The 230,686-nt window shown below is 68.8% G+C and carries 202 protein-coding genes, 5 tRNA genes and 12 pseudogenes (2 of these 219 cut by a window edge); 86 read left to right on the top strand and 133 right to left on the bottom strand.

The genetic code is table 11. The annotated features are described in order from the left end of the window. Together BW730_RS02910 and BW730_RS02905 are read left to right on the top strand one after the other, a co-directional pair. On the top strand, positions 1–786 hold the 3' portion of the coding sequence (locus BW730_RS02910) for an undecaprenyl-diphosphate phosphatase (protein ID WP_077684943.1). The gene continues 39 nt to the left of window position 1, outside the view; the window shows 786 of its 825 coding nt (coding positions 40–825); its start codon lies off the left edge, out of view; the stop codon is at positions 784–786. 13 nt (positions 787–799) lie between these two features. Next, a complete protein-coding gene (locus tag BW730_RS02905; protein WP_077684942.1) occupies positions 800–1,777 on the top strand; it encodes an aldo/keto reductase in 978 nt (325 codons plus the stop codon). Here the strand turns inward: BW730_RS02905 and BW730_RS02900 are convergent. Further along, a complete protein-coding gene (locus BW730_RS02900) occupies positions 1,766–2,152 on the bottom strand; it encodes a DUF3224 domain-containing protein (protein WP_077684941.1) in 387 nt (128 codons plus the stop codon). The genes BW730_RS02905 and BW730_RS02900 overlap by 12 nt on opposite strands. Before the next feature lie 138 nt (positions 2,153–2,290). On the opposite strand from BW730_RS02900, the gene BW730_RS02895 reads away from it, so the two are divergent. Next, positions 2,291–2,375, top strand: a tRNA-Leu gene (locus BW730_RS02895). A gap of 126 nt (positions 2,376–2,501) precedes the next feature. Here the strand turns inward: BW730_RS02895 and BW730_RS02890 are convergent. Continuing rightward, positions 2,502–3,896, bottom strand: coding sequence for an LssY C-terminal domain-containing protein (locus tag BW730_RS02890; protein WP_077684940.1), 1,395 nt, complete (start codon positions 3,894–3,896; stop codon positions 2,502–2,504). Between the two features lie 152 nt (positions 3,897–4,048). Here BW730_RS02890 and BW730_RS02885 point away from each other — a divergent pair, with 152 nt between their 5' ends. After that, positions 4,049–4,723 (top strand): hypothetical protein, encoded by a 675-nt coding sequence (locus BW730_RS02885; protein ID WP_077684939.1) that lies wholly within the window; start codon positions 4,049–4,051, stop codon positions 4,721–4,723. Here the strand turns inward: BW730_RS02885 and BW730_RS02880 are convergent. The 7 genes from BW730_RS02880 to BW730_RS02850 form a co-directional block, all read right to left on the bottom strand. Next, positions 4,713–5,045 (bottom strand): L-rhamnose mutarotase, encoded by a 333-nt coding sequence (locus tag BW730_RS02880; protein WP_226997184.1) that lies wholly within the window; start codon positions 5,043–5,045, stop codon positions 4,713–4,715. The two genes, BW730_RS02885 and BW730_RS02880, sit on opposite strands and share 11 nt — an antisense overlap. An 89-nt stretch (positions 5,046–5,134) precedes the next feature. Continuing rightward, positions 5,135–6,193 (bottom strand): rhamnose ABC transporter substrate-binding protein, encoded by a 1,059-nt coding sequence (gene rhaS, locus BW730_RS02875; protein WP_077684937.1) that lies wholly within the window; start codon positions 6,191–6,193, stop codon positions 5,135–5,137. Between the two features lie 25 nt (positions 6,194–6,218). Continuing rightward, positions 6,219–7,262, bottom strand: a complete 1,044-nt coding sequence (locus BW730_RS02870) for an ABC transporter permease (RefSeq protein ID WP_077684936.1) — start codon at positions 7,260–7,262, stop codon at positions 6,219–6,221. Further along, positions 7,259–8,308: an ABC transporter permease gene (locus BW730_RS02865; RefSeq protein ID WP_077684935.1), complete on the bottom strand. Its 1,050-nt coding sequence runs from the start codon at positions 8,306–8,308 to the stop codon at positions 7,259–7,261. The genes BW730_RS02870 and BW730_RS02865 overlap by 4 nt, the downstream gene beginning before the upstream one ends. After that, on the bottom strand, positions 8,305–9,807 hold the full coding sequence (locus tag BW730_RS02860) for a sugar ABC transporter ATP-binding protein (protein ID WP_077684934.1): 1,503 nt from the start codon (positions 9,805–9,807) through the stop codon (positions 8,305–8,307). The genes BW730_RS02865 and BW730_RS02860 overlap by 4 nt, the downstream gene beginning before the upstream one ends. A 224-nt stretch (positions 9,808–10,031) precedes the next feature. Beyond that, positions 10,032–13,028: an alpha-mannosidase gene (locus BW730_RS02855; protein WP_077684933.1), complete on the bottom strand. Its 2,997-nt coding sequence runs from the start codon at positions 13,026–13,028 to the stop codon at positions 10,032–10,034. Further along, the gene (locus BW730_RS02850; RefSeq protein ID WP_077684932.1) at positions 13,021–14,205 is read right to left on the bottom strand and encodes a glycoside hydrolase 5 family protein; all 1,185 of its coding nucleotides are present in this window, start codon (positions 14,203–14,205) and stop codon (positions 13,021–13,023) included. Before BW730_RS02850 ends, BW730_RS02855 begins: the two co-directional genes overlap by 8 nt. A 145-nt stretch (positions 14,206–14,350) precedes the next feature. Here BW730_RS02850 and BW730_RS02845 point away from each other — a divergent pair, with 145 nt between their 5' ends. The 6 genes and pseudogenes from BW730_RS02845 (at position 14,351) to BW730_RS02820 (ending at position 20,870) form a co-directional block, all read left to right on the top strand. Next, complete coding sequence (locus BW730_RS02845; protein WP_077684931.1) at positions 14,351–15,397, top strand: LacI family DNA-binding transcriptional regulator; 1,047 nt, start codon at positions 14,351–14,353, stop codon at positions 15,395–15,397. Between the two features lie 111 nt (positions 15,398–15,508). Next, positions 15,509–16,831 carry an ABC transporter substrate-binding protein gene (locus tag BW730_RS02840; protein WP_077684930.1) on the top strand — a complete coding sequence of 441 codons (1,323 nt, stop codon included), beginning with the start codon at positions 15,509–15,511 and terminating at the stop codon, positions 16,829–16,831. Positions 16,832–16,873: 42 nt separating this feature from the next. Continuing rightward, positions 16,874–17,752 (top strand): carbohydrate ABC transporter permease, encoded by an 879-nt coding sequence (locus tag BW730_RS02835; protein WP_077684929.1) that lies wholly within the window; start codon positions 16,874–16,876, stop codon positions 17,750–17,752. Continuing rightward, positions 17,749–18,654: a carbohydrate ABC transporter permease gene (locus BW730_RS02830; RefSeq protein WP_077684928.1), complete on the top strand. Its 906-nt coding sequence runs from the start codon at positions 17,749–17,751 to the stop codon at positions 18,652–18,654. Before BW730_RS02835 ends, BW730_RS02830 begins: the two co-directional genes overlap by 4 nt. Positions 18,655–18,896: 242 nt before the next feature. Continuing rightward, positions 18,897–19,778 (top strand): annotated as a pseudogene (locus BW730_RS20240) (endo-beta-N-acetylglucosaminidase H); the annotation flags it as partial. Between the two features lie 726 nt (positions 19,779–20,504). Then, a complete protein-coding gene (locus BW730_RS02820; RefSeq protein ID WP_145952694.1) occupies positions 20,505–20,870 on the top strand; it encodes a hypothetical protein in 366 nt (121 codons plus the stop codon). On the opposite strand, the gene BW730_RS02815 is transcribed toward BW730_RS02820, so the two are convergent. Together BW730_RS02815 and BW730_RS02810 are read right to left on the bottom strand one after the other, a co-directional pair. Continuing rightward, positions 20,867–21,652: a tryptophan-rich sensory protein gene (locus BW730_RS02815; protein ID WP_077684926.1), complete on the bottom strand. Its 786-nt coding sequence runs from the start codon at positions 21,650–21,652 to the stop codon at positions 20,867–20,869. The genes BW730_RS02820 and BW730_RS02815 overlap by 4 nt on opposite strands. Positions 21,653–21,740: 88 nt before the next feature. Then, positions 21,741–22,634 (bottom strand): MerR family transcriptional regulator, encoded by an 894-nt coding sequence (locus BW730_RS02810; RefSeq protein ID WP_158522457.1) that lies wholly within the window; start codon positions 22,632–22,634, stop codon positions 21,741–21,743. Between the two features lie 134 nt (positions 22,635–22,768). On the opposite strand from BW730_RS02810, the pseudogene idi reads away from it, so the two are divergent. The 4 genes and pseudogenes from idi to BW730_RS02795 form a co-directional block, all read left to right on the top strand. After that, positions 22,769–23,310, top strand: a pseudogene (gene idi / locus BW730_RS18745) (isopentenyl-diphosphate Delta-isomerase); the annotation flags it as partial. A 66-nt stretch (positions 23,311–23,376) separates the two neighbouring features. After that, complete coding sequence (locus BW730_RS18740; protein ID WP_193432358.1) at positions 23,377–24,420, top strand: polyprenyl synthetase family protein; 1,044 nt, start codon at positions 23,377–23,379, stop codon at positions 24,418–24,420. Next, positions 24,417–25,886: a phytoene desaturase family protein gene (crtI, locus tag BW730_RS02800; protein ID WP_077684924.1), complete on the top strand. Its 1,470-nt coding sequence runs from the start codon at positions 24,417–24,419 to the stop codon at positions 25,884–25,886. The genes BW730_RS18740 and crtI overlap by 4 nt, the downstream gene beginning before the upstream one ends. After that, on the top strand, positions 25,883–26,767 hold the full coding sequence (locus BW730_RS02795; protein ID WP_077684923.1) for a phytoene/squalene synthase family protein: 885 nt from the start codon (positions 25,883–25,885) through the stop codon (positions 26,765–26,767). The genes crtI and BW730_RS02795 overlap by 4 nt, the downstream gene beginning before the upstream one ends. Here the strand turns inward: BW730_RS02795 and BW730_RS02790 are convergent. Genes BW730_RS02790 through BW730_RS02770 form a run of 6 tightly spaced genes read right to left on the bottom strand, consistent with a single transcriptional unit; the run spans position 26,733 to position 30,865 of the window. Beyond that, a complete protein-coding gene (locus tag BW730_RS02790) occupies positions 26,733–28,274 on the bottom strand; it encodes an FAD-dependent oxidoreductase (RefSeq protein ID WP_077684922.1) in 1,542 nt (513 codons plus the stop codon). The genes BW730_RS02795 and BW730_RS02790 overlap by 35 nt on opposite strands. Next, positions 28,271–28,987, bottom strand: a complete 717-nt coding sequence (locus BW730_RS02785; protein ID WP_077684921.1) for a class I SAM-dependent methyltransferase — start codon at positions 28,985–28,987, stop codon at positions 28,271–28,273. The genes BW730_RS02790 and BW730_RS02785 overlap by 4 nt, the downstream gene beginning before the upstream one ends. Next, positions 28,984–29,301, bottom strand: coding sequence for a lycopene cyclase domain-containing protein (locus BW730_RS02780; RefSeq protein ID WP_077684920.1), 318 nt, complete (start codon positions 29,299–29,301; stop codon positions 28,984–28,986). Before BW730_RS02780 ends, BW730_RS02785 begins: the two co-directional genes overlap by 4 nt. Next, a complete protein-coding gene (locus BW730_RS02775) occupies positions 29,294–29,626 on the bottom strand; it encodes a lycopene cyclase domain-containing protein (RefSeq protein ID WP_077684919.1) in 333 nt (110 codons plus the stop codon). Before BW730_RS02775 ends, BW730_RS02780 begins: the two co-directional genes overlap by 8 nt. Before the next feature lie 28 nt (positions 29,627–29,654). Further along, complete coding sequence (locus BW730_RS19010; RefSeq protein WP_226997018.1) at positions 29,655–29,897, bottom strand: cytochrome P450; 243 nt, start codon at positions 29,895–29,897, stop codon at positions 29,655–29,657. Beyond that, entirely contained in the window at positions 29,831–30,865 is a 1,035-nt protein-coding gene (locus BW730_RS02770) for a cytochrome P450 (protein WP_226997016.1), read from the bottom strand. Before BW730_RS02770 ends, BW730_RS19010 begins: the two co-directional genes overlap by 67 nt. Before the next feature lie 233 nt (positions 30,866–31,098). Here BW730_RS02770 and BW730_RS02765 point away from each other — a divergent pair, with 233 nt between their 5' ends. The 6 genes from BW730_RS02765 (at position 31,099) to BW730_RS20480 (ending at position 37,779) form a co-directional block, all read left to right on the top strand. Further along, positions 31,099–31,842, top strand: coding sequence for an ABC transporter ATP-binding protein (locus BW730_RS02765; protein ID WP_077684918.1), 744 nt, complete (start codon positions 31,099–31,101; stop codon positions 31,840–31,842). Next, a complete protein-coding gene (locus BW730_RS02760; protein ID WP_077684917.1) occupies positions 31,839–32,981 on the top strand; it encodes a COG1361 S-layer family protein in 1,143 nt (380 codons plus the stop codon). The genes BW730_RS02765 and BW730_RS02760 overlap by 4 nt, the downstream gene beginning before the upstream one ends. 3 nt (positions 32,982–32,984) lie before the next feature. Continuing rightward, the gene (locus BW730_RS02755) at positions 32,985–33,239 is read left to right on the top strand and encodes an ABC transporter permease (protein WP_077684916.1); all 255 of its coding nucleotides are present in this window, start codon (positions 32,985–32,987) and stop codon (positions 33,237–33,239) included. A gap of 5 nt (positions 33,240–33,244) precedes the next feature. Beyond that, positions 33,245–34,312, top strand: a complete 1,068-nt coding sequence (locus BW730_RS02750) for an ABC transporter permease (RefSeq protein WP_077684915.1) — start codon at positions 33,245–33,247, stop codon at positions 34,310–34,312. A 96-nt stretch (positions 34,313–34,408) separates the two neighbouring features. Further along, on the top strand, positions 34,409–36,013 hold the full coding sequence (locus BW730_RS20485; RefSeq protein WP_471248204.1) for a hypothetical protein: 1,605 nt from the start codon (positions 34,409–34,411) through the stop codon (positions 36,011–36,013). Further along, positions 36,010–37,779 (top strand): PPi-type phosphoenolpyruvate carboxykinase family protein, encoded by a 1,770-nt coding sequence (locus BW730_RS20480; RefSeq protein ID WP_471248203.1) that lies wholly within the window; start codon positions 36,010–36,012, stop codon positions 37,777–37,779. The genes BW730_RS20485 and BW730_RS20480 overlap by 4 nt, the downstream gene beginning before the upstream one ends. Here BW730_RS20480 and BW730_RS02740 read toward each other — a convergent pair. The 16 genes from BW730_RS02740 to rpsP form a co-directional block, all read right to left on the bottom strand. Next, a complete protein-coding gene (locus tag BW730_RS02740) occupies positions 37,760–38,422 on the bottom strand; it encodes an HAD family hydrolase (RefSeq protein ID WP_077684914.1) in 663 nt (220 codons plus the stop codon). The genes BW730_RS20480 and BW730_RS02740 overlap by 20 nt on opposite strands. A gap of 34 nt (positions 38,423–38,456) precedes the next feature. Then, a complete protein-coding gene (gene dprA, locus BW730_RS02735) occupies positions 38,457–39,569 on the bottom strand; it encodes a DNA-processing protein DprA (RefSeq protein WP_077684913.1) in 1,113 nt (370 codons plus the stop codon). Continuing rightward, positions 39,569–41,101, bottom strand: coding sequence for a YifB family Mg chelatase-like AAA ATPase (locus BW730_RS02730; RefSeq protein ID WP_077684912.1), 1,533 nt, complete (start codon positions 41,099–41,101; stop codon positions 39,569–39,571). Before BW730_RS02730 ends, dprA begins: the two co-directional genes overlap by 1 nt. Beyond that, on the bottom strand, positions 41,098–41,469 hold the full coding sequence (locus BW730_RS02725; protein WP_077684911.1) for a YraN family protein: 372 nt from the start codon (positions 41,467–41,469) through the stop codon (positions 41,098–41,100). Before BW730_RS02725 ends, BW730_RS02730 begins: the two co-directional genes overlap by 4 nt. A 62-nt stretch (positions 41,470–41,531) precedes the next feature. Continuing rightward, entirely contained in the window at positions 41,532–41,852 is a 321-nt protein-coding gene (locus BW730_RS02720; protein ID WP_077684910.1) for a DUF2469 domain-containing protein, read from the bottom strand. A gap of 33 nt (positions 41,853–41,885) precedes the next feature. Further along, complete coding sequence (locus tag BW730_RS02715) at positions 41,886–42,539, bottom strand: ribonuclease HII (RefSeq protein WP_077684909.1); 654 nt, start codon at positions 42,537–42,539, stop codon at positions 41,886–41,888. After that, entirely contained in the window at positions 42,539–43,321 is a 783-nt protein-coding gene (gene lepB / locus BW730_RS02710) for a signal peptidase I (RefSeq protein ID WP_226997014.1), read from the bottom strand. The genes BW730_RS02715 and lepB (BW730_RS02710) overlap by 1 nt, the downstream gene beginning before the upstream one ends. Positions 43,322–43,400: 79 nt before the next feature. Then, positions 43,401–44,165: a signal peptidase I gene (gene lepB, locus BW730_RS02705; protein WP_077684908.1), complete on the bottom strand. Its 765-nt coding sequence runs from the start codon at positions 44,163–44,165 to the stop codon at positions 43,401–43,403. 115 nt (positions 44,166–44,280) lie between these two features. Further along, positions 44,281–44,631 (bottom strand): 50S ribosomal protein L19, encoded by a 351-nt coding sequence (gene rplS, locus BW730_RS02700; protein WP_077687493.1) that lies wholly within the window; start codon positions 44,629–44,631, stop codon positions 44,281–44,283. A gap of 445 nt (positions 44,632–45,076) precedes the next feature. Continuing rightward, positions 45,077–45,826 carry a succinate dehydrogenase/fumarate reductase iron-sulfur subunit gene (locus tag BW730_RS02695; protein WP_077684907.1) on the bottom strand — a complete coding sequence of 250 codons (750 nt, stop codon included), beginning with the start codon at positions 45,824–45,826 and terminating at the stop codon, positions 45,077–45,079. Continuing rightward, complete coding sequence (locus BW730_RS02690) at positions 45,823–47,847, bottom strand: fumarate reductase/succinate dehydrogenase flavoprotein subunit (protein ID WP_077684906.1); 2,025 nt, start codon at positions 47,845–47,847, stop codon at positions 45,823–45,825. Before BW730_RS02690 ends, BW730_RS02695 begins: the two co-directional genes overlap by 4 nt. Next, on the bottom strand, positions 47,844–48,491 hold the full coding sequence (locus BW730_RS02685) for a succinate dehydrogenase cytochrome b subunit (RefSeq protein WP_418082043.1): 648 nt from the start codon (positions 48,489–48,491) through the stop codon (positions 47,844–47,846). Before BW730_RS02685 ends, BW730_RS02690 begins: the two co-directional genes overlap by 4 nt. Positions 48,492–48,646: 155 nt before the next feature. After that, positions 48,647–49,354, bottom strand: coding sequence for a tRNA (guanosine(37)-N1)-methyltransferase TrmD (trmD, locus tag BW730_RS02680; protein ID WP_077684904.1), 708 nt, complete (start codon positions 49,352–49,354; stop codon positions 48,647–48,649). Further along, a complete protein-coding gene (gene rimM, locus BW730_RS02675) occupies positions 49,351–49,887 on the bottom strand; it encodes a ribosome maturation factor RimM (RefSeq protein ID WP_226997011.1) in 537 nt (178 codons plus the stop codon). Before rimM ends, trmD begins: the two co-directional genes overlap by 4 nt. Before the next feature lie 83 nt (positions 49,888–49,970). Next, entirely contained in the window at positions 49,971–50,216 is a 246-nt protein-coding gene (locus tag BW730_RS02670) for an RNA-binding protein (RefSeq protein WP_077684903.1), read from the bottom strand. 2 nt (positions 50,217–50,218) lie between these two features. Continuing rightward, on the bottom strand, positions 50,219–50,692 hold the full coding sequence (gene rpsP / locus BW730_RS02665) for a 30S ribosomal protein S16 (RefSeq protein WP_077684902.1): 474 nt from the start codon (positions 50,690–50,692) through the stop codon (positions 50,219–50,221). 207 nt (positions 50,693–50,899) lie between these two features. Here rpsP and BW730_RS02660 point away from each other — a divergent pair, with 207 nt between their 5' ends. Next, positions 50,900–51,244, top strand: a complete 345-nt coding sequence (locus BW730_RS02660; protein WP_077684901.1) for a metallopeptidase family protein — start codon at positions 50,900–50,902, stop codon at positions 51,242–51,244. A 28-nt stretch (positions 51,245–51,272) separates the two neighbouring features. On the opposite strand, the gene BW730_RS02655 is transcribed toward BW730_RS02660, so the two are convergent. From BW730_RS02655 to ffh, 3 genes are read right to left on the bottom strand one after another with little or no spacing between them, the layout of a single operon-like run. Next, positions 51,273–52,493, bottom strand: coding sequence for a S49 family peptidase (locus BW730_RS02655; protein ID WP_077684900.1), 1,221 nt, complete (start codon positions 52,491–52,493; stop codon positions 51,273–51,275). A gap of 47 nt (positions 52,494–52,540) precedes the next feature. Next, a complete protein-coding gene (locus tag BW730_RS02650; protein WP_077684899.1) occupies positions 52,541–53,608 on the bottom strand; it encodes an amidohydrolase family protein in 1,068 nt (355 codons plus the stop codon). Positions 53,609–53,667: 59 nt separating this feature from the next. After that, positions 53,668–55,191, bottom strand: coding sequence for a signal recognition particle protein (ffh, locus tag BW730_RS02645; protein WP_077684898.1), 1,524 nt, complete (start codon positions 55,189–55,191; stop codon positions 53,668–53,670). 104 nt (positions 55,192–55,295) lie between these two features. Between ffh and BW730_RS02640 the strand changes: the two genes are divergently transcribed. After that, complete coding sequence (locus BW730_RS02640; RefSeq protein ID WP_077684897.1) at positions 55,296–57,575, top strand: RecQ family ATP-dependent DNA helicase; 2,280 nt, start codon at positions 55,296–55,298, stop codon at positions 57,573–57,575. A 24-nt stretch (positions 57,576–57,599) separates the two neighbouring features. Here BW730_RS02640 and ftsY read toward each other — a convergent pair whose 3' ends face one another. Then, positions 57,600–58,829 (bottom strand): signal recognition particle-docking protein FtsY, encoded by a 1,230-nt coding sequence (gene ftsY, locus BW730_RS02635; RefSeq protein ID WP_077684896.1) that lies wholly within the window; start codon positions 58,827–58,829, stop codon positions 57,600–57,602. Between the two features lie 83 nt (positions 58,830–58,912). Here ftsY and BW730_RS02630 point away from each other — a divergent pair, with 83 nt between their 5' ends. Beyond that, the gene (locus tag BW730_RS02630; protein ID WP_145952691.1) at positions 58,913–59,599 is read left to right on the top strand and encodes a hypothetical protein; all 687 of its coding nucleotides are present in this window, start codon (positions 58,913–58,915) and stop codon (positions 59,597–59,599) included. Between the two features lies 1 nt (position 59,600). Here the strand turns inward: BW730_RS02630 and BW730_RS02625 are convergent, their stop codons facing one another. The 9 genes and pseudogenes from BW730_RS02625 to BW730_RS02600 all read right to left on the bottom strand — a co-directional run bounded on the left by BW730_RS02625 (position 59,601) and on the right by BW730_RS02600 (position 66,299). Then, the gene (locus BW730_RS02625; RefSeq protein ID WP_077684894.1) at positions 59,601–59,798 is read right to left on the bottom strand and encodes a hypothetical protein; all 198 of its coding nucleotides are present in this window, start codon (positions 59,796–59,798) and stop codon (positions 59,601–59,603) included. 80 nt (positions 59,799–59,878) lie between these two features. Next, on the bottom strand, positions 59,879–61,570 hold the full coding sequence (locus BW730_RS19005) for a coiled-coil domain-containing protein (protein ID WP_226997008.1): 1,692 nt from the start codon (positions 61,568–61,570) through the stop codon (positions 59,879–59,881). 155 nt (positions 61,571–61,725) lie between these two features. Further along, positions 61,726–61,830, bottom strand: a pseudogene (locus BW730_RS19685) (hypothetical protein); the annotation flags it as partial. A gap of 407 nt (positions 61,831–62,237) precedes the next feature. Then, a complete protein-coding gene (locus BW730_RS18995) occupies positions 62,238–63,416 on the bottom strand; it encodes a chromosome segregation SMC family protein (RefSeq protein WP_226997007.1) in 1,179 nt (392 codons plus the stop codon). Between the two features lie 3 nt (positions 63,417–63,419). Beyond that, a complete protein-coding gene (locus BW730_RS02615; RefSeq protein ID WP_077684893.1) occupies positions 63,420–63,989 on the bottom strand; it encodes a GtrA family protein in 570 nt (189 codons plus the stop codon). Continuing rightward, positions 63,986–64,825 (bottom strand): bifunctional DNA-formamidopyrimidine glycosylase/DNA-(apurinic or apyrimidinic site) lyase, encoded by an 840-nt coding sequence (gene mutM, locus BW730_RS18990; RefSeq protein WP_226997183.1) that lies wholly within the window; start codon positions 64,823–64,825, stop codon positions 63,986–63,988. Before mutM ends, BW730_RS02615 begins: the two co-directional genes overlap by 4 nt. 120 nt (positions 64,826–64,945) lie before the next feature. Next, positions 64,946–65,506: pseudogene (rnc, locus tag BW730_RS18985) on the bottom strand (ribonuclease III); the annotation flags it as partial. A gap of 23 nt (positions 65,507–65,529) precedes the next feature. Then, a complete protein-coding gene (gene rpmF, locus BW730_RS02605) occupies positions 65,530–65,721 on the bottom strand; it encodes a 50S ribosomal protein L32 (protein ID WP_077684891.1) in 192 nt (63 codons plus the stop codon). A gap of 30 nt (positions 65,722–65,751) precedes the next feature. Further along, positions 65,752–66,299: pseudogene (locus BW730_RS02600) on the bottom strand (YceD family protein). A gap of 123 nt (positions 66,300–66,422) precedes the next feature. Here BW730_RS02600 and BW730_RS02595 point away from each other — a divergent pair. Further along, positions 66,423–67,184, top strand: a complete 762-nt coding sequence (locus BW730_RS02595) for a hypothetical protein (RefSeq protein WP_077684890.1) — start codon at positions 66,423–66,425, stop codon at positions 67,182–67,184. Here BW730_RS02595 and BW730_RS02590 read toward each other — a convergent pair. From BW730_RS02590 to BW730_RS02580, 3 genes are read right to left on the bottom strand one after another with little or no spacing between them, the layout of a single operon-like run. Further along, a complete protein-coding gene (locus BW730_RS02590; RefSeq protein ID WP_077684889.1) occupies positions 67,172–67,804 on the bottom strand; it encodes a hypothetical protein in 633 nt (210 codons plus the stop codon). The genes BW730_RS02595 and BW730_RS02590 overlap by 13 nt on opposite strands. Before the next feature lie 10 nt (positions 67,805–67,814). Then, positions 67,815–68,291 (bottom strand): pantetheine-phosphate adenylyltransferase, encoded by a 477-nt coding sequence (coaD, locus tag BW730_RS02585; protein WP_077684888.1) that lies wholly within the window; start codon positions 68,289–68,291, stop codon positions 67,815–67,817. A 58-nt stretch (positions 68,292–68,349) separates the two neighbouring features. Next, positions 68,350–69,024, bottom strand: a complete 675-nt coding sequence (locus BW730_RS02580) for a hypothetical protein (protein ID WP_077684887.1) — start codon at positions 69,022–69,024, stop codon at positions 68,350–68,352. A 101-nt stretch (positions 69,025–69,125) separates the two neighbouring features. On the opposite strand from BW730_RS02580, the gene BW730_RS02575 reads away from it, so the two are divergent. The 5 genes from BW730_RS02575 to BW730_RS02555 all read left to right on the top strand — a co-directional run bounded on the left by BW730_RS02575 (position 69,126) and on the right by BW730_RS02555 (position 73,188). Further along, positions 69,126–69,422 (top strand): hypothetical protein, encoded by a 297-nt coding sequence (locus BW730_RS02575; RefSeq protein ID WP_077684886.1) that lies wholly within the window; start codon positions 69,126–69,128, stop codon positions 69,420–69,422. Between the two features lie 115 nt (positions 69,423–69,537). Next, a complete protein-coding gene (locus BW730_RS02570) occupies positions 69,538–70,464 on the top strand; it encodes an ATP-binding cassette domain-containing protein (RefSeq protein ID WP_077684885.1) in 927 nt (308 codons plus the stop codon). Beyond that, on the top strand, positions 70,461–71,300 hold the full coding sequence (locus BW730_RS02565) for an ABC transporter permease (protein WP_077684884.1): 840 nt from the start codon (positions 70,461–70,463) through the stop codon (positions 71,298–71,300). The genes BW730_RS02570 and BW730_RS02565 overlap by 4 nt, the downstream gene beginning before the upstream one ends. Next, entirely contained in the window at positions 71,297–72,526 is a 1,230-nt protein-coding gene (locus BW730_RS02560) for a sensor histidine kinase (protein ID WP_077684883.1), read from the top strand. The genes BW730_RS02565 and BW730_RS02560 overlap by 4 nt, the downstream gene beginning before the upstream one ends. After that, a complete protein-coding gene (locus BW730_RS02555) occupies positions 72,523–73,188 on the top strand; it encodes a response regulator (protein WP_077684882.1) in 666 nt (221 codons plus the stop codon). The genes BW730_RS02560 and BW730_RS02555 overlap by 4 nt, the downstream gene beginning before the upstream one ends. 9 nt (positions 73,189–73,197) lie before the next feature. Here BW730_RS02555 and BW730_RS02550 read toward each other — a convergent pair. From BW730_RS02550 to BW730_RS02525, 6 genes and pseudogenes are all read right to left on the bottom strand, one after another. Next, positions 73,198–73,695: pseudogene (locus tag BW730_RS02550) on the bottom strand (RsmD family RNA methyltransferase); the annotation flags it as partial. 73 nt (positions 73,696–73,768) lie between these two features. Continuing rightward, positions 73,769–75,973: an ATP-dependent DNA helicase RecG gene (locus BW730_RS02545; protein WP_077684881.1), complete on the bottom strand. Its 2,205-nt coding sequence runs from the start codon at positions 75,971–75,973 to the stop codon at positions 73,769–73,771. A gap of 89 nt (positions 75,974–76,062) precedes the next feature. Next, positions 76,063–76,248: a 50S ribosomal protein L28 gene (gene rpmB, locus BW730_RS02540; RefSeq protein WP_077684880.1), complete on the bottom strand. Its 186-nt coding sequence runs from the start codon at positions 76,246–76,248 to the stop codon at positions 76,063–76,065. Positions 76,249–76,363: 115 nt separating this feature from the next. After that, positions 76,364–78,859 carry an Rne/Rng family ribonuclease gene (locus BW730_RS02535; RefSeq protein ID WP_471248202.1) on the bottom strand — a complete coding sequence of 832 codons (2,496 nt, stop codon included), beginning with the start codon at positions 78,857–78,859 and terminating at the stop codon, positions 76,364–76,366. A 731-nt stretch (positions 78,860–79,590) separates the two neighbouring features. Next, positions 79,591–80,289 (bottom strand): TIGR03936 family radical SAM-associated protein, encoded by a 699-nt coding sequence (locus BW730_RS02530; protein ID WP_077684879.1) that lies wholly within the window; start codon positions 80,287–80,289, stop codon positions 79,591–79,593. Between the two features lie 23 nt (positions 80,290–80,312). Beyond that, entirely contained in the window at positions 80,313–81,500 is a 1,188-nt protein-coding gene (locus BW730_RS02525; protein ID WP_145952690.1) for an ROK family transcriptional regulator, read from the bottom strand. A gap of 67 nt (positions 81,501–81,567) precedes the next feature. On the opposite strand from BW730_RS02525, the gene BW730_RS02520 reads away from it, so the two are divergent. The 8 genes from BW730_RS02520 (at position 81,568) to BW730_RS02485 (ending at position 90,619) form a co-directional block, all read left to right on the top strand. After that, positions 81,568–82,392 carry a LacI family DNA-binding transcriptional regulator gene (locus BW730_RS02520; protein ID WP_077684877.1) on the top strand — a complete coding sequence of 275 codons (825 nt, stop codon included), beginning with the start codon at positions 81,568–81,570 and terminating at the stop codon, positions 82,390–82,392. A gap of 90 nt (positions 82,393–82,482) precedes the next feature. After that, positions 82,483–83,793 (top strand): ABC transporter substrate-binding protein, encoded by a 1,311-nt coding sequence (locus BW730_RS02515; RefSeq protein ID WP_077684876.1) that lies wholly within the window; start codon positions 82,483–82,485, stop codon positions 83,791–83,793. 5 nt (positions 83,794–83,798) lie between these two features. Continuing rightward, on the top strand, positions 83,799–84,800 hold the full coding sequence (locus BW730_RS02510; protein WP_077684875.1) for a carbohydrate ABC transporter permease: 1,002 nt from the start codon (positions 83,799–83,801) through the stop codon (positions 84,798–84,800). Next, positions 84,797–85,633: a carbohydrate ABC transporter permease gene (locus BW730_RS02505; RefSeq protein ID WP_077684874.1), complete on the top strand. Its 837-nt coding sequence runs from the start codon at positions 84,797–84,799 to the stop codon at positions 85,631–85,633. Before BW730_RS02510 ends, BW730_RS02505 begins: the two co-directional genes overlap by 4 nt. Positions 85,634–85,683: 50 nt before the next feature. Next, complete coding sequence (locus tag BW730_RS02500) at positions 85,684–87,942, top strand: glycoside hydrolase family 2 protein (RefSeq protein WP_145952689.1); 2,259 nt, start codon at positions 85,684–85,686, stop codon at positions 87,940–87,942. Further along, a complete protein-coding gene (locus tag BW730_RS02495; protein WP_077684872.1) occupies positions 87,939–88,148 on the top strand; it encodes a hypothetical protein in 210 nt (69 codons plus the stop codon). Before BW730_RS02500 ends, BW730_RS02495 begins: the two co-directional genes overlap by 4 nt. A 19-nt stretch (positions 88,149–88,167) precedes the next feature. Then, positions 88,168–89,379, top strand: a complete 1,212-nt coding sequence (locus BW730_RS02490; protein WP_077684871.1) for an AGE family epimerase/isomerase — start codon at positions 88,168–88,170, stop codon at positions 89,377–89,379. A 55-nt stretch (positions 89,380–89,434) separates the two neighbouring features. Beyond that, the gene (locus BW730_RS02485) at positions 89,435–90,619 is read left to right on the top strand and encodes an MFS transporter (RefSeq protein ID WP_158522456.1); all 1,185 of its coding nucleotides are present in this window, start codon (positions 89,435–89,437) and stop codon (positions 90,617–90,619) included. On the opposite strand, the gene BW730_RS02480 is transcribed toward BW730_RS02485, so the two are convergent. Next, the gene (locus BW730_RS02480; protein WP_145952688.1) at positions 90,616–92,109 is read right to left on the bottom strand and encodes a DUF1846 domain-containing protein; all 1,494 of its coding nucleotides are present in this window, start codon (positions 92,107–92,109) and stop codon (positions 90,616–90,618) included. The genes BW730_RS02485 and BW730_RS02480 overlap by 4 nt on opposite strands. A gap of 64 nt (positions 92,110–92,173) precedes the next feature. Here BW730_RS02480 and BW730_RS02475 point away from each other — a divergent pair, with 64 nt between their 5' ends. The 3 genes from BW730_RS02475 (at position 92,174) to BW730_RS02465 (ending at position 96,186) form a co-directional block, all read left to right on the top strand. Further along, entirely contained in the window at positions 92,174–92,941 is a 768-nt protein-coding gene (locus BW730_RS02475) for an alpha/beta fold hydrolase (protein ID WP_077684869.1), read from the top strand. 77 nt (positions 92,942–93,018) lie between these two features. Beyond that, positions 93,019–95,001, top strand: a complete 1,983-nt coding sequence (locus tag BW730_RS02470) for a BCCT family transporter (protein ID WP_226997006.1) — start codon at positions 93,019–93,021, stop codon at positions 94,999–95,001. A 144-nt stretch (positions 95,002–95,145) separates the two neighbouring features. After that, the gene (locus BW730_RS02465; RefSeq protein WP_077684868.1) at positions 95,146–96,186 is read left to right on the top strand and encodes a hypothetical protein; all 1,041 of its coding nucleotides are present in this window, start codon (positions 95,146–95,148) and stop codon (positions 96,184–96,186) included. 12 nt (positions 96,187–96,198) lie between these two features. Here BW730_RS02465 and BW730_RS02460 read toward each other — a convergent pair whose 3' ends face one another. The 6 genes from BW730_RS02460 to BW730_RS02435 all read right to left on the bottom strand — a co-directional run bounded on the left by BW730_RS02460 (position 96,199) and on the right by BW730_RS02435 (position 102,514). Beyond that, positions 96,199–98,148 (bottom strand): TIGR03960 family B12-binding radical SAM protein, encoded by a 1,950-nt coding sequence (locus tag BW730_RS02460; RefSeq protein ID WP_077684867.1) that lies wholly within the window; start codon positions 98,146–98,148, stop codon positions 96,199–96,201. A 50-nt stretch (positions 98,149–98,198) separates the two neighbouring features. Next, positions 98,199–99,269, bottom strand: coding sequence for a hypothetical protein (locus tag BW730_RS02455; RefSeq protein WP_077684866.1), 1,071 nt, complete (start codon positions 99,267–99,269; stop codon positions 98,199–98,201). Then, positions 99,266–100,195 carry a CPBP family intramembrane glutamic endopeptidase gene (locus BW730_RS02450; RefSeq protein ID WP_077684865.1) on the bottom strand — a complete coding sequence of 310 codons (930 nt, stop codon included), beginning with the start codon at positions 100,193–100,195 and terminating at the stop codon, positions 99,266–99,268. The genes BW730_RS02455 and BW730_RS02450 overlap by 4 nt, the downstream gene beginning before the upstream one ends. 227 nt (positions 100,196–100,422) lie before the next feature. After that, the gene (gene ndk / locus BW730_RS02445) at positions 100,423–100,830 is read right to left on the bottom strand and encodes a nucleoside-diphosphate kinase (RefSeq protein WP_077684864.1); all 408 of its coding nucleotides are present in this window, start codon (positions 100,828–100,830) and stop codon (positions 100,423–100,425) included. After that, positions 100,827–101,183, bottom strand: a complete 357-nt coding sequence (locus tag BW730_RS02440) for a DUF4233 domain-containing protein (RefSeq protein WP_077684863.1) — start codon at positions 101,181–101,183, stop codon at positions 100,827–100,829. The genes ndk and BW730_RS02440 overlap by 4 nt, the downstream gene beginning before the upstream one ends. After that, positions 101,180–102,514, bottom strand: coding sequence for a bifunctional folylpolyglutamate synthase/dihydrofolate synthase (locus BW730_RS02435; protein WP_077684862.1), 1,335 nt, complete (start codon positions 102,512–102,514; stop codon positions 101,180–101,182). The genes BW730_RS02440 and BW730_RS02435 overlap by 4 nt, the downstream gene beginning before the upstream one ends. 96 nt (positions 102,515–102,610) lie before the next feature. Here BW730_RS02435 and BW730_RS02430 point away from each other — a divergent pair, with 96 nt between their 5' ends. The 9 genes from BW730_RS02430 (at position 102,611) to BW730_RS02390 (ending at position 115,268) form a co-directional block, all read left to right on the top strand. After that, positions 102,611–103,366, top strand: coding sequence for a DsbA family protein (locus BW730_RS02430; RefSeq protein WP_158522455.1), 756 nt, complete (start codon positions 102,611–102,613; stop codon positions 103,364–103,366). A gap of 109 nt (positions 103,367–103,475) precedes the next feature. Continuing rightward, positions 103,476–104,303, top strand: a complete 828-nt coding sequence (locus BW730_RS02425) for a DsbA family protein (RefSeq protein WP_077684861.1) — start codon at positions 103,476–103,478, stop codon at positions 104,301–104,303. 25 nt (positions 104,304–104,328) lie between these two features. Then, positions 104,329–105,354, top strand: coding sequence for a thioredoxin domain-containing protein (locus tag BW730_RS02420; RefSeq protein WP_077684860.1), 1,026 nt, complete (start codon positions 104,329–104,331; stop codon positions 105,352–105,354). A 38-nt stretch (positions 105,355–105,392) separates the two neighbouring features. Beyond that, complete coding sequence (valS, locus tag BW730_RS02415; protein WP_077684859.1) at positions 105,393–107,948, top strand: valine--tRNA ligase; 2,556 nt, start codon at positions 105,393–105,395, stop codon at positions 107,946–107,948. A 279-nt stretch (positions 107,949–108,227) separates the two neighbouring features. Then, complete coding sequence (locus BW730_RS02410; protein WP_077684858.1) at positions 108,228–109,247, top strand: LacI family DNA-binding transcriptional regulator; 1,020 nt, start codon at positions 108,228–108,230, stop codon at positions 109,245–109,247. Positions 109,248–109,294: 47 nt separating this feature from the next. Continuing rightward, a complete protein-coding gene (locus tag BW730_RS02405; protein WP_077684857.1) occupies positions 109,295–110,608 on the top strand; it encodes an ABC transporter substrate-binding protein in 1,314 nt (437 codons plus the stop codon). Between the two features lie 73 nt (positions 110,609–110,681). After that, positions 110,682–111,608 (top strand): carbohydrate ABC transporter permease, encoded by a 927-nt coding sequence (locus BW730_RS02400; protein ID WP_077684856.1) that lies wholly within the window; start codon positions 110,682–110,684, stop codon positions 111,606–111,608. After that, entirely contained in the window at positions 111,605–112,441 is an 837-nt protein-coding gene (locus BW730_RS02395) for a carbohydrate ABC transporter permease (protein ID WP_077684855.1), read from the top strand. Before BW730_RS02400 ends, BW730_RS02395 begins: the two co-directional genes overlap by 4 nt. Before the next feature lie 28 nt (positions 112,442–112,469). Further along, positions 112,470–115,268, top strand: coding sequence for an alpha-L-rhamnosidase (locus BW730_RS02390; protein WP_077684854.1), 2,799 nt, complete (start codon positions 112,470–112,472; stop codon positions 115,266–115,268). Between the two features lie 67 nt (positions 115,269–115,335). Here BW730_RS02390 and BW730_RS02385 read toward each other — a convergent pair whose 3' ends face one another. From BW730_RS02385 to BW730_RS19920, 5 genes are all read right to left on the bottom strand, one after another. After that, on the bottom strand, positions 115,336–117,636 hold the full coding sequence (locus tag BW730_RS02385; RefSeq protein ID WP_077684853.1) for a beta-glucosidase: 2,301 nt from the start codon (positions 117,634–117,636) through the stop codon (positions 115,336–115,338). A 23-nt stretch (positions 117,637–117,659) separates the two neighbouring features. Beyond that, positions 117,660–118,307: a carbohydrate ABC transporter permease gene (locus BW730_RS02380; RefSeq protein ID WP_226997005.1), complete on the bottom strand. Its 648-nt coding sequence runs from the start codon at positions 118,305–118,307 to the stop codon at positions 117,660–117,662. A 177-nt stretch (positions 118,308–118,484) separates the two neighbouring features. Next, positions 118,485–119,330: a carbohydrate ABC transporter permease gene (locus BW730_RS02375; RefSeq protein WP_226997004.1), complete on the bottom strand. Its 846-nt coding sequence runs from the start codon at positions 119,328–119,330 to the stop codon at positions 118,485–118,487. A 41-nt stretch (positions 119,331–119,371) separates the two neighbouring features. Further along, positions 119,372–120,253, bottom strand: coding sequence for an extracellular solute-binding protein (locus BW730_RS02370; RefSeq protein ID WP_250637761.1), 882 nt, complete (start codon positions 120,251–120,253; stop codon positions 119,372–119,374). Continuing rightward, complete coding sequence (locus BW730_RS19920) at positions 120,151–120,687, bottom strand: extracellular solute-binding protein (RefSeq protein WP_250637756.1); 537 nt, start codon at positions 120,685–120,687, stop codon at positions 120,151–120,153. Before BW730_RS19920 ends, BW730_RS02370 begins: the two co-directional genes overlap by 103 nt. A gap of 145 nt (positions 120,688–120,832) precedes the next feature. On the opposite strand from BW730_RS19920, the gene BW730_RS02365 reads away from it, so the two are divergent. Continuing rightward, positions 120,833–121,096 (top strand): LacI family DNA-binding transcriptional regulator, encoded by a 264-nt coding sequence (locus BW730_RS02365; protein WP_077684852.1) that lies wholly within the window; start codon positions 120,833–120,835, stop codon positions 121,094–121,096. Continuing rightward, positions 121,045–121,848: a substrate-binding domain-containing protein gene (locus BW730_RS02360; protein ID WP_077684851.1), complete on the top strand. Its 804-nt coding sequence runs from the start codon at positions 121,045–121,047 to the stop codon at positions 121,846–121,848. The genes BW730_RS02365 and BW730_RS02360 overlap by 52 nt, the downstream gene beginning before the upstream one ends. Positions 121,849–121,851: 3 nt before the next feature. Here BW730_RS02360 and BW730_RS02355 read toward each other — a convergent pair whose 3' ends face one another. The 6 genes and pseudogenes from BW730_RS02355 to tig all read right to left on the bottom strand — a co-directional run bounded on the left by BW730_RS02355 (position 121,852) and on the right by tig (position 130,665). Next, a complete protein-coding gene (locus BW730_RS02355; protein WP_077684850.1) occupies positions 121,852–125,067 on the bottom strand; it encodes a S41 family peptidase in 3,216 nt (1,071 codons plus the stop codon). A gap of 68 nt (positions 125,068–125,135) precedes the next feature. Further along, positions 125,136–126,418, bottom strand: a pseudogene (gene clpX / locus BW730_RS02350) (ATP-dependent Clp protease ATP-binding subunit ClpX). Between the two features lie 171 nt (positions 126,419–126,589). After that, entirely contained in the window at positions 126,590–127,240 is a 651-nt protein-coding gene (locus BW730_RS02345; protein WP_226997003.1) for an ATP-dependent Clp protease proteolytic subunit, read from the bottom strand. Further along, entirely contained in the window at positions 127,240–127,836 is a 597-nt protein-coding gene (locus BW730_RS02340) for an ATP-dependent Clp protease proteolytic subunit (protein WP_077684849.1), read from the bottom strand. Before BW730_RS02340 ends, BW730_RS02345 begins: the two co-directional genes overlap by 1 nt. Positions 127,837–127,937: 101 nt before the next feature. Continuing rightward, the gene (locus BW730_RS02335) at positions 127,938–129,164 is read right to left on the bottom strand and encodes an AI-2E family transporter (protein WP_077684848.1); all 1,227 of its coding nucleotides are present in this window, start codon (positions 129,162–129,164) and stop codon (positions 127,938–127,940) included. A 106-nt stretch (positions 129,165–129,270) separates the two neighbouring features. Further along, positions 129,271–130,665 (bottom strand): trigger factor, encoded by a 1,395-nt coding sequence (tig, locus tag BW730_RS02330; RefSeq protein ID WP_077684847.1) that lies wholly within the window; start codon positions 130,663–130,665, stop codon positions 129,271–129,273. Positions 130,666–130,797: 132 nt separating this feature from the next. Here tig and BW730_RS02325 point away from each other — a divergent pair, with 132 nt between their 5' ends. From BW730_RS02325 to BW730_RS02315, 3 genes are all read left to right on the top strand, one after another. After that, positions 130,798–131,691: a patatin-like phospholipase family protein gene (locus BW730_RS02325; RefSeq protein WP_077684846.1), complete on the top strand. Its 894-nt coding sequence runs from the start codon at positions 130,798–130,800 to the stop codon at positions 131,689–131,691. Positions 131,692–131,750: 59 nt separating this feature from the next. Next, positions 131,751–131,821: transfer RNA gene (locus BW730_RS02320), tRNA-Gly, on the top strand. Between the two features lie 52 nt (positions 131,822–131,873). Continuing rightward, a tRNA-Pro gene (locus BW730_RS02315) sits at positions 131,874–131,946 on the top strand. A gap of 287 nt (positions 131,947–132,233) precedes the next feature. Here the strand turns inward: BW730_RS02315 and BW730_RS02310 are convergent. The 16 genes and pseudogenes from BW730_RS02310 to ligA all read right to left on the bottom strand — a co-directional run bounded on the left by BW730_RS02310 (position 132,234) and on the right by ligA (position 148,389). Further along, positions 132,234–132,593, bottom strand: coding sequence for a type II toxin-antitoxin system death-on-curing family toxin (locus BW730_RS02310; protein ID WP_077684845.1), 360 nt, complete (start codon positions 132,591–132,593; stop codon positions 132,234–132,236). An 18-nt stretch (positions 132,594–132,611) separates the two neighbouring features. Next, positions 132,612–132,815 (bottom strand): ribbon-helix-helix domain-containing protein, encoded by a 204-nt coding sequence (locus BW730_RS02305; RefSeq protein WP_077684844.1) that lies wholly within the window; start codon positions 132,813–132,815, stop codon positions 132,612–132,614. Between the two features lie 114 nt (positions 132,816–132,929). After that, entirely contained in the window at positions 132,930–133,304 is a 375-nt protein-coding gene (locus BW730_RS02300) for a VOC family protein (protein WP_077684843.1), read from the bottom strand. A gap of 87 nt (positions 133,305–133,391) precedes the next feature. Then, positions 133,392–134,852 carry a glycoside hydrolase family 3 N-terminal domain-containing protein gene (locus tag BW730_RS02295; protein ID WP_077684842.1) on the bottom strand — a complete coding sequence of 487 codons (1,461 nt, stop codon included), beginning with the start codon at positions 134,850–134,852 and terminating at the stop codon, positions 133,392–133,394. Then, entirely contained in the window at positions 134,849–135,691 is an 843-nt protein-coding gene (locus BW730_RS02290; protein ID WP_077684841.1) for a carbohydrate ABC transporter permease, read from the bottom strand. The genes BW730_RS02295 and BW730_RS02290 overlap by 4 nt, the downstream gene beginning before the upstream one ends. Further along, positions 135,688–136,635, bottom strand: coding sequence for a carbohydrate ABC transporter permease (locus BW730_RS02285; protein WP_077684840.1), 948 nt, complete (start codon positions 136,633–136,635; stop codon positions 135,688–135,690). Before BW730_RS02285 ends, BW730_RS02290 begins: the two co-directional genes overlap by 4 nt. A gap of 85 nt (positions 136,636–136,720) precedes the next feature. Next, on the bottom strand, positions 136,721–137,884 hold the full coding sequence (locus tag BW730_RS02280) for an extracellular solute-binding protein (RefSeq protein WP_158522454.1): 1,164 nt from the start codon (positions 137,882–137,884) through the stop codon (positions 136,721–136,723). A gap of 305 nt (positions 137,885–138,189) precedes the next feature. After that, complete coding sequence (locus BW730_RS02275; RefSeq protein WP_145952687.1) at positions 138,190–138,405, bottom strand: hypothetical protein; 216 nt, start codon at positions 138,403–138,405, stop codon at positions 138,190–138,192. After that, positions 138,402–139,268 carry an ROK family transcriptional regulator gene (locus BW730_RS02270; RefSeq protein WP_077684837.1) on the bottom strand — a complete coding sequence of 289 codons (867 nt, stop codon included), beginning with the start codon at positions 139,266–139,268 and terminating at the stop codon, positions 138,402–138,404. Before BW730_RS02270 ends, BW730_RS02275 begins: the two co-directional genes overlap by 4 nt. 104 nt (positions 139,269–139,372) lie before the next feature. Further along, a complete protein-coding gene (locus BW730_RS02265; RefSeq protein ID WP_077684836.1) occupies positions 139,373–140,665 on the bottom strand; it encodes a hypothetical protein in 1,293 nt (430 codons plus the stop codon). After that, positions 140,665–143,166, bottom strand: coding sequence for a glycoside hydrolase family 65 protein (locus BW730_RS02260; RefSeq protein ID WP_077684835.1), 2,502 nt, complete (start codon positions 143,164–143,166; stop codon positions 140,665–140,667). Before BW730_RS02260 ends, BW730_RS02265 begins: the two co-directional genes overlap by 1 nt. Further along, a complete protein-coding gene (locus BW730_RS02255; RefSeq protein ID WP_077684834.1) occupies positions 143,163–143,873 on the bottom strand; it encodes a beta-phosphoglucomutase family hydrolase in 711 nt (236 codons plus the stop codon). The genes BW730_RS02260 and BW730_RS02255 overlap by 4 nt, the downstream gene beginning before the upstream one ends. Next, positions 143,833–144,710: pseudogene (locus tag BW730_RS02250) on the bottom strand (Fpg/Nei family DNA glycosylase). Before BW730_RS02250 ends, BW730_RS02255 begins: the two are co-directional and overlap by 41 nt. Positions 144,711–144,846: 136 nt before the next feature. Then, complete coding sequence (locus BW730_RS02245; RefSeq protein ID WP_077684833.1) at positions 144,847–145,317, bottom strand: DUF1707 SHOCT-like domain-containing protein; 471 nt, start codon at positions 145,315–145,317, stop codon at positions 144,847–144,849. A gap of 513 nt (positions 145,318–145,830) precedes the next feature. Beyond that, positions 145,831–146,283, bottom strand: a complete 453-nt coding sequence (locus BW730_RS02240; protein WP_077684832.1) for a ribose-5-phosphate isomerase — start codon at positions 146,281–146,283, stop codon at positions 145,831–145,833. 7 nt (positions 146,284–146,290) lie between these two features. Then, positions 146,291–148,389 (bottom strand): annotated as a pseudogene (ligA, locus tag BW730_RS02235) (NAD-dependent DNA ligase LigA). A gap of 134 nt (positions 148,390–148,523) precedes the next feature. Between ligA and pepN the strand changes: the two are divergent. After that, positions 148,524–151,111 (top strand): annotated as a pseudogene (pepN, locus tag BW730_RS02230) (aminopeptidase N). On the opposite strand, the gene BW730_RS02225 reads toward pepN, so the two are convergent. Beyond that, complete coding sequence (locus tag BW730_RS02225; RefSeq protein ID WP_226997002.1) at positions 151,047–152,366, bottom strand: MFS transporter; 1,320 nt, start codon at positions 152,364–152,366, stop codon at positions 151,047–151,049. The pseudogene pepN and the gene BW730_RS02225 overlap by 65 nt on opposite strands. A gap of 311 nt (positions 152,367–152,677) precedes the next feature. Then, positions 152,678–152,881 carry a hypothetical protein gene (locus tag BW730_RS02220; protein ID WP_145952686.1) on the bottom strand — a complete coding sequence of 68 codons (204 nt, stop codon included), beginning with the start codon at positions 152,879–152,881 and terminating at the stop codon, positions 152,678–152,680. Positions 152,882–153,431: 550 nt separating this feature from the next. Here BW730_RS02220 and BW730_RS02210 point away from each other — a divergent pair. The 4 genes from BW730_RS02210 (at position 153,432) to BW730_RS02195 (ending at position 157,166) form a co-directional block, all read left to right on the top strand. After that, complete coding sequence (locus BW730_RS02210) at positions 153,432–154,166, top strand: hypothetical protein (RefSeq protein ID WP_077684829.1); 735 nt, start codon at positions 153,432–153,434, stop codon at positions 154,164–154,166. 251 nt (positions 154,167–154,417) lie between these two features. Beyond that, on the top strand, positions 154,418–154,957 hold the full coding sequence (pyrR, locus tag BW730_RS02205; RefSeq protein WP_077684828.1) for a bifunctional pyr operon transcriptional regulator/uracil phosphoribosyltransferase PyrR: 540 nt from the start codon (positions 154,418–154,420) through the stop codon (positions 154,955–154,957). Continuing rightward, positions 154,954–155,898, top strand: coding sequence for an aspartate carbamoyltransferase catalytic subunit (locus BW730_RS02200; RefSeq protein WP_077684827.1), 945 nt, complete (start codon positions 154,954–154,956; stop codon positions 155,896–155,898). The genes pyrR and BW730_RS02200 overlap by 4 nt, the downstream gene beginning before the upstream one ends. Positions 155,899–155,900: 2 nt before the next feature. Next, complete coding sequence (locus BW730_RS02195) at positions 155,901–157,166, top strand: dihydroorotase (protein WP_077684826.1); 1,266 nt, start codon at positions 155,901–155,903, stop codon at positions 157,164–157,166. Between the two features lie 32 nt (positions 157,167–157,198). On the opposite strand, the gene BW730_RS02190 is transcribed toward BW730_RS02195, so the two are convergent. From BW730_RS02190 to BW730_RS02180, 3 genes are all read right to left on the bottom strand, one after another. Further along, positions 157,199–158,104, bottom strand: a complete 906-nt coding sequence (locus BW730_RS02190; RefSeq protein WP_226997001.1) for a carbohydrate ABC transporter permease — start codon at positions 158,102–158,104, stop codon at positions 157,199–157,201. After that, complete coding sequence (locus tag BW730_RS02185; protein ID WP_077684825.1) at positions 158,101–159,063, bottom strand: carbohydrate ABC transporter permease; 963 nt, start codon at positions 159,061–159,063, stop codon at positions 158,101–158,103. Before BW730_RS02185 ends, BW730_RS02190 begins: the two co-directional genes overlap by 4 nt. Positions 159,064–159,143: 80 nt before the next feature. Then, positions 159,144–160,487 (bottom strand): ABC transporter substrate-binding protein, encoded by a 1,344-nt coding sequence (locus tag BW730_RS02180; protein ID WP_077684824.1) that lies wholly within the window; start codon positions 160,485–160,487, stop codon positions 159,144–159,146. Positions 160,488–160,732: 245 nt separating this feature from the next. Between BW730_RS02180 and gndA the strand changes: the two genes are divergently transcribed. The 9 genes and pseudogenes from gndA (at position 160,733) to BW730_RS02145 (ending at position 172,164) form a co-directional block, all read left to right on the top strand. Next, on the top strand, positions 160,733–162,166 hold the full coding sequence (gene gndA / locus BW730_RS02175) for an NADP-dependent phosphogluconate dehydrogenase (RefSeq protein ID WP_077684823.1): 1,434 nt from the start codon (positions 160,733–160,735) through the stop codon (positions 162,164–162,166). Positions 162,167–162,315: 149 nt separating this feature from the next. Next, positions 162,316–163,026, top strand: coding sequence for a GntR family transcriptional regulator (locus BW730_RS02170; RefSeq protein ID WP_077684822.1), 711 nt, complete (start codon positions 162,316–162,318; stop codon positions 163,024–163,026). A 2-nt stretch (positions 163,027–163,028) separates the two neighbouring features. After that, entirely contained in the window at positions 163,029–163,286 is a 258-nt protein-coding gene (locus tag BW730_RS19915; protein ID WP_250637755.1) for an ADP-ribosylglycohydrolase family protein, read from the top strand. Positions 163,287–163,321: 35 nt separating this feature from the next. Beyond that, positions 163,322–164,029, top strand: coding sequence for an ADP-ribosylglycohydrolase family protein (locus BW730_RS02165; protein WP_250637754.1), 708 nt, complete (start codon positions 163,322–163,324; stop codon positions 164,027–164,029). A 48-nt stretch (positions 164,030–164,077) separates the two neighbouring features. After that, positions 164,078–165,544 (top strand): purine-cytosine permease family protein, encoded by a 1,467-nt coding sequence (locus BW730_RS02160; protein ID WP_077684821.1) that lies wholly within the window; start codon positions 164,078–164,080, stop codon positions 165,542–165,544. Further along, positions 165,541–166,473 (top strand): PfkB family carbohydrate kinase, encoded by a 933-nt coding sequence (locus BW730_RS02155; RefSeq protein ID WP_077684820.1) that lies wholly within the window; start codon positions 165,541–165,543, stop codon positions 166,471–166,473. Before BW730_RS02160 ends, BW730_RS02155 begins: the two co-directional genes overlap by 4 nt. 36 nt (positions 166,474–166,509) lie before the next feature. Beyond that, positions 166,510–170,040, top strand: a pseudogene (locus BW730_RS02150) (DEAD/DEAH box helicase); the annotation flags it as partial. 146 nt (positions 170,041–170,186) lie between these two features. Then, positions 170,187–171,047 (top strand): Lhr family helicase, encoded by an 861-nt coding sequence (locus BW730_RS20475; protein ID WP_471248201.1) that lies wholly within the window; start codon positions 170,187–170,189, stop codon positions 171,045–171,047. Further along, positions 171,040–172,164 carry a DNA-formamidopyrimidine glycosylase family protein gene (locus BW730_RS02145; RefSeq protein WP_077684819.1) on the top strand — a complete coding sequence of 375 codons (1,125 nt, stop codon included), beginning with the start codon at positions 171,040–171,042 and terminating at the stop codon, positions 172,162–172,164. Before BW730_RS20475 ends, BW730_RS02145 begins: the two co-directional genes overlap by 8 nt. 264 nt (positions 172,165–172,428) lie before the next feature. Here BW730_RS02145 and BW730_RS02140 read toward each other — a convergent pair whose 3' ends face one another. Beyond that, positions 172,429–173,274: an acyl-CoA thioesterase gene (locus tag BW730_RS02140; protein WP_077684818.1), complete on the bottom strand. Its 846-nt coding sequence runs from the start codon at positions 173,272–173,274 to the stop codon at positions 172,429–172,431. Then, positions 173,275–175,101 (bottom strand): AMP-dependent synthetase/ligase, encoded by a 1,827-nt coding sequence (locus tag BW730_RS02135; RefSeq protein WP_077684817.1) that lies wholly within the window; start codon positions 175,099–175,101, stop codon positions 173,275–173,277. It lies immediately after the preceding gene. Between the two features lie 98 nt (positions 175,102–175,199). Between BW730_RS02135 and BW730_RS02130 the strand changes: the two genes are divergently transcribed. The 4 genes from BW730_RS02130 to BW730_RS02115 all read left to right on the top strand — a co-directional run bounded on the left by BW730_RS02130 (position 175,200) and on the right by BW730_RS02115 (position 180,558). Beyond that, positions 175,200–175,655 carry a MarR family winged helix-turn-helix transcriptional regulator gene (locus BW730_RS02130; RefSeq protein ID WP_077684816.1) on the top strand — a complete coding sequence of 152 codons (456 nt, stop codon included), beginning with the start codon at positions 175,200–175,202 and terminating at the stop codon, positions 175,653–175,655. Between the two features lie 4 nt (positions 175,656–175,659). Beyond that, positions 175,660–178,443, top strand: a complete 2,784-nt coding sequence (locus tag BW730_RS02125) for an FAD-binding and (Fe-S)-binding domain-containing protein (RefSeq protein ID WP_077684815.1) — start codon at positions 175,660–175,662, stop codon at positions 178,441–178,443. Positions 178,444–179,120: 677 nt separating this feature from the next. After that, complete coding sequence (locus BW730_RS02120; RefSeq protein WP_077684814.1) at positions 179,121–179,612, top strand: RNA polymerase sigma factor; 492 nt, start codon at positions 179,121–179,123, stop codon at positions 179,610–179,612. A 49-nt stretch (positions 179,613–179,661) separates the two neighbouring features. Beyond that, a complete protein-coding gene (locus tag BW730_RS02115; protein WP_077684813.1) occupies positions 179,662–180,558 on the top strand; it encodes a hypothetical protein in 897 nt (298 codons plus the stop codon). Here BW730_RS02115 and BW730_RS02110 read toward each other — a convergent pair. The 6 genes from BW730_RS02110 to BW730_RS02085 form a co-directional block, all read right to left on the bottom strand. Continuing rightward, positions 180,555–181,034 (bottom strand): hypothetical protein, encoded by a 480-nt coding sequence (locus BW730_RS02110; RefSeq protein WP_077684812.1) that lies wholly within the window; start codon positions 181,032–181,034, stop codon positions 180,555–180,557. The two genes, BW730_RS02115 and BW730_RS02110, sit on opposite strands and share 4 nt — an antisense overlap. Before the next feature lie 128 nt (positions 181,035–181,162). Beyond that, the gene (gene ettA / locus BW730_RS02105) at positions 181,163–182,842 is read right to left on the bottom strand and encodes an energy-dependent translational throttle protein EttA (protein ID WP_077684811.1); all 1,680 of its coding nucleotides are present in this window, start codon (positions 182,840–182,842) and stop codon (positions 181,163–181,165) included. Between the two features lie 222 nt (positions 182,843–183,064). Further along, complete coding sequence (locus BW730_RS02100) at positions 183,065–183,292, bottom strand: hypothetical protein (protein WP_077684810.1); 228 nt, start codon at positions 183,290–183,292, stop codon at positions 183,065–183,067. Then, positions 183,220–184,665, bottom strand: coding sequence for a GTPase (locus BW730_RS02095; protein WP_077684809.1), 1,446 nt, complete (start codon positions 184,663–184,665; stop codon positions 183,220–183,222). Before BW730_RS02095 ends, BW730_RS02100 begins: the two co-directional genes overlap by 73 nt. Continuing rightward, complete coding sequence (locus BW730_RS02090) at positions 184,662–186,386, bottom strand: P-loop NTPase family protein (protein WP_077684808.1); 1,725 nt, start codon at positions 186,384–186,386, stop codon at positions 184,662–184,664. Before BW730_RS02090 ends, BW730_RS02095 begins: the two co-directional genes overlap by 4 nt. After that, positions 186,383–187,948, bottom strand: a complete 1,566-nt coding sequence (locus BW730_RS02085; RefSeq protein WP_077684807.1) for a PrsW family intramembrane metalloprotease — start codon at positions 187,946–187,948, stop codon at positions 186,383–186,385. The genes BW730_RS02090 and BW730_RS02085 overlap by 4 nt, the downstream gene beginning before the upstream one ends. Before the next feature lie 55 nt (positions 187,949–188,003). Between BW730_RS02085 and BW730_RS02080 the strand changes: the two genes are divergently transcribed. Next, a complete protein-coding gene (locus BW730_RS02080; RefSeq protein ID WP_145952685.1) occupies positions 188,004–188,597 on the top strand; it encodes a 2'-5' RNA ligase family protein in 594 nt (197 codons plus the stop codon). A gap of 12 nt (positions 188,598–188,609) precedes the next feature. On the opposite strand, the gene BW730_RS02075 is transcribed toward BW730_RS02080, so the two are convergent. Then, a complete protein-coding gene (locus tag BW730_RS02075) occupies positions 188,610–190,145 on the bottom strand; it encodes a M48 family metalloprotease (protein ID WP_077684805.1) in 1,536 nt (511 codons plus the stop codon). A gap of 29 nt (positions 190,146–190,174) precedes the next feature. Next, positions 190,175–190,250, bottom strand: a tRNA-Arg gene (locus tag BW730_RS02070). Between the two features lie 60 nt (positions 190,251–190,310). Between BW730_RS02070 and orn the strand changes: the two are divergent. Together orn and BW730_RS02060 are read left to right on the top strand one after the other, a co-directional pair. Next, positions 190,311–190,945, top strand: a pseudogene (gene orn, locus BW730_RS02065) (oligoribonuclease). Positions 190,946–191,023: 78 nt separating this feature from the next. After that, a tRNA-His gene (locus BW730_RS02060) sits at positions 191,024–191,099 on the top strand. On the opposite strand, the gene BW730_RS02055 is transcribed toward BW730_RS02060, so the two are convergent. The 8 genes from BW730_RS02055 to BW730_RS02020 all read right to left on the bottom strand — a co-directional run bounded on the left by BW730_RS02055 (position 191,092) and on the right by BW730_RS02020 (position 198,884). Continuing rightward, positions 191,092–192,771, bottom strand: coding sequence for a recombinase family protein (locus BW730_RS02055; RefSeq protein WP_026926257.1), 1,680 nt, complete (start codon positions 192,769–192,771; stop codon positions 191,092–191,094). The two genes, BW730_RS02060 and BW730_RS02055, sit on opposite strands and share 8 nt — an antisense overlap. Before the next feature lie 176 nt (positions 192,772–192,947). Next, positions 192,948–193,154, bottom strand: coding sequence for a hypothetical protein (locus BW730_RS02050; RefSeq protein ID WP_077684804.1), 207 nt, complete (start codon positions 193,152–193,154; stop codon positions 192,948–192,950). 3 nt (positions 193,155–193,157) lie between these two features. After that, entirely contained in the window at positions 193,158–193,736 is a 579-nt protein-coding gene (locus BW730_RS02045) for a hypothetical protein (protein WP_026926259.1), read from the bottom strand. After that, the gene (locus BW730_RS02040; RefSeq protein ID WP_026926260.1) at positions 193,733–194,170 is read right to left on the bottom strand and encodes a single-stranded DNA-binding protein; all 438 of its coding nucleotides are present in this window, start codon (positions 194,168–194,170) and stop codon (positions 193,733–193,735) included. Before BW730_RS02040 ends, BW730_RS02045 begins: the two co-directional genes overlap by 4 nt. An 82-nt stretch (positions 194,171–194,252) precedes the next feature. After that, positions 194,253–196,031, bottom strand: a complete 1,779-nt coding sequence (locus tag BW730_RS02035) for a type IV secretory system conjugative DNA transfer family protein (RefSeq protein WP_026926261.1) — start codon at positions 196,029–196,031, stop codon at positions 194,253–194,255. Continuing rightward, positions 196,028–196,576 carry a hypothetical protein gene (locus tag BW730_RS02030; RefSeq protein ID WP_026926262.1) on the bottom strand — a complete coding sequence of 183 codons (549 nt, stop codon included), beginning with the start codon at positions 196,574–196,576 and terminating at the stop codon, positions 196,028–196,030. Before BW730_RS02030 ends, BW730_RS02035 begins: the two co-directional genes overlap by 4 nt. Continuing rightward, entirely contained in the window at positions 196,573–198,057 is a 1,485-nt protein-coding gene (locus tag BW730_RS02025) for an ATP-binding protein (protein ID WP_026926263.1), read from the bottom strand. Before BW730_RS02025 ends, BW730_RS02030 begins: the two co-directional genes overlap by 4 nt. Continuing rightward, entirely contained in the window at positions 198,054–198,884 is an 831-nt protein-coding gene (locus tag BW730_RS02020; protein ID WP_026926264.1) for a hypothetical protein, read from the bottom strand. Before BW730_RS02020 ends, BW730_RS02025 begins: the two co-directional genes overlap by 4 nt. 115 nt (positions 198,885–198,999) lie before the next feature. Between BW730_RS02020 and BW730_RS02015 the strand changes: the two genes are divergently transcribed. Further along, a complete protein-coding gene (locus BW730_RS02015) occupies positions 199,000–200,061 on the top strand; it encodes a CHAT domain-containing protein (protein ID WP_026926265.1) in 1,062 nt (353 codons plus the stop codon). Between the two features lie 2 nt (positions 200,062–200,063). On the opposite strand, the gene BW730_RS02010 is transcribed toward BW730_RS02015, so the two are convergent. Genes BW730_RS02010 through BW730_RS02000 form a run of 3 tightly spaced genes read right to left on the bottom strand, consistent with a single transcriptional unit; the run spans position 200,064 to position 203,253 of the window. Then, positions 200,064–201,533 carry a PrgI family protein gene (locus tag BW730_RS02010; RefSeq protein WP_026926266.1) on the bottom strand — a complete coding sequence of 490 codons (1,470 nt, stop codon included), beginning with the start codon at positions 201,531–201,533 and terminating at the stop codon, positions 200,064–200,066. A 3-nt stretch (positions 201,534–201,536) separates the two neighbouring features. Continuing rightward, on the bottom strand, positions 201,537–202,898 hold the full coding sequence (locus BW730_RS02005) for a hypothetical protein (RefSeq protein ID WP_026926267.1): 1,362 nt from the start codon (positions 202,896–202,898) through the stop codon (positions 201,537–201,539). 34 nt (positions 202,899–202,932) lie between these two features. Continuing rightward, positions 202,933–203,253: a DUF6112 family protein gene (locus BW730_RS02000; protein WP_026926268.1), complete on the bottom strand. Its 321-nt coding sequence runs from the start codon at positions 203,251–203,253 to the stop codon at positions 202,933–202,935. Positions 203,254–203,416: 163 nt separating this feature from the next. Here BW730_RS02000 and BW730_RS01995 point away from each other — a divergent pair, with 163 nt between their 5' ends. Further along, complete coding sequence (locus BW730_RS01995; protein WP_026926269.1) at positions 203,417–204,283, top strand: TIGR02391 family protein; 867 nt, start codon at positions 203,417–203,419, stop codon at positions 204,281–204,283. A 14-nt stretch (positions 204,284–204,297) separates the two neighbouring features. Here BW730_RS01995 and BW730_RS01990 read toward each other — a convergent pair whose 3' ends face one another. From BW730_RS01990 to BW730_RS01950, 9 genes are all read right to left on the bottom strand, one after another. Beyond that, complete coding sequence (locus BW730_RS01990; RefSeq protein ID WP_026926270.1) at positions 204,298–204,564, bottom strand: DUF6112 family protein; 267 nt, start codon at positions 204,562–204,564, stop codon at positions 204,298–204,300. A 6-nt stretch (positions 204,565–204,570) separates the two neighbouring features. Beyond that, on the bottom strand, positions 204,571–206,181 hold the full coding sequence (locus BW730_RS20235) for a M23 family metallopeptidase (RefSeq protein ID WP_026926271.1): 1,611 nt from the start codon (positions 206,179–206,181) through the stop codon (positions 204,571–204,573). A gap of 12 nt (positions 206,182–206,193) precedes the next feature. Next, positions 206,194–206,910 carry a hypothetical protein gene (locus BW730_RS01980; protein WP_226996989.1) on the bottom strand — a complete coding sequence of 239 codons (717 nt, stop codon included), beginning with the start codon at positions 206,908–206,910 and terminating at the stop codon, positions 206,194–206,196. 12 nt (positions 206,911–206,922) lie between these two features. Further along, the gene (locus BW730_RS01975) at positions 206,923–207,924 is read right to left on the bottom strand and encodes a ParB N-terminal domain-containing protein (protein WP_077684803.1); all 1,002 of its coding nucleotides are present in this window, start codon (positions 207,922–207,924) and stop codon (positions 206,923–206,925) included. Continuing rightward, on the bottom strand, positions 207,921–208,808 hold the full coding sequence (locus tag BW730_RS01970; protein ID WP_026926274.1) for a hypothetical protein: 888 nt from the start codon (positions 208,806–208,808) through the stop codon (positions 207,921–207,923). The genes BW730_RS01975 and BW730_RS01970 overlap by 4 nt, the downstream gene beginning before the upstream one ends. 93 nt (positions 208,809–208,901) lie before the next feature. After that, complete coding sequence (locus BW730_RS01965; protein ID WP_077684802.1) at positions 208,902–209,306, bottom strand: hypothetical protein; 405 nt, start codon at positions 209,304–209,306, stop codon at positions 208,902–208,904. Further along, positions 209,303–209,986, bottom strand: a complete 684-nt coding sequence (locus tag BW730_RS01960; protein ID WP_226996986.1) for a DUF2637 domain-containing protein — start codon at positions 209,984–209,986, stop codon at positions 209,303–209,305. Before BW730_RS01960 ends, BW730_RS01965 begins: the two co-directional genes overlap by 4 nt. After that, entirely contained in the window at positions 209,983–210,915 is a 933-nt protein-coding gene (locus BW730_RS01955; RefSeq protein ID WP_013601298.1) for a bifunctional DNA primase/polymerase, read from the bottom strand. The genes BW730_RS01960 and BW730_RS01955 overlap by 4 nt, the downstream gene beginning before the upstream one ends. Further along, positions 210,915–211,994 (bottom strand): ArdC-like ssDNA-binding domain-containing protein, encoded by a 1,080-nt coding sequence (locus BW730_RS01950; RefSeq protein WP_026926276.1) that lies wholly within the window; start codon positions 211,992–211,994, stop codon positions 210,915–210,917. The genes BW730_RS01955 and BW730_RS01950 overlap by 1 nt, the downstream gene beginning before the upstream one ends. A gap of 310 nt (positions 211,995–212,304) precedes the next feature. Here BW730_RS01950 and BW730_RS01945 point away from each other — a divergent pair, with 310 nt between their 5' ends. The 8 genes from BW730_RS01945 (at position 212,305) to BW730_RS01910 (ending at position 220,667) form a co-directional block, all read left to right on the top strand. Further along, positions 212,305–212,736, top strand: coding sequence for a hypothetical protein (locus tag BW730_RS01945; RefSeq protein ID WP_013601296.1), 432 nt, complete (start codon positions 212,305–212,307; stop codon positions 212,734–212,736). Between the two features lie 59 nt (positions 212,737–212,795). After that, positions 212,796–213,260 (top strand): hypothetical protein, encoded by a 465-nt coding sequence (locus BW730_RS01940; RefSeq protein WP_013601295.1) that lies wholly within the window; start codon positions 212,796–212,798, stop codon positions 213,258–213,260. Continuing rightward, entirely contained in the window at positions 213,257–214,267 is a 1,011-nt protein-coding gene (locus BW730_RS01935; protein ID WP_026926277.1) for an MAB_1171c family putative transporter, read from the top strand. The genes BW730_RS01940 and BW730_RS01935 overlap by 4 nt, the downstream gene beginning before the upstream one ends. Beyond that, entirely contained in the window at positions 214,264–215,400 is a 1,137-nt protein-coding gene (locus BW730_RS01930) for an alpha/beta hydrolase (protein ID WP_026926278.1), read from the top strand. Before BW730_RS01935 ends, BW730_RS01930 begins: the two co-directional genes overlap by 4 nt. A 135-nt stretch (positions 215,401–215,535) precedes the next feature. Beyond that, positions 215,536–215,901 carry a helix-turn-helix domain-containing protein gene (locus BW730_RS20470; protein WP_226996985.1) on the top strand — a complete coding sequence of 122 codons (366 nt, stop codon included), beginning with the start codon at positions 215,536–215,538 and terminating at the stop codon, positions 215,899–215,901. Beyond that, positions 215,792–216,436 carry an N-6 DNA methylase gene (locus tag BW730_RS01920; protein ID WP_026926279.1) on the top strand — a complete coding sequence of 215 codons (645 nt, stop codon included), beginning with the start codon at positions 215,792–215,794 and terminating at the stop codon, positions 216,434–216,436. The genes BW730_RS20470 and BW730_RS01920 overlap by 110 nt, the downstream gene beginning before the upstream one ends. Beyond that, positions 216,433–218,100, top strand: a complete 1,668-nt coding sequence (locus BW730_RS01915; protein WP_026926280.1) for an Eco57I restriction-modification methylase domain-containing protein — start codon at positions 216,433–216,435, stop codon at positions 218,098–218,100. Before BW730_RS01920 ends, BW730_RS01915 begins: the two co-directional genes overlap by 4 nt. Continuing rightward, complete coding sequence (locus BW730_RS01910; protein WP_026926281.1) at positions 218,097–220,667, top strand: DEAD/DEAH box helicase family protein; 2,571 nt, start codon at positions 218,097–218,099, stop codon at positions 220,665–220,667. The genes BW730_RS01915 and BW730_RS01910 overlap by 4 nt, the downstream gene beginning before the upstream one ends. A gap of 289 nt (positions 220,668–220,956) precedes the next feature. Here the strand turns inward: BW730_RS01910 and BW730_RS01905 are convergent, their stop codons facing one another. Continuing rightward, positions 220,957–221,376 (bottom strand): heavy metal-responsive transcriptional regulator, encoded by a 420-nt coding sequence (locus BW730_RS01905; protein WP_428829745.1) that lies wholly within the window; start codon positions 221,374–221,376, stop codon positions 220,957–220,959. Positions 221,377–221,444: 68 nt separating this feature from the next. On the opposite strand from BW730_RS01905, the gene merA reads away from it, so the two are divergent. Next, positions 221,445–222,821: a mercury(II) reductase gene (merA, locus tag BW730_RS01900; protein WP_035757281.1), complete on the top strand. Its 1,377-nt coding sequence runs from the start codon at positions 221,445–221,447 to the stop codon at positions 222,819–222,821. Between the two features lie 222 nt (positions 222,822–223,043). Here the strand turns inward: merA and BW730_RS01895 are convergent, their stop codons facing one another. The 8 genes from BW730_RS01895 to BW730_RS01855 form a co-directional block, all read right to left on the bottom strand. Continuing rightward, on the bottom strand, positions 223,044–223,646 hold the full coding sequence (locus BW730_RS01895) for a cadmium resistance transporter (protein WP_026926284.1): 603 nt from the start codon (positions 223,644–223,646) through the stop codon (positions 223,044–223,046). Positions 223,647–223,722: 76 nt separating this feature from the next. Beyond that, positions 223,723–224,241, bottom strand: coding sequence for a signal peptidase II (locus BW730_RS01890; RefSeq protein WP_028707544.1), 519 nt, complete (start codon positions 224,239–224,241; stop codon positions 223,723–223,725). A gap of 47 nt (positions 224,242–224,288) precedes the next feature. Next, complete coding sequence (locus BW730_RS01885) at positions 224,289–226,193, bottom strand: heavy metal translocating P-type ATPase (protein ID WP_145952683.1); 1,905 nt, start codon at positions 226,191–226,193, stop codon at positions 224,289–224,291. Further along, entirely contained in the window at positions 226,190–226,549 is a 360-nt protein-coding gene (cmtR, locus tag BW730_RS01880) for a Cd(II)/Pb(II)-sensing metalloregulatory transcriptional regulator CmtR (RefSeq protein WP_026926287.1), read from the bottom strand. Before cmtR ends, BW730_RS01885 begins: the two co-directional genes overlap by 4 nt. A 455-nt stretch (positions 226,550–227,004) precedes the next feature. Continuing rightward, positions 227,005–227,883, bottom strand: coding sequence for a DUF2637 domain-containing protein (locus BW730_RS01870; protein WP_237267980.1), 879 nt, complete (start codon positions 227,881–227,883; stop codon positions 227,005–227,007). A gap of 50 nt (positions 227,884–227,933) precedes the next feature. Next, entirely contained in the window at positions 227,934–228,860 is a 927-nt protein-coding gene (locus tag BW730_RS01865) for a bifunctional DNA primase/polymerase (protein ID WP_077684799.1), read from the bottom strand. Beyond that, the gene (locus BW730_RS01860; RefSeq protein WP_226996984.1) at positions 228,860–229,999 is read right to left on the bottom strand and encodes an ArdC-like ssDNA-binding domain-containing protein; all 1,140 of its coding nucleotides are present in this window, start codon (positions 229,997–229,999) and stop codon (positions 228,860–228,862) included. The genes BW730_RS01865 and BW730_RS01860 overlap by 1 nt, the downstream gene beginning before the upstream one ends. Before the next feature lie 156 nt (positions 230,000–230,155). Then, positions 230,156–230,686, bottom strand: partial view of a helix-turn-helix domain-containing protein gene (locus tag BW730_RS01855; protein ID WP_077684798.1) — the 3' portion only. It continues 393 nt past the right edge of the window; only the last 531 of its 924 coding nucleotides appear in the window; its start codon lies beyond the right edge, outside the window; it ends in the stop codon at positions 230,156–230,158.

Here is a 230,686-nt window from a genome sequence, read left to right as displayed (position 1 = left end):
GGGCTGACGGAGTTCCTCCCGATCTCATCCAGCGCGCACGTCTCGATCGTCGGGCAACTCTTCTTCGAGGGGAAGGACCCGGGTGCCGCGTTCACTGCCGTCACCCAGTTGGGCACCGAGACGGCGGTGCTTGTGTACTTCCGCAAGGACATCTGGCGCATCATCACGCACTGGTTCGGGTCCTTCACCGGAAAGGTCGAGAAGGGTGACCCCGACGCTCGGATGGGGTGGCTCGTGATCATCGGCTCCATCCCGATCGTGCTGCTCGGGTTGCTCTTCCAGGACGCGATCGACTCGACCCTGCGCAACCTGTGGATCACCGTGGCGATGCTCGCGGGCGTGGCGATCGTGCTCGCGCTGGCCGACCGCTACGGGGCGCGCAACACCCGCGAACTGAAGGACCTGTCCTGGCGTGACGGCGTCCTGTTCGGCCTCTTCCAGGCCGCGGCCCTGATCCCCGGCGTCTCGCGCTCCGGAGCCACCATCTCTGGCGGCCTGTTCCTCGGCTACACCCGAGAGGCGGCAACGCGCTACGCGTTCCTGCTCGCGATCCCGGCCGTTTTCGGCTCGGGCCTGTACAAGTTGAAGGACATCGGCGGCGACCCGTCGACGGCGTGGGGGCCGACCATCGTGGCGACCGTGCTGGCGTTCATCGTCGGCTACGCGGTGATCGCCTGGCTGCTGCGCTACATCTCCACCCACAACTTCACGATCTTCGTCGTCTACCGTCTGGTGATCGCGGCCATCGTCGCCGCGCTGATCCTGGCGGGTGTCCTCGTCGCATAGGAGCCCCTCTTTCATGCTGCTTCGACCGCTCGGATCCTCCGGTCTGCAGGTCTCTCGCCTCGGGCTCGGCACGATCTCGTGGGGCCGCGACGTCGAGTGGCCCGCCGCCCGCGACCTGCTGCACGAGTTCGTCTCTGCGGGGGGCAACCTCGTCGACACCTCCCCTGCTTACGGGGCGGGAGTCGCGGAGCGGATGATCGGCAAGGCGCTCGCGGCGGGCCTGCCGAGGGAGTCACTGGCGATCGCCACCAAGGCCGGCTTCGTGGTGCGCGACTCGCGCCGCGTCATCGACACCTCGCGGGGCGCGCTGCTGGATGATCTGGAGGCGTCGCTGAGGCGCCTGAAGACCGACCACGTCGACCTGTGGCAGGTGCACGCCTGGGGGTCGGCCCCGATCGAGGAGACGCTGTCGGCGCTCGACACCGCGGTCGCCCGGGGGATGGCCCGCTACGTAGGCGTGTCGAACTTCGTCGGCTGGCAGACGGCGACGGCGGCCACCTGGCAGGAGGCCGACCGGGCGCGCACTCCCCTCTCGAGCATCCAGGTCGAGTACTCGCTGCTCGCCCGCCGCGCGGAGGTCGAGGTGGTCGGGGCCGCGGCGTTCCACGGCCTGGGCCTGCTGGCGTGGTCGAGCCTCGGCAGGGGCGCGCTCACGGGCAAGTACCAGGGCGGCAGGCTGCCTCGCGACTCGCGGGCCGCGTCAGAGCACTTCGGCTGGTTCCTGGAGCCCTACCTGCAGCCCCGCTCGCAGGCCATCGTCGACGCCGTCGCGCACGCCGCGCAGGGCCTCGGCCTCACCGCCCCGCAGGTGGCGCTGCTGTGGGCGCGCGACGCGCCGCAGGTCGCCTCCGCGCTGGTGGGGCCGCGGAACGTCGACCAGTTGGTCGAACTGTTGGGCACCGAGGGCAAGGAACTGGTCGCGCCGATCGTCTCCGCCCTCGACGACATCTCGGGCGGGCCGAACGCGCTGCGCGCCGCCTCAGTGGTCTGAGGACATCTCAAGCAGGATCGAATGCTCGCCCGTTCCCTCGTCGACGGTGAGGTTCAGCACGCCGATCGCGCCCTCGAGTTCGCCGGTGCCCGAGCCGGGGACGATGATGTAGCGGAGGCCCTGGTTGCCGCCGTCCATGGTCCCGAGTTGCTGGAAGGCGAGGGTGCCTAACTTCCCGTCGACCGTGCCCTCGAAGACCTCCATGCAGACGTAGCCTGCGGTTCCCGAGGCCGGGTCGCCTGCCGACAGCATCAGCCCGACGCTCCTGCCCTGCATGTCGCCCTCCCAGACCTTCTGGAAGTCGAAGCGCCCCACCCCGGGCAGCAGCGGGGTCTCGTTGGGGGTGATCTCGATCTCGAACGTTGCGCGGGTCATGGGGTCCTCCTGACGTCGGTGCACCCAGCCTAAACGGGGAGGACGCCGCCGCGGGGCGATCGACGGCTGGCCGATTTGCGTTCCCCACCTGGATGCCTGCTAAAGTTGCGTGTCGCACTCCCCCAGGGGAGTCCACTCGTCCGGGTGGCGGAATAGGTAGACGCGCTAGCTTGAGGTGCTAGTGCCCGTATAGGGCGTGGAAGTTCAAGTCTTCTCTCGGACACAACGGAACAGCCCCGTCTGACAAGGTCAGGCGGGGCTTCTTGCATCGTCGTCTGGGCCTCTTCCCGAGCCTCGCAGCGTGAATGGCCACAGGGCCGAGCCGGCGATGAGCAGGTGTCCGGCGCTTTCAGGAGCTCACGTCGGCGTTGACGGCACCGACGCCCGGCTTCTTGCGCTCGTCGACCCAGGCGCGCGCCGCTGACCCACTCACCATCAGCAGCGTCATCACCGACAGCGCGACGCCTGCGAGCATCACGATCCGCATCGCGCCGTGCGGCACCGTCTCCAGCAACGACGAGACGGCGTCCAAGCTCAGGGTGACCATGAACAGGGTCCTCGCCCAGCGTCTGCGCGCCAGCGTGAGCAGCCAGAGCGTCAGGTACAGCAGCGGAAAGGAGACGAAGGTGGCGCATGCCACGATCACCATCCAGGTCTCCCCCATCTCCGCACGGACGATCCGGACGACAAGCGGAAGCAGCAGCACCGTCTGGACGGAGCGGAGCAGCACGAGAAGCCCCGCGAACAGCAGCCCTGCGGGCGGGATGTGGTGCTTCGTGATCGCGGCGGCGTCCGAGACCGGCACGGGCAACGGGCCCGGTGAGCGTTGCGCGGCGCCGTTCGCGTCGACGATCGGCAGGTTGCCGTCGGTGCGGATCGAGTCGCCCCCACCGTTTCGGCTGTGATAGGCGATCGAGAAGCCGTCGATGATGTGCAGCCCCACCGCAGGGTCGGCGTAGCGCACGGTGTCGACAATGTAGTCGCGCTCCGCATCGGTGTCCGGGTCGATCTTGTGCGTCACCTGGCCGGTGAACAGCGACAACCCGACGCGACGGTCGTAGGTTCCGGCGGCCACCCACCCGACCTGGACGCCGCCGGGCAGCAGCCAGCCGTCCGGCACCTTCCAGAAGCGCACGTGGTGACGCTTCGACGCGTCCCCGCCCACCTCCTGCTGGTAGGCGAAATCCTGCCTTCGCCTGAAGAGCATCAGGTCGGAGACCGGCGCCTCCTTGTAGGTGCGTCGGAAGACGGTGGAGGCGATCATCTTGAAGGACGAGGCGATCGTGATCTCGTCGGCAAGGCTCCACCCCGCGGCTCGCATGGCGGCGTGCAGGTCCGCCTCGGTGCCGTCGAAGGCGAGGTTGACGGGGTCGCCGAGCAGCCCGTCGCCGGTGCGGGTCCTGCCAATGAAGTAGTCCGGGACGTAGAGGTTCGTGAAGACCTGGTGCAGCCGCGGCAGCAGCAGGTAGGCCACCACCGCGTAGAACCCGAGGATCGGCACGAAGCTGACCCAGCTGAGCTGGAAGCTGGCGATCAGAAGCCGGACGGAGAGCCACCCGACGCAGACGAGCGCGATGAGGATGAACACCGCGTCGAACACGTCGCTGACCCGACGTCTGGTCGGCGGGATCGCGGCCTTCGGGACGGTGCGGTAGACGGGCGGCTCGGCGCCTGCGTCGACGGGGAGGGCCTCGCGTGGCGTCCCCTCCTGAGTCGGCGCGACTAGTTCGGTCGGCTCGTGCACACCACGAGATTAGCCGAGCGGTCGCCACATTCAGGGGTGGCAGCCACTCAAAGCACCGCCGATCCAACGGCTTGCGGGGGCCCGGTTATGACGCTGCCCGCCGTTAGGGTGTGCACAAAGACCTGGATGGGGGCGCTATGAGAACACGGTGGATGTCTGCGGCATTGCTCGCCGCGGTGCTCGTCCTGGCGGGCTGCGGGTCAGCGGCCAGCCCCGTCAAGACTGGTGGGCTCACCGGGTTGCCTGCATCGCAGGCCCCCTCACCGGAGGCCGAGCCGTCCGCGCAGGAAGAGCCGATCGCCGGGCCGACCCAGCAGGCGACGCAGGTCGCCCCGGAGTCCCCGACCTCGCAGCCGGCGGCCACCCCTGTCCAGGAACAGCCGGCAACGAAGCCCCCGCAGGAGCAGCCGCAGTCGGGCTGCCCCAACGGCATCGCGCTGCCCGACGGCGTCGACCCGTCGGCCTGCCTCCCGGTGACCGGCGCGACGGTCCCGTTCCCCGGGGAGGCCTTCAAGACGCCCTCGGGCAACGCGGGCTGCGACCTGTGGGAAGGCCAACTGACCTGCACCGCCATGGAGACGGTGATGGCCGACGAGATAAAGGACGGCTACACCCGTTGCGACGGCTACACGCTTGGCGACGCCGCCGAGGTCTACTGCCACGGCGACGCGCCGATGTGGATGAGCACCTCGGCGACGCTGCAGTACGGCCAGGTCACGCTCATCGACGACCGGGCGTGCACCGTCAGCGAGTCGGGCCTGACGTGCTGGAACACCGTGACGGGGCACGGTTTCCTGCTGTCGCGGACCCGCTACCTCAACTGGTGAGGCCCTCCCCCGCGGCAGCGAGTTGGGTCTCGAGGTGGAACACCTCGGGCATGAACGTCCACGACTCGTCCGGCGCCCCCTCGATGCCGAACAGGGCGGCCATCTCGGCCTGCCACCTCCGGTTGACCTCGGTGGCTGCGACCCTCGCCTGGGCGGCGTCCAGGTCGTCCGACTCGACGTAGCCGATCAGTAGCCCGTCGTCGGCCAGGTGCAGCGAGTAGTTGTTCCAGCCCGCGTCCTTGAGCGCCCGCAGCAGTTCCGGCCACACGGCGGCGTGCGCCGTGCGGTACGCGTCGAGGTTCTCGGGGGCGACCCTCCCGATGAAGCAGTAACGGTTGATGATGCCCTTCCCTCCATGCGGGACGGGGAGGGCGGCAGCGCCACCCTCCCCGTCGATCCGATGCGATCCGATCAGAAGTCGAAGTCGTCGATGTTGTCAGCGTTGAAGCGGTACGGGTCGCCAAGCAGGACGACGCTGTCGGCGCCGACCGTGAACTTGCCGAGCTTGCCCGCCTCGAACGAGTCGCCCTCAGCGCCCTTGATGGTGCCGTCGATCAGGTTCTTGGCTGCGAAGGCGCTCAGGTAGCCGAGGTCCTCGGGGTTCCACAGCGCGAACTCCTTGACGGTGCCGTCCTTGACGTACTCGCGCATCTGGTTGGGGGTGCCGAGGCCGGTGATGGCGACCTTGCCCTTCGCAGAAGAGGTCGACAGGTAACGGGCGGCGGCCGCGATGCCGACGGTGGTCGGCGACACGATGCCCTTGAGCTCCGGGTAGGTCTGGATCAGGGCGGCGGTCTTGTCGAACGAGGTCTGGTCGTCGTCGTCTCCGTAGACGACCTCAACCATCTTGATGTTCGGGTGGTTGTCGGCCAGGTCCTTCTTCATGAGGTCGATCCAGGCGTTCTGGTTGGTCGCGTTGGCCGACGCCGAGAGGATGGCGATCTCGCCCGCGTCGCCGATCTGCTCGGCGATCATGTCGACCTGCACCTTGGCGATGCCCGCGGCGTCGGCCTGGCTGACGAACAGGTCGCGGCACTCGGGGTTGGTGTCAGAGTCGAAGGTGACGACCTTGGTGCCGGCGTCGCGCGCCTCGTTGAGGGCGTCGCAGATGGCCTGCGGGTCGTTGGCGGACACGACGATGGCGCCGACCTGCTGCTGGGTCAGGGTGTTGATGTAGCTGACCTGAGCGTCAGGGGTCGCCGACGCGGGGCCGACCTCGGCGAAGGTGCCCTTGAACTCCTCGACGGCGGCCTTGCCGCCCTTGCTCGAGGTGTCGAAGTAGGGGTTGCCGAGGTTCTTGGGCAGGAACGTGATCGACAGGTCGCCCGAGGCCTCGCCTCCGCCACCGCCGCCGGTGGCCGCGGGAGAGTCGGTGGGGTTGGCCGGGGTGGTTCCGCCGCAGGCGGTGAGGCCGAGGCTGATCGCGGCGGCTGCCGCGATGAGCTTGCCGCTGAGGGACATGAGCTTCATTGATTCTTCCCTTGTGTTGGAGTGATCAGCCGACGGTCGCCGGCTGGGGAGTGGATGAGGTTCTGTTGAGTCGTTTGGTTCGGCGCGCCTGCACCCAGTCGATGAGGGAGCTCGCGACGACGGAGACCACCAGCAGCACGCCGGTGATGATGTTGATGACGTCTGCGGTGACGTTGGCAAGCCGCAGCGCGCTGGAGAGCGCACCGATCAGCAGGACGCCCGCGATGACGCCGTGCAGGGCGCCCCTGCCGCCGAAGACGGAGACCCCGCCGAGCACCACGGCCGCGATGACCTGGAGTTCGAGGCCCGTCGCGTTGTCGCCGCGGGCGGAGCCGTAGCGCAGCGTGTAGTAGATCCCGCCGAGGGCGGCGATGACGCCGCTGATGATGAACAGGATCAGCCGGGTGCGGGCGACGTTGACGCCGTAGAAGGCGGCGGCGTCCTTGCTGCGTCCGATGGCGTAGACGCCGCGACCGAACGAGCTGAAGTGCAGCATCAGCGCGAAGGCGATCAGCAGCACCACGAACAGGATCATCACCATGGGGATCGGGGTGCCGGGGATCTTGGCCTTCGCCAGCGACGTCCATTCCTTCGGGAACTTGGTCACGGCGGTGGTGCCGAGCAGGCCGACGGCGATGCCGCGGAACAGCGCCATGGTGCCGATGGTGACGGCGAGCGCTGGCAGCCCGATCCTGGTCACGAGCAGGCCGTTGAGCGCGCCGCCCAACGCCCCGACCGCGAGGGCGGCGATGATCGCGACGGGGATCGACCAGCCCGCCTGGAAGAGGACGCCGAACACCACGGAGCTCAGCCCGACCATCGAGCCGACCGACAGGTCGATGTCGCCGGTGATCATGATGGGCGTCATGGCGAGCGCGATCATCAGGATGGTGGCCACGTCGAGCAGCAGGTAGGTCAACGTCGCGGGGGTAGCGAACTTCGGCACCGCGATCGACGCGTAGGCAAGCACCGCGATCAGCAGCACGATGATCGCCGACTCGCGGTTGACCAGCCAGCGGCGCCACAGCGGGTGGCCGTAGTCCTGGTAGGTGCGTTCCAGGCTCATCATCGGTCTCGCTTCTCGATCAGGCGGCGGTGTTCGCGCTTGGCCAGCACCCGGTCGAGCACGATCGCTCCGAGGATGAGGGCGCCGACGACGGCCCGCTGCCAGAAGTCGGGGATGCCGAGCACGGGGAGCGCCCGGTTGATGGTGACGAGCAGGAAGGCGCCCAGGGCCGCGCCGATCACGGTGCCTGTGCCTCCGGTGATCGCGACGCCGCCGATCACGGCCGCGCCGACCGCCTCGAGTTCGAAGCCGTCGCCCGCCTGCGAGTTGATGGTGCCGTAGCGGGCGGCGAACAGGACGCCAGCGAGGCCCGCCATCATGCCGGAGAAGACGAAGGCGGCGAGCACCCGCTTGGTCTTGTCCAGGCCGTACAGTTCGGCGGCCGCCGGGTCGGAGCCGATGGCGTAGAACTCGCGCCCGCCGCGGGTGTTGTGCATGTACCAGGCAACGATCGCCAGCGCGACGAGCGCGATGATCGTCAGGACGGGGATGCCGAGGACCTGCTGGGTGCCGAGCCTCAGGAACCCGCTCGGCAGGTCGGAGGCGTTGATCCGGTTGGATCCGGTCCACCAGACGTTGATGCCGCGGAACGCGTAGAGCGTGCCGAGCGTGATCACCATGGCGGGCACCCTCCCGAACGCCACGAGGGCGCCGTTGAGGAAGCCGAGCGCTGCGCCGAAGGCGCAACCGATCAGGAACATCAGCGGGACGGGGATGGTGGGGAACGCGACGAACAGCGTCCCGACGAAGTACGCGGTGAGGCCCAGGACCGAGCCGACGGACAGGTCGACGTTGCGCGTGATGATGACAACGGCCTGGCCGAGCACGACGACGAGCAGGATCGACGGGGTCACGAGCAGGTCGCGGAAGCCGTCACCGCTGACCAGGAACGCGGGGTTCTTCAGCGTCGTGATGGCCACGATCAGGATCAGCACGAGCGCGACGCCGGTCTCGCGGGACTTCAGAAGTCGCAGCAGCGCTGCCGCGGGACCGCGTCGCGGCCCTCTCGATGGGGTGGCCTCGCGTGGCTCCTCCAGCGTGGTCGTCATGCGGCCTCCTCGGCCTGGGTCGCGGCCCGCATCACGGACTCCGGGTCGGCCTCGGCGCGGTCAAGGGCGGCCGTGAGCCGCCCCTCACGCATCACGAGCACGCGGTCGGCCATGCCGAGCACCTCGGGAAGCTCCGAGGAGATCATCAGGATCGCCATGCCGCCGCAGGCCAGTTCGGACATCATGCGGTGCACCTCGGACTTGGTGCCGACGTCGATGCCGCGGGTCGGCTCGTCGATGATGAGCACCTTCGGGTCGGTCGCGAGCCACTTGGCAAGGACCACCTTCTGCTGGTTTCCTCCCGAGAGGGTCCCCGCGACGGCGTCCAGCGCCGACGTCTTGACCTCAAGCTTGCGCGCCCATTGCCTCGCGGCGACGTTCTCCCGGGCGCCCGTGATGAGCCCGAACCGAACGAGGCGCTGCCGGATGGCGTCGGTGAGGTTGGTCCGCACGGGGGCGTCCACGACGAGGCCCTGCTTGCGGCGGTCCTCGGGGACCAGCGCGACGCCGAGCGCCATCGCGGCCCCGGGGTTGTTTGGCTTGACGAGGGCGCCGCCCACGGTGACGCTCCCCTCCGTGTACGCGTCGATGCCGAACACGGCACGGGCCACCTCGGAGCGACCCGCCCCGACGAGTCCCGCGAGGGCGACGATCTCGCCCGCCCGGACGTCGAAGGTGATGTCGCTGAAGACGCCGGGGCGGGTCAGCCCCTTGACGCTGAGCACGGGTTCACCGATGGTGGCCTCGAGCTTCGGGAACAGTTCGTTGACGTCCCGGCCCACCATCATCTTGACGATCTGCCCGGTCGTGGTGTCGGCCGTCGGCATGGTCGAGATGTAGGCGCCGTCGCGCATCACGGTGATCGTGTCGCACAGGTCGAAGACCTCGTCGAAGCGGTGCGAGATGAACATCAGCGCCCTGCCCTCGTCGCGCAGCGACCTGGCGACCGCGAAGAGCCGGTCGACCTCGACGCCCGACAGTGCCGCGGTGGGCTCGTCCATGACGAGGACCTTCGCGTCGAGCGAGATGGCCTTGGCGATCTCGATGATCTGCTGGTCGGCGATCGACAGGCCGTCCGCCGGGCGGTCCGGGTCGAGTTGGACGCCGAGCCTGCGCATCAGGCCCTCGACCTCGGCCCGCATCGCGGGGCGGTCGATCATGCCCATGCCCTTGGTGAGTTGACGCCCCATGAAGACGTTCTCGGTCACGGACAGGTCGGGGAAGAGGGTCGGCTCCTGGTAGATGACGGCGATGCCGGCGGCCTTGGAGTCGGCGGTCGACCTGAAGTTGACCGGTCGGCCCTCCAGTTCGAAGTCGCCCGTGTCGCGGTGGTAGAGGCCCGCGATGATCTTGACAAGGGTGGACTTGCCCGCGCCGTTCTCGCCGACCAACGCGTGGATCGAACCGGGGTACAAGTCGAGTTCGCCGTCGCGGAGTGCGACGACGGCTCCGAACCTCTTGCTGACACCCTTCAGCGTCAACGTCGGCTCATCTGCCATTCCCAACCTCCTCGTCGGGTCTCTGGCTCTGCCTCGAGCCGTGGATGAGAGAACCTTACGCACCGCAATTGAAACGTGTCAATTGCGTGGGGTAACAATCGGATCACGCTTGCCAGGGCGCCTCCGGCCAGATGGCGCGTTCCCCGCACAAGCGAACCACCGGGGCGTCGGCACCTACTCAGGTGTCGACGCCCCGGCGGGTCGTCAGGCTCGGTGGCGGCCGGTCAGCGGCGCACCCTCAGGGTCGCGACCTCGAAGGGACGCATCGTCAGCGCGACCGCTCCGTCCTCGAGGGCCAGGTCGCCGAGGTCGCCCCGCTCGATCAGGTCGGTCGCCGACACGCGAACCGTACCGGGGACCTCGAGCGCGATCCGGGTCTCGGCGCGGCCGCCGCGCGACTCGTAGAGTCGCACGATCAGATCGCCCGAGCGGTCGTCGGCCAGCTTGATGGCGCTGACGATCACCGCGGGGTTGCTGGACGTTGCGATCGGGGCGACCGACTCGCCCGAGGCGGCGCGACCCGGGTGCTCGAAGGCCCAGCCTGCCGTCGTGGCGTCGGCCACGTCGGCGCCGACCAGGACGCCGAGCCGCAGTCGGTGCGTGCCACGGTCCGCGCGCGGGTCCGGGAACTTCGGCGCGCGCAGCAGCGAGAACCGCGCCAGGTTCCCGACGCCGTGCTCACCGTGTACCCGAGTCACGTCGAAACCGTGGCTCGACTCGTTGAGGAAGGCGACGCCGAAGCCGGGCTCCTGCACCAGGAACCAGCGCTGGGCGTGCGTCTCGAAGCGGGCCGCCTCCCACGAGGTGTTGGTGTGGTTGGCGCGGTGCTGGTACCCGAACTGGGTCTCGGCGAGCACCTCGTCTGCGAACACGTCGACGGGGAACGCCAGCTTCAGGAACTTCTCGTCCTCCTGCCAGTCGACCTCGCAGTCGATCGTCAGCAACCGGCCCGTCGCGTCGAGGGCGAGCCGCTGCACGATGCTGGAGGCGCCGAAGGTGCGGCGCACCACGACGCTCGCACCGTCGAGCGAGACCTCTGCCGGGCCGTCGAGGTCCTCGCGCATGTCGAGGTAGTGCGCGTCGACGTCCCACGCGTCCCACATGTTCGGGAAGTCCTGGTGAAGCTGCAGCAGGTTGCCGCGCTCCCCCTCGACGATCGCCTCGCGGCCGGTGCGCAGGTCGACGAGCGAGACGACGTGCCCCGCCCCGTCGATCTCGACGCGAGCCAGGTCGCTCGACAGCACGAAGGTCTCGCCGTCAGCCTTGGCCTCCGACGCCACGGCGGCGCCGGCGTCGGCGACCGACGCGGCGGCAACCGACAGCTCGGCGACCGGTGCGGCATTGACCACGAGCGGACCCTCCCCCAGCGTCACGCCGAGAGCGGCGAGCGCCTCGGAGACGATGCCCTCAAGCCTCTCGGCGATCCTGGCGTAGCTCTCCTCCGCCTCGCGGTGCACCCAGGCGATCGAGGTGCCGGGCAGGATGTCGTGGAACTGCAGCAGCAGGACCTCGCGCCACAACTCGTCCAGCTCGTCGTACGGGTAGTCGAAGCCGGCCCTGGTCGCGGCGACCGAGGCCCACAGCTCGGCCTCAAGCAGCAGCCGCTGGCTCTGCCTGTTGCCCTGCTTGGTGTGGTGCTGCGTCGTGAAGGTGGCCCGGTGCAGCTCGAGGTAGAGCTCGCCGCGCCACACGTCGGGCGAGGGAAGCTCGGCCATGGCCCGCTCGAAGAAGTCGTTCGGGGACTCCAGGACAACCTGGGGGCTGCCCTCAAGGTCGGCCATCCGCTTGGCACGGGCGAGCATCTCGCGAGTGGTGCCTCCGCCGCCGTCGCCCCAGCCCGTCGGTGCGAGCGAGGACTTGGCGACGGACTTCTCCTTGAACTGGCGCGCCGCGCGAGCGACCTCCTCGCCGCTCAACTGGGAGTTGTAGGTGTCCATGGGCGGGAAGTGCGTGAAGACACGGGTGCCGTCGATGCCCTCCCACCAGAACGTGTGGTGCGGGAACCGGTTGACCTGGTTCCAGGAGATCTTCTGGGTCAGGAACCACTCGAATCCCGAGCCGACGAGCAACTGCGGCAGCGCGCCGGTGTAGCCGAAGCTGTCGGGAAGCCAGGCGCCCTTGCATTCGACGCCGAACTCGTCGCGGAAGAAGCGCTGGCCGTGGCTGATCTGGCGGATGAAGCTCTCTCCGGAGGGAAGCACCGCGTCCGGCTCGATCCACATGCCGCCGATCGGCACGAAGCGACCGTCGGCGACGGCCTGCTTGACCCGGGCGAACACCTCGGGGCGCTCGCGCTTGAGCCAGTCGTACTGCTGCGCGCTGGACATCGCGTAAACGAAGTCCTCGTCCTCCTCGAGCAGCGTGACCATCGACGAACTCGTGCGCGCCACCTTGCGGACCGTCTCACGCAGCGGCCACAGCCACGCGGAGTCGATGTGGGCGTGGCCGACGGCGGTCAGCCGGTGCGCGCTCGGCTCCGCCGGGCTGGCGAGCACGTCACGCAGTTCGGCGCGGCCTGCCGCGGCGGTGCCCGCGACGTCCTGCAGGTTGACCCGGTTCAGGCTCCTGTCGAGCGCCCGCAGGATCTGGGCGCGGCGCGCCGACTCCTCGGGGAGCTGCTCGGCCAACTGGACGAGCACCTCGACGTCGTGGACAAGTTCGAAGACCTCGCCCTCGAAGACGCACACGTCGACGCGCCGGATCCGGTAGAGCTCGTCCTGGCTCGCGGTGAGCACGTCACCCTGTTCGGTCGGCAGGAACGGGTGGTAGTCGAGCAGCACGGGGTTGGAGGCGGCCTCGATGAAGTACTCGAGGCGCTCTCCACCGTCGGCGTCCTTCGACACGGGGATCCACTGCGCCCTCGGGTTCAGCGATCGCACGGGCGTGCCGTCTGCCAGGTAGACAAGGCCCTCGCACTGGAAGCCGGGCATGTTGATGTCGAAGCCGAGGTCGGCCACGATCTCGACGCGGCGGCCAGCGAACGCCTCAGGCACCTCGCCGTCGATGCGGAACCAGGTGGTGTCCCAGGCGCGGCCCCAGCGCTGCCCGACCTCAGTCGGAGCGTACTCTGCCGCGAGGCCCTCGCTGACGGGGATCGGCTCGCCGTCGACGACGTGCCTGGCGATCGTCAGGGGGTGGGGATACGAGTAGACGGCGGGCCGGAGCCGTTCGTCGAGGACGCGCTTGACGCGGCCGATCGTGAGTGCCTGATTCTCATGCATGTGCGAGTCCTCCCAGCCCGACGCGATCGCCGACGAGCGTGATGCGCGGATGCCCGAACCTTCGGGCGGTGGTCATGTAGTCACTCCAGAAGCTACCGCCCGGGGCGAGCGCCGCGCGCCCTCCGTCACCGGCGAGATCGAGTTCGAGCGCCGCGGCGCCCCGATCGACGGGGGCCGAGGCCGCTTCCGCGACCGCCTCGGCGACGATCCGGCCCTCCCGCTTGATGCGGCCCGACTCGTCGATGAGGCCGAGGTCGTACTCCAGTTCCGGGTAGTCGCCGAGACCCCGGGCGACATCGTGCGAGCACCACCAGGTGATGCCGCTCAACCCGGCTCCCGCCGCCTGGGCTACCGTCTCGCGGATGAACGGCTCGACGGAGGCCTCGGGCAGCACGTTGCGCGGCGCGCCGATCTCCTGCAGCCAGATCGGCCGCTCGGGGTCGACCTGGAAGGCGCGGGCCACCTCGACCATGTACCTGGCGTGCGCGCGCGTCTCGAAGGAGTCGGGGCCGAAGCGCTGGGCTGTGCCGTTGAAGACCCAGGCGTGCACGGCCGTGATGTCGCCCCACCTGGCGACGTGTTCAAGCGTGAACGGCTGCGCGTCGTCGTACCAGGACGCGTCGTAGCACGAGTGCAGGACGTCCTTGCCCGGGGCGCCCTCGCGCAGCGCCGACAGCATCGTGTCGAGCCACAAGGTGATGTCGCGCGGGGTCGCCGGGTGCGGCTCGGGGTGGACCGCCCCTGTGAACTGGTTGACCTCGTTGCCGATCGTCAGCGCGAACACGTTGTCGTGCCCGGCACACGCCTTCGCGAGGTCGCGCAGGTAGCGGTGCGTCGCCTCCATGGCGAAGGCGTCCGTGAACATGTTCCTGCGGTGCCACGTCAACAGCCACGACGGCAGGAAGTCGAAGCTCGACAGATGCCCCTGCAGCCCGTCAACGGCGACGCCGAGGCCCCGCTCGGCGGCGATCGCGATGGTCTCCTCGAGCCTGCGCAGCGCCACGGGGCTGACGTACGTCGGGTTGGGCTGGAACACCGGCCACAGCGGGAAGACCCGCACATGATCGGCACCCAGTTCCTTGATGGTGTCGAAATCGCGCGCGACCTCGCTCGGGTCGTAGTCGACCCAATGGTGGAACCAGCCGACTCGCGGGGTGTAGTTGACTCCGAATTTCATGCCTCTGCCTCGTTGCCTGGGGCGACCGAATTGCTGTTCCGGCGTTGACCGGTTCGGATCACTATAGCGCTTTACGCAGCGATGCCAATCCCCCGGTTCGCGCAGGGCCAGGTATGGTTCGCTGAAGAAGTTGAGCGGAGGCACGATGGCCGAGAAGAGCGCACCCCCTGCAGCAGGGCGCAAGAAGAAGCGCGTCACGATCGCCGACATCGCCGAGCGCGCCGGGGTGACAAGCGGCGCGGTCTCCATGGCGATCAACGGTAAGCGGGGTGTCTCCGACGCCACACGGGCCAGGATCCTCGCGGTCGCCAAGGAGCTGAACTGGCGCCCGAGCCACGCGGCGCAGACACTGATGGGCAAGAACGCGGAGGCGATCGGGCTGGTCCTGACCCGCCCGGCCGAGGTGATCGGCGAGGAGATCTTCTTCGCGAAATTCATCGCGGGAGTCCAAGCGGAACTGAGCCCCCACGGCTACTCGCTCCTCCTGCAGATGGCCACCGACATGGCGAGCGAAATCGCGCTTCACCAGGCGTGGATGAGCGACGGCCGCGTCGACGGCATCCTGGTCCTCGACCCGCGCGTCAACGACCCCAGGGCGCAGGCCCTGACGGCCCTCGACGCCCCGACGATCATCGTGGGCGGCGACATCGACACCGAGCGGATGCGAAGCATCCGGGTAGACAACGGCGCCGCCATGCGGCTGATCGTGCAGCACCTCGACGACCTCGGCCACACCCGCATCGCGTTCATCACGGGCGATCAGAGCTTCAGGCACACCCAGGAGCGGATGGACGAGTTCGCGCAGTTCTGCATCGATCACGGCATCTGGGGCCAGACGCTGTCCGGCAACTTCGATCCCGAACTGGCAAGGCTCGCGACCTCCCGGCTGCTCGCGGCCCCACAGCCTCCGACGGCGATCGTCTACGACTCCGAGGTGATGGCGCTCGCGGGCATGCGGGCGATCACGGCCTCCAGCCTCTCGATCCCCGGCGACGTGTCCATCGTGTCCTGGGAGGACTCGACCACATGCCAGGTGCTGCACCCGACGCTGACGGCGCTCAATCGCGACGCCGTCGCGCTCGGAAGGGTCGCGGCGGGTCAGATGCTCGAACTCCTGGCCCACGAGAGCACCGCCCCGACCGCCATGGAAATGCACGTCGTGCAGCGCGAATCAACCGCTGCACCTAGATAACGTTTTGATCACCGCGCTTGACAGCGGACCAGGCATTCGTTTTAATCCAACTAAAGCGCTGTAGTTGTCGAGGTTGCGACACAGCGGACGTTCGGCTCAAGGAAGTGCACGATGACAAAATCCAAGCGTTGGTTCGCGGGCGTGGCCCTGGCGCTCACAGGCGCCTTCGCCCTGACCGCATGCACCGGTGCGACCGGTGGCCCGGGGACCGAAGCCCCCAAGCCCACCGGCAGCGCCATCGACAAGGGCGGTGAGCTCAGCGGCAACATCCAGTTCCAGACCTGGTCGCTGAAGAACGAGAAGTTCACCCCCTACTTCGAGAAGTTGATCGCCGACTTCGAGAAGGAGAACCCTAAGGTCAAGGTCGAGTGGCTCGACCAGCCCGGAGACGGCTACCAGGACAAGATCCTGAGCCAGGCCAACTCCAACACGCTGCCCGACGTGCTGAACCTGCCGCCGGACATCGCCTACCCGCTGGTCTCGGCGCACAAGCTCCTCGACCTGAACACGGCTGACCCGGAACTGAAGGCCAAGTACAACGCAGGCGGCTGGGAGTCCTACTCGCAGTACCCGGGCGTCGAGGGCACCTACGGCCTGCCGTGGTACCTCTCCTCGGATGCCTCGTGGTGGAACCTGGAGCAGTTGCAGCCCTACGGCGTGACGGCGGACAACCTGCCCAAGACCGTCGATGAGCTCCTCACGCTCGCCGAGAAGGTCGCGAAGGAGTCGAACGGCAAGGTGCAGCTCCTGAGCTCGATCCCCACCCTCGACACCTTCGGCTCTGAGGGCATCGAGATCATCAACGACAAGGGCGAGTTCGTCTTCAACTCCGACGAGGCCGTCAAGGTCGTCGAGAACTACGCCACCGCCTACAAGGCCGGCGCAATGCCCGCGGAGGCCCTGACCGGCTCCTACGGCGGCAACGCACAGGCGTTCATCCAGGAGAAGGTCGCCTTCACCACGGGTGGCACCGGCTTCTCCACCGACCTCGCCAAGGACGCGCCGAAGCTCCTCGAGCACACCGTCGCGACCCCGCGTCTCGGCATTCCCCCGCTGTACGTCCAGGGCATCAACGTCTCGGCCGAGTCGAAGAACCCCGCAGCGGCCCTCGCGTTCGCCGAGTACGTGACCAACGTCGACAACCAGGTCGCCTTCTCGACGATCGCCACCGGAACCGCCCCCGGCACCGCCGAGGGAAGCGACCAGGTCGTCAAGGCCATCGCCTCCGCGATCACCGACCCGAAGCAGCTCGCGGCGATCGACACCGTCTTCGCCGCCATGAAGGACGCCAAGGCGCTTCCGTTCCAGTGGACCGGCGACATGACGACCTACATGAACCAGCAGATGGCGCTCGCGATCAACGGCTCCGCCCCCGCGAAGGACACGCTCGACAAGATCGTCAAGTACGCCAACGACAACCGGGTCGATCAGTAGGAACCACCCACAGACACCAGCACCCGGATAGGAGGGACTGTCATGAGGTCCCATAAGTGGTTCACCCCCTGGCTCCTCGTGGCTCCCGCCATCATCTGGGTGCTGGTGTTCTCGCTCTGGCCGTTTCTCAACACGGTCATCCTGAGCTTCACCAACGCCCGGCCGCTGAAGCCTCCGTCCTTCATCGGCGTCGCCAACTACGAGCGCATGTTCGGCGACGAGATGTTCTGGAACGCGATCGTCACCTGCCTGATCTACGTCGCGGCCTGCGTGCCGCTGCTGACGATCCTGCCGCTGCTGCTCGCGCTCCTGGTCGAGAAGGTCATCCCCGGCATCTCGTTCTTCCGCACCACCTTCTACTTCCCGGTGATCGCCTCGGTCGTGGTGGTGGCGCTGATCTGGCAGTGGCTCTTCGACAGCCGCGGCATCGTCAACCAGTCGCTCGACTTCCTGGGGCTGACAGATCAACCGGTTCCGTTCCTGGTGGACCGCTGGCTGCTGCTCGCCTGCTCCATCCTGCTGACGGTGTGGAAGGGCCTCGGCTACTACATGGTCGTCTACCTGGCGGCTCTGGGTAACGTCGGCAAGGAGCTCCACGAGGCGGCCCAACTCGACGGAGCGAGCAGCTTCCGCCGCTTCCTCCATGTCACCATTCCGGGCGTGCGGGGCGCGATGCTGCTGATCTGCGTGCTGATCGCCGTCTCCGCGATGCGCATCTTCACCGAACTTGAGGTCCTCTCCAAGGGCACCGGAGGCCCCGGCGGCTACGACATGTCGCTGGTGATGCTGATCCGTCAGGTCGGCTCAGGCCTCACGGGCAACGTCGGCTACGCCTCCGCCATCAGCGTTGCGCTCTTCCTGCTGACGCTGATCCCCCTGATCGCGATCGCGTTCATGAACCGTGAGAAGAAGGCAGCATGAGCACCGCGACCATCGATGCCCCCGTCACCCGCACCAAGGAGCGGATCTACCGCAAGCGCGGCTCCGGCGACTTCTCGAAGCCCTCGCTCGGCGGGCTGATCGGCCGCTATGCGTTGCTGCTTGCGATGCTTGCGATCGTCGTGGGCCCCTTCCTGTGGCAGTTGTCCACCTCGCTGAAGAGCGCCGACGAGAACATCTACTCGTTCCCACCCAACCTGATCCCGCAGGACCCGACGCTGGTGAACTACCAGAAGGTCACCGACATCGTCCCGGTCTACACCTACGCCTGGCACTCGCTGCTCGTGTCGATGGGGACCGTGATCAGCAACGTGGTGCTCTCCACCTTCGCCGGCTACGCGCTGGGATGCATGCGCTTCAAGGGCAAGATCATCGCGATGGCGATCCTGCTGTCGACGCTGCTGCTGCCCGGCGAGGTCACCGTCACGAGCAACTTCCTGACGATCAGGATGCTCGGGCTTGCCGACACCCTGTGGGGCGTCTTCCTCCCCGGCGCGGTGAGCGCCATGAACGTGCTGCTGATCGCGACGGCCTGCCGGATGATCCCCCAGGACGTCCTCGACGCCGCGACGGTCGACGGGGCGACGACCTGGCAGCGGATCCGCCACATCGCATGGCCCAACATCCGCGGCATGGTCGCCGTCGTCGCGATCTTCGCCTTCATCGGCGCCTGGGACGACTTCCTGTGGCCGCTGATCGTGCTCACCGACCCGTCGAAGTACACGCTGACGGTCGGCATGGCCTACCTGAACGGCAACTTCGCGGTCGACCCGCGCCTGATCGCCGCAGGCACCATGATCGCGCTGATCCCGATCATCGTGATGTTCTCCTTCACCCAGCGGTTCTTCTTCAAGGGCGTCCAGGAGGGCGCGCTGAAGGGCTGACCCGATCCCCCCAAGGAAACGAGGCCCCGCCGATGCGACACCGCACGGCGGGGCCTCTCCTTCCCCTCAGTCATGCGCTTTAGTTGTCACGCGCAATCATCTGACGTTGATCCGGCTCAGCGGGGCGTCAGCAGCGTACTTTCTCGGCATAGTCGGTCCCCTGACCCAACTTAAGCGCTACAGTGAGTTGGTCGCTCCCTGCGACGAACAGCAATGAAGCCGTCCAACAAAGGGGACAACTCATGACTCGACCGATCAGGTGGCACGCAAAGGCCACCGCGACGCTTGCGGCGGCCGCCCTCGCATTCGGCGCCCTCGGCGCCGCACCCGAGGCGCGGGCTGACGAGACGACCGAACCAAAGGCCGTCGTCTACGTGGAGGTCAACTCCAACAACCTCGCCAACGTCGCCGACTACACGCTCGAGAACACCACTCGACCGGCCTTCGACATCGCGAACATCTTCGCCGCCAACATCAACTGGGACGGCGAGAAGGCGTATCTGCATCTCAACGAGCGCGTCACGGAGACCCTCGCTGACGCAGAGCACCAGGTCCGGCCGCTGCAGGCGCAGGGCACCAAGGTGCTGTTGTCCATCCTGGGCAACCACCAGGGCGCGGGCATCGCCAACTTCCAGACCTATGCGGAGGCCGACGCCTTCGCGGCCCAACTCGAGGAAGTGGTCGACACCTACGGCCTTGACGGCATCGACTTCGACGACGAGTGGTCAAGGTACGGCGTCAACGGCACCCCGCAGCCGAACGCCTACTCCTTCCTGTACCTCGTCAAGGCGCTCCGGGAGCGACTCGGCGACGACAAGCTGATCACCTTCTACAACATCGGGCCGGCCATGAACTCGCTGGTCTACGGCGGGGAGAACGGCGCCGACTACATCGACTACGCCTACAACCCCTACTACAGCACCTGGAGCCCTCCGAGGATCGCAGGCATGACCAAGGACCAACTGGCACCCGGGGCCGTCGACCTGTCCCAGACGGCCGCCGACCGTGCCGCTGGCTATGCCAAGCGCACCGTCGATGAGGGATACGGCGCGCTCGTGACCTACAACCTCACCTCCAGGAACCAGCAGGACTACATCTCCGGGTTGACGGTGCCCATGAAGGGACTCAAGGCCGTCTACAAGCAGGTGCCCGACACCACCAAGCCGAGTGTGACCCTGGTGCAGCCCACCGACGCGGGCCCCTCGACCCAGTTGTCGCTGCAGGTCTCGGCGACCGACGACCGCGGACTCAAGCGCATCGTCGCCAACATCTACCGCGGCGACCGCCTCGTGAAGAGCACGCAGACCCCGATCGACGGCGCCACCTCCGGCGTCCACACCGCGACCGTCGACCTCCCCGAGGGCGACTACACGATCCGTTACAACGCCCAGGACCTGTGGGGCAACATCTCCGCGACCCGCACCGCCCCGTTCACGATCGACCTGACCGCCCCCACCGCCACCGTCAAGGAGGGCAAGCCCTTCACCCACAAGACGGGCAAGAAGGGCTACAAGCTGATCAGCTTCAAGCTGCACGACGCGGGCAAGGTCGACCGGGTCACCGTCAACGGCGTCGAGAAGGACCTCACCGACAACCAGTGGTCCGACGTCAACTTCCTCAAGCCGGGCGTGATGGGCGCCGTCAAGGGCACCAACACGCTCGTCGTCTTCGACGTCGCGGGCAACTCGCGGGAGTACACCTTCACGCTGCGCTGACACCCTCCGACCCGACCACCGCGGGGCCATCCATTCGGGTGGCCCCGCGGTGCTACCAACGGCCCGATCAGGTGCGAAGGGATGAAGGCAGATAGTGTTGCTCTAGCGACGAAAGGCGGTACCCCGATGGGGATCATGAGCAGGCTCTTCGGGCGCGACGACGCGCCTGCCACCACGACCGCCCTGGACTGCGCCGCCGTCAAGGGTGAGGTCGACGCGCTGATCGACGCGCTCGGCCAACTGGCCGACGCCATGGACCAGGCCGACTCCCCCATGTCGAACCCCGGCTGGCGCGGCAGGCTCCGCGACCTGCGAAGCGCCCGCGGCGACCTGCGCCTGCTGACCCGCAAGCAGGTCTTCACGAAGGATGAACTGTTCGAGGTCCTCACCACGGTGCGCCCGCTCTACCGCGGCGAGCCACCCAAGGACTTCGCGCACCTTGCCAGCCTCAACACGGTCGTCGTCGCCCAGATCGAGGCGGTCCACCGCGCCGCCAACTAGGCCTCTGCGGCCCGCGCGCCGGACATCCGCCCCCGGACCACCAGAGCAGCACCCACCACGATCACAGCAGCCACGACGGCGACCGCCCCCACGGCGGTCGACTCGGGCTGGCCGGTCAGCCTCGCCACCGCGATCCAGGCAAGACCCCAAGCAGCAGCAACCGCGACGGCCAAGCGGCCACCAAACCTCAACGCGAAGAGGACACCGAGCCCGGCTGCGGCGGCGAGCACCACCATCGCGACCACTGGCAGGATCCGGGGCGCCGGAGACCCTGCCGTGCTGCCTGCCGCGGCAACGTTGGCGCAGGTGGCGACCGTGACCCACCCCAGGTAGAGCCCGAAGGTTCCGTCGACGACGATGCGATCCGCGAGGCCATGCGCGGGCAGGACCGTCAGGGCACGGACGATGAGCCCGAGCGTCAGCGCAAGCACCACGATCACGACGACGCTGACCCAGACCCAACCCCACTGGGTCACCGTGATCCAGGCGGCGTTGAGCAACATCGACAGGCCTGCCAACCAACCGGAGGCCCTGGCTCGTTCGGACTCCTTGTTGACTGGAAGCCACTGCCACACCGTGTACGCGGCAAGACCCAGATAGATCACGGACCAGATCGAGAACGCGGGCCCGCCGGGCGCAAGCAGGGTGGCATCTGCGGACAGCGCTCCGCCCGCCGATTCCTCCACCGGTGTGCCGATGACCCCGAAGCCGAGCAGCGTGCCGTACACGCACAGCACGGCCGAGGCACTCACCCAGACCTGGCGCAGTAGATCGCGATTCACGAGAACTCCTCACACGAGAGATGCAGTCCAACCCAGGCTAGCCATCACACGGCGATCCGTCTAAGGTTTGTCGAATGTTGGCTCGACGTCAGGCGCCTCCGGCGCGCAGGCTCCTCGCGACCAGCGCGGCGGCCTCGGATGGCGCGTCGGGCAGCGGCCGCCCCCCGGTGACGTCGGAGCGCCGCGACCCTCCGATCCAGATCCCGACGGGGGGAACGAGCGCAGCCAGTCGATCGACGACGGCCTGCGCCGACCCGCTACGTGGCCGGTAACTGGTCACGGCGATCACGGCCGCCCGGGCGCGATGCTCGCCCGCCGCGCGTTCCCAGTCGACGGCAGGCACGTCGGCGCCGAGATAGACGACGTCCACCCCCGCGCGCTTGAGACAGGAGGCGAAGGCGAACAGCATTACCTCGTGACGCGACCCGGGCGGCAATCCGACGAGCACGCGGCCGGGGATCACGGCCGGGCCCGCATCGTCGAAGGACGCGGCGATCGCACGCATCAGCCCTGCGCTTGCGAAGTGCTCCCCCGCAACGCCTACCTCACCAGCCGCCCACGCATCCCCGAGTTCACGCAGCCGACCGGGCAGCCAGTGATCGGCGAACGCCTCGAACTGGCGCGGCTCTCCCGCCGCGATCGCGGCATCCAACTGTGCCGGGTCGAGATTCGCCGCCGCACGGATCAGGGCGGCACCCTCGCCGTGAGCGCCGCCCTCGGCGGCCCCCGGAGAGGTCGTGCGCGCGCCAGCGGCCCCGACCGGATGGCTCGCCGACATCAGGACGGCCGCCGCGCGCGAGGGCGGCATGCCCGCCTCGACGAGGGCCGCCATCTCCCGCAGCACTGCGATCTGGGCGTCACTGTAGAGCCGGTACCGCCCGGCCGAGCGCTCAGGCGTGACCACGCCGTAACGCGATTCCCACGCGCGCAGCACAGCCTCCGAGACGCCGGTCAGGCCGGCGACCTGCTTGATCGTGAACACCACAACTCCAGACTGGAACCAATCGCTGGACCAACGCTAGCAAGCATTCCACAAACCTTGCACACCGCCCTTGCCTACGCCTGGCGGGAGGGTTATCGTTGCACAAACCTTCAACAAACATTGGACGGGCCGTCATGTCACTACACACACCCGCCGCCCGGTCCCCCCAGAACCCGCGGGACGAGGTGGTCCTCCTCGACGGGGCGGGTCGCCCGGTCGGGTCCGCCGACAGGCTGACGATCCACACCGGCGCCACCCCCCTGCACCTGGCGTTCTCCACCTACCTCTTCAACGCGGCGGGCCAGGTGCTCGTCACCCGTCGGGCCCTGTCGAAGAGGACCTGGCCCGGCGTCTGGACCAACTCCTGTTGCGGACATCCCAAGCCCGGAGAGGACATCGAGGACGCGGCACGCCGCAGGATCCGCGAGGAGATCGGCCTGCACGTCGGCCCGCTGATCCCCCTCCTACCAACGTTCCGTTACCGCGCCGTCGACCCGTCCGGAGTTGTCGAGAACGAGGTGTGCCCGGTGTTCGCCGCCTTCGTCGGCGACGAGGATCCGGTCGTCGACCCGGCCGAGGTGGCCGAGTGGGCCTGGGTCGATTGGGCCGACCTGCACCGGGCCATCGAGTCGACCCCCACGTCTACAGCCCGTGGGCCGCGCTGCAGGTGCCGGAGATCGACCTACTCTTCCCCGGCGCCTGCGTCTTTCAGCGCCGCACCCCGGTCGACGCGGACGCCGCAGTGTCCGAGGTCGACCGCCTGATCGCGGCGGAACTCGATGCGCTTGCCTCGGAGTGGGAGGCGCTGATCGGCGACCTCGGGGTCGACGTCCTGGCGGTGGACCTGCCCGCATGGCTGGCGCGCCACAGCGAAGGCGGCAAGCGGATCCGCGTCCGCCTCGCCTACTGGGGCTTCATCGCCGCGGGGGGCGCCCACGGCAGCGAGGCCTACCTGCGCCTGCTGCGGGTCTCCGCGGCGCTCGAGTTGCTGCACCTGTTCGCCCTCATCCACGACGACGTGATGGACGAGTCCGACTCCCGCCGCAACCACCCCTCGGCCCATGTGGAGGCGTCCGCCTGGCATCGCGACAGCGCAGGCTTCGGACAGTCGGAGCGGTTCGGAGAGAACCTGGCGGTGCTCCTCGGCGATCTCGCGCACACCGTCGCCGACCGGCTCGTCGACTCGCTGCCGCGGCGCCTGCGCGAGACCTGGTTCCGGCTGTCGGTCGAACTGATCGCCGGCCAACGCGCCGACCTGACCGGGGCCGCCGCCGGCCGCTGGGACGAGCATCACGCCGAGACGGTCGCCCGCCTCAAGACCGGCCGCTACACCGTGATGCGTCCCCTCCAGTTCGGGGCCATCGCGGCGGGCGCGTCGGCCGACACCGAGCGCGCCCTGCTGAGCTGCGGCGAGCTGCTCGGCCGCGCCTTCGCCCTGCGCGATGACTACCTGGGCGTCTGGGGAGATCCGGCCGTCACGGGCAAGCCCGCGGGAGACGACCTGGTCGACGCCAAGGCCACGATGTTGGTGTCGATCGCCCGCGAGCGGGTCGACGGGGCGGCGCGCGACCTGCTGGAGAGGCTCGGCACGCGGCGGTTCGACCACGGCGACGCACCCCGTTTGGCCACGGCGATGCGGGAGGCGGGGGTCGATACCGAGCTCGAGAGGATGATCTCCGACGACCTCGCCGCGGCGCTCGAGCATCTGGAGGGCGCCGGCCTCGCCCCCGCCGGAGTCGCGGGTCTGCGCGAGACGGCGCTGGCCATCGCCTGGCGGGAGTCATGAGCCGCGTCGTCGTCGTCGGAGCTGGCCTCTCCGGCCTCTCCGCCGCCCTTCACCTCGCGGGCGCGGGGCACCGCGTCACCGTGCTCGAACGCGAGGACGTCCCCGGTGGACGCAACGGCATCATCGAGCGCGACGGCTTCCGGTTCGACAGCGGCCCGGTCGTGTTCACCATGCTCAACCTCCTCGAGGAGGCATTCGCCGCCGTCGGCCGCTCCGCCCGCGACTACGTCACGATGCGCCTCCTCGACCCGGCCTACCACGCGTTCTTCTCCGACGGGTCGCGCCTGTTGGTGCGCCCCGGGCACGAACCCATGCGTGCGGAGATCCTCCGCGAGTGCGGCGCAAAGGACGCCGCGGCCTTCGACCGGTTCGTGGCTTGGCTCCGACGGCTGTACGACGTCGAGGTGCCGCACTTCATCGACGTGAACTTCGACTCGCCGCTCGACCTCCTCCGCGCTCCGAGGGCGGCCCTCGATCTCGTGCGCCTCGGCGGCTTCGGCCGGCTCGGCCCCACCGTGTCGCGCTTCTTCGATGACGACCGGTTGCACAGGGCCTTCAGCTTCCAGGCGATGTACGCCGGGATGGCACCCGCGCATGCGTTGGCGCTCTACGCCGTGATCACTTACATGGACTCCATCGAGGGGGTCTGGTTCCCCGAGGGCGGCATGCACGCCGTGCCCCGGGCGATGGCCGCGGCCGCCGTCGATGCGGGCGTCGACATCAGCTACGGGGCCGACGTGGCACGCGTCCTCCGCGGTGCCGACGGCGCCGTGACCGGGGTTCGGCTCGCAGACGGCGGGTCCGTCCCTGCCGAAGCCGTCGTGGTGACCGCCGACCTCCCCGTCGCCTACGAGACGCTACTGCCCGACCTGCGGGCCCCCAGGCTCGCACGGAAGGGGCGGTTCTCGCCGTCGGCCCTCGTGTGGCACCTCGGCGTCAAGGGCGACCTCCCCCCTCGCTCGGGCCACCACAACATCCACTTCGGGGACGCCTGGGACGACGCCTTCGACGACCTGCTCAAGCGTGGCGTCCCGATGGCCGACCCGTCGCGCTACGTCGCTGCGCCGACGGTGCACGCCCCCGACGCCGCCCCGGCCGGCCACCACACTCTGTACGTGCTCGAACCGGTGCCCAACCTGCAGGTGGGTCGGCTCGACTGGGACCGCGAGGGCCCGCGCCTGCGGGAGCGGATGCGCGCCTTCCTGGAGGCCGCCGGCTACCCGACCGATGTCGTCACCGAGGAACTCGTCACCCCTGCGGACTGGGCCGCGCAGGGCATGGCGGCGGGCAGCCCGTTCGCGCTGTCGCACGCCTTCTCGCAGACGGGCCCGTTCCGCCCCAAGAACGTCGACCGTCGCGCAAAGGGGCTGATCTTCGCCGGGTCCGGCACCACCCCCGGCGTCGGGATCCCGATGGTGCTGATCTCGGGCAAGCTCGCAGCCCGGCGCGTCGAGGAGTTGCGATGAGCGGGCTCGATGCCGGGTACCGCCGCTGCGCCGAACTGACGCGGCGCTACGGGACGACCTACTACTGGGGGGCCATGCTGCTGCCCACCAGGCAGCGCCGGGACGTCTACTCGGTCTATGCGCTGTGCCGACTGACGGACGACATCGTGGACGAGCCGGAGCGGGTCGACCTCGCGGTGCCGCAGGACGGCACCCCCGCCGAACGCCTCGACGCCTTCCGGAGGCTGTTCTTCTCGGCGCTCGGCTCGGGCGAGGCGCCCGACCAGGTGATGGCGGCGATCGTCGACAGCATCCGCAGGCGCGGCACCGACCCCGAATGCTTCGAGCGCTTCTTCGACGCCATGGCGCTGGACCTGAGCACCGACACCTGGCCCACCTGGGAGGGGCTGCGCGACGGCTACATGGAGGGCTCGGCTGCGGTGATCGGCGAGATGATGCTTCCGGTGCTTGAACCCATCTCGGACGAGGCGCGGGGGCCCGCGCGCGCCCTCGGCCACGCCTTCCAGTTGACCAACTTCCTGCGCGACGTCGACGAGGACCTGGATCGCGGACGCGTCTATCTACCTCAGGCCGACCTGGCACGGCACGGGGCGGACCCGTGGCTGCGGCGCGTCACGCCTCAGTGGCGGGCCATGATGGCGGAGCAGATCGAGCGCAACCGGGCCCTGTATGCCGAGGCGATGACCGGGCTCCCACTGCTGCCCCCGCCCTCCAGGCGGTGCGTCGGCACGGCCCTCGTGTTGTACAGCCGGATCCTCGAGCGCATCGAGGCCCGCGACTACGACGTGTTCTCGGGACGGGTGCGGGTTCCCGGTTCGGAGAAGCTCGGGGTCGTGGCGCGCACCCTCACCGTCGGGCTGCCCCTCCCGAGGCTGGCCTGACCCGGCGGCGCGCGAGGAGGCCACGCATCGGAACGGTCCAGATGTCGTGGCCCGCAGCGCCCCACCGGGCGAGCAGACGGTTCGCGGCGAGGAAACCCGTCGTCGCGGCCCGCTCCATCAGCGCGACCGGGTAGCCGCAGCGCAGCCAGTCCCCGGCCAGCACCAGCCTCGGATCCGGCGTCATCACGCCAGGCCGGGCGGCCCATCCGGTGGGGCCGATCAGCGTGCAGTCGTCACGCACCAGCACCTCGCGCGCCAGGACGCCCGCGGCGGCCGTCTCGGGAAACACGCGGTGCAGTTCGGCCTCGAGCCGGTCGACAAGTGCCGACGCGGCGGCCTCGTCGCCGACGACATCCTCATCGCAGGCGTAGGCGTGCAGTTCGACCACCGAGCCGTGATGGTCCTCGGCCCACCGGGCCGCGCCTGCCTCGAACCGCTCGAGGACCGAGACGTTGTCCAACGGGCCATATCCCGAGGTGCCGAGGAACGCCGGGCGTGACGCGTCGACGGGGGTGTCGAGCCAGAGCCGCACGACGACGAACGGCGGGGCGTTGTAGGTGGCAGCCACCGACCCGCGCCACCCCGCGAGATGGTCGCCCGGGATGCCCTCGGCGAGCCTGCGGGCGGCGCGAGGGTCGGCTGCGAGCACGACCGCGTCGGCCTCCACCCGCCGCCCTGCGATGCTCACGGCGGCCCCGTCGTCGCGGACCTCAATGGAGTCGACGTGGGCGTCGAGCCTGATGTCGACGCCGAGACACTCCAGGCGCGCGGCCAGCGGCCGCCAGAGCGCCGCGTCGTAGTCGTCGTCGGGAACATCGAACAGGAGGCCCTCGGCGGAGCCGAGGAAGTAGGTGTGGAACATGGCCACCAGTTCGCCAGCGCCGAACTCGCGCGGGTCGGCGAAGAAGGAGCGGGCGAACACCTCGAGCGCGAGGTCGCGCGCCCCGTCCGGGAAGCGCAGCCGGTCCAGGAACGCGGCCGCCGACTCCCCCTCGTAGCGCTCGTAGGTGTCGGGGAACCGGACCTTGAGAAGCTCGAGGGCCGACGGAATGTGCACCCCGGCGAGGCCCCTGGCCGTGAAGGCCGGGCTGCGGGCGACGAACTGCAGCACCGACCAGGGTGGGGTCGTGACGAGGCCCGCGAAGGAGTCGCGCAGGCCGTCGGGTCGTTGGAGCGGGTAGTCGTCGACGGGGACGAGGAAGGACAGGTCGACGTCGATCCGGCGCAGGAGCCGGCGCAGGTTGTAGTACTGGCGGAAGAAGGCGTGAAAGCCGCGGCTCATGGTGCGCTGCCCGTCGAGGGGCCAGGCGGCCACCCTGCCCCCGAGCCGGTCCCCGGACTCCGCGAGGGTGACCCGAACACCGCGCTCGGCCAGGGCCGTGGCTGCCGCCAGCCCGGCGATCCCGCCGCCGACCACGAGGGCGCTGCGGTCCCCCTCGACGCGCCTGGTTCCCGGTGCCGCGGGGTGGCACTGAGCGCGTGGGTCCCTGCCGGGCCGCTGGCTCATCGGGCCTCCTCAGGTCGGCGGGCGACGAAGGTGTGGAGGATCCCGCGCTGCCATCCGGTCGCGGTGCGGTGGGAGACGTCGACGAAGCCCGCCCGGCTCAAGCGGTCGACGAAGGTGGCCACCGAGTCGAAGTCGACGACGCTTCGCCACAGATAGCGGTACAGGCCGGGGTTCCGGTCCACGACGACGCCGAGCGGGATGATCACGGCGTGGCTGACAAGGTCCCACACGCGCCGTGCCGCGGCGCTGCCAGCCACCGAGTACTCCTGCACGCAGAGCCACCCTCCGGGCCGAAGCAGGTCGAAGACCTCCGCGACGGCCTCGTCGCGGTCGGCCTCGGCAACGTTGCGGAAGAGGTAACACGCCTGCGCGCCGTCGAAGGATCCGCCGCCCCACCTCTCCACGTTCAGTTCGCCCACCACGCCGCGCTCGAAGCCGACCTGCACGGGCCACCGCTTGGCCCGGGCCCGCTCGAGCATCCCGGGTGAGGCATCGATGCCGAGTACACGGGAGCCTGGTGGGGCCGCGTCGACCAATGCCCTGGTCGACAGCCCGGAGCCGCACGCCAGGTCCATCAGGTTCTGGGGCGCCCCGCCGAGGCGCTCGGCCAGGGCCTCGGCGGCGCGCCTCAACTCGCGGTGGTAGCCCGGATTCAGGGCGACCATCAGGTCGTAGCGGCGCGCGCCGCGGTCGAAGGCCTCCCGGAGGGTCATGCCGCCTCCCTCCGTCGCTTGCCCAAGCGGACCCAGACGAGCAGCGTGAGGGTGAGCATCGCCCACCCGAACCCGAAGTCCTCGATGGGGATGTCCCAGGGGAACCGGATGCCCGAGATCTGGGCGGGGTCATAGATCACGATGGGGTCCGAGAGTTTGGTGAGCCAGCCGTCTACCCAGACCTGGAAGAAGAACACGATGGCCATCGAGATCCAGTACTGGGCGCTGCGGAACAGCCCCGTCCGGAGCCAGAACACCTCGACCGCGACCACGGCGAGGATGCCGACGACAGTCAAGGCCGTGTACTCAGGCATCGTCCCTCCCGCCGCGGAGCCGGCCGAGCACGTAGCCGACGCCCTCGTAGGTGAGCAGGCCGCACAGGGGGATGACGAGGAAGAACACCAGTTCCTCGAGCGGCAGGATGCCCAGGACGATGCCCGAGGTGAAGCGCTCGCTGTAGGTCCAGTGGCCGCGGACGATGCCGAGCAGGTCCCAGGCGACGAACACCGCGAGCATCGGCGCCATGGCGAGCAGGAGACGCACCGGGCGGCGGTACACGCGCGCACGCAGCACGAACTCGAGAGGCAGGGTGACCGCCACGCAGGCGGCCATCAGGATCAGGTACTGGTAACTGTCCATCGCCGCCAGCCTAGAGGTTCGACAAACTTTATACAATGAGTCGAAGGCCGCGGAGCACGTAGCCTTCGATGAGGTCGTCCCAGCCGACGTCCGGTTCCTGCACCAGCCGGGGGTGTCGCGCCAGGAGACGGGTGAGCAACTCGTCGGTCTCGAAGATCGCCAGCGGTTGGCCGGGGCACCGGTGGGCGCCGTCGCCGAACGTCATCACCGAAGCGTCGACCCCCGCGGGCAACGCGCGCCCCGGGCACACGGCCTCAGGTTCCTCGCCCACGGCGTCCGGGTCGGTGTTGACCTGCCGGACGCAGACGTCGACGAGGTGACCGGGGCGATGGTGAACTCGCGATCGCCGTCGGTCACCACGATGTCCTCCTGCGCCCGCCGGTACAGGTGCCCGACGACGGGTTCGAGCCGGATGATCTCGTTGAGGATCGCGTGCCGTTCGGGGCGCTCGGCGGCTAGGTAGCGAGCCATCAACTCGGGCGTCGTGAGCAGGTGCCAGGCGGCCATGGTGATGAACTCCCGCGTGGTGACCATCCCCGCGGTGCCGTAGGTGACGCATTCGACCAGGATGTCGACGTCGGTGTAGCCCTCCGCGAGGAGGTGGCTGATCACGTCGCCCGTTGGCGCCCTGCGCCTCTGGCGGATGGCAGGCCGCACGTCAGCGAGGTAGAACCTCAGCACGGGGACGAGGCCGCGCCATGCCGCCTGCATCCACTGCCGCCGACTGCGGCCGAGGTCCTTGCGCGTCATGTCGAGCGGAGGTTGGCGGAAGAACTGCACCAGCCTCCCCGCTCTCCCCTGCACGGACGATTCGGTGAGGCCGACGATCTCCGAGGTGACCTCCACGCTGTAGAGCAGGGCCACCTCGTCGAGCGTCACCTCCCCCGCCAGCGAGTCGACGTAGCGGGCCGCGGCCGAGGCGATCCGGTCGCCGTGACGCTCGCGCACGACCCTTGGCGCGAAGAAGCGCCCGACCTTGGATCGCTGCTCGTCGTGGAGGGCGCCGTCGGACATGAGGATCGGGTGGTGTTTCATCAGTCCCTGGGGGATGTGCTCGGCGGTGAAGCCGGCTTGAGTGGTCGCATGTCGCGCGCGCAGTACCTGCCGCGCGGCCTCGAGCGAGCGGATGCTCCACACGTCCCCGACCCGCTCGATGGCCGGTTCGGCCCGTTCGCCGGGCTTGTGCGCGCGTCGCTGGCGCCTGCCCATGCGCACCTCCCCGTGCTCAACGCTCGGCATGCCTCCCGCGGTCAGGCTACCAAGCGGCGCGACTCCCCGACGCGAAGCACATCCGGACGATGCCGCCGTCAGACCGTGGTCTGAGATCGACGACGACCACTACGTCGCACGGATAGAACACACCCGACTTTGGGCCAGCGCGGCCGGGTCCTACCTCGAGTGCATGCCAGGGTGACTTAGGGTCGCACCAACCGGTCACGACGACGGACCGGGGCCGAGCCGAGAGGTCCACCGTGACGACGACAAGCCGCGAGCTTCCGCCTGTCGGCGAGACGCTGGTGGAGACCCGCAACCTCAGCAAGCTGTTCCGGGTCGGCACCTCGCGGATCGCCGCCCTCAACCACGTCAACCTGACGGTGCCGAGGGGGTCGTTCACCGCGATCGTCGGCACCTCCGGGTCGGGCAAGTCGACGCTGCTGAACATGCTCGCCGGTCTCGAGCGGCCGACCGCGGGCGAGATCAACGTCGCGGGCCAGGCGGTGCACGCCTTCAGCGAGTCCCAACTGGTCGCCTACCGGCGCAAACAGGTCGGCTTCATCTTCCAGTCGTTCAACCTGATCCCCTCGCTGACTGCCCTCGACAACGTCGCGCTCCCGCTGTCCTTCCAGGGCATGACGAAACCCAGACGCCAGGCGCGGGCAAAGGCGGTGCTTGCCCAACTCGGCCTTGAGGGGCACCTGAACCACCGCCCGGCGCAACTCTCCGGCGGTCAGCAGCAGCGCGTCGGGATCGCCCGGGCGCTCGCCGTCCAGCCGACGCTCGTGTTCGCGGACGAGCCCACCGGCAACCTCGACTCGAAGACGTCTGAGCGCACCCTGCAACTCTTCCGCACCCTGATCCAGCGGTTCCAGCAGACCTGGATCATGGTCACCCACGACCAGCACATCGCCTCCTTCGCCGACACCGTCGTCTCCATCTCCGACGGCCGCATCGCGGGCATCACACACAACATCCACGACAAGGTGGCCCAGCCATGAAGCTCAGAACCCGACTGCCAGCGCTGCTGATCCTGATCCTCGGCCTCTGCTTCGTGCCGATCGCAAGCGCCGCAGGAGACAACGACGGCGGCGGCGACGGCTCGACCTCCCAGCCGGGTGGCTCGGGAACGGGCACCGACACGGGCTCGGGAACCGGGTCGGGCTCCGGCGACGGCACCGGAGGCGGCACCGGCGGTGGGACGCCGGGCGGTGAGCCGGGCACGCAGGGACCGGCGGGCGTCTCGGTGCCCCGAGTGATGGTCGAGGGGTTCAGCATCGCCCCGCAGAAGATCTTCGCCGGGCAGGACTTCACGGTGAACTTCTCGCTGCGCAACACCTCCACGAAGACGCAGGTGCAGAACCTGAAGGTGACGGTGTCCTCGCCGGACGCCGCATTCCTCCCGATCGACGGCTCCTCGTCGATCTACGTGTCGCGGATCCGCGCCGAGCGCGTCTCCGGCCACACCATGAACTTCCGCGCGCTCCCCTCGCTCGAGGCCAAGCCGTACCAACTTGTCATCGCCGTCGAGTACGAGGACCCCGCGGCCAACGCCTACTCCTCAAGCGAGACGCTTGCGATCGAGGTGAACCAGGAACTGCGCGCCGACGCCTCGACGCCGCAGGTGACCCCCGCGATGCTGAACATCGGCCAGCAGGGCTCGATGACGTTCTCGGTGCAGAACCAGGGCAAGTCGAAGCTGTTCAACGCGAAGGTCACCATCCCGGAGGGCCAGGCGCTCGCCCCCGCGGAGGCCTTCGTCGGCGGCGTCGAGCCGGGAACGAGCGGGGCCGTCGACATGACCGTCACCGCCGCGCAACCCGCCACCGGGCCCGTCGAGGTCGTCATCACCTACGAGGACGTCCGGGGCCAACTGTTCACCGTCAAGAAGCAGGTGGAGGTGCCAGTCCAGGAGGCGGCGCCTCCGACGATGCCGGAGGACGACCCGTCGATGCAGCCCCCACCGGAGGAGGCCGGCTTCCCGTGGCTGCCCGTCGGGATCGGCGCCGCCGCGCTGCTGCTCGCCGTCACGGCGTTCCTGATCGTGCGCTCGGCCCGCAAGCGCAAGGCGGCACGGGAGGACGAGGCGTCCCTGGCCGCGCTGGCGGGCGACAACCTCGTCGGCGACGACTGGCAGTGAGCGATGCGCTTCTCCGACCTGCTCGCGACATCGTTGTCGAGCCTCAGACAGCGGCCGTTCCGGACGCTGATGACCGTGCTCGGCGTGGTGATCGGCACCACCTCGGTCGTGGTGATGGTCTCGCTCGGCATCGGGATGTCGCAGAGTTACCTGGACTCCATCGCGGGCAACACCAGCCTGCGGGAGGTACAACTCTACAACGCCCCCGTCGACGCCGTGGAGCGGGGCTGCCCACCGCACTCAATGACGACTTCCTGACCTACATGAAGGACTACCCGGGCGTCGAGAAGGCCTGGCCCATCTACAGCATCGAGGCGGTCGGACGGGTCGGCGCGTACATGCAGTACTTCCAGATCAACGCGGTCCCTCCGGACGTCATCACCTCGCTCGACGAGCCCATCGCCTGGGGAACGGCGCCCTCCGAGGCGAACCCGGGGCTGCTGGTGGGCGACCAGATCCCGCTGAACTTCTACAACGAGGCCACCGGCGAGGTGAAGCAGGTGGACTTCTCCACCGAGACGCTGTTCCTGGACTTCGACACGTCGGCGATGTACGGGCCCAGCCCGCAGGGTGGTGGCGAAGGGGACGAAGGTGAGGCACCCAAGCCCAAGAAGATCATCATGCCGGTGGCGGGCGTCCTCCAGGGCGACCCGGACCAGCCGTACGGCCCCTACACCAATGTCGTCTACGCCGAGTTCTCCGCGATGGTCGAGGCCCTGGAGAAGGCGATGCCTGGCAAGGCGCTGCCGAACCAACCCGCCACCTCCGACGGCAAGCCGAAGCCCGGCTTCGTGTACTCGATGATCCGACTCCAGACACCCAGCCCGGAGGCGGCCGAGGAACTGCTCACCGCGCTGCGCACCGACGGGTTCGACGCGCAGGCCGACATCGAGTGGATCAGGGAGGCGCAGAAGCAGGGTGCCCTCATCCAGGCGGTCTTCGGCGGCATCGGGCTCGTCTCGCTGCTCGTCGCGGCGATCGGCATCGCCAACACGATGATGATGAGCGTCTACGAACGCACCCGCGAGATCGGCGTCATGAAGGTACTGGGCGCCGGGCTCGGCGACATCCGTACGCTGTTCCTCTTCGAGTCGGCGAGCATCGGCTTCCTTGGCGGGCTACTCGGGCTGGGGCTGAGCTTAGGGGGCTCCGCGATCGCTAACGCCATCTTCGCCGGGCCCGACAGCGGCATTAGCACGATCTCGATCATCCCCCCGTGGCTGATGATCGGGGCTGTCGCGTTCGCGACGCTGATCGGCACCGTCGCGGGACTGGCGCCCGCGATCCGGGCCTCGCGGCTCTCGCCGCTGGCCGCGATCCGCACCCAGTAGCAACCACCATCTGGCGTGGGCATCGTAGTGGCGCGCCCTTTGAACCACTTCGGCACCCCGCGTTTGGACCGGGGCAGGTTGCGTAGATAGTGGAGTATGGCGTCTTTTGCGGAAACTGCAGCTATCAACCTCCGACTCGGCCTGCTGGGGATCCCGCTGCCGGAGAGCGGCGCGGTCGACCTGGTCCGCCCGGTGCTCGCCCGTCAACGCGAGCTGAACCGACGGCTCCAGAACCGGTTACCCGCCGTCGACACGCGCATCCAGACCTTCCTCGACGCATACCTCTCCGAGACAGGGACTGCGCCGAAGCTCCCCCGCCAGACGCTGGTGCTCGACCAGCCGGGGCTGGCGCGCGAGATGTCGCTTCCCGTGGCGGCCGACACCTTCGTCTCGGAGCAGCTGACCTCCTACCGCCTCGTCAACGGCATCCTGCACAACCCGGCCAACGACCGTCGCACCACCAAGGGTGTCTTCCACATCGCCGACGGAGGCCTCCCCGTCCAGGACGACAAGCTTGAGGTGCCGCGCGCCGTCTTCGGTCGACTGCTCGAGGCGGCGTTCGCGCCGCCCGCCGACGCCATGGTGCTCCCCTACACCTCGGAGCAGCCCGAGCCGCCCCGCTGCTGGGTGTCGCTGCTGCTTCGCCCCATCGTCGTCCCGGAGGTGCCCGGCTACACCGTCGAGCGGCGCATGGAGACACGCTTCTTCGCCCCGGCCACGCTGATGGCCAACCTTGACTTCGTCGAGGGCATCTTCGGCAACGGCGGCGACCCCTACCTGCCGGAGCACGACGCGTCGCTCGACCCGGAGGGCTGGACGGGCCACACCGGCATGGTCGTCCTCGCGCCGCACCTGACGAAGCTCACCAAGAAGGAACTCGGCCTCCCCCACTTCGACGACGCGACGGAGCGTCAGCGCCGCGACGGCATGTGCTGGACCGAGGAGGACGAGCGCTACAACGGCGGCTCCGCGTTCAAGGCCTGCGCGCGCGACGAGCGCGGCGTGATCGTCACCGTGATCGCGGACAACTACTTCGGCTACTGCAAGAAGGAGGTCAAGGCACAGATCAGCTACTCGGCGAACCTGCTCGGCATGGTCGAGGAGGAGCACTCGGGAGGCGCGGCCGCCTTCCCCCGCTACAACCTCGGGCAGGCCTTCACCGACACCTACGCCAACCCCGACTACCGCATCGCGGACGTGATCGCCCGCGACCCCGAGCGCTTCATCCAGCAGCAGGAGGGCCACGCCGTCGACGCCGAACTGGACAACGTCATCCTGGTGCCTGAGCGCTCCACCTACTCGCTGCGCGACAGCACGGTGAGCTGGACGATCGACGGGGAGACCAGGTCCATCCCGCTGCGCGCCAAGACCCGCTACGTCGGCCCCGACGGCTACATCGTCGACCTGACGCACCTGGCCGCCGACGGCGAGCAGTGGACGCTGCTCGGCACCTCCCCCGAGGCGACCTCGGCGCACAAGCCCGCGACCGTCTCCGGCGGCGGCAAGTCGGAGATCTCGAAGTCCATCACCGACGCCTTCGTGATCGGCAACGCCTACGTCAACGACTTCGTCGACGACATGGAACAGGTCGCCGCGATCATCGACCACGACTACTCGGTCCGGTTCCTGGACCCCGACTGCGCGGACGCCCGCCCCTGCTCTCCGACGAGCGCAGCGTCGGTTCGGTCATCAAGCTGTTGACGCCGAGCAAGGACTACACGGCCGAGTACAACGCATGGGTCGAGGCGATCCAGCACCACATCAAAGAACTGGTCTTCGTCGTCAAGCGGTTCTACCGGCCCGAGTGGGGCGACGACTGGCCGGTGCACTTCTCGGTCGGCCGGATCAACGGCCGCGCCGGGCACGCGCTTCGCCTCGACGGGGACAAGATCACCGTCAACATGCTGCGCGTCGGCTTCGCCGTGGACGGCTCGTGGCGCCTGTTCGGCCTGCGCCACGACTTCCACCCCGCCATGAAGGTGCAGACCGAGGACGACATCACCGCGAGCATCGTGGTGCCCGGCTCGGTCGCAGGTCGCACCGACTCGCTGTCGCGCAAGTACGTCACCAACTGCGAGCAACTGCTGTTCCAGCGCCCCGACGACGCCATCCACCGCGGCTACGACAAGCAGACCGAGATCGACATCGCGGCGGGCGCCTTCCTGAGCAACTTCGAACCGCTGACCAGGCAGGACGCACGGGCGATCGTCGACAACGCCGTCAGCTTCTCCCGGTTCTCCGAGCCCATGCAGTCGCTGATCGCCCGGGTCGCCGAGGGCGACGAGTCGCAGGCCGACTACTTCGTCTCCTCCGCGAACCCGCGCATCATCAACGGCGCCAGGTCCAAGAACCCGCGCTACCTGCAGGTGCGTCCCGACATCGCGAGGCCGCGGGAGACCGCGGTCGCGGAGATGGTCTCTCGGCTCAACCGACGCCTCCCGATGGGGGCGGCGCTCCGGCTTCCCGTCGACGTGGTCGCCGCCGGCCGCAGGAACAACGCGGCAGAGGAGGGCGTGCCGCCGCTCTGCTGCTACGCCCCGCTGCACTACATGGAACTGCCCGAACTGTTCATGGAGTTCATCTCCTCGATGACCGGCAAGTCCCCGTCGACGACGGGCGCAGGCTCCGAGGGCGCCATGACGAAGGGGCCGTTCAACGCGCTGCCCTCCGTCATCGACCTGAACGCCGCGTTCCTCGACTTCGCGCTGACCGGCTACGACGGCTGGCTGTCCTCTGCCGGCGTGATCGGCCCCAACGTCCGCGTCGACCACGACATCTCGCTGCTGGTTCCCGAACTGTTCAGCCGGATGAGCGCTAAGGAGCGCGAGGCGGCGAACCTGATCGCGGAGGGCGCGCTGGAGCGGATCGAGGACTTCGACGTCGACGGTGTGACGATCGAGGCGAGCAGGCTCGGGTACCGGATGACGGCCAAGTTCCAGTCGAAGTACTTCGGGCGGATCTTCATGCACCCTCATGTGGTGTTCTCCGAGAACATGCTGCGGCCGGAACTGCAGGACTCGGAGGCATACGCCGAGTCGGTGCGCACGATCGTCACGACGCATCAGCACGTGGCCGAGTCCTACCTGAGCGACGGCACCATCGCGCTGGCCGTACCCCCGATCCGTGCGCTGCTCGAGATCATGGCGAACGGCCGCTCGACGGAGGGCCTCACGCTGCACGATCCGCGGTTCCGCGCCCTGTTCGACCGCGAGGAGGTGCTAGCCTCCGCGTGGTACCGCGAGCGCCTCGCGTCGCAGGCCGCCTCAGACGCGGCGCAAGCGTCGCGCTCGGTCGCCTCGATGACCAAGTTCATCGACGAGGAGATGAACGCGGACGCCGCTGAGCGGTTGGGCATCGCGGGCAGGATCGCGACGATGCAGGCCAAGTTGGAGGCCGCGGAGGGTCCCGAGGCGATCGATCACCTGGTCGGCACGATCGGGCGGCAGGTCACCTGGCGGTTGGGATGAGCCCCTCGACGAGGTCGTAGCTGAGCTCGTCCAGGCCGCCGAGCACGGTGGTCCTGGCGAGCACCTCGGCCGTCGGCGGGTGGAAATGCGGCGGGATGGTGACCACCGTCATGCCCGCGTTGAGCGCGGAGGCGATCCCGTTGGTGGAGTCCTCGATGGCGATGCACTGACGCGGGTCGGCGCCGAGGAGTTCACAGGCGCGCAGGAAGCCGTCGGGCGCTGGCTTGCCGCGGTCGACCTCCTCGGTCGAGACGCTCGCGGTGATCGCGTCGGAGAGGCCGTTGACCTCGATAAAGGTGTCGATCAGAAGCCTCGGTGAGGAACTGGCGATTCCCACGGGGTAGCGCTCGGCCATCCGACGCACCGACTCGAGCGCCCCCGGCAGCAGCGGGATCCCGTCGCGGTAACGCTCGGCCAACGCGCCGATGGTGCGGGCTGCTGCCTCCTCCGGCGGGTACGGCAGTCCGACCTCCTCCGACAGGAAGCGGCTCCACTCGCCGGTGCTCATGCCCATCATGGCCTGGGTGGCGCCGTCGGGCCACGCGATGCCCTCCGCCTCGGCGAGGCCGCGGCGCACCCCGTCCCACAAGGCCTCCGTGTCGGACAGGGTTCCGTCGAGGTCGAAGACGATGGCTGCTGGCATGGGTGCCCTTTCGCTGGTGACTGGCACCATCACCCTAGCGCCCCCTCCGCCGGGGCAGCCGCACCGTCGCGTCGTCCGGGTTCTCCTCCAACCACCCCCTCTCGACGAGTTCCGACACGTTGGCCAGCACCTCGACCATCGGCTGACCGGTGCGCAGGCAGAGCGCCGCCACCGGGACGTCCTCCCCCGCCCCGACCGCGTCCCTGACCTCCAGCAGGGCATCGGCAAGGGCGTCGACCGGGCGCGGCGCTCCCCTGCCGTCCGGCTCGGGCACCGCGCCGGGCGGCCCGAGCACCTCATCGACATCGGCGGCGCCGGTGCAGAGGATGGCGACCCCCTCGCGGATCAGCCGGTGAGGCGTCGCGGTCAGCGAACTGGTGACGGGCCCGGGTACGGCGAGCAGGGGGCGACCGAGCGCGCTCGCCCACGACGCGGTGTTCTTTGCCCCGGACCTCGCGGCGGCCTCCACGATCACCACCGCATCCGAGAGGGCAGCGATGATCCGGTTGCGGGCCAGGAACGCGTGCCGGGTGGGCCGCTCCCCCGGCGGAACCTCGGAGACCAGCGCCCCGGATCCCATCAGCGTGTCTGCAAGGTGGCGGTGCGCCGCCGGGTACGGCTCATCGACGCCGCTGGCCACCACCGCGGTCGACAGGCCACGCATCCCCAGCGCGCCGCGGTGCGCTGCCGCGTCGATCCCGAACGCCAGCCCCGACACGATGCCGCGCCCGTTCGCCGCGAGGTCGGCCGCGAGCGTGACGGCAACCTGCTCGCCATAGCCGGAGGCCGCCCTCGCCCCCACGACGGCGACCTGCCCCTCGGCCCGCAGCGGTTGGCCCCGCACCCACAGCCCGACCGGTTGGCCCGCCTGCTGCCCGACCTGGACCACGTCGAGGGCGGCAAGCGGGGCTGGCCACTCGTCGTCGCCGGGGATGATGAACCGCGCCCCGCACGCGTCGGTGGCTCGCTGCAGGGCCGGCAGGTCGACCCGCAGCGCCCGGCGCCCCCAGGAGGTCGCCTCGCCCTGGGACGCGAACGCCTCCCACAGGGCGACCGGCCCGAACTCCAGCAGGGCGCGGGCGAACGCGAGCGCCCCGGACGGCACCAGCGCGCAGAGCGCCATCCGCGCCTCCCTCTCGCCCACCATCACGCCGCCTGCAGTTGGTCGCCCTGGCGAAGCCGCAGGGCGGCGCGCAACTCCCGCGCCGTGATGGCGTCGCGGCCCGCCAGGTCTGCCAGCGTCCAGGCGACCCGCAGCACCTTGTCGACGCCGCGGAGGCTGAGCGCGCCGCGTTCCAGCGCGGCGTTGAGCAGCGACAGGTCGTCGGGCAGCGGCAACTGCTTCCTGAGATGCGGCCCCGCCACCTCCCCGTTGGTCGACCACGGGGTGTCGGCGAGCCTGCGTCGCTGCCTGTCGCGCGCCTCCGCGACCCGGGCCGCCACGACCGCGCTCGGCTCCGGAGGAGAGGTGCCGACGTCGAGCAGGATCCGGTTGGTGCCGAGCATCTGGTGGCGGATGTCGATGCGGTCCATGATGGGGCCGCTGATGCGCTCCTGATACCGGCGCACCTTCACCGAGTCGCAGCGGCACTCGGCGCCCGCGACGCCCCACATGCCGCACGGGCAGGGGTTGGCGGCCAGCACCAGTTGGAAGCGGGCCGGGAACAGCGCGGTGGCTCTTGCACGGCTGATGGTGATGGTGCCGTTCTCCAGGGGCGTGCGCAGCGCGTCGAGCTTCGGCCCGAAGTCGGGACACTCGTCCAGGAAGAGGACCCCGCGGTGGGCGAGCGAGATTGCCCCGGGCTTCAGCTCGCCCGAGCCTCCGCCAAGCAGCGCGACCGGGGTGACCGAGTGGTGAGGGTCGGCATATGGGGGGCGCTGGATCAGCCCCGAAAGTTGGTGGCCCGCGAGGGAATGGATCGCGGACACCTCGAGCGACTCCTCCTGGCTCAGGTCGGGAAGCAGCGAAGGCAGCCGGGCGGCGAGCATCGTCTTTCCCACCCCCGGGGCGCCGTGCAGGAACAGGTGGTGGCGCCCGGCCGCGGCCACCTCCAGCGCGAACTTGCCGTCGAGGTGCCCCATGACGTCGGCCAGGTCGGGCACGATCGCCTCGGCCTCGACCGGTGGCAGCGACGAACTGGGCGCCGAGGGCGTCGGGTTCGCCACCAGGCGACCCATCAGGATGTCGACGACCTCGTCGATCCGGCCGGCACCCCACACCGTCAGGCCTGGCACGAGCGCCGCCTCGTCGCACTGGGCGCTCGGCACGATCGCGCGTTCGAATCCTGCCCGCGCGGCGGCGAGCATGGCCGGGAGCACGCCCCGGACGTTGCGGATCCGGCCGTCGAGGCTCAACTCGCCGAAGAGCACCGTCGAGCCGATCAGCCCGGGCTTGATGCCGCCCTCCGCCGCGATCGCGGCGATCGCGATGGCGACGTCGTAGTGCGACCCGGTCTTGGGCAGGTTCGCGGGCGACAGGTTGACGGTGATCAGTTGCGGCGGCCACGGGAGCCCACACGCGGCGACCGCGGCCTTGACCCTGTCCTTCGCCTCGCTGAGCGCCTTGTCTGGCAGCCCGACGAGTTGGGTGCGCGGCAGGCCACCGCCCTTTGCGGCCTCGACCTCGATGACGACGCCCTCGATGCCGGTCAGCGCCACCGACCACGTCGAGGCTCTCATCGCTCCTCGATCCCGCGGGCGTGGACGACCTTCGGCTCGGCCCCATAGGGCCACAGGATGCCGATCGCGTCGACCCGCAGCAGGCGGGCCGTGCTGCGTTTCTCCCTGGCGTATCCGGCGGCCAGGTGCCGCAGCGTGCGGACCTTTGCGTAGGTGATCGTCTCCAGGGGTGAGCCGTAGCCCTCGCCCGAGCGGGTCTTGACCTCGACGACCACCAGCGCGTCACACTCGGTGTCGAGCGCGATGATGTCGGCCTCGCCGTCCCTGGTTCGCCAGTTCCGCTCAAGGATGCGCCACCCGAGGCGCTCAAGAAATCTGGCAGCGTGCTCCTCGCCGCGTCTGCCGAGCCGTTGTGTCGTGTCCGTCATCGCCGACCACCTCCACAGAGATGGTTCGCCGCGGGACCCGCGCTATCTCACCTGTCCACAGGTCAGCGGCCGGTCTCCCGGTCTGGCACCTCGAGGTCGGAGTGCACGATCTCCTCGATCGACACGTCGCGGAATGTCAGCACTTTAGCCGACTTCACGAAGCGGGCCGGGCGGTACATGTCCCACACCCAGGCGTCGCCCATCGAGACCTCGTAGTAGACGTCGCCGCCCTCGGTGCGGACCTTCAGGTCGACCGCGTTGCACAGGTAGAAGCGGCGCTCGGTCTCGACGGCATAGGTGAAGATGCCGACCACGTCCTTGTACTCGCGGTACAGGTCGAGTTCGAGTTTGCTCTCGTACTGTTCAAGGTCATCGGCGCTCATGGTGAGCCAACTCTATCCTCTCGCCCCGCGCCCTCACAGCGGGCGCGCTGGAAGCGAGGCGCGGCCGCCGGGGGCCAGCCGCGCGACGTTGTCGAAGCACCACCGGTGGATCGGAGAGGGACCGACCTCGTCGAGCGCGTTCTGGTGCACCGAGGTGCAATACCCCTTGTGGATGGCGAAGCCGTACTCGGGATAGTGCTCGTCGTAGTCGGTCATGATCGCGTCGCGCGTCACCTTCGCCACGATCGAGGCGGCCGACACGCAGGCCGAGACCTTGTCCCCCTTCCACATCGCGACCCCTGGCACCCCGAGCCCGTCGACGGGGAAGCCGTCGGTGATGACGAAGTTGGCCGCGACGTCGAGCCTGCCGACCGCCCGACGCAGGCCGTGCAGGTCGGCCTGGTGCATGCCGAGGTCGTCGCACTCCTCAGGCCCGATGATGGCAACGGCGATGGCGACGGCGCGTGCCTGGATCTCGGCGAACAGCCGCTCCCGCGCGGCCGCCGTCAGCGCCTTGGAGTCGTCGAGCCCCGCGATGGGCTTGGCGGGGTCGAGGATCGCGGCCGCCGCGACAAGGGGGCCTGCGCAGGCCCCGCGGCCCGCCTCGTCGGCGCCCGCGACGGGACCGAGCCCCGCTCGCGCCAGGGCGCGTTCGTAGCTGTAGGCGCCTCGGCCGAGCCGGATCATCAGCAGCCCGGCTCCACGTGGATCAGGTTCGGCTCCGCTGGCGCAGGCTCGGTGGGGGCAGGCACCTGCTCGAACGTCTCCGGGACGGTGAACGTCGCGAGGCGGTCGAGCGGGGAGACGATCGCGACGGCGGCCCCGACGACCTTGTCGACCGGCACGAACGCGCTGTCGCCGGGAGTGGAGGACACGTTGGCGAGGCGGCAGCGGGAGTCGTTCGACGCGTTGCGGTGGTCGCCCATCACGAAGATCCGGTCCTTCGGCACGACGATGTCGAACGGCACCGTCGCCGGAGCCACCTGGACGCCGTCCTCCGAGTACAGGTAGGCGGTCTCGTCAAGGGCCGACCCGTTGACCTCGATCCGGCCGTCGTCGCCCAGTTTGACGTGGTCGCCCGGCATGCCGATCACGCGCTTAATGAGGTGCTCGGTGCCGGAGTTGGGGAGCACCCCGATGAATTCGAGCACCCGCTGGAAGTCGTTGTCGTTCTGTTTGCTCGGCGCCAGCCAGTTGCCCGGGTCCTCGAAGACGACGACGTCACCGCGCTGGAAGCCGCCGAACTTGGCGACGAGCACGCGGTCGTGGACCTGCAGCGTGTTCTCCATCGAGCCCGAAGGGATGATGAACATCTGGCCGACGAAGCTGCGCAGCAGCGTGGCGATGATGACGGCTCCGACGAGGATCAGGACGCCCTCGGTGAGCCATCCGAGCATCCGGCGGCCGAGGCTGGGCGGTGTCTTCTCGCTCGCGCCGTCGACTGACGTGTCGGACGTTGTGGCTTCCACGCTGTCGTCTCCTTGGCTCGGGTCTCAACTGTCCGAGCATACCGCCGCGGCGCAACGCGGCCTGCGGGCGTGGCCCGGTTCAGCAGCCGGGCTCGGGGTGCAGGAGTTCACCGACGGCCGGTGCGGCCGCGGTAGGCGCGGGAACGTCGGCGAAGGTGTCGGGGACGCGGAAGGTGGTCATCCGGTCGAACGGCGTCACGATGGCCACCGCCGCGCCCACGACAAGGTCGACCGGTACGAAGGCGGCCTGGGGGTCGTCGCGGCCGAGTTTGCAGCGGGAGTCGTCGGAGTTGTCGCGATGGTCGCCCATCACGAAGATGTGGCCGGCGGGTACCACGACGTCGAAGGCCACCCGAGCGGGAGCGACGCGGACGCCGTCGTTCTCGTACAGGTAGCCGCCCTCGTCGAGGGGGGTGCCGTTGACCTCGATCCGGCCGTCGTCGCCGCGCCTGACGTGGTCGCCCGGCATGCCGATGACCCGCTTGATGAGGTGTTCGTTGCTCGAGTCTGGGAGCACCCCGACGAACTCGAGCGTGAGCCGCAGCGGGTCTGTGGTGCGCGGCTTCTCGGGCAGCCAGCCGCCCGGGTCGACGAAGACGACCACGTCGCCGCGGGTGAACCCTCCGAACTTCGACACGACGACCCGGTCGTCGACCTTGAGCGTGTTCTCCATCGACACCGACGGGATGATGAACAGTTGCGCCACGAAGGTGCGCAGCAGCACGGCGACCACGAGGGCGCCGACGGCGACCACGATGGCCTCGAAGCCCCAGCCCGCGAGCAGGCGGCCGATGCCGGGGGCGGGAACGGGCCCTGCCGCCCGGGCGGGCCTAGTGCGTGCCATCGGTCTCCCCCCTTCCCGCGGTGGCGCCTCGAACTCTATCGGGTGCCCGCCGAACGTCGGACAAACGAAAACCGCCGGCCGAAAGGTCGACCGACGGTTTCCTGGGAGCGGACGCTCAGAAGCGCTTCTCCTTGATCTTGGCTGCCTTGCCGCGCAGGCCGCGGAGGTAGTACAGCTTGGCGCGACGCACGTCACCGCGACGCTCGACCTCGATCTTCTCGATGATCGGGGAGTGCAGCGGGAAGGTGCGCTCGACGCCGACGCCGAAGCTCACCTTGCGGACGGTGAAGGCCTCCTGGATGCCGCCGGCGTTGCGGGCGATGACGACGCCTGCGAACACCTGGACGCGGGAGCGGGTGCCCTCGATGACGCGGACGTGAACGCGAACGTTGTCGCCGGCGCGGAACTCGGGGATGTCGTCGCGCAGCGACGCCTTGTCGATCTCTTGGATCAGCTTGTTGGTCATGATGAACCCTTCCGTCAGTGCCACAGGTCACCGCGGGGTTGTGGTGGTCCACGTCGGCGCGGGCTTTCCCCCCGTGGCAGGAGCCGCGCGTGATGGAGTCGCCCGTGTGGGCAACGACTGCCAATTATTGCAGGGGTTCGCCGCCCGGCGAAATCCGGCCGGGGCTTGAAGTTGCCTTGAGCATGTTTGGTGTCTCGATGCCGTGCGGACGCCACTTGAACGTGCCAAGTCACAACGAGTTACCAAACATGCTCAACCGCCGAACCGGCCGGCGACAGACCCTTGAGCATGTTGCGTCACTCGTTTCGCGACACGCCGCGATTTCGGGTTCTCTGACGCAACGACTTACCAAACATGCTCAAGGAACCACCCGCCCGCAGGCCCAGGCGGCGGGACGCAGAAGGGGCGGCGCCGAAGCGCCGCCCCTCCCACAGTGGTTTGTGGCCTACTTGCCGTCACCCTTGAACAGCGACGCGATCAGGTCGCGGTTCAACTGGGCGATCGACTCGAGCGGGATGCCCTTCGGACAGACCGCCGCGCACTCACCGATGTTGGTGCAGTTGCCGAAGCCCTCCTCGTCGTGCTGGGCGACCATCGACTTGACGCGACGGTAGCGCTCAGGCTGACCCTGGGGAAGCATCGCCAGGTGGGTGATCTTCGCCGAGGTGAACAGCATGGCGGAGCTGTTCGGGCAGGCCGCGACACACGCGCCGCAGCCGATGCAGGTGGCGTTGTCGAACGCCTTGTCTGCCTCGCGCTTGGGGGCGGGGGTCGAGTGAGCCTCGGGCGCCGAGCCCGTGTTCGACGAGATGAAGCCGCCCGCCGCGATGATCCGGTCGAACGCCGTGCGGTCGACGGCGAGGTCCTTCAGCACCGGGAAGGCACCCGCACGCCAAGGCTCGATGTCGATCGTCGCGCCGTCCGAGAAGGACCGCATGTGCAACTGGCAGGTGGTCGTGGCGGAGCCACCGTGCGCGATGCCGTTGATGACGACGCCACACATGCCGCAGATGCCCTCGCGGCAGTCGTGGTCGAACGCGACGGGTTCCTCGTTGCGCTCGGTGAGGTTCTCGTTGAGGAGGTCAAGCATCTCCAGGAACGACATGTCCTCCGACACACCGTCCAGGTCGTACTCGACCATCCGGCCGGCGGCTTCAGGGCCGGCCTGACGCCAGATACGTAGCTTGAGCTTCACTTGTAACTCCGTTGCTTGAGTTCGATTGCCTTGTAGATGAGGGGTTCGCGGTGCAGCACGGGCTTGCTGCCCTCGCCACCCCACTCCCAAGCCGCGACGTAGAGGAACTCATCGTCGTGGCGCAGGGCCTCGCCCTCAGGGGTCTGAGACTCGGCGCGGAAATGACCACCGCAGCTTTCGCGGCGGTGCAGAGCGTCGACGCACATCAGTTCGCCGAGCTCCATGAAGTCGGCAACGCGGCCGGCGCGCTCGAGGGCCTGGTTGAAGTCCTCGTTCTTGCCCGTGACGCGCACGTTGCTCCAGTAGTCCTCGCGGAGGTTCTGGATCAGGCCGATGGCCTTCTTGAGGCCCTCCTCGGTGCGCTCCATGCCGCAGTACTCCCACATGATGTGGCCGAGTTCCTTGTGGTACGAGTCGACCGAGCGGGTGCCCTGGATGGACAGCAGCTTGTCGATCCGCTGCTGCGCGGAGTCGCGGGCCTCAGCCACCGCCGGGTGATCCTCGGGCAGCTTGTCGAACGGGGCATCAGCGAGGTAGTCGTTGATGGTGTTCGGCAGCACGAAGTAACCGTCGGCCAGGCCCTGCATCAGCGCCGAGGCGCCGAGGCGGTTCGCACCGTGGTCGGAGAAGTTGGCCTCGCCGGTGACGTACAGGCCGGTGATCGACGACTGCAGGTCGTAGTCGACCCACAGGCCACCCATGGTGTAGTGCACCGCCGGGTAGATGCGCATCGGCACCTCGTACGGGTTCTCACCGGTGATCTGCTGGTACATGTCGAACAGGTTGCCGTACTTGTTCTCGACGGCCTTCTGCCCGAGCCTGTTGATCGCGTCGGAGAAGTCGAGGTAGACGCCACGGCGCACCAGGCGCTCGTTGCCGTCGTGGTCGACCTCGGCGACGGCCGGGCCGACGCCGCGACCCTCGTCGCACATGTTCTTCGCCTGACGCGACGCGATGTCACGGGGCACCAGGTTGCCGAACGCCGGGTAGATCCGCTCCAGGTAGTAGTCGCGGGCCTCCTCCGGGATCTGGCGCGGGTCCTTGGTGCAGTCGGCCGCGTCCTTCGGCACCCAGATGCGACCGTCGTTGCGCAGCGACTCCGACATGAGCGTCAGCTTCGACTGGGTCTCGCCGTGCACCGGGATGCAGGTCGGGTGGATCTGCGTGTAGCAGGGGTTGCCGAAGTAGGCACCCTTGCGGTGCGCGCGCCACGTAGCCGTGACGTTGCAGCCCATCGCGTTGGTCGACAGGAAGAACACGTTGCCGTACCCGCCAGTGGCGAGCACGACGGCGTCTGCCGTCCAGGTCTCGACCTTGCCGTTGATCATGTTGCGGGTCACGATGCCGCGGGCGCGGCCGTCGACGACGATCAGTTCGACCATCTCGTGACGCGTGTACATCTTGACGGTGCCCGCCGCGACCTGACGCTCCAACTGCTGGTAGGCGCCGATCAGCAACTGCTGACCGGTCTGGCCGCGGGCGTAGAAGGTGCGCTGCACCTGGACGCCGCCGAAGGAGCGGGTGTCGAGGAGGCCGCCGTACTCGCGCGCGAAGGGCACGCCCTGCGCGACGCACTGGTCGATGATGTTGGCCGAGACCTCGGCCAGGCGGTAGACGTTCGTCTCGCGGGCGCGGTAGTCGCCGCCCTTGACGGTGTCGTAGAACAGTCGGAACGTCGAGTCGTTGTCGTTGCGGTAGTTCTTCGCAGCGTTGATGCCGCCCTGGGCGGCGATCGAGTGGGCCCGACGCGGGCTGTCCTGGTAGCAGAAGTTGAGCACGTTGTAGCCGGCCTCACCGAGCGTCGCGGCGGCGGCGCCACCTGCGAGGCCGGTGCCGACGATGATGACGCTCAGCTTGCGGCGGTTGGCGGGGTTGACCAGACGGGCCTGGAACTGGCGGGTCTTCCACACCTTGTCGATGTCGATGCCCTGAGGCGCCTTGGCGTCGGCGATCTCCTCGCCGACGCTCCAGAACTGGTTCGCCTCGCCCGTGATCTCGGGGTTGGTGATGGTGTCGGTCACTTGATTACTCCAGTCAGAACGGCCACGGGCATGCACATGAAGCCGACGAACAGCGCGACGGCGACGATGATCGCCAGCACGTTGAGCACCTTGTAGGCCTGCTTGCTTGTGTTGGCGCCAAGCGTGGTGAAGGCGCTGTAGAAGCCGTGCCGGATGTGCATGCACACCAGCACCATGCAGAGCGTGTAGATCAGCACCATCCACCAATGCTGGAAGCCTGCCATGACCATGGTGTGCGGCTCAGCGGCGTCGCCACCCATGGATCCGGGGGCGATGGTGAACTGGATGAGGTGGAAGATCAGGAACGCCAGCACGATGACGCCGCCCCAGCGCATGGTGCGCGCGGAGTAGGTCTGGACCTGCCGCTTGTAGTTGACGTACTTGTCGCCGCGCTCCGCGAGGGTCTTGCGCGACAGCGTGTAGGCCGCCCAGATGTGCAGGATCACTGCGAGGACGAGCGCGAACCGGAACACCCAGATGAAGGTGCCCTTCGGCATGATCGGGTACAGAATGCCACCGTCATCGGTGGCGCCCTTCAGCCAGTGCGCGTAGTGGTCGAATGCCTCGGCACCCATGAACATCTTCAGGTTGCCGTACATGTGCATGAGCAGGAATGCGATCATGATCAAGCCGGTCACCGCCATGATGACCTTCTTGACAACTGTGGATCGCACCGCTCGTTGATGAATGGTGAGTGTTGTTGCCACGGCCACACTCTAGCCAACGAGGGCCGGTTCTTTGGCGAGGGGGCAGATTAGCCGGAAAGCGTGTTTACCAGCCAATTTACGCGCGAAAACCCTTACGAAATGTCTCCCTCAAGGAGGTCGGGCCGACGCTCCCTGGTCCGCTCCATCGCCCGTTCCCGGCGCCACTTGGCGATCAGCGCGTGGTTGCCGCTGAGCAGCACCTCCGGCACCTCTCGTTCGCGCCACACCGCAGGCTTGGTGTAGTTCGGGTACTCGAGGAGTTGCTCGTTGCCCTCCGAGTGGGACTCCTCAAGCAGCGAGTCCGGGTTGCCGATGACCCCGGGCAGCAGCCTGACGACGGCCTCGATGACGGCGAGCGCCGCGACCTCTCCCCCGTTGAGCACGTAGTCGCCAAGGCTCACCTCGACCACCTCGTACCGGTCGCGGCAGTGGTCGATGACGCGCTGGTCGATCCCCTCGTAGCGTCCGCACGCGAACACCAGCCTGCTCCTGCCCGCCAGGTCGTAGGCGAGCGCCTGATCGAACGGCCTGCCCGCGGGCGTCGGCACCACGATGGTCATGGGCGCGTCGGAGAGCCCCTCGAGGGCGTCGAGCGCCTCACCCCACGGCTCGGGCTTCATCACCATGCCCGCGCCGCCACCGTAGGGCGTGTCGTCTGTGGTGTGGTGCCTGTCGTGGGTCCAGTCCCGCAGGTCGTGGACACCGACCTCGACGATGCCGGAGGCGATCGCCTTGCCGACAAGGCTCAGGCCGAGCGGCGCGAAGTAGTCGGGAAAGATCGTGACGACGTCGAGCCTCATTCGTCATCCTCGAGCAGTCCCCCGACGTCGGCCAGGCGGATGACGCCGGCGGCGAGGTCGACCTCGGGCACGAGCGCCGTGACGAACGGGATGAGGCGGATCGAGCCGTCGACGTCGACGTGCAGCAGGTCCTGGGCGGGCATGTGCTGCACCTCGGCGACGGTGCCGACCCTCGCCCCGGCGTGGTCGAGGACGGCGAGTCCGACCAGTTGCCGGTCGAAGTACTCCTCCGGCTCGCTCGGCCGCTCGTCTGCCGGGACCTTGACGCTCAGCCACTGGCCGGTCAGCGTCTCGACGGCGGTGCGGTCGGGGTAGCCGACGAACGTGACGATCAGGCGCCCCTTGTGCCACTTGACCGACCCGACCTCGACGCTCTTGCCGCCCTCATCCAACGTCAGCTTTGCTCCGGGGGTGAACCGACGGCCGGGCTCATCCGTGCGCAGATCGATGGCGACGTCGCCCTTGAGCCCGTGCGGTCGGCCGACTTTGCCGACCCGGACCTCTACCAACTCGCCCATCGGACTCCCGTTCATGTCGATGTGAATCATGTCGATGTGAAGAAATGCAGATCGCCGGTTGAGGGCGGATGCTCTCAACCGGCGATCAAATTATGTGCTCAGCGGCGGGGGCGATCCACGTCGACGAAGTCGACCCGGACGCTCTCCTTGCCTGCCAGCGCTCCGATGACCGTGCGCAGGGCCTGCGCGGTGCGACCCTGGCGGCCGATCACCTTGCCGACATCGTCGGGGTGCACGCGCACCTCGAGGAGTCGGCCGCGACGCAGGTCCTTGTCCTTGACCGTCACATCGTCGGGGTTCGAGACGATTCCCGCGACGAGGTGCTCAAGGGCGTCGGCAAGCACGCTCAGGCCTCTTCGGCGGGAGCCTCGGCCTCAGCGGCAGGAGCCTCTTCGGCGGGAGCCTCAGCCTCTGCGGCCTTCTTGGCGGCGGCCTCGTCGGCCTTCTTCTTGGCCTTCGAGATGGCGGGGGCAGCGGCGCTCGCGTCCTCGGCCAGCGCGGCGGCGAAGGCGGCCTCGCGGTCGCGACGCTCGGGCTGGGGATCGACGCCCGCCGGCGTCTTGTCGCCGGTGTGCTTCTGCCAGTCACCGGTGCGCTTGAGGATCGCGACGACTGCCTCGGTCGGCTGGGCGCCGACCGACAGCCAGTACTGCGCGCGCTCGGAGTCGACGCGGATCACGCTGGGATCGTTCTTCGGGTGGTACAGGCCGATCTCCTCGATGGCCTGACCGTCGCGCTTGGCGCGCGAGTCGATGACGATGATGCGGTAGTGGGGCGAGCGAATCTTGCCGAGACGCTTCAGGCGAATCTTGGTTGCCACGAGTGTGGTGTCTCCTGTTACTCAAGGTGTCTGCCGGGCAGACGAACTGGATGGACGCACCTTGCGTGTGGGGCACGTTCGGCGCAAACCTAGGGGCCTCTTCGCCCGCGTGAGAGGGCACAGACGAAGAAGTGCAACCGCTATTGTGCCAGATCGCCCCCGCCGCGCCCAAACATCCACTTCGACGCAATGGATAGGCTTGGCGCGATGGACATTTCAGCCGACGACTTCGAGGCCCTCGTCGAGGAGGCCCTCGAGGCGCTGCCCGAGGAGCTGACCGAGCAACTCGACAACCTGATCTTCGTGGTCGAAGACGAGCCTGAGGACGGCTCCGACACCCTCGGCGTCTACGACGGGACGGCGCTGACCGAGCGCGCGGCCTATGGCTACGGGCAGTTGCCGGACAGGATCGTGCTGTTCCAGGGTCCGCTCAGCCGGATGTGCGCCTCCGAGGACGAGTTGTACGAGGAGATCTGGATCACGCTCGTGCACGAACTCGGCCACTATCACGGCATCGAGGAAGAGCAGTTGCACGAGCTCGGCTGGGGCTGACCCACGGCACCGCTCGCCGAGCCAGCCGTCAGCCGCAGAGGGCGCGGACGTCTCCCGCGAGGGCCAGCGGCTGGATGCCGCCGCAGATCGCCTGGCTGAGCACAGGGGTGACCCCATTGCCCTGGTCGGCGGCCGGGGCGAGGCCGAGCCTGCGTTCGACGCCGAGCAGCGTCTCGAGCCCGCTGGGCGCGCTGAGCGCCTCCACCCGTGTGTCGTCGGGGTTGAGGCCTGCGGTCTCGGCGGCGTGCCGGAAGAACTCCTCGCGGCCCATCACCGAGTCGATCAGCTTCTTCTCCTGCGCCGTGACCGGGTCGAACATGAAGGCGCCGAGGTCGTCGACGATCGTCTTGGCCGGGATGCCGCGGTGCTCGGCGACGTGCGCCACGAACGCGTCGTACTCGCGCTCGAGGCCGCCCATGTAGACCTCGCGCTCGCGCTCGGTCATGGCGCGGAACGGGTTGCCGAAGTCCTTGCCCGTGCCCTGGCTGAGGTACTCCTGCGTGACGCCGCCCGTGGTGGTGACGCCCGACTCAAGCAGGGTGCCGGTGGTGCCCGTGACGTCCTGGTAGTGCGTGAAGGGGCCGAAGATCACGCCGATCGACCCGACAAGCGAGCCGTAGTCGGCGATGATCTCGTCCGCGGGGGCCGTCGAGTAGACGCCGCCGGAGGCCGACATCGAACTGACGTGCACGAGCACCTTCTGGCCGGTCCGCTCCTGGTAGCGCTCGATCGCGTCGGAGATGGCCTTCGAGCCCGCGATGCTGCCGCCGGGGGTGTTGACGAGCAGCACAACGCCAGCGCCGTCGTCCTTGCTGAGGCCGTCGAGTTCCCGGGCGACCTCGTAGCCGTAAGTGCCTGCCGACAGCAGCGACCCGTCGCTCGACTCGGCCATGATGGCGCCGGAGATCTCGATGGCCCGCAGCCGCTCGGAACCGCTGCCCCACACCACGGTGGTCTGCTCGCTCGGTTGGCCGCCGGTGGCCAGCAAGGCCGCGGCCATCGCCCAGAGGCCGATCAGGCTGAGCAGGCTCAGCGCGGTGCCGACCACCGCGACGCCGGTGGCGATGCCGGTGCCCCAGCCGAAGCCGCGGGCGAAAGTGCCCTGCGGCTTCCTGTCCAGCGTCGCGACGGGCGGCGGCGGGCCAGGGTTGGCGGGTTGAGGGCGTGGCTGCGGGGCGTCGACGTGGTCGACGCGTTGGTCGCGCGGGTGCGGTGGCGGGAAGGAGGTCAGGTCCGGGTCGTTGTCCATGAGGTCCAGGCCTTTCGGTGGGGTCGGGTCTCAGGCCGTTGTCGGGCTCAGATATCGAGGATATTGCCCCGCAGGATCAGGGCCTTCGGACGGTAGATGGTCGACAGGTCCTCTCGCGGGTCGGCGTCGAGGACGATCAGGTCGGCGCTGTCCCCCGGATGGAGCGTGCCCGCGCCGAGCCAGCCTCGGGCGCGCCAACTGGCGGCGCCCAGCGCGAAGTCGTTGCCGCCCACCTCTGCCAGTTCTTCGATCTCAGAGCGGATCTGGCCGTGCGGCACGACGGTGCCCGCGTCGGTGCCGGCGTAGACCTGCACGCCCGCATCGATGGCCTTGCCGACGGTCTGCTTGCGTCGCGCGTACAGGTCGGTCATGTGCGCGAAGTAGGTCGGGTACTTGTCCTTGGCGGGCGCCGCGTACATCGGGAACCGGGCCAGGTTGATCATGGTCGGCACCAGCGCGGTGCCGCGCTCGGCCATCTCGGCGATCACGTCGTCGCTCATCCCGGTGCCGTGCTCGATGCAGTCGATGCCTGCCGCGACGAGTTCGGCGACCGACTGCTCGCCGAAGCAGTGGGCGGTGACGCGCGCGCCCTCCTCGTGGGCGGCCGCGATCGCCAGACTGGCGACGTCGGCGGGCCACAGGGGCGAGAGATCGCCGACGGACCGGTCGATCCAGTCCCCCACCAGCTTGACCCAGCCGTCGCCGGAGCGGGCCTCGTGGCGCACCTGCTCGACCAGGTCCTCCGGCTCGACCTCCGCGCCGAGGCCGCGCAGGTACCGCTTCGGGCGCGCGATGTGCCGACCGGCGCGCAGCAGGCGGGGCAGGTCGTCCTCGCCCTGGATCCACCTCGTGTCGGACGGGGAGCCCGCGTCGCGGACGAGCATGGTGCCCGCGGCGAGGTCGTCGAGCGCCTGCCTGCGGGCGGTCTCGGGGCTGACGGCGCCGTCAGGCCCCAGACCGAGGTGACAGTGCGCGTCGACAAGGCCAGGGATGAGGTAGCCCTCCAGCGTGGTCGCGTCGGCGACCGGTTCGTCGGCCAGGACGCCGTCGCGGACCCACAGTTCGCCCGGTTCGCCGTCTGGAAGAAGGATGCCGCGCAGGTGCAGTGAGCTCATGGCCTCAGCCTAGTCACCGATTCCGGCTCGACCCCTGCCGGGTCGACCGGTGGGAGGGGCTAGAACTTGGGCTTGTTCTCGTTGAACATCTTCGCGAGCTCCGGGGGAAGCTCGAAGTCGTCCATCGACTGCGGAAGCTGCGGGGCCTTCGGCGCCTGCTGCACAGGCTGCGGCCGGTTCGGGCGCGACCCGGACTTGCGTCCCTTCTTGCCCTGCTGCTTCTTCGACCCCGCGCGTCGACCCCCGCCCATGCCAGGCATCCCGGGCATTCCCGGCATGCCGCCGCCTGCGAGCGACTCCATCATCTTGCGGGCCTCGACGAAGCGGTTGACCAACTTGTTGACGTCGGAGACCTGGACGCCCGCGCCCTTGGCGATGCGCGCCCGGCGCGACCCGTTGAGGATCGAGACGTCGTCGCGCTCCTTCGGGGTCATGGCGTTGATGATCGCCTCGATCCGGTCGATCTCCTTCTCGTCGATCTCGTTGATCGCCTGCTTGAACTGGCCTGCGCCGGGCAGCATGCCGAGGATCTTCGACATCGGGCCCATCTTGCGCAACTGCTGCATCTGGGAGAGGAAGTCCTGGAGGCCGAACTGATTCTTCCCCATCAGCTTCTCGGCCGCGGCGCGCGACTGTTCGGCGTCGAAGGTCTTCTCGGCCTGCTCGATGAGGGTGAGCATGTCGCCCATCCCGAGGATGCGCGAGGCCATCCGGTCGGGGTGGAACATGTCGAAGTCGGAGAGGCCCTCGCCGTTGGAGGCGAACATGATGGGCTTGCCCAGCACCCGCGCGATCGACAGCGCCGCACCGCCGCGGGCGTCGCCGTCGAGCTTGGTGAGCACCACGCCGTCCACGCCGACGCCCTCGTCGAACGCCTTTGCGGTGTTGACGGCGTCCTGGCCGATCATGGCGTCGACGACGAACAGGGTCTCGTCGGGCTCAACGGCCGCCTTGATGTTGGCGGCCTGCCGCATCAGTTCCTGATCGACGCCCAGCCGGCCCGCGGTGTCGACGATGACGACGTCGTACAGCTTCGCCTCGGCGTGCGCGATCGCGCGGCGCGCCACGTCGACGGGGTCGCCGACGCCGTTGCCCGGCTCGGGTGCGAAGACGTGCACCCCGGCGCGCTCGCCGACGATCTGCAACTGGTTGACGGCGTTGGGGCGCTGGAGGTCGGCCGCGACCAGCAGCGGCGCGTGCTTGTTGTCGCGCAGCCACTTGCCGAGCTTGCCCGCGAGCGTCGTCTTGCCAGCGCCCTGGAGGCCGGCGAGCATGATGACCGTCGGGGGGCGCTTCGCGAAGCGGATGGTGCGCGCCTCGCCGCCGAGGATGGAGACCAGTTCGTCGTTGACGATCTTGATGATCTGCTGCGAAGGGTTGAGTGCCTTCGACACCTCGGAGTCGAGGGCGCCGGCCTTCACCGAGGCGACGAACTCCTTCACGACGCCCAGGTTGACGTCCGCCTCGAGCAGCGCGATGCGGATCTCCCGCATGGTGGCGTCGATGTCGGCCTCGGTGAGGCGTCCCTTGGAGCGCAGCCCCTTGAAGACCGTCGAAAGCCGGTCCTGCAGCGTGTCGAACACTGGGTTTACCCTTCGCAGATGTGCGTGATCGAACCCAAGGATACTCAAAGGCCCCGCCGGTCACCGATCGCGACGTGTCGGCAGGGCGTGGAAGGCTAGGGGGCATGACTGACGCGTGGGACCAGGAACCGCCCCCGGACTTCGACGAACTCCCACCCGACCCGTGGGACGAGCCGCCAGCCGACCTCCAGTCGGCCGTCGCGGCGCCCCGCGCAAGCGTCCCGGTCCCCACCCGCGGTGCCGTCGACCGGGGCAACAAGGGCCTGCGCGAGGAGGCCCTCGAGATCCTGCGGGCGCTGACCGGCAACCCCGGTGCGGACTTCCATCCCGGGCAGTTCGAGGCCATCGAGGCCCTCGTGGCGCAGCACCGCAGGGCGCTCGTGGTGCAGCGCACCGGCTGGGGCAAGTCGGCCGTCTACTTCATCGCCGCGCTGCTGCAGCGCCGCGCGGGCGCCGGGCCTGCGCTGATCGTGTCGCCGCTGCTTGCGCTGATGCGCGACCAGGTCGCCGCGGCCGAGCGCGCCGGGGTCCGTGCCGCCGCGATCAACTCGGCCAATGTCACCGAATGGTCCGACATCGAGCGGATGCTCGACGACGACGCCCTCGACGTGCTGTTGGTCTCCCCCGAGCGCCTGGTCAACCCGCGGTTCCGAGCCGAGCAACTCCCCCGCCTGATCGGCACCGCGGGGCTGCTCGTCATCGACGAGGCGCACTGCATCAGCGACTGGGGCCACGACTTCCGGCCCGACTACCGACGCATCCGCACCCTGATCGCCGACCTGCCGGCCGACGTGCCGATCCTGGCGACCACCGCCACCGCCAACGAGCGCGTCGTGCACGACGTCGCCGAGCAGATGGCCGCGGGTGGGCACGAGGTGTTCACGCTGCGCGGGCCGCTCGGGCGCGAGTCACTGAGGCTCGGGGTGCTGGAACTCGGCACGTCGTGGCGTCGGCTCGCGTGGCTGTCGCAGCACCTGAACGACCTGCCCGGCAGCGGCATCGTCTACTGCCTGACGGTGTCCTCCGCCGAGGAGACGGCGGCGCTGCTGCGCAAGGCCGGCCACGCCGTCCTGGCCTACACCGGTCGCACGGACCAGGCCGAACGCCTGGCGGCGGAGGAGGCGCTCAAGAACAACGAGGTCAAGGCCCTGGTGGCGACCTCGGCGCTCGGGATGGGCTTCGACAAGCCAGACCTCGGCTTCGTCGTCCACCTCGGATCGCCCAACTCGCCCGTCGCCTACTACCAGCAGGTCGGCCGCGCGGGCCGCGCCACCGACAGCGCGGACGTGCTGCTGCTGCCGGGCCTGGAGGACCGCGACATCTGGCACTACTTCGCGACGAACGCGATGCCGACCCAGGCACGCGCCGACGCGGTGCTCGAGGCGCTGCGATCCTCGGATCGCCCGCTGTCGGCCGCGGCCCTGGAGGCGCGCGTCGACCTGCGGCGCGGCCAGTTGGAACTGCTGCTGAAGGTCCTGGCGGTCGACGGGGCCGTCGAGAACGGGCAGGGCGGCTGGACCTCGACGGGCCAGCCGTGGGCCTACGACCGGGACCGCTACGAGCGGATCGCGGAGGCGCGCGTCGCCGAGCAGCGCTCGATGCTGGAGTACCAGGGCGACATCGACTGCCGGATGGCGTTCCTGACCCGCTCGCTCGACGACCCCGCAAGCGCGCCGTGCGGTCGGTGCGACCGGTGCGCTGGCCAGTGGTACCCGAGCGACGTGTCCCTGGACATGGAGCAGGGCGCGCAGGCCACGCTCGACCGCGTCGGCGTCGAGGTGCAGGTCCGCGCGATGTGGCCGCAGGGCCTCGACCGGGTCGGCGTCACGGTCGCTGGCAAGCCCGTCAAGGGCAAACTGCCCGCGGAGGAGCAGGTCTCAGAGGGCCGCGCCGTGGCCAGGCTGACCGACCTCGGCTACGGGAACTCGCTGCGCGAACTGTTCGCGCCGGACCGGGACGGTCGACCGGTCGACCGGGACCTCCCGCCTGCGCTCGCCGCCGCGGTGCTGCGGGTGCTGAAGGAGTGGGACTGGGACGAGCGGCCCGTGGCGGTCGCCTGGGTCCCGAGCGCGGATCGCCCAGGGCTGGTGGAGTCGCTCGGCGCCGGGATCGCCCGGGCTGGGCGCCTCGAGCCGCTCGGCCCGCTTGCGCTGCGCGAGGGGGCGATGGACGCGGCCGCCAACAGCGCGTTCCGGGTCAGGGACCTGTGGTCGCGGTTCAGCGTTCCTCCCGCGATGGCGGAGCGGCTCGCCACGCTGAGCGGCCCGGTGCTGCTGGTCGACGACCTGATCGACTCGCGCTGGACCATGACGGTGGCGGGTCGACTGCTCCGGTTGGCGGGCGCAGACGCCGTCCTGCCGCTCGCGCTGGCGACGGTCGCCTAGCCCGGCGCGGCAGCCGGCGGGCGGCTACTCGCCGAGGATGCCCTGGACGAAGCCCTCGGGGTCGAACGGGGCCAGGTCGTCGACACCCTCGCCGAGGCCGACGAGCTTGACGGGGACGCCGAGCTCGCGCTGGACCTGGACCACGATGCCGCCCTTGGCGGAGCCGTCGAGCTTGGTCAGCACGATGCCGGTGACGTCGACGACCTCCGCGAAGATCCGCGCCTGCGTCATGCCGTTCTGGCCGGTGGTCGCGTCGAGGACGAGCAGCACCTCCGTGACGGGGGCCTTCTTCTCGATGACGCGCTTGACCTTGCCGAGCTCGTCCATCAGGCCGGTCTTGGTGTGCAGCCGCCCAGCGGTGTCGACGATCACGACGTCGGCGCCGCTCTCGACGCCCTTGGCGACGGCGTCGAAGGCGACGGAGGCGGGGTCTGCGCCGTCCACGTCGGAGCGGACGGTCTCGACGCCGACGCGCTCACCCCAGGTCGCCAACTGCTCGGCGGCTGCGGCGCGGAAGGTATCTGCGGCGCCGAGTACGACCGACTTGTCGTCAGCGACCAGGACGCGCGCCAGCTTGCCGACCGTGGTGGTCTTGCCGGTGCCGTTGACGCCGACGACCAGCACGACGGCCGGGTCGCCCTCCTTGGCGGGGGTGAGGTTCAGCGAGCGGTCGAGGCTCGGGTCGACCAGCTTCAGGAGTTCCTCGGTGAGGACCTCCTTGGCCTCGGCCGGGTCGGCGACCCCATCGACGGCGAGCCGCTTGCGCAGCGCGTCGGTCAGCTCGGTGGCGGGGCCGACGCCGAGGTCGGAGGTGATCAGCGTGGTCTCGAAGTCGTCCCAGACGTCGGCGTCGATCTTGTCGACCGAGAGCAGGTCCGCGAGCGCGCGGGCCAGGGCGTTGTTGCTGGAGGACAGCCGGCGACGCAGCCGCGCCCAGCGGCTGAGCGGGGCCTCGGGGCGGTCCAGTTCGGGGGCGACGGGCTCCTCGACGGCGACCGTCTCGGCCTCGACGACGGGCTCGGCGGGCCGCTCGATGGTCTCGACCCCGACGCCCGCACCCTCGGGGTCGTCGAACTCCGACAGAGGGGGCGCGACGACGACGTCCTCGTCGCCGGTGGCCGCCTCCAGTTCGCCCTTCTCGGCCTGTTCGAGCTCACGCTGCTTGCGTCCGTCGAGGTAGACGACGGCGCCTCCGATGAGGATGGCGAGGCCGACGATCGCGATTACTGTCCAGAAAATCCACACGCCGGTCATCCTACCGAGGGGAGGCCGACAGCCCTGCATCGGCGCATCCGATCCGCCGAGGCGCTACCTTGCTTACCAAAGGAGGTTGTCAGATGCGCATTGACCGAGCGGTAGGGGCGCTCATCGCGGCGTGGGTGGTGACGTTGACGGGCTGCCAGTCGCCGGGACCGGTGCCCACGAGGCCCGATCCACCACCCGCGACCAGCCCCTCCCCGACCGAGCGCCCGACCCCGACGCCCCCGGCCCCGACGCCCACGCGACCCATCACGCCGCCGCAGGGGATGGCGTGGGTGCAGATCAACAAGATGGCGGTGGGCCAGATCTCCGCGGACCGCTCCGTCGCCTATACCGGGTCGCAGGACGGCGTCGCGACGTTCGCCGTCATCGAGACGGGCGAGCACATCTTGCTTCGCGCGGACGAGTCCGTCAGCGTCGACGGCGTCACCGTCACGCTGATCTCAGCGGGCGACTCCGCGACGCTCCAGATTCCGAAGATAGAGCAGCCCGCGCCCCGCGCCACGACGTGGCAACAGGTCACGTTGAAGGCGGGCGACAGCATCGAACTCGACGACGGTTCGTCGCTGACGCTGCTGAGCCTCGCGGACCGCACCGTGGAGGTCACCTACCGCGACCCTGCGGGCGACGAGCGGACGGTGCAGGTGGGTGCCCACGGCACAGAGGTCGGCGCGGCGAAGTTGACGCTGCTGAAGCTCAACCCGAGCCCGGCGACCGGTGCGACGGCCACAGAGGCGAGCCTGGAGTATGCGTACCCGGAGTAGCTCAGCGGCGGTTGTCGAGGCGCTGCAGGAACTGGGGCACCTCTCCCCTGCCGTTGAGGCGCTGGTCCGCCGCTAGCGCGATCTGTTCGACGCGCTGGTGCTTGACCCGGACGTGCCCGGACGAGACGCCGACGACCAGGAAGACCGCGGCCGCGGCCACGAGGATGAGCAGGAGCGTGATCGACACGGCGAACATCATGGGAGAACCTCACAAACGCTGGGGAAGCGTCACCCATTGTGCCAGCGATCCTCGGTATCCCCACTATCCGGCGCGGCGCGTCACCCTTCCGCGAGACGCTGCGACACGACCGTCGAGATGCCGTCGCCGCGCATCGTGACGCCGTAGAGCGAGTCGGCGATCTCCATCGTCCGCTTCTGGTGCGTGATGATGAGCAACTGGGAGTTGGCGCGCAGTTCCTCGTAGATGCCGAGCAGGCGGCCGAGGTTCGCGTCGTCGAGGGCCGCCTCCACTTCGTCGAGGATGTAGAAGGGGCTGGGCCGGGCGATGAACAGCGACACGAGGAAGGCGACGGCGACAAGCGACCGCTCGCCGCCAGAGAGCAGCGAGAGTCGCTTGACCTGCTTGCCCGCGGGGCGGGCCTCGACGTCGACGCCGGTGGTGAGCCAGTCGCCGGGTTCGGTCAGGATCAGCCTGCCCTCGCCACCGGGGAACAGCCGCGCGAAGACGGAGCGGAAGCTCTTCTCGACGTCGAGGTAGGCGGCCTCGAAGACCTCCTGGACGCGCTTGTCGACCTCGGCGACGATGTCGATCAGGTCGGTGCGGGTCTGGCGCAGGTCCTCCAACTGTTCGGCGAGGAACTGGTGTCGCGCCGTCATGGCGTCGAATTCCTCGAGCGCGAGCGGGTTGACCCGTCCGAGGATGGCGAGGTTGCGTTCGGCGGCGCGGAGCCGGGAGGTCTGCTTGTCGCGGTCGTAGGCGACGGGCTCTGGCTGCTCGTCCTCGTCGGTGAGGGCGGTGCCGTCTGGGCGGGTCAGCACCGGGACGCGCTGGTCCGGCCCGTACTCGGCGACGAGTTGCTCAGGCTCGAGGCCGAGTTCGCTGAGCGAGCGGTCGACGAGTTGCTCGATCCGCATCCGGTGCTCGATCCGCACCATCTCGTCCTTGTGGGCGCCGCGGACGATCTCGTCGAGCCGGGTAGCGGCGGCCTTCGACGCGTGCCGTGCCTGAGTGGTGCCGGACTCGGCCTCGCGGCGGGCCTGCTCGGCGGCGTCGCGCTGCGCGGCGGCGCGCTGCCTGGTGCCCTCGACGCGGTCGGCGAGGACCAGCGCGGCCTCGTGCACGACGCGGGCGACCTGCGCCTCCCTGCGCAACTGCTCGGCGCGCTGCTGCGCCTTCGCCCGGGACTGCCTCTCGTGCTGGGCGGCCCGCTGCAACGAGTCGGCCCGACCCGCGATGGCCTTGGCCTGTTCCTCGACGCTGCGCAGCGCGAGGCGAGCGTCCATCTCGGCCTGCCGGGCGCGGCGGGCCTCGGCGGCGAGGGCGTCGCGCTCGGTCGGGTCGGGTTCCGCCAGGTCGTCCTCGGCGGAGGCCGCCTCCAGGCGTCCGGTGAGTTCGGCGAGGGACTCCTCGTCGCGGACCCGCGCGGCCCGTGCCGTCTCGATGGCCTCCGCGAGCCGCTCCGCCTCCCGGGTGGCGGTCGCCTGCCCCTGCCGGTGGGAGTTGAGTTGGTCGGCGACGGCGGCCAGTTGGGCGTCGGAGGCGTGCAACTGGGCGAGCGCGTCCTGCTCGGCGGCGCGGGCGTCCTCCAGCAGGGCCGCGACGGAGCCCGTCTCGAACCGCAGGGCCTCCGCGGTGCGCACTGCGGCCTCCAGCGCGTCCTGCGCCTCTGCGAGTTGGGCCTGGACCTCGAGCAGCGACGGCGCTGCCGCCGACCCGGACTCGACGAGCCAGGACGAGTAGAGGTCGCCCTCCGGCGTGACGGCGACCACATCGGGATGCTGGGCGACCACGGCGGCCGCCTCAGCCGGCCCATCGACGGCGACGACGCCGGCGAGCAGCCGGTCAAGCGCCCCGGCCAGGTGCTCGGGGCCGTGACGAGGTCGCGGACCGGGAATCCCGCCGGGCGGGCCTGCGGCCCGTGCGGTGCCCCGGCGACGACGAGCGGCGCGCGGCCCAGGTCGGAGTCGGCGAGGAAGCCCGCGGCCGCGAGGGCCCCGTCGAGGCCGTCGACGACGACCGCCTCTACCATGCCGCGCAGCGCGGCCGACACGACCCTCTCCCGGCCGGGTGCGACGGCGATCAGGTCGCCGAGGCGTCCGACGACGTCGTCCCGCCCGGCGCCGAGCAGGTCCGCGGTGCCGTCCTTGACCTCGCTGAGGAGCCGCAGGGCCTCGATCCTGGCCTCAAGCGCGGCGCGCCGCCTTCCGGTCTCCGTCTCTCGGGCCTTCAGGTCGGAGGCCTGTCGCTCGGCCTCGGCGACAGCGTCGGAGGCCTCCTCGAAGAGCCGGTCGAGGTCGGACTCGGAGGCGCCGAGCCCCGCAAGCGAGGACTCGGTGCCGTGGAACTGCCGTGCTGACTCCTCGGCGCGTGCCAGGGCCTCATCGCGGCGGGCCCCCAGCCGGGCGACCTCCTCGTCGGAGGCCTCCAGGCGTGACTTGATGGAGTTGACGCGCCCGGTCAGCTTGGCGAGCCCCTCGCGACGGTCGGCGATGGCACGCAGCGCCGCGGCGTAGGCCTGTTCGGCTGCCGCGTGCTGGTGCTCGGCGCCGTTACGCCTGAGCGTCGCGTCGGTGAGGGACCCGTTCGCCTCGTCCGCCGCCTTGCGGAGTGCCTGCTCGCGCGCCCTGACCTCTGCGGCCTCCGCCTCGAGGGCCTCCGGGTCGCGGCCCCGACGTCGAGCGACGGCTGGTTCTCCCCGGCCCGCATCCGCTCGGCCGAGATGGAGATGGTGGTGGTGACGCGCTCGCGCAACCCGGCCAGCGCATACCACTGCTCCTGTGCCCTGTCGTAGTCGGCCGCGGCCGCCTTGAGGCGCCGCTCGGCGGCCTCCTCCTCTGCCTGCGCGTCGGCGACCGCGCGCTCGGCGCGCGCCTTCGCCGCTGCCGCGGCGGCCTCGTCGGCCAGTTCCGCGTCCAGCTTTGCCTGCTCGGTGGCGAGGTCGTCCGCGAGCAGCCGGGCCTTGGCGTCGCGAAGCTCCGCCTGGATCACGGCGGCCTTCCTGGCGGCCTGCGCCTGGCGCCCGAGGGGTTTGAGTTGGCGCTGCAGTTCGGCGACCAGGTCCTGGAGTCGCTCCAGGTTGGCCTTCGTCGCGTCGAGCTTCCGCAGCGCCTTCTCCTTGCGCTTGCGGTGCTTCAGCACCCCTGCGGCCTCCTCGATGAAGCCTCGGCGCGATTCGGGGGTGGCCTGCAGGATCGCGTCGAGCTGTCCCTGCCCGACGATGACGTGCATCTCGCGCCCGATGCCGGAGTCGCTCAGCAGTTCCTGCACGTCGAGCAGCCGGGCGGAGGCGCCGTTGATGGCGTACTCGGAGCCGCCGCTTCGGAACATCGTCCGCGTGATCGTCACCTCGGTGTACTCGATCGGCAGCGCCCCGTCCGAGTTGTCGATGGTGAGTTCGACCTCGGCCCTGCCGAGCGGGGCGCGCTTGGTGGTGCCCGCGAAGATGACGTCTTCCATCTTGCCGCCGCGCAGCGTCTTGGCGCCCTGTTCGCCCATCACCCAACTGAGCGCGTCGACGACGTTCGACTTTCCGGATCCGTTAGGCCCAACGACGCAGGTGATGCCCGGTTCAAACAGCAGCGTCGTCGCTGACGCGAAGGATTTGAACCCACGGAGGGTGAGCTTCTTCAGGTACATGGCTTATTCGGCGGCCTCGACCTCGGGCGCCTCGTGGTGGGCCTGGTTGCCTGCGCGCACGGCCCGGAACGTCCACAGCTTGTTGACGATGAAGTTGATCGGCATGGTGATGATGATGGCGATCAGTTGCGACCAGTACTCCCGGGAGCGAAGGCCCGTCTCCTCGTGGAAGAACGGCTCCGGGAGGTAGACGGGGCTGGTCGGGTTGGTCATGGCCCACTTCAGGAACATGCCGACGAGCGCCGCGACGGAGCCGACCGCGAGGAAGGGCCAGAACTCCTTGAACCAGCCCGCGTGCTTGTGTGACTTGAACGTCCACCACCGGTTGAGCTGGAAGTTGTACAGGTTGGCGACCAGGAACGCGACGATCCACACCAGCATGCTGAAGCGGAAGTTGAACTGGGTGTTCCCGATGCCGAACAGCACGTCCTGCGCATTGGCGGAGCCGCCGTTGAGCTTGTTCATCACGACCGCGACGATCATGTTGACGATGACGCCGGAGCCGCCGACCAGGCCGAACTTGAACAGTTGGCGAATCGTGTTGCCGTACTTGGCTGTCAGGTCCTTGATCATCGATGTCCCTTCGGGGCCCGTTGGCACCTCGGGCAAAGGTATGAGCTGCGGTTCATGAAGCTGCGGCGCACGATGGGCGCCCCGCAGCGGCCGCAGGGTTGTCCCTCCCGACCATAGGCGTCGAGGCCGCGGGCGAAGTAGCCTGACTCACCGTTGACGTCGACATACAGCGAGTCGAACGACGTGCCGCCCTGCGCAAGCGCCTCGCCCATCACGTCACGGGCGGCGCGCAGCAGGGTCAGCGCCTTCCGGGGGCCGAGGTCTGCGGTGGGCTGTTCGAAGTGGACGCGGGCGCGCCACAGCGCCTCGTCAGCGTAGATGTTGCCGATGCCGCTGACCAGCGACTGGTCGAGGATCGAGCGCTTGACGGTGCTGCGCCGGGCCCGCAGCCGTCTGGCGACGTCCGACTCGTCGTAGCGCTCGTCGAAGGGGTCGAGGGCGATGTGCGGCACGGGGTCGACGGCGCCGCCGGTCACGATCTCGAGCCCTCCGAACATGCGTTGGTCGACGAAGCGCAGTTGCCTGCCGTCGTCGAGGTCGAACAGCAGCCGGGTGTTGCGCAGCAGGTCGTCGGCGGCGTCGCCGATCCGGAACTGCCCGCTCATCCCCAGGTGCACGATCAGCGCGTCGTCGCCGAGCACCAGCCACAGGTATTTGCCCTTGCGGCGCACCGCGTCGACGCGGCGCCCCGTCAGCTCGGCCGCGAAGGCGTCCGGCCCGACCTGGTGCGAGCGGACGGGCCGTGGGTGCAGCACGGTGACCGCGTCGATCACCCGGCCAGCGGCGTGTGTCTCGAGGCCGCGACGGACGACCTCGACCTCGGGAAGCTCAGGCACCTGCGAGCTCCCCGACGGCGAGGCGCGCGGCGATCTGCTCGGCGCGCTTCTTGCTCGGCGCGGTGCCCTCCCCATTGACTTGCCGTCGACGATGACGCTCGCGGTGAAGACCCGCTGATGGTCGGGGCCGGCGCCGCTGACGTCGTAGCGGGGCAGCCCCCAACCGCGGGACGCGCACATCTCCTGCAGCACGGTCTTGTGGTCTGCGTAGTCGCCCGTCGTCTCGGACGCCTCGATCAGCGGGTCGAAGGTGCGGTGCACGAAAAGCGCGGACGCGTCGGGGCCTGCCGACAGGTGGATGGCCCCGATGACGGCCTCCATGGTGTCGGCCAGGATCGAGGTCTTCTCGGTGCCGTGCGTGGCCAACTCGCCCTTGCCGAGCAGGATGTGCTGGGCTAGGTCGAGGGTCTTGGCGACCTCGGCGAGCGCGACCGAGCTGACCACGCTTGCCCGCAGCTTGGCCAGTTGGCCCTCGCTGAGGTCGGGGTAGGTGCGGTAGATGTGCTCGGTGACGACGATCTGCAGCACCGCGTCGCCCAGGAACTCGAGCCGTTCGTTCGACTGGATCCCGCCGTGCTCGTAGGCGTAGCTGCGGTGGGTAAAAGACAACTCGAAGAGCTGGGCGTCGACCTCGACGCCCAGCTCTTTCAGCCGGTTTTGGAGCCTACTCGCCCGCGTCATTTCGCGGGGTGCCAGCTTTGTGCTCAGGCCTCGAGGACCTGACGGCGCTCGCCGCGGGGGCCGTACTGGCCACAGCTCGGGCACGCGGTGTGCTGCAGGTGGGGCTCGCGGCACGCCGGGTTGGCGCAGACCACGGTGGGGACGACGGACGTCTTCCACTGCGCCCGACGCGAACGGGTGTTGCTGCGCGACATCTTCCGCTTCGGAACGGCCACGATCTTCTCCTTATGTCTTGCGACTCAAACTCAGTTTGGGGTGTCCCCGGTCAGTTCGGAGAGCTTCTCCCAGCGAGGGTCGATCAACTCTCCATGCCCATGGTCAGGGTCGAGATTGCGATTGACACCGCATTCGGGCACAGGCCCAGACAATCATCCCTGCACAGAGGCGTGAACGGCAACTCGAGCACCACGGCGTCGCGCAGGACATCCTCGAGGTCGATCGTCTCGTCGATGACGAGGCTCTCGTCCTCCTCTATTTCCCGTCCGGGATAGAAGAAGAGTTCCTGCACATCGAAGGTTTCTTCGTCCTCGATGCCGTCCAGGCAGCGGGCGCATTGGCCGTGCAGTTGCACGGTCGCGGTTCCCGAGACCAGGACGCCTTCGGAGACCGACTGGAGCATCAGGTCGAGCTCGATGTCGGAATCTTTCGGCACTCCGATCACTTCGATGCCAAGGTCGGCCGGCGCAGGTACCGTGGTGTCGATCCGCTTGCATGCCCCTGCGCGTCGACCGAGCTCGTGCACCTCGAAAACGAGGGGCGAGCGCCGATCGGGCTGGGAATGCACGGGTGACACGTCGGATCTCCTTCGTAGACCGTCCATGAATCTCGTCATGACCGACCGCCAACTCTACCGTGGCGCGACTGCCCGGCCAAATCCCCGGCGCCCGTTGAGCGGGCGCGCCGCTAGGGTACGGCCATGTCCGCCGAACCACGCGACTATCAGCGCCTCGACGCCCTCGCCGTGCAGGCGACGGTGGACCGGCTCACCCAGCGGATCAGGGCGAGGTTTCCCGACCGGAACCTGAGCGAGGTCTCGCAGTCGCTCTCCGGCGCCATCGACGAACTGCTCCTTCGCCCACGCGCACGCTGGTACGCCTCGCTGCGGGTCGCCTCGCGGGTCGCGGTCGTCGGCCTGATCGCCGTGCTGCTGATCGCCCTGGTGGTGCTGATCGGGCAGGCCGCAGACGACCAGCAGCCGGGCAGCGTCTGGCAGTGGGTGCAGATCGTCGAGTCGGTGATCAACGACATCGTGTTCGTCAGCATCGCGGTGTTCTTCCTGTGGCAACTGCCGCTGCGCTGGGAGCGCGCGCACGACCTGGCAGCGCTGCACAAGCTCAGGTCGCTCGCGCACGTCATCGACATGCACCAACTGACAAAGGACCCCGACCGGCTGCGCTCCGACTTCCGGCCGACCAGCCAGAGCGTCGACATCCACATGACGGCGGGCGAGTTGAGCAACTACCTGGACTACTGCTCCGAGATGCTGTCGCTGGTGGGCAAGACCGCCGCGCTGTTCGCCGAGCACTCGCAGGACAACACGGTGCTGCAGACCGTCGACAGCATCGAGGACCTCACCAGCGGCATGGGTCGCGAGATCTGGCAGAAGATCGCGCTCCTGCCCGGTCGTCATCCGCGCGAGATCGACGCGCCGAGCGAGGCGACCGGCTACGGGGCCTGATCTCCCGGTTCCAGCGTCACGCGCGTCGCGGTGATCGCCTCGGGGACGTCGAAGGGAAGCAGACGTGCGAGGATCTCGGCCACCTTGTCCATCAACAGCCGTGCCTCCGGCCCACTGGTCGACCTTGCCTTCGCGACGAGCTTCACGGCGACGTCGGCCTCTTGGCGGCCAGACTCGTCGTAGAAGTCGAGGCCCAGCGTCTCCGCCGCACGCCTCGCCGCGGTGAACGCGTCCTCGACGGCGCCGGCCAGGTTGTGCGCCTCCCGGTCGGACAGATACCTGGACTCGTCACCCCAGGCCGCGAGCTTCTCGAACATCAGGGCGGACTCGGCCGTCGCGCCGTCGAAGAGCGAGGGGTGCTCGATGACCCAGACCAGGTCGGTGCGTAGCTCGCCGAGGCGCTCCTTGACGGCCTCGATCCGCGCCGCCGAGGCTTCCTTGGCTGGGAAGCGGGACACGGCGGGCAGCGGGAGCGCCGCGGGGATGGCGGGCGCCTCCGCCCATGTCTCCCGTCGGTCGTCCTCGATGCCGTAGCGGTCGAGGCCCCCCTTCCGTGCCCTGGTGCCCATCGCGACCGCCACCAGCACGAGCCCCATCAGGATCGGGATGATCAAGTCCACAGCGAGTCGCCTACCGACGCGGGAACCGGGCCGCGAGCACGGTCTGGACGTTGGCTGGCACGTAGCGGCTGACGTCGCCGCCGAGCCGCACGACCTGTCGGATGATGGTCGAGCTCAGCGTGACATGTTCGCGGGCCGCGGGCAGCAGCACTGTCTCGATGCCGCCCATCTCCTGGTTCATGTGTGCCATCTGCAGTTCGAAGTCGAAGTCGGCGCCGAACCTGAGCCCCTTGACGACGGCCGGGATCCCCCGGTCGTTGCAGAAGTCCACCAGCAGGCCGTCCATCGCCTCGACGGTGATGCCGTCCAGGTCGGAGGTGGCGCCCTTGACGAGGTCGACACGCTCGTCGAAGTCGAAAAGGTAGCTCTTGGTGGAGTTGTTTCCGATGGCGACGACCACCTCCCCGAACAGGGCGTGGGCGCGCCTGATGATGTCGAGGTGTCCGACGGTGATCGGGTCGAACGACCCGGGGCACAGAACCTTCAACGTTGCTCCTCCGCAGGTGGTTCAGGCGAGAGTACCGCGCCGCGGAGTCGCGGAGCGCTCAGGCGGGCGGAGCGCCGGGGGCACTGCCCCGCGGCAGCGCCGCCTGGGGATCGAAGGGCAGCAGGCGGGTGAGGATCTCGGCGACCTTGTCCATCAGCGCGGCGGCCTCCGGACCGGTGGTCGAGCGGGCCTTGCTGACCAACTTCAGGGCGATCTCGGCCTCGCCGCGGTCGGCCTCGGCGTAGAAGCCGAGCCCGAGGCGCTCAGCGGCCCGCCTCGCGCCGGTGAAGGCGTCCTCGATCTGGCCCGCATACAGGTCGGCCTCGCGGTCCGAGAGATGTTCGAACTCGTCGTCCCAGCGGGCGATGGCCTCGAACATCGCGCTGGAGGCCGGGGTCGCACCGTCGAACAGCGAGGGATGCTCGATCACCCACACCAGGTCGGTGCGCAGCGCGCCGAGCCGGGCCTTGACCTCGTGCACGCGGCGCAGCGATGCCTGTCTCGCCGGGAAGCGCGGTGGAAGCGGCCTTGGCTGGGCGCGGTATCTGGCGTCGTCGACGGTCCACTCGTGGGGAAGGTCGCCGACCGGGCCCTTCGGATCGCGCTGGGTGAACAACTCGCGCGGTCGGTCGCGCGAGCGGAAGAAGCGCTGGTCGGCGCGGACCTGGGCTGCGCCCGCCACCAGCCCGCCGACGAGCGTCAGCAGGCACAGCAGCGCAAGGAGGCCGGTCACGACCGCTTCCGGACGCCGCGCGAGATCAGCCAGTGGGGCATCGACCCTCCTTGTCAGCCAGCGTTGAGTTTACCGTCTGGGCCGTGTGCGAGGATCGGGCCATGTCCAGCCTCCACGAGTCCGCGGTCAGCGCCCTTGCGATCAACGTCGCGATCCCGGAGGAGTTGCGTTGGCGCGACTCGCGCCGCGGCGAGGAGTTCGAGTTGCAGTCGTTGACGGTGCGGATGCTGCCCGACGGAACGCTCGCGGCGAAGGCGTACGGGCGCCCGGTGGCGGGCGGACGAGGGGGCTACGTCTCCTTCGTCGTCCCCGACCGCAAGGAGTTGCGCGACCTGATCGACAGGGCAGCGGACGAGGCGGGCCGCCGCTGGAGCGCACACCGGGGCCTTGGCACCTGAGCACCCGCCCACGGTAGGACCCTGGTACCGGTCGCCAGGCCGGACGGCACCTGGGAACCGTTGTCGGAGCACCCACCTCTTCGTAGCGTCGATGACGAACGAAAGGTGTGAATTCATGATCCGAGCACACGCTCTCACAAAGCGCTACGGCGACCGCCTCGCCGTCGACGGCGTGGACTTCACCGTCCAGCCGGGAAAGGTCACCGGCTTCCTCGGCCCCAACGGGGCGGGCAAGTCCACGACCATGCGGATGATCGTCGGCCTCGACCGGCCCGACTCGGGAACCGCGGAGGTCAACGGGAGGCGCTACCGCGACCTCGACGCCCCGCTTCGCGAGGTCGGGGTGCTCCTCGACGGGCGCGCCGCTGCCAAGGGCCGCACCGCGTACAAGCACCTGCGCGGCATCGCCGCGACGCACGGCATCCCCGCCTCCCGCGTCGACGAGGTGATCGCCCTGGCGGGCCTCGAGTCGGCTGCTGGCAGGCGCGTCGGAGGCTTCTCGCTCGGCATGGGTCAGCGCCTCGGCATCGCGGCTGCCATGCTCGGCGACCCGAGCACCGTCATCCTCGACGAGCCGGTCAACGGCCTCGATCCCGACGGGATCATGTGGATGCGCTCGCTGCTGCGAAGGCTCGCCGCCGAGGGCCGCACCGTGCTGCTCTCCTCGCACCTGATGGGCGAGATGACCCAGACGGCCGACCACCTGATCGTCATCGGCCAGGGAAGCATCCTTGCCGACGGCCCGCTCCGCGAGGTCATCGACGGCGTCACGCACGAGAGCGTCCGCGTCCGCACCAGGGACGTCGAGCGTCTGACCTCGGCCGTCGCGGGCCCTGGCGTCACGATCACCACCGGCGCCGACGGCACCGTCGACATCGCGGGCATGGGCGCCGAGCAGGTCGCGGAGTCCGCGGCCGCCGCTGGGGTCGTGCTGTACGAGGTCTCCACCATCACCGGCTCCCTCGAGGACGCCTACCTGGCGCTGACCAGTGGCGCCGTCGATTACCGTTCGCAGACCCTCGAGATGGGAGCACCCCGATGACCACCATGACCGCACCTGCCCGAGCCACCAGCGTCGCGCGGGAGCCGCGCTTCGCGCACCTGCTGCGCTCCGAATGGATCAAGTTCTCCAGCCTGCCCTCGCTCTACCTCACGCTGATCGCGATCGCGGTCGTCGGGTTCGGCGGCTCGATGTTCCTGGCGATCGGTCTCAAGTCGTCGGTTCCCCCGTCGACGTTCAACATCCAGACCACGATGGGCGAGGTCACGATGCCGACGGTGCTGATCGGCCAGATCATGGCGGGCGTCATCGGGGTGCTGTGCATCGGCTCCGAGTACTCCTCGGGAACCATCGCAGCCACCCTGCTCGCCGCCCCGACCCGGCTCAGGGCGCTGCTGGCGAAGGCGGTGCTGCTGTTTGTGGTGCTGACCGCCACCGGCCTGGTGACCGTGACGCTCGCCTGGGCCGCGAGTTATCCGTTCTACGCCGAGTTCGGCCTGCAGGCGGCCTTCGGGCCGCAGGTGTTCTCGTCGCTGTTCGGCGCGGCCGGCTACCTGGGCCTGTGCGGCGTGTTCGGCCTCGGCCTCGGGGCGCTGCTTCGCTCCACCACCGCGGGCGCCTGCGTCGTGTTCTTCGCGACCATGCTCGGCCCGATCCTGTCGACCTACCTCCCCTACGGCGTCGTCTCCCGGGTCGTGCGACTGCTCCTGATCGGCAACGCAGGCGACGCGATGGCCCGGGTCCCGCTGCCCGATGCCCCCTTCCTCTCGCTGTGGGACGGCCACATCAACCCGGCCGCCGGGTGGCTCCTTGCCGCCTTCACCGCGTCGCTCGCGCTCGCCTGTGGGGCGGTGGCTCTGCTACGAAGGGACGCATGAGCCAGGACAGTGGGAACCAGGTGACGGCGGTCGCGCGAGGGCGGCGCGGCTCGCCGTCGGACCTGGTGCTCGCCGCCACCTACCTGCTGCTGTCGGCGGGCATGATCTTCCTGTCGGTCGAGTCGAGCATCGTGACGCCCCTGTGGCCGATGCTGCTGCTGACCGCGGGCGGGGTCGCGACCCTGGCCGTCCGGCACCAGTTCCCGCTGGCCGCCTTCGTGGCGTCGCTCGTGCTTGCGCTGGCGTCGTTCGCGTTCGGCAGCGGCGCAGAGGCCATCCTGGCCGTGGCGCTGCTGTACCGGGCGGGTCTGATCCTGCGCGCCGGGACCGCTTGGCTGTGGCTCGCGGCCGCAACCCTCGTCGACGCCATCGGCGCGGCGCTGCTCGTGAACCGGTTGCACAACGGGCCGCCGCTGCTCGGTCTCTCCCCGAGGGTCGGCGTGCCCGACCTGGCAACGGAGTGGCTGAACTTCTTCCTGCTGCTCGCGGCGGCTGCCCTGATCGCGACACTGCTCGGCGTCAACGTCGGGCACCGACGGCGCCACGTCGCCGCGCTCGTCGACCGGGCCGAGCAACTGCGCCTCGAGCGCGACCAGCGGGCGAGCATCGCCGTCGCCGAGGAGCGGGAGCGGATCGCCCGCGAGATGCACGACGTGATCGCCCACAGCCTGTCGGTGATGATCGCGCTGGCTGACGGCGCGGAGGCCGCTGCGGTGCGCAAACCCGAGGAGTCCCGCGCGGCGATCGGTCGGGTGGCGGAGACGGGTAGGCGAACACTCGGCGAGGTGCGAAGGCTGCTTGGGCGCGTCCGGGGCGACGAGGGGCCTGGCGAGGTGCCGCAGCCTGGGGTCGCACAGGTGCCTGGCCTGATCGACGAGTTCCGTGACGCGGGGCTGCCGGTCAGCCTCGAACTCTCGGGCAGCCTGCCCGATGACCCGGCGCTCGGCCTCACGATCTACCGGATCGTCCAGGAGTCGCTGACCAATGCGCTGCGCCATGCGCGGGGCGTGCGGGAGGTCCTCGTGCGGCTCAGCCTGGGCGACACCGTCGAGATCCTCGTCGAGGACGCGTCGGAGGCGGCCGCCACCTCCACAGACCCGGGCCGCGGGCTGCTCGGGATCCGGGAGCGGGCAGCGCTCTACGATGGCGAGGTGCAGTCCGGCCCCCGCGACGGGGGCGGTTGGCGGGTGCATGTGCACCTGCCGGTGAGGAGCGGCGAGAAGTGAGCGACCGGATCAGGGTTCTCCTGGTCGACGATCAGGAGTTGGTGCGCTACGGGTTCCGGCTCGTCCTGGAGGCCCAGGACGACATCGTGGTGGTCGGCGAGGCGTCCGACGGCGCGGAGGCGATCCGGATGGTTGACCTGCTCGGCCCCGACGTGGTGCTGATGGACGTGCGGATGCCCGGCGTCGGCGGCATCGAGGCGACCCGAACCCTGCACGCCACCCACCCGGACACCAGGGTGCTTGTACTGACCACCTACGACCGGGACGAGTTCGCCTTCGGCGCGCTGCAGGCGGGCGCGGCGGGCTTCCTGCTGAAGAACACCCGACCAGACGAACTGGTCGCCGCGGTGCGCACCGTCAACTCCGGCGACGCCGTCGTCTCGCCCCGCGTGACGTCGAAGCTGATCGAGGTCGCCGTCCCGCACCTCGGCGCCGGCTCCACCGCGGCCGATCCCGACGCCGCGCTCGGCGCGCTGTCGGAGCGGGAGCGGGAGGTATTCGTGCTGATCGGTCGGGGGTTGACGAACGCGGAGATCGCGCAGGAACTGTTCCTCAGCGAGTCGACGGTCAAGGCGCACGTCGGTCGGGTGCTCGCGAAGTTGGGGGTCGCGACCCGGGTGCAGGCCGTGATCCGCGCCTACGAACTGGGCATCGTCGGGTAAGGCACCGCGTCAGTCGAGCGACCCGTAGTAGAGCGTCGTCTCGCCGTAGTTCTTCTCCCAGGTGTCAGTGAACACCGCTGGCCATTCGGGGGCCCTGTCCCGGGCGGAGCGCTCCACCACCACGAGCCCCCGCGGCGCCAGGGCGGCGTCAGCCAGCGAGGCGAGCAGGGCTTCGACCGTCTCGGTCGGCACGCCGTAGGGAGGGTCGAGGAAGACCAGGTCGAACGCCCTGCCTGCACCCGCCGCGACCGCCTCGGCCTTCGCCGCGCGCACGTCGACGCGGAGCCCGAGGTCGCGCCCGTTGGCCTCGATCAGCCTGGCCGTCGGGCGGTCGGCCTCGACGAGGATCACGGGCCCCGCTCCCCTGCTTGCGGCCTCGAGCCCGACCGCGCCAGAGCCCGCGTACAGGTCGAGGACGGCCACGCCCGCGAGTTGGGCCGCTGGCTCGGCGTCGGTGGTGTCGAACCAACTCACCAGGGCCGAGAAGAGCGCCTCGCGGGTCCGGTCGGTGGTGGGGCGCGTGTTGGCGCCCTTGGGGTGGCGAGCCTTCGCCCCTTGGCGCTGCCCGCGATGATCCGGCTCACGACTTCTCCATCCACTCGCCCGCCGCGAGTTCCTCCGCCTTGGTCATCAGGTCGGCAAGGAGCGGGTCGGTGGCCGCGCGCTCGTCGTCGAGCACCTCCTCGGCCAGAACCTTCGCCTGCCGGATCACGTCGGCGTCGGTGAGCGCGCGCAACAGTTTGAGGGAGCCGCGGCCGGACTGGTTGGCGCCGAGCACGTCGCCTTCGCGGCGCAGGGTCAGGTCGAGTTCGGCAAGTTCGAAGCCGTCGTCGGTGGCGGCCATCGCGCCGAGCCGGGTCTCGGCGTCGAGGTTCTCGGAGACGGGGGCGAGCAGCAGGCAGAGGCCCGCGTGCTCGCCGCGGCCGATCCGGCCACGCAACTGGTGCAACTGGCTGAGCCCGAACCGGTCGGCGTCCATGACGACCATCACCGACGCGTTGGGGACGTCGACGCCGACCTCGATGACGGTGGTGGCGACGAGGACATCGACGGTGCCTGCGGCGAACGCTGCCATGGTGTCGTCACGCTCCGTCACGTTCTGCTTGCCGTGCACCACGCCGATCTTGAGGCCCTTGAGCGGGCCTGCCGCGAGTTGCGGTGCGAGGTCCTCGACGGCGGCCAACTGCCGCTCGCCGTCGGCCTCGATGCCCGCCTCGACCTGCGAGCCCGTGATCGCGGGGCACACGACGAACGCCTGGCGCCCGTCGGCGACCTCCTCGCGGATCCGCTCCCACCCCCGGTCGACCCAGGTGGGGTGCTTCATGGTGTTGACGAACACCGTCTGGACGGGTTGCCTGCCCGCTGGGCGTTCGCGCAGTTCGCTGACCTCGAGGTCGCCGAAGACCGTCATGGCGATCGAGCGGGGAATGGGAGTGGCGGTCATGACGAGCGTGTGGGGCTTGTTCTCGGCCTTGGCCGACAGCGCGGCGCGCTGCTCGACGCCGAAGCGGTGCTGCTCGTCGACGACCACGAGTCCGAGGTCGAAGAAGGTGACGGGGTCGCTGAGCAGCGCGTGGGTGCCGATCACGATGCCTGCGTCGCCCGTGACGATGTCGTTGAGGGCCTCCCGCTTGGCGGCGGTGGTGCGGCTTCCCGTGAGCAGCACGACGCCGGTGGCATCGGGGTGGGCGCCCAGTTGGCGGCCCTCCCCGAGGTCGCCGAGCATCCTGGTGATCGAGTGGTAGTGCTGCTTCGCGAGCACCTCCGTCGGGGCCAGGAGCACGGCCTGGCCGCCCGCGTCGACCACGTCGAGCATGGCCCGCAGCGCCACGATGGTCTTGCCGGAGCCGACCTCGCCCTGCAGCAACCGGTTCATGGGCGATGACGCGGCGAGTTCGTCGAAGATCAGGTCGCCGACGTCGCGCTGGCCCTGCGTCAGGGTGAACGGGAGTCGCTCGTCGAACGCGTCGAGGATGCCGCCCGCCCTGCGCGGCCTCGGCGTGGCCTTCTGGCCTGCCAGTTCGCGTCGCCTGGTCGCCATGGCCAACTGGATGCCGAAGGCCTCGTCGAAGCGGAGCCTGTCGACGCCGACCTTGGCCTGCTCGATGGAGGTGGGTTCGTGGACGGCGGTCAGGGCGTGTTCGAAGGGCAGCACCCCTGCCCGCTCGACGATCCACTCGGGAAGCGTGTCTCCGTGCAGCGACGGCAGCACCATCTCGATGGAGTCGGCGATCACCCAGGTCGGCAGCTTCGACGACGCCGGGTACAGGCCGACGAGGGTGGCGCGCTGTACCTGGCGTTCCATCGCCTCGCGCGCTGGCGAGTTCTTGCCGCCGGTGACGCGGGCGCCGTCGAGGATCACGTAGTCGGGATGCGTGAGTTGCAGTTGCCCGTTGAACGCGCCGACCTTCCCGACGAAGATGCCGCGCGACCCGGGCGCCAACTGCTTTGCCCAGTACTCGAGCAGGTGGTTGCGCTTGGAGAAGAAGGACAGCGAGAGGTAGTCGGAGCCGTCGGTGAGGCTCGCCTGCACGCGCCCCGTGCCGCGGCTGTGCTTGATCTCGGAGCGGACGACCTTGGCGATCACGGCGACGTCCTCGCCGACCTGCAGTTGGTCGAAGGAGGTCATCTCGGTGCCCGCGATGTAGCGGCGCGGCACGTGCCGCACGAGATCGTCGACGGTGCCGATGCCGAGCTTTGCGAACTCCCCCGCCGTCTTTCCTCCGACGACGTCGACGAGGCGGCGCGCCAGTTCGCGGTAGATGGGGGTGCGCCAGTTCGCCATGGGGCAACCCTAGCGACCCCCACCGACGCAAAGAAAAGATCGGCGGCCCGCAGAAGCGGACCGCCGATCTGTTACAGACTTGCTCGGGTTCAGCGAGCGACCTTGCCAGCCTTGAGGCAGGAGGTGCACACGTTGACGCGCTGCGGGACACCGTTGACGGTGGCGCGGACGCGCTGAATGTTCGGGTTCCAGCGACGGTTGGTCTTCTTCTTCGACCACGGCACGTTGTGACCGAACCCAGGTCCCTTGGCGCAAACGTCACACTTGGCAGCCACTGGAATCTCCTTGTAGTTCGTGCCCAGGCTGAAGCCCAGGTTTGGTTCGAGGGGCGCCCTCGGAAGAAGGCAACCGCACAATATTAACCCGCAGGTCTCGGATTGACCAAACCGGTCACTTCCGCCTGCGCCGCCCGTTCGACCTGCGATCCCCACCGTCGGCGGGGGCCTGCGAGTCGACCGGCTCACCGAAGCGCTGATAGCCGGCCCCGTGGCAGTGCTCGCACTGCTCGGTGAAGGCCTCCTGCAGGCCGGTGCCGATCCGCTTACGGGTCAACTGCACCAGGCCGAGGCTGGTGACCTCTGCGACCTGGTGACGGGTCCGGTCGCGGCCCAGGCACTCGACGAGGCGGCGCAGCAGCAGGTCGCGGTTCGAGGGAAGCACCATGTCGATGAAGTCGATCACGATGATGCCGCCGAGGTCGCGCAGGCGAAGCTGACGAACGATCTCCTCTGCCGCCTCCAGGTTGTTGCTGGTGACGGTCGCCTCGAGGTTTCCTGCCGAGCCGGTGAACCGGCCGGTGTTGACGTCGATGACGGTCATGGCCTCGGTGCGGTCGATCACGAGCGAGCCGCCGGAGGGCAGGTAGACCTTGCGGTCCAGCGCCTTGGCGATCTGCTCGTCGACGCGGAACTTGGAGAACACGTCCTTGCCCTCGTCGCCGCCGTCGAAGCGCTCGACGCGGTCCAGCAGGTGCGGGGCGACGTGACCGACGTAGGCGGAGATCGCGTCGAACGCGTCGTCCTGGTCGCCGTTGCCCTGCACGATCAGGTGACCAAAGTCTTCCGTGAACAGGTCGCGCACGATGCGAAGCGTGAGGTCGGGCTCGGCGTAGAGCGCCTGCGGCGCGCCACCCTGCTTCGACTTCTTCTCGATGACCTCCCACTGCGCCTTCAGGCGGTTCACGTCGCGGACCAGTTCGTCCTCGCTGACCCCCTCCGCGGCGGTCCGCACGATCACGGACTCCTCGTCGGAGATCAGGTGGCCGAGCACGTTTCGCAGGCGCTGGCGTTCGCTGTCGGGGAGCTTGCGGGAGATGCCGCTCAGGTGGCCGCCGGGCGAGTACACGATGTAGCGACCGGGCAGCGAGATGTGCGAGGTGAGGCGGGCACCCTTGGCGCCGACCGGGTCCTTTGTGACCTGGACGAGCACGCTCTGGCCCGACTTGAGCACGTTTTCGACCTTGCGGTTCTCGCCGGTCACGCCGAACGATGCCCAGTCGACCTCGCCCGCGTACAGCACGGCGTTGCGGCCACGGCCGATGTCGACGAAGGCGGCCTCCATGCTCGGAAGCACGTTCTGCACCTTGCCGACATAGATGTTGCCGATCAGCGAGGTCGCCGAGGCCTTGTCGACGTAGTGCTCGACGAGGATGTCGTCCTCGATGACCGCCAACTGCGTGTAGTCCTCGGACTGGCGGATCACCATGGTGCGGTCGACGCTCTCGCGGCGGGCCAGGAACTCGGCCTCGCTGAGGATCGGGGCGCGGCGGCGGCCCGCGGCGCGGGACTCCTTGCGACGCTGGCGCTTGGCCTCCATGCGGGTGGAGCCCTCGATGCCGGTCACCTCGTCGTTGTCGGAGGAACCCTCCTTGTCGGTGTCGCCGCGACGGCGGCGGCGACGACGGCGACGGGTAGTCGATGAGGAGTCACCATCAGACTCCGTGTGGTCCTGGTCGTCGGAGTCGTCCTCGGAGGCCGATTCCTCGCCCTCGTCGTTGGAGTCGTCCTCGCCGGTGGAGTCGCCCTGGTCGTCGTTGTCGTCCTCGTCGCGGGGGCCACCGCGACGGCGGCGGCGCCCACCGCGGCGACGGCGGCGACGCGCGGGACGGTCGCCGTCCTCGTCGCTGGAGTCGTCATCACCGGAGTCGTCCGACTCGTCGTCGGAGGCGTCGTCGTCCTCGTGGGACTCGCCGTCCTCCTCGGAGTGGGCGGTCTCCTCGTCGTCGTCCTCGTCGTCATCGGCCGCGTCGTCTGCGGCGATGGCTCCTGCGAGCGCCGCGAGTTGAGCGTCGCGGGCCTCCTTGGTCATGAAGGGGTCGGCGAGCACCGACTTGCGGGCCTCGGCGAGGTCCTCGGCAGCACGCAGCGCGGCGCCGATCGGATCGTCGTCCCCGTCGGCCGGAGCCTCGGTGGGCGCGGCCGCGGGGCGGCTGGCCCTGCGGCGTCCGCGGGCGCGCGGCTGAGTGGGCTCGGGGGTCTCCTCGACGACCTCGTCCTTGGCGACCTCGACGGCCTCCGGTTCTTCGGCGGGTGTCTCGACGGGCGCGGGGGCCTCGACGACGGCCAGGGCCTCGACGGGCGCCGGGGCGGCCGCGGCGCGGGTGGCGCGACGGCGACGGGTCGGGGCGGGGCGCTCCTCGGCCGCTGGCTCGTCGGCGGGGGCGATCTCCGCGACGGCGGGGGCGGCCTCGATGGCGTTCGGCTCGATGACGCTTGGCTCGATGACCTGCGCGACGGGGGCGGGTGCCTCGACGTGGACGGGAGCGGCCGCCGCACGGGTGGCGCGACGGCGTCGGGCGGGGCCTTGGGGGCCTCGTCCTGCGTCTCGCCCTTCTCGGCGGGGCGGCCTCGACCGGCGCAGGCTGGGCGACCGGGGCGGCCTCGGCAACGGCGGCCTCGACAACGGCGGCCTCGGCGGCGGGCTCGGCCTTCGGCTTGGTCGCGCGGCGTCGGGTGGTCTTGGGGGCGGCCTCTGCTGCGGACGCCTCCTCGACGGCCGGCGCGGCGGGGGTTTCCTCGACCTCTGCGGGCGGCGCGGTCTTGCGCGTGGCGCGACGACGCACCGGCTTGGCGGGCTCGTCGGCCGGCTGCTCTGCGGGGGCCTCGACTGCGGGAGCCTCGACGGCGGGAGCCTCGGCGGCCGGGGCCTCCTCGCTCGGCACTGCGACCTTGCGGCGGCGGGTGGGCGCCTTCTCTGCTGCCGGCTTGGTGGTGGCGCGGCGACGCTTCGGCGTCACGTCCGCGTCGGGGGCCGATTCGGCCGATTCGGCCGGGGCGGCCTCGGCGGCGGGCGCCTCGACGGCCTGGGTCGCCTCTGGGTTACCTGCGGGGCGGGAGGCGGCCCTGCGGCGTCGCGTCGCGGGCTTGGTGGCCTCCGTGGCCCCGGTCGGTTCGTTGGACTCGCTTGAATTCTCGATGTCGAGCATGCGGCTCCTTAACGCGCGTAGCGCGGACAGGCACAGCGAACTGTGCGCTAAGACAGAAGGCCGGCCGGGGCTACGAGGAGTCGCGGCAGAATTGCCGCGGTGCAACTCGCTGCACCCGGTTGGCACCGGCGGCGCCGTGACCTAACCGTTATTCTCGCACAGGTATCCAAAAACGCGAGCATTTCCACGAGGCTCATCTGAGCGGGTCGGCGATCTCACCTTCCCGCAGCGGCCCCTGCGCAAGCCGGGTCAGCAACGCCCTGGCGGGCACCCGCTCGTCGATCATCCGCAGCGCGGTGAGCACATCGTCCGGGCGCACCAGCGGAGTCTGATGCAACGAGCGAAGCGCGAGCGTCTCGTCGTCACTCACCTCGAGCGAGATGACGGCGGAGCGCACGTCGAAGGTGCGCATCCCGTTCTTCGTCATCCGCTCGACCAGGAACTCCTCGCGGCCCATCAGGTCGTCCACGGAGCCTGCGAGGACCCCCTCGCCCGCGCCGGTGACCCGCAGCACCCAGTCGGAGGCCTGCAGCAGGTCCCCGAGGGAGGCGCTGACGGCGTCGGCGGCGTCGAGCACCACGAAGCCGTGCGGCAGCACCTCGTTGAGGGCCTCGACGACCTTCGCGGGCGCGCAGACCTCCTTCAGCCCCAGTTCGACGTACTCGGCCTCCGAGGCCGCCGACGTCGGCGCCGCGTTGGCATAGGAGATGCGTGGGTGGGGCGAGAAGCCGGACGAGTAGGCCATCGGGATCTCGGCTCGGCGCAGCGCCCGCTCCAACGCGCGCCCGAAGTCACGGTGCGACGTGAACCGGCCCGGCCCGCGCTTGGCGTACTTCAGGCGGAGCTTCTGGGCAGGGGGCGCCTGCTGGACTGGTGGCTGTCGGTTTCCCACGGCGCGCAGTCTATCGGCAGGTCTCAGGAGGCGGCCGTCTCCGAGCGGAGCATGATGTCGGCCGCGCCGATGGCCGCCGAGTCGAAGCCCCGCTCGTCCATCACGACGCGCAACCCCGTCGCGCGGCCGAAGGCCGACGACTCGATCTGGCTGCGCGCCGCGGGCAGGTACAGCGTCCCGGCGACGGCAAAACTCGGCCCCGTGAGGACGAGCAACTGCGGGTCGAACATGGCCGCGACGGCCTGCACGCCGAGCGCCATGTAGCGGGCCGACCGCTCGATGATCTCGAGCGCGCTCCGCTCACCGCGCAGCGCGAGCCGGGCGAGCAGCGAGAAGGAGGCGAGGTTCGACGGGTCCGCAGTCTCGGGCAGTAGGCCGAGACTCCTCGCGTCGCGGATCATCGCGGAGGGCCCCGCGACCGCCTCCAGGCACCCCTTGGCGCCGCACCAGCAGCGCGGGCCGTCGACGTCGACGCACAGGTGCCCGACCTCTCCGGCGTTGCCGTGCGACCCCGCGAACACGTCGGCCCCCGTCCGCAGACCGGAGCCGATGCCGTCGCTCATGAACAGCACGGCGACGGAGTTCTCGGAGTGTTCTGTGGACAGCCGGGTCCCCGCGGCCGCCGCGGTGCCGTCATTGTCGAGAAGCACGGGAAGTCGAAGCCTGCTCTCGAGCGCCTGGCGCAGTTCGAAGCCAGCCCAACCGGCCATGTCCGGGGGTGCAGAGAGCAGCCCGCGGTCCCGCGCCAGCGGCCCGGGCGCGGCGACTCCGAGGCCGATCACGTTCGCCCACGGCACGTCGACGGCCTCCAGCATGTCGCCGACCTGGTCGACGATGCGGGCCACCACGGCCTTCGGGTCGGAGCCCTGGAGAGGGTTGGGGCGCCGCCAGCGCGCGATCACGTCGCCCTCGAAGTCGATCAGCACGTAGGTGATGGAGTGGAAGCTGAGGTGGAGGCCGACGACGTAGCGGGCGACGGGGTTGAGCCGCAGCAGCGTGCGGGGCTTGCCGCCCGAGGACTCTCCGCGCCCCGTCTCCGCCACGAGCGAGTCGTCGATCAACTTGCGGACGATGGCGCTCACGGCCGGGGCGGACAGGCCCATCAGCCGGGTCAACTCCACCCTGCTCAGGGTGCCGTGGTTGCGGATGTGTTCGACCGCGACGGCCCTGCTGGACATCGGTAGCCGCGCGAAAGCGCCTGCGTCTGCCACGCCATCCTCCTCATTGTTCGTTCAGTGAATATAGTCGGTGCCAGTCAGGAAACGAGGAGGTTGAGACATGACCGAGAAGGTCGTTGGCATGGTGCTGGTGCGCCCGGCCCCCATCCAGGGCATGCAGCCGTTCATGTCCGATCTCGCCCAGGGCATCGAGGCCGCCTTCGCCGGCCACGACACGAGCCTGCTGATCCAACTGGTCAGCGACCCGGCCGAGGAGCAGAGGTTGTGGCGCCGCTGGGCCGACGAGCGCTCGGTCGACGCGATCATCATGACCGACCATCACGAGGGTGACCCACGCGTCGGCCTCGCGGCGGAACTGCCGATCCCGGTGGTGCTGCTCGGCGGCGACTCCCCCTCCCTGCCGCTCAGCCATGTCTTTGTGGACAACGCGGAGGGCGCGCGGGCGGCGGCCCGCACCTTCGCGGACCTCGGCCACCGGCATCTCGCCCGGGTCGGCGGCCCCAGGAACCTGCTGCACACGCAGGCCCGCGACGAGGCCTTTCACCGGGTCGCAGACGAACTGGGCCTTACCGTCGTGCTCGGCTACGGCGACTTCTCGGAGCGTTCGGGGGGCGACGCGGTGCGGGCACTCCTCGAGCGGCCGGTGCCGCCGACGGCGATCCTCTTCGACAACGACCTGATGGCGGTCGGCGGCATCGCCGTGGCCGCGGAACTCGGGCGCCGGGTCCCTGCCGACCTTGCGGTCATCGCCTGGGACGACACGGCGAACGCCCGGCTCTCGACCCCGCCGCTGAGCGTCGTCGCGATCGACGTGTTCGAACTGGGCAGCACGCTCGGTGCCGCGACGCTCGACGCGCTTGCAGGGGCCGAGCCGCGCGTGTACACGGTCCCCGCCCCCACCGTCAGGCTCGCAGAAAGCACCTGAGGCGGCGCCGCCCGACCGGGACATCACCACGTTCTTGACTTACTTCGGGAACTTATCTAAGTTAGTTCCAGGTCACCCGAAAGGACAAGGATGTTCACCACCCCACTCCGCCGCATCGTCGGCCTCGCCGCCGCAGGCATGCTGCTCACCACGAGCGCCTGCGGCTCCACCTCGCCCGCGAACGAGGACCCCAACGCCGTCGCAGGCGACATCACCGTGCTCACCTGGCGCACCGACCTCCTGGAGGACGGGACACTCGACGGCTTCGCGAAGAAGTTCGAGGAGAAGTACCCCGACGTGAAGGTGAGCTTCGAGGGCATCACCGACTACGAGGGTGAGGTCCGCACCCGCATGAACACCGAGGACTACGGCGACGTGCTCGCCATCCCCAACTCGGTCACCCGCGACCAACTGCCCAACTTCTTCGAGCCGCTCGGCAACACGGAAGAGATGTCGACCACCTACCGCTGGCTCAAGGACAAGTCCTTCGAGGGCACCTCCTACGGCATCCCCGTGATCGGCAACGCCAACGGGGTCCTGATCAACAAGCGCGTCTGGACGGAGGCGGGAGTCACCGGCACCCCCACCAGCCCCGACGAGTTCATCGCGGCCATGAAGAAGATCAAGGCGAACAACCCCGAGGTCACGCCCGTCTACACCAACTACAAGGACGGCTGGCCGCTCACAGCCTGGGAGTACTACCGCGGCGCCATCACCGACGACGTCGACGTCGTCAACACCATGGCCCACGAGGACGCCCCATGGGCAGCGGGCGAGGACCACGCCGTCATCGACGGCCTGCTCTACGACCTGGTCGCCGAGGGGCTCACCGAGGCCGACCCGACGAGCACCAACTGGGAACTGTCCAAGACGATGATCGCCGAGGGCCAGGTCGGGGCGATGTTCCTCGGCTCCTGGGCCATCCCCCAGATGCGCCAGGCCGCAGAGGACATGGGCGCCAACCCCGACGACATCAGCTACATCCCCTTCCCCGCCGCCGTCGACGGCACGCTGCACGCGGTCGCCGCTGGCGACTACAACCTGGCCGTCAACAAGAACTCGAAGCACAAGGCGGCGGCGCGCGCCTTCCTCGACTGGTTCATCGACGAGTCCGGCTACGCGATCTCGCAGGACGGCCTCACCCCGCAGGTCGACGGCGAACTGCCCGCCACCCTGAAGGACTTCGAGGCGACCGGCGTCGAACTGATCACCCTCAACCCGCCCGCTGAGGGCGAGGAGGCGCTGCTCACCGACATCGACAAGACCGCAGAGGTCGGCCTTGACACGCCAAAGCTCCGCCAAGGGGTCGTCGACGCGGCGCGCAACAAGACCGCGACAAAGCAGGAACTGTTCGACTCCCTCAACGCGTCCTGGACGAAGGCGCGCGCCGAGGTCGGCTGATCGCGATGAGCACCCTCACCCAGGCGCCCTCGAAGGCGTCGACCGCGGCCGGGGAAGGGCTCACCGAAGAGCCCACCCCGGCCCGCCGGCCACACCGCACCATCAGGTCGAAGGCGACCCCCTGGCTGTTCCTGCTACTGCCGCTGACGCTGCTCGGCCTGCTGACCTACCTCCCCGTCGCCAACATGTTCTGGTACTCGCTGACCGACTGGGATGGCCTCGACCCCGTCAAGAACTTCGTCGGGCTGAAGAACTACGTCAACGCGTTCACGCAGCCCGCGAACCTGCGGGTCTTCTACGTCTCGCTGTTCTACTTCGTGGGGGCCTTCGCCCAGATGGGGCTGGCGCTGTACTTCGCAACGCTGCTCAGCTTCAGCACCGTCTTCCGCAACATGTGGAAGGGACTGCTGTTCTTCCCCTACCTGATCAACGGGGTCGCCATCGGCCTGATCTTCAACAACTTCCTGCGCCCAGACGGCGGCCTCGACTCGCTGCTGATCTCGATGGGCCTCGACGACCTGATCCTGCAGTGGACGGGCAACCCGGCCGTCGTCAACTACACGCTGGCCTCCGTGTCCGTGTGGCGCTACATGGGGCTCAACTTCGTGCTCTTCCTCGGCGCGATCCAGTCGATCGGCGCCGAACAGTACGAGGCGGCCGCGCTCGACGGCGCCAACCGGTGGCAGCAGTTCCGCCACCTGATCCTGCCGTCGATCCGGCCCATCGTCGGGCTGTCCGCGATCCTGGCCGTCTCCGGCGCGCTGTCGGTCTTCGAGATCCCGTTCATCATGACGGGCGGCGCCAATGGCTCCGAGACCTTCGTGATCCGCACCGTCCACACGGCGTTCCAACTCAACCACGTCGGCCTCGCCTCCGCCATGGCGGTGGTGCTGCTGCTGATCGTGCTCGTCATCACCTGGGTGCAGCGCACCCTGCTCCCGGACGACCCGGACGCCAAGGCGGCGAGGCGGGCCGCCCGCAGAAAGACAAAGGAGGCCGGAGCATGACCCGACGCACCCTGCGCGCGACGCTTGCCGCGCTGAAGTACCTCTCCCTCACCGTCGCGGCGGTGGCCATGATGCTGCCGATCGCGCTGATCGTGATCGGCGCCTTCAAGGGCAAGCGCGAGTTCCTGAAGTCCGGCCCGTTCGACCTTCCGGAGAACTGGCTGGACTTCTCCAACTTCGTCACCGCCTTCACCCGCGGCGGCATGCTCCAGGCCTTCGCGAACACCTCGATCATCCTGGTCATCTCCGTGACGGGCACTGTCCTGATCGGCGCGTTCGCGGCCTACGCCATCGACCGCTTCGAGTTCCGGGGCAGGGCCGTCGTGCTCGGCCTGTTCCTGCTCGCAACGCTGGTGCCCGCCGTGACGACCCAGGTGGCGACCTTCCAGATCGTCAACTCGCTCGGCATCTTCAACACCAGGTGGGCGGCGATCCTGCTGTTCATGGGCACCGACATCGTCAGCATCTACATCTTCCTCCAGTTCATCCGCAACATCCCGAGGGAACTGGACGAGGCGGCGGCGCTGGAGGGCGCGGGACACTTCAGGATCTTCTTCCAGATCATCCTGCCGATGCTCAAGCCAGCGATCGCCACCGTGGTGATCATCAAGGGGATCGGCATCTACAACGAGTTCTACACGCCCTTCCTGTACATGCCCTCGCGCGACCTCGGGGTGATCTCGACCTCGCTGTTCCGCTTCATGGGCCCGTACGGCGCCCAGTGGGAGGTGATCTGCGCGGGCATCCTGATCGTGCTGATCCCCACCCTGCTCGCCTTCCTCTTCCTCCAGCGATACATCTACAGCGGCTTCGCCGCAGGAGCGACCAAGTGACCTCGACGATTTCGACCACCGACACCGCCGACCGACGCGAGGATCGGAGCGTGACCCGACTCGACTCAGGATGGCTGCTCCACCCGCTCGGCGAGGGCTCCGCCCTCCTGCCGGAGCGCCTCGACGCCCAGGTGCCCGGCTGCGTGCACACCGACCTGGTGCGGGCAGGTGCGATCGCCGACCCGTACCTCGACACCAACGCGAGCGGGCAGGCCTGGCTCTTCAACCTCGACTGGCGCTACGTCCGCGACCTCGCCGACATCGAGGCGCCCACCGACGGCGAGCGGGTCGAAATCGTCTTCGACGGGCTCGACACCTTCGCGGAGATCTCGGTCGATGGCCGCGTCGTCGGCAGCAGCGCCAACATGCACCGCGCGCTGCGCGTCGACGTGACGGACCTGCTTCCCGCCCGCGAACTGCGGGTCGACTTCGCCTCCCCCACCCGGACCGCCGACGCGGAGGCCGAGCGTCAGCGGCACCGGCCGAGCGCCTACCCGACCCCGTTCAACGCGGTGCGCAAGATGGCCGCAAGCTTCGGCTGGGACTGGGGACCCGACCTGCGCACCTCCGGCATCTGGCGGCCGGCCACGGTCGAGCGGTGGCGCCACGCCAGGCTTGCCGAGGTCGTCCCGCGGGTCCGCGTCGAGGACGGCGTCGGGATCGTCGAGATCACCACGTCCCTCGATTGGGCCTCCACGGGCGAGGTGACGCTGGCGGCCGAGATCGCCGGGCGGCGCGCCGAGGTGCGGGTCGCCAACGGGCAGCGTCGGGCGAGCCTGACGGTCCAGGTCGACGACCCGGCGCTCTGGTGGCCGGTCGGCTACGGCGAGCAACCGCTTGAGGCGCTGCGCGTCACGCTCTCCGACGACGACTCCACGCTCGATGCCTGGGAGCGCAGGGTCGGCTTCCGCACCGTCGAGGTCGACCGCTCCCCCGACGAGTTCGGCACCCGGTTCACGCTCACCGTCAACGGCGTCCCCGTCTTCGCCAAGGGCGTCAACTGGATCCCGGACGACCACTTCGTCTCCAGGATCGACGCCGACAGGTACCGCAGGCGACTGGTGCAGGCGCGCGACGCGCACATCAACCTGGTGCGGGTCTGGGGCGGCGGCATCTACGAGGCCGAGGCGTTCTACGAGGCGTGCGACGAGCTTGGCCTGCTCGTGTGGCAGGACTTCCTGCTCGCCTGCGCGGCCTACGACGAGGCCGGCCCGCTCCGCTCCGAGATGGAGGCCGAGGCCCGCGAGAACGTCGCCCGGCTCGTGGCGCATCCGAGCCTGGCCGTCCTCAACGGCGGCAACGAGAACGTGTGGGGCTACGAGGACTGGGGCTGGAAGGACCTGCTGGAGGGCCGCAGTTGGGGCGGCTGGTACGCGGCCGAGATGTTCCCGGCGGTCACCGCAGAACTCGCCCCGGGCGTGGCGTACAGCGTCAACTCCCCCTACTCCCCCGGCGCCTCCGCGACGGGCGTGCACCCCAACGACCCCGACCACGGCACCCACCACCAGTGGGAGGTGTGGAACCGGATCGACTACACCCACTACCGCGACGACATCCCCCGCTTCGCCTCCGAGTTCGGCTACCAGGCGCCCCCCGCCTGGCGCACGCTGCAGGACTGGCTGCACGTCGACGGCCAGCCCATCACGAGCGTGCCAGGCGCGAAGGAGACGGCCGTGTTCCTCGAGCACCAGAAGGCCGAGGACGGCAACCGCAAACTCGACGAGGGGATGGCGCCGCACCTCGGTGTGCCTGCCGACTTCGCGGACTGGCACTGGGCGACCCAACTCCAGCAGGCGCACGCCGTCGCCTACGCCGTCGACCACTACCGCAGCCACTGGCCGCGCACCGCGGGCTCCATCGTGTGGCAACTCAACGACTGCTGGCCCGTCACGTCCTGGGCGGCCATCGACTACGAGGAGCGCAGGAAGCCGCTGTGGTACGCCCTGCGGCAGGCCTACGCGCCACGCAGGCTCGTGGTGGCCACCGGCGACGACGGCTGGAGCGTCACCGCCGTCAACGACACCGACCACGCTTGGGAGGACGTGCTGCAGGCCAGGCGCGAGACCTTCGACGGCGGGCTCCTCGCGGCCGACTCGTCGCAGGTCGCGGTGCCAGCGCGCTCGGTGCTGAGGCTCCCGCTGACCGCGGCGCTGGTCGCCCCTGGGGACGCGCAGGGCGAGGCGCTCGTCGTCGAACTGGGCGCCGAGCGCGTGGTCGAACTGTTCGCCGAGGTCAAGGACGCCCACCTCTCCCCGACGCGGCGGACGTCCGGGTCGCGGAGACCGCCGAGGGCTACCGGATCGACGTGACGGCGCGCTCGCTGGTGAAGGACCTGACGGTGCTCGCCGACCGGGTCGCGGCCGACGCGGTCGCCGACGACGCGCTGATCACGCTTCCCGCGGGGGCCTCGTGGTCAATCAACGTGCACACCGCTGAACGCGGCGTCGGTGAGGCGTTTAGAGTTGCACCGGTGCTGCGCACCGCCAACGACCTGTCCGCGCTCGCGCGGGCCTGATCCCGAGAAGGACCACCCGATGCTGCCCTGGCCCACCATCGCCCAACACCGCTCCTGGCTCCAGTCCGAGACCGAGCGCCTGATGAGCTTCGGATCGCGGGCCGTGCTGCCCGGTCAGGGCGCCGCCTGGCTGGACGCCTCCGGGGACCCCGAGCCCGGCCACGCCATCGAGGCGTGGATCACCTGCCGCACCGTGCACGTGTACTCGCTCGGCGTTCTGATGGGCCGGCCCGGCGCGCGGGCCATCGCGCAGGGCGCGCTCGACGGCCTGATCGGCGGGCCGCTGCGCGACCGGGACAACGGCGGCTGGTTCCACGACTCGCGCAGGCAGGGCGCCAAGGAGGCCTACGACCACGCGTTCGTGGTGCTCGCCTCCAGTTCCGCGACGCTCGCCGGGCTCGACGGCGCCCGCGACCTGCTGGACGAGGCGCTTCGCGTCATCGAGAGGTTCTGGAACGAGGAGGACGGCATGGTCGCAGACGCGGTCTCCGCCGACTTCTCCACCACCGACCCGTACCGGGGCATCAACGCCAACATGCACACCGTCGAGGCCTTCCTGGCCGCGGCCGACGTCACCGGCGACGACCTGTGGCTCCGCCGCGCGGAACGGATCGCCCGGTTCGCCCGCTCGCAGGCGGAGGCGAACGGTTGGCGGCTGCCCGAGCACTACGACGACGCCTGGGTCGCCCAACTCGAATACAACGTCGACCGGCCGGACGACCCGTTCCGCCCGTACGGCGCCACCGTCGGCCACGGCCTCGAATGGTCGCGCCTGTTCCTGCACCTGGAGGCCGCGCTCGGCGACTCCGCGGCCGGCTGGGCGGAGGCCGCCGAGGCGCTGTACGACCGTGCCGTTGCCGACGGCTGGGCCGCGGACGGCGCAGACGGCTTCGTCTACACCACCGGCTGGGACGGCGCCCCCGTCACCCGCGACCGGATGCACTGGGTGGCGGCAGAGGCCATCGGCGCCGCCGCCGCTCTGCTGCAGCGGACCGGCTCCGAGCGCTACGCCGATGACTATGCGCGCTGGTGGGACCACGTCGACGCCTGCTTCCGCGACCTGCGCCTCGGGTCCTGGTTCCACCAGTTGGACCCGACCAACCGCCCCACCGACACGGTGTGGCCGGGCAAGCCCGACCTCTACCACGCGGTGCAGGCGACGCTGATCCCCCGGCTGCCGCTCGCACCGTCGATGGCGACGGCCGTCGACCGGGGGCTGCTGATCGCCTGAGGCAAGCGACGCTGAGGCGGGGTATCGTGTGCGGGCCGATGAGAAAGGCCTGACCGTGATCGAACACCTCCGCCGCTGGTGGCCGCTGGTCGCCCTGCTCGCGCTGGCGTTCAACCTGCGCCCGGTCGCCGTCGCGGTCGGCCCGGTGCTCGAAGAGATCAGCGCGGACATCGGGCTGACCGGCACCACCGCAGGCCTGCTGACGTCGCTGCCGACCATCTGCTTCGCGAGCTTCGGGGCGCTCGCCCCGACGATCGCTCGCAAACTCGGCGACCACCTGGCCATCGCGCTCGCCCTCGGCGTGCTGATCCTCGGCCAGGTCGGGCGCCTGCTTGCGCCCTCCCCCGTGCCCTTCCTGCTGACGTCGATGGTGGCGCTGGCGGGCATGGCCCTGGCGAACGTCCTGATGCCCTCGCTGGTGCGCCAGCACTATCCGCGCCGGATCGGCCTCGCCACCGCCCTGTACTCGTTCACCTTGACGGTGGGCGTCACGACCGCGAGCGTCGCGACCGTCCCCGTCGCGCACGCAATGGGCGGATGGCGCGCGGCGCTTGCGGTCTGGGTGGTCGCCGCGGCGGCGGCCCTGGTGGCCTGGCTTCCCCTGCTGCGCTCCCGCACGAAGCGCCGCGCAGACGCTCAGTCCCGCGTCACGCTCGGCCAGATCGCGCGGACCCGGCTCGGTTGGGCGCTCGCGGTGCTGTTCGGCATCCAGTCGGCGCAGGCCTACTCGATCTTCGGCTGGCTGCCAAGCGTCTACCGCTCCGCGGGCCTCGACGAGGTGCAGGCGGGCCTGATGCTGGGGATCGCCACCGGCGTCGGGCTGGTGCCTGCGTTCGCGATCCCGGCCTACGTGGCACGCACCAGGAACCCGACGGTGCTGTTCCTGGTGATCATGGCGTTCCTGGTGGCCGGCTACACGGGCCTGCTGCTCGCCCCGTCCAGCGCCCCTTGGCTGTGGGCGATCTTCCTGGCGCTGGGGACCGCCTCGTTCCCGCTGCTGCTTGCCCTGTTCGGCACCCGCGCGAGGACGCCGACGGCGACCGCGGCGCTGAGCGGCTTCTCCCAGTCGGTCGGCTACGTCATCGCGACCCTCGGGCCGCTGTCGTTCGGGGTGCTGCACTCCGTCACGGGCGGCTGGACGGCGCCGATCGCGCTCCAACTGTGCCTCGTGGCGCCGATGCTGCTCGCAGGCCTGTACGCCTGCCGCCCCGTTCTCGTCGAGGACGAACTGGGCGCCTAGCGCTTCTTGTAGAGCTTCTTCGACTGGTAGACGGGCTCGCTGGTCACGTTGACGCCCAGGTTCCGCAGGATCGATTCGTCGACCGAGCCGAGGATCACGCTGCTATGCACGTCGCAGCCGCGCAGTTCACTGAGCCGCTCCAGCGCCGCCTTCGCGTTCGGGTCGTAGGTGGCGCTCACCGACAGCGCGATCAGCACCTCGTCGGTGTGCAGCCTGGGGTTGAGGCTGCCAAGATGCGCCGTCTTGAGGGTCTGGATGGGCTCGATGGTCTCCGGTGAGAGCAGCCGCACCTTCGGGTCGATCCCGGCCAACTCCTTCAGCGCGTCGAGCAGCATCGCCGAGCAGGCGCCGAGCAGCGGGGAGGTCTTGCCCGTGATGATCCGGCCGTCGGCCAGTTCCATGGCGGCGGCGGGCGCCTTGGTGCGGCGCTCCACCTCCAGCGCAGGCGGGACCACCGGTCGGTCCTCGCGCACGATCCCGACCTGGCTCATCGTCAGCGCGATCCGGTCGGACACCGTCGGCTCGAGTTCGTCGCGGCGCTCGGCGACCAGTGCCTTGAAGTAGCGCCGGATGATCTCCTGCTTGGCGGCGTCGCGGCACACCTCGTCGTCGGAGATGCACACCCCCGCCATGTTGACGCCCATGTCGGTGGGCGACTCGTACGGCGAGCTGCCCGTCAGCCGCTCCAGAAGCAGCTTCAACACTGGGAAGATCTCGACGTCGCGGTTGTAGTTGACGCACTGCTCGCCGTAGGCGGCAAGGTGGTACGGGTCGATCATGTTGACGTCGTCGAGGTCGGCGGTGGCTGCCTCGTAGGCGAGGTTGACGGGGTGGTCGAGCGGAAGGTTCCAGATCGGGAACGTCTCGTACTTGGCGTAGCCGGAGCTGATGCCGCGTTGGTGGTCGTGGTAGAGCTGCGACAGGCAGGTCGCCATCTTGCCGCTGCCCGGCCCGGGCGCGGTCACGACGACCACGTCGCGCTCCGTCTCGATGTAGTCGTTGCGACCGTAGCCCGCGTCGCTGACGATCAGGGACACGTCGTTGGGATAGCCCTTGATCGGATAGTGCCGGTAGACCTTCAGCCCGAGGCGCTCCAGCTTGCGCTTGAAGGCGCGCGCCTGACGGTGCTCGTCGGTCATCTGCGTGATCACGATGCTGCCGACGAGCAGCCCGTAGGAGCGGAACTCATCGATCAGGCGCAGCACGTCCAACTCGTAGGTGATGCCGAGGTCGGCGCGCACCTTGTTGCGGGCCAGGTCGTGCGCCGAGACCGCGATGACGACCTCGACGTCGTCCTTGATGGTCTCCAGCATCTGGATCTTGTTGTCGGGGGTGAAGCCGGGCAGGACGCGCGACGCGTGGTGGTCGTCGAAGAGCTTTCCGCCGAACTCGAGATACAGCTTGCCGCCGAAGCGCTCCCGCCGCTCGTTGATGTGCTCCGACTGCAGAGCCAGATAGCGTTCCCGGTCAAAACCCACGTTGCGCGTCACGGAGGTCGATCGTATCGTGCCGCCCCCGGTAATCCCCCATCCATGCGGTTGTTAACATCCCGACATGACTGAGTTGACTCTGCATCGTCTCGGCACACCCGGGGCGCCGGCGATGGTGCTCGTGCACGGCCTCACCGACGACGGCACCAACTGGCCAGACGCCGTCGAGCGTTGGCGCGACCGCTACGACCTGGTCGCCGTCGACCTGCGCGGCCACGGCACCTCGCCGCGCTTCGAGGCATCGCAACTGGCGGACGTCTGTGCGGTGATGCAGCGCGACCTCGAGGAGGTGCTCGCCTCGGTCGGCGCGCCGGCGGTGCTGGTCGGGCATTCGCTCGGCGGCTTCCTGGCTGCCCGGGTCGCGCTCGAGCGGCCCGACCTCGTCAGGGCGGCCGTGCTCGAGGACCCGGCGAAGCCCCCGCCGGTCGACGATCCGCACTTCGACATCACCGGGTTCCGCGACCAGCAGGTCACCTTCGTCGAGGCGGTCACGTCGCACCGCGCGGACGAGGTCGCCCGGATGGGCCGCGAGACGCCGTTGTCGAGCGCCGAGATCGAGGCGTGGGCCGACTCGAAGCCGCGCGTCGACCGGGTGTACCTGCGCGAGGGGCTCCGGCTGACGTCCGGCCCCTGGGAGCAGGGCCTGTTCAGCGAGTTGACCGTGCCGACGCTCATCCTCACGCCCGTCGACGGGGAGATGGCACCCGACCCGGACCTGATCGTCAACCCGCTCGTGCGGTGCGTCGACATCGAGGGCGCCGGGCACTGCGTCAGGCGGGATCGCCCGGAGGCCTACTTCGCAGCAGTCGACGCGTTCCTGGCAGGCGTCTGACCCTCGAAGGAGGAGGCCGCTGACCGCCTAAAGGGTAAGGTGCTGCATCGTCCCTGGCCCCTGCGGAGGAGAACCGCGTGCATCCCGACCCCCAGAACCGTTCGCCGAAGGAGGGCATCGGGCCAAAGGCCAGGCGCCTTCTGAAGCAGGTCGACGAGACCTACCCGCACGGCATCCACCCCGCGCTCGTGCCGGGGATCGGCGTCGAGGAACAGCGCAACCGATACGGCACGGACAAGGTCGTCTTCGGGGTCACCGCCGCCCTGATCATCTCATTCATCGCGTGGGGCGTCGTCTCAACCGAGAGCCTTTCCGCCGTCTCGAAGGCGGCACTGGAGTGGACCCTTGCCCACGTCGGCTGGCTGTTCACCGGACTGGTGGCGGTGATCCTGTTCTTCATGCTGTTCATCGCGGTGAGCCGCTACGGCAACATCCCGCTCGGCAAGGACGACGAGAAGCCGGAGTACCGGAAGTTCTCCTGGATCGCCATGATGTTCTCGGCGGGGATCGGCATCGGCATCATCTTCTTCGGCCCCCTCGAGCCGCTGACCTACTACCAGTCGCCCGCCCCCGGTGCCACGACGCCCGAGACCCCTGAGGCGGCGGTCAAGGCGCTTGCGCAGACCTTCTTCCACTGGGGCATCGGCCCCTGGGCGATCTATGGCCTCGTGGGGGCCGCCGTCGCCTACGGCGCGTTCCGCCGCGGCCGGGTGCCGCTGATGAGCTCGATCCTGGTCGCGCTGCTCGGGCAGAAGCGGGCCGACGGCATCGCCGGCCGGCTGGTCGACATCTTCGCCATCGTCGCGACCCTGTTCGGCACGTCCGCCTCGCTCGGCATCGGCGCCATGCAGATCGGCCGCGGCGTCGAGATCGTCAGCGGCATCGGCAAGTTGCCCAACGCGGCGCTGATCGCGATCATCGCCGTGCTGACCGCATGCTTCATCGCCTCCGCCGTCTCCGGCGTCGGCCGGGGCATCCGGTGGCTGTCCAACATCAACATGGTGCTCGCACTGGTGCTGTCGCTGTTCATCTTCATCGCGGGCCCGACGCTCTTCATCCTGAACCTGTGGCCCGCCGCGATCATGGAGTACTTCCAGAGCTTCTTCCACATGCTCGGCCTCGGCCCCGCCTACGGAGCGGACGCCGCGGCGTTCACCGGCACCTGGACCGTCTTCTACTGGGCATGGTGGATCTCCTGGTCCCCGTTCGTCGGCATCTTCCTGGCGAAGATCTCCCGGGGCAGGACGCTGCGCGAGTTCGTCTTGTACGTGATCACGATGCCGACGCTCGTGTGCGTGATGACCTTCGGCATCCTGGGCGGCAGCAGCATCTGGCTGCGCAGCCAGGGGGACCCCATCTCCGCGGACGGCGACCCCGAGGAGATGTTCTTCCACGTGCTCGCCACCCTGCCGCTTGCGCAGGTCACGCCGTTCCTCGGCATGGTGATCATCGCGATCTTCTTCATCACCTCGGCCGACTCCGCGTCGATCGTGATGGGAACGCTGTCGCAGCGCGGCAATTCGGAGCCCGCGAAACTCGTGACGATCTTCTGGGGCCTCGCCATGATGGGCATCGCGGTCGTGATGCTGCTGATCGGCGGAGGCGACGCGCTCTCAGGCCTGCAGAACATGATCATCGTCACGGCCATCCCGTTCGCGGCGATCCTGGTGGCGATGATGATCTCCTTCGCGAAGGACCTGCGCTCCGACCCGCTGGTGATCCGCAGGGCCTACGCGACCTCGGCGCTGCGCAACGCCGTCAAGAAGGGCGTCGACCGCTACGGCGACGACTTCAGCCTCGCGGTGCATCGCTCCCCGGAGGGCGAGGGCGCCGGGGCCGACTTCGACTCGCACGACGCGAAGGTCACCGACTGGTACCAGCGCACCGACGAGGAGGGCCAGCCGGTCGACTACGACTACGCCACCGGCACCTACGCCGACGGCTGGACCCCCGAGGGCGACGCGCAGGATGTCGCCGACGGCACGGTGCCGCCGGTCCCCGACGGCGAGGTCCCCGACACCGCCGTCACGGAGCAGGGCCCCGTCCCCGACGCTCGGTGAGGCCCCGGCGTTGAGCAGTAGTCGATGTTCGTGCGCCGCGCGGGCGCCTGTTAGCGCTCGCATCGTCAACGAGGCACGAATGCTGCTCAACGCCTGACCCCGCACCGTTGTTAGCCTGACGGCCTCCGACGAGAGGCCTCTTCCATGCGACGTCCGCTCCGCGCCACCGCAGCAGCGCTTGCCCTGTCCTGCCTCGCCCTCGCGGGCTGCTCGACCGGCGGGGTCGACATCGACAGCAAGTGGTCGCTCGCCGCCTCCCTGGAGCAGGTGCCCTCCACCGCCGTCGGGTCGCCACGCTTCGTGGTCGCGGGCGACCTGGAGGGGGCGGGCAGGGCAGGCGGTTTCGACCCGCACGACGAGAAAAACGCCCAGAGACTGCTCGGCCTCGACTCCGCCGTCTACCTTCCCTTCCCCGAACTGCCGACGCGCTCCGATCCGGCGGTCGTCGAGAAACTGGCCGGCTTCGACCTGCTCGACGCCGACCGGTACGTCGCCAACGGGCAAGGCGCGCAGCCCTTCACCGTCGCGATGGGCGACCTGGGTCCGGACACGCTGCCCGACTCCCTGAAGGACCTCGGCGACGGCGTCCGCAGCGACCTCGACGGCGAGGACGGGGCCCCAAATATCGCTAGGGAGGGCATCGACCAGATCGGCAGGCCGATCCGGTTCGCGGCGAAGAAGCACGCCATCGCGATGAGCACGAGCACCCCGCTGGTGCGTGACTGGCTGGGGGACGATGGCCCCACGCTCGCAGACGACAAGGCGCTGGTCGAGGTCGCAAAGGCCCTCGACGGCGAGGACGTGTTCTCGGCGATCCTGACCGACCCGATGCCGATGGCCCCCGACCTGACGGCGACGCCTGGCTCGGCAGCACAGCAGATGGAGGCCCTGGAGAAGGCGACGCCCGCCACGCCGTTCGACACGATCGGCATCGGGTGGAAGCGCGGCCAGGTCGTGGTCGCCTACCGGTTCGCCGAGGAACCCGACGTCGCGGCCCTGGAGGCGATCTGGCGCGACGGAACCCTGTTCACGACCCAGTCCCCGATCGCGGACCGCTTGACCGTGGCCTCCGTCACCGCGAAGGGCAACGTCGGGATCGTCACGCTCGACGTCGTCGAGGGCTCCAGCCCCGCCCTCGCCGAGCAGATGCTGCTGACCCGCGAGCCGGTCTTCGTTACGCGCTGAGCCCGACCCTGGTCAGCCCAGGTCCGGCTTGGCGACCGTCAGCGGAAGCAGGGTGCGACCCGTTGGGCCGATCTGGATCTCGGTGTCCATCTGCGGGCAGACGCCGCAGTCGTAGCAGGGCGTCCAGCGGCAGTCCTCGACCTCGCGCTCGTCGACGGCGTCCTGCCAGTCCTCCCACAGCCAGTCGCGGTCGAGGCCGGCGTCGAGGTGATCCCACGGCAGGACCTCCTCGTAGCCCCGCTCGCGCGTGGTGAACCAGTCAAGGTCGATGCCTTCGAGGGCCAGTTCCTCGTTGGCGGCGGTCGTCCAGCGCTCGTAACTGAAGTGCTCGCTCCACCCGTCGAACTTGCCGCCCTCGCGCCAGACCCGCTCGATCACACGGCCGACGCGACGGTCGCCGCGCGACAGCAGTCCCTCGATGATGCCCGGCTTGCCGTCGTGGTAGCGCATGCCGATGGCCTTGCCGTAGTTGCGATCCTGACGGATCGTCTCCTTCAGCAGCATCAGGCGCCGGTCGATGGTCTCGGCGCTCGCCTGCGCCGCCCACTGGAACGGCGTGTGGGGCTTCGGCACGAAGCCGCCGATCGAGACGGTGCAGCGGATGTCGCGCGTGCCCGAGGCCTTGCGCCCGGTCTCGATCACGCGGGTCGCGAGCGAGGCGATCGCCAGCACGTCCTCGTCGGTCTCGGTCGGCAGGCCGCACATGAAGTACAGCTTCACCTGGCGCCACCCGGACGAGAACGCCGCGGCGACCGTGTCGATCAGGTCGTCCTCGGTGACCATCTTGTTGATCACCTTGCGCATCCGCTCGGAGCCGCCCTCAGGGGCGAACGTGAGGCCGGAGCGGCGGCCGTTGCGGCTCAGTTCGTTCGCCAGGTCGATGTTGAACGCATCGACGCGCGTCGACGGCAGCGACAGGGACACGTTGGTGCCCTCGTAGCGGTCGGCGAGTTGGCGGGTCACCTCCGCGATCTCGGAGTGGTCGGCCGACGACAGCGAGAGCAGCCCGATCTCCTCAAGGCCGGTGGCCTTCAGGCCGCCCTGCACCATGGCGCCGATGGTCTCGATGTTGCGCTCCCGCACCGGGCGGGTGATCATGCCCGCCTGACAGAACCGGCAGCCGCGGGTGCAGCCGCGGAAGATCTCGACGGAGTAGCGCTCGTGCACCGTCTCGGCCATCGGCACGATGGGCTTCTTCGGGTACGGCCACTTGTCGAGGTCCATCAGCGTGTGCTTTCGCACCTGGTGCGGCACCCCTGCGCGGTTGGGCGCGACGCGCTGGATGCGACCGTCGTCGAGATAGTCGACGTCGTAGAAGCGCGGCACGTAGAAGGCGCCGGTCAGCGCGAGCCGCATCAGCAGCCCGTCGCGGCCGCCCTCGCGCCCGTCCAGCTTCCATTCGCGGATGATGTCGGAGATCAGCAGCGAGGCCTCCTCGCCGTCGCCGAGCACCGCGACGTCGATGAAGTCGGCGATCGGCTCCGGGTTGAAGGCGGCGTGGCCGCCCGCGATGACAAGAGGCTCGTCCTCGCCGCGGTCGGCGGCGTGCAGGCTGAGCTGCGACAGGTCGATCAGGTTCAGCAGGTTCGTGTAGCCCAACTCGGTCGAGAACGACACGCCGAGCACGTCGAACAGGCCGACGGGGCGGTGCGCGTCGAGCGTGAACTGCGGGATGGAGTGCGAGCGCATCTGCTCCTCCATGTCCGGCCAGACCGAGTAGGTGCGCTCCGCAAGGATCCAGTCGCGCTCGTTGAGCACCTCGTACAGGATCGCGACGCCCTGGTTGGGCTGCCCGACCTCGTAGGCGTCCGGGTACGAGAGGCACCACCGCACGTCGACGGAGTCCCAGTCCTTGACGACGGAGTTGTGTTCCCCGCCGACGTACTGGATCGGCTTGCTCACCTGAGCGAGCAGCGGCTCGAGCCTGTCGAACACCGAGTGGGTTGGAAGCGCTGGCGTCATAGTCATAGCGCCGCCAGAATAACCGGCCGGGAGGCGATTTCCCTAGGGCGTCACAGCCGGACGATGCGTCGGTACACGTGGTACCCGGACGCCAGATCTTCATTCCACCCCTCGTGCCCCCACGAACGGTAGAAGGTGGACAGCGGGAGGCTCTGGTGAAACCAGCCGATCGAGTCGTGCAGCGACACGCCGCCGTCGCCGCCCTTGGCGATCCTCGGGTCGGCGGTGACCTCCTGCTTGAACTGGTCCCAGGCGATCCGCAGCCCGAAGCGGTTCGGCTCGGCAAGCACGTCGGGCTCGCTTCCGTAGCCGTAGCCGATGTCGCCCGGGTCGTCGTCGCCCCACCTGAACAGCGTGCGCGAGCCGCCGCCGCACAGGTACTCCCACTCGTCCTCGGACGGCAGCGCGAACCCCTCGGCGGCGACGTCGGCGCTGAGCCGCGCGTGCGTCGTCGGCTCCTCGAGGTAGACGGCCAGGTCGCCCCCGTCTCGGCGCACCAGGTCGACGACGCCGACGAGTCGGGCGTGACCGTTCGGGGCGATCTCCCCGAGGCGCGCGATCCCGTCGAGCGCGCGGTCGGCGTACGCGGGGTCGAGATCGGCGGCGCCGCTGGCGTCGTCGTAGGTGCCGACGTAGCGGCGACCGATGGGCCGCGGGGCGCGCTCCACCAGCATCGGGGCGATGGTGACGGTTCGCACCGGGGAGAGGGCATCGGCGACGCGGGCGCCGTAGGCGCTCATCGTGAACTCGGCGGCCACCTCGGGATCGGCCTCCGGGTGGTCGCGGAGCGCCTCGACGCGCGCCCGCAGGAAGCCGAGGACGGCGGGGTCGACATCGGGCTCCGCCTCGGCGGTGGCGAGCCAGCGCAGCGCCCCCTCCAACGGATGCGCGATGGCGAACAGGTCGGCCTCGACCCCGTCGACGATGTGCGCGGGCATCGCGTCGAACACGCCGCGCCCCGGGGCGACCCAGCCGACCTCGACGTCGGCGCCGGGCACCAGGGCGAACTCCGCCCCGAAGCCGCGGTACAGCGACACGGTCGGGCCGGCGGCCCTGCCCGGAGGGGCGTCGACGAACGTCGCCTCCCCTACCGGCTCGAAGCCGGGCGGAAGCGTCGTCACGGCGCGGTGGGCGCGGCAGGCGCGGTCGGCTCGACCCGCTCGGGCGGGCCGACGGTGACGATCCTCTGCCGCTTGGCCACCCACAGGATCAGGGCGCCAGCGGCCACGGTCGTTGCGATCTGCAGCAGCACCTCAGGGCCGCCCGCTCCCGCGGCACGGTCGAACTGGGCCTCCATGTCCTGGAAGGACAGCAGCGCCATGCCGATCATGTTGTTGACGATGTGGATCGCGACGGCGCCCTCGAGGCCCCCGGTGCGCCACGCGAGGTAGGTGCCGACCGCGCCCATCGAGAAGTAGACGAGGTTGAGCCACAGGTCGGTGGAGGCGTGCAGGCCCATGAAGATCAGGCAGTTGACGAGGCCGCCGACCAGGGCGGCCGTCAGGGGCGCCGCGAACCAGGATCCGACGGTGCGCAGCACGAAGCCGCGCAGCAGGTACTCCTCCGCGGCCGCCTGGAACGGCGTCACCAGCATCAGGCCGATCAGCAGCCACCAGGTGTAGTCCCGCACGCCCAGGCCGAGCGAGTCGACGCCGTCGATCAGGACGCTGATCCCGGAGTAGACGAGGAACACCGCGGCCGTGACGCCGACGCAGCGGAAGAAGAAGCCCCACCGGAAGCGCCCCACCACCGACGACAGGTAGCCGGGTCGCTGGCCCATCAGGCGCACGACGAGGAACCCCATCGGCAGCACGAGCGCGATCGAGATGCTGTTGGCGAGCACCATGGTGGGGCTCAGCGAGCCCTGCGTCAGGGCCTCGAGCGCCGCCTCGTCGGGGACGCCTCCCGCGAAGATCGCGGCGAGCACGATGATGGTCGACAGGGCCACGAAGACGAGGCCCATCAGCACCGTCGCGACGATGGGAACCGCGGTCTTGATGCCGGGCGCGCGCCAGAACTGCTGATAACTGGTCGGCTCGACCGGCATCAGCGAGGGTCGCTGCGGTGCCTGGTACGGCGCCGGGGCTCCCACTGTGGGAGGCGGCCACTGCTGGCGTTCGTGCTCCCATGACCCCGGCTGGGCCACGGGTGACGCCCACTGCTCGCGCTGCTGTTCCCAGGACCCCTGTGGCGCGGCGGGAGGTTCCCACTGCGTTGGCGCCGACCATTGTTGGTTCCGGTCGACAGGAGCGCCCTGCGGGTCCTGGGGCTCGCTCACAGGTCCGGGAACCAGAGCGCGATCTCGGAGGCCGCGGTCTCGGGCGAATCGGAGGCGTGCACGGCGTTGCGGCGCACCGACTGCGCGAAGTCGGCACGGATGGTGCCGGGCGCGGCCTTCGCGGGGTCGGTTGCGCCGTTGAGCGCGCGCACCCGGGCGACCGCCTCTTCACCCTCAAGGACCACGGCGATGAGCGGGCCCTCGGTCATGAAGTCGCGCAGCGCCGGGTAGTAGTCCCTCCCGACGTGCTCGCTGTAGTGCCGGTCTGCGAATTCCGGGCTGATGGTTCGCTGGTCCATCGCGACGGGCCGCAACTTTGCGTGCTCGTAACGCGACAGGATGTCTCCGACGTTGCCGTCCTCGACTGCGTCGGGCTTGATGATGGCGAATGTGCGCGCGGTCATTGAGCGCTTCCCTCTCGGCTGCGGTGGGCTTCGATGCGCTTTCCTAGTACGACGCACGTCACCCAGATCAACGCAAAAATGATACCCATGGCATACATCCATGGCGTCAGCAGCCCCAAGGCAATGGTGGCTGCCTGCGCGGCCCACCCCACCAGGTAGCCCCAGCGCTTCCTGAGCCCCGCGCACCCGGCGAGGCACAGCAGGGTGACGACGGCGCAGCACAGCGCGGCGACGCCGAGGTGGATGCCGGAGACCTGGATCATGCCGATGTAGCCGAGCCAGACCACCACGATCTGCAGGATCAGCGTCGACATGGCGGGCATCCGCATCGGGTTGTCGGGCGCGAGCGTCACTCCTGGTCCTCCTTCTTCAGGAGGTCGCGGGCCTCTCCCGCGGCGATCACGGAGCCTGCGACGAGCACGCCCGCCTGCGCGGTGGAGGTGTCGGCGAGCATCACGGCGAGGTCAAGGGCCTCGGCCATGGTCGCCGCGCGGTGCACCTGGTGCGTCGACCAGATGGTCTCGGCGAGGGCGGCGAGGTCGTCGACGGACCGCGCGCGGGGGCTTGAGGAGGTCTTGGTGATGACGACCTGGTCCATCTTCTCCGCGAAGATGCCGAGCACCTCCTCGGCGTCCTTGTCCTGCATCATGGCGACCACCCCGATCACGGGGTCGAAGTCGTAACTCTCGTTGACGGCGTCGATGGTGACGCGGGCGGCCTGCGGGTTGTGCGCCGTGTCGATCACGATGGGCGGGGAGGTACGCACCAGTTCCAGCCTGGCGGGGGCCTCGACGGAGCCGAGTCCCTCGACGACGATCTCCGGGTTGAGCGGCTTGGAGCCGAGGAAGGCCTCGACGGCGGCGACCGAGAGCGCCGCGTTTCGGGCCATGTGCTCGCCGTAGAGCGGCAGGAACACGTCCGAGATGGGGCCCGCCAGGGTCTCGAGTCGCAGCAACTGGCCTCCGACGGCCAACTGGCGGCCGATCACGCCGAAGTCGGGGCCCTCGGCCTTGACCAGCGCGCCCACCTCGACGGCGCGTTCCAGCAGCACCCGGGCGGCGGCGGGATCCTGGCCGGAGAGGACCGCCGTCGAGCCGTGCTTGATGATGCCGGCCTTCTCCCCCGCGATCTCGGCGATGGTGTCGCCGAGGATGTGGGTGTGGTCGAGCCCGATGGGCGTGACGACCGCGACGCTCGCGTCGGCGACGCTCGTGGCGTCCCATCGCCCGCCGAGCCCCACCTCGATGACGGCGACGTCGACGGGCGCGTCGGCGAAGGCCGCGTAGGCCATGCCGGTGATGACCTCGAAGAAGGTCATGTCGACGCCGTCGAGTTGCTGCTCGTCGACCATGGCGACGTAAGGGGCGATGTCGGCCCACACCTCGTCGAAGCGCTCCTCGCCGATGGGCTCGCCGTCGATCACGATCCGTTCGCGCACGTCGCTCAGGTGCGGGCTGGCGAACCTTCCGACGCGCAGCCCAGCGGCCCGCAGGATCGCGTCGATCATGATGGCGGTGCTGCCCTTGCCGTTGGTGCCCGCGACCTGGATCACGGGCATGGCCCGCTGCGGGTCGCCCAGCAGTTCCATCAGCGCGGAGACGCGGCTCAGGCTCGGCGCGACGCGATGCTCCGGCCACCTGGCGGTGAGTGCCGCCGTCAGTTCTTGATGCGTGGTGTGACTCATGGTGCCTTCAGGGTACTGGTCGGCGCTGCAGGGGGGCGCCTCCGCGCGGCCTCATCGCCCCAGTTAGGGTTGTGGCCCACCTGCGGAAGGGCACGCATGTCGAGCAGACGCGCCGCGCTGCGCCAGCAGCAACTGGCCGAGGAACAGGCGAAGCGGACCAAACGGATCGCGATCGCCGCGATCGCCATCGTGACGGTCGCCGTCGTCGCGGTGCTCGCCCTCCTCGGCGTCCGGGCGCTCAGTCCGGACGCGCCGACCGGTGGCCAGGGTAGGCCGCCGGCCGCGACGGCCGGGCACGGCATCCTGGTGGCGGGCAAGGCCCCGGTCGACGGGGTGCCGCATCTGGTGATGTGGGGCGACTACCAGTGCCCCTACTGCGCGGTCGCCGAGCACGCCTACGGCGAGGCCATCATCGGCCTGGTCGACGATGGGCGGCTGACCGCCGAGGTGCGCACCGCCCACTTCCGGGACGGGAAGGCCGAGTTCGGGCCGTCCAGACGCGCCGCGATGGCCGCGGCGGCGGCCGACGCCGTCGGGCACTTCGACGCTTATCACGTGGCCCTCTACGAGGCCATGGGCAACGGCTTCCCCGACGCCTTCCTCCGCGAGGAGCTCCCGGCGCGGCTCGGTATCACCGGTTCGGACCTCGACGCGTTCCAGCGGGCCTATGACGACCGGACGTTCGCGCAGTTCACGGCCGACGCAAACGAGGCCCTTTACGCCTCCGGAGTCGAGGGAACGCCGTCCTACCAGGTCGACGGCGTCGACCTCGAGCTGTTCGGGCCAGGCGGGCAGCCCGCCTTCGCGACCCCCGAGGCCCTGTTAGGGGCCATCACGGCCGCCGCCCGCTAGCCCGACGGGTAGTTGAATATGGGATCTCTTTGGTCACCGGTTACGATGGAACCGCTGCGCCCGAGCTGAGGGTCGGCACCCTGACCCGGAACTCAAGGAGCGCTCCCCTATGGCCAACAACTCGTCGCTGAGCAAGCGCGCAGCACTGCGTCAGCAGCAGGAGCAGGACGAGCGCTCCAAGCGCAACAAGCGCATCGCGTTCGCGGGCATCGGTCTGGCGGTCGCGGTGGTCCTGATCGTGATCGGCTTCGTCGCCGTCTCCGCGTTCACCAAGGCCCAGGGCATCACCGCAGACCAGCTCACCCCTCCGAACGCGACCGACCGCAAGGGCATCCTGATGGACGCCAAGCAGCCGAGCGCCGACAAGCCGCACCTCGTGGTCTACGAGGACTACCAGTGCCCCGCGTGCAAGGTCCGCGAGCAGTACTACGGCCCCGTGACCGAGAAGCTGGTCGCCGAGGACAAGATCACGGTCGAGGTCCGCAGCGTCTACTTCCTCGACGGCAAGAAGCTCGACGGCACCCGCGTCGAGGACGGCCCCTCGAAGCGCGCCGCCATCGCGGCCGCCGCGGCAGACGAGGTCGGCAAGTACCGCCAGTACCACGACGTCGTTTACAAGAACCAGCCCACCGAGGGCGTCGGCTACACCGACCAGCAGTTGCGCGAGGACTTCGCCAAGGAGGCCGGCATCGAGGGCGACGACCTGGCCAAGTTCCAGAAGCGGTACAACGAGCGGGCCTACGACACCTTCGTGCGCGACGCGCAGGCGCGCTTCGACGAGGACAAGATCACCGGCACCCCCACCTACATCGTCAGCGGCCAGCACCTCCAGTTCGCCAACGACGCGGGTGAGGCCCTCATCCAGCCCACCGAGGACGACCTGCTGCGGGCCGTCACCGAGGCCTGGAACGCCGGCGGCAAGAAGATCGAGAGCTGATCCAGCGAGCGGTTAGGCTCGAGCGATGAGCCAGCCACCCAACCACGACCCCCGGCAGCAGCCCCATCAGGGCGGCGCCGGGGGTCCTGGTTTCTCCGGACAGTCCGGCCCCCAGGGGCAGCCGAACGGCCCGACGCAGCCCGGTCCTGGCGGCCAGTGGCAGGGTCCTCCCAACGGCCAGTGGCAGGGTCCGCCGAACGGCCAGTGGCAGGGTCCGCCGAGCGGCCCGGGGTGGCAGCAGCCCAAGAAGTCCGGCAGCGGCAAGATCGTGGCGATCGTCGTCGGGATCGTGCTCGGCGTCCTGCTCCTGTTCGGCGCCGCCGCCGCCATCGTGGCAGGCATCGTGGTCGCCAACGCCCCGCGACAGTCGGCCCCCACGCCTGCAGGTCCGGCCACAATCGCCCCCGCGACACCGACCGTCGACCTGCCGGAAGCCTCGGACGCTCCCCCGAACGCCACCCCCGGCCACGGCATCGCGCTGCAGGGCAAGCAGCCGCGCGAGGGCACGCCCAACCTGATCATGTACGTCGACTACCAGTGCCCGCACTGCGCCGCCGCGTCCGAGACCTACTTCGACTCGATCGAACTGCTCGTCAGCGAGGGCAAGATCACCGCCGAGGTGCGCGCGCTGCACTTCATGGACACCAACAAGGGCAACCAGTGGTCGATGAAGTCGGCGCTGGGCGCCGCCAACGCTGACCTGCTCGGCTTCTTCGACAACTACCACCGCGCCCTGATGGAGAGCCAGACCAAGGGCGTGCCGTTCGACGACGAGGTGCTCAGCACGACCCTGCCGCAGGACGCGAGCATGTCGGGCGAGACGCTCGCCCAGTTCCAGGCCCTCTACGCCGCGCCCAACTACGAGGCCTGGGTGACCGAGGAGGGCGAGGCACCGCTCGCCGCCGGGCTCGAGACCGTCCCCAAGTACGTCGTCAGCGGCGTCGACCTGCCGATCACCTCGCCCGACGCCGGGATGGAGCCGACGCCCGAGGGCGTCCTCACGGCCGTCACAGAGGCGTGGGAGAAGGGCGGCAAGACGCTCGACGGCTAGGTTTCGCCGCCGTCGGGCGTCCAACTAAGATCGGGGCCATGACCGCACCGAACGCGCAGCAGCGCGCCCTCCCCGACAAGCCCGTCCTCGAAGGCCTCGAAGCCAAGTGGGGACAGGTATGGGCGGACGAGGGCACCTACGCGTTCGTCCGGCCGGAGAGCCGCGAACAGGTGTTCTCGATCGACACCCCGCCGCCGACGGTGTCGGGTTCGCTGCACGTCGGCCACGTGTTCAGCTACACCCACACCGACACGCTCGCCCGCTACCAGCGGATGAACGGCAAGCAGGTGTTCTACCCGATGGGCTGGGACGACAACGGCCTGCCCACCGAGCGCCGCGTGCAGAACTACTACGGGGTGCGCTGCGACCCGTCGATCGCCTACGACCCGGACTTCGAGCCGCCCGCCAAGCCCGACCCGAAGCGGCAGGTGCCGATCAGCAGGCGCAACTTCATCGAGCTGTGCCACGAGCTGACGGCGGTGGACGAGAAGGCCTTCGAGGACCTGTGGCGCCACCTCGGCCTCTCTGTCGACTGGGACACGCTGTACGCAACCATCTCGGAGTCCTCGCAGGCGATCGCCCAGAAGGCGTTCCTGCGTAACTTCGCGCGCGACGAGGCCTACCTCAGCTACGCGCCCACGCTGTGGGACGTCACGTTCCAGACGGCGGTCGCGCAGGCCGAGCTCGAGGCCCGCGACTACCCGGGCGCCTACCACCGGGTCGCGTTCCACCGCGAGGGCGGCGAGCCCGTCTACATCGAGACGACCCGCCCCGAACTGCTGGTCTCGGTGTGCGCTCTGATCGCCCACCCCGACGACGAGCGCTACGCCGACCTGTTCGGAAGCACGGTCACCTCGCCGCTGTTCGGCGTCGAGATCCCGGTGCTCGCCCATCCGGCCGCCGAGCCTGACAAGGGCGCGGGCATCGCGATGTGCTGCACCTTCGGCGACCTCACCGACGTCACCTGGTGGCGTGAGCTGAACCTGCCGACCCGCACCGTGATCGGCCGCGACGGCCGGTTCCAGGCGGAGACCCCCGAGTGGGTCGTCAACGCCCAGGCCTACGAGCCGCTCGCTGGCAAGACCGCCTTCTCGGCCCGCGAGGCCACCGTCGCCGCGCTGCGCGAGACGGGCGACCTCGACGGCGACCCGAAGGCCACCACCCGCAAGGCCAACTTCTACGAGAAGGGCGACAAGCCCCTCGAGATCGTCGCGACCCGCCAGTGGTACATCCGCAACGGCGGCCGTGACGACGCTCTGAAGGCGGCCCTGATGGCCCGCGGCGAGGAACTGGAGTGGTCGCCGGAGCACATGCGGCACCGCTACGAGAACTGGGTCGGCGGCCTCAACGGCGACTGGCTCGTCTCGCGTCAGCGCTTCTTCGGCGTGCCGTTCCCGATCTGGTACCCGCTGGACGCCGAGGGTGAGCCCGACTACGACCACCCGATCGTGCCGGAGGAGTCCGCGCTCCCCGTCGACCCCATGTCGGCGCCCGCGCCCGGCTTCGCCGAGGAGCAGCGCAACCAGCCGGGCGGTTTCATGGCCGACCCAGACGTGATGGACACTTGGGCGACGTCGTCGCTCACCCCGCAGATCGCCACCGGCTGGGAGCGCGACGAGGAACTGTTCAACCTCACGTTCCCGATGGACATCGCCCCGCAGGCGCACGACATCATCCGCACCTGGCTGTTCAGCCGCATCGTGCGGGCGAACTTCGAGAACGGCTCGCTGCCGTGGAAGCGCGCCACGATCTCGGGCTTCGTGGTCGACCCCGACCGCAAGAAGATGAGCAAGTCGAAGGGCAACGTGGTGGTCCCCACCGAGATCCTCGACAAGTTCGGCTCCGACGCGGTGCGTTGGCGCGCCGCGATGGCCCGCCCCGGGATGGACTCGCCGTTCGACGAGACACAGATGAAGGTCGGAAGGCGCCTCGCCATGAAGGTGCTCAACGCGGGCAAGTTCGTGCTCTCGCTCGCAGAGGAGCCGGGCTCGCTCGAGCGGGTCACCAACCCCGTCGACGCCGCGATGCTCGCCGCCCTGGCGGGTGTGGTCGCCGAGGCGACCGCGGCCTTCGAGGAGTTCGACTACACGACGGCCCTCGAGAAGGCCGAGACGTTCTTCTGGGCGTTCTGCGACGACTATCTCGAACTCGTCAAGGAGCGCAGCTACACCGGCTCCGACAATGAGCGGGCCTCGGCGCAGGCCGCGCTTGCCATCGCGCTCGGCGTCCAGTTGCGGCTCTTCGCCCCGTTCCTGCCGTTCGTCACGGAGGAGGTGTGGCGCTGGACCAACGACACCTCCGTCCACCGCTCCGCATGGCCGACCGTCGCCGAACTCGACGTGTCGGGCGAGCCTGCGCTGCTCGACGACGTCGCTCAGGCCCTGATCGCGATCCGCGGCGCCAAGTCGAACGCGAAGGTCTCCATGAAGACCGAGGCGTCAAGGGCCCACTTCTCCGGCCCCGCCGACGTGGTGGCCAGGCTGCAGGCCATCGAGGCCGACCTGCGCGCCGTCGGCCGGATCACCGGAGACGTGACCTGGGCTGAGTCGACCGAGCCGCTAGCCGTCGAGGTCGACCTGGTCGAGGCCGACTGACCCCTTACCCACGACGCCCCCGCCCGTGAATCGGCCGGGGGTGTCGGTGTGGGCGGACGTGCCAGAGGGTCCCACATGACATCGGTCGCCTCGCACACATTTACTCGAACACATTGACTAGTGCGGATGCCACCAAGGCGGCGCAACACCCTCAGCGTTGAAACCGGCGCATCGGAAATTGGGTATTGAATCGTTACAACCGTCCCGCTATTCTGTTCTTGTAGATCGGTCTACACAGTGTGACTGAACACTCCGACCGCAACCACAGGGACGTGGCGCATGACTGCAAGAAACGTGACGATCGAGGACGTGGCCGCACTGGCCGGTGTCTCACGCGCAGCCGTGTCCAAGGTGCTCCGCAACGCCTATGGCGTGAGCGAACCGATGCAGCAACGCGTCCAAGCGGCGATCGACGACCTGGGCTATCGCCCACGCGTTGCCGCCCGCGCGATGCGCGGCACCAGTTACACGCTGGGAGTCGAACTCCCCACGATGGCCAACCCCTTCCTCCAGGGAGTCCTCGGCGGCCTCATCGGGTTCCTGGAGGCCACCCGATACAGCGTGATCATCGCTCCCTCCGACGCCGAGGGCAACAGCACCCAGGCGATCCAGACACTCCTCGACTATCAGGTCGCCGGCCTTGTCACCATCGGGGCCAACGCGACAGCCGACTGGCTGGAAGCCCAGGCAACACGCAGCCCCATGGTGATGCTCGGCAGGCATGACGAGTCGGTGAACTACGACACGGTCGGGGATGACGACGCCCTGGGCGCGAGACTGGCTGTCGACCACCTCTACTCGCTGGGCCATCGGCGGATCACGCACCTGACGATCGGGGCCGCGCAGCATCCCCACATGTCGCGCTCCTCCCACGCCATGCGGGCGCGGTCCTATCGACACAGGATGCGGCGTTACGGGCTGACCCCGGAGACACACATCATCGCCTCTCCGACCGAGGAGTCGGCGTACATCTCCACGCTCGGATTGCTGGAACAGCCGATCCCACCGACGGCTATCTTCGCGGGCCACGACGAACTGGCGCTTGGGGTAATGCGGGCCGCTGCCCAGTTTGGGCTGGGCCGATCCGAACTCTCGATCGTCGGGTATGACGACAGCACCTTCGCCTCCCACCCCCTGATCTCGTTGACCACTGTTCGCCAGTCGTCCGACGAGGTCGGTAAGGAGGTCGGCTCGTTGCTCCTACAGCGCATCGAGGGTCGCACTGAGGCGGCGCACGTCGTCATCACCCCGGAGCTACAGGTGCGCGGCTCAAGCGCACCTCCCCCACCAACCACCTGAGTAACCATTTGGGCCGTCCGGCCCATCAACTGAAGGGATACAACGAAGTGCCACTCCCCAGAAAGGCCCACGCATTCATCGCGCTCGGGCTAACAGCAGCCATCGCATTGACCGCCTGCGGCGGCGGATCGGACAACGGCGAGAACGCCGACGGAACAGTCAACCTCTCGCTGCTAGTCGATGTCGGCGAGCAGAGCATGAACATCGGCAACGCCATCGTCGAAGCGTTCAACGCCTCACAGAGCGATGTGAAGGTCCAGATCGAGAGCCGCCCCGGAGGCACCGACGGCGACAACCTCGTCAAGACGCGCTTGGCAACAGGCGAGATGAATGACCTGTTCATGTACAACTCCGGCTCGCTCTTCGCGGCCCTGGACCCCGGCAAGAACCTTGTCCCACTGACAAGCGAGCCCTTTATGTCGGGCCTCGATGAAACGTTCAAAACTTCCACCAGCGTCGGAAGTGACTTCTACGGCGTCCCGTTCGAGCAGGCCATGGGAGGCGGCATCCTCTACAACAAGAAGGTCTTCGCCGACCTTGGGCTTGAGGTCCCCAAGACCTGGGACAAGTTCATGGAGAACAACGCGAAGATCAAGGCGGCTGGCATTGACCCCGTCATCCAGACCTACGCCGACACGTGGACGTCACAGTTGCTCGTCCTGGCCGACTTCCACAATGTGGCCGCCGAACAGCCTGACTGGGCGGAAAAGTTCACGGCCAACCAGGCGAAGTTCGCCGAGCCACCCGCGATCAGCGGCTTCGAACGCCTGCAGGCCGTCCATGACGCCGGCTACCTGAACAAGGACTTCGCATCCGCTACCCAGTCGCAGGGGATGCAGCACCTTGTCGACGGGACCGGCGCCCAGTACCCGATGCTCACCTCCACGGTCTCCTCGTACGTCGACCTCGCCGATGATGCCGCGGAGAACATCGGCTTCTTCGCGCAGCCAGGCGACGATGAGTCCACCTTCGGCCTCACCGCCTGGACTCCCGCCGGCATCTACGTTCCCAAGTCGACCGAGGGCGCGAAACTGGACGCGGCCAAGAAGTTCCTGACCTTCGCCGCATCCACGAAGGCGTGCGACGCCGTCAGCAAGGCCACCACGCCCAATGGGCCGTTCATGATCAAGGACTGCAAGCTTCCGGAGGGCCTCCCCACTGCAGTGACGGACCTCGACAAGTACTTCACGGACGGCAACGCGAGCCCTGCGCTTGAGTTCCTCTCGCCAGTCAAGGGCCCGAACCTCGAGAAGATCACCGTCGAGGTGGGCTCCGGGATCGCGACGGCGGCTGAGGGCGCTGCCCGCTATGACGAGGACGTCAAGAAGCAGGCCCAGCAGTTGGGCCTCAAGGGCTGGTGACAGCGTGGGGGGCGCCGCATATGGCGTGTCGGCGCCCCTCCCCTCATGTCCAACTCCAGCCCCAAGGATCGATATGACCTCCACTACATCAACCGCCGAACCAGCGCAGGTTGCCTCCCCGAACCGCAAACACAAGGACCATGTCGCCAAGAGGTACCCGTTGTGGTTCCTCATCCCTGGAGGCCTGATCTACCTCATCTTCTTCGTCGTGCCGACGCTGGCATCCTTCTACTTCGCCTTCACCCGCTGGACGTTGTTCGAGTCAGAATGGATCGGACTCCAGAACTTCACCCTGTTCCTCTCCGAACCTGGCCTCATCGGATCGCTCTGGAACACCCTGGTCTACGGCTTCGTCACCTCCGGAGCCAAGGTTGTCCTCGGAATGCTCCTGGCGGTCGTCCTCTCGATGCCTCTCATCGCTCGCGGATACCTTCGGTCCGTCACCTTCTTCCCCGTGCTTCTGAGCGCGGTGGGCGTCGGCCTCACCTTCCAGGTGCTCCTTGACCCGTTCAACGGCATCGTGAACAAGGTGTGGACGGCGATCACGGGCGGCGACGGGCCCCAGTGGCTGACCAACCCGGACATCGCTCTACTGAGCGTCGCCGGAATCGACGTCTGGAAGGGCCTCGGCATCGCGACGCTGATCTACATCGCCGGAATCGCAGCGATCCCCAACGAGTACTTCGAGGCGGCCCGGGTCGATGGAGCCAGTTCCTGGCAGGTGTTTCGCAGCATCATTCTTCCACTCTCCTTTCCCGCGACCTCGACCGTGATCCTCCTGTCTCTCATCGGAGGGCTCCGCTCCTTCGATCTGATCTGGACGACGACAGGCGGAGGTCCCGGGTTCTCCTCGGACGTGATCGCCTCCGTGATCTACAAGCAGTACCAGGCCGGCTATTACGGTCTCTCGACCGCCGGCAATGTCATCCTCTTCGTCGTCGTGACCGCGATCGTCTATCCGCTCAACCGTTGGCTCAACTCGAAGGAGACGGATCTGTGAACAGCGCAAGCAGATTGACCCGCTGGGTGGTCGGCATCCTCGGGATCATCATCACATCCGTGGTGTTCCTCGTGCCGTTCGCCTTCGTGCTCCTGACCGCATCGAAGTCCTCCAAGGAGGCCGGGAAGCTGGCCTTCTCCCTCCCCACCGAGTTCCACCTGTTCGACAACGTCGTGGCCGTCTTCGAGGCGCGCAACAACATGCTGACGACGGCCTTCATCAACTCAACCATCCTGACCGTCGCCAGCGTCGCGCTCATGGTGGTCTTCGGCTCGATGATCGCCTACGTACTTGCACGTCGAAAGAGTCGCCTGAACGGGCTGATCAACGCGATGGTCTTGGCGGGCCTGATCGTACCGCCCGCGGTTGTACCGACGATCTGGGTGCTGCAGGGGCTGAACCTGTTCAAGACCCTCCCTGGGCTCATCTTCATCGAGGTGGCCTTCGGCCTGTCCTTCACCATCCTCATCATGCGTGCATTCGTCGCGACGATCCCCAAGGAGATCGACGAGGCGGCCATCATCGACGGCGCCGGGCCGATCCGACTCTTCTTTCAGGTGATCTTCCCGCTGCTCCGCTCCGTCATCATCACGGTCGTCGTGGTTCAGTCGGTCGCCGTGTTCAACGACTTCCAGAACCCCCTGTACTTCCTCCCGGGCGACGCCAACGCGACTGTTCAGTTGACCTTGTACAACTTCCGCAGTCAGTTCAGCACCCAGTACAACCTGCTCTTCACAAACATCCTCATCATCACCATCCCGCTGCTGATCATGTACCTGATCTTCCAGCGTCAGATCGTCGCCGGAATGACCTCCGGCGCCGTCAAGGGCTGACCCCCACTAGCCGAAAGGTTCACACCCGATGTCATCCGTCATCGTTTCCGCGCCTCGCCTCGAACATGGAGACAGCGAGGCAGGCAACGTCGCAGTCGCAGCGCCTCGCGTCTCCTGGACCAGTGCCACAGAGGTTCCCAACTGGGAGCAGGCCTCCGCCGAGATCTCCCTCACGACGCACCGAGGCACCACCAGCGCCACCGTGGCTGGCGACCAGTCGCGCTTCCTACCGTGGCCGTTCGCCGACCTGACACCCAGGGAGTCAGGGGAGGTCCGAGTGCGGGTCGCAGGCCCCGATGGCTGGTCCGCCTGGAGCGAGCCCACCTCGTTCTTCGCCAGCTTCCTCGCCCCCGGTGAATGGGATGCGGACTTCATCGGGCTTGAGTCCCCACAACAGGACGCACAGCCGTTCCTTGCCCGCCGGGAGTTCGACGTACGTCAGGGGCTGACCCAAGCCACCTGGTACGCGACTGCTCAAGGCGTGTATGAAGCGAGCGTCAACGGCACTCCTGTCGACGACCAGATCCTCAAGCCTGGCTGGACGCCGTATCACCTTCGTCTGATTCACGAGACCAACGACGTGACGAGCCTCCTCAAGCCGGGCACCAACGCCGTCGGGCTCGCGGTCACCGGTGGGTGGTACACGGAACGCTTCGGTTTCCAGAACCAGGCGGCGATCGTGTACGGCGAGCAACCCTCCGTGGCTGGCCAACTTCACCTCGAGTACGACGACGGGACCGAGGAGTGGGTCAGGACGGGACCCTCCTGGCAGGTGACCGACTCTGGCCCCTGGACGGCATCAGGCATCTACCGGGGCGAGGACTTCGACGCGCGGCGGATCCAGCCAGGCTGGGACAAGGCCGGCTTCCAGGCCACCGGCTGGGCACCAGCGACGCCCCAACAGGCAGGTCTGACTCCTGAAGCGCGCGTCTCACCTGAGGTTCGGGTGGTCGAACAGATGCCGGTCAAGGAAGTGCTCGGCTCCGGCGACGGAACCTACCTCCTCGACTTCGGCCAGAACCTTGTCGGCCGGCTCCGGATCACGGTCCAGGGCGAGGCTGGCGACACCGTGACCTTGAGGCACGCCGAGGTCCTCGACTCCGGCGCCCTGGGCGTGCGCCCCCTCCGTGCCGCCCGCGCGACCGACACCTACACCTTGGCAGGAGGCGAACCCGAAGAGTACGCGCCGACATTCACCTTCCACGGGTTCCGGTACGCGGAGGTCTCGGGCTGGCCCGGCACCTTCGACCCAGCCGCGGTGACAGCCGAGGTGATCCACTCCGACATGCGCCGCACGGGTCGGTTCGAGAGCTCGAACGAACTCCTCAACCGCCTGCACGAAAACGTTGTGTGGGGCATGCGCGGCAACTTCCTCTACCTTCCGACCGACTGTCCTCAGCGGGACGAGAGGCTGGGTTGGACCGGCGACATCCAGATCTTCGGGCCCTCCGCAGCCTTCCTCTACGACTGCGACGGGTTCCTGGACTCGTGGCTGCGGGACGTGTGGCTGGAGCAGCAGGAGGCGGGCGGCGGCGTCGCGTTTGTCGTGCCGGACGTGCTGCGCTCGGGCGACGTCCCGACCGCCGCTTGGGGTGATGTCGCAACCGTCCTGCCCATGGTGCTGTTCGAACGCTTCGGCGACCTCGAGGTCGTGCAGCGCCAGTACCCGTCAATGAAGGCCTGGACGGATCTCCTTCTGAAGATCGCGGGAGATCGCCACCTCTGGGAGGGCGGCTTCCAGTTCGGAGACTGGGTCGACCCGGACTCCCCACCGACCGATCCGGCTCGAGCCAAGACCGACCCCGACGTCGTGTCGGGCGCGTTCCTGTACCGCTCCGCTGATCTGACGGCGCGCGCAGCCGACCTGCTCGGCTTCGCCGAGGAGTCCGCCGGGTATCGCGCACAGGCCGAGTTGGTGAGGCAAGCGTGGGTCAACGAGTATGTGAGCCCGGCCGGCCGGATCGTCTCAGATGCCCAGACGGCATACGCGCTGGCCATCGCCTTCGGAATCGCCGACGAGCCGCTGAGGGCAGCCTTCGGATCACGGCTGGCCGAACTGGTGCGCCGGGATGGCTACCGCATCAGCACCGGGTTCGTCGGCACTCCCCTGGTCAACGATGCTCTGACCACCACGGGCCACGACACAGAGGCTGCACGGCTCCTGCTGCAAACCGACTGCCCAAGCTGGCTCTACTCGGTCTCCATGGGGGCGACCACGATCTGGGAGCGATGGGACTCGCTCCTTCCTGACGGGTCGATCAACCCAGGAGAGATGACCTCGTTCAACCACTACGCGCTTGGCTCGGTGGCCGATTGGATGCATCGGGTCGTCGCAGGCCTCGGGGCTGACTCCCCTGGCTACAAAACGGTCCGCATCGCTCCACGTCCGCTTCCCGGCCTCGATTCCGCGTCAGCCTCCTATGACGGGCCGTATGGGCCGATCAAGGTGAGCTGGATCCGAGACGGCGGCGAGATCGCGGTGAGCGCCGTCGTACCGCCGAACTCGGACGCTGTCGTCACGCTTCCCGGCATCGACGACTTCCGCGCCGGCTCCGGCGAGCATGAGTGGCGATTCGCATCGGCGGACCAGGTCCCTGGTGAGGTGCGGATCGGGATGGACACCCCTCTTGTCGACATCATCGACAACGAGGGCGCCTACCTGGCTCTTCGCTCCGCCTTCGAGCGGGTCGACCCGGCCCTTGCATCGGACTTCAACGCACGCACGAAGTGGGTGCCCGGTCAGAACCTCCGGGCGGCGTTCAGCATCATCTCACCTGGAGTTGCCCCGAAGGTCCTTGAGGAGTTGGAGGCGTTCAACAAGCACTGACCTGATAGGACGCCGCAAAGGATCGCCCCGACCGTGACGCGGTCGGGGCGATCCTCTTGTGCCCTGGTCAGCCGAGTCGCGCGGGCGTCAGCAGTTGCCTTCCCTCCGGGACGATCCGGGTCTCCCCGGTCAGGGTGAGCCTGGCCGACAGCGGCCGGTCCTCGCTGGAGCGGCCGACGCTGAGCACGTGGGTGCCCGGCTCGACGACCCGCTTCAACTCCAGCCCGGTGAAGGACAGCCGGTCCGAGTGCACGTCGAAGATCACGGTGCGGCTCTCCCCTGGCTCGAGCGAGACCTTGAGGTAGCCGATCAACTCCTTGAGCGGGCGCACCACCTGGGCCAGTTCGTCGGTGGCGTACAACTGGACGACCTCGGCGCCCGCGCGGTCCCCGGTGTTGGTCACCGTCGCGCGCACCTCGACGCTGCCAGTCACGTCGATCTCCTCGCTCGACAGGCGCAGGTCGCTGAGGTCGAACGTGGTGTACGAGATGCCGTGGCCGAACGGGTAGCGCGGCCGCGGGTCGAGGTTGGAGATGCCATCGCTGTTCCAGGCGAGCGACGGCGCGAGGTAGGTGCCCGGCTGGCCGCCAGGATGGTCCGGCAGGCCGACCGGCAGATGGCCGCTCGGGTTGACCCTCCCGCTGAGCACTCCCGCGATGGCGGGACCGCCCTCCTCGCCTGGCATGAACGCCTGAACGATCGCGGCGCACCGGTCGGCGAACGCCCCGACCGAGTAGGGCCTGCCGCTGACGATGACAAGCACCGTCGGGGTGCCCGTGGCGAGCACAGCCTCGACCAGTTCGGCCTGCACGCCGGGTAGCCGCAGGTCGACGGCGTCGCAGCCCTCACCGGAGGTGCCCTTGCCGAACAGGCCCGCGAGGTCCCCCACCGTCAGGACCGCCACGTCCGCCGCCTTGGCCGCCTCGACCGCGGCGGGGATCTGCGAGCGGTCCTCCGCGAGGATCGGGCAGCCCTGCTCGTAGCGGATCTCGGCGCCGCCCAGTTCGGCCCGCAGCGCCTGCTCCAGGCTCGGCACCTCGACTCCGAGCGGCGCGTCGGGGTAGCGCACGAGCACGTGGTTCGGGAAGGAGTAGCAGCCCATGAAGGTGCGCGGCTCAGCGGCGCACGGCCCGAGCAGCGCGACCTTTGCCACCGCCAGCGGCAACACGCCGTCGTTGGCGACCAGCACGATCGACTCCTCGGCGAGGCGCCTGGCGATTTCCCTGTTGCGCGGCGAGTCGAGGTCGACCGGCGCGCCCTGCGCCTCGCTCGACCAGTCGGGATCGAGCAGCCCGAGCCGGATCTTCTGTTCAAGCACCCGCTGCACTGACGTGTCGACGACCGACTCATCCAGCCGACCGTCGCGAACCAGGTCGACGACGCTCCCATAGCAGGCGGTGCCCGGCAACTCGACGTCAAGGCCGGCCTCCAGCGCGAGCCGAGCGCTGTCGGCCGGACCCTCCGAGATGCGGTGCATCATGTGCAGGAAGGACACGGCCCAGTAGTCGCTGACGACCAGGCCGTCGAAGCCCCACCTGTCCCGCAGGATCCCCGTGAGGAGTTCCCGGCTCGCCCCGGCGGGGACGCCGTCGATGTCCGAGTAGGAGTTCATCACCGAGGCGGCGCCGCCCTCGCGCACCGCGATCTCGAACGGCTGGAGGATGACGTCCTCGAACTCGCGCGGCCCGATGGAGATCGGCGCGTGGTTGCGGCCGGCGCGGGAGGCCGAATAGCCCGCGAAGTGCTTCAGGGTGGCGTCGATGCCTGCCTCCTGCAACCCCTGCACGTAGGCGGCCCCGAGGGTGCCGACCAGGTACGGGTCCTCGCCGATGGTCTCCTCGACGCGGCCCCAGCGGTAGTCGCGCACCACGTCCAGCAGTGGGGAGAGCCCCTGGTGCACGCCGAGGGTCGCCATGTCGTCGCCGATGGCATGTGCCATCTCCTCAACGATGCCGGGGTCGAAGGTGGCACCCCACGCGATCGCGGCCGGGTAGACAGTGGCACCGTTGGCCGTGAACCCCGTCAGGCATTCCTCGTGGACGACCGCTGGGATGCCGTGCGGGGACCTCTCGACAACGAAGGCCTGCAGGTCACGCAGTTGGGCGATGCCCTCCTCGGGCGTGACCGGAGCCGTCCCGTAGTTGCGGGTGATCTGGCCGAGGCCGACCGCTGCCTCCGCGTTGAGGTCGCCGCTCTGGTTGAGTGCGTCCTCCATGGGTGCGACGTTGCCCTCGAGGTCGTCGACGCGGTTCTTCGGGCTGGGCCAGTGCGAGCCCAGTTGGTGCGCCTTCTCCTCGAGCGTGAGGTCGGCGAGCAGCGCGGCGGCGCGCTCCTTGATGGGCAGCGAGGTGTCGTGCCACTGGTTCATGAGAACAACTCCTTGGGTGTTTGCTACTTGGAGAAGCCTGCGGTGAGGCCGGAGACGAGTTGACGGCGACCGATCGCGTACGCCGCGAGGACTGGCACGACCGAGAGCACGACCGCAGCGAGCACCGCGGGGACGTCGACGGAGAACTCGCCCTGGAAGGACCACAGCGACAGGGGAAGGACCCGGTTCTCCGCGCTCTGGGTCAGGATCAGGGGGAACAGGAACCCGTTCCAGACCTGGAGTGCGTCGTAGATGCCGACGGTGATGATGGCCGGCTTGGCGAGCGGCACGGCAAGCTTCCACAGCATCTGCCAGTCGGAGGCCCCGTCGACCCGCATCGCCTCGAACAGTTCTCCCGGCACGTCGCGCAGGAAGTTCACCAGGATCAGGACGCTGATCGGGATCGCGAACGCGATCGAGGGAAGGATGAGCGCCCAGAGGGTGTCGTAGAGGCCGAGTTGGACGATGAGGTAGTAGACGGGGACGATGGTCGCCTGCAGCGGAATGGCGATGCCGAGCAACAGGCCGGAGAACAGTGCGCTTGAGAAGCGGGACCGGTTCCGGACGATCACATAGGCGGCCATGATCGACACCGCGAGCACCACGACAACCGTGGCCGCCGTGACGAAGACCGAGTTGAGGAAGTAGAGGCCGAAGTTGTTGCTGAGCACCCGGCCGTAGGCCGCCAGCGTCGGCTGCGCAGGGATGGCCAGCGGGTTCTCGGTGAAGTAGGTCTCGCGGGCCGGATGCTGGTCACGACGATGTAGTAGATCGGCAGCAGGGCGAAGATCAGCCAGGCCCAGCCTCCGATGGCGCCCAGGATGTTGGGGCGGACCGTTGAGCGCATGTCAGGCACCTTCCATCTGGGAGTCCATGGACGACGTCCGTGCCGCCCGGTTGAGCAGGTAGGACACCGTGAGGCCGACGGCGGCGAGCAGCACGCCTACCACCGAGGCCCCGCCCATGTCGTAGGCCCGGAAGCCGCGCAGGTACATGTCGAGGGGCAGGATGCGTGTCGCGTTGCCCGGCCCGCCGTTGGTCATCACGAAGATCAGGTCGAAGTAGGTCAGCGACCCGACGATCATCAGCGTCGAAGAGGTGATGATGGTGTTGCGGATCTGGGGAAGCGTGATGTGGAAGAAGGTCTTGACGCGGCCGACGCCGTCGATCATGGCCGCCTCGTACATGCTGGTCGGGATCTGCCGGATGGCGCCCTGGTAGAGCAGCGAGTGGAACGGGACGAAGCACCAGGCGACGATGACCAACACCGTCAGGAGCGCCAGCCTCGGGTTCCCGAGCCAGTCCTGGGCCAGGGCGCGAACGCCCAAGGCGTTGCCGAGGCCGAAGTTCGGGTCGAGGAGCGCCTTGAAGGCGATACCGACTGCCGCAGCCGAGAAGAGCAGCGGCAGGAAGTACAGGATGGACAGGAACGACCGGTACTTCTGAGTGCCTGCCATGAAGACGCCGAGCAGGATCGCAAGCGGGGTCTGTACCGCCCACGACACCACCACGACGACGAGCGAGAGCCACAGCGCGTTGTGCGTCACCGGGTCGCTCAGGACCCGGGTCCAGTTGGCCGTGCCGGTCCACACTGGTGTGCCGAGGCCGTCCCACGCCATGAAGGAGAGCACGACGACACCGAGCAGCGGAACGACCGCGAACAGCAGGAAGAAGATCACGGCCGGCGCTGCCAACCAGGCTGAGGGCCCACGGCTCAACCCGGAGGCCGTGCGGCTCACTTCGTGCTCGCCATCGTCTTCGAGAACTGCTCGGCGGTGATCTGGTCGAGGAACAGTTGCCCGAGGTTGGTGAGCATCGCCTGCCCTTGGGCGGACGGGAGCGCCTGGTCCCACGACAACTGGAAGTGCTTCGCGTCGGAGACCAGCTTGTACAGGTAGGTCAGGAACTCCGAGTTGTCGACGCCCGACAGCTTGTCCTCAGCACCCGTGACGACGGGGACCAGGCCTGCGCCGATGTACGCCTCGGTGTAGGCATCATTGAACATTGCCTCGTTGAGGTAGGCGATGACGTTTTTCTGCTGCTCCTCCGAGGCGTTCGCCGACACCGACCAGTAGTTGGCGGGGTTGCCCACCAGGTTGCCTGGGTCGCCTGCGCCGCCCTCGACGGTCGGGAACGTTCCGTAGACCAGCTTGCCTGCCGCGAGGAAGTCCGGCGCGTCGGCGACGAAGCTGCCGAAGCACCACGCTCCCTGCAGGAGGAGCCCGGCGCGGCCCGTGTGGATCAGCGCCACGTCGGCATTGGCGTCCGCGACGACGGATCCGAACCCTGGCCCGAACGCTCCGGCCTTCACCAACTGGGTGATCATGCCGAGGGCTTCGATCATCTTGGGGTCTTCCCACTTGGCGATGTCTCCCGCCGCGATGGCCGAGAACAGCTCAGGGCCCGCGACCCGATCGGCCAGGTACTCGATCCACATCAGGCCCGGCCAGAGGCTCTGCCCCGCCAACGCGATGGGCGTCTCGACCCCGGCCGCCTTCAGCTTGTCCACGGCGGTCAGCATCTCGTCGAAGGTCGCGGGAATGCCGTCGAGGCCCGCCTTGGCGAGGTTGTCCATGTTCCCGTAGAAGACCACCGGCTGCGTGTTGTTGTTGGGCAGGGCGTAGACCTTCCCGTCGATGGTGCCGGTCCCGAGCACGCTGGGATCAGCTTGCCTTGCACGGCCTTGGTGCTCTCCGTCAGGTCGATGACCTTGCCCGCCTTCACGTAGTCGGCAAGGGGCGCCCCCGCCCAGGAGTAGATCAGGGTCGGCGCCTGGTTCGAACCGACGGCCGTGCGGATCTTCTCCTTGTAGGCATCGTTGGCGAACACCTCGAGCGAGATCTTCTTGTCGGGGTTGTCCTTGTTCCAGGTGTCGAAGCTCGCCTTGTAGGTCGCGTCGGTGTAGCCGCCCGACAACGCCCAGGCGCTCGCCTCGCCTCCACCCTCGCCACCACCGCCGCCGGGGCGCTTCCCTCCACCACACGCGCTCAACCCGCCAGCGACGGCAACCGCTCCCACTGCACCCAGAAGGTTCCTACGAGAGATATTCATGACGCGCCCCTTTCGGCGAAATATTTCGGACATCAGTGTCCCTGTAAAGCACTACTGTTTCCGCAGCATAAGCGGCTAGACTCCCGGGAAATAGACCTGGAAGCAGGATCTTAGGAAACCCGAAATTTTCGGAGAGGCCACGAGTATGGCGCGACAAATCGATATCGCCCGCGCGGTCGGGGCGTCGCTCTCGACCGTCAGCAAGGCGCTCAACGCGCGCTCTGACGTCTCGCCCGACCTGCGCGAGCGCATCCTGCGTACGGCGTCGGAACTGGGCTACCAGACCCCGCGTTCGCGTGGCCCAGCCGGCTCGACCATCCACATGCTCGCGGAGGACCTGCGTAACCCCTATGCCCCGTGGTGCTGTCGGGGGTCATCGACAGGGCCACCGAACTCGGTTACGACCTGACCATCCACACCGACATCGCCCGAAAGGCAGCGCCGGGTGCCCTGAGGCCGGGCTCGTCACGGTGGATCAACAAGGTCGCCGACGCAGGCGCCGCCGGTTTGGTGGTGCTGACGCTTCCGACAAGCGTCGTCGACACCCACACCGCGCTCAAGCGCTCCTTCCCGGTGGCCCTCATCGACCCGATCGATGACGTGCCCCCGGAGGTCCTCAGCGTCAGCGCCACCAACTGGCAGGGCGGTAGGCAGGCGACCCAGCACCTCCTCGACCTCGGGCACACCCGCATCGGCGTGGTGGGAGGGCTCGCCACGTCGCGCCCCGCCGTGGAGCGCATCGAGGGCTACCGCAGCGCGCTTGAGGGTGCAGGGATCGCGTTCAATCAGGGCCTGGTTCTGCACGAGAACTTCCACTATCAGGCGGGTCTCGCGGGGGTCCGCTACCTGCTTGGCCTGGCCAAGCCACCGACGGCGATCTTCGCGCTGTCGGATCTCGTGGCGCTCGGGGTCATCGACAGTTGCCGACGCCGCGGGCTCCGGATCCCGCAGGACCTCAGCCTGATCGGGTTCGACGACACCCCCCTGGCGCGCTCGTACGTGCCTGCCCTGACGACGATCCGCCAACCCCTGGAGGCCATGGGAAGCGCAGCCGTCACGCTGCTGGACAACGCACGGAGGCTGCCTGGCACCGACTGGCCCCGCTTCCAACTGGAGACGAGGCTGATGGTCCGGGACTCGACGGGGTACGCCCCGCAGTGAGGCTCAGGCGCGCGTGAACCGCGGTGGCTGGAGTTCCTGCGGCACCGAGGCCGGAGTCGCGGACAGGCCCTCCAGGGCGATCTCGATGGCCTTGTCGAGTTGGATGTCCCTCTCGGACTCCCACTCCCCCGGGCTGACCTCGACGACGACGTCAGGGTCGACGCCGTGGTTCTCGACGCCGAAGCCCTGCTTGTCGAAGGCGATCCAGTAGCGCGGCTGCGTCACCTCGGTCCCGTCGACCAGGGTGAACCGGCCGTCGATGCCGACCACGCCGCCCCAACTCCGCTCGCCGACGACCAGGCCGAGGCCCATGTTCTGGGCAGCGGCCGTGACGATGTCACCGTCGGAGCCCGCATAGGGGTTGGTGACGAAGACCACGGGGCCGCGCCTTGCCTGCGACGGGTAGGTGCCGAGCACGCCCATGTGGCGCGCCCCGGACCAGCCGATCGCGCGGCGGGCGATCCGCTCGAGGATCAGCTCGGAGGTGTGTCCTCCGGCGTTGAAGCGCACGTCCACGATCACGCCTTCGTGCCGCATTGCCGCGTCGACGAGGCGCTGGAACTCGGCCCAGCCGCTGGCCACCATGTCCGGCACGTGCACGTAGCCAAGGCGGCCACCGGAGTGCTTCTCCACGTAGTCGACGCGCCCGGCGACCCACTCGTGGTAGCGCATGGCCGACTCGTTCGCGGCGGGCACGACGGCGACGCGACGCTTCTGCCTTCCGCGGGCGAGCGTCAGTTCGACGACCTTCTCCGCCGATCCGAGCAGCAGTTCGCCCAGGTCGGGCACGTCTCCGGTCGGCTTGCCGTCCACGGCGACGATCACGTCACCAGCCTCCGCGGCCACCCCCGCCGCACGCAGCGGCGCGCGGGCGCCGGGGTCGGAGTTCTCGCCGCGCAGCACACGGGAGATGACGATCTCGCGCTTGCCGTTGCGGCGGTATTCGGCCCCGAGGAAGCCGACCCGCGGCGCGTCGTCGTGCGACGCGGGCGGCGACACGTAGGCGTGCGAGGTGTTCAGTTCGCCGACCGTCTCCCACAGCACGTCGACGAGGTCGTCGTGCGTGGCGATCTGCTCAACCAGCGGCGCGTAGCGCGCCACGACGGCGGCCCAGTCGGTGCCGTCGAAGTCGTCTCGCCAGTAGTGGTCGCGCATGATGCGGGCGTTCTCGGCGTACATCTGGCGCCATTCGGCCCGCGGCGACAGTTCGCGACGGAGCCGCGAGAGGTCGACGTGGGTCTTGGCGTCGTCGTCGTCGCCCGGGGCCTGCTCGGCGGACTGCACCCACAGGTCCTCGCCGTTGCGGACGAGGAGCCGCTCCCCGTCCCCGGAGACGGCGGCGCCGTCGGCGGCGTCGACGACCACCGAGACCTTGCGCGACTTGAACGAGAAGTGCTCGATCTGATCCTTGACCTCGCCCTCGACGCCCGCGCGGACCGCGCCCAACTCGCCAGCCGACTTCAGCGACACCCACACAAGGCCGTCCTTGGTCGCCTGCAACGACGCGTAGCGTCCGGACGGCACCGGGAAGGACACCATCCGGTCCTCGAAGCCGTCGATGTCGAACTCGACGGCGACCTCGTCCTTGGCCTCCCCCTCTGGCTTGTCCGTCTTCTCCTCGGCCTTCGCGTCGTCACGGTCGGCGGGTTCGCTGATGGGCCAGCCGTCGGCAGCCGGGCCGAACGGGGCTGGCTCGCTTGCGCTGAGCGGGGCGAGCCAGGGTCGGACGGTATTGCTGAACGACAGGTCGAAGGTGAGTTCGTCGTAGCTGGGGTCGATGGTGCGGCTCGACAGGAAGCAGAGGTGCTTGCCGTCGGGGGTGAACACCGGCGAGAAGTCGTTGAACTGGCCGCGGGTGAGTGTGAACGCCTTGTCCGCGGTCAGGTCGTAGCCGACGAGGCGGCCGAGCGTCCCCTCGTTGGCGATCGCCTGCCGCCACACCAGGTAGCGGCCGTCGGGGGACCAGGCGAAGCCGGTCGGCTCGCCACCCTCGGAGACGCCGATCTTCTTCACGGAGGCGCGGGCCACGTCGACGAGGTGGATCGCGCCGTCGTGGCTGCCGATCGCGATCTTGGTGCCCGCCTTGTTGGGTTCGAGCGCGAGGACGCGCCCGATCCGGCCTGCGGCCATCCTGCGTGGGGCCTTGTCGCCGTCGAGTTGGCGGATCTCGAGGCAGTCGTCGCCCTCGGCGTCGCTCACCCACACGGCCTTGCCTGTGGTGCCGAGGAAGCGGGGCTCGCGGACCCGCACGCCCGGCTGGTCGGCGAGTGCGCGGGCGGGGCCGCCGCGGTGCGTCAGGAAGTAGGCGGCGCCGCGCCATTCCAGCAGGGAGCCGTCGGCGCCCTGGTCGGGCACGACCTGTTCCAGACGGTCGGTCGGGGCCAGGATGACCGGCCTCGGCTCGCCGACGGGCACCTGGATGTCGAGGCGCTGAGGCTCTGCCTTGAGGCTGGCGAGCCAGTAGAGCCGGCCGTGGGCGTGGTAGACGATGCCCTTGCCGTCGCTCGCGGCGTCGCGCACGTAGCCCTCGGCCTCGGTGTGCGAGGTGTGTTGGCGCAGGTCCTTGCCCGAGGCGTTCACCGACCACACCTGGGCCTGCACGTCGGGGCCGGTGCCGAGGTCGGAGGTGAACACGATCCGGTCACCGACCCACGTCGGCCCGAAGAGGCTCGCCTCCTCCTGCGGCAGGATCCGCGTCCAGTCGCCCTTGCCGTTGGAGACGTACAGCCGGGTGGCCATGCCGCCCCGGTAGCGCTTCCAGCCGGACGGGTCGCGGAAGTTTGCGGTGGCGACGGCGACGCGCCCCTTCTTGTCGACCGCTGCGGAGGTGGCGACGCCGTAGGGCAGCCGCTGCAGGTCACCAGAGAGCGACAGCGAGTACATGGAGGCGTCGATGCGGTGCACGCCCTGATGATCGGAGGCGATCAGGATGTGCTCGTCATCCAGCCAGCCCGAGATCTGCAGTCTGCGGGCGCTCAGCCAGGTCAGCCGGGTGGTGGTGCCGTCGAGGTCGACGACGTAGGCGTCGTTTCCGCCGCCGGAGGCCGAGACGAACGCGACCCGGGAGCCGTCGGGCGAGAAGCGCGGACTGCGGGCGGCGACCTCACCGAACGTGAGCCGGGAGGCGCGGCCGCCGTCGAGCGACGCCAGCCACAGATCGTCATCGGCCACGAAGACGACGTCGGTTCCGTGCAGATGGGGGTAACGCAGATAGGCCATGGGGGTGAGCCTACCGCGCTCGGAAAGCAGTCATCGGCGCCCTCGGAATGGGCGGCCGCGGGCGGGCGTCAGGCGGAAAGGTCGCGGCGGCGAGCCAGCTTCGCGCGGGGCACGAACGTCGGCGCGGCGGTGCCGTCTACGGCCTCGCGCGTGATCACGACCTGGGCGACGTCGTCCTCGGATGGCACCTCGAACATCACGTCGAGCAGCAGTTCCTCGAGGATCGCACGCAGGCCGCGGGCGCCGGTGCCGCGCTCAAGGGCGAGGTCGGCGATCGCCTCGATGGCCTCGTCGGTGAACTCCAGTTCGACGCCGTCGAGATCGAACAGCTTCTGGAACTGGCGGGTCAGCGCGTTGCGCGGCTCGACGAGGATCCGCACCAGGGACTCGCGGTCGAGCGGGCTGACGGTCGTCATCATGGGCAGGCGGCCGATGAACTCGGGGATCAGGCCGAACTTGTGCAGGTCCTCGGGACGCACCTGGGCGAAGGGGTCGACGACGGCCTCGACCTTCGATGCCGCGCCGGTGTTGAAGCCGAGCGGCCGCTTCCCGACGCGCTGGTTGATGATCTCCTCGAGGCCCGAGAAGGCGCCGCCCACGATGAACAGCACCTTGGTGGTGTCGATCTGCAGGAAGTCCTGGTGCGGGTGCTTGCGGCCGCCCTGCGGGGCACGCTGGCGACGGTGCCCTCGAGGATCTTCAGCAGCGCCTGCTGCACGCCCTCGCCGGAGACGTCGCGGGTGATCGAGGGGTTCTCCGACTTGCGGGCCACCTTGTCGATCTCGTCGATGTAGATGATGCCGGTCTCGGCCTTCGCGATGTCGAAGTCTGCCGCCTGGATCAGCTTGAGCAGGATGTTCTCGACGTCCTCGCCGACGTAGCCTGCCTCCGTGAGCGCGGTGGCGTCCGCCATCGCGAACGGCACGTTCAGCATTCGCGCAAGGGTCTGGGCGAGGTAGGTCTTGCCGCAGCCGGTGGGGCCGATCAGCAGGATGTTGGACTTGCCGACCTCGACGTCGTCGCCCTCGGCTCGGCGCCCGTGCGGGTTCTGCTCCGACTGGATGCGCTTGTAGTGGTTGTAGACCGCCACCGACAGGGCCTTCTTGGCGCCGTCCTGGCCGATCACGTAGGTGTCGAGGAAGTCGCGGATGTCGCGGGGCTTGGGGAGGTCGGTCGACAGGCTGCCGTCGGTCTGGACCGGGAACTCCTCCTCGATGATCTCGTTGCAGAGCCCGATGCACTCGTCGCAGATGTAGACGCCTGGGCCGGCGATCAGCTTCTTGACCTGCTTTTGACTCTTGCCGCAGAAGTTGCACTTGAACAGGTCGCTGGATTCACCGATGTGTGCCACGCCGTCCACCCCCTCAAAAAAGTTGTCATCTGCTGTTCATCTCACACCCTACCCGCGGCCGGGTCAGGCGTCTGGCGACACTCCCAGCCGACCTGTCGGGCCCTCAACCAGGGGTTGAGATAGCCCGAAGGCGCCGCCCCCAGGTGCTGGGGAACGGCGCCTTCGGTTGGCTCAGTCCAGTTCCTTCAAGGAAGGAAGGATGTCGTCGACGATGCCGTACTCGACGGCCTCCTGGGCGGTGAGGAACTTGTCGCGTTCGATGTCCTTGCTCACCTTTGCGACGTCCTGGCCGGTGTCGTTGGCGAGCATCTCCTCCATGAGGGAGCGGATGCGCAGGATCTCCCTTGCCTGGATCTCCAGGTCGGAGGACTGCCCGTAGCCGCCCTCAGTGGCCGGCTGGTGGATCAGGATGCGCGAGTTCGGCAGCGCGAGGCGCTTGCCCTTGGTGCCCGCCGCCAGGATGACGGCCGCTGCGGAGGCGGCCTGGCCGAGGCAGACCGTCTGGATGTCGGGCTTGATGTAGCGCATCGTGTCGTAGATGGCCGTCAGGGCCGTGAACGAGCCGCCGGGCGAGTTGATGTACATCGAGATCTGACGCTCGGGGTCCATCGACTGCAGGCACAGCAGCTGTGCCATCACGGCGTTGGCGACCTCGTCGTTGATCGGGGTGCCGAGGAAGATGATCCGGTCCTCGAACAGCTTCGTGTACGGATCGACGCGGCGCACGCCGTAGCTGGTGCGCTCCTCCCACTGCGGGATGTAGTAGTTCATGTCCATGCCTGCGGGGGCGGTGCCCTGCGGCAGGGTGCTGGTGTTGATCATCACTGGTTCGGAGCCTCCGACTTGATCTGGGACGCGCGCTCGAAGACGTGGTCGATGAATCCGTACTCGAGTGCCTGCTCGGCGGTGAACCACCGGTCGCGGTCAGAGTCGGCCTCGATCTGATCGATGGTCTGTCCGGTGTGCTTGGCGATCAGCTCGGCCATCGTCTTCTTGATGTGCAGGGACTGCTCGGCCTGGATGCGGATGTCGGAGGCGGTGCCGCCGAGGCCGCCCGAGGGCTGGTGCATCATGATGCGGCTGTGCGGGAGGGCGAAGCGCTTGCCGGGGGTGCCTGCGGAGAGCAGGAACTGGCCCATCGAGGCCGCGAGGCCCATCGCGACGGTCGCCACGTCGTTACTGATCCACTGCATGGTGTCGAAGATGGCCATGCCGGAGTCGACGGAGCCGCCGGGCGAGTTGATGTAGAGGTAGATGTCCTTCTCGGGGTCTTCCGCGTTCAGCAGAAGCATCTGCGCGCAGATGGCGTTGGCGTTCTCATCCTTCACCTCGGAGCCGAGGAAGATGATCCGGTTCGCCAGCAGGGACGCGTAGACGTTGTCGGTCATGCCGAGCCCGGAGGCCCCCGGACCGGCCATGCGGGTTGCGTCAATTGGAGTCTGAGTCACCCCACTAACCTACCGGCTAATTGCAAGCGCCCAAGCAGGTGGTCGCCAAGTTCGCCGGAGGCGTGAACGCCTCAGCCCTCTGCCGTCTTCGGGTCGTTGCTGATGAACGCGTTGACCCAGCGCAGCTTCGGGTCGGGATCGATCAGCAGTGCCTTGACGGTGAGGGTCGCGGGCAGCGCGATCAGGGCGCCGAGCGGCCCGAACACCCAGGCCCACACGAGAAGTGAGATGAAGGAGATCACCGGGGTGATGCCGACGGCGTCGCCGGTGAACTTGGGCTGGATCAGGGACTGCAGGATGAAGTTCACCACGCTGAATGCGATCACCACCATCAGCGCCGTCACCGGCCCCTTCTCGACGAGCGCGAGCAGGGCGGGCGGCACCAGGCCGATCACGAAGCCGATGTTGGGGATGTAGTTGGTGATGAACGTCAGCACGATCCACACCAGCGGGAGAGACACGCCCAGCACCGCGATGATGCCGCCGTTGATGAGGGCGACGATCAGGCCGAACAGCGTGGTGACGACCCAGTAGCGACGCACACCGCTCGTCACGGCCGACAGCGAATCGGTGAGGCCGGGGTGCTGGCGGTGCGTGATGCCGAGCCGCTCCTGCATCGAGGGGATGTCCATTGTCATGAACACGACCCCGACGACCATCACCGCAACGATGCCGCTGGCGGCGGAGGTGCTGGAAAGGATGCCGCCCGCGAAGTCGATCACGGACGACGGGGAGATCGTCTTCAGCGAGTTGAGCAGACCCTCCTGGTCCAGCCCGAACTGGGCCAGCCAGTCGATCGCCGAGGTGTACATCGAGACGAACTGGTCGCTGTACTGCGTCAGCACCGTCACGACCTGTGTCACGGACCACACGATCGCGCCGATGCCGAGCATCAGCAGGACGAAGACGGCAAGCATCGTCACGACGGCGGCCAGGATCTTCGGGGCCTTGATCCGGGTGAGACCGGTGTAGATCGGGTAGGCGGCGATCAACAGGTTGAGCGCAAGGAACATCGGTGCGACCGTGCTCGAGAGACTCTGCAGCAGCCACAGCGACACGGCGATGGCCGCCACGACGACTGCGACCATGCCGAGCCGCGGCAGGCCGGGGCGGAGCACGCCCTCTGCGCCGACGTCCTGCGGCGGGGTCTCGTCGTGCCGGTGCGCGCGCGGCTGTGCCTCCGACTGGGGCGCCTCTTCGGGCTCGGCGACCGTGGCCGCCTCGGCGCGTTGCGGGGCTTGGCCCGACTCGACCGTCGTCCGGTCGACCTCTGGTGCTTCTTCGTGCTCTTGGCTCACGGTCGTCCTCCTCGTGCGGCGCCGAGTCTATCCCCCGAATGCACGACGAAGGCCGCCGTCGTTCCAGTGTCGGGAACAGACGGCGGCCTCCGGATGGCTGATCGGATCAGTCGACCTTTGCCTCTTCGGCCTCCTCGGCCTCAACCTCATCGGCGACATCCTCTGCGGTCTCCGGTGTGGGGAGCGAGGTGTCGACGGCGTTGCCGTCGGTGTCGGTGACGGTCGCGGCGGCGCAGATGTCGGCCAGCGCCTTGCCGCGGCGGATCTCCTGCATCCACTCGGGCATGTGGTTGTGCTCCATCATGTGGTTGATCTCGTCCTGGGGCGAGGAACCGTTCTGCTGGGCGCGACGGAAGATCAGCTCGGTCAGCTCCTGCTGCGAGACGTCGATCTTGTTCTCGTCGGCGAACACGTCGAGGATGACCTGGGCGCGCAGGGCCTGCTCGGAGCGCTCGTCGATCGAGGCCCAGAACTCCTCTGCGGTCTCGGCGTCCTCGTCCTCGGCCTGCTCGAGGTAGGCCTCGACGGTCAGGCCGCCCTGGGCGAGCTGACGCTCGATGTCGGCGCGGCGCGCCTCCTTCTCACCGTTCAGGACTGCCTCGGGGAGGTCGAACTTCGTCTTCTCGACGACGGCCTCGAGGACCTTGTCGCGGGCGTTGGCGAGCTGCTCGGTCTTGACCTGCTGCTCGGCGGCCTTCTGCAGGTCCTCCTTCATCTCCTCGACGGTGTCGAACTCGGAGATCATCTGGGCGAAGTCGTCGTCGAGGGCGGGCAACTCCTGCTCGGAGACCGACTGCACGGTGACCTCGATGTCGGCCTCCTGGCCGCGGAACTGGCCACCGACCAGCGTCGAGGTGAACTTCTTCGACTCGCCGGCCTTCAGGCCGGTGACGGCCTCGTCGAGGCCCTCGAGCATGTTGCGCTCCTGGCCGACCTTGTAGGCGATGCCGTCGGCGGTCGCGTCGGGCAGCACCTCGCCGTCCTGGGTGGCGACCAGGTCGAGGCTGAGGACGTCGCCGTCCTTGGCCGCGCGGTCGACCTCGTTGGTGGTGGCGAAGCGCTCGCGGAGCAGCTCGAGGCGCTCGTTGGTGAAGTCGTCGGCCGACTCGGGCGCGTCGACGGTGACCTTGACCTTCTTGAAGTCGGGGAGCTTCACCTCGGGACGCACGTCGACCTCTGCGGTGAACTCGACGAGTTCCTTGTCCTCAAGCTTGGTGACGTCGACCTCAGGCTGAGCCATCGGCCACACCTTTGCCCCGTCGATCGCCTCGTTGTAGGCGACCGGAATGGCCTCGTTGATGGCCTCCTGCAGCACGACGCCGCGGCCGAAGCGCTGATCGATGACCGACGAAGGCACCTTGCCCTTGCGGAAACCGGGAATGTTGACCTGCTCGGCGATCTCCTTGTAGGCCTTATCGAGGTAGGGCTGAAGGTCGGCAAACGGGATCTCGACGGTGAGCTTGACCCGCGTCGGGCTCAGCTTCTCAACGGTGCTAGGCACGAATGGACTCCTGAAGTTTGAAAAGGTTCGCGGGCCAGTCTATCCGCCCGTGCGCCAGCGACCAATCGCGCGGCCGAGTACACCGCGCCCCTTGTCCACCGTGCGCCCATGGCGGTCGTAGCATGGGCTGGCGTGACGACCGAAGTGACGAACAACGTGACTGACACGGCCCTCATCTTCGAGGGTGGCGGCATGCGGGGCTCCTTCTCATCAGGGGTGCTCGTGACGCTCCTGGAGGCAGGGATCCATGCCGACTGGGTGGGGGGAATCTCCGCGGGCACGAGTTGCCTTGCCAACTATGTCTCGCGCGACCCCGCCCGCGCGGAGCGCTCCTTCGTCGACTTCGCAGCCGAGCCCGAGTTCGGCGACTGGCGCACCTGGCTGCAGGGCAAGGGCATGTTCAACGCCGAGTGGATCTACGAGCAGACGGCGCTGCCGCATCAGGCGATGCCGTTCGACTTCGACGCGTTCTCGGCCAACCCGGCACGCCTGGCGCTCGGCGCGTACCGGTGCGAGGACGGCGAGATGGTCTACTGGGGCCGCGACGACGTCGCAGAACTACCCGCGTTGATGAAGCGTGTCCGGGCGTCGTCGACGATGCCGCTCCTGATGCCGCTGACCACCATCGACGGGGTCGACTACTGTGACGGCGCCCTCGGCCCGACCGGCGGCTTCGCGCACGACGCGGCCAAGGAGGCGGGCTTCGAGCGGTTCCTCGTGGTGATGACGCGGGAGCGCGGCTACCGAAAGCGCACGTCGAGGCTGTCCTCGGCGTACCGGTCGCTGTTCCGCAGATACCCGGCGGTCGCCCGGGGGATCCTGGAACGACCCGCCAACTACAACAGGAGCCTCGACGATCTGCTCGACCTGGAACGCGAGGGTCGCGCGTTCCTGATCTTCCCCGACGAGATGCCGATCAAGAACTCGGAGCGGGACCTCACGAGGCTGCGCGGCGTCTTCGACGCGGGCCGCCGTCAGGCGATGCGGCAACTCCCCCAGATCCGCGACTTCCTGGGCCTCAACTGAGGGCCCGGACTCAGAAAATGAGGATGCGGCGGATCGCTGATACACTGATCCGCGGTTCTGCGGATGTAGCTCAATGGTAGAGCCCTAGTCTTCCAAACTAGCTACGCGGGTTCGATTCCCGTCATCCGCTCGATGCGCCGAAGGCCTTGTCAGACACCGTTTGACGGGCCTCCGCCGCACCACGGGGCGTAGCGTAGTGGCTAGCGCGCCTGCTTTGGGAGCAGGAGACCGCAGGTTCGAGTCCTGTCGCCCCGACACATGAAGAAGCCCTGATTCGGCCCGGATGCCTAGTCAGGGCTTCTTGGCATAGAGCGCATGTCCGGATCAGACCGGAGAAGCCCGGGGAGACCAGACCCACAGGTGCACGCTCAGCGCACGAGTTCCAAGGACAGGAACGTGTCCTCGACGGCGTTCGCAGGCTCCCCTCGAAGTGCTACCAGGCGTCCTACGCCGCATAGCCGCGTTGGTGGTGCGCGAGGTGACTGCGGGCTTCCAGCGGTCCGACCCAGGTGACGCTGAAGTCGGTCGACGGATGCTCGCGTTCAGTGCCAGCGGGCCAACTGCTCGGCTACTGCCGGAACGCTCCGCTGCCCGGACGCGACCGCGATCACCAGGTCGTAGCATTCGTCGTCGGGGGCATCCAGCCTGACCCCGTTGATGTAGTAGAAGGCGAGGGTGGCCAGCCAGCCGAGCCGCTTGTTCCCGTCCACCAAGGGATGGTTGCGGACGATGGACTCCAACAGGCTTGCCGCCTTCACATCGAGGTCGGGGTAGGCGTCCTTCCCGAACAGCGACGATTGCGGCCGATAGGCGGCCGAGTCGAGCAGCCCAAGGTCGCGCACAGGCCCGACTCCGAGTTGATTCGCCAGCCTGAGCAGGTCTTCAGTGGCGAGGTACTCCACGACGTTGCCTCTCGCTACTTACTCGCCGAGGCGCCGCAGTACGTCGGCGTAGCGCTCACGCGCCCAGGCGGAGGCTTCATCCACCCGCTGCTGATGCCCGTGCCGTGCGTGCGCCTCGCGGATCGCCCTGACCGTCGCCTCCTGCTTGCTGATCCCTTCCGCCTCAGCAAGCTCGGACAGGACCCGCTCGTCCTCGGGCGTCAGCCGCAGTGTCATCGCCATGCGACAACTCTACTCCGCTGGTATCACTCTGGTATCAGCGCGGCGGGACGGCCGCCATATCGGCACGCGCCGTCAACCACGCGCCGTCAAACACGCGCCGCCTGGCCCGTCGCGTCACGCCTGATCGCTGGCGACCGTGTGGCAGACGGCCTCGACGTTGTTGCCGTCGGGATCGCGGACGAACGCGCCGTAGTACCCCTCGTGGTACTCGGGCCACAGCCGGGGCGCGTGGAGTTCCTCCGCACCCGCTGCGAGCGCGGCGGCGTGAAAGGCCCTGACTGCCTCGGCGTCGGGGGCGACGAAGGCGATGTGGTCCTCGCGCCGCGCGGTGGCGCCGGAGGAGATCCAGAAGTCGGGGGCGTCGGCCCCGTAGCCGATCGCCTCGCCGTAATCCATGAGGCGGCGATGTCCGAGGACGGCAAGGACCTGATCGTAGAACGCCGCGGATCGCTGAATGTCAGCGACGGTGATACCAACGTGATCGAGCATGACTCACCCTATGCCGCGCCATGACGGCGGCGCGGCAAAAGTCCCCACCCGACACAGAACGCCGGGTGGGGACTCATGTCGCGATGACTAGCCCGCGAGCAGGAGGCCTGCCGCGGCGCGGGCCGCGATCGCCGAGGTGTCGTGCGCGATGACCGCGCGGTCGCCTAGCAGGTCCGTGCCTCCGGTTGCGCCGTGGTCGACCACGACCAGGTCCGGGTGACGCAGCCTCATCCGTCGCACCGCCTCGACCTGCCACGGGTGCAGGTGACTGGCGCGGGCAGAGACGACGAGCCCGCCGTCGGGAAGCGTCGGGAGCGGGGCTCCCTCCTCCAACCGGACGACCTCGACGGGGGCCTCGGACAGCGCGGCGAGGTGGCGTCCGACGCCGAAGGCGATCTCGCCCGCGACGATGGTCGGCTCGTTATACAACTCGACCACCGCGGCGACCGAGTCGAGGCGCGGGTTCCCGACGACCTGCAGCGAGCGGCGCGCGGCGGCCACCAGTACTTCGTCGGTCTCGGGCATCGGTGCCGGGTCGGTGTTGAACCAGAACCGACGCGCGAGCGCGGCGACCCTCCCCCGCGCCTCGACCAACCGGTCGACCGGCAGTCGACCCTGCGCGACGGCGTTCTCCACGGCGGCGACGATGTCCTCGACGGCCTCAAGCGTGACGGAGTCTCCCCCGATGCAGATCAGGTCGACGCCAGCCATGAGCGCCTGGACGGTGCCCTCGGGGCGGCCGACGCCGCGGCTGATGGCGTGCATGTCGATGCCGTCGGTGACGACCACACCGCCGAAGCCGAGGTCACCGCGGAGCAGGTCGGTGATGATGACACGCGACAGCGTGGCCGGCTGGTACGGGTCCAGCGCGAGCACCCGCAGGTGGCCCGTCATGATCATCGGCACCCCTGCCGCGATCGCGGCCTGGAACGGCACCAGTTCGCGGCGACGCAGCAGGCCTGCGTCGGCAGAGACGACGGGCACCACGAGGTGCGAGTCGTCGACGGTGCCGCCGTGGCCGGGGAAGTGCTTGGCCGTCGGGCAGACTCCCCCGTCGAGGTGGCCGTGGATCGAGGCGGCGACGTGTCGGGCGGCGACGTCGGGGTCGTGCGAGAACGACCTCGCGCCGACCACCGGGTTGTCGCGCTCGCTCGAGAGGTCCGCCACGGGGGCGAAGTTCACGTTGACGCCGCCTGCCGCGAGCCGCGCCGCGAGCAGCGCCGCGGAGCGGCGGGTGACGGCGACGTCGTCGATCGCGCCGAGGCTGGCCTGGCCGAGCGTCATGGAGCCGGTGCGGGTCTCGAGCCGGGTGACGTCGCCGCCCTCCTCGTCGATGCAGATCAGCAGGTCGGGTCGTTCGCGACGCAATTCTGTGGTGAGCCTCGACAGCGCGCCGACCGGGTCGTCGTCGACGACGTTGCGGCCGAACAGGGTCACTCCCCCGAGCCCCTCCGCGGCGAGCGCGGTGAGCCACTCCGGCGGGACGGTGTCGCCCTCGAATCCCGCGAGCAGGACGCCGAGCGCGAGCTTTCTGACTGTCCCGGTCATCCCTTCACACCCCCAGCGGCCGCACCCTCGTGCAGGCGACCCTGGACGATGACGAAGAAGACGATCACGGGCAGCGCGAACAGGCTTGAGGAGGCCATCAGGCCGCTCCAGTCGATCTCCCGGAACGAGGACTGGAAGCTGGCGAGCCACAACGGCAGCGTCTGGCTGTTGCTGGAGAGCAGCACGACATTGGCGAGGATGAACTCGTTCCAGGCGAGGATGAACGCGAAGACACTCGCGGCGACGAGGCCGGGCATCACGAGCGGGAGCAGGATCCGCCAGAAGCTCTGCATCCTGGAGCAGCCGTCGACCATGGCGGCCTCCTCCAGTTCGACCGGGATGTTGGCGACGAAGCCGCGCAGCGTCCAGATCGTGAACGGGAGGCCGAAGGCCATGTAGGCGACGATCACGCCGAGCAGTCGGTCGATCAGCCCCATCGAGTCGAGCATCACGTACATCGAGATGACGAGCGCCTCAAGGGGGATCATCTGCACGGCGAGGATGATGATGATGCTCGCGTGCCTGCCGCGGTAGTTGAACCTGGCCATGGCGGTCGCGGCGAGGAAGCCGACGACGATGGTGATGGCGACCACCACGAGGGTCACGACGATCGAGTTCCGGGCGAAGGTGAGGAATCCCTCGTCCGAGAGCACCCGCTGGAAGTGGCTGAGCGTCAGCCGTCGCGGGAAGATGATCGGGTTCTGGGTGAAGACGTCCTGCTTAGGCTTCAGTGCTGTCGTGACCATCCAGTAGACCGGGAAGATCGTGAACAGCGCGACGATGACGGTGATGACGTTGAGCAGACCACGCTTGAACTGCTTTCGGGCACGGTTGGTCATGCCTGGACCTCCTTGAGCATCCGTCGGACATAGAACACGCTCAGACCCGCAAGGACGACGATCATGGCCATCGCCATGGCGGCGCCGAGGCCGAAGTCATTGCCGGAGAACGACGTGCGGTAGGCGTAGATCGCGATCAGGTTCGTCTCTGACGTGATGCCGCCCGCCTGCTGCAGCAGGAAGACCTGGGTGAAGACACGGAAATCCCAGATGGTGCTCAGCGCGGCAAGCATCGTGAAGATGGGCGCGAGCATGGGCAGCGTGATGCTGAAGAAGGAGCGCCAGCCGCCCGCACCGTCGAGGCCGGCCGACTCGTACAGGCTCTCGGAGACCTGGGTTCGCCCGGCGTACAGGGTCAGGGTGACGAAGGGGACGGCGCCCCACACGACGATGATGCCTGCCACGGCAAGCAGCGAGACCGGGCTCGCGAGCCACGAGTAGTTCTCGAACTGCTTGAAGCCTGCGCTGGAGAGCAGGTGGTTGATGAGGCCGTAGCGGGTGTCGAAGAGCCACTGCCAGACCTGGGTTGCGGTGACCTGAGGGGTCGCCCAGGCGAGCAGCAGACACACCAGGAGCAGGAGGCGCATGCCCTTGCGGAGCTTGACCATCATCAGCGCGAGCAGCGTTCCGATCACCATGGTGGCGACGACGCAGGCGACGGTGAAGACGACGGTGCGGCCCATCGCGGCCCAGAAGGCGCCGTCGGCGAGCATCTTGGTGTAGTTGGCGAAGTTGTTCCAGTGCTCCGTGCCCTTGACGAAGTCACGCAGTTTGGCCTGCGAGAAGCTCAGGCCGAGCAGCCGGTAGACGGGGTAGCCGAGGACGACGAGCAGGATCGCCGCCGCGGGAGCGAGCAGGAGGTACGGCAGTGCGCGCGCCTTCCGCTGAGGTGCCGCTGTCCCGGCGGCGCCTTGACCGCTCGGGGCGATCACGTTTGTAGACATGGTTCACCCTCTGAAGGTTGGAAAGAAGAAGATGGGGTGGTGGGCCCGCGGCGCCGGCCCTTTCACGGCGCCGCGGGCCCCACACTCAGCCGTTGAGAAGATCGACGATCTTCGCGTTGGCGTCCTTGGTCGCGTCATCGATGGACGCGGTGCCGGAGAAGATCTTCACCAGCATGTCGGGGAGGACGGCCTCCGACTCGACGTTGCCCCAGTTGGGGCTGACGGGCGTGAAGGCGGACACCTTCGCGGCCTGGTCTGCGACCTGCAGGAACTCGTTGCCCTCGTGGCCTGCGAACGACGCCTCGTTGTTCGGGATCACGCCACCCTCCTTGGCGAGCTGGGTCTGGATCTCGGTGCCGGTGATGATCTTGACCCACTCGGCCGCCAGTTCCTTCTCCTTGCTCTTCTCGGGGATCGCGAGATCGGAACCGCCGAGGAAGGCCGGGGCCGTCTTGTCCGCGGTCACGCCTGGGAGGGCGAACACGCCGAGGTTGGGCGCGAACTCCTTGTTGGCTCCGACGATGGCGCCGGGTGCCCACCAGGAGTCCATGACCATGCCGATGTCGCCGTCCTGGAAGACCTCCCAGTTCTGGACCTCGTTGCCGTCGGTCGGCGCGGTCGAGTAGGTGTCGACCAGTCGCTTCAGGCGCTCGAGGCCGGACTTCGACTCGGAGGAGTCGAGCTTGCCTGTCCAGTTGTCCCCGTCCTTGACGGCGATGTCGCCGCCCTCGGACCAGATGAACGGCAGCGCGCCGTACCAGAACTTGCCCGGGAAGTAGAACGCCGAGTAGCCGTCGGCCTTCGTGCCCTTCTTCTCGGAGAGCTTGGCCGCGACCTGCTCCAGCTCGTCGAGGGTCTTGGGAACCTCGACGCCCGCCTCCTGGAAGTGGGCCTTGTTGTACATCACGATGCGAACGCCGGCGTAGTACGGGATGCCGAAGCGCTGACCGTCGAGCTCACCGCTCGGGATCAGGCCGGGCAGCCAGTCGGCCTTGCCGAAGTCGTCAGCCGAGGCCGTCAGGTCGGCGAGCAGGCCCGCATCGGCGAACTTCGCGGTCAGCGAGTTGCCGATCTCCACCACGTCAGGGGTCTCGGCGGTGTTCATCGCCGTGGTCAGCTTGTCCTGGACGCCTGCCCACTGCTGCAGTTCGACGTTGACCTTGACGTTGGGGTACTTCTCGTTGAACTTCTTGTTGACCGCGTCCACCACGGTTTCCGGCTGGCTGCCGTCCATCAGCCAGACGGTCATTTCGCCTGACGCGTCGGTCGGCGGGGCAGTGATCTCCGGGTCAGCTTCCTTGGCCCCGCCTGCACAGCCGGCCAGGAACAGAGCCGCTACGGCGACCCCACTCAGCCATCGTCGAGTGTTCATTACGGTTGACTCCCTCCATTGGGTTTGCAGGGCCGCAAAGTTCGCGCTGGCCCTCGATGAACATCAACCTACACTACTCGCAAGAAGCTTTCCAGAAAGAATCTTCCATATTTGATAACGGTTCGATCACATCTGATCGGTCACCCGCGCAAGCACCAGCGCGCGCGCCTCCTCGACGGCCCTCAGGCGCGCCCCACCGACGGGCCGAGCACCCCGAGAGGCGACTTCTCCACGCGCGGATGCGTAGGAGTCACCAGCGACGTCGCCTCGGCGACCTGCTGGGGCAACTCGTCGCCAGCGCGCTGCACCGTCTCGCCGGTCAGGACGATGAGACCCGGGTCCTGGATCGTCGAGATGGCCGCCACTCCAAGCGCCAGACGGCGCCCGAGCTCGGTCACCACGGCCTCGGAGAACCGCGCGGGCAGCGTCTCGTCCCCTCGGCCCGCACCAGGTCGAGGACCGCTTCCATGCCGACGAGGCGCTGGAAGGATCCCTGCTGGATGTTGTCGACCTTGCTGGGCAGCGGGACCCCCGGCACCGGAAGGTAGCCGATCTCCCCCGCCGCGCCGCTGCTGCCGACCCGCACCTTGCCGCCGATCACGCTCGCCATGCCGAGCCCTCGCCCGATCCACAACAGCACGAAGTCCTGCTCCCCCTTGGCGACGCCCTCGCTCTGCTCCGCCAGCGCGGCCAGGTGGACGTCGTTGCCGAGCACGAATGGCACCCCGACGGCGTCGCTGAGGGTCCCGCGCAGCGTCTCCGCGTCGCGCAGGTCGTAGGAGAAGGAGAGCTCACCCGAGGCGGGGTCGACCACGCCAGGGGTGGCAAGCGCGGCCGCGAGCAGTGAGCCGTGCGACTCCCCCACCTGCTCACAGACGACCCGGCACGCCTCGGTGACCGAGGAGACGACGTCGTCACCGAGCGGCGCCTCGAGCGAGGCCACCGGGACACCGTCGAGGCCGCAGAGTTGCACGCGGATCAGGTCGGCGTAGACGGCGATCCCCACGGCCGTGCCGATGGTGGGGACCAGTTCGTAGAGTTCTGCGGCGGGGCCGCGCGCACCGGAGCGCGTGCCGTGCATGCGCACCACGCCCAACGCCTGTAGCCTCGACAGCGCTTGACTGCTTGTCACGCGGGAGAGCCCGGTGTGCGCAGCGAGTTCTGAGCGGGTCACCGCGCCGACCTCCATGATGTGGCGCAGCACCGCCGAGTCGTTGAGCTCGCGCAGCAGGCTCGGGACGCCCGGCTTGGTCTTGATCATTGAAGGCCCTCCCCAGAAGCTTCTGGAAGTTTTGTTTCCAGTACTGTACCCCAGGATGCGCCCCCTGCCATGCGGCAGTCACCCCAGGTCACATCGGGGTCCGGTTACTGGATGGAGAGCCAGGCGACGTCTGTCGGGTTGGGTCGCACCGTCAGGCTGGCCAGCAGTCGCCCCTCGGCGACCTGGGCGCAGGCGGCGGCGTGCAGACCGCGCTCCGACTCCCCCAGCCCCGCGGCGAACAGTTTCGCGACTGCGACGTCGCGGCCGCTCTGCAGCCGATCGTCCGTGGTGATCCGCCCGTAACTGAGCGCGGCCACCGCCTCGATGCCCATCCGTTCGAAGTCGCCGATGGGCCACAGTCCCGACGAGATGTCGACCGGGACCAGGTGATGCAGCGCGAGAAGCAGCACGTCGTCCGCGCGGCCCCTTGTGAGCACCGTGGTGGCGGCGGCCTGCGCCTGCTCGCCGAGCGGCAGCCCGACCTGGGTCGCCAACTGGCAGGCGGCCGCCGACCAGGCGGTCGGCTCCTCCTCCAGTTGGCCGAGCACGAAGTCGACTCTGTCGAGGAGCGCGTCGTCGTCGCTCGACTCGAGGATGTGGCGCAGCGCGACGTAGCACCAGGCGTCCGAGTGTGGGTGCTCGCGCGCGACAATGGCCCGCAGCGCGGGCAGTTCCCGGTAGGCGCCGATCTCGAGGGTGGTCTGCCCGCCCGCTCCCCACAGCCCGACGGTGGAGATGCCGTCGTGCGGGTACACCTCGAACTCGTCGTCGACCTCGTCGATGCGCGTCTCGCCGCCCGCGGTCACGACGCCGTCCGGCGCGACGATCTCGACGGGGAAGCCGCGCTCGACGTAGCGCACCCACGGCAGCCACGACGGCTCGGCCGGCACGTCGAGCAGGTCTCCGGGGAAGGCCTCGTAGGTCCACGCGGCGCTCGCCGCGTGCCGGGCGCGCAGCGTGACCTCCTCCTCGAGCGGGAAGCCGACGCCCGATTCGCCTGCCGGGGCGCAGAGGCCGCGGCGCTGCGTCAACAGGCCGGGGCCCTGTTCGGACGGCAGCAGGATCTCCCCTGATGCGCCGGCGAACCAGGACACCGCCGGTCGTGGGCCCGCGGCGCTGAGAAGTGGACCGGGGACGACCACGAGGTCGTCGCTGTCCGATTCAAGTGAGATCTCGATCCGCAGCCGCTGACCGGAGCGGATCCGGACCCGCCCCGTGACTCCTGACTCGTGCTCGACGTCAATGCCGGTGGCCTCGTCGATGGGCCGCGGGGTGAGCCAGCCTGGGAAGGAGACCGCCAGGGCACGCAGCCGCCCGACTCCGAGGATCTCGACGCCGTCGGGCGTGGTCCTCGACTCGAAGCGCTCGGCAACGGGGCCCACCAGTTCAAGACTCATCAGCCGAGCTCCACGGAGTCCTGGCGGTGCGCCTCTGGGAGGACGGCCCGCACGATCGACCCGTCCTCGCGGTGCACGCCGACGATCGGGTGGGTTCCCTGCAGCGACGGCAACCGCTCGCCCTGCCCGTGCAGCGGCACGGTGACGGCACCGTCGGCTCCGACGTCGACACGCTGGCCTCGCACTGTCACCTCCACCGGATCGCCCTCCTTGAGTTCGAACCTTATCGACGTCGGCTCAAGTCGGACGCGGATTCTCGCGCCACGGACACGCAGCGGGAACTCCATGGCGGGCCACTGCACGGGCAGCCGGGGATCGAAGGTGATGTCGCCGCCGTAGTCGCGCATGCCGGCGAAGCCGTAGATCAGCGCGTTCCACACGCCGCCCGCCGAGGCGATGTGCACGCCGTCACGGGCATTGCTGTGCAGGTCGGCGAGGTCGACGAACAGCCCTCCGAGGAAGTAGCGCATCGCCATGTCCTGGTAGCCGACCTCGGCGGCGACGATCGATTGGACCACGCCCGACAGCGACGAGTCCCCGGTGGTGATGGGGTCGTAGTACTCGAAGTCGGCGCGCTTCTCCTCGCGGGTGAACTGGTTGCCCTGCAGCAGCAGCGCAAGGACGACGTCGGCCTGCTTCAACACCTGGAAGCGGTAGATGACCAGCGGGTGGAAGTTCAGAAGCAGCGGCCGCTTGTCGTCTGGGGTGTTGGCGAGGTCCCACAGTTCGGAGGTCAGGAACTTCTCGTCCTGCGGGTGGATGCCGAAGGTCTCGTCGAAGAGCACCACCATCTTGTCGGCGCACTCCTCCCAGTCCTCGACCTCCTCCGGTTCGAGGTTGAGGGAGCGCACCACCCGCTCGTAGGACTCGGGCTCGACGGCCTGCATCTCGCGCATCAGGTTGGCGGCGGAGCGCAGGTTCGCGCGCGCCATCACGTTGGTGTACAGGTTGTTGTTCACGACGGCGGTGTACTCGTCTGGCCCCGTCACGCCGTGGATGTGGAACGTCTTGACGCCCTCGCCCTCGACGCGCCAGAACCCGAGGTCGGCCCACATCCTCGCCGTCTCGACAAGCACAGCAGCCCCGTCGCGGTACATGAACTGCCGGTCGCCGGTCACGTCGCGGTACTTGGAGAAGGCGAACGCGATGTCCGCGTCGATGTGGTACTGCGCCGTGCCCGCCGCGTAGAACGCCGACGCCTCCTCGCCGTTGATGGTGCGCCACGGATACAGCGCTCCCCGCTGGGACATCACGGCGGCCCGCTCCCTGGCCTGTGGCAGCAGGTTGACGCGGAAGCGCAGCGCGTTGCGGGCGATGTGTGGGGCCGTGTAGATCAGGAAGGGCACGAGGTAGACCTCGGTGTCCCAGAAATAGTGCCCCTCGTAACCGGAGCCGGTGACGCCCTTGGCGGGGATGCCGAACTGGTCGCTGCGCGCCGTCGCCTGGGCGACCTGGAACAGGCACCAGCGCACGGCTTGCTGCACGGCGGGCTGCCCCTCGATCACGACGTCGGCGCCCTGCCAGAACTCATCGAGCCAGGCCCGTTGCAGGTCGTAGTAGTGGTCGAAGCCATGCTCGGCGACCCGGTCGAGCGTGCGCTTGCAGCGGTCGGCCAGTTCGCCGACGGGCACCCCGCGCGACGTGTGGTACGCCACTGCCTTCCTGACGGTGATCGGCACGCCCTCGGTGGCCTGGACCCGGAAGACCTGCTTGCCGAGGTCGGCCTCGCCGATGGTGACGATCTCGACGGGGTTGTCCGTGTCGATGTCGTGGTCGACGCCCACCGCGAGCGTCATGCCGGAGCGCGTGGTCTGGTAGCCGAGCATGATGCGCCGGTCGGTGTGCCAGGACAGTTGCGGCTGCAGCACCCGCTCGTTCAGCGTCGCGGTGCGGCGCGGATCGAAGCCCTCCTCAGGGGTTGGGGTCGCGCGGTAGTCGGTGTAGCCGTCCTGCCTGTTGACGACCTGCGAGCTGACCACCACAGGCGCGTCGCCGTCGAGCATGGTGACCTGGAGTTCCATCAGCGCCAGGTGCCGGTCGGTGAAGGAGACCATCCGGGAGCTGGCCACCCGGACCCGCTTGCCTGCAGGGGTGCGCCACACGACGGTGCGCGTCAGCCTGCCGGTTCGGAAGTCGAGGGTGCGGTCGTAGGAGTCGAGATCGGCGACCGACAAGGTCAGGGGCTCATCGTCGACGTACAGCTTCAGCAGCTTGGCGTCGGGGACGTTGACGATGGTCTGGCCGGTCTGCGCGAAGCCGAACGCCTCCTCCGCGTGCTTGATGGGCCAGGTCTCGTGGAACCCGTTGATGAAGGTCCCGTGCGCAAAGGACGTGCGGCCCTCCTCCGGGTTGCCTCGCATCCCGAGGTAGCCGTTGCCGACGGCGAACAGCGTCTCGGTCAGGCCGACGTCGGTGTCGCTGCCCTCGACCTCCTTCAGAGACCACTCCTGGTGTGGGAAGCGGGACCTGTTGAGCGGGTCTGAGGTGACGTCGCGGATCATGCCAACTCCCCCAGATCTCCGACGACGACGCCCGCGCCCGCCTGGCGCAACCGCCCCTCCCCGGCCCCCCGGTCGACGCCGATTACGAGCCCGAAACCACCCGCCGCGCCGGCCGCCACCCCAGAGACAGCGTCCTCGACCGCCACCGCCGTCGCCGGCGCGACTCCGAGCAGCTGCGCCGCCCGCAGGAACGTGTCAGGTGCGGGCTTGCCCGCAAGCGACTCGGCCTCCGCGACGTTACCGTCCACCACGACGGCGAAGAAGTGGCTGAGCTTCGCGGCGCGCAGCACGGCCGGGGTGTTCTTCGACGACGACACGATCGCCATCGGGATGCCCGCGTCGGCCAGCAGGTGGATGACCTCGACGGTGCCGGGATAGGGCGTCACGCCGTCGCGAGTCAGGATCGCGTTGAACGCCTGGTTCTTGCGGTTGCCGAGGCCGTTGACCGTCTCGGCCTCCGGCGGGTCGTCGGGCGTTCCGTCAGGAAGCGAGATGCCGCGCGAGGCGAGGAACCCGCGCACGCCGTCGTCGCGGGGCAGGCCGTCGACGTGGGCGTAGTAGTCCTCGTCGGTGTAGGGCGCCTGATCGGCACGGCCCTCGAGGAACGCTGTGAACATCTCGCGCCAGGCGCGCATGTGCACAAGCGCCGTCGGCGTGACGACTCCGTCAAGGTCGAACAGGACGGCTGAGTAGCGGCTCCACTCCATGAACATCGAGCCTATTACGTCGGTCAGGCACGGGGGCCGACTTGCGGCGTTGGCACTTCGGGCACCAGTAGAGATTGCGCCCCTCCAGCGTCGAGGAACGCACGGGGGTGCCGCAGACATGGCAGGGCAGGTCGGCGCGCCGGTACACGTAGACCTCGCCGCCGTGCCGGTCGACCCGGGCGGGGCGTCCCTGCGCCTCGGGCGAGTGTTCGTCGCGGACGGTGTCGATACGGCCGTGCACCTTGGCGTAGGCCATCAGGTCGACGAGGTCGTCCCACAGCACCCGCCAGGTGCGGTGGTCGATCTCGCGTCCCGGGGTGGCCGGGTCGATGCGGTGCCGGAACAGCACCTCGGCGCGGAAGATGTTGCCCACCCCCGCGGCGACCTTCTGGTCCATCAGCAGCGCGGCGATCGACTTGCCGGAGCGTCGCACCCGCGCGTAGCCCCGGTCCGGGTCCGCGTCGGGGCGGAGCGGGTCGGGCCCGCTGGCGGCGACCACCGCGTCCTTCTCGGGGTGGTGATGATGCGGCACCATTGCGGCCCGCGCAGGTCGGCGTCGGTGACGCCGTCGGTGATCCTCAGCCGGACCTCTCCCCATGGCTCGGCGTGCGGTTCGAAGTGGAACTTGCCGATCAGGCCGAGGTGGATGTGGACGACCTGCCCGTCGGCGAAGTCGATGAACAGGTGCTTGCCGACCGCCTCGCCGCGCTCGATGGGGACGCCGACGAGGCTGCTCACGTCGAAGCGCCCCTGCGGGGAACTGACGGCGACGCTCCGGTCGGCGAAGGTGTCCGTGACGGCGTCGGCAAGGCGGTGAATGACGTGACCCTCAGGCATCGGGCCAATCTAGCGCGTCAGTAGGATGTGCCCCATGAGCGAAGCACCGCGCGAGTTCGGCCGGGACGGCGTCTCCGGCCTGGTCGACAGGGACCGGTCGATCCGGGCGCGCCTGCTGCCGCGGCGCGTTCCCGACTCAGTCGTTCGATCGCCCGAGGGCGTAGGCGATGATGACCGGAACCAGCATGCCGACCGCGACCCACATGGGCCAGAAGTAGAGCAGTTGCGCCGCTGAGACGCTCGCGAGCGCCCAGATCACCACGTTGAGGGCGACGACGGAGAAGGCGATCAGGTAGAGGATGCTCGAGGCGACCTTGCGGCCTCGGGATGGGTCCCTGTGCGGATCCCTGGTGCCCGCGGCGGCGAGGTCGCCCACCAGGGGCAGGATCTCGCCGACGGTCTTGATCTCCATCGCCTGGTCGAGCCGGTCGTTGTACTCGTCGGTGTCCAGCCTCCCGAAGGCGTAGGCGTCGGCGAGCATGTCCGCAATCAGGTCACGGTCGGCGTGGCCGACGCGCACCGGCGCGTTGCGCGGCCTGCGCGGGTCTGCGGTGAAGCGCTCCCAGGACGGTTCGGACGGCCGGGGAACAGGCAAGGGAGCCGACATAGCTCTCCTCCAATCGGGGACGGAGTAACACTATCCCCTGCCGGGCGCCATCAGCTGAGCCGGCCGGGCGACGACACTGCCTCGGTCGGACAGGCTATTGAGGTCAGCCGGGGTAATCGGACGTCTCGACAAGCTCGACGAACGGCCCCGCTGGTTGAGCCGGCCGGGCGACGACGTCGCATGTTGGTTGAGCCAGCCGGGCGACGAAGTCGCCACCGGCTGCGTCGAAACCCACTGGGCCCGAACGCCCAACCCGGCCACCCACGCCCGAACGCCCAGCCCGACCACCGACGCAATCCTGTGCCATCGGTCTCGACAAGCTCGACGAACGGACCCGCTGGTTGAGCCAGCCGGGCGACGCAGTCGCCACCGGCTGCGTCGAAACCCACTGGGACCCGAACGCCTAACCCGGCCACCGGCGGCCTCGGCACGGACGACCCGGGCACCGACGTAACTCCTGTGCCCATCGGACGTCTCGACAAGCTCGACGAACGGACGACCCGGCCTACGCCGTCAGGATCTTCCGGCCTCGTACGCCTCCACCATGGCGATCCGGCGCGCGTGCCGCTCCTCCTCGGAGAACGGGGTGTCCAGGAAGGTGCGCACGATGTCGTAGCCCTCCTCCAGCGTCTGCATCCGACCACCAAGCGCGACGACGTTGGCGTCGTTGTGCTGGCGGGCCAACTCGGCCAACTCGACGTTGTAGGCCAATGCCGCGCGGATGCCGCGCACCTTGTTGGCAGCGATCTGTTCGCCGTTGCCCGAGCCGCCGAGCACGATCCCGAGCGTGCCTGGCTCCGCCGCGACCGCCTCGCCACAGGCGATCATGAGCGGCGGGTAGTCGTCGGCCGCGTCGTAGACCGAGGCGCCGTGGTCGACGATGTCGAAGCCGTCCTCCGTCAGCCTCTCGACGAGGTACTGCTTCAGTTCGAAGGCGGCGTGGTCGGTGGCGATGTGGATGCGCATGGCCCCACTATTCCAGCCCGGGCGGCCCCTCGGAGAGCAACCTCTCGAAGCCGGCCTCGTCCAGGATCGTGAGCCCCAACGACTCGGCCTTCGCGGCCTTCGACCCGGCGTTGGCGCCGATCACGACGTAGTCTGTGTTCTTGCTCACCGAGCCTGCCGCCTTGCCTCCGCGCGACAGGATCGCCTCCTTGGCGCCGTCGCGGCTGAACCGGTCGAGCGAACCCGTCACGACCACCGTCAGGCCCTCCAACGTGCGGGGGTCGACTCGTCGACCTCGTCGGCCATCCGCACCCCCGCGGCGGCCCACTTGTCGACGATGGCGCGGTGCCAGTCGACCGTGAACCAGTTCAGCACCGCCTCGGCGATCACGGAGCCGACGCCGTCGACGCCAGCCAACTCGTCGGCCGAGGCAGCGCGGATCTTCTCGAGCGAGCCGAAGCCCCCGGCGAGCGAGCGGGCCGCCGTCGGCCCGACGTGCCGGATCGACAGCGCGACAAGCACCCGCCACAGGGGCTGCTCCTTGACGCTGTCGAGGTTGGCGAGCAGTTTCTGGCCGACCGAGCTCAGCACGCGGCCCGCGCGCACCGGCACGGCGTCGTCGGCCAACTCGGCCTGCTTGGCGGTGCGGGTGTAGAAGTCGGTCTGGAGAAGGTCGTCGGCCGTCAGGGTGAACAGGTCGCCCTCGTCGGTCAGCCGGTCGGAGGCGAGCAGCGCGCTCGCGCCCTCCCAGCCGAGCGCCTCGATGTCGAGCGCCCCGCGGGACGCGAGCCCGAACAGCCGCTCGCGCAACTGGCTCGGGCAGCTCTGCGAATTGGGGCAGCGGATGTCCTTGTCGCCCTCCTTCTCGGGGCGAAGTTCCGTGCCGCACGACGGGCAGTTGGTCGGCATCACGAACGCCCGCTCGGTGCCGTCGCGCAGCGCCACCACCGGCGCGACGATCTCGGGGATCACGTCTCCCGCCTTGCGCAGCACGATGGTGTCGCCGATCAGGACGCCCTTGCGCTCCACCTCAAACGCGTTGTGCAGCGTGGCCATCTCCACGGTGGAGCCGCTGACGAACACCGGTTCCATCACGCCGAACGGGGTGACGCGCCCGGTGCGACCGACGTTGACCTGGATGTCGAGCAGCTTGGTGTTGACCTCCTCGGGCGGGTACTTGTAGGCGATCGCCCAGCGCGGGGCTCGCGACGTCGCGCCGAGCCGGTCCTGCTGCGCCAGGTCGTCGACCTTGATGACGATCCCGTCGATCTCGTGGCTGAGGTCGTGACGGTGTTCGCCGTGGTGCTCGACGAACTTCAGCACCTCTGCCGGGTCCTCGACGACGCGGAAGGTGTCGGGTACCGGCAGCCCCCAGGACCGCATCTTCTCGTAGGCGCCCGACTGGCTGTCGAAGTGTTCGCCGTCGATCTCGCCGATGCCGTGCACCAGCATCCGCAGCGGACGCGACGCGGAGACGGCAGGGTTCTTCTGCCTGAGCGACCCGGCGGCGGCGTTGCGCGGGTTCGCGAACGGGGCCTTGCCCGCCTCGACGAGCGACGCGTTGAGTTCCTCGAACCCGGCAACGGGGAAGAACACCTCGCCGCGGACCTCCAGGACGGCGGGCGCATCGCCCTTGAGCCGGTGCGGGATGCCTGCGATGGTCGCGACGTTCGGGGTGACGTCCTCCCCCACCCTGCCGTCGCCGCGGGTCGCGCCGACCGAGAGCCTTCCGTTGAGGTAGACGAGGTCGATTGCGAGGCCGTCGATCTTCAGTTCGCAGAGGTAGCGCGTCGCGGGGGTGCGGGCCAGCCAGCCCTGCAGTTCCTCGTCGCTGAACACGTTGTCCAGGCTGAGCAGCCGCTTCAGGTGCGTGACGGGCTTGAACTCGGTGATGGTGGCCGTGCCGACGCGCTGGGTCGCCGAGTCGGGGCTGACCAGCGACGGGTGCGCGTCCTCGAGCGCCTGCAGGTCGCGCATCGCCTCGTCGTAGGCCGCGTCCGACAGCGTGGGGGCGTCGGCGCCGTAGTAGGCCTCCTGCGCCTCCGTCAGGAGGTTGTTCAGGTCGGTCCACCGGCGTCGGAGTTCTGGTGAGGTCACTCCGGCTTCGGCATCACTCGGCTCAGTCATGTGGCCAATCGTTCCACAAGGCACGGACTTGGCGACTGGCGCTCGAAATCCTACGGATCTCGGGCAGCCGTAGAACAATGGGGAGGTTGGAGCACACGCACATCCGTGCGCGAGCAGAGACAAGGGAGCACGACATGGCCACGGCCAATATCACTCGTGACGAGGCGGCGGCCCGTTCCGAGATCATCTCGACGCGGTCCTACGAGGTCACGGTCGACCTGACGGGCCGTGAGGTCGCCGACCCTGAGCGGCAGTTCCTGTCGACCACCGTCCTCGGCCTCACCTCGACCGGCGGCGGCACCCACCTGGACCTGATCGCTGACGAGATCCGCGAGGCCAGCCTGGACGGCGAGCCCTTCGACGCGTCCACCTTCGACGGCTACCGCCTGCCGCTGCCCGAACTGGGCGAGGGCGAGCATGAGGTCACGGTGGTGGCGGTGTGCCGCTACTCCAACTCGGGCGAGGGCCTGCACCGCTTCATCGACCCGGTCGACCAGCGCACCTACCTCTACACGCAGTTCGAGACGGCTGACGCGCGGCGCATGTACGCGGGCGCCGAACAGCCCGATCAGAAGGCGACCTTCCAGTTGACGGTGCTCGCTCCGTCCGACTGGCTGGTGTTCACCAACGCACCGAGCGTCGAGCCGACCGACATCGGCGACGGCTTCGGGCGCTTCGAGCACGAGCCGACCAAGAAGATGTCGACCTACATCACCGCTCTCGTGGCGGGCAACTTCCATGTGGTGCGCGGCACCATCGAGTCGGCGGCGGGCGAGGTGCCCGCGTCGGTGGCGTGCCGCCAGTCGCTTGCGCAGTACCTCGACGCGGACCGGATCCTGACCACCACCCAGCGCGGCTTCGAGGTGTTCGAGGAGGCGTTCGGGGTGCCGTACGCGTTCGGCACCTACGACCAGGTCTTCGTCCCCGAGTTCAACGCGGGCGCCATGGAGAACGCGGGCTGCGTGACCTTCCGCGACGAGTACCTGTTCCGCTCCCGCGTCACGGCCCGCGAGATGGACGCCCGCGACAACACGATCCTGCACGAGTTGGCGCACATGTGGTTCGGCGACCTCGTCACGATGCGCTGGTGGGACGACCTGTGGCTGAACGAGTCGTTCGCCGAGTGGGCATCGCACTACGCCAACGACGAGATCGCCAAGCGCTACGACACCGGCGCCAAGCCGTGGGCCTCGTTCAGCAATGAGCGCAAGGCATGGGCCTACCTGCAGGACCAACTGTCGACGACGCACCCGATCGCGGCCGACATGTCCGACCTGGAAAAGGTCGAGCAGAACTTCGACGGCATCACCTACGCCAAGGGCGCCTCGGTGCTGAAACTGCTGGTCTCCGTCGTCGGCGAAGAGGCCTTCACGAAGGGCGTGCACGCCTACTTCGAGAAGCACGCCTACGGCAACACCGAGCTCAACGACCTGCTCGTCGAGCTCGAGGCCGCCTCCGGGCGCGACCTCTCCTGGTACACCTCCGAGTGGCTGGAGACCTCCGGCGTCAACACCCTCGCCGCCGATTTCGACGTCGACAAGAAGGGCCGCTTCACCCGCTTCGAGGTGGTGCAGACGGCGCCCGAGCAGTGGCCGACGCTGCGCACGCACCCGCTGGGGATCGGTGTCTACCGCCTCGACGAGTCGGGCGAACTGACGCGCACGTCGTACGTCGAACTGGACGTCGCCGGTGAGCGCACCGAGGTCGGCGACCTGGTCGGCGTCGAGCGCGGAGACCTGGTACTGCTCAACGACGGCGACCGTACCTACGCAAAGATCCGCCTCGACGACGCGTCGACCCAGACGCTGATCGGGAACTTCGGCGCGCTGAAGGACCCGCTCGCGCGGGCCGTCGCGTGGACGTCGTTCTGGGAGGCGACCCGCGACGGCGAACTCCCCGCGCAGGACTACGTCGCGCTGGTGCTCGCCGGGCTGCCGAGCGAGGAGGACATGGCCGCCGTGTCGACGCTGCTCGCGCAGGCGGGCAACGCGTCGCTGGCGTTCACGGCACCGGAACTGCGTGCCGACCTGAACACCAAGCTCGTCACGGGCCTCGCGCGCCTGCTGAAGGAAGCGGCCCCGGGTCGGACAAGCAGGTGCTCGCCGCGAAGGCGCTGATCGCCTCGGCCCGCTCCGCGGAGAGCGCCGAACTGATCCGCGGCTGGCTCGTCGACGAGGAGGTCCCTGCCGGGCTGGCCATCGACACCGGCATGCGCTGGTCGATCGTGACGGCGCTCGCGAAGCTCGGCCTGATCGGCCACGACGAGATCGGCGAGGAGCTCGACCGCGACAACACCTCGGCCGGGGCTGAGTCGGCCGCGGGTGCCGCGGCGGCGCTGCCGGACGCCGACTCCAAGGCGCAGGCCTGGACGCTCGCCACCGACGACCCGGACGTGCCGAACGAGACGCACCGGGCGATCTGCATGGGGTTCTGGCGCTACGGCCAGGACGAGGTGCTGGAGCCGTACCCGGCCGCCTACCTCGACCTGCTCGGTCGCATCTCGCGCCGCGAGGGCATCTGGGAGTCGCGCGGTTACGCGGCCATCGGGACGGCGCTTCGCTGGCTGTTCCCGACGCCGCTGATCACCGACACCCTTGTCACGACGATCGCGTCCTGGCTGGAGGACAACGAGCCGAGCGAGCAGGTGCGTCGCGCCGTCACGGAGCGCCTCGACGAGTCGCGCCGGTCGCTGCGGGCGCAGGACCGCAGCCGCCAGGCCTGAGGAACGACAACGCCCGGCGCCCCTCGGGGTGCCGGGCGTTTGCGCGTCCTGAGTCAGCGCGCGCCGCGCCGCTCCAGCAGGCCGGAGAAGAGCGCGAGCAGCAAACCCAGGACCCCAATGCGGCGCCTGCCCAGGCGGGGGCGGAGAACCCGAGCCCGATCGAGATCACGAGCCCTCCCAGCGCGGCACCGAGCGAGTTGCCGATGTTGAGCGAGGCGTGGTTCAGCGCCGACGCGAGCGTCTGAGCGTCGCCCGAGACGTCGAGCAGACGGGTCTGGATCGCGGGCATCATCGCCGACGACAGCGCGGCCATCAGGAACAGGAAGACCATCAGCACCCACGGCTCGGACGCGAACAGCGCGAGCACGACCAGCGCGCCGAGGTACCAGGGGTACAGGTTGATCAGCGCCCGCAGCGCGCCCCGGTCGGCAAGGCGCCCGCCGACCTGCACGCCGAGCGTCATCCCGACGCCGACCACGACAAGCGCGATCGGCACCCAGCCCTCGCTGAGGCCCGCCAACTCGGTTGCGATGGGTGAGACGTAGGAGTAGACGGCGAAGAAGCCGCCGAACCCGATGGCGCCGATGGCGAGCGCGAGCCAGACCTGCGGCCGTCGAAACACCCGGAGTTCGCCGCGGATGCTTGCGTTCGGGTTGCCTGGCTGGCGCGGCACGGCGACGGCGATCGCGACGGTCGCGATCGCGAAGATCACCGCGACGGCAAGGTAGGCGACCCGCCAGTTGGTGCGCTGGCCGAGCATGGTGATCAGCGGCACGCCGATCACGTTGGCGACCGTCAGCCCCGAGAGCACCATGGCGATGCCCTTGCCGCGGTTGCCGGGGCCCATGATGGCGGCGGCGATCAGGGACGCGAAGCCGAAGTAGGCGCCGTGGGCAAGGGCCGCCACGAAGCGGGCCGCGACGAGCAGCCAGAACGTCGGCGCGGCGGCCGAAAGCAGGGAGCCGATCGTGAAGGCGACCGCGAAGCCGGTGACGGCCACCTTGCGGGGCAGTCGGACGGTGGCGACGGCGACGGTGAAGGCGCCGATCACGACGCCGAGCGCGTAGCCGGAGACGACTAGGCCGCCGCGGGCGAGCGCCGCCTCCTGGCTTGAGGCCCAGAGTTCGGGGAGCAGCGACCGGGCGATCTGCGGCAGCAGGCCCATCGCGACGAACTCCGTCGCGCCGATGCCGAAGCCGCCGAGCGCTAGCGCGAGCAGCGCGGCGCGCCGCCTGCGGGTGGACAACTCACTCATCGTGGACCCTTCATGTGATCGTGCTGAAGGCTCCACGTCGAGCCGGTTCAATCTACCCCCAACCTCCCCGTGTCGCCCACTATTCCCGGCCCCCTCCTTGTGGGAGGCCGAATCCCGTGGAGGCGTGCCGAACCGTCGGCTGGGTGGAAGTTTGAGCATGTTTGGTTGCTCGTTCGTGTCGCAAACCTTTTCGACGGCCACCAGGACGAACGAGTTACCAGACATGCTCAAGGACAGGGCCTCCACAGGGAACTCACGGGCACGCAGAAAGGGACGGGCACCTGGCCCGTCCCCTCGTCAGTGTCCGGCGGTCAGTGCCGCGCGGCCTCGAGTTCCCTTGACTCAACGTCGGTCTTCTCGCGACCGCCGCGCGCCAAGTGGGGCGCGAACGCGATGAGCGCGACGACGGCGCCGAAGGCCAGCGGGCCGATCACGAGCAGGAGCCACATGTGCAGGTCGGAAACCGGGGCCGGCTCAGGCCAGCCGGGCAGGACCTCGAGGGGCAGCAGATTCATGGTCGGCACTCTAGCCGAAATGGCGGGCCCCGGCAGGCGTCATCCGAGGCGGCCGTGCGGGAACCCTGGGCGAAGCGGTCGACCTCTCCGGCGGCACCCGCGTTGAGCAGCAATCCACACTCGATCACCACAACGACCACAAACCCCGGCGTGTCGCACAACGAGCCCACAATGCTGCTCAACCGGGTGTCCACACCACCGCGCGGAGACCCTCGCCTGCGGCGACCCGCGTTGAGCAGCAATCCACACTCGATCACCACAACGACCACAAACCCCGGCGTGTCGCAGAACGAACCCACAATGCTGCTCAACCGGATGTCCACACCCCGCGCGGAGACCCTCGCCTAGGTCGACCCACCCTCACCCCCGGACATGGGCCGGGAGAACCGCCCGCCTGCGCCGCGCTCAGGCCCCGTGAGCTGCGCACCTCTTCGGCCACTCTTGTGGGTTCCATCCCCATGGCAACCCAACCTCAGCGATAGCGTCGAGCCCGATAGGCCGCGCACTGCAACTGGCCCCATCTTCTGCTTTTGACTTCGTTAGGGGAATCATGAATGACGCAGATTCGATCGCCGCGGCTGCCGCCAGAAGCCTCCGTTCGCCGACCATCACCGGTCAGAGCTGGCTGAGCGCGCAGGGACATCGCGGGGCCACCCGATTCACGATGAACCCATCCGAGCGAAGCGTTGCCATGCTCGTCAACACCGTCCTCGCGGGCGACGCGGGCGACGCGGGTGAACAGTCGTCATGGCAGAGGGTCATCTCCATTGGCACCGACGCGTTCATGTGGATCGGCCAAGGCGACGGAGATGGCGATCCGCTGGCCGTCCCGGACCAGGCCGACTGGCTCCGGTTCCAGGGCCCCGACTTTCCGGCCTCGGGGCCGCAGACTCCCCTGTACTGGCTGCTCGGTGCGACCTCAGCGGCACAGGACGACTCAGGCACCGTCCATGGCACCCTGCACCGCGCCAGGTCGCTTGAGATGGCCGACGCGGTCGATCGGCCAGGGCTCGAGGACAGCTGGCATCTCTTCGAGGCCGGCTCGGGAGCCACGGGGCTGGCGGGTGCCGATTACTCTCTCCGGCTTGACTCTGCTGGGCGCGTCGCCCTCGTCGAGCTGACGGTGACGCCGCAGCACATCATGACGACGGAGTTCGCGTATCTGGATGAGGCTGTCAGCATCGTTGCGCCCGACGAGGCCCAGTACTTCGATGCCGCCGAAGTGATGGTTCGGCTTGGCCGTCCTGACGCGGTCCCACCGAGCCTGGCCGAGGGCACCCACTGAGGGGTCCCCACGGACGCGCGTAGGCAGATCGGGGGGACCTGCACCGGGTCGCCGATGGTGGTGCTGATCTGCCCTGGCAGCCCGGTCTCGTCTCCGCGGTTGTGGAGCGCGCCACCGCAAGTCTGGCGAAGCCCGCGATTGCCGAGCCCGTGCTGCCTGCGCCGGTCGGAGCGTCCCGCGCGACCGACGGGCATCGTCCGACACGAGGGCGCCGCTGCGGTAGATTCGCCTCGGACTCCGGAAGGGAACCGATGGACGAGACCACGCGCGCGATGCTGTCTGGCGATGACATGAGCTGGGTGATGACCCGCATGACGCACGAGATCCTGGAGAGGAACCACGGCGCCGACGGCGTCGTGCTGCTGGGGATTCTGACCCGTGGGGCGCCGCTGGCCAAGCGTCTGGCCGCCATCGCGGCCCGCGACGGCCAGGCACTTCCCGTCGGCCAACTCGACATCACCATGTACCGCGACGACCTGCGCGCCAACCCGACCCGCACCGTCGGACGCACGATCCTGCCCGGCACCATCGACGACCGCACCGTGGTGCTGGTCGACGACGTGCTGTACTCCGGTCGCACGATCCAGGCGGCGCTGCACGCCCTGGCCGACCTGGGCCGCCCGCGCGCGATCCAACTCGTCACCCTGATCGACCGCGGCCACCGAGAACTGCCGATCCAGGCCGACATCGTCGGCAAGTCGATCCCGACCGCCCGCTCCGAACGGGTCCGGGTCGCGCTGACCGAGACCGACGGCGAGGACCTCGTCACGATCGAGAGGGGCGGCAAGTGAAGCACCTGCTCGGCATCGCCGACCTGTCCCGCGACGAGATCGAGACGATCCTCGCCACCGCCGAGGAGATGCACGACGTGCAGTCGCGGCCCATCAAGAAGCTTCCAGCACTGCGGGGCCGCACGGTCGTCAACCTGTTCTTCGAGGACTCCACCCGCACCCGCTCCTCGTTCGAGCTGGCCGCCAAGTGGCTGTCGGCCGACGCGATCAACGTGTCGGCGAAGGGCAGTTCGGTGAGCAAGGGCGAGTCGATGCGCGACACCCTCATGACGTTGGACGCGATGGGCGTCGACGCCATCATCATGCGCCACGCGGGCTCCGGCTCCGTCCAACAGGCGGCCGGCTGGGTGCGGGCGTCAATGATCAACGCGGGCGACGGCATGCACGAGCACCCGACGCAGGCCCTCCTCGACGCGCACGCCATCCGACGCCATCTGCGGGCCAACGATCTGGGCGACATCGAGGGCAAGCGCGTCTCCATCACCGGCGACCTGCTGCACTCGCGCGTGGTCCGATCCAACGTGCTGCTGCTGCAGAAGCTGGGCGCCTCGGTGGTGCTCGTCGCTCCGCCTACCCTGCTGCCGCCCGGCGTCGAGAACTGGGGCGTCGAGGTGACCTACGACCTCGACGAGGTGCTCCCCGAGGTCGACGTCGCGATGATGCTGCGCGTCCAGCGCGAGCGGATGAGCGGCGGGTTCTTCCCCTCCGAGCGCGAGTACATCGCGGGCTACGGCCTGACGGCGCAGCGCCTCACCCGGCTCAAGCCCGGCGCCTGCATCGCGCACCCCGGCCCCATGAACCGCGGGCTCGAGATCTCGTCGGCGGCCGCCGACGCGTCGCAGTCGATCATCCTCGACCAGGTGTCCTCCGGGGTCGCCGTGCGGATGAGCGTGCTGTACCACCTGCTTGCCGGCAACACCGGCTCCGATCGAAGGGACTGAACGTGGCTACCCTGCTGCGCGGCGTGACGCTGCCCGACGGCACGCGCACCGACCTCACCATCTCCGACGACGGCCTCTTCGTCGACGAGGCGCCCAGCGGCGCTGAGGTCGTCGACTGCGACGGCCTGATCGCGCTGCCCGGCCTCGTCGACGTGCACACCCATCTGCGCGAGCCCGGCCGCGAGGACACCGAGACCGTGCTGAGCGGCTCGCAGGCCGCCGCGCGCGGCGGGTTCACCGCGGTGTGCGCGATGGCCAACACCACCCCGATCACCGACACCGCGGAGAAGGCCGAGCACATCCACGACCTGGGCGTGCGCGCAGGCTACGTCGACGTCACAGTGATCGGCGCCATCTCCAAGGGTCTCGCGGGAGAACAGTTGGCCGAACTCGGGCTGATGCACACCTCCGCGGCCCGCGTCACGATGTTCTCCGACGATGGCAACTGCCTGATGAACCCGCAACTGATGCGCAGGGCGCTCGAATGGGTCAAGCCGTTCGACGGCGTCATCGCGCAGCACGCGCAGGATTCGAACCTTGCTGGCCCCGGCGCCTGCTGCCACGAGGGCGAGATCTCGGGCCGGCTCGGACTGGGCGGCTGGCCGAGCGTCGCGGAGTCGACGATCATCGCCCGCGACGTGCAGTTGGCCGAGGCCACCGGGTCCCGCCTGCACGTGTGCCACGTCTCGACCGCCGAGGGCGTCGACGTGATCCGCTGGGCGAAGGCCCGCGGCATCCGCGTCACCGCCGAGGCGACCCCGCACCACCTGCTCCTGAACACTGCCGAGCTGATGGGCTACGACACCACCTACAAGGTAAACCCGCCGCTGCGCCCCGACGAGCACATCGAGGCCGTGCGCGCGGCGCTGGCAGACGGCACCATCGACGTGGTCGCCACCGACCACGCCCCACACGCGACGCAGGACAAGGACCACGCCTTCGTCGACGCGCGCCCCGGCATGCTCGGCCTCGAGCAGGCGTTGAGCGTCGTCATCGAGACGATGGTGAACCCAGGTCGTCTCGACTGGGCAGGCGTCGCGGACCGGATGAGCCACGCTCCCGCCCGGATCGCCTCGCTGAGCGGCCAGGGGCGGCCGCTCGCCGTCGGAGAACCCGGCAACGTCGTCCTGATCGACCCCGAGCGGGTCGCGACGGTCGACAGGGCCGCATCCGCGTCGCTGTCGCGCAACAACCCGTACCACGGGCGTTCGCTGCCCGACCCCGTCGAGGCGACCTACCTGCGCGGCCGTCAGACCTACCGCCGCTGAGGCGCGGGTCGGGCCGCGGCGCGCGAGGGCGGTCAGCCCTTGACGGCGCCCGCCGCCAGGCCGGACTGCCAGTAGCGCTGCAGGAAGATGAACAGCACGATCAGCGGGAGCACGCCGATCAGCGCGCCCATCATCACTGCGCCCTTCTGCGGCTCGTAGTAGCTCATCATCCCGTAGAGGCCGACGGTGACCGGTTTCAGTTCGGGGCTGCTCAGCATCATCAACGGCAGCATGAAGTTGTTCCAGGTGCCGACGAAGATGAACAGGAAGATCGTCACCATCGCGGGGGCGAGCAGCCGGATCACCATGGTGAAGAAGATCCTGGCCTCCCCCGCCCCGTCGATCCGCGCGGCCTCGAGCAGTTCGGTCGGCACCGAGGTCGTCGCGTACACGTTGCCGAGGAAGACCCCGAACGGCGAGACCATGCACGGGATGATGACGGCCCAGATGGTGTTGTTGAGCCCGATCTGGCTGAACAGCAGCACCATCGGGATGGTCAGGATCGCCACCGGCATCAGCAGCCCGGCCATGATGGTGCCGAGCATCACTGAGCGGCCCGGGTAGCGGAACTTCGCCATCGCGTAGCCCGCCGAGACCGACAGCAGCGTTCCGATGGTGGCGGCCGCCGTCGAGTAGAAGATCGAGTTGCCGACCCAGCGCAGGAACATCGGCTGCCAGCCGGTGAGCAGGGCCCAGTTGCCCGACCAGTCGACCTTCTCGCCGAACCAGAACCCGAAGGTCGACACGATGTCGTGGTTGTTCTTGGTGGAGGCGAAGATCACCCACAGCACCGGGAACAGGAAGTAGATCAGCGCGACCACGAGCAGGATCGTGGTGATGGTGCGGGCCATGGCGCTCGGCGCGATCGAGCGCGGCGGCTGCCCCTCGATGGAGGGTCGGTACTCGAGGCCGTCGACGGTGGGCTTGAGCGCGCTCACTGGTTCACCTTCCGCTGGGCGAAGAAGTAGGCGACGGCGAGCACGCCCGCGATCAGCGCCATCAGGATCGAGATGGCCGACGCGGGGCCGGTGCCCGAGGGCGTCAGGAGGCCGGTGGAGGTCTGGTAGGCCATCAGCATCGGCGTGTAGGTGTTGGGCATCCAGGTCGTCAGCTTCTTCAGAATGGTCGGCTCGTTGAACAACTGGATGGTGCCGACGATCGACAGCAGCACCGCGAGGAGCGCGGCCGAACTGACCATCGGGATCTTGATCCGGGTCGTGATCTTCCAGCCGGAGGCGCCGTCGATGCGGGCCGCCTCATACAGGTCGCGCGGGATGGCCTGCAGCGCCGCGAGGAAGATCAGCATGTTGTAGCCCGTGTAGGTCCAGGTGGTCATGTTGGCCATCGACCACAGTGCGATGCTCGGCGCCAGGAAGAACGGGTTGCCCTCCATGTTCGGGAAGAAGTCCGCAAACGGGGAGACCTCGGGAATGTACAGGTAGCCCCAGATGATCGCGGCGATCAGGCCCGGGATGGCGTAGGGCAGGAAGTAGCCGAGCCGCCACACGGTCTTGCGGCGCACCAGGAACGAGTCGAGCAGCAGCGCCAGGGCCAGTGCGAGCCCGATCATGATGGGGATCTGGACGATGCCGAACAGCATTACGCGCCCGACGCCCTTCCAGAACTCGGGGTCGGTGCCCGCGACGACGTAGTTCTCCAGGCCGACGAACACGTCGACCTTGCCGCCCTCGCCGCCGGCGTTGCCGTAGAGGCCGCCGCCCGCGGCCTGCTGCTTGAACAGGCTCGCCCGGACGGCGGAGACGATCGGGGCGATGAAGACCAGGATGAAACAGAGGAAGAAGGGAAGCGAGAACGCCCAGCCGCTGACCGCCTCGTGGCGCGCCTGCCTGCTCCACCTCCTGCGAGGCTTCGAGGTCTGTGCGGTGGCTGTGCTCATGGGGATGACTTTCGTGTGCCGGACAGGGTGGGACTGGCGTGGGCGCCGGGCCCGTCACCGACGGGCCGGCGCAACACGGATCAGCCTTCGGCGACGGGCAGGCCCGCGTCCTTCAGCGACGCGATGGAGGCTTCCTTGGCGACGGTGAAGATGTCGGCGACCTTGCCGGATCCTGCGCCCGCGGCGGAGGCGGCCTCGACCATCTTCGGGCCGACGGATGAGAAGCCCGGGATGTAGGACCACTCGGCGCTCATCCGCTCGTTGGCGATCTTCAGCTCGGCCATCACGTCCTGGCCGCCGAACTGGCGCTCCATCTTCTCGGGCATCTTCGCGACCGCGGTCGCCGCGGGAACCAGGCCCTGCGAGGCCAGGTCGTCGACCTGGGTGTTGAACCAGGCGTTGAACTGCATCGCCTCGGCGGGGTGCTCGCAGCCCTTCATGACGGCGACGCCGGAGCCACCGTCGGGGCCGGTCTTGTCAGAGTCGTTGAACTTGGGCATCTGGGCGACGCGCCACTGGCCCTCGAAGGGGGTGCCGTCGAGAGAGTCGAGGGCGAAACCGGTCTCCCAGGCGGCGGCGGTGTAGCCGATGATGGTGCCTTCGGCCAGCGCCTTGTCCCACTGCTCGCTCCAGCGCTTCACGACGAGCGCGGACTTGTCGTCGAGGACGCCCTGCCAGAAGGAGGCGACCGACGCGGTGCCCGCGTCGGAGGTGTCGACCTTCCACTTGTCGTCGGCGGCGGAGTACCACACGGCACCCGCGCCAGCGGCCTGGCCGGAGAGCCAGTAGTGCGCCTCGTCGGGGAGGAAGACGGTGGCGTACTTGCCGGAGGCGGCCGCCTTCTTGGCGACGTCGGCGTACTCGGCCGAGGTGGTGGGCACCTCAAGGCCAAGCTTCTTGAACTCGGCCTCGTTGTACATGTAGACGAGCGGCCCGGAGTCCTGCGGCAGGCCGACGGTGACGCCACCGACGCTCATCTGGCCGAAGGCGCCACCGAACTGGTCCTGGTACTTCGCGGCCTCAGCGGTGACGTCCATCACGAGACCCTTGACGAACATCTCCGGCACCTCGCCGTAGCCGAGCTGCGCGAGGCAGGGGCCGTTGTTCGCGGCGATGTCGGTGTCGAGGCGCGTGATCATCTCGGAGGCAGCACCGTCGAACTTGGTCGTGGTGACCTGAATGTTCGGGTTCTCCTTGTTCCAGCGATCGACGATGTCGGCGACCTTCGTCATGTCCTTGCCGTCGGGCAGACGGTGCATGTAGGAGATCTCGACCTTCTCGGCGGGGGCAGCCGGGCTCTGCGTCGAGCCGGCGGGGGTGTCGGTGGCCGCCGGGGTGGAGCCTCCGCCACAGGCGGTGAGGCCAACAGCGGCGACCGACAGAAGCGCGGTCGTCTTGAGGTACCTCGTGAACGGGACAGTCATGGATCCTCCGGATCTACGTATGAAAGGGCTATCCAGAGCGACGTTACACGGGTCAATTTCGTCGATCCAACGCGCCCCTGTCAGCGTTAACATACACGTCGGATCGCTCACCGATGGTGTTCATATCGCCACCTGGGCGTGACATTCAGCCCACGTTCGGGCCTGCCCGGTCCTCGGTCGACGCTCACCCGACGGGGCGCCCGCCGGTAGGCTCCCAGGGTAGGCAAACGATCGGAGTGACAAGAATGACGGACCTGGCGAATGTCGGCGTGGTTGGCATGGCGGTGATGGGCTCGAACCTCGCCCGCAACCTCGCCCACAAGGGCCATCGGGTGGCCATCTACAACCGCACCGCGTCGAAGACCGATGCCGTGATGGCAGAGCACGGCTCCGAGGGCGACTTCCGTCCCGCGCACGAACTGGCCGACTTCGTCGCCTCGCTTGAGCGGCCGCGTCGCATCATCATCATGGTGCAGGCAGGCGCTGGCACCGACGCGACCATCGACTCGCTCGTCCCTCTTCTCGAGGAGGGCGACATCGTCGTCGACGGCGGCAACGCGTTCTTCGAGGACACCCGCCGCCGCGAGGAGAAGTTGCGCGGCCTCGGCCTGCACTTCGTCGGCGCAGGCATCTCCGGCGGCGAGGTCGGCGCTCTCGAGGGCCCGTCGATCATGCCCGGCGGTTCCAAGGAGTCCTACGCGGCGCTCGGCCCGATCCTCGAGTCGATCTCCGCGCAGGTCGACGGCGAGCCGTGCTGCACCTACATCAGCACCGACGGCGCCGGCCACTTCGTCAAGATGATCCACAACGGCATCGAATACGCCGACATGCAGTTCATCGGCGAGGCATTCGAACTGCTCAAGGGCCTCGGGCTCAGCTACCCGGAGATGGCCGACGTGTTCTCCGCCTGGAACACCGGCGACCTCGACTCCTACCTGATCGAGATCACCTCCGAAGTGCTCCGCAAGGTCGACGAGGCCACGGGTAAGCCGCTGGTCGAGGTCATCGTCGACGCCGCTGGCATGAAGGGCACGGGCACCTGGACGGTGCAGTCGGCCCTGAACCTCGGCACGCCGGTCAACGCGATCGCCGAGGCGGTCTTCTCGCGCGCCATCTCGTCCGCCCCCGAACTGCGTGCCGCGTCCCAGAAGGCCCTGTCGGGCCCCGACGGCCGGATCGAGGTGGCCGACAGGGACGCCTTCATCGAGTCGATCCGTCAGGCGCTGTTGGCGAGCAAGGTCGTCGCCTACGCCCAGGGCCTCGACGAGATCCGGATGGGGGCGGAGGAGTACGGCTGGGACATCAACATCGGCGACGTCGCAAAGATCTGGCGCGACGGGTGCATCATCCGCGCCCGCCTGCTTGAGCGGATCCGCTCCGAGTACGCCGCCGGCAACCTGGTGACGCTGCTGGAGGCCCCGTCCATCGCCGCGGGTCTCGCGGAGGCGCAGGACGGCTGGCGCGACGTCGTGGCGGTCGCCGTCAAGGCAGGCGTCCCGGTGCCCGGATTCTCCGCGGCGCTCGCCCACTACGACCAGGCCCGCGCCCCGCGCCTCAACGCGGCCCTGACGCAGGGCCTACGCGACTACTTCGGCGCACACACCTACCGGCGGGTCGACCGGGACGGCTCGTTCCACGTCAACTGGTCGACCGACGGCTCGGAGGAGCAGACCGCCTGAGTCCACGAGACAGCAGAGAGGGGCCGCCCGTCGGGGCGGCCCCTCTTTCGCGCCCTCCTTCTGGTGCAGCGACCCACCCCGAGGAGTAGAAGCTAGAGACACCCGTTGAGAGGTATCCACCTGTCTGAACCTGTCCTATCTTGTTTCGTATGCAGTCATCGAAGACCGGCTACACGCAGGCAGAGAAGATCGCGGCGACGCTGACCCAGAGGATCACCGCGGGCCAGGTGCGAAGCGGCGAACGCCTCGCGTCGGAGCACTCCCTGGCCCAGGAGTTCAGCGCGTCCCGGGGCACCATCAGGCGCGCCCTCGCGATGCTCCAGGAGTCCGACCTCGTCCACACCAAGCCAGGATCCGGCAGTTACGTCGCCTTCCACGGCGTGGACCTGTCCGGCCCGCAGGGATGGACGGCCGCCACCGCCACCGTCGGCCTGCCGACCAGCACCAAGGTGCTCTCCGTCGACCTGATCGACACCCCTGACGACGTCGCGGGATGCTGCGCGGAGCCGCAGTGCTACCGGATCAAGCGGGTCCGGTCCCTGAACGGGACTCCCCTGTCGCTGGAGATCTCGACGCTGCCCGCCAACGACCGGATCCGCGCCGTCCTCGAGCACGGACTGCTCGGCGGCTCGGTCTCCACCACGCTGCGGGCCACCGGCATGAAGGTCACCCACGGACGCCAGGAGGTCTCGGCCGCTCGACTGCGTGCCGGGGAGGCGGCGCTGCTGCGGATGCCGATCGACGCCCGCGTCATCATCACCCAGCGCCTCGGCCTCGACTCCGACGACCAACTGGTCGAGTTCGTGGAGTCGTGGCTCGATCCCGACCATTTCACCCTTCACTTCGAGTTCGAGGAATGACCATGACCACCTCACGTCCGGACAGGGCGCTCGCCGCGCTGCGCGGCCTCGCCCTGGGAGACGCCCTCGGCATGCCGACGCAGTCGATGAGCCCCACCGAGATCGAGCGCCACTACGGACACGTCGACTCGCTGCTCGACGCCGCCGACGACCAGCCGATCGCGCCGTCGATGCCCGCCGGTTCCGTCACGGACGACACCGAGCAGGCCGTCCTCGTCGGCCGACTCCTCGTCGCGGGCGGCGGGCACCTCGACCCCTGACGCTCGCCACCTCCCTCCTCGCGTGGGAGGACGACATGATCCGGCGCGGTTCGCTCGACCTGCTCGGGCCCTCCACCAAGTCGGCCCTCGAACGCGTCCGGGCCGGGGACGACCCGCGCGAGACGGGGCGTTTCGGCGCCACCAACGGGGCGGCCATGCGCGTCACCCCCATCGGCATCGCCTACTCGCTGCACCTGCCCGACGCGTTCGCCGATGCCGTCCACGAGTCCTGCCAGGTCACCCACGACACCGAACAGGGCTGGGAGTCCGCCGCACTGGTGGCCGCCGCCGTCAGCGCAGGGATCGAGGGGGCAGGCGTCCGCGAGGCCCTGGAGACCGCCGTCGGAGTGGTCGGCTCCCTCCCGCGCAGGGGCCACTGGACGGGACGCGCATCGGTGCTCTCCCGGTCCCGCGAGGCCCTCTCATCCGCCCAGCGCCTGAACGGCCCCGCCCTCGAACGGCGCCTCCGCACCGTCGTCGGCACCTCCGTCGAGGCGACCGAATCGATCCCAGCGGCGCTGTGCGTCGCGCTCGCCTACGCGGACGACCCGTTCGCGGGCCTCTGCGCCGCCGCCCGCCTCGGCGGCGACACCGACACGATCGCCGCCATGGCCGGAGCCGTCCTCGGCGCCTGCCACGGCACCACGGCCTTCCCCGCCGACAGCGTCGCGACCATCGAGCGGGTCTCCCGCCTCGACCTCGCCCCGCTCGCCGAGCAACTCCTGGAACTCCGCGGCCGCTAACCGCCAACACCCACCCCCCCACCGCACCTCCTCCAAGGACCCACAGATATGACCAGCAACGACGCTGGGCGCACCAGTGCGCCCCAAACCACCGCCGTGCTCTCAAAGATCGAGCAGCGCGGCCTCGAACCCGTACCCGACGACCAACGCGACGGAACGCCCGGACAACTGTTCTGGGTGTGGTTCGCCGCCAACATCTCCATCCTGGGGATCCCGCTCGGCGCGACCCTGATGGCGCTCGGCCTCAACCTGTTCCAGGCGATCATCGTCGCCCTGATCGGCTCGTTCTGCTCCTTCGCCGTCGTCGGGCTGATCTCCGTCGCAGGCCTGCGCGGCGGGGCGCCCACCCTCGCGCTGTCGCGGGCCGTGTTCGGCGTCCGCGGCAACATGGCCCCGACGCTCGTCACGCTGGTGTCGCGCCTCGGATGGGAGACCGTCAACACCGTCACGGGCGCCTTCGCGCTGCTGTCGCTCAGCACGCTCCTGCTCGGCACGCCGTCAGAGGCCAAGTCGGCTCCCCTGCTGACCGTCGTGTGCATCCTGATCTTCGTGGCCTGCACCATGGTCGTCGCGGCCGCGGGGCACGCGTTCATCCTGAAGGTCCAGAAATGGGCGACCTGGATCTTCGGCGGCCTGACGATCCTCATCGCGATCTACCTGGCCACCACCGTCGACTGGTCCTCCTTCATCAACGCACCCGCGGGGCCCGCCACCGCGATGATCGTCGGCATCGGCACCATCGCCGCGGGCACCGGCATCGGCTGGGCGAGTTCGGGGGCGGACATGGCCCGCTACCAGCGCGGCGCGACCTCCGCGCTGTCCCTGGTGCTGAGCGCGGCGGCGGGCGCTGGCATCCCGCTCGTGATCGTCATCGGCCTCGGCAGCGCGCTGACGGCGGGCGACTCCAGCATCGCCACCGCGGCCGACCCGATCGCGGCCGTCCGCGACGCGCTGCCCGTCTGGGTCGCGGTGCCCTACCTGATCGCGGCCTTCGGCGGCCTGCTCCTGTCCAACCACCTGTCGGTGTACTCGGCGGGCATGGCGACCATCACGCTCGGCATCCGCGTCAAGCGCGTCTACGTCGTCGTCGTCGACGTGATCGTGATGATCATCGGGTCGATCTACTTCATGCTCATCTCCGACGGCTTCTACGGCCCGTTCATCGCGTTCATCTCCTTCCTGGCCGTGCCGCTGACAGCGTGGATCGGCGTCTTCCTCGTCGACATGATCCGGCGCACCAGGTACGACGCGGACGGGTTGCTCGACCTGGCTCCAGGGTCGGCCTACTGGTACCGAGGCGGCGTCGAAGGGCGGGCGCTCGGCAGTTGGCTCGTGGCGGTCGTGCTCGGCTACCTGTTCGTCAAGGCTCAGGTCTCCGAATCCGTCGCGTGGTTCGCGGGCCCACTCGCCGACACCTGGATCGGAACCAACGGCCTGGCCTGGCTGGTCGCGCTCGTCGCGGCGGGCGCGATCTACGCCGTTCTCGGCGGCGCTCGTGTGGAGGGGCGGCGATGAGCGGCCGGGTCCTGCACACCGGCCAGGTCGTGATCGACCTCGCGCTTCGACTCGACGCGATGCCAGCGCCAGGCGGGGACGGCTTCGCGGAGGACGGCGGCATCCACGTGGGCGGCGGCTTCAACGTGCTGCTCGCGAGCCGTCAACTCGGCGTCGAGACCGTCTTCTGCGGAACGCTCGGCACCGGAACCTTCTCCGATTCGGCCCGGGCGGGCCTTGACAGGATCGGTGTGCGCCACGCGGGCGTGACCCGCCCTGAGGACATCGGCTACTGCGTCGCCATCACCGACGCAAGCGCCGAACGCACCTTCATCTCGACCCGTGGCGCGGAGACCCGCGACCCGGTCGACGCGTTCGATGCCCTGGCTCCCCGCCCAGACGACGTGATCTACATGAGCGGCTACTCGCTGGCCTCACCCGAGAACGAGGCGGCCCTGCTGCGGCTCGTCGGGAGGCTGGGTGGCCCCGTCTGCCGGGTGCTCCTGGACGTGTCGCCCATGGTCGGCACCGCGTCGCTCGACACGCTGGAGGCCATGCGAACGCTCGCCCCGTTGTGGTCCATGAACGAGCGGGAGGCGTTGCTGCTCGGCGAGCGGTTGGACGTCGACGGCAGCACCCCGGAGGAACTGTGCGCGGGCCTCTCCGCCCGCCTTGGTGAGACCCTGGTGCGCGCGGGCGACGCGGGTGCGTGGTACTCGCTGGGCGCGGAACCGGAGCACATCGACTCGATCACGGTCGAGGCCATCGACACCAACGGCGCGGGCGACGCGCACAGCGGCGTGCTGTGCGCGGCGCTCGCCCGGGGCGAGGACCTGCCGACGGCCCTGCTCTGGGCCAACGTGGCGGGCGCCCTGTCGACCACCCGACGCGGGCCGGCGACCTGCCCCGACGAACGGGAGATCATCCAGGCGCTCCGTCGGCTCCCATGAGGCGGCGGCGTCAGTGGGGGGTGGCAGGATTGCCCCATGAAGGACCCGCTGGCGCCGTTCTCCGCCCCGACCCGGCAGTGGTTCTCGAGCGTCTTCCCCCGCCCGACGGCGGTGCAGGAGGAGGCATGGGCGACGATCTCCTCGCATCGGAACTCGCTGGTGGTCGCACCCACCGGTTCGGGAAAGACCCTCGCCGCGTTCCTGTGGGCGATCGACGCGCTCGCCAATGCGGCCGAGCGCACCCCGGGCACCAAGGTGCTCTACATCTCCCCGCTCAAGGCGCTCGGGGTCGACGTCGAGCGCAACCTGCGAGCACCGCTGACGGGGGTCAGGCTCGCCGCCGAACACCTCGGCACCAGCATGCAGCCCATCACGGTCGGGGTCCGCTCCGGTGACACCCCGGCGCGGGAACGCGCGGCCCTGCTTCGTCATCCCCCGGACATCCTGATCACGACCCCCGAGTCGCTGTACCTGATGCTGACAAGCAGCGCCCGGGCGACCCTCACCGGGGTCTCGACGGTGATCGTCGACGAGATCCACGCGGTCGCGGGCACCAAGCGCGGCAGCCACCTAGCGCTCAGCCTCGAGCGGCTCGACGCCCTGGTCGGCCACGACGTGCAGCGGGTCGCGCTGTCTGCGACGGTGCGCCCGATCGAGAAGGTGGCCGCCTTCCTCGGCGGCGACCGGCCCGTCACCGTCGTGGCGCCGCCCGCGGAGAAACTGTGGGACGTCACCGTCCGGGTGCCGGTGCGGGACATGAGCGACCCAGGCCCGGGTCCCGGCGCGGCGGTCAGCGTCGACCCGTTGCTCGCGCAGCCGGGAACCGACACCGTCACCGTCGGTTCCCCCGGCGGGGCGTCGCTGTGGCCGCATGTCGAGGCCGAGATCTATGCGCGGGTCAAGGAGGGCAGGTCGACGCTGATCTTCACCAATGGCAGGCGGACGGCGGAGCGGCTGACCGGCCGCCTCAACGAGATGTGGGCGGAGGAGCACGCGCCCGAGACGCTGCCGCCGATCCCCGCTCGACCGCCCGCGCAGGTGATGGCCCCGGTCGACACGGTGCGAGGGGCCCCGCCGGTGATCGCTCGTGCTCACCACGGCTCCGTCAGCAAGGAGCAGCGCGCCGAGATCGAGTCGGCGCTGAAGTCCGGCGAACTGCGCTGCGTTGTCGCCACCAGTTCGCTCGAACTCGGCATTGACATGGGCGCGGTCGACCGGGTCATCCAGGTCTCGGCGCCTCCGTCGATCGCGAGCGCGCTGCAGCGCGTCGGCCGGGCGGGACACGTCGTCGGGGCGGTGTCGAACGGCGACGTCTACCCGCTGTTCCGCGGCGACCTCGCGGCCGCGGTCGTCACCACAGAGCGGATGCTCTCCGGCGAGATCGAGCAGTTGAGCATCCCCCGCCACCCGCTCGACGTCCTCGCCCAGCAGACCGTCGCCGCGACGGCGGCCGCGGGCGGGGCCGGCCTCGACGTCGACGAGTGGTTCGCCACCGTCACGCGCGCCCAGCCCTACGCGGTGCTGCGCCGCGAACTGCTCGACTCCGTCGTCGAACTGCTCACCGGGGCGTACCCGTCGGCCGACTTCGCCAACCTGCGGGCACGGCTCGTGATGGGCGAGGACAACAGGCTCTACCCGCGGCCGGGCGCGCTCCGGCTTGCCGCGACCTCCGGGGGGACCATCCCCGACCGCGGCCTCTACGGGGTATTCCTGGTCGGCGACGAGCAGGGCGCGCGCCGGGTCGGCGAACTGGACGAGGAGATGGTCCACGAGTCGCGGGTGGGCGACGTGTTCACGCTCGGGGCCTCGTCGTGGCGGATCGAGGAGATCACCCGCGACCAGGTGCGCGTCTCCCCCGCCCCCGGCAACACCGGGCGACTGCCGTTCTGGCGCGGCGAGGACGAGGGTCGCCCCACCGAACTCGGCCGCGGCATTGGGCGCCTGCAGCGTGAGGCCTCCCGCGACGCCGATCGCCTCGAGCGTGGCTATCTCGACCCCAACACCCGCACCAACCTGGCCTCCTACCTGCAGGAGCAGCGCGCCGCGACCGGCGTGGTCCCCGATGAACGGACCGTGGTCGTCGAACGGTTCCGAGACGAGTTGGGAGACTGGCGCGTCGTGATCCATTCGCCGCTCGGCCGCCGGGTGCTGGGCGCTTGGGCGACCATCGTCGCCGCGGTGTTGTCTGCTGAGGCCGGGGTCGACGTGCAGCCCGTCGCGGGAGACGACGGCATCGTGCTGCGACTGCCCGACTCGGACGTGGTCGACCGGCTCGCGGGGCTGCTCGTGGTCGACCCGGACGACGTCGTCGACCTCGTCACCACCCACGTCGGAGGCACCGCGCTGTTCGCGGGCCGGTTCCGGGAGGCCGCCGCACGGGCGCTACTGCTTCCCCGCCCGAACCCGCAGAAGCGGGCGCCGCTGTGGCAGCAGCGGCAGCGGGCGGCGCAACTGCTGGAGGTCGCCCGGCACTATCCGCGCTTCCCGATCGTGCTTGAGACGATCCGCGAGGTGACGCAGGACGTCTACGACGTGCCATCGCTCGTGGAGACCATGCGCGCGCTGCGCTCGGGCTCGATGCGCCTGGTGGAGGTCGTCACCGAACACCCCAGCCCGTTCGCCGCGAGTCTGCTGTTCCGCTACCCGGGCGCGTTCATCTACGACGGCGACATCCCGCTCGCCGAGCGGAGGGCTGCGCTGCTCGCGATGGATCCCGACCTGCTGGCGGCGGCGCTCGGCACGCTCGACCTGCGCGAGGTGCTCGACCCGGACGTCGTCGACGCCGTGGTCGCCGAACTGCGCCACCGCACCGACGAACGACGCGCCAGAACCCCCGAGCAGGTCGCCGACCTGCTGCGCCTGCTCGGCCCGATCCCGGTCGCCGCGCTGCCCTCGCATCTCGACGGAGTGAGCGTCGAGGACGCCGTCGAGGCGTTGGGGTCACGGGTCGCGGAGGTCCGGCTCGCTGGCGTCGACCATCTGGTCGCGGCGACCGACCTGGGGCTGCTCCGCGATGCGCTCGGCATCCCGGTGCCCGCGGGCCACTCCGCGCCTCCGACCGAGGGCCGCGACCCCCTGACGCAACTCCTGGCCCGGTTCGCCCGCACCCACGGCCCGTTCACGGCCGCCGAGGCAGCCGAGGCATTTGGGCTCGGGCCGGCCACGGCATCGCTGGTGCTGGAGCGGGAGACGGCGGCGCGCCGGTTGACACTCGGCCGGTTCACGTCCCAGGAGGTGCAGTACGTCGACCCGGAGGTGTTGAGGCGGCTGCGGACCCGCTCGCTCGCAAAGGCCCGCTCCGAACTGCAACCCGTGTCGCAGACGGGTTACGCGCGCTACCTCGCGGGGGCGCACCAGGTCACCGACCGGCCCGAGTCGGGCCCAGACGAGGTGCTGCTCGCGCTGCAGCGGCTGGCCGGGGTCGCGCTGCCCGCATCGGCGTGGGAGACGCACGTGCTGCCCGCCCGGCTGAGGGGCTACTCCCCCGCGCACCTGGACGCGCTGCTCGCCGAGGGGGAGGTCGTCGTCCGGTTCCGGGGATCGGCGGGGCCCAACGACCCGTTGGTCGCGCTGGTGCCCTCCGATGATCTCGACCTGCTCGCAGAGCCGGACCATGCCCCTGATGCCGACGCCGTCGCGCTGGCCGAGGCGCTCGGCATGGGTGACGGCACCGTCGGGTCGGTGCCCTCCGACGTCGACCATACGGAGGACGCGTGGTGGCGGGCCGCCGAGCAGGGCGTGATCGCGCCGATGTCGATGGCCCCCGTCCGCGCCAGGATCGGCGGGTCGACGCGCGGGGCACACAAGACGACCCGGCCGAGCCCGCGTCGACGCGCCCGCATCCCGAGGTTGGGGCGCACCCCGCTGTCGGCCGGCCCGTCGACCCCCTCGGTGGCGGGGCGCTGGTACCGGGTCCGCGACGAGGCCGCTCCCCCGCGGAGAAGGCGCTGGCGCTTGCGTCGTCGTGGCTGGCCCGGTTCGGCGTCATCACGCGCGGCGGGGTCACCGCAGACGGCACCCCTGGCGGGTTCGCGGCGGCCTACCGACTGCTCGCGGAGTTGGAGCAGGCGGGCAAGGTGCTGCGCGGCTACCTGGTCGAGGGGCTTGGCGGGGCGCAGTTCTCGACGCAGGACGTGATCGCCGACGTCCGGGCCCACGCGGACTCGCCCGACCAAGGTCGCTGGCCCTCGGGTGCTACCGATCCGGTGCCGGTGGTGCTGGCTGCGCTCGACCCGGCGAACCCCTACGGAAGTGTCCTCGCCTGGCCGGAGCACGACAGCGCCCGACCCTCCCGCGCCGCCGGCGCCATCGTCGTGCTGGCCGACGGCGTGCTGCTTGCGCATCTGACGCGCGGCGGCCGCGTCCTGACCGTCTTCGGTGAGGACCGCGAGGAGACGGCCGCGCTTGTCGTCTCGGCGCTGCGGTCGGCCGTTGCGGAGGGCCGGATGCGCAGGCTGCGGATCGAGGAGGTCGACGGGGAGCGCGTCGGCTCGAGCGGGTTGGAGGCGACGATGCTGGCCGCCGGGGCCCGCCTGACGCCCAAGGGCGTCACGATCGAGGCGCCGCATGCCTGAGGGCGATTCCGTCTGGCGACTGTCTGAGCGGATGCAGCCGCTGGTCGGCAGGGAGGTCACCTACTCGCAGTTCCGGGTCCCGCAGTTGGCGACGGCCGACCTCGCGGGCGAGCGGATCGAGCGGGTGTGGCCGCACGGGAAGCACCTGTTCTGGCTGGTCGGCGACCGGGTGCTGCACACGCATCTCAGGATGGACGGGATCTGGCGGATCCACGCCGAGGGGACCCGCTGGTCGGCACCCGCTCACACGGCGCGGGTCGTGGTTCGGGTCGAGGGCGGAGTCGAGTTGGTCGGGCACGACCTCGGCATCGTCGAACTGTGGCCCGCGCGCGAGTTCGAGTCGCGGATGGGCTGGCTGGGCCCCGACCTGCTCGCCGACGACTGGGCCGGCGAAGCGCAGGCGCCGGAGGGAAGAGACGCCGCGCGAGAGGGCGCGCGTGGGGAGATGGGCCAGGTCGGCCGTTCCTCCGAGACCGCGCGATCCGACGACGCACGCCAGAAGGGCGGGAAGCCCGCCGCCGTCGCAGCATCGGACGCCACACACCAGCCGGAAGGCGAACCCGCCCCCGTCGCACCATCCGACGCCACACACCAAGCGGGAGGCGAACCCGCCCCCGTCGCACCATCCGACGTCACGCCCCAGGCGGGAAACGAACCCCCCGCCGTCTCCAGCGGTGGCCTCGGGCCGCGCTGGCGACCGTCAGGCCGAGCGGAGGCGCTGCGTCGCCTAGCGGCCAACCCGGGTCGCACGCTTGGCGAGGCGCTGCTGGATCAGCGCAACCTGGCGGGCATCGGCAACGAGTACTGCGCCGAGGTCTGCTTCCTGCGAGGGCTGCACCCGGCGTCACGGATCGGCGCGGTCGACGTCGAGGCGGTCGTCGACCTGGCGTGGAAACTGATGCACGCAAACCTGAGCAGCCCGGTGCGCACCTTCACCGGCGATCACCGTCGCGGCCACACCACCTTCGTCTTCGGCCGCGCGCACCGCCCGTGCCTGCGCTGCGGCACCGCCATCGAGAAGTCGACGCTCGGCGGCGCCGACAGCGTCGCCGACCCCCGCGCCGGCATGGAGCGGATCATCTGGTGGTGCCCCCGCTGCCAGCGCGTGGCTGGGTGAGAACTTGAGCGTGTTTGGTAACTCGTTCGCGATCCACGCCGATTTGAACGTTCAGATCGAAACGAGCGACGGAACATGCTCAAATCGCCACCCACGCCCAGCACCCGGCGCGCCTCAGACGAGGCGCGGTCCTAGTGCTTGGGCAGGCGAGAACTTGAGCATGTTTGGTAACTCGTTCGCGAATCACGCCGATTTGAACGTTCACATCGCAACGAGCGACCAAACATGCTCAAATCACTACCCAACCCCAACGCCCGAAGCGCCTCAGACGAGGTGCGGTTCCAGCGCGGCTCGGGTCGCGTCGCCCAGGTCGACCGGACGACCAGACAGATCGGCGCACACCAGAACCGTCCTTGCCCTGGCGAAGACGAGCCCAGTGCCCGGATCGACGAACTCCGTCGCGAGCGTGATGGACGTGCCACCCAACTTCACGGGGGCGACCAGCAGCGCGTACGGCGCGATCCGGTGCGACAACTGCACCAGGTAGTCGACGTCCTGGCGCACCACGAGCCACAGCCGGTCGCTGCCCTTCGTGCCCGCCCTCGCCATCGTCGGGTCCCACAGCGTGGTCGCCGTGACGCGGGCCTGCTGGATGTAGTCGAACAGCACCGCGTTGTTGACGTGCCCGTACGAGTCAAGATCGGACCAGCGCACCGCGAGCGGCACCGAGGCGCCCCTGCCATCCAGGTCGGGCGCCGGGATCCGGCGCAGCCGTTCCGCGTCGATCAGGTGCTCCTGGAAGAACGCCCGGTGCTCTGGCAGGAGCCGGACGGGGCGCTGCTCGTCGAAGTCGAAGGCGCACAGCGCCGTCCGTGCGACCACGGCGAGCTCACCGTCCTGAAGCACCCGGTAGGCGATCTCGATGCGCGAGGCACCCACCTTCGCCATGCCGAGCTCGACGGTCACCGGATCGTCCGAGTACCCGATCGGACGGTGGTACTCCACCTCGTGCGACACCACGACCACGCCGCTGTCCAGCAGTTCGGAGGCGGGACCCTCGCGCAGGAAAGCGACGCGCGCCTCCTGCAGGTAGTCGACGATGACGGCGTTGTTGACGTGCCCCTGCGCGTCAAGATCGGACCAGCGCAAGGGGCAGGCGTAGACGAACACTCAGTCTTCCTGCGGGTACATCGCGTTCACGAGATCGGAGTACTTCTCGGCCACCACGTTGCGACGGATCTTCATGTTGGCGGTGACGCCCGCATTCTCGACGGTCAACTCGTGGTCGAGGATCGTGAACTTCTTGACGGTCTCCCAGCGCTCCAGCTTCGAGTTTGCCCGCTCCATCCACTTCTCGATCGACTCACGGATCTCGGGGCGCTGCGACAGTTCCGCGTAGGAGCCCGTGATGCCGCGCTTGTCCGCCCACTTCTGCAGCAGCGCCGGGTCGAGGACCACGAGCGCGGAGACATACTTGCGGTCGTCGCCGACGGCGATCGACTGCGCGACGTAGGGGATGTTGGCCTGGATGGCGCCCTCGACCTTCTGCGGCGCGACGTACTTGCCGCCCGAGGTCTTGAACAGGTCCTTCTTGCGGTCGGTGATCTTGATCTGCCCGGACGGAAGGATCTGGCCGATGTCGCCGGTGTGGTACCAGCCGTCGGTGAAGGCCTCCGCGGTCTGCTCGGGCAGGTTGTGGTAGCCGGGCGTGACGATGGGCCCGCGCAGCAGCAGTTCGCCGTCGTCAGCGATCTTGGCCTCGACGCCGGGCAGCGGCTTACCGATGGTGCCAAGCTGCGGGTTCTCCGGCAGGTCGACGCCCGCGATCGCGGAGGTCTCGGTCGAGCCGTATCCCTCGACGATCAGGATGCCCGCGGCGTAGAACCACTTCTGCACCTGAGGGCTCAGCTTGGCCGAGCCGGAGATCATGAACTTCATCCGGCCGCCGAGCTTCTCCTTCAACTTGGAGTAGACGAGCTTCTCGGCGATCTTGTACTTCACCGCCAGCGGGCCCTTGAGTTCGCGGCCAGCGAGCCGGTCGTCGATCGTGTCGTAGCCGACGGAGAACGCCCAGCGGGCGATCTTGGCCTTGAGGCCCTTGTTGCCGGTGAGCACCGCGCCGCGGACCTTTTCGAAGATGCGCGGGGCGCCACACATGAAGGTGGGGTGCACCTCGCCGAGGCCCTGGACGATGTGGTCGATCCGGCCGTCGACGGCGGACGCGAAGCCGTAGCTGAGCTGGCAGGCGATCAACGCCTTGCCGAACACGTGGCTGAGCGGCAGCCACAGGTACTGCAGCGCGTCCTCCTCGATCAGGTCGAGGTAGCGGGTCGCCACGCCCTCGTAGACCCACGAGATGTGGTTCAGGCGCACGCCCTTGGGCCGACCGGTGGTGCCGGAGGTGTAGATCAGGGTCGAGAGGGTGTCGCGAGTGGTGCTGGCGATCGACTTCTCGAGCGCGTCGGGGTGCTCCGCGACATAGGCGTCGCCCAGTTCCATCAGCTTCTGGTACGAGATGACGCGGTCGTCGAGCGTGACGCCGGACGTGTCGATGACGACGATGGTGTGGATCTGCTCGGTCAACTGCGGTTCGTCGATGACCTTCGCGAGTTGCTTGGCGTCCTCGGCGATCAGAACCTTCGAGCCGGAGTCGGCCAGGATGTAGTCGACCTCTTCGGCCCCGGTGTTCGGGTAGACGGTGGTGGTGGCGCCCGCGGCGACCGCGATGGCCAGATCCATGAAGATCCACTCGACGCGGGTAGTAGAGCAGATGGCCACCCGGTCCTCGTATTCGAGGCCTCGGGCGAGCAGCCCAGCGGCGAGCCGATCGACGTTGTCGTTAGTCTCGCGCCACGTCAGCGTGGTCCACGTGTTGACGCCCGCGGCACCGTCCGGGTACATGAAGGCTGGCTTGTCAGGGGTCTTTTCGACCCGGTTGCGCAGCATCTCTCCAACGTTCTGAGGGGCATCTGCAAGCAGCTCTTCGCGAATGGACACCGTTGCTCTCCGTTCCTGGGGTTCCCGCAAGAGTAACGGCTGAATGCTTCCCTGGGGAGACATGCTTGAAATCTAAAGCACGTGGTAGGATCACCCTTATGTCTGAACCAGTTGCGGGCTGGCTCAACGAGAGTCAGCAGCGCGTCTGGCGGAGCTACCTCCTGGCCAAGACGCACATCGAAGAGTACCTGGACGCCGAGCTGCGCCAGTTCAATCTGAGCCTTTCAGAGTACGAGTTGCTCGTTCGCCTCAGCGAGGCGCCCGATCACACGATCAGGATGGGCGAGCTCGCCGCCTCTGTGGGCCATTCGCGGTCCCGCCTGACCCACACCATCAAACGGATGGAGCAGGCCGGCTACGTCAACCGCACCTCGTGTGCGGCCGACGGACGCGGCGTGCAGGCCGAGATGACCCAGAGGGGCTTCGACCTGCTGCAGCGGGCGGCGCCCGCGCACGTCGACTCCGTCCGACGCGTCTTCGTCGACGCCATCGAGCCGGGGGATTTCACGGCGCTGGGCCGCGCGATGCAGGCCTCACTGGCGGTGGCAAACTAGGACGGTGACCATCTCCGCGGCCTCGCCCCACGCTCAACTGATTGATCGGCTCGGCGACCTCGCGGAGATCATCGACGATTCGACGCTTACCCGCGCGCTCTACTCGACCGACGCTTCGCTGTATCGCGTCGCACCCGCGGCCGTCGCTCATCCCCGCAGCACAGACGAACTGGTCGCCCTGGTGCGCGCATCCCTCGACGCGGGTGTCCCGATCACCGCTCGCGGCGCTGGCACCTCGTGCGCAGGCAACGCCGTCGGGCCGGGGCTCGTGATCGACGTCTCCCGCCATCTGAACCGGATCCACTCCATCGACCCTGAGGCGCGCACCGCGGTGATCGACCCCGGCGTCGTGCAGGACCAACTCCAGCAGGCCGCCCGGCCCCACGGGCTGCGACTCGGCCCGGACCCGTCGACCTCGAACCGCTGCACCGTCGGCGGCATGATCGGCAACAACGCCTGCGGCCCACGCGCCCTCGGCTACGGACGGATGGCAGACAACGTCGTCAGCCTCGACATCGTCACGGGAACCGGCGACCTGATCACGCTCGGCGTCGACGACCTGCCGGAACTGCGCTCGCTGGTGGCGGCCAACCTTGGCGTGATCCGCACCGAGTTCGGCACCTTCATCCGGCAGGTGTCCGGCTACTCGCTGGAGCATCTGCTCCCCGAGAAGCGGTTCGACGTCGCCAAGTTCTTCGCGGGCACCGAGGGAACGCTCGGCGTGATCGTCCGGGCGACCGTCCGGCTTGTTGCGGACGCGCCGCACTCGCTGATGGTCGCGCTCGGCTACCCGACGATGCCCGACGCGGGCGACGACATCTCCAACCTGCTCCGCTTCTCCCCCACCGCATGCGAGGGCCTCGACCGGCGCATCGTCGACGTCGTAGTCGCCAAGAACGGCGCAGACAGCGTCGGCGACCTGCCGGCGGGCGACGGCTGGATGTTCCTGGAGGTCGTCGGCGACGACCCGGCAGAGCTCCGCGCGAGGGCCGAGGCGATCGTCGAGGCCTCCGCCGCGACGGAAGGATGGGTCGTCGACGACCCCGCCCGCGCCGCTCAACTGTGGAAGATCCGCGCCGACGGCGCCGGCCTGGCGGGCGTCAGCCTCGCAAAGCCCGCCTACGGAGGCTGGGAGGACGCGGCGGTCCCGCCGCAGCACCTGGGCGAGTACCTGCGGGAGTTCGACGCGCTGTTGGAGCGCCACGGCCTGCACGGCCTCCCCTACGGCCACTTCGGCGACGGCTGCGTGCACTGCCGCATCGACTTCCCCCTCACCGCACCCGACGGCGCAGAGCGCTACAAGGCGTTCGTCGAGGAGGCCGCGACGATGGTCGCCCGGTTCGGCGGCTCGATGTCGGGCGAGCACGGCGACGGAAGGGCGCGCTCTGCGCTGCTGCCGCACATGTACTCCCCCGCAGCCATCGACCTGTTCGGCCACGTGAAGCGCCTCTTCGATCCACGCGGCCTGCTCAACCCCGGTGTGCTGGTCGACCCGGCCCCCGTCGAACAGGACCTGCGGATGGTCGCAGTCAGCCGCTCGCCGCTCGCCGCGACCGACGCCGAGTTCGTCGAGGCGGTGCACCAGTGCTCCGGCGTCGGCAAGTGCCTGGCGGACACGACTGCGTCCGGCGGCGTGATGTGCCCGTCGTTCCAGGCGACCCGGGACGAGAAGGACTCGACGCGCGGCCGCGCCCACGCGCTGCAGGAGATGGTCAACGGCTCGCTGATCAGCAAGGGCTGGCGCTCGCCGGAGGTGCACGCGGCGCTCGACCTGTGCCTCTCGTGCAAGGGCTGCGCCCGCGACTGCCCGACCGGCATCGACATGGCCGCCTACAAGGCGCGCGTCACGCACGAGACGTACAAGGGGCGGCTGCGCCCCCGCAACCACTACGCGCTCGGCTGGCTGCCGCGCTGGGGTCGCCTCATCACGACCGTCCCGGGCCTCGGAAGGCTCGTGAACCTGGTCGGCCGGACGCCTGGGCTCGGCAGGGCGCTGCGCTGGGGCGCGGGCGTCGACCACCGGCGCGCCATCCCGCAGTTCGCCTCACGCACCGCCCGGTCGCGGCTCGAGCGTTCGACCGGCGGCTCGAAGGGTCGGGTGCTGATCTGGGTCGACTCGTTCTCCGACTGCTTCGAGTCGATGTCGTTCGCGGCGATGGCGCAACTGTTGGTGCGGCTCGGCTACGAGCCGGAGGTGCTGGACAAGACGGCGTGCTGCGGGCTCACCTGGATCTCGACCGGCCAACTCGACGGCGCCCGCCGCCAACTGACCACGGCCGCTGCCGTGCTTGCCCCCTACGTCGCCGATGGAGTGCCGATCATCGGCGTCGAGCCGTCGTGCACGGCCGTGTGGCGAAGCGACGCCCCTGAACTGCTGCCCGACGATGCGAACGTTGCGGCGTTGAACGGGTCGGTCCTGACGCTGGCCGAGTTCCTGGAGCGCGACGCCGACTTCGTCGCGCCTGACCTCAGCGGCCACACGATCGTCGCCCAACCGCACTGCCACCACGCGTCGGTGCTCGGCTGGGGCAAGGACAGGGCGCTGCTGGAGAGGACGGGCGCGAAACTCGTGGTCGTCGGCGGTTGCTGCGGCCTGGCGGGCAACTTCGGGGTCGAGCGGGGCCATCACGACGTCAGCGTGAAGGTCTTCGAGCACGACCTGGGCCCGGCGGTCGAGGCGAACCCTGACGCGATCGTGCTGGCCGACGGCTTCTCGTGCCAGACGCAGTTGACCTCGCTCGCCGACCGCTCATCGATGTCGCTCGCGGAACTGCTCGCCACGCACTGACCCGCTGGTTGAGCCGACCGTCGGGGCGGAGCCCCGCGCGCGTCGCGTCGAAACCAACCCACACCCGAACGCGGACCCTAGCCCCTGCCCACCTCACGAGGATTTCGACGCAGCCGCGGGCGACTCCGTCGCTGGGCTGGCTCAATCCAAGCGACACAGCGCGGGCGCCTCCGTCGCTGGGCTGGCTCAGTCAGCGGCCGCTGGTTGAGCCAAGAAGGACGCGCCAGCAGCCGTTGGTTGAGCCAAGAAGGACGCGTCAGCGGACTTCTTCGGTCGAAACCTCTCGCGCCCGACAGCCCTAGTCACGCCAGGATCGCGCGAAGGCGGACCCGATTCCCTGCCCACCTCACGAGGATTTCGACGCAGCGCGGGCGACTTCGTCGCCGCCGCTGGCTCAATCAGCAGCCGTTGGTTGAGCCAAGAAGGACGCGTCAGCGGACTTCTTCGGTCGAAACCTCTCGCACCCGACAGCCCAAGCCACGCCAGGTACCGCGAGAGCTTCACGAGGTCAGAGCCGACCGCGGGACAGGCGAACCTCACGGCGATTCCGGCCGACGCTGGCATGGCGACGGTCGGCGGAAAGTTCCCCGTGATGTTCTGATGCAACCAACGCCTCCGCCCGGGCGTATTCACCACGAACGGCCCGACACGGGCCACAGAGATCACGGGGAGGGACAGTGACCGAGGACGAGTTCGACCGGTTCTACGCCGCGTCCTTCACGAAACTCGTCGGCCACATCTATGCGATGTGCGGATCGATGGCCGAGGCGCAGGACTGCGTCCAGGAGGCATTCGTGAGGGCGTGGGATCACAAGAGCAAGCTCGACACGGCCAACAGCCCCGAGGCGTGGGTCAGGACGACCGCGTACCGGCTGGCCGTCAGCCGCTGGCGACGCGCACGAAGGTCCTTCCGGCAACCGGACCGGGCGCTGGAGATGAGGCCGGCGGCCGAGCCGTCCCCCGAACGGGTCGTCCTGGAGCAGGCGCTCGCCCAACTGCCCGAGGACCAGCGACGGGCCATCGTGCTCTACCACCTGTGCGACCTGAGCGTCGCCGACGTCGCAGCCGAGGTCGGTGCCCCCACGGGCACCATCAAGGCCCGCCTCTCACGCGGCCGAGCCACCCTCGCCCGTCTGCTCAACACTGACCTGGAGGTGCGTCATGCCTGACCGTATTCCCGAACTCGACCACCTCGCAGCGACCGCAAAGGAGGTTCCCATGCTGCCAGCATCAGAGATCCGACGGCGCGGCAACCGTCGCCGGGCCACCCGGCGCACCGTCGGCGTGCTGGGCGCGTGTGCCCTGCTCGCGGTCGGCGGCTTCGGCATCGTGCAGGCCACCGGCCGACAGGAGCCGGGCTGGGCGACCCCCCAGCCGGTGACGCCGACGCCCAGCATCTCGTCGACGGCGAGCCCCAGCGCCCCGACGTCGCCCGACCCGGGTCCCACCCAGACGCCGGACGTCACCTCCAAGCCGACACCGACGCCAACCGACGCGCCGGGCGAGACCGTGAAGGCCCCCACCTTCGACAACATGCCGACCCCCGATCAGCTCTTCATCTACGGCGACCTGCCCGGCGCCGTCAAGGACGAGTTCGAGGGGCAGGGCCAGTCCTCGCCGAGCATCTGCCTGAGCGAGATCCCCGGCGAGCCCAGCACCATCCTGACCCGCGAGATGGGCATCGAGGGCGACGAGTGGCCGACGCTGTACGTCGCGACGATCTTCGGCTACGACGACAAGGCGCAGGCAACTGCCGCGTTCGACTCGCTCCGGCAGCAGTCCCTCGACTGCGGGGAACGGCTCGACGCGCAGGGCTGGCGCGACTCCCGCGCCCATGAGAGCACCGACGAGGTCCCGTTCACGCCGCCTGCCAACGCGCCGGATGCACGGTTCGCCAACGTCCTTGCGGCCGGCCTCCCCGCCGGGGACGCGTCGCTCGAACTCGGTCAGTGGGTCGACGTCGTGATCATCCAGACGGACTCGCGCGTGCTGTTCCTGTCGCAGGCATTCGAGGGGCAGGACTACAACTGCTCGCTCTCCCCCGATGACGGCGACGGCGCGCAGTGCCCGGCGCTCAAGGCGGCAGACGCGATGGCCGAGAGGCTGGCCGGCTAGCCGACCTCGGCGCCGAGTCGGCGCACGGCCCGGGTGCCCTCCACCACGATCGCGACCAGCAGCGCGACATAGGTGGAGGGCACCGCCACGAGCAGCACCACGCTGAGCGCGTCGGCTGCTCCGTCCCCGAACAGCCGTCCAAGCAGCGAGGTGGGCTCGGCGCCCGCCACCTCGGGAAGGGTCAGCGCGAGCAGCGCCCACATGCCGTAGTAGACGAAGGATCCGATCGAGGCGACCGGCCCCAGGAAGTGGCGCCACTGCCGCTTCCGGTAGGTCCAAGCGAGCAGCCCGGCCATCACCTGCGCGACGATCGTGGCGGGGATGCCGATCACGACGTAGAGGAAGAAGATGCCGGACACCGTCGTGGTCGCCACCCTGATCAGCACCACCAGGGCGGGCAGCGCGAGGGCGGCCCACCACAGGCCCTGATGGGCCACCTCACCCAGCCGGTAGCGCGGGATGGGTTCGGTCGTCATGGCCCCGAGACTATCCACCCTTGCGCCCCGTCGGTCGCAGCGACAGTCGAAGCGACTGTCGGACGGCGGGTCGGCGGGAACGCGAAACGCCCCTCCGCACGTTGCGTGGGAGGGGCGTTTCTGCGCGGTCAGCGGGTGAGGCGACGGTGCGACGACGACTTGGGTCGCGACGCCTCGGGGCCGAGGCGGGCGATCTTGTTCTCCTCGTAGTCGGCGAAGTTGCCCTCGAACCAGAACCAGTTGGCCGGGTCCTCCTCGGTGCCCTCCCACGCGAGGATGTGGGTGGCGACGCGGTCGAGGAACCAGCGGTCGTGGGAGATCACGACGGCGCAGCCCGGGAAGTCGAGGAGCGCGTCCTCGAGCGACTGGAGCGTCTCGACGTCGAGGTCGTTGGTGGGCTCATCGAGGAGCAGCACGTTGCCGCCCTGCTTCAGGGTCAGCGCCAGGTTCAGGCGGTTGCGCTCACCGCCGGAGAGGACGCCCGCGAGCTTCTGCTGGTCGGGGCCCTTGAAGCCGAACGACGCGACGTAAGCGCGCGAGGGCATCTCGAAGTTGGCGACCTTGATGTGGTCGAGGCCGTCGGAGACGACCTCCCACACGTTCTTCTTCGGGTCGATGCCGGAGCGGTTCTGGTCGACGTAACTGAAGGAGACGGTCTCGCCGACCCTCAGCTCACCCGTGTCGGCCTGCTCGATGCCCGTGATGGTCTTGAACAGTGTCGTCTTGCCGACGCCGTTGGGCCCGATGATTCCGACGATGCCCGCGCGGGGCAGCGTGAAGGACAGGTTGTCGATCAGGACCCGGTCGCCGAAGCCCTTCTTGAGGTCCTTCGCCTCGAGGACGACGGAGCCGAGTCGCGGGCCCGGCGGGATATTGATCTCGGAGAGGTCGACGGCGCGGTTGCGCTCCGCCTCCGCGGCGAGCTCCTCGTAGCGGGCCAGACGGGCCTTGCTCTTGGCCTGGCGGGCCTTGGGGTTCGAGCGGACCCACTCGAGTTCCTTCTCGAGGATCTTGGCGCGCTTGGCGTCCTTCTTACCCTCGACCTGGAGGCGCTGACGCTTGGTCTCCAGGTAGGTCGAGTAGTTGCCCTCGTAGGGGTGCAGGCGACCGCGGTCGATCTCGCAGATCCATTCCGCGACGTTGTCGAGGAAGTAGCGGTCGTGCGTGACGGCCAGGACGGCGCCCGGGTAGTTCTTGAGGTGCTTCTCGAGCCAGTCGACGGACTCGGCGTCGAGGTGGTTGGTCGGCTCGTCGAGGAGCAGCAGGTCGGGGGCCTCGAGCAGCAGCTTGCAGAGCGCGACGCGGCGCCGCTCACCACCGGAGAGGACGCTGACCGGGGTGTCCGGTGGCGGGCACTGGAGCGCGTCCATCGCCTGCTCGAGCATCGAGTCGATCTCCCAGGCGTTGCGGTGCTCGAGCTCCGTCTGGAGGTCGCCCATCTCGGCCATCAGCGCATCGAAGTCGGCGTCAGGTTCGCCCATCTCCATGCCGATCTCGTCAAAGCGCTTGAGCATCGCCTTGGTCTCGTGGACGGCGAGCTCGACATTCTCGATGACGGTCTTGTCCTCGTCGAGCGGCGGCTCCTGCAGCAGGATGCCGACGGTCGCGCCCTTGGCGAGGTTCGCCTCGCCGTTATTGGGCCTGTCGAGGCCCGCCATCAGCTTGAGCATGGTGGACTTGCCCGCGCCGTTGGGGCCCACGACGCCGATCTTGGCGCCGGGGAGGAACGACAACGTGACGTTGTCGAGGATGACCTTGTCCCCGACCGTCTTGCGGACGTTGTACATGGTGTAGATGAACTCGGCCACTGTGTGGAGACCCTTTCGCGTTGACCGCGTGCCAGTATGCCAGCTTGCCCCCGCGGAGCCGAAAGCGTCGGGGCGTCGGCCTCGGGTTGGGTGAGTCCTTGAGCATGTTTGGTTGCTCGTTTCGACTTGAACGCTCAAAAGCCGCGTTTTCCGCAACGAGTTACCAAACATGCTCAAACCCCGCCCGACCCGAGCGGTCAGGCGGAACGGTGGGGCTGGGCCTCAGATGAGGCGGTCGAGGGCCTTGCGGGCCTTTGCGTAGCGCTCGACCTCGGCCTCGGCGGGGGCGACTACCTTGTCGACGGCGACCTCGCGGACGGCGGCCTCGAGGGACTTGCGCGCCTTCCGCGCGGCGGCCCGGGCGGTCGCGCCGATGATCAGTTGCGAGACGACGGACAAGACGATGCCCGCGAGCAGGCCCCCGATCGCCAGGATGGTCGGGAGCGGCACCTGCAGGCCGCCGTCGGGCCCGATCGGGACGACCCGAGCGGCGGCATCCCGAAGTAGCCGAGCAGCCTGTTGATCGTCAGCCAACCGAGACCGACGACGACCGCGACGATCAGCAGCCACTGCAGGCCGCGGATCACGGCCCACCACACCGGCGGCTTGGCGACCCTCAGGTCGGCACCGACCACCGCACGGTCCAGGTCGTCGGGCAGCCGACGCTCGGACGAGTAGACGGCTTGGCTGATCGACTCCTGCCAGACGTTGGGCAACCCCTCGCCCAGTTCGTGCGCGAACGCGCGCAGCCCGGTCGACAGGTGCGCGCTCGCGGCGGCGGACCTGGCCGGTAGCGAACTCCTGGTCAGGGCGGGCGTCTCGGGTTCGTTCTTGGAGCCGCCGATCCCGAGCCTCAGCCGCTTCAACGGGTCGGGCTTGAGCCTGCCGATCCACTTCACCAGCGGCCACCCGGTGGCCAGTTGGCCGCGGTGGCGCACCGAGTCGCGCACCGCGTGGACGACGACGGGCACGCCTGCCGCCGCCGCCAACTGCTGCGTCAGGGTCGTGACGGTGTCCTTGCCGACCTTGCCCGCCTTGCCCCGTCCGACGGACTCGTCGAGCCGGGCGGCCACGACGGCGACGTCGGCCTCGAGGCGCTGCGCCGCCGCACGCTTGCCGCTGGTGAGGGCGCCGAGCCTCGCGCGGAGGTCGTCGATGCCCATACCCGTGACGGCGCTGGTGGCGAGCAGCGGGACGCCGCCGAGCCCGTCGGCCTCCAGCAGGCGGCCGATGTGCGCGAGGCACTGCTGCAACTGGTCGGGGGTGAGCAGGTCGGCCTGGTTGAGCACCACGGTGATCACGTCGCGGTGCTTGGCGAGCGGCCGCAGGTAGCGCTGGTGGATGGCGGCGTCGGCGTACTTCTGCGGGTCGAGCACCCAGATGAACTGGTCGACGAGGCCCACCATCCGGTCGACCTCGTCGCGGTGCGCGCTGGCCGTCGAGTCGTGGTCGGGCAGGTCGAGCAGCACCAGGTCGGCCAGTTGCGGCGTGGGCGGCTCCGCCTCGTAGCGGCGCTCGACGCCGAGCAGGTCGAGGAGTTCGGGGTTGGTCGCCGAGAAGCTGACGGCGAGCGTCTTGGACGTGGTGGGACGCCTGGCGCCCTGCTCGGCGAGCCGGGTGCCGCTCAGCGCGTTGAACAGGCTCGACTTACCGGAACCGGTCGCGCCCGCGAGCGCAGCCGTCGTCTGTGCCCCGGCGGCGAGCCGACGGGAGGCGTGCGCGAGCAGGTGGCGGGCCTGTTCCTCGACCTCGGCGGGTGCCCGCCCTTCGACGAGGTCGACGACCTCGGCGAGCGTGTCGAGTCGGTCTGCCACTGTCGTCATGAAAGCTCCGGGGCGGTCAGGTCGTCGAAGGCGGCCCGCGCGGCCGAGCGGAGTCGGTCGGCGGCCTCGGCGAGCTTGGCCGGGGCCTGCTCGTCGACGGCCAGCGCGTCGAGGATCGTGCCGAAGCGGGTCAGTTCGTTCGCCAGGACGGCGTCGACGCGGTCGCGGAGCAGGCGCTGCGCCTCGACGGCGAGCCTGCGGACCTCGTCCTCCCCGAACACGGCCTCCAGGAGGCGCTGCGCGAGCAGGGAGGTGCCGCCGGCGATGCCGACCTCGGCGGTGGTGAGGCCGCCGGTGGCGGCGAACACGACGATGATCAGCGCGGCGCCCGCGACGTTGGTGCCGATGGCCAGGAAGCGGGCCTTCCTGCGCTTGCCGCGGCCCTCCTCTTCGACGAGTCGGAGGACGTCGGACTGCCACGCCCTGATCGCCTCGGCCGCCGCCTCGGGGAAGGCCTCAGAGGCGCGCGCGAGGGAGGGTTCGGCCGCGATGATCTCGCGGCCCCAGCGGGTCCGGGACCACGCGACGGCTGTCGACTCTGCTGCGCCCTCCCCCGCCTCGACGAGCACGGCGGAGAGGCTGTCGGAGATGGCGACCTGCACGGCCTCGGCCTTCGGCTCGCCGCGGAACCAGCCGGAGATCCGGTCGCGGATCATGCCGATGCGTTCCTCGATGCTTCGCATGAACTCGCCGGTCCCGACGAGGTCCTGCCAGCGGCTGAGGATCTCGCCGCGCAGCATGGTGCCGTCGCTTGCGGCCTTGGAGACCTCCTCGGCCGCGAACCGGTAGTTGGCGACCGACTGGGCGCGCAGTTCGGCCAGCGCCTCATCCTGGCGGGCGACGCCGTCGATCAGTTCGGACAGTTGCGGGTCGAGCGAGCGGACGGAGCCCGCGAGCGTCTGCACCGCGACCTGCGCGCGCGCCTCGGAGGCCGCCGCCAGGTGAGCGAGCCACTGCCTGATGCCGGAGACGTCGCCCATCGGGAGCAGCCCGTCGGGGGTCAGTGCCCGCTCTGGGACGGCGAACAGCTTTGCGGAGGCGAGCCCTCGTTCGGCGAGCATCTGCGCAAGATGGCTGCCGACGTCGGTGATCGCGCCGGGCGGGCAGCGGTTCACCACGACGCTGACGACGATGTTGCGTTCGGCGGCGGAGGCCAGGTAGCCCCACGGGACGGCGTCGGCGTAGCGGGCGGCGGAGGTGACGAACAGCCACAGGTCTGCGGCGAGCAGCAGTTGCCTGGCGAGCGAGCGGTTGGCGTCGTCGATGGAGTCGATGTCGGGCGCGTCAAGCAGCGCGAGGCCCGGCGGAAGGTCGGGGAAGGCGACGATGTGCAGCGCGCGGGAGTCGTGCAGTTGGGTGTCGGTGCGGACCAGGTCGGGCAGCACGTGCTCGGAGCGGAACCACGCTTCGTCGTCGGGGTGGCACACCAGCACCGGGGACTTGGTGGTCGGGCGAAGCACGCCCGGCTTGGTGACCTGCGCGCGCAGCAGCGAGTTGACGAGCGTCGACTTGCCCGCGCCGGTGGAGCCTCCGACGACGGCGAGCAGCGGCGCGTCGAGGCGGCTCGCCCGGGGCAGCAGGTAGTCGCGGACCTGGTGGCTGATCGAGCCGGCGAGCGAGCGGAGTGACTCCGCACCGTCGAGCGGCAGCGGGAACTGCGCGACGGGCACGGTCGCGTCGAGGTTCTTGAAGGCCTCGACGAGTTGCTGTGCCCCGTTCATCTCGGCGCCGGCCAGTTGCCTCCGACGCCGGCGGGGCCGGGCAAGCTCGGGGGCGGATAGTTCGAGGTGAGCGGGCCGGGGCTCTCACCGTCGGGCACCTCGATCGGCGCGGACTTCTTCTTCCGCGGCGGGATCAGCCGGGCGCCCGCGTAGTCGGTCAGCGCGACCCCGCGGAGCGTCTCGACCTCGTGGAGGATGTCGTGGGCCCGTGAGTCGCCGGGGGCGCCGACGGTGCCGCGGGTCATCTGGTTCCGCAGGTAGGCCAACTCGGTGTAGCGGCGCACGAGTTTTGTGGTGCGCCACCAGGTCTTCGGGCCACGGAAGATGGCGAAGAACAACAGCTTCATCCGGCGCAGCGGGCCGCCGAAGACCTGCACCTCGCGCGGGGTGATCCAGCCTGCGCGCTGGTAGTCGGTGAGCCGCGCCTTGAGCAGCTGGCCGTTGCCGACGACGCTGACGATCAGCGAGATGATCAGGATCCCGACCACCGCGAGCGCCATGTACCAGGGCCGCATCAGGTTCTCGATGGGGTTCGTCGAGGACAGCCCGTTGAACAGCATGTGCCCGAAGCAGGCCATCATGAAGCCGCCGAGCGGGGCCATCACGCGCACCAGTTTGCTGCGCGCGCCGAGCCCGATCACCAGGCCGCTAGCGGTCATGATCGTGAACAGCGGGTGCCCGAACGAGGTGTAGACGCCGCGCAACATGACCAGTTCCAGCATCACCTCGTCTGGCTTGGCGATGGTGATGTCGTGGGTGGCCTGCATCCACACGCGCGAGTAGTAGAGGATGTTCTCCACGAACGCGAAGCCGACGGCGGACAGGCCTGCAAGCGCGACCATCGACAGCCGCGAGACGATCTTGTTGCGCCACAGCACCACGAGCAGGATCAGGATCGTCGCCTTCGCGAACTCCTCGACGAACGGCGCCGAGAAGACCGCCGCCCGTGAGCCGGAGTCGGCGTTCGCCTCGCGCGTTGCCATCGCCTGGCCGACCCAGGTGTTGACGTGGATCGAGAACCACGTCGACGCGGCGGCGCCCCACCCGAAGGTGAGCAGCCACACCAGCGGCTGGCTGGGGCGGAACCGGTCGAGCCAGATGAACAGCAGCGAGTAGGCGGCCGCCGTCCATACGGCGTAGAAGGCGCCCTTGCGGATCGCCTCGTTGGAGATGCCGAGCGAGCGGGAGCCGTCCTCGAAGACCGTGTCGGGGTGCAGCACCCAGTACTCGTTGTACAGGCCCGCGAAGTAGAGCGGCAGCAGCACGATGGTGAGCCAGAAGATGGGTTTGTCGCGGGCCCAGCGGCCAGCGCGGGTGAAGTTCAGGAAGAACCCGAGCGCGACGGCGGCCACCACGATCGGCATCCACACGACGGGGCGCTCGATGATCCAGTTGCGCCACTGCGCCACGAACAGCGCCCACACCACGATCGCGGCCAGCGCGGCAAAGGACCCCCACACCCGCGCGTCCGCATACCAGGGGCGACGTGCGCTTCCCGGCTGGGCGGCCTTGGGCAGGCCGTTCAGCAGCCGGAGGCGGTTGGAGATCCTGGCTTCACTCATGATGGGCAAAGCCTACCGGTCGATGCGGACCGCGCCCCGCCGATACGGTTGGGGCATGCAGAGCTTCTTTGACGGCATCGACGGCTGGGATCGCAACGACGGGTCGCTGCACGTGTACGCGCTGCCGGACGAGGGGGTGGCCGACCGGCTGGAGTCGCTGTCGGAGCGCCTCGACGGCGTTCCCGGGCTTCCCCGGATGCCGCGCTCCTGGCTTCACTTCACCATCAGCCGACTCGCTCAGTACGACGACCTCGGCCAGGCGAACCTGACAAGGCTCGCCGATGCGATCGGCGCCCGGCTCTCCACCGTTGGCCCGTTCGACCTGCGGGTAGGCGCCCCTCGCGCGACGGACAAGGCGGTCGACTGCACCGCAGAGCCCTCCCCCGAGTGGGACGCCCTGGTGGCCGCCGTCCGCGGCGCCGCCGTCGAGGCCTTCCCCGAGGATGAACTGCCCGCGGGCCCGCACGCGCCGCACGTGGCGTTGGCCTACGCCGTCGGCGAGGTGCCTGACGCGGACCTCGAGGCCCGGCTCGCCGACGCCCCCGAGGTCGGCACGGTGCCGATCCGCGGCCTGCACCTGGTGTCGGTGACGATGCGACCCGAGGTCGGCACGTTCGACTGGACCGAACTGGCGAACTGGGAGTTCTGAGGCACCGCCCGGCTAGAGAAGGTCGTCGATGTCCTCGACCCGGGCGCCGTGCCGCACGAGCGCCTCTGCGAAGCGGGTCTTGGGGACGAACCGCATGGGAAGGATCGCGGGCTCGGGACCGTCGTCGAAGCGCTCCCAGGCGTCGTCGATCAGCAACTCGAACGACGTGACGTCATGGGCGCCGCCGATCCTTTCGGCTGGGATCCACCGCCCTGCGGCGCGGGGGTCGTCGGATCGGGCGACGTTGCGTGCGGCCTCCCACGCGTCTCGCCCCGGCTCCGCCTGAGCGATCAGCACCCCGTCGCCGAAGAGGTGCAGGTCGACGAGCGCGCCCCCGGTGACCAGCCCAGCAAGGGTGCCGAGGTAGCGGTCCTGGCCGGGCGTCAGCCGTCGGTCCAGGTCGCCGCCAAGCGAGGCGATCAGGTCGCGCACCGGCTGACTGTTCCCACGCTCCACCGCCCGGTCGACGGCGTCGCCCAGCGCGTTCGGGTCGGCGAAGGTGAGGACATCGTCGTCCTGGCCCCAGGCGAGCCCGACGGCGGGGACGCCGAGCGCGACACGGGCGGCGAGGCGCAGGATCCACGGGTCGAGGTCGTCCCCGCCGTCCTCCTGATCGAGCATTCCGCGCGGCGTCGGGTCCACCTCCGGCACCGTCTCACCGAACAGGGCGAACGCCATCTGCCTCGGGGCGGCGACGACGGCGATCTGCTCCCAGGTGCCCCGCTGCAGAGCGGGAAGCAGCCAGTCGTCCTCGACGGCGAACGGGTCGTCGAGCAGCGTGGTTGCGGGCACCAGGCCCGCCGGGCGCGGACGGCCATGCGTGGCGGCGAACCGGCGCCAGGCCTCGTCGAGGGGCCCGCGCAGCCCCGCGTCGGACATCACGGTGATCAGGTCCTCGATCTCGAAGCCGAGGAGGTCTGCGGCGGCGAGGCTGGCCCGCGCCTCGTTGAGCGCTGCGGCTCCCCCAGCCTTGGCCCCGGCCTTCGCGGCGGCCGCCTCGACATCGTCCATCGAGTGCGCGGCGCGGTAGAGGTCGGCGCGCATGCGGGCCCAGCGCCCGCGGCGGTCGCTCTCCCTCCTGGCGAACGCCGCCTGTCTGCGGACCTCGGCGGGCAGGCGCGTGGCAGTCACGAGTTCGTGGGCGACGGCGGCGCGCAGTTCGCGCGCTTCAAGCAGGGACAGCGCCCCGTAGCCGAGCGCCAGCGCGCGTCGACGCTCGTCGTAGTCGACCCCCACCCTGTCGGTGAGCGCCAGCGCTGCGGGCGGCGCGACCTTGGCGTCGGCGGCCGCGTCGCGGACAAGTCGCCACAGTTCGGGGTGCCCGGAGGTCGGCAGGTCGACCGCGCGGCGCTTGTCGTCCACGGGTAGCCGCGGCGAGCGAAGGGCCGACCGTGCGAGAAGGTAGCCGACCAGCACCAGGACCACAGAGATGAGGGGCCAGCCAACCACCCACGCGACGACCGCGAGGGCAAGCGGCACGAGCCCCGCGAGCAGCGGCAGGCCGACGAGCAGGACCCTGGCACGCGTCCGCGATCTGCTTGAGCTCACTTCAGCCTCCGTGTCGCGTCGATGGCGCCTGGCGCCCCTGGCAGGACTCGAACCTGCAACCGACGGATTAGAAGGCCGTTGCGCTATCCATTGCGCCACAGGGGCTGGCGGCCAACATCATAGCCCGGTGGCACTGCTGACCATCGGACGCCTAAATTGGTCGTCATGAGTGAAAACCTGGTGTGGATCGACTGCGAAATGACCGGACTCGACCTGGTCAACGACGCCCTGATCGAGGTCGCGGTGCTGGTCACCGACGGCGACCTCAACGTCCTCGGAGACGGCGTCGATGTCCTGATCAAGCCGACGGACGAGCAGTTGGCGGCGATGGGCGACTTCGTGCGCGACATGCACACCAAGTCCGGCCTGCTCGACGAACTCGCCGATGGCGTGACGATGGAGGAGGCGACCGCGGCGTCGCTCGACTACATCCGCCAGTACGTGCCGATCGCCCGCAAGGCGCCGCTTGCCGGCAACACCATCGGCACCGACCGCGCGTTCCTCGCCCGCGACATGCCCGAACTCGAGCAGTGGGTCCACTACCGCAACGTCGACGTCTCCAGCCTCAAGGAGCTCGCCAAGCGCTGGTTCCCCAGGATCCACTACCAGTCCCCGGCCAAGACGGGCAACCACCGCGCGCTCGCCGACATCCAGGAGTCCATCGAGGAGTTGCGCTACTACCGCGACGCCATGTTCGTGGCCGCCCCGGGCCCACGACGGAGGACCTGCGCGCCATCGCCGCGAAGCACCGCGGCGCGCTCACAGGCAACGTCGGCGAGGCGCCCACCCCCACCGCCTGACGGGCAGGGAAGGCGGATTTCTCAGGCCGCCGACGGGTGCGCTATCCTTTCCGGGTCGCTGACTCGTCGGCGACGATGGTGGGTATAGCTCAGCTGGTAGAGCACCTGGTTGTGGTCCAGGATGTCGCGGGTTCAAGTCCCGTTACTCACCCCAAACGGGTCAGGTGTGAACTTGCGACCAAGGGGCCACCCTTGGTCGCGGTTCGCGCCTGGCCCATTTTCTTCGCCTCGGCGGCCCAGCTCAGGGCGTCGGCGTGGAGGCCGGAGAGGCTCAGTCCGTCATACGGGTTCCGGTAGCCGACGCGCACGTCGTTGTCCTCGTCGATGTAGATCGCCCTGAACAGTGCTTGGTTGCACAGTCGGCGGTTCGCGTCGTCGGCGTGCTCGTAGAGGTCGGCAGCGTTGGACAGCAGTTTCAGCGAGTCGTCGAGGTTCGCCCGCGCGTCGGCATAGTGGCCGTGGTGAGCGGTGATCCGGTGCTCGATGGTCTCCAACGACGCGGTGATCCGGTCCTGCTCCTTCTTGAGCAGGTCGAGCGGGATGGCTCCGGCGTAGTGGGCTTGCAGCAACTTCTGCTGCTCGCCTTCGAGTTGGGTTCTCCGGGACGCGAGGTCGGCAAGTTCGGCGGCTCCTTCGGCCATCATCTCGTCGAACCGGGCATGGATCATCGCCGAGACCGCCTGCGTCGTCTCGGGATCGAGCTGCACCTTGGCATAGAAGCGCTCGATGAGCCGTTCGACCTGCTCGATGAGCATCGCCTGCCGGGTGCAGTCGCCTCTGCCACCATGCCTGCTCGCGCACACGAAGTACGGGTAGATCGTGCCCTGGCTGCTCTTGGCGTTGCACACCAGTAGCCGCGAGCCGCACTGGCCGCAGAACACCGTCCCCTTCAAGTAGTGCTCGTGGACTTGCGTTGCATCTGCTGCCGAGCGGTGCGTGCCGAGCACGGTCTGCACCTGGTCCCACACCTCGTTGGGGACGATGGCCTCGTGCGCTCCGGCATAGGTCACGCCCTGGTAGCGGACGCTGCCCTTGTAGTACGGGTTCGTCAGCATCCGATGCACCGACGACTTCCCGATGGGTCGGGACGGTCGCCGCGGCGACGCCGCTGTCGTGAGCCCGCGCGCTACGAGCTCCTGGTGAAGCTGGCTCGTCGTCCAGTCGCCGGATGCGAACACCTGGAACGCCCACCGCACCAACGGGGCTCGCTCCTCGTCGATCTCGACGGTGCGTACTTCCCGCCCGAACTCGTCGCGCACGCCGACGTTGCGGTAGCCGATGGGTGCCTTCGTCACGGTGCCGCCCTGCGCGGCCTTCTGCGACAGACCCTTGACGACCTCGGTGGCGAGGTTGCGGGAGTAGAACTCCGCGATCGAGGACATGATGCCGTGCAGCAGCATCCCGGACGGGGTCTCGTCGATGTTCTCCGTGGCCGACACCAGCGTGACGCCGGCGTCCTTGAGGGCGAGGTGGATGGTCACGTCGTCGGCTCGGTTGCGGGCGAGCCGGTCGACCTTGTGGACGATGCAGTAGTTCGTCTTGTGCTTCGCGACGTACTGGATCATCCGCATCAGTTCGGGCCGGTCGGCCTTGCGCGCGGACTCGCCCGCGTCGACGAACTCCTCGATGATCGTTGCTCCGAGCTGGTCGGCCTTGCGCTGGTTCGCCTCGCGCTGGGCCGGGATCGAGAAGCCCTCCGCCTGGCCGCCCTTCTCCGCCTGCTCCTTCGTGGAGACCCGTAGGTAGGAGACGGCGAATGATCCGGGGAACGGGGTGGGCGCTACGAGGCTGTCTATCGCGGTTCGGTCCGCGTCGATGATCGTCATGGCTCTTCTCCACAGTCACTGGTCCTGCCGACGCGGACTTGTGAGAGCGGATGTTGATCGTGAGAAGAGCCCGAAGGCTGTAGGACTAGGCCGAGTCGGCCACGTTTACTTTGCCTCGCCGTGGCGGCGAAGCGCTAGGACCACAACATCCGCCATCCGCGACGGATGCCTCCATTCTACGACGACGCGCTCGCGCAGGCACGAGGGCGCTTCGGTCGCGTCGATCCCTCCGAACGGCACGCTCCCGACTGTTGGAGCGCCAGGCGGATCAGCAGCTCGCAGAGCTTGTCCAGGTCGGGCGGCTCGTGGAACTCGGCGCGGATCGTCAGCTCGCGCTCGCTCTGTTGACGCTGCCCGGTCTTCCGTTCATAGCGGCGCGCCACGATTCACACCTCGCCCGTCTCCGGGTCGATGCCCGCGAAGAAGGCATCCTCTGCTTCCTGGCGCGCATCCACCATGTCGATCACGAACCGAACGAAGTCTTCGTCGCGATCCGTGATCGGTGAGTCCTCGATGGGCTGAGTGGGGTCTTCACCGGGCCAGCTCGTCTGGCGAGTCGGGCGGTCTCGGTCGAGCCGCGTACCGCAGGCCGACACCCAATCACGAAGGCGGGCACGGGCATCGGCGAAGTCGCGGTGCCAGCCGAGCGGTGCCGACCCATTCTGCTCGGGGTCGTATGCGCACAGCCAGTGCAGGTGCAGCGCCGACAGTTCCCAGAGGAGCTCGGGGTGACGGTGCCAGTAGGGCGGAACGACGCTGGCCGGAAGTCCGTAGGTGTGGCGAAGCCAGTCCACCCAACGGTTCAGTTCGAGCAACTCGGCTTCGAGATCGTTGGCGGTCAGCAGATTCCAGTTGACCGGATGCGGCGGCTCGGGCACGTCGAAACGCGGGGACGCGAGACCTGCCTCGGGTGGCATGTCGTCGTGCTCAGGGTGGAACTGATCGCTCATGGCGGGATCGCTCACATTCCGATGGCAGCCGCGGTGGACGGCGCGGCCTGCTGAGGTCCGGTGAACGCCGCGGCGTCTCGGCCGGAAGTGCGTTCGCTGCGATCCACCTCGTAGCGGGTGCGGGCGAGGTCGTGTCCGATGCGCGTCGCGATGAACTCCTCGCCCTCGTACCGCTGGCCGTTGCGCTCGTAGGAGTAGTCGCGCACCCGTCCGTCGGCGATGATGTTGTCGCCCTTGGCGAGCCGCTCGGCTCCCTGCTCGGCAGCACCGCGATACGCAATGAGGTCGTGGAACGTCGTCTCCAGTTGCGTGAAGGAGTTGTCGGGCTCCTTGCGGTAATGCTCGATGCCGACCTTCATGTAGAGCCGTGCGTCGCCGCGGTCGGTGTAGCTGAGCTGCGGGTCCGAGGCGACAAAGCCGGAGATGGACTGGTGGGTACGAATGGCCATGATGGCGTCCTCCTGAACTCGGGCGACCAGCCGTGTGTGGCCGCTGTGTCAGGCAGGTGCGCTTCGGCACCCAGACGCAGCGTCAGGTGACGGGGCGGTGGCGCAGCAGTGTTTCGAGTTCGTCGCGGTCGCTGCGGAGTTGCGCGGCATCGGGGCGAGTCGGCCAGGCGCGGAGGTCGGTGACGATGGGCGGCGCGGAGCGCAGCATCGCAATGCCGGTGCCGAATGGCAGGGTGCGGATGCGGTCTGGCGGCAGGATCGGGACGCGGCGGATCGAGCGCTGGTTGGAGCGGGTGCCGTGGTCGCCGAGTGTCACGCTGTCGGTGTACTCGTCGCGCTCTCCGATGAGCGTGGAGAGGTCTTGGAGGTCGCGGCTGTTGGATGCGCCGCCGAGGATGATCTTGACGATGCTAGCGTCCCAGATCGCGCCGGCCTGGTGTTCACTCCACCTGTCGCGAGCCTGTGCGAGGGACTGCAAGACCGGCATGGTCGTGATCCCGGTGCCACCGCCTTCGGCCATGAGCGTCGGCAGTGACGGCAGCGGTGCGAGATTCCCGATCTCGTCGAGCGCGAGCAGTAGCGGCGGGTCGAGCCGTGCTCCGGGCGAGCGGGCGGCAAGTCGGCGGGCGGTTTCGATGAGGTCTTCGACGAACGCCGCGACCAGCGATGCCGAGGCTCCTGCTCCTGCTCCGGTGGCGAGCAGGTACAGGGTGCCTTGTTCGGTGAGGAAGGTCTCGGGGTCGAAGTGCTCGTGCGGGCCTGGCGTGACGGCATCGAGCACGCGCGGGTCGGCCAGTGCGGCCAGTGCGAGGGAGACGCCTTGCCAGATGCTGTCGCGGGTCTTGGGGTCGGCGTCGATCATCGCGGCCAGGGAGTCGTCCCAGCCCATCGCCGCGTTCGGGTGTGAGTTGAGGATGGCGACGGCTTCGGACGCGGCGCTGGGGTCGAGGGTCCATCTGAACAGCTCGGCTGGCTGGCGGCCGTCGAGCGCGGCGGCATGCAGCAGGCTTTGGAGTGCGGTGCGGGTTTTGCCTTCCCAGAACCCGCCGGACTCGACCCCTCCGGCGCTGAGTCCTGTGGCGGCTGCGAGGCCGTTAGCGCGGATCATCGCGGTCAGCGGATCGTCACAGCCGCGAATGGGCGACCAGCGCAGCCCGGCGGGGATGCCTTCGGCGAGGTGTTGCGGGTCGAACACCGCGACCGGTCCGCCCCTGCGGCGTCGGGCGCGGAGGGTCGCGGTGAGGTTGTCGGGCCTGGTGCTGGTGGTGACGACCGCTCCGGGTGCGTCGAGGATCGCGTTGATGACGACATGTAGGCCCTTGCCTGAGCGGGGTGGGCCGATCAGCAGGATCGAGTCTTCGACAGATGCCCAGACCTCCGTCCCGCGACTGGCACCGAGGAGGTAGCCGACATCCTGCGGGGCTGGTGATTCCAAGGAGGGGCGCAGTGTGGCCGCGCGGTGCAGCAGTGCCTTCGCGGATGCTGCGGTCTTGACTTCATGGCTGGTCGCGATCCCGGCAAGGCGGTGCGGGTCGGTCTCGGTCTTCCGCGTGTGGCGGCGCAGCACGATCCACACCCAGACGATCCCGGTGGCGAGTCCGCCGAGCAGTGCCGCGCTGACGAGCCAGTAGGCGACCGGGTTGAGACCGTCGGCACCGAGCGCGGTTGCCGGGTCGCCGGGGTTGAACAGCACGGCGAGTCCCGCCGCTGCGCCGGCGTCTGGCTGGGGTGTGCCGGTGAGGAACGCGGCGACACTGCCACCGGCGCGGAGAACGAGGGCGATCCCGAACATGCCGATCAGCCCAATGAGGGCGGCATTGGTGAGTTCGTCGCCCATGCCCCCGGCCTGCCGCTGGTTCATGTCAGCCGCCGCACCGCGAGCGTGCCCGAGATGCGCCCGAACAGGATCACCTCGTGTGTGCCGTCGGGTAGGTCGTCGAGGTCGATGAGCGTCCGGGCTTCGCCGGTCCCGGTAGCGTCGGTGTGGGAGACGATCGTCGCGACAGCGACATCCTCGCCAGGCACGAACCCGCCCGCGGTGACCTCAGCCAAGCGCGGCACCCGTCGGGCGTGGCGACTTCGACGAGTTTCCGGCGCAGGGGTCTCGGACGGTGCGACTGCGCGTCGGGGTTTGCGGGTGCGGAGGATGTCGGTGAAGACGCTGCCGTCGTTCTCGCGCACCTCGACTCGGACTGCGATGGTGCGGTCGTTGGTGATGGCATCCATGAGCGGCCCGAACGTCGCGCGCGTCCAGTCGCCCGCGTCCGGCGACGCGAACGGTGTTCCATCGACCGTGGCGGTGAGGGTGCCGTCTGCAGCGACGGTGACGAGGACGTGCGGCAGCTCGACGGGAGCCGTGGCATCGTCTTCGTTCGGGGTGGATCGGCGCGGGCCGGTGAGGTTCATCGGTGTCCTCCTGCGGCGCGGCTGCTGGTGTCGAACAGGGCGAGTTCGTCGGGGTGGAGTTGGTGCTGGCAGACGAAGCTCCTGGCCTTGATCCGCCACAGCCCTTGGCCGACGCCAAGGTTCGGCAAGAGCTGCTGCTCCGTGCCGGTCAGACCGAGGGCGGTCGCGGTCGGTCCGAGCTGGTCGGACTCCTGCCGGTACACGATCCGCGTTTCCGCGTTCGCGAGTAGTGAGTTCGCCAGGGAGCGCATGGCTGAGCCTTGGTCGCCCACGTTGTCGAGGTCGGTGAGCTTGTGGAAGATCAGCATGTTCGCGATCCCGTAGTGCCGCGCGAGTCGCCAGTGCGCATCCATCCGCCGCAGCAGCGCTGGATGGGACATGAGCCGCCAGGCCTCGTCGTAGATCACCCACCGCTGTCCACCGTTCGGGTCGAGCAGCGCGGACTCCATCCACGCCGACGAGCACGTCATCAACACCGAAATGAGCGTCGAGTTCTCGGTGACGCGCGAGAGGTCGAGCGAGATCATCGGCAGCGACGGGTCGAACGCGACCGTCGAAGGCCCGTCGAACAGTCCGGCCAGGTCGCCGGCCACGAGACGGCGCAGCGCGTGGCCGACGAGCCTGCCGTCCTCGGCCAACCGGCCGTCGGCATCCGCGCTCGGGGCGAGGATGCGGTCAACGACCATCGGCAGGATCGGCACATCGTTCTCCCGCACGGTCTGGGTCAGGGCGATGTCGATCGCGGTGTGCTCCAACGGCGACAATCCCCGCGCGAGCACGGTCTCCGCGAGTGCGCCGATCAGGTCACGCCGTCGGGCTGCGACAGTGGACGCCCATTGCTCATCCGAGAGACCGCTGGGCCGGTGGCCTTCATCGAGCGGATTCAGGCGAGTGTTGAGTCCGTGACCGAGGACGATGGCACGTCCACCGACGGCGTTGGCGACGGCGGTGTGTTCGCCCTTCGGGTCGCCGGGCACGTATACGCGCCGTCCGAACGGTAGCGAGCGCGTGTAGAGGGACTTGGCCAGCGATGACTTGCCGGAGCCGACGATCCCGGCCAGCACCACGTTGGGTGCGGTGATGATGCCGCGTGCGTAGAGCACCCACGGGTCGTAGACGAAACTCCCGCCCGAGTAGAGGTCTTGGCCGACGAACACGCCATCGGCGCCGAGACCGCCCTCGGCGACGAACGGGTACGCACCCGCCAGCGTCGCCGACGTGTCCTGATGCCGCGTCAGATGGAACCGGCCCGGAGTGCGCAGCCGCGCAGCGCCGGACTCGCCTGCCTTCGGCAGGTAGACCGTCGCGCGGCGCTCGGCACGCTCCTCCTCGGCCTTTGCCTTCGCGGCGGCGAGCGCGGTCCTTCGCTGCTCGGCGTGGAGTCGGGCCTCGGCCTTGCGGCGCTGCTTGCGGAGCTTCCGCCGCTCCTTCGACGGTGCCACCAGGACAGCGGTATGCAGCCGCGCGCGATCCTCGGTCACCGCACCAGCCCCCGCGACTGCTTGACCGCCGTGATCTTGGCCGGCTCGAACCACGACCCATCCCGCTTCGGGGTCGGCGGGTCGGCTCGCTTCGGAGCGCCCGGCGACGAGTACGACACCAGAAGCTCCGGCCCCGGCTGCACCGGAGCCGGTTCGACCAGCTCGGCATCCTGGGGCTCGGCCTCTGGTTCGGTGTAGCGGCGCAGCAGCGAGACGTAGCCGATATGCGGGTTGACGACCAGCGCGTAGTCGCCCGAGAGCGCAACCCGATCGTTGGTGCCCTCGCCGGGCTTGTCGTAGACATACCCGTTCTCCAGCGCGGCCTGCGTGGTCTCGTCGCCGTAGTCCCACTGCGCGAGGAAGTCCACCGCATCCACGTGTCCCAGCTCGCCCAGGATGTGCAACGGCCGGTCGGCCTCCTCGCCCTGGAGGAACACCACGCTGACCCACCGCGACGGCATGACCTCCTCGACGGCGGGCTCGGGGTGCCAGGCGATCCGCCCCGCGGCGATGAAGCCTTCCGCGAGCCGGTCGTGGGCCCGGTCGACGAGGTTCGCGGCCTGACGCAACTCTTCCGCAGCAGCGAGCGCCTCCCGCACGCCTGCCTCGTGGCTTCCGGCGTCGTTGAACGCGTGCGCGGCCTTGCGCTCGTGAACATCGGCGATCTGGTCGAGCGCCTGCCGCAGCGAGCGCATGCCCGAGGACAGATCACCGATCACCCCGTACATCTCGGCGGGCTGATCGAAGCCCCGGCTCGCGTGCGCGAGGCCGCGCAAGGCTTCGGACGCCTCGGCGGCGTCGGCAGTCGAATCGAAGAACGTAGGCATGGTGACCTCCTGGTGCCGTATGACGGGGAGGTGCGCACCAGCGAACGGAAAATGTCGGTGGTGCGGCCTAGCGTTGTAGATGACACGAGGGCAAACGAGGCAGGAGCCCGACAGAGTGAGCGCAAGTCAGTACCGAGGACAGCTTGACCGCAAGCGCAAACAGCGGATCGACGCGGACAAGAAGGCGGGTGAGTACCGGTCGAAGGAGTCCTCGAAGCGAGCCGATGCCGCCAAGGCGCGGCAGGCTGCCGCAAAGACGACGAGCAGTTCCACCCGCAGCAGCAAGTTGCGGGACGCCGAGCGCCGCGAGAAGGAAGCGGAGACTGCGGGCAAGGAGGCCAGCCGCTGGCAGACCCGGGCAGCCGGCTACGCGAAGGACGAGGCCGCGCTACAGACCAAGCTCTCCCGTGCCGAACAGTCGGAGGCCGATGCCGCCGAGAGACGCCGAAAGAGCGAGCAGCAGCGTGCCGACCGGCGGGCGGCGGCTGAACGTGCCCAGCTTGAATCGCGGATCAGCGGTGCCGAGGTAGCCGTCAGTCACGCGCTGCGTCAGCTCCCAGCGCCCAAGCCGGAGAAGCTCCGAGTGCTCATGCTGGGTGCTTCGGCCGAAGGTGACCTCCGCGTTGGAAGGGAGCAGAAGCGCATCCGGGCAGCGGTCGAGTCGGCTTTGCACCGTGACCAGATCGAACTCGATGTGCGGCCAGCAGCAACTACGGCTGACCTACTGGACGGCATCACGAAGTTCCGTCCTCACGTGGTCCACTTCTCGGGCCACAGCAACGACGACCTGATCGTCTTTGAGGATGAAGCAGACGAACCCCACGAGGGAGTGATCGTGACGGCGCTAGCCTTCGCACGCGCGATCAGCGCAACCGACGATCCTCCGCTCCTCGTCCTGCTGAACTCGTGTCGCTCCGCAGCCCAGATCGACGACCTGGTGGCTCGAGTCGTGCCGTTCGCGATCGGGATGGCCGACAGCATCGAAGACGCCGATGCGATCAACTACGCCGCACAGTTCTACGCGGCAGTCGCAAACGGGCAGTCCATCATCTCTTCGCATCTGTCGGGACAGGCTGCGCTCGAACTCGCGGGACTGGAAAGCGCTGACCTGCCGACCCTTGCTTGGGCACCCGATGTCGATCCATCAGCCACGATCCTCGTCAGCCCTGAAGGCTGAACTCAGACCCGCCGGCAGAGCGGGAGCGCGGCGGCGGTGAAGGCGGCGGCTTGCTGGCCGACGAGCAGCCGCGTCTCACAGGAGGCTTGGATCGCGGCCTGCTCGATCGCGGCGACGGCGGCATCGAGCTCTTCGCCGGTGGGCGCAGAGACGGCGATGAGGCCGGTGTAGCGGAGGATGCCGTGGCCGGCGGTGAGGTCGGCTTCTTGCTGGAGCACGTCGTGATACTCGGCGGTCTGCGAGGCGTCCTCGATCTGGCCGATCTTCGCGCGCTGGGCCTGGTCGGAGATGTGCTCGACCTTCTTCCTGCGGATGTCGCGAGCAGCGGCATCGGAGCGCATCGGGGTGCAGATCAGCGAGAACGACCGCTGGATGCCGGTGGACAGCAGCACGGGCGACAGGAATCCCGGATAGACGAGCGACCTGGGCCACTCGCTGACCCAGAGCACCGCGTGGTGGGCGGAGTCGGTGCGCAGCTTGCCCCAGGTCTCGGTGACCGCAACCGGCCCTGCGGTCGCGAGGGACTGGCCGAGCCTGCCGTGCCGTTCCAGCGTGGCGGCGATCGCTGGGTCGTAGGCGGAACGCAGCATCACCGCGATGTGCCCTGGTGTCAGCCATCCCGACGGCGAGAGGTCGGCGGAGCGAAGCGCCGCGATGAGAGTGTTCATCTCTTGGCGCAGCACGGCGGCAGCACCGCGCATCCCGGCGCCCGCGGTCCTGATCTGCCGAGCGCTGGTCTTCATGTCCAGTGACAGCGAGAGGGTGGTGGCGTGGCGTTCGCCGGCGGGTCCGGCACGGTCGATGAGTTCTGCGTAGGTGTCGGCCGCCCATGATCCGTCCGGGGTGCCGTGGGTGGCCCACCATTCGGCCAGTCCGGTGCCGGAGTCCGGCAGAGTCCGCTCCAAGACCTGAAGAGTCGCGATCCGCCCGGAGCGGCAGACGGTGGCCAGCACCCGGCCCCAGGAGCTGACGCGGCGTTCCTGCTCGCCGGGATCGAGGAGCACGAACGCGGGATGGGTGACCTCGCACACCACGGTCAACGTGGCGGCGTGGGGGTCGTGGATCATCCCCGCTCCGGTGTCGGGGTCGGTGTACTCGCGCAGTCGCGCCATGTCGCCGGGCAGTGCGAGGGTGCCGACGGGGCGCGGGACGACGATCCTGCGCCGGTACAGCAGTTGTCCGCCGGTGGTACGCCACAGCCACCAGCAGGCGATGGGCAGCCACTCCACGATCGGCCGGCCCGCGATCGGTATCCAAGTCAGCGCGGCGGCGAGTACCCAGATCGGGGCACTGTAGGCGAGCAGCATCCCACCTCCGGCGTAGAACGCGCCGATGAGTGTGGCTCCGCCGATGGCGAGTGTGATGAGCTGGGTCAGCGACAGGCCGAGGAGGACGCCGCGGCGGGTGAGGCGGGAGAACTTCACCGGCACGAGTTCACCCGCAGTGGGCCGGTCCTGGTTCGTGCTGCTCATCATCTACTCCTTTGGTGGGCGTGGCGCGGGCGGCGGGGGCTGCTTCGGCGGCGGTGACGGGTCGGTGCTCGGCGGTCGTGGTGCCGAGATTGACGGCGGTGCCGCAGGTGAGGCGGCGGGCGGTGGCGTTGTCTGCGCGGCTGCGTCGGCGGCGTGCTCGCCCTGGGTTCCCAGCGCCGTTCCGGCCTTCGGCCCGGCGGTCGCGGCACCCTTGGCGACACTCGCCCCGACCACCACCCCTGCGGCCACGGGGCCGGCCGCGGCCGCGCCGCCCCCGCCTGCGGCGGCACCTCCACCACCCGCGGCGGGTGCCGGTGCCGGGGTCTTCGGCGGTGGCGGTGTGCTACTTCCTCCACCGGAGCCTCCGCCCGCGTTCCCGCCGCCACTGCTGCTCCCGTCGAGCACCTTCTTCCGATCGCCGCCTCCTTGCGGCTTGGTCGGGACGGGGATCGGGCGGTTGAGTGCGCTCTTGGCGTCCTGCTCGGAGCCGATCGCGTGGTACATGTCGAACCCGACGAACGCGATGAACTTGTACGTGAGATACGGGGCGAACGCGGCCATCGCCATCAGCACGATCCCCGCGATGGGATCGCTGACCGAGGCGAGGTCGGCGTCGATCGGTGCGGAGACCTGGGTGATCGCGACGAGGAACATCACGACGAGCACGAGCTTGGAGCAGATCAGCGCGACGACGAACATCGCCCACTTCCCGATCCACCCCCGCGAGGCGTCCCACGAGGCACCGCTGAACGCGAGCGGCGCGAACACGACCGCCACCAGCAGGAGCGCTTTCCGGACGAGGAGGGACAGCCACACGATCGCGGCGGCGGTGATCGCGAGGCCAGCCATGAAGATCGTGATGATGGCGCCGACACCGGGAGCGGCGATGTTGATGCCGACCAGCCCTGCGGCGAGGAGGGCGATCTTGTCGCCCATCGACTCGGTGGTCTCTCCGGCGGCTTGCACGATCCCGATGCACAGTTGATCGACGACTTCCAGCAGCAGTGCCGTGAGCGTGATGACGACAAACGATCCGAGGACGGACTTCGCCAGGCCGAGCGCGGCGCGGGTCAGGGCGGTGGGGTCGCGGCGGATCAGCCCGGTGATGAGTTGGAGGCAGAAGAAGATCAGCATCACGAAGACGGCGATGCCGAACAGCAGGTTGTAGACGGCGATGTAGCCGGGCTTGGTGACATCCACCAGCGTCGTGGTGTCGAAGACCGACCAGACCGCCTCGAACAGCCACCCGGCGGCGGCACCCATCGCCTGCGCGAGCCAGTCGAACGGGGCCGCGACCAACGACGCGGCTCCTTCGCCGACGGCATCGCACACCGAGGAGATCACGGGAACGTCGCACACGCCCATCACGAACACCAGCTCTCGACGACGATGGGGCGGGTCAGACGGACTGGCCGACGTTCCAGAAGAAGTTGATGAGCGTCACGCTCGAGCCGCAGATCACCGCAGCGCCGCAGGAGACGAGGACGCCGATCTTCCCGCGCGAGGCGAGGTGTGGGTTGGAGGAGTTCGCGCCGAAGCCCCACACGATCGCGGACACGATCAGCGCGAGCACGGACAGGATGAGGCCGATGGTCATCACCGCGCCGACGATGGTGCGCAGTTGGTTGATCCCCGGCAGGCCGTTGGTGTTGGGGTCGATGTTGATGTCCATTGGCACCAGCAGCGGCGCGGACATGACGTTGGCGAGCAGATCGAACACGGTAGGTCTCCTTGGCGACGGGCGGCCCGCCCACGAACTCGCAGACGGGGTACACGCGACAGGTGCGCGCTCGTCGCCGTCCCTGTCGGTGGCCGCCCGTAGCCTTGGAGTATCTGTGCGTCGCTCGCCCGCACGGGACCGCCGGACGAGAGGTGCAAGGAACATGAGTCAGTACGGGGTGGATTACCTCCAGCGGTTGCGTGCCGCTGTTGAGAAGTTCGAGGAAGCGTTCGACGCCTGGATGAGCACTCAGGTTGAGTCGGATCACATGTCGGCGCGCGGCCTCTTTCCTACTGTGTGGACAAAGGAAGGCCAGGACCAGAGCGAGGTTCAACGGCTCGAACTCGGTGTCGCGGAGGCTGCTGGCCTGGCGGCGAGCGCTGTGTCAGTGACCGGTGCCTACATTGGGATCGCTGGTCTCGGAGCGATCGACCCGATCTCTAACTGGTCATTTATGTCTGCGCCCAAGGCCCCCATCGCGCCTCGGGATATTCGGACTACGACCGCCAACGTCAAGGGCAGGCTCGACGCGATGATCGTCGACGCCGAGTCACGTACCGACTCTGACCTTCCGACCTTCGCTCCCGCACAGTTTCACCCCGTGGTCTGGGCTGGTGCTTCCGCCCATTGGACGACGCATCAGTACCGAGTTGCAGTTCGTGAAGCAGCCGAAGGCCTCACGGTCCACTGGAAGGAACGTCTCGGCCGGAACGATGTCGATGACACGGTCTTCTGGCAGCAGACGTTATCGTCGGGCGCTCCTGAACCGGGCAAGCCGAAGCTCACCTGGCCGGGAGGGTCGGATGACAAGACGGTGAAGAGCATGCGCGGCGGTCTTGAACCGCTCGCTAAGGCCCTCAACGCGCTGGCCACTGGTCTGAACCTCACGGTCCGCAACGTGACGACGCACACGCGCACCGAACTGTCCGAGCAGGAAGCGATGGAGCGCCTCGCGGCATACAGTTACCTCGCGCGCCTGCTCGACCAGTGCGAGACAGCGAGCGCCGACGCGGAGGAATCAGACCGATGACCGCGAAGCCGCAGCTACAAACTTGAACCGACTGTGAGTAGCCAGTTCATCCAGGCCACGCCGCCTCCGGCGAGGACGGCCGCGCCGACGGAGACGAGGACACCGATGCGGCCTTTGCTGGCGGTCGCGTAGTTTCCGTGGGCCGTCGCGATCGCCCAGACGATCGCGGAGACGATGAGCATGAGGACGGCCACGATCAGGACGAACGTCAGGAGCGCGCCGACCACGGCGCGGAGGTCGCCGATGCCGCCGAGTCCGTCGAAGTCGGGGAAGACACCCATTGCAGGTCACCCTGCCTTGACGGTGAGGTGGAGGTGGTCGTAGTGGCCGCCGGTGATGGAGGCGGGGTCGTGCATGCCTCCGCCGTTGTATGGCCGCCAGCCCTCGGCGTCGCGGGCGACGGACCAGATTTGGCCTTGCCAGATCAGGTACTCGACGCCGAGCACGTCGGCGTTGTCCTTCATCCAGTTGGTGACCTTCCAGCCGGCGTCGAGTTGTGCCGGGGTGGGTCGCTGGCCGATGCGGTTGCCGAAGGTGATGTCGCAAGCCCTGCCGAGGGGATGCTCGGACTTGGTGCCGGGGCGTGGTGAGTAGCAGCCCCAGCCGGTGTCGGGGAACGCTGCGAGGGTCTGCTGGTAGAGGTGGAGCATGCGGGCGGTGATCTTGCCCGAGCTGGTGGGATCGTCGACGAGCCGGTCGGGGTCTCCATCGACGCCGGTCGGCGTGCCCGCAGTGGTGTTGTTGCAGGCGGCGGGTGATCCGCTGGTCGCTGTCGGCAGGTTCGCAGCCCCGTGCTCATTGAGCCAGGCGGCGGCGTCGATGGCTTCCCCGTTCGTGCCGCCGGGCCGGACCTCGAAGTGCAGATGTGCGCCGGTGCTCATGCCCGAGGAGCCGACATCGCCGATGTGCTGCCCTGCGTTCACGCGGTCACCGGGACGGACGTGGATGCCGCTCTGCCACATGTGCGCGTAGGCCGTGGCGACGGTCTGGCCGTCGATGGTGTGCTCGATGACGATGAGGCCGCCGTACCCACCGGAGAACTCCGCGACGGTCACGGTGCCATCCGCGGCGGCGAGGATCGGCGTGCCGTCGGGCGCGGCGAAGTCGGTGCCGGTGTGCATCTTCCGTTCGCCCGTGATCGGGTGCACTCGCATCCCGAACGGCGAGGTCAGCACCCAGGTGCCCTCGGGCAGCGGGAACACCACCCGCGACGACAAGACCGCCGGGCCGCCCGCGCCGCTAGCGGCACCGCCGCCTGTGGTGAGGGCGGCGAGGATGCTGTCGGCGACGGGCGCGTAGTTGCGGTAGCCGTCGGGGAAGGCGGAGACCTCGACGGCTTGGGCGGCTTCGCCAGGGTCCATCTGTTGCCAGCCGGGGATGTCGAGCAGCCCGCGCGGCGAGGGGTAGTTCGGGCCGGTCGGCCCGCCGAAGAACGCCTGCGCCTGATAGTTCGGGTCCATCAACTCGGCGACGGTGCCCCACCCGGATTGGGGGCGCATCTGGAACAGGCCGAGGGAGTCGTGGTCGCCGCCGTTGCCGTCGTTCGGGTAGTTCGCCGAGTCGGGGTAGGTGCCGGTGTTGGTGAGCATCCGCAGCGTGGACTCGGTGAGCGCGGCCATCAGCGCGATCTTGATTCCCGGCCTGCCCACGTTGGTGATGCCGTTGCCGACCGTGATGATCGTGGCCGCGTGCGTGAGCTGCTGACGATTCAGCGTGAAGGTCTCGTCGTTCGCGGTGGTCACGGTGAGCGCGTCCGGGATCGGTCCGAGGTTCACGCTCCCGGCAGGTGTGGCGCAGTACGCAGCGGCGGGGTTCATCAGCACCCCGATCCCGAGGAGCGTGGCGGCGGGGGCGAAGAACAGCAGTGCCAGCGCTGCGATGGTGGCTTTGCGGAACACGACGCCAGCCCTTCAGCGCAGCGGGTTGTCGAGCTGCGAGAGCCGCAGCAGATGACAGGTCGGGTAGGTCGGGGCGCAGACGACGAACACGGTGAACGCGACCGGATGCTCGCTGGTGACCGGTTGCCCGTTCCAGACCCCGGCACGGTAGCGGGTGCCCTCGATCGTGACGGCCGTCGTTCCTGCCGCGAGCTGCCCCGGCTGGGCCTGCGCTGCCGCGTCGGCCCAGCCGTCGGGGACGTACGCGGCCTCGATGGTGAGGTGTTGGCGGGTGGCGTATTGCCGCAGCTCGATCCAGGCGTCTCGGGTCGGCAGGTAGACGGCTACGTCGGAGGCCAGCCCCGCCTGTTCGTCCCCGCTGGGGTCACCGACCGCGAGGATCGTCGGGCTGTAGTCCAGCGGCCACAGCCCCGAGGCGGTGTCCCACGCGAACAGCGTGGACGCGACGCCGCGAGCGAAGGTCTCGGGGTCTACCGAACGCGGAACCGCTGGAACCCGTGGTGTCCGGGGCGTGCTCGGTGCCACGGTCGGCGGTGCCGTCGTGGTCGGGCCAGGCTCCGGGCCGGGATCGGTGCTGGTGCTGGTGCGGGGGCCGGTGAGGAGTCCGTAGACGCCGACACTGGCGAGGAGCAGCAGGACGATGCCGGCGGCGATGAGGGCGACGAGTCGGCGGCGGTTCCGGGGATCGGTGGGTGCAGGGCTCATGCCGAGCAGGTGCACATCCGACACCCATGCCAGCGGTCAGAGCGCGCGGAGTCGTGGCCGCTCCACCGCGTCTTCGCGTGCGGCACGGAGGGCGTCGGCGAACCGGACGGTGCCGTCGGTGGTGGTGAGGAAGTTCTCGAACTGCTCGTCGGTTAACTCGGCGGCGAGTGTGTCGGCGTCGTAGTGGGTCCACCAGTTGGTGAGCTCGCCCCAGGTCTGCACGAACGCGCGAAGCGGGTAGCGGACGGGTTGGCCGTCGCCGGTGACGAGCGGCAACGGCTTGGGTGGGGTGCGCTTGCCCTTCTTGATCGACTTCGCCTGGGCCACGGCTGCTTCGGCGCGAGCGTGCATCTCTGCCTCGCGCCGCTCCCGCGCAGCGGTGTCGGCATCGCGGATCGCTTGATAGATCGGATGCACCGCGTCACCGGCCTCGATCCGACCCAACCCGGCGGCGGCCTCGGCGCGCAGAGTCTCTGGCAGAGCAGGGTTGCCAGCGATGTCTTCGAGGTAGCCGATCTTCTCCAGCGTCGTGTGCGACGCGCCACCCGGAATCATCGCCGCCGCCTGCTCCCGGGCCTTCCCAAGCGGCCCGCTCGACGGTGGTGCAAATTTTGCACCACCGTCGTTTCCTGGCTGGTTCTCGCTGCTGAACTGGGTCGCGCTCTTGCGACGGGCGGCGTCTTCGGCCATGACCTGCTTGATCTCGCGGTAGAGGCCGGCGGCTTCGAGCTGGGTGTAGGGCTTGTGGAGCATGTTGTCGTCCTGCTCGGCGAGGAGCTGCCCGAGCCGGTCGGACAGGCCGCTGCGCACCCACACGTTGACGGTGCGCCAGCCGAGCTTCTTGATCGCGGCCAGGCGTCGTGCCCCGCACACCAGTACGCCGTCGATCGTGATGGTGAGTGGTTGCAGCAATCCGTCGCGCCCGATGGATGCCGCGAGGGCGTCGATGTCGCCGAGGTCGGCGCGGTGCCGGGTGCCGACGAGGATCGACTCGACGGTGCGGTCGAGCTGGATGCTGCCGATCTGTGGCTCGGTCACGACGACTCACCGCCTCCACCACTCGGAGCGGCCAGAGCGAGCGCGAGGATCAGATCGTCGTCGCGGAGCAGTAGGTCGAGCGTTTCGCCCAGCAGCAGCCGGAGCAGGATGCCGCGACCGCTGCTGGTGGCGACGTAGGCCGGGTGCGGGTTCCCGAGCAGCGCCTTCAGCAGTGCGGCCCAGGAGCGGCGCGGGAGGTCGAGCAGTGCCCGCGCGTGCCGGTCGCGGCGCAGCGTCTCGTAGGCGGACTGGCGGGTGCCGGCTTTCGTCAACGCCCCGCAGACGTGCTCGACCGCGGCCCGTGCGGTGTCGGCGGGCCAGTCGAGCAGGCACAGCATCGCGATGGCGTCCTCGGCCGCCGATCCAGCGGACATGCACGCTTGCGCTGACCCGAGACTGTCGCGCGGTTCCGGTTCGAGGTCGCTGGGACGCAGGTCGGTGGTGTGGAACGCGGGATGATAGTCGGCCAGCGCGGTGTCGCGTTCGGAGAACCGTTCAGGATCGTGGAACGCCGAAACGTGCGCGCGACGAGCCTGGTGCACCGAGCAGAGCAGGCCTTGGGCGCGTTCCTCGTAGACGCAGGTGATCCGCACGGCGTGGGTGATGATCGCCCACGGATCGTTGGCCTCGCGGGTCGAGCGGTACTGCATCGCGTCGAACGCCGCCGTCACCGCTTCCCAGGTGTCGAGCCTGTGTTTCCTCGCGAGAGCGCGGTACTTGTCGGCGGCGAACTCCATCAGGTCGCGGGCCACCGGGTCGTGAACCCAGGCATCCTCGCCGCCCTCGGCGAGGCGATTGAGCAGGGCACGCAGGCCCTCGCCGGTGGTGAAGTCCTCAGCCCCGTCGGCCGTCTGCTCGGTGCTGGTGCTGGTTGGTCTGGTCATGGTGTCGGCACCTCCTGGCAGGCAGGTGCGCACTCGCTCCCACGAGCGCGTCCTGCATGCCGATGCCGTCGCAGCCATGACCTGTCACCACCGTCAACTCATCGAGACCCCGGAGCGGGACACCTGCGAGGCAGGTGCGGTGCTGCACCCGAACGCCGAGATCGGCGGCAACCGCCGGGCGCGATCCCCGAGACGACGAACACCTGCACCGAGCGGGGTGCGGGTGCGGCGTGCCAGCTCGGCCTGGAAGTCGAGACCCCGCCCGGCCGCGTGCGCCGAGTGCCGGGCGATCAAGTCAGTGGGGCGCACCCACTCCACGCCTCGCCCACGAACGAGCGCGTGCCGCTTGTCGTCGCGGGCGACCGGCGCGGCCCGCACCGCCTCCGGCGTACTCATCACTTCGACCGACTCGGGGCGCTCCCGCGGCTCCTCGGGCACCAGCCGTGCGGGATCGGGCCTCGCGGAATCGTTGCGCTGGGGGTTCTCAGTGGTGTTCATGGGATCGTCTCCTCCCGCTCGTCGGCGGTGTCAGTGGTGTCAGTGAGGTGCGCGACGGCGAACCAGCGGCCCACGGTCGAGGGATGCACCCCGAGTTCGCGGGCGATCCGCTTGTTCGACCAGCCCGCCTCGCGCAGCTCCCACCCCAGCGCCCGCCGATCCGCCACACCCTCATCGCGACGGTTGGCCTCCATCTCGCCAGGCGGCAGCGCAGGCATCGAATCCGCGGTGTTCGTCGAGAACGAGTCGGCAGTGGCGGGTTCCGCATGGGGGTCGGTGGTGCGGGTGAGAATCACGGTCAGGTGCGTGATGGCCAGCAGCACGACGGGCGGCACCGCGGCGACCGAGGCCGCGAGCATCCTTGGCACGTCGGCGTCCGCGGCGACGACAGCATGAATGGCGTTCGCCGTCACCGACACGAGCGCGCCGCCTACCAGCAGCGCCCACGGATACCAGGCCGAGCGCTGCCCGGCGAGCGCGACGACGGCAACCGTGGCGACGACGATGATGCCGTCCACGATCAGCGGCCACGCCCACGCCTGCCCAGCCCCGATCCCGGAGCGAGCAGCCAGATCGGCCAACGACGTGAACGACAGCCAGAACGCCCCGGCGGCGATGAACACCGTCCCCGCGACCGCCGTCATCGCGGCCCAGCGCCGCCCTCCCGATTCACGCCTCACAGCCCAGCCCTCCCCAAGGCTGCGGACGGTGGGCTCGCCGAGCGACCGAACCACCGACCCGCGCTCTGGCTCCGGCCGCCGGGCGTCACTTCGGATGCGGGCTGGGTGGCTCGGTAGGCGGAGCGCACGGTCGTGGTGATCTCGCGATCACCCAGACCCGCCGACTGTGCCGCAGCACCCAGCGCATCGAGCGCCTCGGCGGGCGAGACGCCGTTCTCTGCGAGGCGGCAGGCAGCCCAGAACAGGCCTCGGTTCCGCTCGCCCTCACCCCGCCCAGCGACCCACGTCGCCAACCGCTCAGCATCCTCATCCATCGAGCCGCTGCTGGCGCGTAGTGGAGCGACGGGGCGCGGGTCGAGGAAGTCCCGCAGACGGGCCGCGTCCACATGACCGACCGAGTGCGCGGCGATGTCCGCGACCTCGTAGCGGCACACACTGCCGTCGATGATTCGCCGGGAGGGAGGAGCGATGATGTAGCCGCCGTCGCCCCGGAAGTCGACGCCCGCGGTGGCTGCCTGCCACGACCGCTGCTCGCGGCCCGGGGTCGCCGGGAAGTACACGTGCGCGCCTCCGGTGGGTGTGCGCACGAGCAGACCCGCGCCATCGACGAGCCCCGCGTCGGTGGCGCGCTGGAACGCCGCGCGGCCGTCGTGGGGGCCGTGGACATCGACATCGACGACGACAACGCCGGATGGAGCGCCGGTCGGGATGCCGATGTTCGCGTTCGGTGTGCGCGACCACCACGCGGCAACCTGTTCCGGGTCGCTGCTCGCATCGAGGAACCCACGGCGGGTCAGCGGACGCTTCCCCTCGACGACGCACGGAAACACGGGCACGCCAGCCGCCGCGAGGCTCCGCGCCGCGAGCCCCAGGCTCGGTGAACGATCCACGCGAATGAGCGCCGCCAGGACATCGAATGCTTCGGGCATCACAGCCTCCGCCCTGCCAGCGCTGGCGCCGACGCAGCACGCGGACGATCGGTCTCCACCGAGTTCGCAGCCGTACGGGAGGTGCGCGGACTGGGAGCGTCGCGTTCGAGTCCGGGCGGGGTGCCGTCGCCGACCTGGAGCGTGTCGAGCTGGTCGAGGATCGCCAGCGCGGTCTTCCGCACCCGCTCGCCGGTGGACTGCACCACCTGGACGGGCTCTTGGCCGTCCACGCGGGCGGCCCAGGTCGAGACGTACGGGATCGTGTACCCGGTGGTGTCCATGCCGTGCGCGGCACCGATCATCAGCGCGACGGACTCGGCTTCGACCTCGCGGATGCCGCGATGCTGACGTGCTTCCTCGTCGTCGGGATCGTGCATCAGCACGTGCGCCAGCTCGTGCGCGAGCGTCTTGACCTGCGCAGCAGGGTCCATGTTCTCCCGCACCGCTACCGTGCGCTCCTCATAGTCGGTCATGCCGTTCGCGCCGGAGATCATCCCCTCGTGTGGCACCCGCAGCACCTCGAACCCCGCGCCGCGAATCTGCCCGGCCAGCCCGTCCCACAGCCCCGAGGGTGCTTCGCCTTCCAGCAGCGTCGGAGCGGGCGGAACTGGCAATGGTTCTCCGTCGGTCTGGGAGGCATCCCACACGTAGGCCGGCCGGGCTCCGACCATCCGCGAGCGCACCACCTCGCCGGCCTTCGGCGTCTCCCTCGGCCCGAGCCGCCGCCACGAGCCCGCATCGGCAGGGGTCGCGGTGGCGAACCGGCCCGTCACGGGCGCGAAGATCATGTAGCCCGGCTGGCCCTTCATCACCTGCCGACCGAGCCCCTGCCACTGCCGGTACCCGGCAACCAGGGTGGGGAAGGGTTCGGGCACGCGGCCTGCCTCGAACGCGGCTTCGTGCTGCACCCAGATCAGCATCGTGTTGTTGAACGACCGCGACCGGAACCGCGCCGCGAAGGCGAGCGCCTGGCGCCAGTCGTCACCCGAGACCAGCGACTCGACCGCGCCGGTCAGCTTCTCGTGCAGCTCGTCGAGCTTCGCCTCTCGCGCCGCGCGGGCGTCCTCGTTCGATGCCATGCTCCGGCCTCCTCTTCGGCGGGCCGCGACGCGGCTGCGCGCGGCGGTACACCTGGCAGGTAGGCGCGAACACCCGCGCCCAGACCGTGAGCTGGACATCGTTCACCTCCTTGAGGCAGCCCGAGCCGAGACCGGGACGCAACATTGAGCATGCTCAAAATGCCCCGGAGTCCTGTTCTAGCACTGACCGTTGAGCATGCGCAAGCCTTGATTTGTGCATGCTCAACGAGTACGGTTGAGCATGCACAACCACCTTCTGGGTGGACTACATCGATGCCTTGCCCGTTGCGAAGGGAAGGGGGTCACCGTCATGACCGAAGACGAGAGCCAGGCTGCGGCCGAAGACCTCGCCAAACGTCTGCGGCTCCTGATGGATGTCGCCGTCGCCGAGTCCGGCACGGAGCCGACCTACTCGCAGATCGCCGGCTACCTCCAAGAACGAGGCACCAACCTGTCGCGGTCGCGCTGGACGTACATGGTCAACGGCCACCGCTACGTCCAAGACCCCGCCGTCTTCGAAGGGCTCGCGGAGTTCTTCGACGTGGACGCCGCGTTCCTGCTCGGCGAGGACGGTGCTGCCACTCCCGAGAAGGTCTCTGCGCAGCTCGACCTGGTTCGGTCCATGCGTGCCGCGAAGGTGAAGTCCTACGCTGCCCGCACCCTCGGCGATATCTCGCCGAAAGCACTCCACGCCATCACCAAGTTCCTGGACGAGGAAATGACACACATGCCCGAGCACTGACCGGTACCGCACGATGGAGCCGCCACCGGTCCCTGCTCCCTACAGAGAAGGGGCGAACCGTGAAGATCGAACAGACCGTATCGGCGGCCGTCGCGGGCCTTGAGCTCGGCAATACCTTCGCCCTTGACGATCTCCTCCACACCGTCCAAGACCGGCGGCACCGTAGGCTCCGCGTCGTCGAACTCGCAGACCTCGACACCCACGACGGCCTCTGCGCGCTCTGGCTCTCCACCGATGCCGAAGACGTCGTGCTTCACGCCCGCAGCGACTCCGCGCTGCATCGCCAGCAGTTCGTGCTCCACGAGCTCGCCCACATGATCCTTGGCCACGGCGAAGGCGACGGCTGTGCAGTCGGGGAGGTACTGCTGCCCAACATCCCGCCGTACACCAGAGGTCGCCTGCTCAGGCGGCAAGACCTCGACAGCGAAACCGAGATCGCCGCCGAGTCCCTCGCCGACCGGCTCGCCGCCGGCATCCGAGGGTCGGTGTTCGCAGAGTCCAGATACTCGGAGATATTCGGATGATCCAGACGCTCGTCGCAACGCTCATGTGGGCGCTCGTGGCGAGCCTGCTCATCTTCCGACGCAAACGCACCGACCGAAGCATCACCTACGCCGCCCTCACCATCGCCATCGCGATGACGCTCAACGTGGATGCCGCCTACAGCGCCGTCGATCGACTGCTCGGTGGCACCAACCTCGCCACCCTGATCGCGGACGCGCTCCTGATGACCGGGCTGTTCTTCCTCGGCCGCGGCGTCATGAAGACCGGCGAGTACCGGCCCAGGCTCGTCCGAGCCGCCGTCAGCATCCCCGTCCTGCTCGTCGCGCTGCTCGCGATCACCGCATCGTTCCTGCTCATCGACCGCGGCACCACTACCACACGATTTATGATCGACCTCGGCGCACAGCCAGCGGCGGCGGTCTACTCGATCATCAACTTCACCTACTGCCTCGTCATTGTCGTGGCGATGCTCGTCCTCGCCATAAGGCAGTACCGGCACAACACCGGCATCCAGCACCTCCCCGCGGCACTGTTGAGCCTGGGGTCGGCGTTCGGCGTCGCGCTCTGCCTCGCCGTGATCGTCATGGACGTTGCCCACGCCACGGGCCACCTCGACCTCATGCACACTATCCAGTCCGCCTACGATCCGCTCTCCGTCCTGACCTTCGTGTTCCTCTGTGCCGGGTTCGCGATCCAGCCTGCCGTCCGTCGCGCTCAGCACCGCGCCCGGCAGAGGCAGACCGTCGCCCTCACAGCGCAGCTGGAGTCGCTTTGGCACCAGGCGACGCGCGCACGGCCCGGGCTGAGCCAGGCCGACCCCCTCGCCGCCAGTAGCGAAGACCCCGAAGGGCACCTCCACCGAGTGATCGTCGAAATCCGCGACGCGATGATCGACCCTCGCATCACCTTCGACATCAGCACCGACGACCGCGACCTGCTCGAACGCGCCGAGAGCCACCTCGTCGGAAGCGACAGTGCCCTCGCGACGACCTCGCCCGTTCCCTACGTCGAGGAGCGGGAGTCGTGATAGGCCGCATCGCTCTCGGCGCTGGGGCCGCGGCGGCAGCGGTTGCCGGGGTCGGGTGGGCCATCGCGCGGCGGCTCACCGCACCCGTCGGCCCACGAATGTTCGACCTCACCGTTCGAGGCGTCGAGTACACCGACGACGGCGACCTGATCGTGCTCGACCGCACCGACCAGGCCGCCGCGCCAGGCATCTACAATCTCTGGTTCGAGCACGGCGGCTGGGCGCAGCTCGCCACAGATAGCGTCGATCGAGGACCCACCCGCGTCGCTCGCAGGATCACGGGCACCACATCGGGTTTCACTCCGAAGACCGGCGATTGCGCCTCCTGGAGCGGCATCTACTACGCCACCCCAGCCGACGCCGGACTCCACACACGCGACATCACCATCACGACCCCCGCAGGACCATGCCCGGCCTGGCGCATCGACGGCGACCTCGCGACCTGGGCCATCCACATCCACGGCCTCGGCAGCACCCGCGCCGGCACCCTCCGCGGCGTCCTCGCCGCAACCGAACTCGGCTACACCTCCCTCGTCGTCAGCTACCGCAACACAGCAGAAGGGCCGCGAGTTGGCACCGGCCGGACGACCTTCGGCTACGCAGAGACGAGCGACGTTGACGAGGCCATCGGGTACGCCGTCCGACGAGGAGCCGAACAGGTCGTGATCTTCGGCTGGTCGATGGGTGCCGCTGTCGCTCTCCAGCTCGCCGACCACCCGCGACATCCGGGACTGATCGCCGCGCTCGTACTCGACTCCCCAGTCCTCAACTGGACCGAAGTCATCAAGTCCAACTGCGCCCGCAGCGGATGGCCTGCAGCAGCCGGGCACCTCGCGATCCCGTGGCTCACCCTCGACCCACTGGCACGCACAGTCGGCCTGCCAGGACGCATCCCACTTCCCACCTTCGACTGGACATCCCGAGCCGTAGAGCTCAACACGCCGACCCTGATCCTCCACGGCACCCGAGACGACTCCGTGCCGATCCGGCTCTCACAAGCACTCCGAGACGCTCGCCCGGACCTCGTTGAGCTTGAGACCTTCGATGCCGGCCACACCCTCTGCTGGAACAGCGATCTGGACCGCTGGCGGAACACGGTGACCGCCTGGCTCAAGGTGCGCATCCCACGCTGATCGGCAGAACGCAGCGGCCACTCTCGAAACCCGTCTCGTTCGGCCACGCCCGGAGAAACCCAACTCAAGCCGTACCTCAGCCGGTATCATCGTGGGTGTTGGCCTGCCTGGGCCATTGAGCGAGGGAGGACCAACGTGGCTGAGCCGTGGCTGTCCGCAGACGACATCGCCGCCCACCTCGGGGTCACCAAAGACACCGTCTACACCTGGATCGCCGAGAAGGCCATGCCCGCCCACAAGGTCGGACGCCTCTGGAAGTTCCAAGCCAGCGAGATAGACGACTGGGTGCGCGCGGGTGCGGCGGCCAGTGACCAAGAGCTCCACGTAGCCCATCCCGGTGTCGGTGGACGCTCCTACGCTCATGACAACGACGAGCACCGGGAGGGGGAAGATGAACCTGAAAGACGCCCAGCGCTTGGTGAAGTCCAAGCAACGCGTTGCGGACCACGGCGAGGTGTTCACGCCGGCGTGGATGGTCGAGGACATGCTCGACCTCGTTAAGCACGAGTCTGAGCGGATCGACTCCCGCGTACTCGAACCCGCCTGCGGCTCGGGCAACTTCCTCATCCCCGTCCTGGCTCGCAAGCTCGCCACGGTCGAGCTTCGGCACGGCAAGAGCGAGTTCGAGAAGCGCCACTACGCATTGTTCGCGCTCATGTGCACCTACGGTATCGAACTTCTCGCAGACAACGCCGAAGAGTGCCGTCACAATCTCGCCGAGGTGTTCAACACGTTCTTGGGTATCGGCAACGATGACCAGTGGGCACGAGCGGCCCGCGCGGTTCTCACCGTGAACATCGTCCAGGGCGATGCCTTGACCATGACCGTGCCAAGCGGCCAGCCGATCACCTTTCCTGAGTGGGGCTACCTCGGCAAAGGCAAGTTCCAGAGGCGCGACTTTCGCTACGACGACCTCACTCAGCGCGCCTCGTACGAGGGAACCCTATTCGGCGAGCTCGATGACGAGGACCTGTTCGTCCCCGCGCAGACTTACCCGACGATGACCGTCATTCAGATCGCCGAGGCCGCCGCGTGACCCTTGCACCTTTGACTCTCCGAGGGCACAACCCGGATGTCTTGACCTGCATCGCGAACCTCTCCAACGATGAGGTCTTCACCCCGCCGGAGTTCGCGAACCAGATGCTCGACACGCTTGCCGCCGCGTGGGCAGACGCCAACGACGGCGCCGACATCTGGGCCAACCCCGATGTCACGTTCCTCGATCCGTTCACCAAGTCTGGTGTGTTCCTCCGCGAGATCGTGCGCCGACTCACCGACGGCCTGATCCTGACGATCCCCGACCTCACCGAACGCGTCGATCACATCCTCACCCACCAAGTGTTCGGCATCGGGATCACCCAGCTCACGGCGCTGCTCGCGCGCCGGAGCGTCTACTGCTCGAAGTTCGCCAACGGCCCGCACTCGATCGCTAGGTCATTCACGACCGAGGACGGCAACATCTGGTTCGAGCGCACCGAGCACACCTGGGGCGGCGGGAAGCGGGAGTTCCGTGCTGATCCACTGACCAGCGAGGAAGTCGCCGTCTATACCAACCGCAAGTGCATCTACTGCGGCGCAGGCGAGGATGACTACGCCCGTGGTGACGACCTTGAGACTCACGCCTACGCCTTCATCCACACCGACGACATCAAAGCCCGCATCGCGGAGCTGTTCGGAGACACCATGCAGTTCGACGTCATCATCGGCAACCCGCCCTACCAGCTCAGCGACGGCGGTCATGGGACCAGCGCCGCCCCGATCTATCAACTCTTCGTAGAGCAGGCCAAGAAACTCGACCCGCGTTTCTTGTCCATGATCGTTCCCTCGCGTTGGTTTGCGGGAGGAAAAGGCCTCGATGAGTTCAGGGAGTCAATGCTGACCGACAGCCGCGTGCGGGCAATCAACGATTACCTGAGCGCTTCGGACGTGTTCCCAGGCGTCGGACTAAAGGGCGGGGTGTGCTACTTCCTCTGGGATCGCGACCACCCCGGACTCTGCGAGGTCACCACCCACTTCAAGGATTGGCCGACGACCACGGCCACTCGCTCTTTGCTCGAACCAGGCGCGGATGTCTTCATCCGGTTCAACGAGGCTCTGTCAATCTTGCGCAAGGTGATTGCCGTCGAGACCGGGCAGGAGCACTCGCTGGCACTGCCGGAGAGCAAGCGCTTCGAAAGGCTGGTCAGCTCCCGTAAGCCCTTTGGATTTGAGACCACGTTCAAGGGCAGAGCGTCAAAGGCGCCTGGCGACGTGCTCATCTACCAGAACGGTGGGACTGGGTATGTGGACCGAGCATCGATCCCTTCGGGCGCTCACCTCATCGATGGCTGGAAGGTTTACGTTGGCCGCGCCGCGCCCGGCACGGGAAATAAGGACACCTATCCCCATCGGATCATCAGCACTCCCTTCCTTGGCGAGAGCGGGAGCATCTCCTCCGAGACGTACCTCTGCATCGGAACCTTCGATACACGAGGAGAGGCGGAGAGCGCGCTGTCGTACCTCCGCTGCCGTCTGACGCGCTTTCTCATCCTCCTTCACAAGCCCTCGCAAGACACCACGCGGAAGGTCTATGCCTTCGTTCCGACCCAGGATTGGACGCGAGACTGGAACGATCATGATCTTTACGAGAAGTACGGACTCTCGGAAGACGAGATCGACTTCGTCGAGCGGATCGTTCGCCCGATGGAGGCGGACGAGTGAAGCGGGAGATTGACGAACTCCTCCCCAAGAAGCCCGAGGCGCGACTGCGAATCTACGCATGGTCGCCGAACGATCCACCAGTCGGCTACGCGGGGCTTCTCAAGGTGGGCCAGACGACGAAGGCGGATGTGAACGCGCGCATCCGCGAGTCTCAGGGGCAGATGCAGCAGGCATACACGCTGCACGTTGATGAGCTCGCCGAACGAGGCGACGGGACGGTGTTTCGCGACTCAGATGTGCGCCAACGGCTGATCGACAAGGGCTTCGAGAACCCGATCTTCGGCTCAGCGCGAGAGTGGATGTGGTGCACCCCAGACGATGTGCGCACGGCGATCACTGAGCTTCGCACAGGCGTGAAGCTCAGTGGAACCCATCATGAGAAGTTTCCGATGCGCCCGGAGCAAGCCAGCGCCGTGGACAAGGCCGAGGGCTACTACAAGTCCATCTGGGCCGAGGACTCTCACGCGGTGCCACGGTTCCTGTGGAACGCCAAGATGCGCTTCGGGAAGACCTTCGCCTCCTACCAACTCGCGAAGCGGCTCGGCGCCAAACGCATCCTCGTGGTCACCTTCAAGCCCGCAGTGGAGGACGCCTGGCAGACCGACCTGGAGTCTCACGCCGACTTCGACGGCTGGCAGTACCTCTCCTCGGCCACCGGGGGCAGCCCAGATGAGGCGGACAAGACTCGGCCACTGGTCTACTTCGGATCGTTCCAGGACCTGCTCGGGCGAGATCGGAAGACCGGCCTCATCAAGGCGAAGAACGAGTGGGTCCACACCACCAACTGGGACCTCGTCATCTTCGATGAATACCACTTCGGTGCGTGGCGAGAGTCCGCCAAGGAGCTGTTCGAGGGCGAGGACGAGAAAGTCAAGCAGAAGGAACTGGCCGCGGAGTACAACGACGGCCTCGTGGCCTTCGACGAGGAGCTTGACGAACTCGGCAACGACGAGGACGACTTCCTGCCGATCACCACCCGCGCCTACCTGTACCTGTCGGGCACGCCATTCAAGGCGCTGGCAACCGGTGAGTTCATCGAGGAGCAAATCTTCAACTGGACCTACACCGATGAGCAGCGCGCCAAGGCCGAGTACGCCGTCGCGCAACCGGACGCCTGGAACCCGTACGGGTCGCTCCCGGAGATGCGTCTGTTCACGTACCAGATGCCTGACGAGTTGATTGCCGTTGCGAATCAGGGAGAGTTCGACGAGTTCGACCTCAACGAGTTCTTCGAGGCAAAGGGCATCGGTAAGGACGCCGAGTTCACCCACAAGACCGACGTGCAGAAGTGGCTCGATCTCGTCCGCGGCGCTCACCTTCCCACCCAGGTCGACGCGATGCGGATGGGCACCCGCCCGCCATTCCCGTACTCCGATGTCCGACTCCTGCCGTACCTTCAGCACTCGTTCTGGTTCCTGCCCAACGTTGCTGCCTGCGAGGCAATGTCGAACCTGCTCGCGGAGAAGCAGAACGTGTTCTGGCACGACTACAAGGTCCTCGTCGTCGCGGGTCCCGGCGCGGGCATCGGGCTGGATGCTCTCCCGCCAGTGCGGGCGGCGATCGGCGACGGCCACGACACCAAGACGATCACCCTGTCGTGCGGCAAGCTCACCACGGGCGTCACCGTCAAGCAGTGGTCCTCGATCCTGATGTTGCGCAACCTCAACTCACCCGAGACCTACTTTCAGGCAGCGTTCCGCGTACAGTCACCGTGGTCGATCAAGAATCCCGACGGAGACAACCCGAGCGCCGAAGCAGTCCTCAAGCCTGTGTGCTTCGTGTTCGACTTCGCGCCCACTCGCGCGCTGCGTCAGATCGCCGACTACGGCGCCGGTCTCTCGCCGGAGACGCCGAACCCTGAGCAAGCCGTCGAGGAGCTCGTGAAGTTCCTGCCCGTGTTGGCGTACGACGGGTCGAATATGACCCAGGTCGATGCCGGCGGCATCCTCGACATCGCCATGTCGGGCACCTCCGCGACCCTCCTGGCCCGCAAGTGGGAGTCCGCAATCCTCGTCAACGTCGACAACGACACCCTGCGCAAGATCATGAACAACCCCGACGCCCTCAACGCCGTCATGAACATCGAAGGCTTCCGCGCGCTCGGCAGCGACATTTTCGAGACCGTCGTGAACAAGAGCGACGCCGTGAAGAAGGCGAAGAAGGAGAAGGGCGACGACATTACTCCGGCGGAGAAGAAGGAGTTGACGGAGGAGGAGAAGGAGTACAAGTCCAAGCGGACGCAGATTCAGGAGAAGCTGGTCAAGTTCGCCACCCGCGTCCCTGCGTTCATGTACCTGACCGACTTCCGTGAGAACACTCTTACCGACGTCATCACCAAGCTCGAACCCGGCTTGTTCCGCACCGTCACCGGACTGACCGTCGAGGACTTCCACCTCCTCGTGAATCTCGGCGTCTTTAACGCCACCCATATGAACCAGGCCGTCTTCGCCTTCCGCCGCTACGAGGACTCCTCCTTGTCCTACACCGGCATCGAGTCCCACAAGGGCCTGCGCCGCTACGGCCTCTACGACACCGTCGTCGCCGTCAACGACGAGACCGCAGTCTGACCACCCGTCAGCCCGAATCGAGAGAGCCGCATGTACTTCTAGACCCCGTGCAGCATCGAGGAGATGCTCACCGCCATCCGCAAGCGCGAGTATCTGATGCCAGCTATCCATCGTGAATTTGTCTGAGGCACGGATACCCTGTCGGCTCCTTCCTGCTCTGGAACTTCAAGCCCGAGACCGCGCAGTCGTACACGTTCTACGAGTTCCTGACGAACTACCGCGAGCGCGACAACCTTACGCGGACAAGACAACGGTTCCCTCCGGGCAGCAAGACCCTTCAGCCGATTGGTCAGAGGTACCGGCAGATCGACTCGGGTGTGCAGGCCTCCGGCGGCGTCTGTGCTGCGTTCGCGCGGAGCTCGGCGACGCTGGTACGGAGCAGGCGGAGCTGCTCGAGCTGCTCGTCGATCTCGACCAGTCGCCGGTCGAGGAGGTCTCGAACATGACCGCACGGCGACCCGCCCGCGTCACGTACTTCGAGGATCTCGGCGGTTTGCGCGAGGGTGAGCCCTGCTGCGCGGGCCCGGTCGATGAATTCGAGCCGCTGCACCGCCTCGTCGCCGTAGTTGCGGTACCCGGCCGGGGTGCGCTCCGGCGGTTGGAGCAGCCCGCGCTCCTCGTAGTACCGCAGCGTGGACGCCCTCGTCTTCGCCTTCCCCGCGAGTTCTCCGATCCGCATCGTCACCTCGGCCACCGACTTGACCTTCAAGCATACTTTAAGGTCCATTCTTTCAGGAGTGGCCGCATGAGTGGCCGGTTCGAACTGGAGGAGGCATCGTGACATGGCACACGGAGGTTGATCTCGTGGTGATCGGGACGGGCGGGGCGGCGATGTCCGCAGCGATCCACGCGCGCCTCGAGGGGGCCAGCGTGGTCGCCATCGAATCGGGAACCCTCGGCGGTACCTGCGTGAACGTGGGTTGTGTGCCGTCCAAGACGCTTCTCGCGGCCGCGCACACCCGGCACTCCGCCCTCACGAACCGGTTCTCAGGCGTCCCCAGCTCTGCTGGGATGGTCGATCTCAGCGCGCTCATCGAGCAGAAGGATGATCTGGTTGGGATGCTCCGCCAGACCAAGTACGCCGACATCGCCGCTGCCTACGGGTTTGACATCCTCCCGGGCACTGCAACGTTCACAGACGCGGGAACCCTGCTCGTGGATGGACGACCGGTGCGCGCGAAGTCGTATCTCGTCGCCACCGGCGCCGAGCCGCACGTGCCGGCAATCCCTGGGCTTGAGCAGGTTGATTACCTCACGTCGACCACAGCGATGGAACTGACGGAACTGCCCGCGTCGCTCGTGGTGATCGGCGGTGGCTTCGTCGGCCTGGAACAGGCGCAGCTGTTCGCCCGGCTCGGAGTAGAGGTCACCGTCATCGGTCGGCTCGCCCCGCACGCCGAACCGGAACTGTCATCCGAGCTCCGCAAGGCCTTCCTGGCCGAGGGGATCAGCGTCATCGGCGACCGCGCAGCCACGATCACCCAGCACGAGGGCCTGGTCCAGGTGACGACCCGCAACGGGAAGGACGCGACCGGTGAACGTGTCCTCGTTGCCACCGGTCGCACCCCGCGCACCGAAGGGCTCAACCTTCCTGCTGCGGGTATCGCGACCGACGAGCGCGGCTTCGTCATCGTAGACGAGCAGCAGCGGACCACGAACCCGGCTGTGTTCGCCGCCGGTGACGTCACTGACGTGCCCCAGTACGTGTACGTCGCCGCGAGGACTGGGAAGATCGCCGCGCACAACGCCCTGGGTCACGACGAGCGAGTCGACTACACCGGGTTGCCGTCTGTGCTGTTCACCTCACCCCAACTGGCCTCCGCCGGGATCACCGAAGCCAGCGCCATCGCCGCCGGATACCGGTGCGCCTGCCGATTCCTACGACTTTCCGACGTGCCCAGGGCCATCGCCAACCACGACACACGCGGCGGCATCAAGGTCGTCGCCGACGCCGACACCGGCAAAGTCCTCGGTATCCACGCCCTCGCCGACACCGCTGGGGAGATGATGCTCGCCGCAACCTACGCCATCACCGCCGGATTCACCGTCACCCAACTCGCCGACACCTGGGCCCCCTACCTCACCATGGCCGAAGGCATCCGCCTCACCGCGAACCTCTTCCGCAACGAACTCCCCACCTCCTGCTGCGCCTGACACAAGAGCCGGGCCCAGCGATGTGGTGATCCAAGTGATATCCGCGACGCCTTCAACACCGGCACCGACCGCGTGATCGACGCCTACGCGGTCAGCGTGGGCTCAGTTGAGGCAGCGGCGCCGAGCACGTCGTCTGGGCCGCTCACACGCGCAGCGCACCGGGACACTCAGCCGCCAGGTAGCAACCACAGCACGCTGCCATCTACGCAGTCGGCTACGAGTTCAGAGGCCGAAGGCACCACCACTGACGAGGATGAAGATGCCCAGGCCGATGAGCACGATCGGGAACAGGATGTGTTCCCAGCGTTCCAGGAGTTCGGCGATCGGTCGGCGGGTGGCGACGAACTTGCCCAGGCCGACGAGGGCGGCGACCAGGGCGAGGAACACGATGCAGTACGCCACCACGGCCGCTGGGCCCACGCTGAGGAAGACCGGGACGTAGACGCCGATGTTGTCCCCGCCGTTGGCGAAGGTCACCCCGGCCACCGTCCACACCCCAACCTTCTTGCCCTCGACCTTTGCCTCATCGTCATCGTCGGCACCGCGGTTGCGCCAGGCTTGCCACGCAGCCCAAAGTCCCAACCCCAGCGGAATGAGTCCGAAGTAGGGGATGACCTCTGGCGGCAGGAACGCTCCCGCCCCGAGCGTCACCAGCACGGAAGCGCCCAGGATGCCAGCGAACCCGAGGTACTGTCCGACCAGGATTCGGGCGGTGGTCCCGCGCTGGCCCGCGCCTCGGGCGAAGAACAGTGAGAGCACGATGATGTCATCGATGTTCGTGGCGATGAATAGGCCGATCGCCTGCAGGACGGAGGACAGGATCATGCGCCCACCGCCGCGTTACAGCCGCCTGGCGACCCAGCGGTTCCGGCAGCCGCGTGCCGTTGATACTCTGCGACCATCATTGTCCGTTCCTGGTGTGGTGTGGGCCTCGGAGGTAAAGCAGGACGCCCAGGGCGACGCCGAAACCGAGGATGACGTCGGCAAGGTTGCCGATGAACAGGTTGCCGTAGGCGAGGAAGTCGGTGACGTGACCGCGGCCAAACTCGGGAGGGGCGAACAGCCGGTCCAGCAGGTTGCCGACCGCGCCTCCCCACACCAGGCCGATCGCGACCGCCCACCCGACGGTGCGGGCGCGGGTTGCGGCGACGAGTAGAGCGACAGAGGCCGCCGCGGCGATGACGGTGAGCAGCCAGGTTGCGCCGGCTCCGAGGGACATCACGGTGCCGGGGTTGAACGCGAGCTGCAAGCCGAGCCAGTCTCCCAAGAGCGGAATACGGTCATCCTCGCTGAGCTGAGCGAGGGCGAGTGCCTTGCTGCCTTGATCGATCAGCACCGCGCCAGCGGCGACGGCGCACGCGAGCAGGAACCAGCGGAGCCGGACGCGCGCCGCCGCCGGGCCGGCAGAACTCGCTTCCACGGCATCCGCTTTTCCCGGGGAGGGAGCGGAGCCGTCAAGGGGATCGGTCATGCCTTCGTGCGCCGCGCCGCGCGGAGCCCGTTGAGGATGACGACGACTTCAGCGACCTCGTGTACAAGCACGACCGCGGCGAGCCCGAGGACTCCGGTAATCGCCAGCGGCAGCAGCACCACGATGATCGCGATCGACAACACGACGTTCTGGTTGATTATGTTGCGGCCGCGGCGGGCGTGGGCGAGGGCCTGTGGGATGAGGCGCAGGTCGTGGCCGGTGAACGCGACGTCGGCCGACTCGATCGCAGCATCGGCGCCCTTGGCTCCCATCGCGATCCCCACATCCGCGGCCGCCAGCGCGGGAGCGTCGTTGATGCCGTCCCCGATCATGGCAGTGGGCTGAGACTTCGACAACTCCGCGACGGCGGTGGCCTTGTCCTCGGGGCGCAGCTCGGCGCGCACGTCCATGATGCCGGCCTGGCCGGCCAGCGCTGCGGCGGTGCGGGCGTTGTCGCCGGTGAGCATCGTCACCCCGATCCCGCGGCGGTTCAGCGTGGCGATGACCTCGGGAACCTCTGGGCGCAGTTCGTCACGCACCCCGATCGCGCCAGCCGGCCGGTCGCCGCGGTGGACGATGACGACGGTCATCCCCTCGGATTCCATCACCTGCACCTGGTCGGCCAGCGTGCCGGCGTCCAGCCAGCGGGGGCTACCGACGGCGAGACGGGCACTACCGAGCGTGCCGGTGATGCCGCGCCCGGCGGTCTCGGTGACGTCGTGCGCGGTCGGGGCGTCGGGGACGGCCTTCGTGATCGCGGCGGCCAGCGGGTGCGTGCTGTGACCTTCCAGGCTCGCCGCCCACGCCAGCACCTCATTCTCGGTCGCGCCGGTGGTGACGACGCGGGTCACCGTGGGCTCGTTGCGGGTCAGCGTGCCGGTCTTGTCGACGGCGACGTGGCGGATGCCGCCGAACCGCTCGAACGCGGCCCCGGACTTCACGACCACACCGAACTTCGACGCCGCGCCGATCGCGGAAACAACGGTGACCGGGACGGCGATCGCCAGCGCGCACGGCGAGGCTGCGACCAGCACCACCAGAGCGCGGGTGATCCACAGCTCAGGGTCGCCGCTCAACAGCGACCCAAGCACGCCGACCAGCACGGCGAGGATCATCACGCCGGGCACCAGCGGGCGGGCGATCCGGTCGGCCAGGCGGGCACGGTCGCCCTTCTCGGCCTGCGCCTGCTCGACCAGCTCCACGATGGTGGTGAGCGAGTTGTCGGTGCCGGCGGCGGTGGCCTCGACCTCGAGCACGCCGGTGGTGTTGATCGACCCGGCCGAGACGTCGGTGCCCGGTTCGACCTCGACCGGGATCGATTCACCCGTGATCGCGGACGTGTCCAGGCTGCTCCGCCCGGCCCGCACGGTGCCGTCGGTGGCGATCCGTTCGCCCGGCCGGACCACCAGGACATCCCCGACGCGCAGCTCCTTCGCCTCGACCTCGGCGGTGGCGTCGCCGCGCTTGACGAGTGCGGTTTCGGGCACGAGCTTCAACAGCGCCCGCAACCCTGCGCGGGCGCGGTCCATCGCCTTGTCCTCCAGCGCCTCCGCGATGGAGTACAGGAATGCCAGCGCGGCGGCCTCCTCGACGTAGCCGAGGATCACCGCGCCGGTCGCGCTGATCGTCATCAGCAGCCCGATGCCGAGCTTGCCCTTGGTGAACAGCTTGCGCAGCGCGCCCGGCACGAACGTGTACGCGCCCAGCAGCAGGCCGATCCAGAACAGCACCAGGCCCGCGGTCTCCGCGCCGGTCCACTCGCACACCAGGCCGGCGGCGAACGCGACGCCGGAGGCGATCGGGATCAGAACGCTCGGGCTCCGATACCACGGCCGGTCATCGTCATCATCGTGGTCGTCGAGGTCGACATGCTCGACCTGCGAACCCGTGACCGCGCTCACGCCCGCACCTCCCCCGCCTGGCAACCCTCGACCCCGCAGTCCGGGTCCATGCACGGCACGCTCTCGTCGACCGCGAGCGTGACATCCACCAGCGCCGTCAGCGCGCGGGCCAGGTGCGGGTCTGCCACCTCGTAGCGGGTCTGTCGGCCCTCGGGCTCGGCCACCACGATCCCGCACCCGCGCAGGCATGTCAGATGGTTCGACACGTTCGAGCGCGACAACCCCAGCTCGCGGGACAGCACCGCCGGGTAGCTCGGCCCGGCCAGCAGGGTCAGCAGAATGCGGGAGCGGGTCGGGTCGGCCATAGCTCGGCCGAGCCGGTTCATCACGTCGAGTCGATCGGAAATAGTCAGCATACGATGACTATACACTGTACGACGTACAGTCGGCGCCAGGTGTCCTCATGAGCGGCGAGTCAGTTGACAGCTCCCTACCAGCGAGCGTGGCGAAGTGCTCGAAGATCCGTCGTGGAGAATATGTCCCGTTCCTCCGTGCCGGCGTCCCGCTCGATTAAGGTCGACGACTACTTGGCCGCCGCATGCCTGCTGCCGAACCTTCAGTTGCTGAGTGGGGCCGCCAACATCGAGAAGCAGGATGGACTGCCTGCGGAGTGGATGGACACCGCCTTCCCGAGCGAAGGACAAGCGAGCTACGTACCTTGCCGAGGACGACCTCGACGGCCTTCCGCTCGACTTGGCCGACTTCACCTCGTTCTTCGAGCAGCGCAAGCAGCGAGTCCGGGTCCGCCTGCTCGCCGCTCTGGGAACGACACCGGGAGCACCGGAGGACGCCGCTCTCTCGTAGCCCACGTTCACGCGGCGAGCAGTGACAGCGCGGACACAGCCTGGAGGGGTAGCAATCCGTTGCCGAGGGCGGTGATCTGTTGATTCTGCGTCAGGCCGCCGCTATCGGTGACCCATCCAGTCGGCAGGCCCATGAGCCATTCGACGAATGCCGGTGCTGGGCGGGGGCCGTCGGCGTCGTCAGGGGAGGGCTGGCGCTGACGCGTCTCCTCCCGCTCGCCGGCGGCGTCATCATTGGTGTCGGGAAGGTGCGCGGCGGCGAACCATCTCCCCACAGTTGCCGGATGCACCTGCACCTCGCGGGCAATCCGCTTGTTCGACCAGCCCGCGGCCCGCAACGCCGCAGCACGAGCCCGGCGATCAGAACGACCAGGGGTTTCATCCGAGGCTAAGGACAACTCCCGCTCATCGGCCAGAGGTTCAGAGGCAACGGACAACAACGACTTTGAGTGGACAACACCCTGCGGTCCGGCATACACCTCGGACAGCATCTCCGGGATCTCGGACAACACCTCAGGCTGCCCCGGCAACTCCTGTGGGAAGGTGCGGGTGAGGATCACGGTGAGATGGGTGATCGCCAGCAGCACCACCGGCGGTACCGCGGCCACCGAGGCAGCCAGCAGGCCGGGCACATCGGCGTCCGCAGCGACCACAGCGTGGATCGCATTCGCCGTCACCGACACCAGCGCCCCGCCGACCAGCAGCGACCAGGGATACCAGGCTGAGCGTTGCCCAGCCAGCGCCACCACCGCGACCGTCGCCACCACGATGATCCCATCAACGATCAACGGCCACGCCCACGCCTGTCCCCGGTCGACCCCGGAACGCGCCGCCAGATCGGCGAGCGCGGTAAAGCTCAGCCAGAACGCACCCAACGCGATGAACACCGTCCCCACCACTGCGGTGCGCCCCGCCCACTGCCTACCGGTCGTCTTCATCACAGCCTCCGCCCACCCATGCCTGGGTTCGGGGCGTTGGCTCGCTCGAACCAGGCGCCGCCACCGAGGCCGGGGCCACCGGCTTCGGGCGCGGGGTGCGCGATCCGGTAGGCGGAGCGCACCGTGGTGGCGATCTCGCGTTCGCCCAGCCCGGCCTGGCTGGCGGCTGCGCTGAGGACATCGAGCGCATCCGAGGCAGAGACATCACTCTCGGCCAAGCGGCACGCGGCCCAGAACAGCCCCCGGTTCCGCTCACCCTCACCACGCCCAGCGACCCAGAACGCCAGCCGGTTCATATCCGCCAACCGCACCAACCCACGACCCTGCCGCACGACCGGTCCCGGACGTGGATCGAGGAAGTCCCGCAGCCGACGCGAGTCCAGCGCAGCGGCAGGCTGGTCGCCGACATTGACGACCTCGTAGCGGATCGGGACACCGCCGACGATGCGAACCGAGGGCGACACGATGATGTACCCGCCATCACCCCGGAAGTCCACCCCCGCACGAGCGGCCTGCCATGACCGCTGCTCGACCCCCGCCGTCGCAGCGAAGTAGGCGTGCAGGCCACCCGTCGGGGTCTCCACCAGCAGACCCCAGCCATCGACGAGCCCGGCTCGCTCGGCGCGGGCGAACGCTTGCCGCCCATCAACCGGGCCATGCACGTCCACATCCACCACGACCATCCCCGACACCACGCCAGTCGGGACACCCAGGTTCGCCTCCGGAGTCCGCGACCACCACGCCTCGACCCGGCCGATGTCGGTGGTGGCATCGTGGAACCCCCGCGTCGTGAGCGGACGCTTCCCACTCGGCTGGCAGGGGAACACCGGCACCCCCACCTGCGCGAGATGCCGGGCCGACGCCGCCAGCGTCGAAGCACCACTGGCACGCAACAACGCCCTGGTGAAGTCGGCACGCGCGGGCATCACAACCCCCGACCCGCCACCACCGGCACCCTCGCCGCCGGCCGATGCTCCGACGGCGGCGGCACATGCAGCGCCTTCGGCTCCGCAGTGGGAACATCACGCGCAAGACCAGGCGGCGTGCCATCGGCGACCTGGAACGTGTCCAGCTGGTCGAGGATGCCCAGCGCCGTCCTCCGCACCCGCTCACCGGTCGCCTTGACGACCTCCACAGGTTCAGCGTCCTTGACCGACGACGCCCACCCCGCCACATACGGAATCGTGTAACCACTGGTATCCAACCCGTGCGCAGCACCGACCATCAACGCCACGCTCTCGGCCTCCACCTCACGAACACCCCGATGCTGGCGAGCGTCCTCATCCTTGGGGTCGTGCATCAGCACATGCGCCAGCTCGTGCGCCAACGTGGCGATCTGATTGACCTCCGTCACATCGGTACGCACCGATACCTGCCGAGCGACGTAGTCGGTCAGGCCGTCCGCGCCGCCGATCCGCCCGTCATCCGGGACACGCAGCACCTCGAACCCCAACGCTTCGACCTGCATGGCCAGGCCATCCCACAGTCCCTGCGGGGCTTCGCCGTCCAGCAGCTTCGGTGCGAGTGGCTCAGGGATCGGATCGCCCTCGGTCTGCGTCACGTCCCACACATAGGCGGGCCGAGCGCCCACCATCTTCGTGCGCACTACCTCGTTGACCTTGTGCTTCTCGCGCGGACCCAAACGACGCCACGACGACGGATCACCAGGATTCGACGAGGCGAACCGGCCGGTCACCGGAGCGAAGATCATGTAACCCGGCTGGCCCTTCTGCACCTGCTGGCCAAGCTGCTGCCACTGCCGATACCCAGCCACATACGACGGCACCGGCCCGGGCACCCGGCCAGCCTCGAACGCAGCCTCGTGCTGAACCCAGATCAGCAGCGCGTTGTTGAACGAGCGCGATCGGAACCGGGCCGCGAACGCCAACGCGCGGGCCCAGTCCCGCCCGGAGACCAGCGTCTCCACCGCGCCAGTCAGCTTCTCGTGCAGCTCATCGAGCTTCGCGTCCCGCTTGGCTCGTACTTCCTCCGTCGCAGTCATCCTGGACCTTCCCTCCGCCGAGATCACCCGATCGTCGGTGACCGTGAGGTACGCCAGGAACATCAAGAAGCACGGCGGGCCAGGGGTGCGACCAAGACCGCCAGGCGACAACACGAACCTGACGAGTCCCTACCGGACTACATCACCGACCGGCTATGAGAGGCCCAGGGAAGACAGACGTCCCGAAATCGGGCACTGAACACGACGAGATCGGGTACATCAGTTGCGCCCACACGACCCTTGGCGTCGTCGGTAGGCACCCGGCGTCAGTCCGACGTACTGACGGAACAGTTCCGTGCCGTGACTTCGGCTGCGCCATCCGACCCGCCACATTGCCTCGGTGACAGTGAGGTCCGTCTCGCGCAGGTACCTTGCCAAGCGTTCGGCTCGCACCATCGTTAGGAACGCGAGCGGTGTCTTGCCAAAGGCGTCGACGAACACCCTGCCTAGCTGAGCAGGCGACAGGTGTACTTCCATGGCCAAAGCGGCGAGAGTCCATCGCCGCTCGGGTGATGTCCGCAACAGCTCAGCAACTCTGCGGGCCTCCTCCCTGATGGGAGCGAACCGTCGTTCCCTCGGCAAGGTTGGCCGGACATGACTCGGCCGGGCGGCTGATATCCGCACCGGGGACGCCTTGATGAACGGGGCAATGACGTGTGCTATGGAAAACCACAGGGCCTGCATCCGGAAGAAGTAGCGAGCAACGGGCCGCTCGGCGCTCAGCGCGACCATCTCGTCGAGCCAAGTTGT

Source organism: Tessaracoccus aquimaris (assembly GCF_001997345.1).
GTDB lineage: Bacteria > Actinomycetota > Actinomycetes > Propionibacteriales > Propionibacteriaceae > Arachnia > Arachnia aquimaris.
This window is presented reverse-complemented; position numbering and strand designations above follow the sequence as displayed.

Bases quoted from the DNA above. Each gene is read 5' to 3' on its own strand.
- BW730_RS02905 (WP_077684942.1), top strand. From the start codon at position 800: ATGCTGCTTCGACCGCTCGGATCCTCCGGTCTGCAGGTCTCTCGCCTC.
- BW730_RS02900 (WP_077684941.1), bottom strand. From the start codon at position 2,152: ATGACCCGCGCAACGTTCGAGATCGAGATCACCCCCAACGAGACCCCG.
- BW730_RS02885 (WP_077684939.1), top strand. From the start codon at position 4,049: ATGTCTGCGGCATTGCTCGCCGCGGTGCTCGTCCTGGCGGGCTGCGGG.
- rhaS (WP_077684937.1), bottom strand. From the start codon at position 6,193: ATGAAGCTCATGTCCCTCAGCGGCAAGCTCATCGCGGCAGCCGCCGCG.
- BW730_RS02870 (WP_077684936.1), bottom strand. From the start codon at position 7,262: ATGATGAGCCTGGAACGCACCTACCAGGACTACGGCCACCCGCTGTGG.
- BW730_RS02865 (WP_077684935.1), bottom strand. From the start codon at position 8,308: ATGACGACCACGCTGGAGGAGCCACGCGAGGCCACCCCATCGAGAGGG.
- BW730_RS02860 (WP_077684934.1), bottom strand. From the start codon at position 9,807: ATGGCAGATGAGCCGACGTTGACGCTGAAGGGTGTCAGCAAGAGGTTC.
- BW730_RS02855 (WP_077684933.1), bottom strand. From the start codon at position 13,028: ATGCATGAGAATCAGGCACTCACGATCGGCCGCGTCAAGCGCGTCCTC.
- BW730_RS02850 (WP_077684932.1), bottom strand. From the start codon at position 14,205: ATGAAATTCGGAGTCAACTACACCCCGCGAGTCGGCTGGTTCCACCAT.
- BW730_RS02845 (WP_077684931.1), top strand. From the start codon at position 14,351: ATGGCCGAGAAGAGCGCACCCCCTGCAGCAGGGCGCAAGAAGAAGCGC.
- BW730_RS02840 (WP_077684930.1), top strand. From the start codon at position 15,509: ATGACAAAATCCAAGCGTTGGTTCGCGGGCGTGGCCCTGGCGCTCACA.
- BW730_RS02835 (WP_077684929.1), top strand. From the start codon at position 16,874: ATGAGGTCCCATAAGTGGTTCACCCCCTGGCTCCTCGTGGCTCCCGCC.
- BW730_RS02830 (WP_077684928.1), top strand. From the start codon at position 17,749: ATGAGCACCGCGACCATCGATGCCCCCGTCACCCGCACCAAGGAGCGG.
- BW730_RS02820 (WP_145952694.1), top strand. From the start codon at position 20,505: ATGAGCAGGCTCTTCGGGCGCGACGACGCGCCTGCCACCACGACCGCC.
- crtI (WP_077684924.1), top strand. From the start codon at position 24,417: ATGAGCCGCGTCGTCGTCGTCGGAGCTGGCCTCTCCGGCCTCTCCGCC.
- BW730_RS02795 (WP_077684923.1), top strand. From the start codon at position 25,883: ATGAGCGGGCTCGATGCCGGGTACCGCCGCTGCGCCGAACTGACGCGG.
- BW730_RS02790 (WP_077684922.1), bottom strand. From the start codon at position 28,274: ATGAGCCAGCGGCCCGGCAGGGACCCACGCGCTCAGTGCCACCCCGCG.
- BW730_RS02785 (WP_077684921.1), bottom strand. From the start codon at position 28,987: ATGACCCTCCGGGAGGCCTTCGACCGCGGCGCGCGCCGCTACGACCTG.
- BW730_RS02780 (WP_077684920.1), bottom strand. From the start codon at position 29,301: ATGCCTGAGTACACGGCCTTGACTGTCGTCGGCATCCTCGCCGTGGTC.
- BW730_RS02775 (WP_077684919.1), bottom strand. From the start codon at position 29,626: ATGGACAGTTACCAGTACCTGATCCTGATGGCCGCCTGCGTGGCGGTC.
- BW730_RS02770 (WP_226997016.1), bottom strand. From the start codon at position 30,865: ATGCCGAGCGTTGAGCACGGGGAGGTGCGCATGGGCAGGCGCCAGCGA.
- BW730_RS02760 (WP_077684917.1), top strand. From the start codon at position 31,839: ATGAAGCTCAGAACCCGACTGCCAGCGCTGCTGATCCTGATCCTCGGC.
- BW730_RS02755 (WP_077684916.1), top strand. From the start codon at position 32,985: ATGCGCTTCTCCGACCTGCTCGCGACATCGTTGTCGAGCCTCAGACAG.
- BW730_RS02750 (WP_077684915.1), top strand. From the start codon at position 33,245: ATGAAGGACTACCCGGGCGTCGAGAAGGCCTGGCCCATCTACAGCATC.
- BW730_RS20485 (WP_471248204.1), top strand. From the start codon at position 34,409: ATGGCGTCTTTTGCGGAAACTGCAGCTATCAACCTCCGACTCGGCCTG.
- BW730_RS02740 (WP_077684914.1), bottom strand. From the start codon at position 38,422: ATGCCAGCAGCCATCGTCTTCGACCTCGACGGAACCCTGTCCGACACG.
- dprA (WP_077684913.1), bottom strand. From the start codon at position 39,569: ATGGTGGGCGAGAGGGAGGCGCGGATGGCGCTCTGCGCGCTGGTGCCG.
- BW730_RS02730 (WP_077684912.1), bottom strand. From the start codon at position 41,101: ATGAGAGCCTCGACGTGGTCGGTGGCGCTGACCGGCATCGAGGGCGTC.
- BW730_RS02725 (WP_077684911.1), bottom strand. From the start codon at position 41,469: ATGACGGACACGACACAACGGCTCGGCAGACGCGGCGAGGAGCACGCT.
- BW730_RS02720 (WP_077684910.1), bottom strand. From the start codon at position 41,852: ATGAGCGCCGATGACCTTGAACAGTACGAGAGCAAACTCGAACTCGAC.
- BW730_RS02715 (WP_077684909.1), bottom strand. From the start codon at position 42,539: ATGATCCGGCTCGGCCGAGGCGCCTACAGCTACGAACGCGCCCTGGCG.
- lepB (WP_077684908.1), bottom strand. From the start codon at position 44,165: ATGGCACGCACTAGGCCCGCCCGGGCGGCAGGGCCCGTTCCCGCCCCC.
- rplS (WP_077687493.1), bottom strand. From the start codon at position 44,631: ATGACCAACAAGCTGATCCAAGAGATCGACAAGGCGTCGCTGCGCGAC.
- BW730_RS02685 (WP_418082043.1), bottom strand. From the start codon at position 48,491: ATGGCGGTGACCGGCTTGATCATGATCGCATTCCTGCTCATGCACATG.
- trmD (WP_077684904.1), bottom strand. From the start codon at position 49,354: ATGAGGCTCGACGTCGTCACGATCTTTCCCGACTACTTCGCGCCGCTC.
- rimM (WP_226997011.1), bottom strand. From the start codon at position 49,887: ATGAACGGGAGTCCGATGGGCGAGTTGGTAGAGGTCCGGGTCGGCAAA.
- BW730_RS02660 (WP_077684901.1), top strand. From the start codon at position 50,900: ATGGACATTTCAGCCGACGACTTCGAGGCCCTCGTCGAGGAGGCCCTC.
- BW730_RS02655 (WP_077684900.1), bottom strand. From the start codon at position 52,493: ATGGACAACGACCCGGACCTGACCTCCTTCCCGCCACCGCACCCGCGC.
- BW730_RS02650 (WP_077684899.1), bottom strand. From the start codon at position 53,608: ATGAGCTCACTGCACCTGCGCGGCATCCTTCTTCCAGACGGCGAACCG.
- BW730_RS02640 (WP_077684897.1), top strand. From the start codon at position 55,296: ATGACTGACGCGTGGGACCAGGAACCGCCCCCGGACTTCGACGAACTC.
- ftsY (WP_077684896.1), bottom strand. From the start codon at position 58,829: ATGACCGGCGTGTGGATTTTCTGGACAGTAATCGCGATCGTCGGCCTC.
- BW730_RS02630 (WP_145952691.1), top strand. From the start codon at position 58,913: ATGCGCATTGACCGAGCGGTAGGGGCGCTCATCGCGGCGTGGGTGGTG.
- BW730_RS02625 (WP_077684894.1), bottom strand. From the start codon at position 59,798: ATGATGTTCGCCGTGTCGATCACGCTCCTGCTCATCCTCGTGGCCGCG.
- BW730_RS18995 (WP_226997007.1), bottom strand. From the start codon at position 63,416: ATGTACCTGAAGAAGCTCACCCTCCGTGGGTTCAAATCCTTCGCGTCA.
- BW730_RS02615 (WP_077684893.1), bottom strand. From the start codon at position 63,989: ATGATCAAGGACCTGACAGCCAAGTACGGCAACACGATTCGCCAACTG.
- BW730_RS02595 (WP_077684890.1), top strand. From the start codon at position 66,423: ATGTCCGCCGAACCACGCGACTATCAGCGCCTCGACGCCCTCGCCGTG.
- BW730_RS02575 (WP_077684886.1), top strand. From the start codon at position 69,126: ATGTCCAGCCTCCACGAGTCCGCGGTCAGCGCCCTTGCGATCAACGTC.
- BW730_RS02570 (WP_077684885.1), top strand. From the start codon at position 69,538: ATGATCCGAGCACACGCTCTCACAAAGCGCTACGGCGACCGCCTCGCC.
- BW730_RS02565 (WP_077684884.1), top strand. From the start codon at position 70,461: ATGACCACCATGACCGCACCTGCCCGAGCCACCAGCGTCGCGCGGGAG.
- BW730_RS02560 (WP_077684883.1), top strand. From the start codon at position 71,297: ATGAGCCAGGACAGTGGGAACCAGGTGACGGCGGTCGCGCGAGGGCGG.
- BW730_RS02545 (WP_077684881.1), bottom strand. From the start codon at position 75,973: ATGGCGAACTGGCGCACCCCCATCTACCGCGAACTGGCGCGCCGCCTC.
- BW730_RS02520 (WP_077684877.1), top strand. From the start codon at position 81,568: ATGACCGAGAAGGTCGTTGGCATGGTGCTGGTGCGCCCGGCCCCCATC.
- BW730_RS02515 (WP_077684876.1), top strand. From the start codon at position 82,483: ATGTTCACCACCCCACTCCGCCGCATCGTCGGCCTCGCCGCCGCAGGC.
- BW730_RS02510 (WP_077684875.1), top strand. From the start codon at position 83,799: ATGAGCACCCTCACCCAGGCGCCCTCGAAGGCGTCGACCGCGGCCGGG.
- BW730_RS02505 (WP_077684874.1), top strand. From the start codon at position 84,797: ATGACCCGACGCACCCTGCGCGCGACGCTTGCCGCGCTGAAGTACCTC.
- BW730_RS02490 (WP_077684871.1), top strand. From the start codon at position 88,168: ATGCTGCCCTGGCCCACCATCGCCCAACACCGCTCCTGGCTCCAGTCC.
- BW730_RS02475 (WP_077684869.1), top strand. From the start codon at position 92,174: ATGACTGAGTTGACTCTGCATCGTCTCGGCACACCCGGGGCGCCGGCG.
- BW730_RS02465 (WP_077684868.1), top strand. From the start codon at position 95,146: ATGCGACGTCCGCTCCGCGCCACCGCAGCAGCGCTTGCCCTGTCCTGC.
- BW730_RS02460 (WP_077684867.1), bottom strand. From the start codon at position 98,148: ATGACGCCAGCGCTTCCAACCCACTCGGTGTTCGACAGGCTCGAGCCG.
- BW730_RS02450 (WP_077684865.1), bottom strand. From the start codon at position 100,195: ATGCCGGTCGAGCCGACCAGTTATCAGCAGTTCTGGCGCGCGCCCGGC.
- ndk (WP_077684864.1), bottom strand. From the start codon at position 100,830: ATGACCGCGCGCACATTCGCCATCATCAAGCCCGACGCAGTCGAGGAC.
- BW730_RS02435 (WP_077684862.1), bottom strand. From the start codon at position 102,514: ATGAGTCACACCACGCATCAAGAACTGACGGCGGCACTCACCGCCAGG.
- BW730_RS02430 (WP_158522455.1), top strand. From the start codon at position 102,611: ATGTCGAGCAGACGCGCCGCGCTGCGCCAGCAGCAACTGGCCGAGGAA.
- BW730_RS02425 (WP_077684861.1), top strand. From the start codon at position 103,476: ATGGCCAACAACTCGTCGCTGAGCAAGCGCGCAGCACTGCGTCAGCAG.
- BW730_RS02420 (WP_077684860.1), top strand. From the start codon at position 104,329: ATGAGCCAGCCACCCAACCACGACCCCCGGCAGCAGCCCCATCAGGGC.
- valS (WP_077684859.1), top strand. From the start codon at position 105,393: ATGACCGCACCGAACGCGCAGCAGCGCGCCCTCCCCGACAAGCCCGTC.
- BW730_RS02410 (WP_077684858.1), top strand. From the start codon at position 108,228: ATGACTGCAAGAAACGTGACGATCGAGGACGTGGCCGCACTGGCCGGT.
- BW730_RS02400 (WP_077684856.1), top strand. From the start codon at position 110,682: ATGACCTCCACTACATCAACCGCCGAACCAGCGCAGGTTGCCTCCCCG.
- BW730_RS02390 (WP_077684854.1), top strand. From the start codon at position 112,470: ATGTCATCCGTCATCGTTTCCGCGCCTCGCCTCGAACATGGAGACAGC.
- BW730_RS02385 (WP_077684853.1), bottom strand. From the start codon at position 117,636: ATGAACCAGTGGCACGACACCTCGCTGCCCATCAAGGAGCGCGCCGCC.
- BW730_RS19920 (WP_250637756.1), bottom strand. From the start codon at position 120,687: ATGAATATCTCTCGTAGGAACCTTCTGGGTGCAGTGGGAGCGGTTGCC.
- BW730_RS02365 (WP_077684852.1), top strand. From the start codon at position 120,833: ATGGCGCGACAAATCGATATCGCCCGCGCGGTCGGGGCGTCGCTCTCG.
- BW730_RS02355 (WP_077684850.1), bottom strand. From the start codon at position 125,067: ATGGCCTATCTGCGTTACCCCCATCTGCACGGAACCGACGTCGTCTTC.
- BW730_RS02345 (WP_226997003.1), bottom strand. From the start codon at position 127,240: ATGATCAACACCAGCACCCTGCCGCAGGGCACCGCCCCCGCAGGCATG.
- BW730_RS02340 (WP_077684849.1), bottom strand. From the start codon at position 127,836: ATGGCCGGTCCGGGGGCCTCCGGGCTCGGCATGACCGACAACGTCTAC.
- BW730_RS02305 (WP_077684844.1), bottom strand. From the start codon at position 132,815: ATGGCGATGACACTGCGGCTGACGCCCGAGGACGAGCGGGTCCTGTCC.
- BW730_RS02300 (WP_077684843.1), bottom strand. From the start codon at position 133,304: ATGCTCGATCACGTTGGTATCACCGTCGCTGACATTCAGCGATCCGCG.
- BW730_RS02295 (WP_077684842.1), bottom strand. From the start codon at position 134,852: ATGACCGGGACAGTCAGAAAGCTCGCGCTCGGCGTCCTGCTCGCGGGA.
- BW730_RS02290 (WP_077684841.1), bottom strand. From the start codon at position 135,691: ATGACCAACCGTGCCCGAAAGCAGTTCAAGCGTGGTCTGCTCAACGTC.
- BW730_RS02285 (WP_077684840.1), bottom strand. From the start codon at position 136,635: ATGTCTACAAACGTGATCGCCCCGAGCGGTCAAGGCGCCGCCGGGACA.
- BW730_RS02280 (WP_158522454.1), bottom strand. From the start codon at position 137,884: ATGACCGTCTGGCTGATGGACGGCAGCCAGCCGGAAACCGTGGTGGAC.
- BW730_RS02270 (WP_077684837.1), bottom strand. From the start codon at position 139,268: ATGATCAAGACCAAGCCGGGCGTCCCGAGCCTGCTGCGCGAGCTCAAC.
- BW730_RS02265 (WP_077684836.1), bottom strand. From the start codon at position 140,665: ATGAGTCTTGAACTGGTGGGCCCCGTTGCCGAGCGCTTCGAGTCGAGG.
- BW730_RS02260 (WP_077684835.1), bottom strand. From the start codon at position 143,166: ATGATCCGCGACGTCACCTCAGACCCGCTCAACAGGTCCCGCTTCCCA.
- BW730_RS02255 (WP_077684834.1), bottom strand. From the start codon at position 143,873: ATGGAGTGGAGCCGCTACTCAGCCGTCCTGTTCGACCTTGACGGAGTC.
- BW730_RS02245 (WP_077684833.1), bottom strand. From the start codon at position 145,317: ATGTCGGCTCCCTTGCCTGTTCCCCGGCCGTCCGAACCGTCCTGGGAG.
- BW730_RS02240 (WP_077684832.1), bottom strand. From the start codon at position 146,283: ATGCGCATCCACATCGCCACCGACCACGCCGCCTTCGAACTGAAGCAG.
- BW730_RS02225 (WP_226997002.1), bottom strand. From the start codon at position 152,366: ATGAGTGAGTTGTCCACCCGCAGGCGGCGCGCCGCGCTGCTCGCGCTA.
- BW730_RS02220 (WP_145952686.1), bottom strand. From the start codon at position 152,881: ATGAATCTGCTGCCCCTCGAGGTCCTGCCCGGCTGGCCTGAGCCGGCC.
- BW730_RS02210 (WP_077684829.1), top strand. From the start codon at position 153,432: ATGAATGACGCAGATTCGATCGCCGCGGCTGCCGCCAGAAGCCTCCGT.
- pyrR (WP_077684828.1), top strand. From the start codon at position 154,418: ATGGACGAGACCACGCGCGCGATGCTGTCTGGCGATGACATGAGCTGG.
- BW730_RS02185 (WP_077684825.1), bottom strand. From the start codon at position 159,063: ATGAGCACAGCCACCGCACAGACCTCGAAGCCTCGCAGGAGGTGGAGC.
- BW730_RS02180 (WP_077684824.1), bottom strand. From the start codon at position 160,487: ATGACTGTCCCGTTCACGAGGTACCTCAAGACGACCGCGCTTCTGTCG.
- gndA (WP_077684823.1), top strand. From the start codon at position 160,733: ATGACGGACCTGGCGAATGTCGGCGTGGTTGGCATGGCGGTGATGGGC.
- BW730_RS02170 (WP_077684822.1), top strand. From the start codon at position 162,316: ATGCAGTCATCGAAGACCGGCTACACGCAGGCAGAGAAGATCGCGGCG.
- BW730_RS19915 (WP_250637755.1), top strand. From the start codon at position 163,029: ATGACCACCTCACGTCCGGACAGGGCGCTCGCCGCGCTGCGCGGCCTC.
- BW730_RS02165 (WP_250637754.1), top strand. From the start codon at position 163,322: ATGATCCGGCGCGGTTCGCTCGACCTGCTCGGGCCCTCCACCAAGTCG.
- BW730_RS02160 (WP_077684821.1), top strand. From the start codon at position 164,078: ATGACCAGCAACGACGCTGGGCGCACCAGTGCGCCCCAAACCACCGCC.
- BW730_RS02155 (WP_077684820.1), top strand. From the start codon at position 165,541: ATGAGCGGCCGGGTCCTGCACACCGGCCAGGTCGTGATCGACCTCGCG.
- BW730_RS02145 (WP_077684819.1), top strand. From the start codon at position 171,040: ATGCCTGAGGGCGATTCCGTCTGGCGACTGTCTGAGCGGATGCAGCCG.
- BW730_RS02130 (WP_077684816.1), top strand. From the start codon at position 175,200: ATGTCTGAACCAGTTGCGGGCTGGCTCAACGAGAGTCAGCAGCGCGTC.
- BW730_RS02115 (WP_077684813.1), top strand. From the start codon at position 179,662: ATGCTGCCAGCATCAGAGATCCGACGGCGCGGCAACCGTCGCCGGGCC.
- BW730_RS02110 (WP_077684812.1), bottom strand. From the start codon at position 181,034: ATGACGACCGAACCCATCCCGCGCTACCGGCTGGGTGAGGTGGCCCAT.
- BW730_RS02095 (WP_077684809.1), bottom strand. From the start codon at position 184,665: ATGACGACAGTGGCAGACCGACTCGACACGCTCGCCGAGGTCGTCGAC.
- BW730_RS02090 (WP_077684808.1), bottom strand. From the start codon at position 186,386: ATGAACGGGGCACAGCAACTCGTCGAGGCCTTCAAGAACCTCGACGCG.
- BW730_RS02085 (WP_077684807.1), bottom strand. From the start codon at position 187,948: ATGAGTGAAGCCAGGATCTCCAACCGCCTCCGGCTGCTGAACGGCCTG.
- BW730_RS02080 (WP_145952685.1), top strand. From the start codon at position 188,004: ATGCAGAGCTTCTTTGACGGCATCGACGGCTGGGATCGCAACGACGGG.
- BW730_RS02055 (WP_026926257.1), bottom strand. From the start codon at position 192,771: ATGACGATCATCGACGCGGACCGAACCGCGATAGACAGCCTCGTAGCG.
- BW730_RS02040 (WP_026926260.1), bottom strand. From the start codon at position 194,170: ATGGCCATTCGTACCCACCAGTCCATCTCCGGCTTTGTCGCCTCGGAC.
- BW730_RS02035 (WP_026926261.1), bottom strand. From the start codon at position 196,031: ATGAACCAGCGGCAGGCCGGGGGCATGGGCGACGAACTCACCAATGCC.
- BW730_RS02030 (WP_026926262.1), bottom strand. From the start codon at position 196,576: ATGAACCTCACCGGCCCGCGCCGATCCACCCCGAACGAAGACGATGCC.
- BW730_RS02020 (WP_026926264.1), bottom strand. From the start codon at position 198,884: ATGCCTACGTTCTTCGATTCGACTGCCGACGCCGCCGAGGCGTCCGAA.
- BW730_RS02010 (WP_026926266.1), bottom strand. From the start codon at position 201,533: ATGAGCAGCACGAACCAGGACCGGCCCACTGCGGGTGAACTCGTGCCG.
- BW730_RS02005 (WP_026926267.1), bottom strand. From the start codon at position 202,898: ATGGGCGTGTGCGACGTTCCCGTGATCTCCTCGGTGTGCGATGCCGTC.
- BW730_RS01995 (WP_026926269.1), top strand. From the start codon at position 203,417: ATGAGTCAGTACGGGGTGGATTACCTCCAGCGGTTGCGTGCCGCTGTT.
- BW730_RS01990 (WP_026926270.1), bottom strand. From the start codon at position 204,564: ATGGGTGTCTTCCCCGACTTCGACGGACTCGGCGGCATCGGCGACCTC.
- BW730_RS01970 (WP_026926274.1), bottom strand. From the start codon at position 208,808: ATGACCAGACCAACCAGCACCAGCACCGAGCAGACGGCCGACGGGGCT.
- BW730_RS01965 (WP_077684802.1), bottom strand. From the start codon at position 209,306: ATGAACACCACTGAGAACCCCCAGCGCAACGATTCCGCGAGGCCCGAT.
- BW730_RS01955 (WP_013601298.1), bottom strand. From the start codon at position 210,915: ATGCCCGAAGCATTCGATGTCCTGGCGGCGCTCATTCGCGTGGATCGT.
- BW730_RS01950 (WP_026926276.1), bottom strand. From the start codon at position 211,994: ATGGCATCGAACGAGGACGCCCGCGCGGCGCGAGAGGCGAAGCTCGAC.
- BW730_RS01945 (WP_013601296.1), top strand. From the start codon at position 212,305: ATGACCGAAGACGAGAGCCAGGCTGCGGCCGAAGACCTCGCCAAACGT.
- BW730_RS01935 (WP_026926277.1), top strand. From the start codon at position 213,257: ATGATCCAGACGCTCGTCGCAACGCTCATGTGGGCGCTCGTGGCGAGC.
- BW730_RS01920 (WP_026926279.1), top strand. From the start codon at position 215,792: ATGAACCTGAAAGACGCCCAGCGCTTGGTGAAGTCCAAGCAACGCGTT.
- BW730_RS01895 (WP_026926284.1), bottom strand. From the start codon at position 223,646: ATGATCCTGTCCTCCGTCCTGCAGGCGATCGGCCTATTCATCGCCACG.
- cmtR (WP_026926287.1), bottom strand. From the start codon at position 226,549: ATGCTGACTATTTCCGATCGACTCGACGTGATGAACCGGCTCGGCCGA.
- BW730_RS01865 (WP_077684799.1), bottom strand. From the start codon at position 228,860: ATGCCCGCGCGTGCCGACTTCACCAGGGCGTTGTTGCGTGCCAGTGGT.
- BW730_RS01860 (WP_226996984.1), bottom strand. From the start codon at position 229,999: ATGTTCCTGGCGTACCTCACGGTCACCGACGATCGGGTGATCTCGGCG.